Annotated in this window: 200 protein-coding genes, 2 tRNA genes, 1 pseudogene and 1 riboswitch (2 of these 204 cut by a window edge); of the genes and pseudogenes, 149 read left to right on the forward strand and 54 right to left on the reverse strand. The window is 46.2% G+C overall.

From position 1 onward, the window contains the following. Positions 1 to 467 carry the 5' end (the start) of a HAMP domain-containing histidine kinase gene (locus FRZ06_18205; protein ID QOX65141.1) on the reverse strand. Its footprint begins 1117 nt before the window's first position, so 467 of the gene's 1584 nt are visible here — the first part of the coding sequence; it begins with the start codon at positions 465 to 467; its stop codon lies beyond the left edge, outside the window. A gap of 98 nt (positions 468 to 565) precedes the next feature. Next, positions 566 to 1261, reverse strand: coding sequence for a response regulator transcription factor (locus FRZ06_18210; GenBank protein ID QOX65142.1), 696 nt, complete (start codon positions 1259 to 1261; stop codon positions 566 to 568). Between the two features lie 166 nt (positions 1262 to 1427). Here FRZ06_18210 and FRZ06_18215 point away from each other — a divergent pair, with 166 nt between their 5' ends. The 6 genes from FRZ06_18215 to FRZ06_18240 all read left to right on the forward strand — a co-directional run bounded on the left by FRZ06_18215 (position 1428) and on the right by FRZ06_18240 (position 7060). Then, entirely contained in the window at positions 1428 to 2255 is an 828-nt protein-coding gene (locus FRZ06_18215) for a hypothetical protein (protein ID QOX65143.1), read from the forward strand. A 391-nt stretch (positions 2256 to 2646) separates the two neighbouring features. Continuing rightward, positions 2647 to 4281, forward strand: a complete 1635-nt coding sequence (gene hcp / locus FRZ06_18220; GenBank protein QOX65144.1) for a hydroxylamine reductase — start codon at positions 2647 to 2649, stop codon at positions 4279 to 4281. 184 nt (positions 4282 to 4465) lie between these two features. Further along, on the forward strand, positions 4466 to 5179 hold the full coding sequence (locus FRZ06_18225; GenBank protein ID QOX65145.1) for a Crp/Fnr family transcriptional regulator: 714 nt from the start codon (positions 4466 to 4468) through the stop codon (positions 5177 to 5179). Positions 5180 to 5548: 369 nt separating this feature from the next. Next, positions 5549 to 5740, forward strand: coding sequence for a DUF1858 domain-containing protein (locus tag FRZ06_18230; GenBank protein QOX65146.1), 192 nt, complete (start codon positions 5549 to 5551; stop codon positions 5738 to 5740). Between the two features lie 74 nt (positions 5741 to 5814). After that, positions 5815 to 6480 carry a hypothetical protein gene (locus tag FRZ06_18235; protein QOX65147.1) on the forward strand — a complete coding sequence of 222 codons (666 nt, stop codon included), beginning with the start codon at positions 5815 to 5817 and terminating at the stop codon, positions 6478 to 6480. Between the two features lie 25 nt (positions 6481 to 6505). Then, positions 6506 to 7060: a hemerythrin domain-containing protein gene (locus tag FRZ06_18240; GenBank protein QOX65148.1), complete on the forward strand. Its 555-nt coding sequence runs from the start codon at positions 6506 to 6508 to the stop codon at positions 7058 to 7060. Between the two features lie 87 nt (positions 7061 to 7147). On the opposite strand, the gene blaR1 is transcribed toward FRZ06_18240, so the two are convergent. Further along, on the reverse strand, positions 7148 to 8911 hold the full coding sequence (blaR1, locus tag FRZ06_18245; GenBank protein QOX65149.1) for a BlaR1 family beta-lactam sensor/signal transducer: 1764 nt from the start codon (positions 8909 to 8911) through the stop codon (positions 7148 to 7150). Between the two features lie 52 nt (positions 8912 to 8963). Further along, positions 8964 to 9335, reverse strand: a complete 372-nt coding sequence (locus FRZ06_18250) for a BlaI/MecI/CopY family transcriptional regulator (protein QOX65150.1) — start codon at positions 9333 to 9335, stop codon at positions 8964 to 8966. Between the two features lie 161 nt (positions 9336 to 9496). Between FRZ06_18250 and FRZ06_18255 the strand changes: the two genes are divergently transcribed. From FRZ06_18255 to FRZ06_18520, 54 genes and pseudogenes are all read left to right on the forward strand, one after another. Continuing rightward, positions 9497 to 10390 (forward strand): class D beta-lactamase, encoded by an 894-nt coding sequence (locus FRZ06_18255; GenBank protein ID QOX65151.1) that lies wholly within the window; start codon positions 9497 to 9499, stop codon positions 10388 to 10390. Next, positions 10383 to 12161, forward strand: a complete 1779-nt coding sequence (locus tag FRZ06_18260; protein ID QOX65152.1) for a stage V sporulation protein D — start codon at positions 10383 to 10385, stop codon at positions 12159 to 12161. The genes FRZ06_18255 and FRZ06_18260 overlap by 8 nt, the downstream gene beginning before the upstream one ends. A 194-nt stretch (positions 12162 to 12355) precedes the next feature. Next, positions 12356 to 14413: a DNA topoisomerase 3 gene (locus FRZ06_18265; GenBank protein ID QOX65153.1), complete on the forward strand. Its 2058-nt coding sequence runs from the start codon at positions 12356 to 12358 to the stop codon at positions 14411 to 14413. Positions 14414 to 14660: 247 nt separating this feature from the next. Then, positions 14661 to 16499 (forward strand): EAL domain-containing protein, encoded by a 1839-nt coding sequence (locus FRZ06_18270; GenBank protein ID QOX65154.1) that lies wholly within the window; start codon positions 14661 to 14663, stop codon positions 16497 to 16499. A gap of 302 nt (positions 16500 to 16801) precedes the next feature. After that, on the forward strand, positions 16802 to 17476 hold the full coding sequence (locus tag FRZ06_18275) for a hypothetical protein (GenBank protein ID QOX65155.1): 675 nt from the start codon (positions 16802 to 16804) through the stop codon (positions 17474 to 17476). A 19-nt stretch (positions 17477 to 17495) separates the two neighbouring features. Continuing rightward, positions 17496 to 18245: a CpsD/CapB family tyrosine-protein kinase gene (locus tag FRZ06_18280; GenBank protein ID QOX65156.1), complete on the forward strand. Its 750-nt coding sequence runs from the start codon at positions 17496 to 17498 to the stop codon at positions 18243 to 18245. A gap of 26 nt (positions 18246 to 18271) precedes the next feature. Continuing rightward, positions 18272 to 19024 carry a hypothetical protein gene (locus FRZ06_18285; protein ID QOX65157.1) on the forward strand — a complete coding sequence of 251 codons (753 nt, stop codon included), beginning with the start codon at positions 18272 to 18274 and terminating at the stop codon, positions 19022 to 19024. 10 nt (positions 19025 to 19034) lie between these two features. Continuing rightward, on the forward strand, positions 19035 to 20231 hold the full coding sequence (locus FRZ06_18290) for a sugar transferase (GenBank protein ID QOX65158.1): 1197 nt from the start codon (positions 19035 to 19037) through the stop codon (positions 20229 to 20231). A 35-nt stretch (positions 20232 to 20266) separates the two neighbouring features. After that, positions 20267 to 21523 carry a glycosyltransferase family 4 protein gene (locus tag FRZ06_18295; protein QOX65159.1) on the forward strand — a complete coding sequence of 419 codons (1257 nt, stop codon included), beginning with the start codon at positions 20267 to 20269 and terminating at the stop codon, positions 21521 to 21523. After that, entirely contained in the window at positions 21510 to 22532 is a 1023-nt protein-coding gene (locus FRZ06_18300; protein ID QOX65160.1) for an NAD-dependent epimerase/dehydratase family protein, read from the forward strand. Before FRZ06_18295 ends, FRZ06_18300 begins: the two co-directional genes overlap by 14 nt. Next, on the forward strand, positions 22529 to 23638 hold the full coding sequence (locus FRZ06_18305; protein QOX65161.1) for a capsular polysaccharide biosynthesis protein CapF: 1110 nt from the start codon (positions 22529 to 22531) through the stop codon (positions 23636 to 23638). The genes FRZ06_18300 and FRZ06_18305 overlap by 4 nt, the downstream gene beginning before the upstream one ends. A 77-nt stretch (positions 23639 to 23715) precedes the next feature. Continuing rightward, positions 23716 to 24840, forward strand: coding sequence for a UDP-N-acetylglucosamine 2-epimerase (non-hydrolyzing) (locus FRZ06_18310; GenBank protein QOX65162.1), 1125 nt, complete (start codon positions 23716 to 23718; stop codon positions 24838 to 24840). After that, complete coding sequence (locus tag FRZ06_18315; protein ID QOX65163.1) at positions 24837 to 25916, forward strand: glycosyltransferase; 1080 nt, start codon at positions 24837 to 24839, stop codon at positions 25914 to 25916. The genes FRZ06_18310 and FRZ06_18315 overlap by 4 nt, the downstream gene beginning before the upstream one ends. Positions 25917 to 25982: 66 nt before the next feature. Then, positions 25983 to 27176: a glycosyltransferase family 4 protein gene (locus FRZ06_18320; GenBank protein ID QOX65164.1), complete on the forward strand. Its 1194-nt coding sequence runs from the start codon at positions 25983 to 25985 to the stop codon at positions 27174 to 27176. Further along, complete coding sequence (locus tag FRZ06_18325; GenBank protein ID QOX65165.1) at positions 27157 to 28467, forward strand: O-antigen ligase family protein; 1311 nt, start codon at positions 27157 to 27159, stop codon at positions 28465 to 28467. Before FRZ06_18320 ends, FRZ06_18325 begins: the two co-directional genes overlap by 20 nt. Further along, positions 28436 to 29611, forward strand: coding sequence for a hypothetical protein (locus FRZ06_18330; GenBank protein QOX65166.1), 1176 nt, complete (start codon positions 28436 to 28438; stop codon positions 29609 to 29611). The genes FRZ06_18325 and FRZ06_18330 overlap by 32 nt, the downstream gene beginning before the upstream one ends. Before the next feature lie 52 nt (positions 29612 to 29663). Beyond that, on the forward strand, positions 29664 to 30782 hold the full coding sequence (locus tag FRZ06_18335) for a glycosyltransferase family 2 protein (GenBank protein QOX65167.1): 1119 nt from the start codon (positions 29664 to 29666) through the stop codon (positions 30780 to 30782). Further along, the gene (locus FRZ06_18340; GenBank protein QOX65168.1) at positions 30779 to 32041 is read left to right on the forward strand and encodes a polysaccharide pyruvyl transferase family protein; all 1263 of its coding nucleotides are present in this window, start codon (positions 30779 to 30781) and stop codon (positions 32039 to 32041) included. Before FRZ06_18335 ends, FRZ06_18340 begins: the two co-directional genes overlap by 4 nt. 6 nt (positions 32042 to 32047) lie before the next feature. Further along, positions 32048 to 33598, forward strand: a complete 1551-nt coding sequence (locus FRZ06_18345; protein QOX65169.1) for a polysaccharide biosynthesis protein — start codon at positions 32048 to 32050, stop codon at positions 33596 to 33598. Continuing rightward, the gene (locus tag FRZ06_18350) at positions 33591 to 34832 is read left to right on the forward strand and encodes a 4Fe-4S dicluster domain-containing protein (GenBank protein QOX65170.1); all 1242 of its coding nucleotides are present in this window, start codon (positions 33591 to 33593) and stop codon (positions 34830 to 34832) included. The genes FRZ06_18345 and FRZ06_18350 overlap by 8 nt, the downstream gene beginning before the upstream one ends. Beyond that, on the forward strand, positions 34829 to 35512 hold the full coding sequence (locus tag FRZ06_18355; GenBank protein QOX65171.1) for an acyltransferase: 684 nt from the start codon (positions 34829 to 34831) through the stop codon (positions 35510 to 35512). Before FRZ06_18350 ends, FRZ06_18355 begins: the two co-directional genes overlap by 4 nt. A 13-nt stretch (positions 35513 to 35525) precedes the next feature. Beyond that, positions 35526 to 35822 carry a hypothetical protein gene (locus FRZ06_18360; protein ID QOX65172.1) on the forward strand — a complete coding sequence of 99 codons (297 nt, stop codon included), beginning with the start codon at positions 35526 to 35528 and terminating at the stop codon, positions 35820 to 35822. 12 nt (positions 35823 to 35834) lie between these two features. Beyond that, complete coding sequence (locus FRZ06_18365) at positions 35835 to 36530, forward strand: SDR family oxidoreductase (GenBank protein ID QOX65173.1); 696 nt, start codon at positions 35835 to 35837, stop codon at positions 36528 to 36530. Beyond that, positions 36527 to 37915: a long-chain fatty acid--CoA ligase gene (locus tag FRZ06_18370; protein QOX65174.1), complete on the forward strand. Its 1389-nt coding sequence runs from the start codon at positions 36527 to 36529 to the stop codon at positions 37913 to 37915. Before FRZ06_18365 ends, FRZ06_18370 begins: the two co-directional genes overlap by 4 nt. A 23-nt stretch (positions 37916 to 37938) precedes the next feature. Continuing rightward, complete coding sequence (locus tag FRZ06_18375) at positions 37939 to 39273, forward strand: hypothetical protein (protein QOX65175.1); 1335 nt, start codon at positions 37939 to 37941, stop codon at positions 39271 to 39273. Between the two features lie 112 nt (positions 39274 to 39385). Then, on the forward strand, positions 39386 to 40297 hold the full coding sequence (locus FRZ06_18380; GenBank protein ID QOX65176.1) for a precorrin-6B methylase: 912 nt from the start codon (positions 39386 to 39388) through the stop codon (positions 40295 to 40297). A 447-nt stretch (positions 40298 to 40744) separates the two neighbouring features. Continuing rightward, on the forward strand, positions 40745 to 41173 hold the full coding sequence (locus FRZ06_18385) for a hemerythrin domain-containing protein (GenBank protein QOX65177.1): 429 nt from the start codon (positions 40745 to 40747) through the stop codon (positions 41171 to 41173). After that, positions 41073 to 41453 carry a DUF1858 domain-containing protein gene (locus tag FRZ06_18390; protein ID QOX65178.1) on the forward strand — a complete coding sequence of 127 codons (381 nt, stop codon included), beginning with the start codon at positions 41073 to 41075 and terminating at the stop codon, positions 41451 to 41453. The genes FRZ06_18385 and FRZ06_18390 overlap by 101 nt, the downstream gene beginning before the upstream one ends. After that, positions 41446 to 42651 carry a DUF438 domain-containing protein gene (locus tag FRZ06_18395; GenBank protein ID QOX65179.1) on the forward strand — a complete coding sequence of 402 codons (1206 nt, stop codon included), beginning with the start codon at positions 41446 to 41448 and terminating at the stop codon, positions 42649 to 42651. The genes FRZ06_18390 and FRZ06_18395 overlap by 8 nt, the downstream gene beginning before the upstream one ends. A gap of 185 nt (positions 42652 to 42836) precedes the next feature. After that, a complete protein-coding gene (locus FRZ06_18400) occupies positions 42837 to 43730 on the forward strand; it encodes an MBL fold metallo-hydrolase (GenBank protein ID QOX65180.1) in 894 nt (297 codons plus the stop codon). A 91-nt stretch (positions 43731 to 43821) separates the two neighbouring features. Next, positions 43822 to 44889, forward strand: a complete 1068-nt coding sequence (locus tag FRZ06_18405) for an oxidoreductase (GenBank protein QOX65181.1) — start codon at positions 43822 to 43824, stop codon at positions 44887 to 44889. 294 nt (positions 44890 to 45183) lie between these two features. Continuing rightward, positions 45184 to 46500: a cytosine permease gene (gene codB / locus FRZ06_18410; protein ID QOX65182.1), complete on the forward strand. Its 1317-nt coding sequence runs from the start codon at positions 45184 to 45186 to the stop codon at positions 46498 to 46500. A gap of 81 nt (positions 46501 to 46581) precedes the next feature. Further along, positions 46582 to 47868, forward strand: coding sequence for a cytosine deaminase (gene codA / locus FRZ06_18415; protein QOX65183.1), 1287 nt, complete (start codon positions 46582 to 46584; stop codon positions 47866 to 47868). 255 nt (positions 47869 to 48123) lie between these two features. After that, positions 48124 to 49146: a LacI family transcriptional regulator gene (locus FRZ06_18420; protein ID QOX65184.1), complete on the forward strand. Its 1023-nt coding sequence runs from the start codon at positions 48124 to 48126 to the stop codon at positions 49144 to 49146. A gap of 19 nt (positions 49147 to 49165) precedes the next feature. Further along, entirely contained in the window at positions 49166 to 50287 is a 1122-nt protein-coding gene (locus FRZ06_18425; GenBank protein QOX65185.1) for a hypothetical protein, read from the forward strand. A 76-nt stretch (positions 50288 to 50363) separates the two neighbouring features. Beyond that, on the forward strand, positions 50364 to 53984 hold the full coding sequence (locus FRZ06_18430; GenBank protein ID QOX65186.1) for an S-layer homology domain-containing protein: 3621 nt from the start codon (positions 50364 to 50366) through the stop codon (positions 53982 to 53984). Positions 53985 to 54187: 203 nt separating this feature from the next. Further along, entirely contained in the window at positions 54188 to 55738 is a 1551-nt protein-coding gene (locus FRZ06_18435) for a PAS domain-containing protein (GenBank protein QOX65187.1), read from the forward strand. Between the two features lie 320 nt (positions 55739 to 56058). Continuing rightward, positions 56059 to 56403, forward strand: coding sequence for a cupin domain-containing protein (locus FRZ06_18440; GenBank protein ID QOX65188.1), 345 nt, complete (start codon positions 56059 to 56061; stop codon positions 56401 to 56403). Between the two features lie 112 nt (positions 56404 to 56515). Next, positions 56516 to 57304 carry an SDR family oxidoreductase gene (locus FRZ06_18445; protein ID QOX65189.1) on the forward strand — a complete coding sequence of 263 codons (789 nt, stop codon included), beginning with the start codon at positions 56516 to 56518 and terminating at the stop codon, positions 57302 to 57304. Positions 57305 to 57371: 67 nt separating this feature from the next. Continuing rightward, positions 57372 to 58307: a 3-hydroxyacyl-CoA dehydrogenase family protein gene (locus FRZ06_18450; protein ID QOX65190.1), complete on the forward strand. Its 936-nt coding sequence runs from the start codon at positions 57372 to 57374 to the stop codon at positions 58305 to 58307. Positions 58308 to 58470: 163 nt separating this feature from the next. Beyond that, the gene (locus FRZ06_18455) at positions 58471 to 59406 is read left to right on the forward strand and encodes a cyclase family protein (GenBank protein QOX65191.1); all 936 of its coding nucleotides are present in this window, start codon (positions 58471 to 58473) and stop codon (positions 59404 to 59406) included. 81 nt (positions 59407 to 59487) lie between these two features. Further along, positions 59488 to 60345: a 3-keto-5-aminohexanoate cleavage protein gene (locus FRZ06_18460; GenBank protein ID QOX65192.1), complete on the forward strand. Its 858-nt coding sequence runs from the start codon at positions 59488 to 59490 to the stop codon at positions 60343 to 60345. A gap of 127 nt (positions 60346 to 60472) precedes the next feature. Further along, on the forward strand, positions 60473 to 60661 hold the full coding sequence (locus FRZ06_18465) for an excinuclease ATPase subunit (GenBank protein QOX65193.1): 189 nt from the start codon (positions 60473 to 60475) through the stop codon (positions 60659 to 60661). 27 nt (positions 60662 to 60688) lie between these two features. Beyond that, a pseudogene (locus tag FRZ06_18470) lies at positions 60689 to 61364 on the forward strand (CoA transferase subunit A). After that, a complete protein-coding gene (locus FRZ06_18475) occupies positions 61352 to 61999 on the forward strand; it encodes a CoA transferase subunit B (protein ID QOX65194.1) in 648 nt (215 codons plus the stop codon). Before FRZ06_18470 ends, FRZ06_18475 begins: the two are co-directional and overlap by 13 nt. Before the next feature lie 60 nt (positions 62000 to 62059). Beyond that, positions 62060 to 63238, forward strand: a complete 1179-nt coding sequence (locus tag FRZ06_18480; protein ID QOX65195.1) for an acetyl-CoA C-acetyltransferase — start codon at positions 62060 to 62062, stop codon at positions 63236 to 63238. Positions 63239 to 63302: 64 nt separating this feature from the next. Further along, entirely contained in the window at positions 63303 to 64598 is a 1296-nt protein-coding gene (locus FRZ06_18485) for an MFS transporter (GenBank protein ID QOX65196.1), read from the forward strand. Between the two features lie 134 nt (positions 64599 to 64732). Beyond that, the gene (locus FRZ06_18490) at positions 64733 to 67057 is read left to right on the forward strand and encodes a methyl-accepting chemotaxis protein (protein ID QOX65197.1); all 2325 of its coding nucleotides are present in this window, start codon (positions 64733 to 64735) and stop codon (positions 67055 to 67057) included. 218 nt (positions 67058 to 67275) lie between these two features. After that, positions 67276 to 69234, forward strand: a complete 1959-nt coding sequence (locus FRZ06_18495) for an FAD-dependent oxidoreductase (GenBank protein QOX65198.1) — start codon at positions 67276 to 67278, stop codon at positions 69232 to 69234. 205 nt (positions 69235 to 69439) lie between these two features. Beyond that, complete coding sequence (locus FRZ06_18500) at positions 69440 to 70339, forward strand: LysR family transcriptional regulator (protein QOX65199.1); 900 nt, start codon at positions 69440 to 69442, stop codon at positions 70337 to 70339. A gap of 378 nt (positions 70340 to 70717) precedes the next feature. Continuing rightward, positions 70718 to 70957 (forward strand): acyl carrier protein, encoded by a 240-nt coding sequence (locus tag FRZ06_18505; protein ID QOX66008.1) that lies wholly within the window; start codon positions 70718 to 70720, stop codon positions 70955 to 70957. Positions 70958 to 70987: 30 nt separating this feature from the next. Beyond that, positions 70988 to 72748, forward strand: a complete 1761-nt coding sequence (locus FRZ06_18510) for a CocE/NonD family hydrolase (protein ID QOX65200.1) — start codon at positions 70988 to 70990, stop codon at positions 72746 to 72748. Between the two features lie 89 nt (positions 72749 to 72837). After that, on the forward strand, positions 72838 to 74319 hold the full coding sequence (locus FRZ06_18515) for an FAD-dependent oxidoreductase (protein ID QOX65201.1): 1482 nt from the start codon (positions 72838 to 72840) through the stop codon (positions 74317 to 74319). 133 nt (positions 74320 to 74452) lie between these two features. Continuing rightward, the gene (locus FRZ06_18520; protein QOX65202.1) at positions 74453 to 75397 is read left to right on the forward strand and encodes a flavodoxin family protein; all 945 of its coding nucleotides are present in this window, start codon (positions 74453 to 74455) and stop codon (positions 75395 to 75397) included. A 144-nt stretch (positions 75398 to 75541) separates the two neighbouring features. Here FRZ06_18520 and FRZ06_18525 read toward each other — a convergent pair whose 3' ends face one another. Both FRZ06_18525 and FRZ06_18530 read right to left on the reverse strand, forming a co-directional pair. After that, a complete protein-coding gene (locus FRZ06_18525; protein QOX65203.1) occupies positions 75542 to 76192 on the reverse strand; it encodes a 4Fe-4S dicluster domain-containing protein in 651 nt (216 codons plus the stop codon). A gap of 14 nt (positions 76193 to 76206) precedes the next feature. Continuing rightward, positions 76207 to 78330 (reverse strand): FAD-dependent oxidoreductase, encoded by a 2124-nt coding sequence (locus tag FRZ06_18530; GenBank protein ID QOX65204.1) that lies wholly within the window; start codon positions 78328 to 78330, stop codon positions 76207 to 76209. Between the two features lie 472 nt (positions 78331 to 78802). Here FRZ06_18530 and FRZ06_18535 point away from each other — a divergent pair, with 472 nt between their 5' ends. From FRZ06_18535 to FRZ06_18580, 10 genes are all read left to right on the forward strand, one after another. Further along, positions 78803 to 79801, forward strand: a complete 999-nt coding sequence (locus tag FRZ06_18535) for a phosphate acetyltransferase (GenBank protein QOX65205.1) — start codon at positions 78803 to 78805, stop codon at positions 79799 to 79801. 129 nt (positions 79802 to 79930) lie between these two features. Then, complete coding sequence (gene buk, locus FRZ06_18540; protein QOX66009.1) at positions 79931 to 81034, forward strand: butyrate kinase; 1104 nt, start codon at positions 79931 to 79933, stop codon at positions 81032 to 81034. Next, complete coding sequence (gene acpS, locus FRZ06_18545; GenBank protein QOX65206.1) at positions 81034 to 81417, forward strand: holo-[acyl-carrier-protein] synthase; 384 nt, start codon at positions 81034 to 81036, stop codon at positions 81415 to 81417. Before buk ends, acpS begins: the two co-directional genes overlap by 1 nt. 45 nt (positions 81418 to 81462) lie before the next feature. Further along, the gene (locus tag FRZ06_18550; GenBank protein ID QOX65207.1) at positions 81463 to 82629 is read left to right on the forward strand and encodes an MFS transporter; all 1167 of its coding nucleotides are present in this window, start codon (positions 81463 to 81465) and stop codon (positions 82627 to 82629) included. Between the two features lie 87 nt (positions 82630 to 82716). Then, on the forward strand, positions 82717 to 83610 hold the full coding sequence (locus FRZ06_18555) for an alpha/beta hydrolase (GenBank protein QOX65208.1): 894 nt from the start codon (positions 82717 to 82719) through the stop codon (positions 83608 to 83610). Positions 83611 to 83619: 9 nt separating this feature from the next. Then, a complete protein-coding gene (locus FRZ06_18560) occupies positions 83620 to 83994 on the forward strand; it encodes a hypothetical protein (protein QOX65209.1) in 375 nt (124 codons plus the stop codon). Beyond that, on the forward strand, positions 83975 to 84328 hold the full coding sequence (locus FRZ06_18565) for a hypothetical protein (protein QOX65210.1): 354 nt from the start codon (positions 83975 to 83977) through the stop codon (positions 84326 to 84328). The genes FRZ06_18560 and FRZ06_18565 overlap by 20 nt, the downstream gene beginning before the upstream one ends. A gap of 444 nt (positions 84329 to 84772) precedes the next feature. Next, positions 84773 to 85495, forward strand: a complete 723-nt coding sequence (gene lipB, locus FRZ06_18570) for a lipoyl(octanoyl) transferase LipB (protein QOX65211.1) — start codon at positions 84773 to 84775, stop codon at positions 85493 to 85495. Next, the gene (gene lipA, locus FRZ06_18575; protein ID QOX65212.1) at positions 85492 to 86352 is read left to right on the forward strand and encodes a lipoyl synthase; all 861 of its coding nucleotides are present in this window, start codon (positions 85492 to 85494) and stop codon (positions 86350 to 86352) included. Before lipB ends, lipA begins: the two co-directional genes overlap by 4 nt. Beyond that, positions 86318 to 87223: a hypothetical protein gene (locus tag FRZ06_18580; GenBank protein ID QOX65213.1), complete on the forward strand. Its 906-nt coding sequence runs from the start codon at positions 86318 to 86320 to the stop codon at positions 87221 to 87223. Before lipA ends, FRZ06_18580 begins: the two co-directional genes overlap by 35 nt. Positions 87224 to 87263: 40 nt before the next feature. Here the strand turns inward: FRZ06_18580 and FRZ06_18585 are convergent, their stop codons facing one another. Further along, the gene (locus FRZ06_18585) at positions 87264 to 87710 is read right to left on the reverse strand and encodes a methylglyoxal synthase (protein QOX65214.1); all 447 of its coding nucleotides are present in this window, start codon (positions 87708 to 87710) and stop codon (positions 87264 to 87266) included. Positions 87711 to 87901: 191 nt separating this feature from the next. Between FRZ06_18585 and FRZ06_18590 the strand changes: the two genes are divergently transcribed. Next, complete coding sequence (locus tag FRZ06_18590) at positions 87902 to 89851, forward strand: diguanylate cyclase (protein ID QOX65215.1); 1950 nt, start codon at positions 87902 to 87904, stop codon at positions 89849 to 89851. Positions 89852 to 89961: 110 nt separating this feature from the next. Beyond that, positions 89962 to 90723 carry a peptidoglycan editing factor PgeF gene (gene pgeF / locus FRZ06_18595; GenBank protein QOX65216.1) on the forward strand — a complete coding sequence of 254 codons (762 nt, stop codon included), beginning with the start codon at positions 89962 to 89964 and terminating at the stop codon, positions 90721 to 90723. Positions 90724 to 90800: 77 nt separating this feature from the next. Here pgeF and FRZ06_18600 read toward each other — a convergent pair whose 3' ends face one another. Continuing rightward, positions 90801 to 92084, reverse strand: a complete 1284-nt coding sequence (locus tag FRZ06_18600; protein QOX65217.1) for a glycosyltransferase — start codon at positions 92082 to 92084, stop codon at positions 90801 to 90803. Positions 92085 to 92353: 269 nt separating this feature from the next. On the opposite strand from FRZ06_18600, the gene FRZ06_18605 reads away from it, so the two are divergent. After that, positions 92354 to 92797 (forward strand): PspC domain-containing protein, encoded by a 444-nt coding sequence (locus tag FRZ06_18605; protein QOX65218.1) that lies wholly within the window; start codon positions 92354 to 92356, stop codon positions 92795 to 92797. A gap of 664 nt (positions 92798 to 93461) precedes the next feature. Then, positions 93462 to 93653, forward strand: coding sequence for a hypothetical protein (locus FRZ06_18610; GenBank protein QOX65219.1), 192 nt, complete (start codon positions 93462 to 93464; stop codon positions 93651 to 93653). Between the two features lie 116 nt (positions 93654 to 93769). Here FRZ06_18610 and FRZ06_18615 read toward each other — a convergent pair whose 3' ends face one another. From FRZ06_18615 to FRZ06_18630, 4 genes are read right to left on the reverse strand one after another with little or no spacing between them, the layout of a single operon-like run. After that, a complete protein-coding gene (locus FRZ06_18615; protein QOX65220.1) occupies positions 93770 to 95221 on the reverse strand; it encodes a PLP-dependent aminotransferase family protein in 1452 nt (483 codons plus the stop codon). A gap of 54 nt (positions 95222 to 95275) precedes the next feature. Beyond that, positions 95276 to 96211 carry a PhzF family phenazine biosynthesis protein gene (locus FRZ06_18620; protein ID QOX65221.1) on the reverse strand — a complete coding sequence of 312 codons (936 nt, stop codon included), beginning with the start codon at positions 96209 to 96211 and terminating at the stop codon, positions 95276 to 95278. Between the two features lie 60 nt (positions 96212 to 96271). Further along, on the reverse strand, positions 96272 to 97261 hold the full coding sequence (locus tag FRZ06_18625) for an ornithine cyclodeaminase family protein (protein QOX65222.1): 990 nt from the start codon (positions 97259 to 97261) through the stop codon (positions 96272 to 96274). 3 nt (positions 97262 to 97264) lie between these two features. Then, positions 97265 to 98386 (reverse strand): aminotransferase class I/II-fold pyridoxal phosphate-dependent enzyme, encoded by a 1122-nt coding sequence (locus FRZ06_18630; GenBank protein ID QOX65223.1) that lies wholly within the window; start codon positions 98384 to 98386, stop codon positions 97265 to 97267. Between the two features lie 591 nt (positions 98387 to 98977). On the opposite strand from FRZ06_18630, the gene abc-f reads away from it, so the two are divergent. Further along, positions 98978 to 100465 carry an ABC-F type ribosomal protection protein gene (abc-f, locus tag FRZ06_18635; protein QOX65224.1) on the forward strand — a complete coding sequence of 496 codons (1488 nt, stop codon included), beginning with the start codon at positions 98978 to 98980 and terminating at the stop codon, positions 100463 to 100465. A 125-nt stretch (positions 100466 to 100590) separates the two neighbouring features. On the opposite strand, the gene FRZ06_18640 is transcribed toward abc-f, so the two are convergent. Next, entirely contained in the window at positions 100591 to 101328 is a 738-nt protein-coding gene (locus FRZ06_18640; protein ID QOX65225.1) for a DUF541 domain-containing protein, read from the reverse strand. A gap of 137 nt (positions 101329 to 101465) precedes the next feature. Here FRZ06_18640 and FRZ06_18645 point away from each other — a divergent pair, with 137 nt between their 5' ends. Continuing rightward, a complete protein-coding gene (locus FRZ06_18645; GenBank protein QOX66010.1) occupies positions 101466 to 102848 on the forward strand; it encodes an iron hydrogenase in 1383 nt (460 codons plus the stop codon). Positions 102849 to 103228: 380 nt separating this feature from the next. On the opposite strand, the gene FRZ06_18650 is transcribed toward FRZ06_18645, so the two are convergent. The 7 genes from FRZ06_18650 to FRZ06_18680 all read right to left on the reverse strand — a co-directional run bounded on the left by FRZ06_18650 (position 103229) and on the right by FRZ06_18680 (position 111547). Then, the gene (locus FRZ06_18650; protein QOX65226.1) at positions 103229 to 103915 is read right to left on the reverse strand and encodes an anaerobic ribonucleoside-triphosphate reductase activating protein; all 687 of its coding nucleotides are present in this window, start codon (positions 103913 to 103915) and stop codon (positions 103229 to 103231) included. A gap of 5 nt (positions 103916 to 103920) precedes the next feature. Continuing rightward, positions 103921 to 106008: a ribonucleoside triphosphate reductase gene (locus FRZ06_18655; GenBank protein QOX65227.1), complete on the reverse strand. Its 2088-nt coding sequence runs from the start codon at positions 106006 to 106008 to the stop codon at positions 103921 to 103923. A 355-nt stretch (positions 106009 to 106363) separates the two neighbouring features. Next, the gene (locus FRZ06_18660; protein ID QOX65228.1) at positions 106364 to 106669 is read right to left on the reverse strand and encodes a hypothetical protein; all 306 of its coding nucleotides are present in this window, start codon (positions 106667 to 106669) and stop codon (positions 106364 to 106366) included. Between the two features lie 176 nt (positions 106670 to 106845). Then, complete coding sequence (locus FRZ06_18665) at positions 106846 to 108399, reverse strand: PAS domain-containing sensor histidine kinase (GenBank protein QOX65229.1); 1554 nt, start codon at positions 108397 to 108399, stop codon at positions 106846 to 106848. Positions 108400 to 108640: 241 nt separating this feature from the next. Next, positions 108641 to 110074 carry a [FeFe] hydrogenase H-cluster radical SAM maturase HydG gene (hydG, locus tag FRZ06_18670; protein ID QOX66011.1) on the reverse strand — a complete coding sequence of 478 codons (1434 nt, stop codon included), beginning with the start codon at positions 110072 to 110074 and terminating at the stop codon, positions 108641 to 108643. 76 nt (positions 110075 to 110150) lie between these two features. Then, a complete protein-coding gene (gene hydE, locus FRZ06_18675; GenBank protein QOX65230.1) occupies positions 110151 to 111275 on the reverse strand; it encodes a [FeFe] hydrogenase H-cluster radical SAM maturase HydE in 1125 nt (374 codons plus the stop codon). 2 nt (positions 111276 to 111277) lie between these two features. After that, positions 111278 to 111547 (reverse strand): iron-only hydrogenase system regulator, encoded by a 270-nt coding sequence (locus FRZ06_18680; GenBank protein QOX65231.1) that lies wholly within the window; start codon positions 111545 to 111547, stop codon positions 111278 to 111280. A 170-nt stretch (positions 111548 to 111717) separates the two neighbouring features. Here FRZ06_18680 and FRZ06_18685 point away from each other — a divergent pair, with 170 nt between their 5' ends. Continuing rightward, positions 111718 to 112551, forward strand: coding sequence for an NAD(P)H-hydrate epimerase (locus FRZ06_18685; protein QOX65232.1), 834 nt, complete (start codon positions 111718 to 111720; stop codon positions 112549 to 112551). Positions 112552 to 112701: 150 nt separating this feature from the next. Here FRZ06_18685 and FRZ06_18690 read toward each other — a convergent pair whose 3' ends face one another. Continuing rightward, entirely contained in the window at positions 112702 to 112899 is a 198-nt protein-coding gene (locus FRZ06_18690; protein QOX65233.1) for an Arc family DNA-binding protein, read from the reverse strand. Between the two features lie 86 nt (positions 112900 to 112985). Then, complete coding sequence (locus tag FRZ06_18695; GenBank protein ID QOX66012.1) at positions 112986 to 114014, reverse strand: SPFH domain-containing protein; 1029 nt, start codon at positions 114012 to 114014, stop codon at positions 112986 to 112988. A gap of 303 nt (positions 114015 to 114317) precedes the next feature. Here FRZ06_18695 and FRZ06_18700 point away from each other — a divergent pair. Together FRZ06_18700 and FRZ06_18705 are read left to right on the forward strand one after the other, a co-directional pair. Beyond that, a tRNA-Val gene (locus FRZ06_18700) sits at positions 114318 to 114394 on the forward strand. 264 nt (positions 114395 to 114658) lie between these two features. Next, positions 114659 to 114734, forward strand: a tRNA-Ala gene (locus tag FRZ06_18705). A 407-nt stretch (positions 114735 to 115141) separates the two neighbouring features. Here the strand turns inward: FRZ06_18705 and FRZ06_18710 are convergent. Beyond that, positions 115142 to 115741, reverse strand: a complete 600-nt coding sequence (locus tag FRZ06_18710; GenBank protein QOX65234.1) for a TetR/AcrR family transcriptional regulator — start codon at positions 115739 to 115741, stop codon at positions 115142 to 115144. Positions 115742 to 116005: 264 nt separating this feature from the next. On the opposite strand from FRZ06_18710, the gene FRZ06_18715 reads away from it, so the two are divergent. The 3 genes from FRZ06_18715 to FRZ06_18725 all read left to right on the forward strand — a co-directional run bounded on the left by FRZ06_18715 (position 116006) and on the right by FRZ06_18725 (position 119788). After that, positions 116006 to 117277 (forward strand): DUF521 domain-containing protein, encoded by a 1272-nt coding sequence (locus tag FRZ06_18715; protein QOX65235.1) that lies wholly within the window; start codon positions 116006 to 116008, stop codon positions 117275 to 117277. Position 117278: 1 nt separating this feature from the next. After that, positions 117279 to 117719: a DUF126 domain-containing protein gene (locus tag FRZ06_18720; protein ID QOX65236.1), complete on the forward strand. Its 441-nt coding sequence runs from the start codon at positions 117279 to 117281 to the stop codon at positions 117717 to 117719. Positions 117720 to 117799: 80 nt separating this feature from the next. Further along, entirely contained in the window at positions 117800 to 119788 is a 1989-nt protein-coding gene (locus tag FRZ06_18725; GenBank protein QOX65237.1) for an FAD-dependent oxidoreductase, read from the forward strand. Positions 119789 to 119941: 153 nt separating this feature from the next. Here FRZ06_18725 and FRZ06_18730 read toward each other — a convergent pair whose 3' ends face one another. Further along, entirely contained in the window at positions 119942 to 120739 is a 798-nt protein-coding gene (locus tag FRZ06_18730) for a DeoR/GlpR transcriptional regulator (GenBank protein ID QOX65238.1), read from the reverse strand. 280 nt (positions 120740 to 121019) lie between these two features. Between FRZ06_18730 and FRZ06_18735 the strand changes: the two genes are divergently transcribed. The 11 genes from FRZ06_18735 to FRZ06_18785 all read left to right on the forward strand — a co-directional run bounded on the left by FRZ06_18735 (position 121020) and on the right by FRZ06_18785 (position 136950). Next, positions 121020 to 122081, forward strand: coding sequence for a Gfo/Idh/MocA family oxidoreductase (locus FRZ06_18735; protein QOX65239.1), 1062 nt, complete (start codon positions 121020 to 121022; stop codon positions 122079 to 122081). Between the two features lie 49 nt (positions 122082 to 122130). Further along, complete coding sequence (locus tag FRZ06_18740; GenBank protein ID QOX65240.1) at positions 122131 to 123087, forward strand: ROK family protein; 957 nt, start codon at positions 122131 to 122133, stop codon at positions 123085 to 123087. Between the two features lie 27 nt (positions 123088 to 123114). Further along, positions 123115 to 123963 carry a sugar phosphate isomerase/epimerase gene (locus tag FRZ06_18745; protein ID QOX65241.1) on the forward strand — a complete coding sequence of 283 codons (849 nt, stop codon included), beginning with the start codon at positions 123115 to 123117 and terminating at the stop codon, positions 123961 to 123963. Further along, a complete protein-coding gene (locus tag FRZ06_18750; protein QOX65242.1) occupies positions 123884 to 124783 on the forward strand; it encodes an alpha/beta hydrolase in 900 nt (299 codons plus the stop codon). The genes FRZ06_18745 and FRZ06_18750 overlap by 80 nt, the downstream gene beginning before the upstream one ends. A 20-nt stretch (positions 124784 to 124803) precedes the next feature. Continuing rightward, positions 124804 to 126327 (forward strand): sugar ABC transporter ATP-binding protein, encoded by a 1524-nt coding sequence (locus tag FRZ06_18755; GenBank protein QOX65243.1) that lies wholly within the window; start codon positions 124804 to 124806, stop codon positions 126325 to 126327. Next, on the forward strand, positions 126324 to 127301 hold the full coding sequence (locus FRZ06_18760) for an ABC transporter permease (protein QOX65244.1): 978 nt from the start codon (positions 126324 to 126326) through the stop codon (positions 127299 to 127301). The genes FRZ06_18755 and FRZ06_18760 overlap by 4 nt, the downstream gene beginning before the upstream one ends. 52 nt (positions 127302 to 127353) lie before the next feature. Continuing rightward, positions 127354 to 128361, forward strand: a complete 1008-nt coding sequence (locus FRZ06_18765; GenBank protein QOX65245.1) for a sugar ABC transporter substrate-binding protein — start codon at positions 127354 to 127356, stop codon at positions 128359 to 128361. 298 nt (positions 128362 to 128659) lie between these two features. Further along, entirely contained in the window at positions 128660 to 129382 is a 723-nt protein-coding gene (locus FRZ06_18770) for a response regulator transcription factor (protein QOX65246.1), read from the forward strand. A gap of 19 nt (positions 129383 to 129401) precedes the next feature. Beyond that, on the forward strand, positions 129402 to 130721 hold the full coding sequence (locus FRZ06_18775) for a sensor histidine kinase (GenBank protein ID QOX65247.1): 1320 nt from the start codon (positions 129402 to 129404) through the stop codon (positions 130719 to 130721). 117 nt (positions 130722 to 130838) lie between these two features. Further along, positions 130839 to 131063 carry a hypothetical protein gene (locus FRZ06_18780; GenBank protein QOX65248.1) on the forward strand — a complete coding sequence of 75 codons (225 nt, stop codon included), beginning with the start codon at positions 130839 to 130841 and terminating at the stop codon, positions 131061 to 131063. A 61-nt stretch (positions 131064 to 131124) separates the two neighbouring features. Beyond that, positions 131125 to 136950: a hypothetical protein gene (locus FRZ06_18785; GenBank protein ID QOX65249.1), complete on the forward strand. Its 5826-nt coding sequence runs from the start codon at positions 131125 to 131127 to the stop codon at positions 136948 to 136950. 135 nt (positions 136951 to 137085) lie between these two features. On the opposite strand, the gene FRZ06_18790 is transcribed toward FRZ06_18785, so the two are convergent. From FRZ06_18790 to FRZ06_18800, 3 genes are all read right to left on the reverse strand, one after another. Next, a complete protein-coding gene (locus tag FRZ06_18790; protein ID QOX65250.1) occupies positions 137086 to 137604 on the reverse strand; it encodes a phospholipid methyltransferase in 519 nt (172 codons plus the stop codon). 77 nt (positions 137605 to 137681) lie between these two features. Continuing rightward, positions 137682 to 138194: a DNA gyrase inhibitor gene (locus tag FRZ06_18795; GenBank protein ID QOX66013.1), complete on the reverse strand. Its 513-nt coding sequence runs from the start codon at positions 138192 to 138194 to the stop codon at positions 137682 to 137684. 212 nt (positions 138195 to 138406) lie between these two features. Further along, positions 138407 to 142003, reverse strand: coding sequence for an S-layer homology domain-containing protein (locus tag FRZ06_18800; protein ID QOX65251.1), 3597 nt, complete (start codon positions 142001 to 142003; stop codon positions 138407 to 138409). Between the two features lie 309 nt (positions 142004 to 142312). On the opposite strand from FRZ06_18800, the gene FRZ06_18805 reads away from it, so the two are divergent. From FRZ06_18805 to FRZ06_18830, 6 genes are read left to right on the forward strand one after another with little or no spacing between them, the layout of a single operon-like run. Beyond that, positions 142313 to 143005, forward strand: a complete 693-nt coding sequence (locus tag FRZ06_18805) for a hypothetical protein (GenBank protein ID QOX65252.1) — start codon at positions 142313 to 142315, stop codon at positions 143003 to 143005. A gap of 14 nt (positions 143006 to 143019) precedes the next feature. After that, a complete protein-coding gene (locus FRZ06_18810; GenBank protein QOX65253.1) occupies positions 143020 to 144018 on the forward strand; it encodes a GGGtGRT protein in 999 nt (332 codons plus the stop codon). A gap of 57 nt (positions 144019 to 144075) precedes the next feature. Continuing rightward, positions 144076 to 144711, forward strand: a complete 636-nt coding sequence (locus FRZ06_18815) for a DUF190 domain-containing protein (GenBank protein QOX65254.1) — start codon at positions 144076 to 144078, stop codon at positions 144709 to 144711. Between the two features lie 22 nt (positions 144712 to 144733). After that, a complete protein-coding gene (locus FRZ06_18820) occupies positions 144734 to 145126 on the forward strand; it encodes a fluoride efflux transporter CrcB (GenBank protein ID QOX65255.1) in 393 nt (130 codons plus the stop codon). Next, positions 145119 to 145493 carry a fluoride efflux transporter CrcB gene (gene crcB / locus FRZ06_18825; protein ID QOX65256.1) on the forward strand — a complete coding sequence of 125 codons (375 nt, stop codon included), beginning with the start codon at positions 145119 to 145121 and terminating at the stop codon, positions 145491 to 145493. Before FRZ06_18820 ends, crcB begins: the two co-directional genes overlap by 8 nt. Positions 145494 to 145536: 43 nt before the next feature. Continuing rightward, entirely contained in the window at positions 145537 to 146199 is a 663-nt protein-coding gene (locus FRZ06_18830; protein QOX65257.1) for an HAD family phosphatase, read from the forward strand. Between the two features lie 124 nt (positions 146200 to 146323). Here FRZ06_18830 and xylB read toward each other — a convergent pair whose 3' ends face one another. The 4 genes from xylB to FRZ06_18850 form a co-directional block, all read right to left on the reverse strand. Then, complete coding sequence (xylB, locus tag FRZ06_18835; protein QOX65258.1) at positions 146324 to 147850, reverse strand: xylulokinase; 1527 nt, start codon at positions 147848 to 147850, stop codon at positions 146324 to 146326. A 17-nt stretch (positions 147851 to 147867) separates the two neighbouring features. Further along, entirely contained in the window at positions 147868 to 148623 is a 756-nt protein-coding gene (locus FRZ06_18840; GenBank protein ID QOX65259.1) for a GntR family transcriptional regulator, read from the reverse strand. A gap of 161 nt (positions 148624 to 148784) precedes the next feature. After that, entirely contained in the window at positions 148785 to 149816 is a 1032-nt protein-coding gene (locus FRZ06_18845) for a zinc-binding dehydrogenase (GenBank protein QOX65260.1), read from the reverse strand. A gap of 288 nt (positions 149817 to 150104) precedes the next feature. Continuing rightward, positions 150105 to 151172, reverse strand: coding sequence for a LysM peptidoglycan-binding domain-containing protein (locus FRZ06_18850; protein ID QOX65261.1), 1068 nt, complete (start codon positions 151170 to 151172; stop codon positions 150105 to 150107). Between the two features lie 302 nt (positions 151173 to 151474). Between FRZ06_18850 and FRZ06_18855 the strand changes: the two genes are divergently transcribed. After that, entirely contained in the window at positions 151475 to 152608 is a 1134-nt protein-coding gene (locus FRZ06_18855; GenBank protein QOX65262.1) for a glycerol dehydrogenase, read from the forward strand. Positions 152609 to 152784: 176 nt separating this feature from the next. Here the strand turns inward: FRZ06_18855 and FRZ06_18860 are convergent, their stop codons facing one another. The 6 genes from FRZ06_18860 to FRZ06_18885 form a co-directional block, all read right to left on the reverse strand. Next, positions 152785 to 153738: a phosphoglycerate dehydrogenase gene (locus FRZ06_18860; protein QOX65263.1), complete on the reverse strand. Its 954-nt coding sequence runs from the start codon at positions 153736 to 153738 to the stop codon at positions 152785 to 152787. Positions 153739 to 153809: 71 nt separating this feature from the next. Continuing rightward, positions 153810 to 154445 carry a bifunctional 4-hydroxy-2-oxoglutarate aldolase/2-dehydro-3-deoxy-phosphogluconate aldolase gene (gene eda / locus FRZ06_18865; GenBank protein QOX65264.1) on the reverse strand — a complete coding sequence of 212 codons (636 nt, stop codon included), beginning with the start codon at positions 154443 to 154445 and terminating at the stop codon, positions 153810 to 153812. 92 nt (positions 154446 to 154537) lie between these two features. Beyond that, positions 154538 to 155488, reverse strand: coding sequence for a hypothetical protein (locus FRZ06_18870; GenBank protein QOX65265.1), 951 nt, complete (start codon positions 155486 to 155488; stop codon positions 154538 to 154540). Between the two features lie 20 nt (positions 155489 to 155508). Continuing rightward, positions 155509 to 156084 carry a cupin domain-containing protein gene (locus FRZ06_18875; protein ID QOX65266.1) on the reverse strand — a complete coding sequence of 192 codons (576 nt, stop codon included), beginning with the start codon at positions 156082 to 156084 and terminating at the stop codon, positions 155509 to 155511. A 37-nt stretch (positions 156085 to 156121) separates the two neighbouring features. Further along, positions 156122 to 157057 (reverse strand): shikimate dehydrogenase, encoded by a 936-nt coding sequence (locus tag FRZ06_18880; GenBank protein ID QOX65267.1) that lies wholly within the window; start codon positions 157055 to 157057, stop codon positions 156122 to 156124. Between the two features lie 170 nt (positions 157058 to 157227). Next, positions 157228 to 158220, reverse strand: a complete 993-nt coding sequence (locus FRZ06_18885) for a phage head-tail adapter protein (GenBank protein QOX65268.1) — start codon at positions 158218 to 158220, stop codon at positions 157228 to 157230. A 166-nt stretch (positions 158221 to 158386) separates the two neighbouring features. Here FRZ06_18885 and FRZ06_18890 point away from each other — a divergent pair, with 166 nt between their 5' ends. From FRZ06_18890 to FRZ06_18990, 21 genes are all read left to right on the forward strand, one after another. Further along, positions 158387 to 159508, forward strand: a complete 1122-nt coding sequence (locus FRZ06_18890; protein QOX65269.1) for an ROK family protein — start codon at positions 158387 to 158389, stop codon at positions 159506 to 159508. 189 nt (positions 159509 to 159697) lie between these two features. Further along, positions 159698 to 160732: an NAD(P)-dependent alcohol dehydrogenase gene (locus FRZ06_18895; GenBank protein ID QOX65270.1), complete on the forward strand. Its 1035-nt coding sequence runs from the start codon at positions 159698 to 159700 to the stop codon at positions 160730 to 160732. Between the two features lie 137 nt (positions 160733 to 160869). Continuing rightward, the gene (locus FRZ06_18900; GenBank protein QOX65271.1) at positions 160870 to 161892 is read left to right on the forward strand and encodes a zinc-dependent alcohol dehydrogenase family protein; all 1023 of its coding nucleotides are present in this window, start codon (positions 160870 to 160872) and stop codon (positions 161890 to 161892) included. 355 nt (positions 161893 to 162247) lie between these two features. Then, positions 162248 to 163405: a sugar ABC transporter substrate-binding protein gene (locus tag FRZ06_18905; GenBank protein ID QOX65272.1), complete on the forward strand. Its 1158-nt coding sequence runs from the start codon at positions 162248 to 162250 to the stop codon at positions 163403 to 163405. 188 nt (positions 163406 to 163593) lie between these two features. Next, the gene (locus tag FRZ06_18910) at positions 163594 to 164613 is read left to right on the forward strand and encodes an ABC transporter permease (GenBank protein ID QOX65273.1); all 1020 of its coding nucleotides are present in this window, start codon (positions 163594 to 163596) and stop codon (positions 164611 to 164613) included. Positions 164614 to 164629: 16 nt separating this feature from the next. Further along, positions 164630 to 166162: a sugar ABC transporter ATP-binding protein gene (locus tag FRZ06_18915; protein QOX65274.1), complete on the forward strand. Its 1533-nt coding sequence runs from the start codon at positions 164630 to 164632 to the stop codon at positions 166160 to 166162. Positions 166163 to 166175: 13 nt separating this feature from the next. Beyond that, positions 166176 to 167153 carry an ABC transporter permease gene (locus tag FRZ06_18920; GenBank protein ID QOX65275.1) on the forward strand — a complete coding sequence of 326 codons (978 nt, stop codon included), beginning with the start codon at positions 166176 to 166178 and terminating at the stop codon, positions 167151 to 167153. A 131-nt stretch (positions 167154 to 167284) separates the two neighbouring features. Then, entirely contained in the window at positions 167285 to 168103 is an 819-nt protein-coding gene (locus tag FRZ06_18925; protein QOX65276.1) for an aldo/keto reductase, read from the forward strand. 17 nt (positions 168104 to 168120) lie between these two features. Further along, positions 168121 to 168993, forward strand: a complete 873-nt coding sequence (locus FRZ06_18930) for a sugar phosphate isomerase/epimerase (protein ID QOX65277.1) — start codon at positions 168121 to 168123, stop codon at positions 168991 to 168993. A 234-nt stretch (positions 168994 to 169227) separates the two neighbouring features. After that, on the forward strand, positions 169228 to 169590 hold the full coding sequence (locus FRZ06_18935) for a VOC family protein (GenBank protein QOX65278.1): 363 nt from the start codon (positions 169228 to 169230) through the stop codon (positions 169588 to 169590). Between the two features lie 275 nt (positions 169591 to 169865). Then, a complete protein-coding gene (locus FRZ06_18940) occupies positions 169866 to 171056 on the forward strand; it encodes a branched-chain amino acid ABC transporter substrate-binding protein (protein ID QOX65279.1) in 1191 nt (396 codons plus the stop codon). Between the two features lie 183 nt (positions 171057 to 171239). Further along, positions 171240 to 172193, forward strand: coding sequence for a branched-chain amino acid ABC transporter permease (locus FRZ06_18945; protein ID QOX66014.1), 954 nt, complete (start codon positions 171240 to 171242; stop codon positions 172191 to 172193). Positions 172194 to 172195: 2 nt separating this feature from the next. Then, positions 172196 to 173446, forward strand: a complete 1251-nt coding sequence (locus FRZ06_18950) for a branched-chain amino acid ABC transporter permease (protein QOX65280.1) — start codon at positions 172196 to 172198, stop codon at positions 173444 to 173446. 73 nt (positions 173447 to 173519) lie between these two features. Beyond that, the gene (locus FRZ06_18955; protein ID QOX65281.1) at positions 173520 to 174305 is read left to right on the forward strand and encodes an ABC transporter ATP-binding protein; all 786 of its coding nucleotides are present in this window, start codon (positions 173520 to 173522) and stop codon (positions 174303 to 174305) included. Position 174306: 1 nt separating this feature from the next. Continuing rightward, positions 174307 to 175020 (forward strand): ABC transporter ATP-binding protein, encoded by a 714-nt coding sequence (locus FRZ06_18960; protein ID QOX65282.1) that lies wholly within the window; start codon positions 174307 to 174309, stop codon positions 175018 to 175020. Between the two features lie 271 nt (positions 175021 to 175291). Further along, the gene (locus FRZ06_18965) at positions 175292 to 175951 is read left to right on the forward strand and encodes an amino acid ABC transporter permease (protein QOX65283.1); all 660 of its coding nucleotides are present in this window, start codon (positions 175292 to 175294) and stop codon (positions 175949 to 175951) included. Beyond that, positions 175932 to 176609, forward strand: coding sequence for an amino acid ABC transporter permease (locus tag FRZ06_18970; GenBank protein QOX65284.1), 678 nt, complete (start codon positions 175932 to 175934; stop codon positions 176607 to 176609). Before FRZ06_18965 ends, FRZ06_18970 begins: the two co-directional genes overlap by 20 nt. 10 nt (positions 176610 to 176619) lie before the next feature. Continuing rightward, positions 176620 to 177372, forward strand: coding sequence for an amino acid ABC transporter ATP-binding protein (locus FRZ06_18975; GenBank protein ID QOX65285.1), 753 nt, complete (start codon positions 176620 to 176622; stop codon positions 177370 to 177372). An 18-nt stretch (positions 177373 to 177390) separates the two neighbouring features. After that, positions 177391 to 178272 carry a transporter substrate-binding domain-containing protein gene (locus FRZ06_18980; protein QOX65286.1) on the forward strand — a complete coding sequence of 294 codons (882 nt, stop codon included), beginning with the start codon at positions 177391 to 177393 and terminating at the stop codon, positions 178270 to 178272. A 185-nt stretch (positions 178273 to 178457) separates the two neighbouring features. Then, the gene (locus FRZ06_18985) at positions 178458 to 179336 is read left to right on the forward strand and encodes an HDOD domain-containing protein (GenBank protein QOX65287.1); all 879 of its coding nucleotides are present in this window, start codon (positions 178458 to 178460) and stop codon (positions 179334 to 179336) included. Between the two features lie 146 nt (positions 179337 to 179482). Beyond that, positions 179483 to 179884, forward strand: coding sequence for a DUF2500 domain-containing protein (locus FRZ06_18990; protein ID QOX65288.1), 402 nt, complete (start codon positions 179483 to 179485; stop codon positions 179882 to 179884). Between the two features lie 94 nt (positions 179885 to 179978). Here FRZ06_18990 and FRZ06_18995 read toward each other — a convergent pair whose 3' ends face one another. Both FRZ06_18995 and FRZ06_19000 read right to left on the reverse strand, forming a co-directional pair. Next, entirely contained in the window at positions 179979 to 180404 is a 426-nt protein-coding gene (locus FRZ06_18995) for a MarR family transcriptional regulator (protein ID QOX65289.1), read from the reverse strand. 37 nt (positions 180405 to 180441) lie between these two features. Next, complete coding sequence (locus tag FRZ06_19000) at positions 180442 to 180918, reverse strand: glutathione peroxidase (GenBank protein ID QOX65290.1); 477 nt, start codon at positions 180916 to 180918, stop codon at positions 180442 to 180444. A 358-nt stretch (positions 180919 to 181276) separates the two neighbouring features. Here FRZ06_19000 and FRZ06_19005 point away from each other — a divergent pair, with 358 nt between their 5' ends. From FRZ06_19005 to FRZ06_19015, 3 genes are all read left to right on the forward strand, one after another. After that, positions 181277 to 182158, forward strand: a complete 882-nt coding sequence (locus tag FRZ06_19005; GenBank protein ID QOX65291.1) for a M23 family metallopeptidase — start codon at positions 181277 to 181279, stop codon at positions 182156 to 182158. A gap of 109 nt (positions 182159 to 182267) precedes the next feature. Next, positions 182268 to 183308: a helix-turn-helix transcriptional regulator gene (locus tag FRZ06_19010; GenBank protein ID QOX65292.1), complete on the forward strand. Its 1041-nt coding sequence runs from the start codon at positions 182268 to 182270 to the stop codon at positions 183306 to 183308. A 101-nt stretch (positions 183309 to 183409) separates the two neighbouring features. After that, complete coding sequence (locus FRZ06_19015; protein QOX65293.1) at positions 183410 to 184405, forward strand: alpha/beta hydrolase; 996 nt, start codon at positions 183410 to 183412, stop codon at positions 184403 to 184405. A gap of 4 nt (positions 184406 to 184409) precedes the next feature. Here the strand turns inward: FRZ06_19015 and FRZ06_19020 are convergent, their stop codons facing one another. The 4 genes from FRZ06_19020 to FRZ06_19035 form a co-directional block, all read right to left on the reverse strand. Beyond that, positions 184410 to 185405 (reverse strand): glycosyltransferase, encoded by a 996-nt coding sequence (locus FRZ06_19020; protein ID QOX65294.1) that lies wholly within the window; start codon positions 185403 to 185405, stop codon positions 184410 to 184412. A gap of 73 nt (positions 185406 to 185478) precedes the next feature. Beyond that, positions 185479 to 186333, reverse strand: coding sequence for a hypothetical protein (locus tag FRZ06_19025; GenBank protein ID QOX65295.1), 855 nt, complete (start codon positions 186331 to 186333; stop codon positions 185479 to 185481). A gap of 1 nt (position 186334) precedes the next feature. Next, the gene (locus FRZ06_19030) at positions 186335 to 187477 is read right to left on the reverse strand and encodes an SDR family oxidoreductase (protein QOX65296.1); all 1143 of its coding nucleotides are present in this window, start codon (positions 187475 to 187477) and stop codon (positions 186335 to 186337) included. Continuing rightward, a complete protein-coding gene (locus FRZ06_19035; protein QOX65297.1) occupies positions 187474 to 188490 on the reverse strand; it encodes an NAD-dependent epimerase/dehydratase family protein in 1017 nt (338 codons plus the stop codon). Before FRZ06_19035 ends, FRZ06_19030 begins: the two co-directional genes overlap by 4 nt. Positions 188491 to 189171: 681 nt before the next feature. Here FRZ06_19035 and FRZ06_19040 point away from each other — a divergent pair. The 4 genes from FRZ06_19040 (at position 189172) to FRZ06_19055 (ending at position 193278) form a co-directional block, all read left to right on the forward strand. Further along, positions 189172 to 189759: a folate family ECF transporter S component gene (locus FRZ06_19040; protein QOX65298.1), complete on the forward strand. Its 588-nt coding sequence runs from the start codon at positions 189172 to 189174 to the stop codon at positions 189757 to 189759. Between the two features lie 138 nt (positions 189760 to 189897). Next, complete coding sequence (gene hydF, locus FRZ06_19045; protein QOX65299.1) at positions 189898 to 191136, forward strand: [FeFe] hydrogenase H-cluster maturation GTPase HydF; 1239 nt, start codon at positions 189898 to 189900, stop codon at positions 191134 to 191136. 2 nt (positions 191137 to 191138) lie between these two features. Further along, the gene (locus FRZ06_19050) at positions 191139 to 192467 is read left to right on the forward strand and encodes an aspartate ammonia-lyase (GenBank protein ID QOX65300.1); all 1329 of its coding nucleotides are present in this window, start codon (positions 191139 to 191141) and stop codon (positions 192465 to 192467) included. Between the two features lie 151 nt (positions 192468 to 192618). Continuing rightward, positions 192619 to 193278, forward strand: coding sequence for a TerC family protein (locus FRZ06_19055; protein ID QOX66015.1), 660 nt, complete (start codon positions 192619 to 192621; stop codon positions 193276 to 193278). Positions 193279 to 193293: 15 nt separating this feature from the next. Here FRZ06_19055 and nudC read toward each other — a convergent pair whose 3' ends face one another. Continuing rightward, positions 193294 to 194181, reverse strand: a complete 888-nt coding sequence (gene nudC, locus FRZ06_19060; protein ID QOX65301.1) for an NAD(+) diphosphatase — start codon at positions 194179 to 194181, stop codon at positions 193294 to 193296. Between the two features lie 167 nt (positions 194182 to 194348). Between nudC and FRZ06_19065 the strand changes: the two genes are divergently transcribed. From FRZ06_19065 to FRZ06_19085, 5 genes are all read left to right on the forward strand, one after another. Continuing rightward, on the forward strand, positions 194349 to 195533 hold the full coding sequence (locus FRZ06_19065) for a diguanylate cyclase (protein QOX65302.1): 1185 nt from the start codon (positions 194349 to 194351) through the stop codon (positions 195531 to 195533). A gap of 130 nt (positions 195534 to 195663) precedes the next feature. Then, a complete protein-coding gene (locus tag FRZ06_19070) occupies positions 195664 to 196263 on the forward strand; it encodes a TetR/AcrR family transcriptional regulator (protein QOX65303.1) in 600 nt (199 codons plus the stop codon). A gap of 1 nt (position 196264) precedes the next feature. After that, positions 196265 to 196501, forward strand: coding sequence for an AraC family transcriptional regulator (locus FRZ06_19075; GenBank protein ID QOX65304.1), 237 nt, complete (start codon positions 196265 to 196267; stop codon positions 196499 to 196501). Between the two features lie 16 nt (positions 196502 to 196517). After that, positions 196518 to 196883, forward strand: a complete 366-nt coding sequence (locus FRZ06_19080; GenBank protein ID QOX65305.1) for a VOC family protein — start codon at positions 196518 to 196520, stop codon at positions 196881 to 196883. A 69-nt stretch (positions 196884 to 196952) separates the two neighbouring features. Further along, positions 196953 to 197207 (forward strand): TfoX/Sxy family protein, encoded by a 255-nt coding sequence (locus tag FRZ06_19085; GenBank protein QOX65306.1) that lies wholly within the window; start codon positions 196953 to 196955, stop codon positions 197205 to 197207. Between the two features lie 110 nt (positions 197208 to 197317). Here the strand turns inward: FRZ06_19085 and FRZ06_19090 are convergent, their stop codons facing one another. The 9 genes from FRZ06_19090 to FRZ06_19130 all read right to left on the reverse strand — a co-directional run bounded on the left by FRZ06_19090 (position 197318) and on the right by FRZ06_19130 (position 207783). Further along, positions 197318 to 198523: an FprA family A-type flavoprotein gene (locus FRZ06_19090; GenBank protein ID QOX65307.1), complete on the reverse strand. Its 1206-nt coding sequence runs from the start codon at positions 198521 to 198523 to the stop codon at positions 197318 to 197320. Positions 198524 to 198631: 108 nt separating this feature from the next. Further along, the gene (locus FRZ06_19095; protein QOX65308.1) at positions 198632 to 200533 is read right to left on the reverse strand and encodes an acyl-CoA dehydrogenase; all 1902 of its coding nucleotides are present in this window, start codon (positions 200531 to 200533) and stop codon (positions 198632 to 198634) included. Positions 200534 to 200689: 156 nt separating this feature from the next. Beyond that, positions 200690 to 201082 (reverse strand): Rrf2 family transcriptional regulator, encoded by a 393-nt coding sequence (locus tag FRZ06_19100; protein ID QOX65309.1) that lies wholly within the window; start codon positions 201080 to 201082, stop codon positions 200690 to 200692. A gap of 178 nt (positions 201083 to 201260) precedes the next feature. Further along, entirely contained in the window at positions 201261 to 202625 is a 1365-nt protein-coding gene (locus tag FRZ06_19105; GenBank protein ID QOX65310.1) for an aldehyde dehydrogenase, read from the reverse strand. Next, positions 202622 to 203782 carry a MerR family transcriptional regulator gene (locus FRZ06_19110; GenBank protein ID QOX65311.1) on the reverse strand — a complete coding sequence of 387 codons (1161 nt, stop codon included), beginning with the start codon at positions 203780 to 203782 and terminating at the stop codon, positions 202622 to 202624. Before FRZ06_19110 ends, FRZ06_19105 begins: the two co-directional genes overlap by 4 nt. Positions 203783 to 203896: 114 nt before the next feature. After that, complete coding sequence (locus FRZ06_19115; GenBank protein QOX65312.1) at positions 203897 to 205105, reverse strand: zinc-binding dehydrogenase; 1209 nt, start codon at positions 205103 to 205105, stop codon at positions 203897 to 203899. Positions 205106 to 205124: 19 nt separating this feature from the next. Continuing rightward, entirely contained in the window at positions 205125 to 205916 is a 792-nt protein-coding gene (locus FRZ06_19120; GenBank protein QOX65313.1) for a hypothetical protein, read from the reverse strand. Between the two features lie 15 nt (positions 205917 to 205931). Beyond that, positions 205932 to 206945 carry a transketolase family protein gene (locus FRZ06_19125; protein ID QOX65314.1) on the reverse strand — a complete coding sequence of 338 codons (1014 nt, stop codon included), beginning with the start codon at positions 206943 to 206945 and terminating at the stop codon, positions 205932 to 205934. Between the two features lies 1 nt (position 206946). Then, a complete protein-coding gene (locus FRZ06_19130) occupies positions 206947 to 207783 on the reverse strand; it encodes a transketolase (protein QOX65315.1) in 837 nt (278 codons plus the stop codon). A 796-nt stretch (positions 207784 to 208579) separates the two neighbouring features. Between FRZ06_19130 and FRZ06_19135 the strand changes: the two genes are divergently transcribed. The 16 genes from FRZ06_19135 (at position 208580) to FRZ06_19210 (ending at position 229736) form a co-directional block, all read left to right on the forward strand. Next, complete coding sequence (locus FRZ06_19135) at positions 208580 to 209242, forward strand: cyclic nucleotide-binding domain-containing protein (protein QOX65316.1); 663 nt, start codon at positions 208580 to 208582, stop codon at positions 209240 to 209242. A gap of 75 nt (positions 209243 to 209317) precedes the next feature. Then, positions 209318 to 210235 (forward strand): helix-turn-helix transcriptional regulator, encoded by a 918-nt coding sequence (locus FRZ06_19140; GenBank protein ID QOX65317.1) that lies wholly within the window; start codon positions 209318 to 209320, stop codon positions 210233 to 210235. 218 nt (positions 210236 to 210453) lie between these two features. After that, positions 210454 to 211284 carry a deoxyribonuclease IV gene (locus tag FRZ06_19145; GenBank protein QOX65318.1) on the forward strand — a complete coding sequence of 277 codons (831 nt, stop codon included), beginning with the start codon at positions 210454 to 210456 and terminating at the stop codon, positions 211282 to 211284. Between the two features lie 203 nt (positions 211285 to 211487). Further along, the gene (locus FRZ06_19150; protein QOX65319.1) at positions 211488 to 213500 is read left to right on the forward strand and encodes a collagen-like protein; all 2013 of its coding nucleotides are present in this window, start codon (positions 211488 to 211490) and stop codon (positions 213498 to 213500) included. Between the two features lie 159 nt (positions 213501 to 213659). Continuing rightward, positions 213660 to 214742: a glycosyltransferase gene (locus FRZ06_19155; GenBank protein ID QOX65320.1), complete on the forward strand. Its 1083-nt coding sequence runs from the start codon at positions 213660 to 213662 to the stop codon at positions 214740 to 214742. A gap of 18 nt (positions 214743 to 214760) precedes the next feature. After that, entirely contained in the window at positions 214761 to 215858 is a 1098-nt protein-coding gene (locus FRZ06_19160) for a glycosyltransferase (protein ID QOX65321.1), read from the forward strand. Positions 215859 to 216098: 240 nt separating this feature from the next. Then, positions 216099 to 217118 (forward strand): asparaginase, encoded by a 1020-nt coding sequence (ansA, locus tag FRZ06_19165; protein QOX65322.1) that lies wholly within the window; start codon positions 216099 to 216101, stop codon positions 217116 to 217118. Between the two features lie 180 nt (positions 217119 to 217298). Then, on the forward strand, positions 217299 to 217997 hold the full coding sequence (locus tag FRZ06_19170; protein ID QOX65323.1) for an aspartate/glutamate racemase family protein: 699 nt from the start codon (positions 217299 to 217301) through the stop codon (positions 217995 to 217997). Continuing rightward, the gene (locus FRZ06_19175) at positions 217954 to 218340 is read left to right on the forward strand and encodes a LapA family protein (protein QOX65324.1); all 387 of its coding nucleotides are present in this window, start codon (positions 217954 to 217956) and stop codon (positions 218338 to 218340) included. Before FRZ06_19170 ends, FRZ06_19175 begins: the two co-directional genes overlap by 44 nt. A gap of 38 nt (positions 218341 to 218378) precedes the next feature. Continuing rightward, a riboswitch (FMN riboswitch) is annotated at positions 218379 to 218493 on the forward strand. Positions 218494 to 218602: 109 nt separating this feature from the next. After that, positions 218603 to 219847 carry a bifunctional diaminohydroxyphosphoribosylaminopyrimidine deaminase/5-amino-6-(5-phosphoribosylamino)uracil reductase RibD gene (gene ribD, locus FRZ06_19180; protein QOX65325.1) on the forward strand — a complete coding sequence of 415 codons (1245 nt, stop codon included), beginning with the start codon at positions 218603 to 218605 and terminating at the stop codon, positions 219845 to 219847. Between the two features lie 80 nt (positions 219848 to 219927). Then, a complete protein-coding gene (locus FRZ06_19185) occupies positions 219928 to 220662 on the forward strand; it encodes a riboflavin synthase (protein QOX65326.1) in 735 nt (244 codons plus the stop codon). 85 nt (positions 220663 to 220747) lie between these two features. Then, positions 220748 to 221950 (forward strand): bifunctional 3,4-dihydroxy-2-butanone-4-phosphate synthase/GTP cyclohydrolase II, encoded by a 1203-nt coding sequence (locus tag FRZ06_19190; GenBank protein ID QOX65327.1) that lies wholly within the window; start codon positions 220748 to 220750, stop codon positions 221948 to 221950. A gap of 59 nt (positions 221951 to 222009) precedes the next feature. Continuing rightward, positions 222010 to 222483 carry a 6,7-dimethyl-8-ribityllumazine synthase gene (locus FRZ06_19195; GenBank protein ID QOX65328.1) on the forward strand — a complete coding sequence of 158 codons (474 nt, stop codon included), beginning with the start codon at positions 222010 to 222012 and terminating at the stop codon, positions 222481 to 222483. Positions 222484 to 222752: 269 nt separating this feature from the next. Continuing rightward, complete coding sequence (locus FRZ06_19200) at positions 222753 to 223391, forward strand: phage tail protein (protein ID QOX65329.1); 639 nt, start codon at positions 222753 to 222755, stop codon at positions 223389 to 223391. 60 nt (positions 223392 to 223451) lie between these two features. Then, positions 223452 to 227828, forward strand: coding sequence for a hypothetical protein (locus FRZ06_19205; GenBank protein QOX65330.1), 4377 nt, complete (start codon positions 223452 to 223454; stop codon positions 227826 to 227828). Between the two features lie 201 nt (positions 227829 to 228029). Further along, a complete protein-coding gene (locus FRZ06_19210) occupies positions 228030 to 229736 on the forward strand; it encodes a DUF2156 domain-containing protein (GenBank protein ID QOX65331.1) in 1707 nt (568 codons plus the stop codon). A gap of 185 nt (positions 229737 to 229921) precedes the next feature. On the opposite strand, the gene FRZ06_19215 is transcribed toward FRZ06_19210, so the two are convergent. Further along, a protein-coding gene (locus FRZ06_19215) for a pyridine nucleotide-disulfide oxidoreductase (protein ID QOX65332.1) crosses the window boundary here: on the reverse strand, positions 229922 to 230686 show its final stretch. Its footprint extends 1851 nt past the window's final position; only the last 765 of its 2616 coding nucleotides appear in the window; the start codon falls outside the window, past its right edge; its stop codon occupies positions 229922 to 229924.

A 230686-nucleotide genomic window follows, 5' to 3' on the forward strand; every position in this document is an offset into this window, starting at 1 on the left:
TAATCTGCATTGATGATAGAAAGCGGTTCATTCAGCGAACGATTCAGCATGAAATAATACCGGAACACCTTGTCATTATCGGAATCGGTATTGGAATTGGTTTCACTTTTAGCACCGGTTCCCTCTTCTCCGGGGATGGCGATTTCTCGGCTTCCGTTACCGCCGATTTTCGCTGGTGATGGGCTGTTTTTACCCATGCTGCCGCTCCCCGGAGAGGGATTTTTTATCATGCCGCCGTCCCCGGGAGAGGTGTTATTAGATTTCCTTACTTCGGGGAACTGAGCAGGTCGCTGATGAAGCGCCGTATTTACGGTACGAGAGGTTATTTGATCCAGCTGCGAGATAATGTCCCGCTCCAGGTACAGCCGCACCACGATATTGAAGGTGACAGTAACCAGCAGGATCAGCGTCACAATCATGATCAAGTTATATTTAAAGATTCTCCATTTGATCGTATTTCTTTTCATCGAACCATCCTTGTTCATTATGATAAGAACCAAAGACAGGTTCTTAAGCAAATTCCTGATTCAAGGCTTAAATCCTTGTTTAGAACTTAAACACATATTTAACCTTTGTTCGCGAGCTTAAACCCGAAGCCCCAAACCGTTTCGATTTTGAGCTGAGAACCAAAATCCGCCAGCTTTTTTCGCAGCCGCTTCACCACATCGTCGGTGGCTCTGGTTTCCACCTCGTTTTCGAATCCCCAAATTTTGTCCAGAAGTTCTCCTCGACTGACCGGTCTGTCTTTGTTGCTTATTAGGTAGAGGAGGAGTGAAAACTCCATAGATGTAAGCGGAAGTTCCATATTTTTAAACCAGGCTTGTTTTGTATCCGGATCAAGAACAACATCCGCGACCTGAATGGTATTGCTGGGTTTTCCGTGGCTTCTGTCCAGCTCGATTCGCCGGAAAATGCTTTTCACTCTGGCCACCAGCTCCATAGGGCTGAAAGGCTTTGTCAGGTAGTCATCGCTTCCCAGCGTCAGACCTGCAATTTTATCCGGCTCTGTATCCTTCGCTGAAACAATAATAATCGGTACACTGCTTTTGTTTCGTATTGCAGTACATACGGAGTACCCGTCAACCAGGGGCATCATGATATCGATGATAATCATATCTGCTTCCCGTCGTTCAAAAGCATCAAGGACTGACTGCCCATCATAGAAGGTCTCGACTTCATACCCTTCCTTTACCAAAAACGACTTGATGATGTTACAGATATTGATTTCGTCATCTGCGATATAAATCAAAGTTTTTCTCATGGATCAGCCATCACCTCCCGATGAATTTTACCATGAATGGCCTTTGAAATCCATTTCCCATTCTATTTTGCCTCACTTTTGCCTCAATTTTACGGAGATTTTTTATGGTTTGGCAGATTAAAATCAGAACATAGGAAATTTCAAAAAATTCAAAAGGAGTAACAAAATGATGAAACAAAAGCATGGATTAAAAAGAGTCTTTATCATTGCCGTGGCGGGAGCGCTGACTTTGACGGGAGCGGGCACCGCTTTCGCGGCAAACAGCGGGGCAGGTGAAGGTGCAGAGCGGTTTAAAGCGCAAAGAGGTAATTTTGAAGCATGGAGCACGATATACCCGGCTGCGCTTGAATCGTTAACTTACGATGGAACCATTACTCAGGAACAGGCCGACGCGATTTCCAAAGCGATGTCTTCCGCAGCAGATAAAACCGATGAAACAGCGGACAGACCGGCCAGACCAGAAAGGGCAGCCGCGGCAGGTGAAACAGTAGAAAAGCCAGATGGGAAGAAAACTACAGATGGCACAGCAGGCACACGTGGGGAGGGAACCCGGCCTGAAGGCGGGCGGATGAAAGGCATGCATCAGGAGGGAACTGGTTCTGAAAGAACCGGATTTCACGCAGGATTGCAGAACAGTCCCTTGAGTGAATTGGTATCCGACGATATCCTGACCCAGGAAGAAGCAGATGCTGTTATGGAAGCACTGAAAGAAGCCAGAACTTCAGGTGAAACCTGCGATGAAATTCTTGATACCCTCGTCAGTGAGGAAGTGATTACACAGGAGCAAGCCGATGCCATAGCAGATGCAAAGCCAGTCTTAGGAGGAAATGGCTCCGGCGGGATGCATAGAAACCTGCTGAGTGAGCTGATAACTGACGGCACCATCACCCAGGAGCAGGCCGACGCCGTATGGGATGCGGTGAAGACCGCAATGGAAGCAGCAAGAGATGAGGCAAAAGCCGCAGCGGAAGAGGCTGATGATGCAACTGAGTAATCCTTCGGCAAGCAGCTTTATCCTGAAGCATCCATTACACGGGAGGATGCCATGGTTCTGGTTCTAAGAGCCATGAATGCAGCAGGTGTTCCTGTAGCAACAGGAACTGCATCCGAACTTGCAGGAGGTTAGGCAGACGCTGGTTGCTATCAGCCGCATCATTGGAAGCATAGTACACGAATGATGGCTTTCATAGAGTAAATGATTTATTCCATGAATCAGAGATAAAGAAAATAGGAAAATTACAATAAATAAAATAAAAAATTAGAATGCGTTGCAAATGCAACGCATTCTTTTTGTCCCATCCGTTATGATTACAGTATCAAGTGAGTAACCAAGCTTGATTCGCAATGATCGCGGATGAAGCATCAATAATAGGAGGATAAAAAGTATGAGTATGTTTTGTTATCAATGTCAGGAAGCGGCTGGGGGAAAAGGCTGCCAGGTGAAGGGTGTCTGCGGTAAAAACGAAGATGTAGCAAAGCTGCAGGATCTTTTGATTTACACACTGAAGGGAATTTCTGACATCGTTGTTAAGGCGGGTCTTTCTGCAAAAGATCTGAGCAGCGTAAATCACGAAGTTCTGAAAAGTCTTTTCATGACCATTACCAATGCAAACTTCGACGAAGCTGCCATTGAAACGGAAGTGAACCGTGCCATCGCTTTGAGAAATGAACTGAGAACTTCCGCTGCAGGCGTAGCAGGACTGCACGATGCGGCAGTATTTGAAGTGTCTGGAAGAGCTGGTATGCTGTTAAAGGCAGCATCTGTAGGCGTGCTGGCAACGGAGAACGAAGACGTAAGATCCCTGCGTGAACTGATTATATACGGAGTGAAAGGTCTTGCTGCTTATACCCATCACGCACTGAACCTTGGAAAAGAAAATGTAGATATTTATGACTTCACATATAAAGCGCTGGCTGCAACACTGGACGATACACTGTCTGCTGATGATCTTGTTGCACTTACTTTAAAGACAGGCGAATTTGGCGTTGCTGGAATGGCATTGCTGGACAGCGCAAACACCACAAAATACGGAAACCCCGAGATCACACAGGTTAATATCGGCGTAAAGAACAACCCCGCGATCCTGATCTCCGGACATGATTTGACAGACCTTGAACAGCTCCTGGAGCAGACAAAGGGCACAGGGGTGGATGTATACACCCATAGCGAAATGCTTCCTGCTCACTATTATCCTGCATTCAAGAAGTATGACAACTTTGTCGGCAACTACGGAAATGCATGGTGGAAGCAGACGGAAGAGTTCCAGTCCTTTAACGGACCCATTCTGTTTACAACCAACTGTATCGTACCGCCAAGAAGCGAGGAAGTAAGATCCAGAATCTTTACAACAGGTGCTTCCGGATTCCCAGGCTGCGTACACATCGAAGCTGACGAGAACGGAAAGAAAGATTTCTCAGAAATCATCGCGCTGGCTAAGACCCTCAGCGCACCGACTGAAATCGAAAATGGAACCATCGTAGGCGGATTTGCACACGAGCAGGTATTTGCACTGGCAGATAAGGTTGTAGATGCTGTGAAGTCCGGCGCCATCAAAAAGTTCTTTGTCATGGCTGGCTGTGACGGAAGAATGAAATCCAGAGAGTACTATGAGCAGTTTGCAGAAAAACTGCCAAAGGATACGGTAATTCTTACCGCTGGTTGTGCAAAATATCGTTATAACAAGCTTGATCTGGGAGATATCGGAGGAATTCCGAGAGTTCTGGATGCAGGACAGTGCAACGACTCCTACTCACTGGCACTGATCGCGCTGAAACTGAAGGAAGTCTTTGAGCTAAACGACATCAACGAGCTTCCCATTGCGTACAACATCGCATGGTATGAGCAGAAAGCGGTTATCGTTCTACTTGCGCTCCTCTATCTTGGCGTGAAGAATATCCACCTCGGACCAACACTGCCCGCATTCCTTTCACCGAATGTTGCCAAGGTTCTTGTAGAAACCTTTGGAATCGGCGGAATCGGTACTGTGGACGAAGATATAAAAATGTTCATGGGGGCATAATAACGATAAGCTACCATGTTCTAATGAAAGAGCAATCAATCGAACTTGATCAATAGACTTTTGGAGGAATAGGCTTGTGGCAACACAGGCCTATTGCCGACTTAAGGTGTAATATTCACGGCAGGGATGAATCCAATCCATACAAGCTGCCGGGGCCAGAAAGCCTGGAGTGGAGCGAAGCAATATGAAACAGGATTCCTGCGGCTGCGGAAAATGCAGCCACAAGCAATGTACAAATCGAGTTCCGATTTTTTCGGGTTTAAATGAAGAAGAGCTTTCCTATGTGACTGATCTGATCAAAAGGCGACAGTATTTAAAAGGTGAAATCATTCAGCTTGAAGGGTCTGAACCGGACTGCCTTACTATCATCAATCGGGGAAAGGTAAAGGCATTCCGTTATACGCAGGAAGGGAAAGAGCAGATTCTATATCTTTTTTCTGAAGGAGACTTTTTTGGAGAAAACAATCTTTTAGGGGGAAAGAGAGCGGCTTACAGTGCGGAGGCGCTGGAGCAAACCAATCTTTGTATGATTGAGCGGAAAGACTTTCAGGAATTGGTTCGCAGGTACCCTGAAATCAGCTTGAAGATTATCCAGGAGCTTTGCGCCAGATTAGAGCGGCTGGAAACGACGGTTCAAAACATGGGATCAAAGACCATGGAAGCGCGAATCGGCAGCGTGCTGCTGGAATTTTCCGAAAAATACGGGGTGAAACATCCCAAAGGGATTCTTGTTACCCTTCCATTCAGCAGGGAGGGAATTGCGAGCTATATCGGTGCCGCAAGAGAGACCGTGAGCAGAAGGCTGACACTTCTTCAGGATGCGGGGACCATTGAAATGATAGGCAATAAAAAAATCATTCTACTTGATGAGGATGCACTTCGCAAAGAACTTGAATAAATGTTTTGCAATTTTTTCGGAAAATATGATTCTCGTCACAGTTTTTATTCTTCACAACGCTTATGATGAAAACATAGCCGATGAACAGCATCGGGAGGAAAACTGAAATGATTTCATTTCAGCGGAGGAAGAATAAAGGAGGACGATTACAGAAGAACCTTTGCAGCATTGGAGGAACTGGAAGCAGATTTGTTCCAACACATTCACCTTGAAAACAATATTCTGTTTCACCGGCTAGGAATTGGTTTGAACGAAACAGAAGACAGTATAAATTAAGCAGAAACTTATTGCTGGAATGCGCGGGATTGTAACCCCCGCATGGAAAGGAAGCGGGATTGTAACCCCCGCGTGTAAATGGAGGATCATAGTATGGCTATCACAAAAGAAATGACCATCGGAGAAGTGGTTAGAACGTATCAGCAGACCATCAGAATTTTAATGGACTTTGGAATGGGCTGCGTCGGTTGTCCGTCTGCCCAGTCAGAAACGCTGGAAGAAGCCGCAACCATTCACGGAATTGACATCAACAAGCTGGTTGAAAGATTGAATCAGGCAATTTAGGTTATTCCAAACGGCAGGTTGAACAGGAGTCTGCGCATTTCAATAAAGCGCAGGTAACGAAAGGGTGAGAATCAATGAGTTTGTTTTTAGGAAAGATTCATTACTGGCTCTACAATAAAATTGTATGGGCTGAAAAAGCAGAAACGGATCTATTAAAGTGGGCAGCATCTCAGGGTCTGGCTGCTGATACATGGGCACAGGAATTTCAGCGGGAATACGGGCAGCCTACGGGGAACCGTCCTCTTGAGGAGATCATCGATACCTCCAATATCCACGGGTGGCTTCAGGAACGGATTCGCAGCGTTGAGCTGAGACAGGCATCACTGGTGACTGCGGTTTTAAGAGAAAATCCAAGCCATAAGGATGCGCTTCTAAAGATCTTTGAAAATCAGGGAGAGGCAGCAGCCCTTGCGTATAAAACTCCTGCAGAAGGCGCGGAAGAGGTGCGTTTTTCAGCGGGAGTGGGAACACCGGAAGGCGTGTACAATGCACTCAATGACTTTATCCTCGAAGGAATGCCCTGTGACAGGGGAAGTCAGGTAATTCAAAATACGGAAGACGAATTGATTTGGCAGATGGCAGCAGAACTTCATGAGCCGTATTGGAATCAGGTCGGAGGAGACATTGGAACCTTCTTTGCTCTCAGAGAAGCTTGGATTGCCTCCTTTATCGGGACACTGAACCCCGCGCTCCAATTTGAAAAAAGAAATGAAGGGGAATATTCCATCACCAGAAAATAGCCGATTTATGGGAGGAGAGAACGGTATGAATTATATTGAACTAATGGTGGATGAGCACAGACACATTAAACGGATGCTGGCAGTAATCAGAAAGTACTGCTATAAAGTACTGAAAAGTGAACCGGTAGACTATAACGATTTCTTTGGTCTGATTGATTTCGTCCGCAATTATGCTGATCAGCATCATCATGGAAAAGAAGAAAAACTTCTGTTTCACAGAATGGTGGAAGAGCTGGGCCCTGCAGCAGAAAAGCTGGTGAAGCATGGGATGCTGGTGGAGCACGATCTGGGAAGGCTGCATATTCAGGAACTGGAAGCAGCGGTGCATAAAGTGATGGAAGGCGACGATGAAGCAAGGCTGGATGTGATTGCCAACGCCATTTCCTATGTCAACCTGCTCCATAGACATATCGAGAAAGAAGATAATGTCGTCTACCAGTTTGCACAGAAGAATCTGCCGCAGGAGATTCAGGACAATCTTGAAAGAGAGTGTGCCCTGTTTGAGCAAGATGCAGAAGCGAAGGAAGTTCAGAAAAAATATCTGGATATGGTTGCAGAGTTTGAAAAGAAAGTGCAATAAATGAACGCACGCCCTAAAGGAACGCTGCCTCATTCAAGGTGTGTACCTTCCATTCGATCAGCGATTCCCTTGAATATACAGGAATGATTATTTTTGCGAAGAATCATTCCTGTATATTTTTTTGTCATTAAGGATCGATAGTGTGATCTTTGCTGCTGTGCTGCCGCTGCAGTTTTCTCCATTTTGGATATTTGTGGCAAAGAAATAGGTATTGCCTTCTGTTTCCACAAACCCAATAAACCAGCCGTTTTTATTCAGGCCTTTGACATCACCCGTGCCTGTTTTTCCGAAAAGCAGGCCGTTATTGGAGCTGGACAGAAGCATGGCATCTTTCACAATGCCGACATTTCTGGGATCGAATTTCAAATCATTCTGATAAAAACGGGTCATTTGTTCCACTTGCTCGATGGGAGAGATCTTCAAGGAAGACTCTGCCCAAAAATCGTCAAGGCCGCCTGACAAATCCCGATTCCCATAGTCAATCAGATCGAAACGATTCTGGAGTTTTTCCATTCCCATCCGTTTGTTCAGCTCTTGAAAATACCAGTTGACAGAATATCTCATGGCAGAATCAAGCGTCTGATCACCGTTCCATTCCTTATAAGGGTAATTGGTATGATCCCAGGAAAGTCCCGTGTTTTCCGGGGAGATAATGCCGTATTCTAAAGCAAACAGTGCACTGTATATTTTAATGGTTGAATCAGGGGAAACCCTTTTGGAACTCTGCTTGAGGTTATGAACCTCATAGGAATCCGCTGCAAGATTATACAGCACGAAGCTCCCGTCCATATTTGGAAAGTATGCGCTGAGATCTTCGTATTCCGTATTCTGGCTTGCAGAAGCAAAATCATAGTAGCCGGAGGCGAGAACATTTAATGGGGTCATTGGAGCGATGAAGAGTATGATGGCAAATATCAGAAGAATCGCAAGGCTGCTGCGAAATCCTGTCCTGCTATTTTCCATTTTGAACTGTACGATCTCCGAAATGCGGCGATGGATTTGGCGGTTGCCGCCGCTGAATTCAAGAATCAAGCTGAACGCAGCTCTACGAAGATACTGCTCCGCATAATGGATGATGGTATTTCCATAATCAATATAAGCGTTTTCACCAAGAATTCTAAGAACCAAGGTGTCGCAGGCAACCTCCCGGTCAATCCGTATTTGCTTTACTGCAAACCAAACAAAGGGATTAAACCAATAAATAGTCGCAGACAGGCAGCTCCCATAGTTGAAGTAAATATCTCTGCTTTTGTAGTGCTGTAATTCATGAAGCAATATGTATCGAATTTCCGAATCGCTCATGTTCTGTCTGATTGTCGCAGGAAGAATAATACAGGGATGGACGATACCAAAACTCATGGGGGTGGGGGCTTGCGCTGATTGGTAAAGTGCGATACAGCGACTGATTTTTAATTCAGTTTTACAGTCAGAAAAAATTGCTGCAATCTCATTGTCAAGGCAAAGTACCGAATCCTGTTTTAACTGGCGCAGCCTGTGGCTAGCAACCAGGAACATGACGGACATGAAAACAATTCCGCACGCCCATAGCACCGTAAACAGCAGCTGCAGATCCGGAACTGTGTGCTGCTGGATCGTGATTGTAAAATCCTGCAGCCAATCGCCGGGCGCTGTTCCGGTGGCAGCATGCGCAAAGTCGGCTTTCGCGCCGGCTTTTGCAGTGATGTTTTGAAATGCGGGGAAACCGCAAAAGGGCACTTTTGTGAAAGGCAAGAACGGCAGAAACAACATGGAAAGGAAAGGAACCCAGATATAATATTGAAATCCTGCTGTTGTGCTGTTTTTCAGCACTGTTTTTAGGAGCATAATAATCAGGAAGATGATGGAAATCATCGCGTTATTCCATAAAAATCCTACTATGAAAGAGAGCGACACTATTGATACCTCATTTCTTTTTCGATAGAAGCTCTTTTAACTCGTGAATGTCTTCATCAGACAATTTATCATTCTCTATAAAACTGGAAACCATTGATTTCAGCGTTCCATTATAGAACCTGTTCAGAAAACTGCGGCTTTCCATGTCGACATAATCTTCTTTGCGTACCATGGGAGAATAGAAGTAAAGGCGGCCCTGCTTCTCATGGCAGACGGCTCCCTTCTTTTCTAGACGAATCATCATGGTTTGCATTGTCTTGGGGCTCCAGGCTTTCGTTTTGCTCAAAAGCTCAACGATTTCGTTGGTATTGATTGGAGCCTGATCCCAGATGATTTTCATTACTTCATACTCAGCTTCTGATATTTGCGGTAGCTTATTCATCTTAGCCTCCTTTGTGTACGCCAATTCTTACGAGTGTAATATAAGTGAATTATAGTACTCGATGAAATGCAAGTCAATGAAAAAATAGGATTGACATTAATATCTTACAACTGTAAGATATTAGATATTACATATGTAAGAATAAAAGGAGCGTATTGAACATGAAAAAAATCATTTGCCTTTTCTTAATCGCGTTTCTCTCGTTTGGTTTTGCTGGCTGCATCCGCCAGGACACTCTTGGGGCACACTCCGATGAATCAGGAGCTGTGATTGAGCAGCAGTCTCCGGACAGCTTTCCTGAGTTATCTCAGGTAAGCTACATAGAAGTAGACTACGGCAGCTACTTTAACGGCATAAATGGCTGTGCTGTTTTTTATGACAATCTAAGTGAACAATACAGCCTGTATCAGAAAGAACTCTGTGAGCAGCAAAAATCTCCATGCTCAACGTTTAAGATGATCTCAACACTGATGGGTCTGAAATATGGTGTTCTCGAATCAGAGGACTCCAGGATGAACTACAATGGAGGAATCTATCCGGTTGAAGTGTGGAATGCAGATCTAACCCTGAAGGATGCATTTCAGAAATCATGTATCTGGTATTTTCGGCAGGTAATAGATAAGGTTGGTAAGGAATCTTTTCAAAGGGAACTGGAAAATCTTCATTACGGCAACAGGGATATCAGCAAATGGCAGGGGAGCAATACGAATCCACTGCCTGATCTGAACGGTTTCTGGCTTGATTCGTCCTTGAAGATTTCGCCCATAGAGCAGGTTGGTATCGTAGAAAAGATCTTCGAGGGAAATACGGAATTCTCACCGGAGTATGTAGCGTTGCTTCAGAATCTCATGCTTGTTCAAGACAGCAACGGGGTGCGTATTTACGGAAAAACTGGCTCAGGCGTGAATGGAAATGCATGGTTTGTTGGATTTTGCGAAGGGGAGTCAAAACGGTACTATTTTGCAGTTTATCTGGAGGATAAAAATGCAGAGGCGTCGAGCGCTGCTGCAAAAGAAATTGCAATGAAGATCTCAAACGACTTGCTGTATGAATGAGGTGAAAAGAAGATTAATTTTCCTCTTTATGATTATAAATGTTGTGCTCATTTCCCTTGCGTTTCGCATTGGATGGGTGCAGATTGTATCCGGGGAGAAATATGAAAAAATCGCAAAGGAACAGCAGACCCGCGACCAATTCGTACCTGCCAAAAGGGGTTCTATCTACGACAGAAATGGTAAGGAACTTGCGGTCAGTGCAGTTACTCACAGCGTTTGGGTTCGGCCTGCAGCACTGACCAATCCCAGATCAAAAAAGACAAAGGAAGATCAGCTGACAGAAACCGCAGCTGCGTTAGCGAGTATCCTTTCGCTGGATCAAGATTCAGTTCGTGCTTCCATGAACACAAAAAGAAACCTCGTTAAAATCGCCAAATATGTGGAGAAAGAGAAGGTGGATCAAATCAGGGATAGAGGGCTTTACGGCGTTGAGATTACAGAGGAAGTCAAACGCTACTATCCCATGGGTGCATTTGCCGCACACGTCTTGGGCAGTACCACCGACGAAAACAGGGGGCTGATGGGAATTGAACTTGAATACGATCAGTATTTGAGCGGGATGAACGGGCGCTTCATTTACAGTGCTGACCGAGACGGAGGGAATCTGATTAGCGGAAGAGAGAAATTCTTTCAGGCAAAAGACGGATGGGATATTGTATTAACCATTGATGCGGTGATCCAGATGTATGTTGAAAATGCTTTGGACCGTGTCCGTGAAGATACGGCGGCAGACAGAGTGATGTGCATTGTTATGGACCCAGAAACAGGGGACATCCTTGCGATGGCAATGAACCCGGACTTCGACCCCGGCAACCCGCGCGTTCCTTTGGATGGAGCGGAGGCTGCCTATCTGGAAACCCTTTCGGACAGCAAAAAACTTGATTACTGGAACTCCATGTGGCGAAATCCCATGGTGAGTGACACTTACGAACCCGGCTCAACCTTTAAACTTTTGACAACGGCAATCGCACTGCAGGAAGGAGTAACCTCTCCGGAAGATATCTTCTACGATACCGGGAAGGTAAACGTTGCTGGTACAGTTTTAAAATGTTTGCAGTGGCGCAACCCCCATGGAAGAGAAACTCTGGTGGAAGCGGTTGAAAATTCCTGCAACCCTGTTTTTGTTGAACTGGCCCGAAGAATTGGGATAGAGAAGTATTATGACTATCTGGAACTCTTTGGCTTGACACAGAGAACCGGAATCGACTTCCCGGGAGAGGGTCTGGCGATACTGCAAAAACAAGAGTCTGCAGGGCCGGTGGGGCTGGCAACCATGTCCTATGGACAGGGCATAGCAGTAACACCGATACAACTGATCACCGCCATTTCTGCTATTGGGAATGAAGGGAAAATCATGAAGCCGAGACTTGTAAAGGAAATGATGGACGGCGGCAATGTGGTATGGAAAAATGATATTCGCATTGAGCGGCAAATATTGTCTAAGAAGACAACGGAGGAGATGACATCTATTATGGAATCCGTTGTGGATGAAGGCGGCGGGATCAAAGCTAAAATCAGCGGATATCGGATTGGTGGGAAAACAGGAACTGCCAATAAGGCCTTCAATGGAGGGTATAGCGAGGATACCTACTCATCCTTTATAGGAATGGCCCCCATTGAAGATTCCAGAATTTCCATTCTGCTGATTGTAGACAATCCAAAAGGCGTGAAAGCAGGAAGTCTGACCGCGGCTCCCGGGGTTAAGGATATTTTGGAAAATACATTGCGATACATGAGAATGAAGCCTACGGACAGCGGCAATGCACTGTAAGGCGGAATAAAACAGAATATGGTAAGGCTGAATATCGAAGGCAGAAATTGAAAATGGCTTTCACAAATGCACCGGAATGTGATACCATACTTATACGCATTTGAAACAAAGATCCGAAGCAATGAGACCGTCCGGTCTCATTTTCCTGCGCTGCGCAGGCGGAACCAGTGAATAAAGCATATAAGAGGTAACCATTGAGCAAGCAATTATACATAACAGAAAAACCATCCGTTGCGGCAAGCTTTGCCAATGTTCTGGGTGTTAGGATTTCTCCTTCCGACAGGGCAAGAGGTTATGCTGAGACGGAACATTCCATTATAACATGGTGTTTTGGACACCTTGTCACCTTAGCATACCCGGATGCCTATGATCCGGAGTACAAGCTGTGGCGGGTGGAGCATCTGCCCATCATCCCCAAGGAATACAAATATACTGTAATCGACAGCAAGGGGACGGCAAAGCAGTTTGAAACCGTTAAGAATCTGATGACGAGAAAAGACGTGGACATGATCTATTCCTGCACCGACAGCGGGCGGGAAGGAGAATACATCTTTCGTCTGGTGTATCAGATGAGCGGTTCGGAAAAGGCTGCGAAACGGGTCTGGATCTCGGCCCAGACCGAGGAAGCGGTGAAGAAAGGCATTGATGAAGCCAAGGATCTCAGCGAATACGATTCGCTTTCAAAGTCGGCTTATTGCCGGGCGAAAGAGGATTGGCTCTTTGGTATGAATTTCAGCAGAATTTACACCTGCAGGTACGGAAGACAACTGGCTGAGACGCTGCAGGAGGGCAAATCCACAGTGATTCCCATCGGCAGAGTCATGACCTGTGTCCTTGGACTCATCGTTGATCGGGAGCTTGAAATCAGAAACTTTGTGCCAAAGCCCTATTATGTGATCAATGCCAACTTCCTTTCAAAGGATAGCGGAATTGCGTATAAAGGGAAGTGGCAGCCGAAAAAAGATGATCAGAAGGAAGATAAAAAGGAAGGAAAGAATTCTGGAGATTCAGCCGCCCAGGATGGAGCAGGCACGAGCATGAAGGCTGCGGATGGGAAGGCAGCTGGAAAGCAAGCGGGCAAAGCTGGTGGAAAAGCAGCGGAAGATACCGAGAGTGAAGAGAAATACATCAGCAAAGAGGAAGCAGAGGAAGTCATCAGAAGCCTGGAAGGGCAGGAAGCTGTCGTAAAAAAGGTTGAGGTCAAGGTGAAGAAGGAACAGCCACCATTGCTGTTCAATCTGGCGGAATTGCAGTCCGAAGCCAATAAAAAATTCAAGATATCAGTAAACCGCACTCTGGAAATTGCCCAGACCCTTTACGAGAAGAAGCTGATTTCCTATCCCAGAACCGACAGCAGGGTGCTTTCTACCGAGGTAATTCCCGAGCTTCCTAAAATACTCAACGGCCTGTATAAAAACGAGGACTTCAAGGAACCCGTCATACGAATCAAGGAGTTTGGTAAGCTGGCGGTAGACAAGAAGACCAAGCGCTTTGTGGATGACAGCAAGGTCACAGACCATTATGCCATCATTCCCACCTACGTGACCACAGCGCTATCTGGTCTGGATGAGGAGACGAGAAACATTTACACCCTGATTGTAAAGCGTTTTCTCGCAATCTTCTATCCTCCTGCCGAATACAATACCGTTCGTGTGGAGACCACGGTGGGCTCAGAACTCTTCGTCACCAATTCCAGAACCCTCAATGAGCTGGGCTGGAAGGAAATCTATGACGTATCAGCAGCGAAGAAAGATGAGGAGTTGTCCGAATCTCCAATCCAGCAGCTGGTGAAAAAAGAAAAATGCGATGTCACCAGTTACGATCTGGAAGAAAAGGAAACCAAGCCGCCGTCCCGTTTTACCGACGGCTCGCTGATTCTCACTATGGAGAAAGCCGGAAAATATATCGAAAATGAAGAACTGCGGGAACAGATCAAAACCTGCGGAATCGGCACATCTGCCACCAGAGCAGGGATTATAAAAAAGCTTACGGACATCGGTCACATCAAAATCAACAGTAAAACCCAGATTGTAACGCCCGAGCCAAAAGGCGAGGCCGTTGTAGAGCTGGTGCGCCATACCGCCAAAGAACTTTTGAACCCAATTCTCACCGCAAGCTGGGAAAAGGGTCTCTTTATGATCGAGAATAAGGAGATTTCTGAAGAGGTCTTTGAGGAAAAGCTGACAAAATACATCACCCGAACCATTGAGAAGGTGAAACGCACCGGTTACCTTCGGCAGGGAAGACCATAGTCGCTGGGCAGAGCCATCACGATCACAGTGAAAGATAAAAATTGGTTGAATTACTAAGTAAGTAAAAATTTGAAAATTCTGAAAGAGAACCGATTGACCAATTCCATCCGGTATATTAGAATAGATTCATATAGGCAAAGGAGCCTTGAAAGAGCTGTTTGATTCAGCTTTTTCAAGGTTTTTTGTTTGGCCGGAGCTTTTGTTTCCCTGAGCAGAGCGCTCAGCTGCAGAATGAGATCGGAGGTCTATGATGAGAGACAGTGGCGGAAGGAAAAATGTTCATGAGATTCGAAACATACAAGATATGATCGATAACAGACAATTGATCGCCCATTACCAACAGATTGTTTCGGTCAGCAGAAAGATGGTAATCGGAATCGAAGGCTTGATTCGAGGAGTCAATCCGTATACCGACAGGATGATTGCACCCAAAAGGCTATTTCATACAGCCGAGGAAAAGAAGGTTTCTCTGGAGCTGGATCGTGCATGCAGAGAGGAAATTCTGAAAGACTTCGGCAGAGTCTACCCCCGAAATCCGGAGAAGATGCTCTTTCTGAATTTGAACGCCGCCGTGCTTGAGGACTCCATCGGATCGGGATATTTGCTAGATCAGGTAGAAAAATATAACATTCCACCATCCCATATTGTAATAGAAGTCAGCGAAAAGCATGTGATGAATGATCATACCTTGAAAGAATTTGTGGACGTCTATAAAAAGCATGGATTTTTGGTGGCGCTTGATGATGTGGGAACCGGATTTTCCAATATGGATCGGATTTTGCTTGTGAAACCGGATATTATTAAAATTGATTATTCTCTTGTAAACAATATCCAGAACGATTTCTATAAACAAGGAATCTTCAAATCTTTCGTAATCCTTGCCAATAAGATCGGAGCCCTTATTATTGCAGAAGGCGTGGAAACCGAAGAGGAGGCCATTCAAGTGCTGCGCCTTGGAGGCCACATGATCCAAGGCTTTTACTTATCTATGCCCGGTGTGATGCAGGAACTTGATAAGCTGTATGAGAACGACAGGATCGATTTGCTCAGCAAAAAGTTTAAAGAATATATGAGCCTCCAATACAAACAGAAGCGAAATGAGCATAAAAAACTGATTCAGGTGGTCCAGCAAGCGATCGATCGGCTGACGGGGCTTTCCAGCGGTGATTTTGACAGAGCCCTTGAAGAGCTCGCAGCGGAACACGATGAGATGGAGTGCGTCTATATTCTTGATCGAACGGGGATTCAGCTTAGCAGCACCATCTGTGACAAAGGGGGAAGCGATAAACGGGAAAATAGATTTTTTTATTCTGCTCAAAAGGGAACAGACCATTCAATGGAAAAATACTATTATCCCCTTGTCAGCTCAAAACAAAAGAGCTATACGACAGAACCCTATGTATCCCTGGCAACGGGCAACCTTTGCATTACCATTTCCGCTGTCTTTGAGAACCGTGAAAAGAACCGCTGTATTTTTTGTGCTGATTTTACCACAGATGAGGATTCCTACAACATAGAAGTAAGAAGTTCGGGACCCCATGCTTCAACAGAAGTGCAATCTCGAATCGTAAACATGATAAAAGAAATGAACAAGGATATCTTTAAGGACAGCTTGACAGGAGCCTTCGATCGGCGCTATATCAAAACAAGGCTTCCGATCGATATGAAAAATTATCAACCCTTGTCAGTGATCCTGGTGGATATCGACCTGTTCAAAAAGGTGAATGATACCTATGGACATCTCGCCGGTGATTTGGTGCTGAAGGAGTTTGTCACTCTCGCAAGGCAATGTTTGAAAAACGAGGAAAGCTGGATCGCGAGATATGGAGGCGACGAATTTCTCATCGTATTGGATCATGCGGATGAAACAGCCGCAGATATTGTCGGAGAAAAAATTAGAAGTGCCTGTGAAGAAGCCGATGTGATATATGAAGATCAAGTAATCAACTTCACGATCAGCCTTGGGATTCATAGCGCTTCTTCACCTAGCAGTACCGTGGATGAATTGATCGGAAAAGCCGACAAAAATCTTTATCTGGCAAAGAAATATGGAAGAAATCAATCGTACGCCAATATTTTACGGTAAAGAGTAGAATAAAATTCAATTAAAACCTGCATTCCGTCGGAGTGCGGGTTTTTTATTGCCGTTGACTAGGGGCGATGTATGTAACATTAGGGTATGTATCATCATAATATGTCATAAAAAGGCCCATGAAAATGATCCTTTTTTCATTGGATCAGCGTAAATATAGATATGGCTTATCCATTAGGAACAAATGACCGAAATTCTGAGGTAAGCCATACTTAGGAAGCTGATTTTGAAGGGGGAGTAAGCTTCACTGCATATCACAAGGGCAACTTGATAAAATATGAGAACCTAGGAGAAATATGATGGAATATACGATAAATGAGCTGTTTGCAATTCTATTAAAGCGTAAATGGGTCATTGTTTTACTCACAATTCTCTTTACGACGGGTGCATTTACAGCTTCAGAATTTTTATTAAAGAAAGTATATACTGCTTCGGTTTCGCTGTATGTTGCTGCAGATAAAGAGCGAACGGATCCCTATGCAAAAATGAATGATTTAAACTATGCGCAGGAAGTGATTGGAACCTATATTGTGATTCTGGGGACAAATAATTTTCTGGACAAAGTATCCAGTGAAAGCAGATTAGGATACTCAACTCAAGAGCTGAGAAAAATGATTTCCATGAATTCTGTCAATGGAACAGAAATTTTTGAAATTCATGTCACAGCGCACAAACCGGAGGACTCCTACCTTCTGGCCAGAACTATAGCAAGACTAGCACCGAAGAAAATCATAGAGATTAAAAATGCAGACGCAGTGAAAGTGGTTGATTCTCCGGTGATGCCGGGTGAGCCCAGTGCACCCAACGTTTTTCTCAATACTGCAATTGGTTTTATGTCGGGCCTCCTGCTGGGAGGGATGCTGGTGCTTCTGCTGGAAATGCTGGATAAAAGGATCAAAGGAGAGGACGATTTTAGAAAACACTACACAGTGCCCATCCTAGGGAAAGTCCCCTTGGTAGAGAAAAAGTAAATTGAGGAGAATCAAAGCAATGTGGATTCGAAAAAGAGCAAAAAAGGAGTTAAAAGCGATCGCTATACTGGATGAAACGACTAATTTCATGGTCAGAGAAGCATATAAGACCATAAGAACAAACCTCCTCTTTACGCTGCAAAATCAAAAATCAGGTCGTGTAATCATAACCAGCTCTGCACCTGATGAGGGCAAAACAACGAGTTGCTGTAATCTTGGTATTACGCTGGCACAGACGGGAGCTAAGGTACTGCTGATAGACTGTGATCTGAGAAAACCCCTGATTCATCGGTGTTTCGCCAGAACAGGAGAGCCTGGATTGTCCGATTTACTTGCGGGCATAAAAGAAGACCCCTTTGAGGTGATCCAAAGCACTGACTATGAGAATTTGAGCATCCTATGCGCCGGAACCCTTCCTCCTAATCCTGCCGAGCTTCTGGGGAGCGAGAGAATGGCAGAGCTTATGATAAAGCTTTCTCAGGAATATGAATATATTTTGATCGATACCCCGCCAATTAATCTTGTGTCAGATGCCCTTACGCTTTTGTCTTTGGCAGATGGGGTGATTCTGGTTGTCAGGCAGATGAGAACGTCCCATCCTGAAGTTTTCAATGCACTAAACAGTTTGAACTTTGCAAACACAAAGATTTTGGGAGTTATACTAAATGGCATCCGTATCTCGGAGCAGGATAAATATTTGAAAAAAAGCTACAAAAAATACAATGGATATTTAGTAGGAAACGCCGATTCATTCCGTGCACACATCTGATCGGCTTATTTTTCGGTGAGGAAACGATGATGTTGGACCTTCATACACATATTCTGCCGCATATGGATGATGGTGCGGGCAGCGGAGATGAGGCTGCCGCATTAATACATGCGCTCATGGATCAAGGGATTACCACTGCTGTGCTTACTCCTCACTACTATCCCTTCAAAGAGAGCCTTCCTGCTTTCCTGGAAAGAAGAATGTGGTCTTACAACAGCCTTGGGGATTGTAAACTAAACTTGATTCTCGGCAGCGAAACCTACCTCTGTGAATCTCTATTCTGCTATGATTCTATTTCAGAGCTGGCCATAGAGAGTACTGAATTTCTGCTATTGGAGCTTCCGTATACGGAGCCATGGAGCAGCGATCTATTCAAACAGCTTCGGCGAATACGATCTAAATATAACCTCACTCCTGTCATTGCCCATGCAGAACGTTACGGGCACGTAAGGCAGAAGCGAGAGAGCATTTTACAGGAGCTGGTGGACTTAGGATGCATGATTCAGCTTAATATTGATTCTGTCATTGATCGGCAAAGCAGGTCATTGGCCTTGAGTATGCTGAAAGGGGGATGGGTTGATTTTGTGGGGTCAGACTGCCATAACATGAAGGAACGCCCGCCACGTTTTGATTTGTTTCGCAGGATTTTAGCAAGGAAGCTGCATGCGGATGTTATGAATGGAAGTTGGCCATGGACAGTAAACGCATGGGATGCCTTTTCCTGTGAACCGCGGACTAGGAAAGAACCAATTTCTATGGAGACTGAAGCCAGAGTGTGAGGGATGAACAATGATCAGGAATATTTTAGAATTATCCTACGCGGAAGCGGTGAAAAAAATTGCCGCCACAGGTTTTCTTCTGAATATTGCGGTGATTGTAATCTTGTATTTTTACAGCATTGCAAGGCCATCTTTTCTTTTTTTTCTTGGGGTGCAGGCATTTGAGGTGGGACTTGTGTTAATTTTTAAAGCGCTCATTGGATTGTTGCGACAGAGATTTGGCTATGAAAGCATGAACTTGATCATCGTAGATGATCTATCCGAATTTGATCTGGTAAATACACTGAGGCGAATTCACCGTGGAAGAGTGACGGTAATCACATATAACAGTGAAAAAATAAAAAAACTTTTAAGCAAGGCAGACAATATTTATCTTGCTGGAACCCTCACCAGTGAAATCAGAAATATGGTGGTCCCCTGCTGTACCCTGAAAAACAAAAGAGTTTATATCATACCGGAGGCATACGAGATTGCGGTTAGAAAGTCAAGATTCGCGTATATTGGTGACATCCCTGTATTTCTTATGGAGAGCTATCAGCTTTCAGATGTTCAAAGATTTGTGAAAAGATTTATGGATATTAGCCTTGCGCTTTCCGGAATTGTTCTTACTATGCCGCTGTTCTTTTTTGCAGCAATTGCAATAAAACAGGAACATAATGGGCCAGTTTTTTTCCGTCAGGTAAGGACCGGATTGAACGGGCAGGTTTTCAAGGTGATTAAATTCAGAAGTATGGTGGTGGATGCTGAGAGGGACACCGGGGCTGTTTTGGCGAAAGAAAACGACTTTAGAATAACGAAGATTGGTTGTTTTCTCCGGGCATCCAGGATTGATGAGCTGCCGCAATTTTTCAATGTTTTGACGGGAAGCATGTCCGTGGTGGGGCCGAGACCAGAGCGGCCGGTCTTTGTGGAAGAATTTCAGAAGCGCTATCCAGAATATCATTATCGGTTCTCTGTTAAACCGGGCATAACGGGACTTGCTCAAGTGAAGGGTAAATACTCAACAACCGTTGAAAATAAATTGAAATTCGATCTGATGTACCTCATTAACTACTCAATTCTACTGGATATTAAAATTATTCTGGAAACCGCAAAGGTTGTGCTTAACTGGGATCAAGCCAAGGGAATTAGCGAAGAGCAGAGCAGAAAATTTATTGATGTAAAAGAGCCCCGTAAGCGGCATGCGCGCAAACGGATGGCTCACTGATACCGCAGCGGCATGAGCATAATAATACCGGAGAAATGAATATGAGAATCACAATGATTGTACCTTATTTTAAGCCCGAGATTACGGCTGCCGTACATCTCCTTGATGATCTTGCCAGAGATTTAGCAAACAAAGGAGCGGAAGTCACTGTCATAACCGGATACCCCTTTCGGGGAACGAGCCGGGCGCTCAGAGAGCGCTTCATGCACCTGGCGGATGAACAGCTCACGGAACGAATCCGAATCCTGAGAGTCGGGCAAAGAAGAGAAGAAGGGAAAGTCTTCTTAATGAGAGGGATTCGCTATCTCTTTAAGACCGCAGCATTCTATCGGGTTGCACGGAGAATTCCCACAGACGCGTTTTTCCTTTACAGTACACCGCCACTGATGGGCGTTTTTGGAGGCTTGCTGGAAAAAAAGGCGCCAACGCTATACTGCCTGCAGGACATCTTTCCCGATAATCTAGCTGATCAGGGAAAAATAACTTCGGAGAGTATTCTCTTCAGAATCTTGCGCCGAATGGAAGCATATATTTATCGGACGAACACACGAGTTGTAACCATTTCAGAAGATATGAGGCAGAATCTGATCGAGAAGCAGGTTTCGGCAGATAAGGTCTTTGTGATTGAAAACTGGATTGATACAGATGAAGTCAGATTGATAACAAGAGAGGATAACCCATTGTTTGATCAATTTGGGCTTGACCGAGCGGGATTTTATGTTACATATTGCGGGAATCTGGGCTATGCGCAGGATCTCGATACAGTGATTAAAAGTGCAAAGCTGCTGGAAGAAAAAGCTCCGGAGGTACAATTCCTAATTGTCGGAAATGGTGTTTGTGAGGATGAAATAAAGAAAAAAATCACAGAGGAGAAGCAAGGAAACGTACGGATGTTTCCGTTGCAGCCAGAGGAAGCTTCCGCCTTCGTTTACAGTTTGGGTGATTTAGGAATTGTAGCCCTAAGGCCGCAGTTTCTCAAAAATGCCATGCCCTCCAAGACCTGGGCTATGATGGCAGCAGCACAACCGGTTTTATGTACAGCGGAGGAGCATACCCAGCTCCATAAACTCATTGCCTCCACAGGTGCAGGCGTTGTGGTATGCCCCGGAAGCGCGGAAGATATGGCAGCGGCCATCATGCACCTATGTGCAAACAGGCATTGTTTGAGAGAGCACGGTGCCAACGGCAGAGCTTACGCAGAGAAGTATCTGACCAGAGAGGGCGCTACGAGTAAGTACTATCAAATGCTGCAAGAACTGGCAGAGAGGAGAGAAAAGCATGTTTCAGGGTAAGACACTTCTCATTACAGGAGGAACCGGCTCCTTTGGCAATGCAGTACTAAACCGCTTTTTAAATAGTGAAATTGGTGAAATCCGTATCTTCTCCAGGGATGAAAAGAAGCAGGATGACATGCGGAGACAATATAAAAATGAAAAGGTAAAGTTTTTCATCGGGGACGTAAGAGACATGCAATCCTTAAAAAACGCCATGTATGGTGTAGATTACATCTTTCAGGCAGCAGCATTAAAGCAGGTGCCGTCCTGCGAATTCTTTCCAATGGAAGCGGTTAAGACGAATATACTTGGAACGGATAATGTTCTCACTGCAGCCATTGAATGCGGTGTCAAGAAAGTAATCTGCCTTTCTACAGATAAGGCGGCGTATCCCATCAACGCAATGGGGATCTCAAAGGCTATGATGGAACGGGTATTTGTGGCGAAAGCAAAGACTGTCTCTTCTGAAAAGACTCTGATCTGCGGCACAAGATATGGAAATGTCATGGCGTCCAGAGGATCGGTCATACCGCTGTTTCTCGAACAGATTAAATCAGGGAGTCCGATGACGGTAACAAATCCGAATATGACGAGGTTTCTGATGAGTCTTGATGAGGCGGTAGAATTGGTGGTATTTGCGTTCCGGAATGGTAAAGCAGGAGATATCATGGTCCAAAAGTCACCGGCATCCACGATTGGAGATCTTGCACAGGCGTTGAAAGAACTGTTTTGCGCAGACAATGAAATCAGGATTATTGGAACACGACACGGGGAGAAGAAATGCGAAACGCTGCTCACCAGAGAAGAACATAGTTCGGCCTTCGACCTTGGAAGCTATTACAGGGTACCAGCGGATACAAGGGATTTAAATTACGATAAGTATTTTACGGTTGGGAGTGAACTGCTTGCGAAAGCTGAGGAATACACCTCAGATAATACTGAGAGGCTCAGCGTGGAGCAGATTAAACAGAGACTTTTGTCGCTGGACTATATTCAGCGGGAACTGGAAGGGTGGGATCATAAATGAAGGTGCTCATTACTGGTGCGAGGGGGTTTATCGGAAGAAATCTCACAGCTGCACTGGAAAACACCAAAGAGCATGATGTTTTGAGATTTGATAAGGATACAGCACCAGAGCTGCTGGACGAATACTGCAGTAAGGCGGAGTTTGTGTTTCATCTTGCTGGAGTAAACCGTACAGGGACCCAAAGTGATTTTATGGAAATCAATCTTGGGTTATCCGCGCGTTTGACAGAAACGTTGAAAAAACATAATAATACTTGCCCGGTGATGCTTGCTTCTTCAATACAGGCATCTTTGGGAAATCCTTATGGCAGAAGTAAGAAGGCAGCGGAGGATTTGATGATCAGCTATGGAAGAGAGACTGGCGCTGAGGTACTGATCTACCGTTTTCCAAATGTCTTTGGAAAGTGGTGCAAACCAAATTATAATAGTGTAATTGCAACGTTTTGTCATAATCTTGTAAGGGATATGCCATTCAGCGTAGAAGACCCTGATCTGATCATGAAGCTTGTGTATATCGATGATCTGGTGGAGGAATTAATACGGGCGATGAACGGCAGGAAAAACGGAACTGGTTTTTTCTGTGAAGTGCCCATCGTTCACTTTGTGAAACTGGGAGATGCTGCTGAGCTGCTGACCTCTTTTCGGGACAGCAGAAACACCCTCGGCATACCGGATATGTCACAGGACTTTATTAAAAAAATGTATGCAACCTATACGAGTTACCTGCCGCAGGACCAATTTGGATACCAGCTGAAAATGAATACCGATGCCAGAGGTTCCTTTACAGAGTTTATCCGTGAAGGGGCAATGGGGCAAATTTCTGTGAATTGTATCAAGCCCGGAATCGTAAAGGGCAACCATTGGCATCATACAAAATGTGAGAAGTTCCTGGCTGTGAGCGGCAAGGGGATCGTCAGATTTCGGGAAGTTGGCTCTGCCCACGTCATTGAATATCAAGTAGGCGGTGAGGTACTTGAAGTGATGGATATTCCTGCCGGCTATACCCATAACATTGAAAACACAGGCCAGTCCGATCTGGTTGTAGTCATGTGGGCAAATGAAGCATTTGACCCGGAACGGCCGGACACTTATTTTTTGGAGGTTTAACAGCGCGAGGCCGAGAACAGAGCCAGGATTGAATTTCAGCGCTTCAGGCGTATTGTATCTTTTCAAGGGGGTAAGCAATGAAAAAATTGAAAGTAATGACTGTAGTAGGAACAAGACCTGAAATTATAAGGCTGTCCTGCGTGATCAAGAAGCTGGACCAGTGTGAGGTTGTGGAGCACACCTTGGTTCACACGGGGCAGAATTACGATTACGAGTTGAATGAGGTGTTTTTCAAAGATTTTAATTTGAGGAAACCAGACTGTTTCCTTAACGCAGCTACGGGAACGGCGCTGGAGACCATCGGAAATATCCTAATCAAAATCGACGGAGTGCTGGAGCAAGTGAAGCCGGATGCTTTTTTGGTATTGGGAGATACAAACAGCTGTCTTTGTGCAATTGGGGCAAAGCGAAAGCATATCCCGATTTTCCATATGGAAGCAGGCAACCGCTGTTTCGACCAGAGAGTCCCGGAGGAGACGAACCGGAGGATTGTAGATCATATTTCAGACATTAACCTGACCTACAGCGATATTTCAAGAGAATATTTGCTTCGGGAGGGCCTTCCTCCGGATCGGGTTATAAAGACCGGAAGCCCAATGCTGGAAGTGATTCAGTCAAGAATTGAGCAGGTTGAGGCCTCCCCGGTACTGGATCTGCACGGGTTGCAGGAAAATCAGTATTTTGTGGTTTCCGCCCATCGAGAGGAAAATATCAATTCGGAGGAGAACTTTGTAAAACTGGCGGAAAGTCTAAATGCAATTGCAGAGCGTTATCAAATGCCTGTAATTGTCAGTACCCATCCTAGAACAAGAAAAAGAATCGAGGAGAAAAATATCGAATTTGACCCTTTGATCCTCTTGTCGAAACCCCTGTCCTTTAGTGACTACGTACGTCTGCAGACGAAAGCCAAAGCAGTCCTCAGCGATAGCGGAACCATCAGTGAAGAATCCTCAATTCTGGGACTTCCGGCGCTGAATATAAGAGAAGCTCATGAACGGCCGGAAGCCATGGAGGAAGCTGCCGTAATGATGACAGGACTTGGGAAAGAAAGGATTCTGCAGGGGCTTCAAATATTGGAGACACAGCACAAAGGGACCCTTAGAAGGGTGGCGGATTACAGCATCCCAAATGTCTCTGACAAAGTTTTGAGAATTATTTTGTCCTATACCGATTACGTTAACCGTGTCGTGTGGCGCAAATGAATGTGATTCTCCTGGCACCGCTGCCGCCGCCGTCGGGTGGGATGGCCAGCTGGACCTTGAAATACATGGAAAGCGGCAAGGCAGGATTAAACCGCATCTGCGTTGTAAATACGGCGGTTACCGGCTGCAGGATATCAGCATATTACCGCAGGCTGCCGTCCAACGAATTCAAACGATTCTGCAGGATTCAGACTGATTTGAAGCGGCAATTACGAGCGGAGAAGTCTCCCGTCGTCCACCTGAACTGCGCATGCGGGCGCTTTGGATCACTGATTAAGGACTATCTTCTGGCTTCTGTAGCAAAAAGGGGCGGGGCGGGGTTAGTGACCCAATTTCATTGCGATCTGCCGACGATGATTGCAGGGAAAACAGATGTCTACTTCCTAAAGCAAATTGTAAGAATCAGTGACAGCACTCTCACCCTGAATAAAACGTCTGAACGGTTTCTATGGGATCTATGCAGCAGGAAGAGCATTACGGTTCCAAACTTTGTAACGGAAGAATTGATTACCAGAATTGAAGAGATTCAATTCAGAGACTCCGATGAAGAATTGAAGAAGGATGCAGTCCAAACAATTTTGTTTGTGGGGCGGGTTGAGGAAGAAAAGGGCTGCGATACAATCTATGAAACAGCTCGGAGATTCCCTAATATTAAGTTTCAATTACTTGGTTTTATAACGAATGCGTTTCGGTGCCTTCCAAAGCCGGACAATGTTGAACTGACAGGAGAAGTCGAACATGCTCGTGTCATTGATGCGATGCTGAAAGCGGATCTGCTGATGTTTCCCACCAGGACAGAAGGGTTTCCCTATGTTGTCTTGGAGGCTATGGCTTGCGGTCTGCCTATCCTTGCCGCCGCCGTTGGTGCGATTCCGGACATGATCGAAGGAAGCGGAGGAATTTTAGTTCCCCCGGATGATGCCGATGCGGCAGCAGAAGCGATTCTGACACTTGGAGATAAAAACCTGCGGCAGCAAATGGGGCACTGGAACCAGGAAAAGGTGAGAAACTATTATACTGCAGGAACGGTTATGAATCAGTTGTTTCAAATATACGAAGGGATTTCAAGGCCGTAATTTCGAACACAATCCTCAATAAAAGGGTATTTGACACGGAATCACGTATTTAAAAAGGAGCTGTTTATGAAACAGGTTGTTCTCTTTACACCGACGTTGATCACCGGAGGCGCCGAAAAGTTTGTTGTGGATCTTGCGGTAAACATGGATCGAAAGGTGTTTGATGTCACTGTTGCAACCTTAGCTGGCATCATTCCCAATGGCTTTGCTTCAAATAAATTTCTATCGGTTCTACAGGCGAATCAAATTGAGGTACTTGATCTGTCAGGGCGAAACAGAATTGAAACGCTGCGTAAGGTCAATCGATTTTTTTCTAAAAGACGACCGGAAATTATACACACCAATCTGAGTACAATCCTTTACGTAATGGTTTTTGCTACCTTCTATCGCACGGAGACAAGACTGTTTACCTTCCATAATCCGGCGGGATTTACTGCAGAGGGGCTGAAGAAGCAGTTGTATCGACTTGCATTTACGGTGTTCCGTTTTACGCCTGTGGCAATCTGTGATTTTGTTAAGGACACCATAGCAAGGGAATACAGGCTTCCGTATCGGAGTATCCCCTGTGTTTATAATGGTGTAGATACAAAGGCATTCCGGCCTTCTGCCCGGGCGCTGGTCATGTCTCCCGATTCGCAGTGCCGTGAAAATTCCCTGGAAGAAGAGATTTTGTTTGGTAAAACGGTGGAATTCATCAGCACAGGGATCTTGTACCACGTAAAAAACCATAAACTTCTGATTGATGCCTTTGCAATCGCCCACGCAAGACATCCTAATATCCGCCTCAACATCCTGGGAGACGGTGAATTAAGAGGAATGCTGGAGCGACAGATAGCAGTCTATCGCCTAGAGAAAAAGATCGTGATTCAGGGCATTACCGACAGGGTTGCTAACCATCTGAACAAGGCGGATGTCTATATCATGTCATCCAACCTGGAGGGGCTGCCTTTGTCAGTACTGGAGGCTATGGCATGCGGACTGCCCGTTATTACCACTGCAGCGGGAGGGGTAGTGGATATTGTTACAACAGGATATAACGGGATGGTGACTCCTGTAGGTGATGTGGTGGCGCTTGCTGACGCCATGATTCTTTTGACAGAAAATGAAGCGATGAGAAAATCCATGGGTGCCGCATCGAGAAAAAAGGCAGTGGAATTGGATCTTAGGAATTGCGTTTCCCGATACCAAAGTCTGTACCTGACCGGCAAGCCCGATGATTCGTCGGAAAAGAGGATGGCGTATGATGCAATCAATTCATGAGAGGTCCATCGATGAAATTTCAAATAAAGAATTTGATCAGAGTCAGAGGGAACGATACTACCGGTATCATGTTTGGCTGCTCCTTGCTTATATTATAATTGCCCCACTTGGCATGATTGGCCTTCAGGGAATTGGTTCAATCATGAAACTCATAAGTCTGCTGATTCTGGTTCTCGGCGTTCTTTTGCTGATTGCTGAGGATGCAGTCATCCAATTTACAAACCCTTTGGCGCGTGCATGGACGGCATATGTGCTCTATACGGCGGCAAGCATCCTCTGGTCAACCAATTTTGAAGCGAGCTTTAACATTGCAGCGGGGCTGGTACAAATTCTGCTGATCTCACTTGTGATTGCAAATATGGGAATTAAAGAGGGTGATTTCAGAATAGTTGAAAATGCCTGCATCCTCACTTCATTGATTTGTCTGTTTCTGTTTTTTGGAGGAGCAGGGCAGCAGATCGAGTACGGGGGGAGGATCTCCATCGTCTTCGGTTCGGGTATGACAGATCCCAATGAATTTTGTGCATATTTTTATATAACTATTGCGATTATTCTTACAAGACTGCTTCGAAATCCGTTAAAGATGGCAAACGTATTATACGTGTTTCTGCTGCTGGTGATCTTTTACTGCATCCTCACAACGGGCTCCAGAGGAGGACTGATGGCTGCCGCAGCGGCTGCCGCTGTAACCTGGGCATCTGCAACCAGGGCATCTGTGAAGAAACTTATATTGCTGGGGCTTCTGGCTGCAGTGGGATATCTTGCCTTTGTTCATTTCATCATATCCTCTATGCCTCAAGGGGTTTTGGAACGGTTTCATCTGACATCCATGATTGCGGACAAAGGAAGCGATCGAATTATGATTTGGACAGCGGCCTTTCAGGACATCTTCTCCGGTAATATCCGGCTCATATTCGGCTATGGTCCTTTCGGAGTTACTTTTATGAGAAATACCATGCATAACCAATTCCTTCAAGCTCTCATGGATGGGGGATTGATTGGGCTGATACTCTATTTGAACCTGGCTGTTCAGTTGTATCGGCGGGCCATTCGGAAAGGTTCTGTATTGCTGGGTGGGTTGACCGGTATCTTTGCGGCGTTGATGACTCTGTCAGCCTATGCGTTTTTTAAGCCTGTCTGGATTACTTTTTTACTTTGCCTGATCCCGGTGAAGCTAAATGAGGGCGATCAAAGGGACGATTCTATTGGAAAAGAGATTGATCAAAGTGATGATTGCATTGAAAAAGAGATTGATCAAAGTGGGGAACTCAATCAGACAGATCTTGTCTAAAGTTCCGGAAGCAGAATGGGCAGTGGCCTATCGCATGAAGCAGGACGGCACAATTTTGAATTCCGAAATACAGAAGTTCTACCTTTTGAAAAATACTCTGCGCTATTGGTGTGCAGATCCCTTCCTCGTTGAAGAGGGAGAGAGAACCTATGTATTTTTTGAGGCTTACGACAGAATGAAACGGAAAGGTGTCATAGGTTATCGGGAAATAGGAGTCAAGAAACCGGGACGGATACATATCATAATGGAAGAGCCTTTTCATCTTTCTTACCCCTGCGTATACAGGGAGAAGGAAAGCTGGTACCTGATTCCGGAATCGAGAGAAGCCGGTCAGATTGTCAGGTATCGTGCAAGGTGTTTCCCCGATCTGTGGGAGCGGGACAGAATCCTGATTGAAGGCGTAGGTGCGGTGGACACAACTGTGCTCCCGGCAGATATGACTGCACGCACAGATCTTCCTGAACGCACAGCAGAACCGACTGCACTTACGGCAGAAACGACAGCGCTTACGGCAGAGCTGACTACACTCACGGCAGAACCGACTGTGATTGTGGCAGAGCTGACTACACTCACGGCAGAACCGACTGTGATTGCGTCAGAAATTGGACATGACGCGGATTTGGATGCTCTCAAGGATCTATGTCTGTTCCTCTATCTATGGGAACGATTCAACAAAGGAACCCTTCAGGTGGTTCAAAGACAGGATAAGCTATGGAGGACCATCTGTCAGATTGACGACGTCAATGGGCGTAAACGGCCTGCAGGCAAGGTGTTTCGGTTTCAATCATCCTACTATCGCCCTTCCCAATTGTGTACAAGAACCTATGGAGAGGCGGTCATATTGAACCGAGCTTCCTATCATGATAATACTTACAGCGAAGAAGAGTGCGGGATGATTACGAAGAATGACATTTATCTGGAGCCGGAGACAAGGCTCAAAGGTGCGCATAAGATCAAAGGTGTTCATAAGATCAAAGGTGTTCACACCTATAACTCCTCAGAAGCATGGGAGGTGATCGATGTGGAACTCCAGGGATTCCGCTTGGTCAGATTCATAGGTCTCGTGCCGAGGATATCCCAAAAGATGAAAAGATATTGGAGCGCCAAGCGAAAAATTAACGAATCAGATGAGCACAAGGAATGAATCATCGCTGTCCTAATAAAAGGAAGCGGACGGAAGGGGACAAAGAGTACCCATGAAGCTAAGCATTGTCGTTGCTGCGTATAACGTAGAGGCCTTCATAGAGAGGACGCTGAGATCGCTGCTTTGTCAAAGAGATAAACAATTTGAAATCATTGTTGTAAATGACGGAGCCAGCGATGGAACGGAACGATTGATTTGTCAGGTTCTTGAAAACCAAAATGATATTGAATACAAGGTGATCCTCAAAGAAAACGGCGGTGTAAGCTCTGCCAGAAATAGAGGCTTAGCTGAGGCATCGGGTGACTATGTTCTGTTTCTGGATGGTGATGATTATGTAGCGGACAATCTCACCATACGATTCCTGGAAGCCTGTTCTCTGGAGGAAGCAAAAGGGTCAGTGCAGGCAGATGTCATCTGCTGGGGATATCGGACGGTGGATGAAAACGGAAGCCTTTTGAAAGATTATTTTGAATCCTATAGAACCATACCTGCAAGCATTACAGGAACAGAAGCACTGAAAAATGTTTTTCTCCATAAATCCATGTGGATTTGTACCGGCAGCGCAGCCTATCGAAAACAATTTCTTGATCAAAATCAACTGCAGTATACAGAAGGCTGCAGCAACGGTGAAGATCAGGAGTTTATGGCGAAAGCTCTGGCGAAAGCGAAGGGAGTCACTTTTATTAACGAGAGTCTTCTTTTCTATGTTCAAAGGAAGGACTCCGTTTCATTCAGCCGAAATGTCCGAAAATTTGACGCTATCGATGCAATGGAACGGATTGTCCATTCCCTGGGCACGGATAGAAACCTTGAGCTCTTAGAAATTGCCATCGAAGTCAGAACCAGGCTGCTGGTGGAAAATTATTTCAACAGTCTGGACTCCTGTATAGAGGGTTGGAAGATCCGCCCAATACTGAACGAGCTGGATCAACTCTATCCCAATCTGGAGCGAAAAATCGTGAGGAGTCTCAGGAGGTATCGCAGAGAAGGAAAGGGATTTGATCGATACCGGATCAAATGCAGGCTTTACTTGATTCACCCGGAACTTTATGCAGCGATTGTATCGCTAAAGCGTTGGGCTGCAAAGAGGAACCAAAATCGTCTGTATCGGAATTTGAAGAGCTGTGAAGAGCACAGGATTTCCGGATCTCCGGGAGGGTGCTGCAGATGAATATCTACATTTTTAATTGTTCCAATACCTTTAATTACGGTTCAATGATGATGGGGGAAAACTTTATTCGCTATTTTAATGCGGTATCCGGTAAACGACATGTGTATTATGTGGAAACCGACGACGAGATCAATATTCAGAGATTGAAATACGCGGCACGGTATGACGAAATCCATGGTGTAGAATTTAATTCCCTGTTTGTGAAAGGCTTCCGCTGGTATGATTATCTGCCTGGCCTGATCAGCTTGAAAAAGCCTGTCTCAGATTTTGCCGGGAGGATTGACTTAGTTGTGGTTCTGGGCGGGGACGACTTTACAGAGGACTATGGATGGAAAGCCCCGGTCGTGTATGCTCTTCAATTTGTTCTTCTGAGAAAAGCGGGGCTTCGCGTAGTAATGCTGGGTCAGACAATGGGGCCCTTTCGCTCTTTTCGTGTACCGATCATGAGATTGCTGCTTGCGAGAATGAATAGGATCTACACGAGAGACCATTTGACCTTAAACTATCTGGAGGGATTGGGTCTGAACAACGTGGGAACGATGGATGACCTTGCCATGCTTCCCCTCACAAGGCAGGAGGAAGCATCTGCAAGGCAGGAGCAACTACCTGCGCAGCCTGGGGCGTATATCACTTATTGTCCCAGTGAGCTGATTTACCGGTATACCAGGGAAGGAAGCAGAGAACGTTGGATTCAATTTAATTTGTTTCTGCTGGATGCGGTTCTCCGCAGGTATCCGGATAAAAAGCTGCTGCTCCTTGCCCATGTACTGAAGCCGGATCATGTGGATGACCGAAGAGCGGTGAGAGAACTTAAGGAGCTGCTGGAGGAAAAGCATCACGGAAGAATTCTCATTGCTGATTATGAACAATATCCATTTGAGGCTAGGGCACTAATCAAAAAATCATACTTTATGATTGCTGCCCGGATGCACGGCTCCGTATCGGCACTCCAATGCGGCGTGCCTTCGCTGACTTTATCCTACAGTTCAAAGTTCTGGGGGGTCATAGGCGAGAGCTATGGCATGAGAGATTACATCCTTGATGTGAGACAAATGGATGATCGCCAGCTGAGAGAGAGGACCTTGCATATGCTGGATCAGTTGGAGGCGAACTTGGATCTCATCAGAAAAACCTTAAAATACAAACATACATCGGCGGAAAAGAGCATTGTCAGTGCCTTGCGGGAAATTGCAGCGCTAGACCAAACCTGCGGCTGTGGCAACACTGCCTCAGGCGGACCGAATGCGGAAGGAAGGTAGCAGATTTTGAAGACAGATCAAATAAAAGCCGGCGCATTTCTTTCCTACCTATCTCTCTTTCTGAATACGCTGGTGAGCTTGCTTTATACACCATATATGCTGTTTCAAATGGGACAATCGGAATATGGACTGTACTCACTGGCAGTGACTGTAGTAGGCTACCTCGCCGTACTCGATTTTGGATTTGGAAGCGCTGTCATCAGGTATACGGCAAAATACAAAGCGTTACATAATAAGGAAAAGGAATTCAATCTCAATGGGATGTTTCTTGTGATCTATACCCTGATCGGTCTGGTGACGGCAGGAATCGGAGCACTGGTCTATTTAAATGCGGACAATATGTTTGCTGCACATTTGACCTTGGAGGAAATTGGAAAAGCGAAAATCATTATCTTATTGCTGGTTCTGAACTTGTCCGTATCCTTCCCCCTATGTATTTTCAGCTCCATTATCAGCGCATATGAGGAATTTATCTATGCCAATCTGATCAACATCGTTAGGATCCTTTTGGGACCCTGTGTGTTGATTCCACTTCTGCTGATGGGATATCGGGCTGTCGGCATGGCGGCAGCCACGACGGTAATTAACCTGTGCATTCTCATGGTCAACATGTGGTTTTGTCTCACAAGGCTGAAGATTAAATTCTATTTCAACCATCGGGATCTCAAGCTGTTCATGGAGATTTGCGCCTTTTCCTTTTATGGATTCTTGAATATTATCGTCGATAGAATCACTTGGAGCTCCGGACATTTTATTCTGGGTGTGGTCTCGGGAACCGTCGCGGTGGCTGTTTACGCCATTGCAATACAGGTCAACAACTACTACCTTGCCTTCTCTACAGCTCTGTCGGGATTATTCCTGCCAAAGCTTACTGCCATGGTTACAAACGGGGCAACAGATCATGATTTTTCCGAACTCTTTATCAAGATCGGAAGAATTCAGTATTTGATTATCGCTTATATTTTGGGTGGGTTTTTGTGCGTGGGACAAGATTTTATCGATGCATGGGCTGGGCCGGGTTATGAAGAGGCTTATTTCATTGCTTGCCTCTTAATGATTCCAGTGACCATTCCTCTGGTACAAAATACAGGAATCAGCATCCTCCAGGCACAGAACCGTCAACGGTTTCGCTCCATTACATATTTGATCCTGGCGGTAGTAAATATTGCTTTGAGTATCCCGCTGGGGATGCTTTACGGCGGGATCGGGTGTGCTGTCGGTACTGCTGCTGCACTGATTTTCGGAAGCGTTCTCATTATGAACATCTACTACTATAAAGTCATTCATTTGGATATTCCAAGATTCTGGAGAGAGATTGCACGAATGACCATGCCGGCGATTTGTGCCCTTGCAATCTGTTTTATATTCAGGGGACTGGGAGAAGAAGGGGCGGTTCTTACAATCCTTTTGAATGGGTGCATCTATACGGCGGCATATTTTCCGTTGATGTGGTTCTTCGGAATGAATCCCTACGAACGGGAACTGGTTGTTCTATACGGAGGGAAAGGAAAGCAGCTGCTGATTCGCTTGGTTATGAGGAGGAAGTGCTATGATTGACCAAATCGGAACCAGCTTTTGTACTGGCTGCAAGATGTGCGGTGACCTATGTCCCTGCGAAGCAATTTCCTTTGCAACCGATAAAAGAGGATTCTGGTACCCCGTCGTGGATCCTGAAACATGCATTGGCTGCGGTGTTTGTATCGAAGCCTGCCCTGAATCCGGTAAATGCCTTTTCCACAGAGATCTTGGCGGGTCATTGCGCTGTCAGTGGAGTATGAATCCCCCCACAGTGTATGCTGCATGGGTGAAAGACAATCTGCTCAGATTGAGGAGTACCTCCGGCGGACTTTTTTCCGCTCTGGCCGGAGACTGCCTTGCCAGAGGCGGTGCCGTAGCAGCCTGCCGGTATACGGAAGACTGGAAAGGAGCGTTTCATTGGGTTTGCCAGACTCAGGAGGAACTGGAAATGCTCATAGGATCGAAGTACTTCCAAAGTGATACCGGAGGAATTTTTCGAGAAATAAAATCCCTTTTAGATCGGGATGTGGAGGTTTTGTTCTGCGGTACTCCTTGTCAGAGCGCGGCATTGCAGAGTTTTCTTGGAACCTTTTATGACAAGCTGACAACGGTTGACTTTGTCTGCAGGGGGATTAATTCGCCTGAGGTATACCGCCGATATCTTTCTGAGCTTGAGGAGAAATACCAGTCACCAGTAAAATCGGTTCATATGAAGAATAAGCGTCTGGGCTGGGAGAGCCTTGGTTTCTCCGTCAGATTTCAAAATGGAAAGGAGTACTTCCGGCAGGGGAAGGATGATGCATGGGTACGTGGATATCTGAAAAAAAGCCTGTTTACAAGACCCTCCTGCTTTTCCTGCAAATACAAATCACTGAATCGCATTTCCGATATCACCATCGGAGACTTTTGGGGGATCGGATCCGTACAAAAGGAGGATCTGTTTCAGGGCATTTCTCTTGTCATCGTGAACTCCAGGCGAGGAGAGCTGCAGTTTGAAAGAATCAAGGATGGCATCGTCTGGGAAAGGCGATCGCTGGAAGAAGCAGCAGAGGGTAATTCCAGCCTATTGATGAACGATTTGGATGATGAAGGAGGGAAACAGTTCTATGAGCTGTTGGAAACGATGAAGGTATCACAGGCAGTTGACGTATGCCTTAAGCTCCGGTTTCCATATCTTACGAAGAAGCTCCCCAGCCTTAGAACGCGGCTTCCGCTTTCCCAGCCAGTACAGCTTGTGAGAACATTCTGCCAAACCGTCAGGAGGAAGCTATGATTCGCAAAATTAAGGATCTATTGATCTATGTAGATTTAATCAAACTCTTTTATTACAACATAATCAGCAAAAGCATCATACGGCAAAGAGGCAGCTATCTTATCCCATATAAGAACGCTGTAATCAATATCCACAAAACCGCCAGACTGCAGATTAAGAACGGAAGTATTCGGCTTGGTGATGTGAAGCTGAGAGGTTCCAGGGCAGAAACCTATCTGAAGATGGATCAAAATGCTCAGTGGTTTTCTGATGGTGGTGCCGAGCTGTTTTACAACACCAAGGTTGATATTCAACAAGATGGGGTATTTCAATCGGGCTTTTTCAGCGCAAATTGCGGTACTGTCATCGTATGCTCGAAAAAGATAACCTTCGGAAACAATATCATGCTCGGCAGAAATATTACGATTTACGACAGTGACCACCATCAGATGACAGACCGGCACGGACATATGATCAATTATGACGCTGAAGTCACTTTGGAGGATTCCGTTTGGCTTACTTCAAATATCACAGTGCAGCGGGGCGTGACCATAGGCACCGGATCCATCGTGGGAGCACATACATTGGTTAAAAGGGAAATTCCGCCGTATTCTCTTGCAGAGGGAAACGTCGGATTAAAGATTACAGCCATCGATAAGATCACCGGATGGAAACGGGATAGTACTCATAAGAGAGATTAAGGAGGGAACTCAAATGAAAGAGACTGTAGAAGAATTGATTCAGGAAGCTATTCTCGAGCTCAACGAGCAGCTGGATGAGGACAGAAAGATTTCGTACAGCGAGGATTTAAAGCTGATCGGTGTAAACGCCGCCCTTGAATCCATCTCGTTTGTCACTCTGATTGCGATTCTTGAAGATCTGATCAGTGACAGACTAGGCAAGAATATCCTCATCGTAAATGACAGAGCCTTTTCACAAGAAAGGAGTCCATTCCGCTCCGTCGAGTCGTTGTCTGATTATGTAACAGGACTCCTGCATGAAACGGAATAGAGGTGAAGCAAGATGGTCATCGTCATCACCGGTGCGAGTAAGGGCATCGGACTTGCGCTTGTAAAGCATTACATAGAAAATGATCATACCGTAATCGGCTGCAGCAGAACCAAACCGGATTTTGAGCACGAGCACTTTTGCCATTACCTCGGGGATGTGACAAATTATGATGAGGTTCAGAAATTTGCGTTTGAGGTTGCCAACGCTCATCCCGTTGTAGATGTGCTGATCAATAATGCGGGAGCAGCGTCTATGAACCATTTTATACTGACAGATCCCCGCTCAGCAGAAAGGCTGATGCGAATAAATTATCTGAGCGCATTTGCCTGCTCCCGTGGATTCATCAGGCTCTTAAGGAAATCCGAGCACCCACGCATTATCAATTTTACCACGGTAGCGGTTCCCCTTAATCTGGAAGGTGAATTGGCCTACGGTGCATCAAAAGCAGCAGTCGAGAGCCTGACCAAAGTGTTGTCAAAGGAGCTGGGATCTTTCCGGATTACTGTGAATGCTGTGGGACCAGCGCCCACAAAGACCAACCTGATTGCCAATGTCCCCAAGCATAAGCTTGAAAAAATACTGGAGCAGCAGGCAATCCGGCGCTTTGCTGAATTTGAGGACATCGTACAGGTCATCGATTTTTATATGAATCCCAAAAGTGATTTTATAACAGGGCAAATCATCTATTTAGGCGGTATCTGCAGATGAACATTGATTTTATCGAAAACATCCTCGAGGATTGTAAAGAAAATCTTGCAGTAATTACGCCGGAGAAAGCATATACATATGAAGACATCAAGCAAAAGTTAAAGGCCTGCCAGCTGTATTTAGAGGAACATGGAGTGAAGTCTGGAAGTGTCACCGGTATTTACGCTGATTATTCAGCAGAAGCCATTGCCCTGCTGCTGGCTTTAATCGAGCGAGACTGCATCATCGTACCCATCTCTAAGACGGTGAAAAACAGCCACAGACTGATTGAGATTGCTCAGTGCGAAAATGTTTTTGACTGCGACACTGGCTTTGACTGCGACACTGCCATTGGGACCTTTGCCGGAGCCAAAGAGAATGGGCAGGATGAGATCCGATTTCGGACTACGGAGGTGAAGGCGGATCACGCGATGCTCCTCGAATTGAAAAAAAAGGGTGTCCCGGGATTAATCCTTTTTTCATCCGGTACCACTGGCGAACCGAAAGCCGCACTTCACGATCTGTCGAGACTGCTGGAAAAGTTCAAAAGGCCGGGGAAAAGCTTAAAAACGATTTCATTTTTGCTATTTGATCACATCGGCGGATTTAATACTCTGCTGCACACGATCAGCCATGGGGGAACCATTGTCACTACGCCAAGCCGTATGCCGGAAGCCGTTTGTGCTGTTATTGAAAGGGAAAGGATCGAGTTACTGCCTACAACACCGACTTTTCTAAATATGGTGTTGCTGAACAAGCTCTACGAAAGATATGACCTCTCCTGCTTGAAAATAATTACCTACGGAACTGAATCAATGCCCGAGCATACGTTGAAACTGCTGTCCGCGATCCTGCCTCATACGGTTTTCAAGCAAACCTACGGTTTGTCGGAAGTAGGAATTCTCTCTACCAAATCAGAGGGATCCGACTCCCTATGGATGAAGATCGGGGGTGAGGGATATGAAACAAAGGTTGTGGAAGATGTGCTTTTTATCAGAGCGGAGTCTGCGATGACAGGATATCTGAATGCCCCTTCTCCTTTCGACGAAGAGGGCTGGTTTGACACGAAGGATCGTGTAGAGCTTAAGGACGGGTATCTGAAAATTCTCGGCAGGACCACCGATTTGATCAATGTAGGCGGCGAGAAGGTATATCCCATAGAAATTGAAAGTGTCCTTCTTCAGCTTGACGGCGTCCTGGATGCAAGAGTATATGGTGAGAAAAACCCGATTATGGGAAATACCGTAGCGGCGGAGGTGCAGGTTGCATCCCATAACAATAGCAGAGATTTTATTAAAGCATTGAGAAATCACTGTGGTGAGCATTTGGAAAAATACAAACGGCCCGTGCATTTCTTCTTAACGGAGTCCATACTGTGCGGGGATCGGCTGAAAAAGAAGCGTTAAAGCAGAAAAAGGGGGAGTTTATTTTGCTGAAGGTTAAGCGATTCAAGCCAGAAATGATATTACTGATGATGATTCTGTTATTCATATCCATAACGGTGCTGCTGATCAGCCGCACGTATGAGACCTCTTGTATTGGTGCCTATCAATATGTTGCTTTGGGTGACTCATATTCCTCCGGTCAGACGCCTTACGGAGATCATGAGGGATATGGATATTCGGATTTCATCAAAGATAAGCTGGCAGAGGCTGGGATTTTGAAGGAATACAGCAAGAAGGGCGTTTCCGGATATACAACAGAAGATGTGCTTCAGCAGCTGCCGTCCATCCGCAGGCTCCTTGCAGAGGCAGATATTATAACGCTGGACGTAGGAATTAACGATATCCAGTATTTGGATGAATTTAAAGAGTATCGGAGGAAGCCATCGCCGGAAAATCTGGAAGTCCTAAAAACAGCAGTTGCACTGCAGGTTCCTGAGATTACAAGGAATTTAAAGCAGATCATCGATGACATCAACACTGCTGATACAGATTCCCGACCAGCCATCTATCTGATGGGTTATTTTAATGCTTATCCCTATCTGCCTGAATTGGAATCCGTCATAAACAGCCTGAATGATGGGATTCTCAGCGTGGCCATTGAAACGGGCGTATCGTATGTTCACACCAAAGATGTTATGGATCAAGACTTGAAACGTTATCTTCCGGGAGATACACATCCAACTGTGGAAGGTTACCAGATCATTGCCGAGGAGTTTTGGAAGTCCATCTATAAAGACTTTATAACAAAGCCATTGGCCGATCGTTCTTTGGTCGATGTGAAAGGGCACTGGGCCGAAGCGCAAATCAATAAATCCTTGGAGGAAGGAATCATTACGGGATTTTCCGATGGTTCCTTTCGTCCCGACAGGGCAGTCTCCAGGGCGGAATTTATTACGATTATTAATCGGTATTTTCATCAGACAGAAAAGACTGAGATTTCCTTTTCCGATGTGCCAGAGCATGCATGGTATCGCACTGAACTTGAAATTGCTGCCAAATCCGGCTATGTTGCTGGAAATCAAACCGGCAGCTTCAACGCAAATGAAAAGGTGACGCGGCAGGAAGCCTCGGTTATTTTTGCAAAGAAGATGGGGTTTTCGCTGTCTGCGGAAAACAGCGAGGCAGAACAATATGAGGATTGGAAGGAAATCCCCGACTGGAGCCTTCCTTCTGTCAATGCGATGATAAAACACGGAATTATGAAGGGTTATCCAGACAACCGATTTCACTGTCAGGGTTTTGTAACCAGAGCGGAAGTTTTGACCATGCTTGACAAACTTGCGGGTCAGATGGATTCTGATGGTGACCCGATAGAATAAAATATACTTCACAGATCACAGGAATATGGTATGATGATTACGATGAGAGCAATGCTGCTGCTTCCGCACCGGCTACTTAGAGCCGGCGGCTGTTCAATAGGAGGATGTGACTGTGGAACAAATTATATTTTCAAATGAGACAATACTTTCCTGGCTAAAGTACTTTTCCGGACATACAGACATCAGTCTTGCCGAGCTTAAGATCCTTGATATCACCGGAAAGAATAAGAATCTGATTCCCACTGTAATGACCAATCGTGCTGTCTTGGTATTTACCGATGCGGGACATCAAGATATTTTTTACGACATGTGGAATGCGGAACTGGGAGACTGTGATATCTGGTACAATGAAGGATCCGACCCGTCTGGCCAGATTAAGCATGATAAGCTTTCAAGCATGATAAACCGGGGAATCAACGCGTCTGCTGCCATGCTGATTCTGAATCCCGATGCTGCAACAAATTATCAGGTTGGAATCGAGAACAGCCGCTTTTCTTATGGCTCAGTGCATTATGTGTGCCGCGAAGTACGTGCGGTAATTATAAACAAGCTTAATTTAGGAGACCGGAGCAATATCTGCATCATCTCCGGCGAGAGCATTGCTGTTGAGGCTGCTATGATCACAGGTCAGGGTAGTGTGGTAGCCGTGGAGTATGACAGCAGAGACAGAAAAACGATGGAAGAAAATATCGTGAAATTCGGGCTAAAGAATGTGACGGTGGTTGAGTCTCTGAATGAAGAGACGATGAAGTCGCTGCCCGTTCCCGATATCGCATTTATTGTTGCATCTCCGCGAATCGGTGATGAGATTAAAAGTCTTCTTGCGGTCAATGCCAGCATGGATATCGTAATCTATACCCTGGACTTTGAGGTGCTGTCCTCACTGACCTCCCTGCTGAAGGAGAACGGTCTGACCCGCACGGAGGCCTTGCACATAGAGGTTTCAAGAGTCAACAGCAAAGGTATGATTGAACCTTTCCCCGATCCTTGGCTGATTTCATGTAAGAGCAGCGATTCTTTATAGGCTTTGGGTAAGGGAAGCGAGAAGTCATTTTGTGTGCTCATCTGGGCACCCCTTCACGAAATCAACGCTTCTTCGCAGTAATACAAATTAAAAAGGATGTTTCTACCGGAATGATCGAATTCCAGGGAGAAGCATCCTTTTTTATCTAGTACAACCGCAGCTTCAGCTGCAAAGGAAAAACGGACAGCGTAGCAAGCACAGCTTGCGTAGGAGTCCCGAAGGGACGTTGCCTTTTTTCCGCAGCTTCAGCTGCAAAGGAAAAACGGACAGCGTAGCAAGCACAGCTTGCGTAGGAGTCCTGAAGGGACGTTGCCTTTTTTCCCAATAGCACTATACGTGGTTGATTTTCCCATTTTTCTCAACGGATGTTGCAAAAGCAACGAATCTCAATCCTTTTATATAGTACAGTAACACTAACAGGATAAACACCAAAATGAATTTGGGTTAATGAAAGGAGAAAATAATGCAATGGATATGGAAAGTTTAAAAAGACAGCATAGAGATGTACTGACATTAGCAAAATATATATTGGAACAGATCGCCGGGGGTGAGGTAGAGAAAAATCTCGATGAGGTAGTCAGATGCATCAATACCATCTCTGGAAAGCTGAAGCTGCATTTGATGAGTGAGGATCAATTTTTATATCCAGCACTCAGCAGCAGCGCTAATCCGATGTTAAGAAGGTTCGGAAAGCAGTACGGAGAGGAAATGGAGATCGTAACAGGCGCTTTTGAGGGATACAAAGCCAGCTATAACACTGCACCAAAGATAAGACATGATATGGCCGGTTTCGAAGCTGCTTCAAAACAAATTTTTTCCGCTCTATCAGGTCGGATCGGCCGGGAGGAAACAGAACTTTATCCGTTACTGGATTGACCTTAGTAATTCAATAAAAAAGGAGTTGATTGTGGTGTCAGAGAAAAAACTGGATTTATCAAAGAGCGTTTTCGAACTTTGTAAGGATGATCCTCAGGTTGAGGAAATACTTGCAGAACTAGGTTTTTCAGAAATAACAAAGCCAGGTATGCTCCAGTCTGTTGGGCGTTTTATGACCATACCCAAGGGGGCAGCCATGCGCAATGTAGCCCTGGAAGTGATCCGACAGACCTTTGAAAATAAAGGGTATACCATAATGGGAGGAAGCGAAAATGAGTGAACTGATCAACAACCGGGAATTCCGAGTCGAGACCATAAAGAAAATTTTGGCACAGCTCCATGAGGGAAAGACTGTAGAAGAAGTGAAAAGCCAATTCGCGGAAGCCTTTGAAGGGGTTTCGGCAGAAGAAATTTCACAGGCGGAGCAGGCGCTTGTAAACGAGGGAATGGCAGTCGAAGAGATTCAAAACCTTTGTGATGTCCATGCGGAGGTCTTTAAAGGCTCTATCGAGGAGATCCATCGCGGCGAGGAACCCTCTGAACTGCCCAGCCACCCAGCTAATGTACTGAAGGCAGAAAACCGGGCTTTGGAAAACCTTATGGGGGAAATTAAAACAGCTTCCTCTCAGGTTCTCCCAGACCTGCTGAAGAACCTGTATCAAGGACTGGATATTCATTATAAAAAGAAGGAGAATTTATTCTTTCCCTATATGGAGCAATACGGGATCAGCGCCCCGCCGAAGGTCATGTGGGGTGTGGATGATGAAATCCGGACCATGCTCAAAAATGTATTGAAAACGGCAGAAAACGGCAGCTTGGCAGAGGAGCTTCAGTCTGCGATAAGCGAAACCTTCGTAAAGATAGCGGACATGATCTTCAAAGAGGAAAACATTCTCTTGGGGATACTTCTTGAGAATCTTACGGTGGATGAGTGGAAGCAGATTGGAGAGGACAGCGGAGACTTTGGGTATTGTCTCATTGAAAGTCCGGGAAAATGGACGCCGGAGGAAGAACCAGCAGCTGAACGCGCCCGGAATGCCTCTGACGCAATGAAAACCCAAAGAAATGAAGCTGGATTGATTCAGCTTCCTACCGGTTCCTTTACCGTACAGGAACTAACGACAATTCTGGATACGCTTCCCATCGATATCACCTTCGTAGGAAAGGACGATACCGTGCGGTATTTTTCTCAGAGCAGTGAACGGATCTTTCACAGGACTCCTTCCGTTATAGGACGGCAAGTGTCCAACTGCCATCCTCCTGCAAGTGTGCACATCGTCGAAAAGCTTGTAGAGGACTTTAAGAACGGTATCAAAGACAGCGAAGACTTCTGGATTCATCTTGGAGATAAGTTTGTTCTGATTCGGTATTTCGCGGTTAGGGGTCAGGGCGGTGATTATCTGGGGGTTCTGGAAGTAACCCAGAACATTGCGCCAATCCAGAAAATCACTGGAGATAAGAGGTTGGTATCTGAGTGATTCACGAGTTGGGTCGTAATGAAAATCCATAGAAAAACAGCTGCCGAATTGAGAACCACTTGAAGGTTTCCGCTTTTCCATGTAAAATGAATTACATTCTCTGTGGAGTAAAAGGAAGAAATTGAATTGTTCTGTCCTGTAGAACAGGACTGGAACAAGCTAAGAGGACAAAAGGAGCTGGTTACGTGGAGCTGTGGAAGGTAAAAGGGAACACTTTTTGTATTGATACCGGAATAAGTTATATCCCTTTTTATATGATAAATGAAAGAGACATCATTTTGCTGGATACCGGATGGGCGCAAGCAGACCGGGTAGGATTGGAAGGGATTTTTGAAGAAAACGGTTATCAGGTAGTGGGGATTCTATGCAGCCACGCCCATGTGGATCATATGGGCAATTGCCAGTACTTCAAAGAGAAGTATCAATGCGTTGTCGCTATGTCGGAGCTGGAAGCGCTGCTCTGCAGTTCGCCAGTGAATCTCAAGGTGTATTACAGCAGTCAAACTTTAGCTCAGGTGAAGAAAAATCTGGGGCATATGATCTGCAAAGCAGATATTCGCATACCAAAGGATCAGGAGAAAATTCAGATTGCTGGAGTCGAATTCAGGATTTTGCATACGCCGGGACACAGCCCGGCGCATATTTGCGTGGTTACACCGGATGATGTTGCGTATCTGGGAGATACTTTGGTGAGCAGAGATGTAATGGAGCCGGCAAAGCTCCCCTATGAGTATATTTTAAAGGAAGCCTTGAAGAGTAATGATAAGCTTCTGGAATTAGGCTGCAGCAAATATATTGTTGCCCACAAAGGCGTGTATGATGAGATCAAAGGTCTTGTTTCCGAAAATCGAAAACTGCATGAGAGGAATGCTGAGCGTGTACTTTCTCTGATCGATCATAGTATGACCAGGGAAGAGATTATGAAAACAGCTATGGAAAAGCTTAAGATTTCAATTAGAAGCGTCAGCAGATATCTTACCTTGGAACGGATGCTGAATACCTATGTGGAATACCTTCATGATACAGGAAGGCTGGACCTTATTATGGAGGATGGCTTTCTAAAATATCGTGTAAAATAAAGTTAGAGTCAGTTGATAAAGGGAATAATACCATAGAAAAAGCTCAAGAAATTAGCGTTTAGATACCCAAAGGATAAAAGGAGGATTTGCTATGAAAACCATCAATGCGGCTGTCATCGGATACGGGCTGGCCGGAAGGGCATTTCATGCCCCAATTATCAATTGCCTTGAAGAGTTTAATTTAAAGGCGATCTATACCAAAAACAAGGCAAATAGAGAGGAAATCAACAGAAGGTATCCCAATACGGAGGTTGTAACGGATGTAAAGGATATTTTTCAGGATGACTCCATCGAGCTGGTTGTGATTGCAACCCCCAACGAGTTCCATTATCCTCTGGCGGCGGAAGCCATGGCGGCAAATAAAAATGTGGTGGTTGATAAGCCCTTTACCATTACTTCTCAGGATGCAGATCAACTCATTCATTTGTCACAGCAGAAAAATGCTGTACTTTCTGTCTATCAAAACAGAAGATGGGACAGCGACTTTCTGACCTTGAAAAAACTGATTGAGAGCGGAATACTGGGAAATATCGTTGAATTTGAGAGCCATTTTGACAGATTCAAGAACACTACGAGCAATAACTGGAGAGAGGAAAGCGGACCTGGTTGTGGCATGCTCTACGATTTGGGACCGCATCTCATTGATCAGGCAGTAAATCTTTTCGGGCTTCCCCAGGCTGTAACAGCCGATCTTCGAAATCAGAGGGAATGTAAGGAAACCGTTGACAATTTTGAATTGATCCTCCACTATCCCAACCTTAAGGTCACCTTGAAATCAGGAATGCTTGTAAAAATCCCGACCCCCAGATATACGCTGCTGGGAGACCGAGGCTCTTTTGTGAAGTATGGACTTGATGTACAGGAAGGAGATCTTGTAAATGAATTGACCCCGCTGAACAAAGTTGATTGGGGAAAGGAGCCTGAGGCTATATACGGAAGAATTGCTACAGAAATCGGCGGATTGAACGTGGACGGGATCGTTGAGAGTGAACGAGGCGATTATCGCCAGTATTATCTCAGCGTATATAGGGCCCTTGTGGGCGAAGAGCCCCTTGCCGTTACCCCGCAGCAGGCGAGAAACACCATCAAGCTCATTGAAGAGGCTATTGTCAGCAATGAAAGCAAACGGACAATCGATCTGGATGGAAAGTTAATTTAAATACACGTAACAGCACGCAAAGTTTCAAGTGTTTTAGAGTATCAGCAATAAAAAATCCCAAAGGAAGCTTATGATATGCCCCCGTCTGCTTGACGAGGGCATATTAAGTTATCAGAAAAGTTTGAAAAAGGTATTGTGCCCTATGGCTGCTCATGGTATTATGATGAAGTAAATGTAATCAATTACATTAAACATGTCCTGTGTTTTAGGCGTAATTATTTGTTTTATATCTCATAGATAATGTAATTGATTACGGCAGTGTCTAATCGGTAGAATCTTGAAAGGAGAATTACCATGTCAAAAGAAATGACGAAAAAATCGGTCGTTAAGGAAAAAGATTATCCGCTGAGTCATGTACCACCGGAAGCAAGAACGAGCCTCCTCGCGGTAACGGGAGTACTCATCGGATTTACCTTTTTCACACCTACAATGGCAGCAGGCGCAAGACTGGGCGCTGCATTTCCCTTTTCAGAGCTGATCTGGATTTTGCTGGCAGGAAGTGCGATCCTTGGCTTTTATGTGGCAGTGATTTGCTCGATCGGTGCGAAAACCGGACTTACTTCTGTACTTCTTGCACGTTATACACTGGGCTCCGCAGGAGCCAAATGGGCCGATATCATACTGGGAGGGACCCAGGTTCTATGGTACGCTATCACAGCAGAATACATGGGAGTTCTTTTCTCCAAGGGCCTTGGTCTGCCGGGCTGGGAAGTGTTTTTCATCATTTTCTGGTCTGTTATCATGGGGGCCACCGCACTTTATGGTTTCAGAAGTATGGCCATTGTTTCCTACGTGGCGCTCCCTCTGATGGTAGCCCTTGTGGTGATTGTTACCTGGATGGCATTTAAGGAAGTAGGCAGCTTGGAAAATCTCTTCGGGATGAAACCAACCACCACCATGTCCGTAACGGTTGCAATTACGGTTATTGTTGGCACCTTTGCTTCTGGAGGAACGCAAGCAGCAAACTGGGCAAGATTTGCCAAGGATGGAAAGACTGCATTTATCGCAGGACTCCTTGCGTTCCTTGTGGGAAACGGAATCATGGTATTTTCGGGAATGGTGGGCGGCTTTGCATTTCAGACGGGAGATCTGATTGAATTGATGATAACCATGGGTCTGACTTTCTGGGCGCTGATTATTCTGACGCTTAATATTTGGACCACAAACAACGCCACTGCTTATGCCTTTGGTGTTGCAGGAGCAGAAATGTTTAATAAGTCCAATAAAGCACCCTTTATCATCTGGGGTGTGGTAATTGCAACCATTGTTGCTGTTGCAGGTGTAGGCGCATATTTCATTCCGCTGTTGAACCTGTTTGGAACCTTTATCCCTCCTCTCGGCGGAGTTATCATAGGAGATTATTTCTTTACATATAAAAAGAACTTGCCGATGCTGGATGATGTGAAGTTCCGGAAGCTTCGGTTTGCGCCTTTGATCGCATATCTCGTCGGATGCGCTGCCGCATATTTTGGCGGTGCATTTGAGATCGGAGTACCATCTTTGCAGGGAATCATCATTGCTGCACTAGCAGTGCCTGCAGTAAATGCGATCTTTGCAGCAATGAAAATCAATGATTCCCATGAAGTGAAAAAGGACGCAAAATACGTTTAGGAAAGCGCTGATTCATTCCGTGCGGAGATTTGATCAGTTAATTTTCACTTGACGGTGTTTATAGCAACAGGAGGAAGGAACATGAATTCACTTTTCATAAAAAACGCGAAACTCAGAGGGCAAGAGGGCCTAAGTTGTATCCTCATTGAGGACGGAAGCATCAGCCGTATTGGAGAAGGGATTGCAGTGGATGGGCTGGAGACTGTAGATGCAGGAGGAAATCTGGTAGTTCCGCCTTTCGTTGACCCCCATGTTCATCTGGATGCAGTGCTCTCAGCAGGTGATCTGAGCAGGCCAAATAAGTCGGGAACCCTGCTGGAGGCCATCGATATCTGGGGAGAAAGAAAACCCTTCCTGACAAAGGAAATTTTAAAGCAAAATGCGCGGGAAGTGGTCAACTGGTATATTGCCAACGGAGTCCTTCGGGTTAGAACGCATGCGGACTGCTCCGACCCTACGCTTGTAACAGTAGAAAGTCTGGTGGAATTAAGAGATGAAGTTCGCGATCTGATCGATATTCAGGTTGTTGCCTTTCCTCAGGATGGTATCTTTACCAAACCCGATGGTGAAGCGCTGCTGAGAAAAGCACTGGAAATTGGAGCGGATGTGGTAGGCGGAGCGCCGCATATTGAATATACCAGAGAAGACGGAGTAAGGGATGTAGAGACTGTTTACCGGCTGGCGGAGGAATTCGACAGGCTCATCGACATCCATATTGATGAGACAGGCGATCCCCATTCCCGGTTCGTCGAGGTAATGGCCAAGGAGAATATCAACAGAGGCTGGCAGGGAAGAGCTGCTGCCAGCCACACCACAGCAATGCACAACTATAATAACGACTATGCCTTTAAATTACTAGGGATTCTGAAAAAAGCCGATATGAACATGATTACAAATCCTTTCGACAATTCGGTATTGCAGAACCGAACCGACGGGTATCCCAGAAAGAGGGGGCATACAAGGGTGGATGAGCTGCTTGCAAGAGGAGTTAATGTATGCATCGGACACGATTCGATCATGGACCCATGGTATTCCATGGGGAAAGGCAATATGATCGCTGCTGCAAATTTGCTGGCTCATACCGCACACATGAATGGACATGATCAGATTACGACCTTGATGGATATGATTACCGTAAGATCGGCGAGAACACTGAAAATAGAAGATACCTATGGATTGGAGACGGGAAAGCCTGCCGATCTTGTGATACTGGATGCCAGAGATGATGCGGAAGCGGTACGATTGACCAGTGAATGTCTGTATGTCATCCGGCGGGGAAAGATCATCAGCAAGACAGAGCCGGCAGTGAGGACGCTGTTTGTAAAAGAAACGCCGGAAACTGTTGACTTTAAGCTTGGGAAGCGTTGATTTCTTCTGTGCACCTTTCATTTAATCAGCGCTCCTCTAAGGTAGCGCTGATTTATTCCCGGCACACATCTTAAGAAACACTTCCATTGGGGAGGGGAGGCTGTATGGGTTCCTCTCCTTTTTGCTTTGATTTACCTTAGGAACGTGCAAACGGAATTAATCAGCGCTTCGCTAAGCGTCCTATTTTCATTGGTCAGCGGGTATGCTATACTACAGGCATACAATAATTTGCTATATAAGCAGGAGGATTCTCCCTTGAATATTAAATCCGTAGCAAAAAAGGCCGGCGTTTCTGTTGCCACCGTGTCCCGGGTACTGAATCATCCTGATGCGGTAGCGCCCGATACAAAGGAACACATTCTCAGTGTCATGGAAAGTCTGGACTACAAGCCAAACTGGATGGCAAGAGGCCTGAAGCTGAACCGAACCGGAGCAATCGCATTGCTGATCCCTGAAATAACGGACCTTGGTTACATGGAAATTGCCAAAGGGGTAGAGGATGTGGCGCATCAGAAGAGCTATAACATTATGCTGTGCGCAACGGAAGACGACAAGAACAAAGAAAAGGGATATATTGAGAACTTCATTGACAGAAGAGTAGACGGAATCATACTGGTGTCAACCTATCTAAAAAAAAGCGATCTAAATTTAATCCGCAAGCAGGATATTCCCGTTGTTTTGATCGGAAAAAACGAGGAGCTTGCTGAGGAAAATCTTGTTTACACAGATTACCGAGCAGCAGCAGCTGAGGCTACCAGGCACATGATTGAAATCGGCCACAGCCGAATTGGCGTGATCTATGGCAGCCGACCAAAGCTTGAAAACGAGCATAAGCTGGAAGGGTTTCGGAAAACCATGGAGGATGAAGGGCTGACCTGTCCCGCTGAATATTTCCTGGCTGAGGAGAACAGTTTGGAAGGGGGGTTCCTTGCGGCAAGCAGGCTGCTCAATTTGGAACAAAGACCCCAGGCGATCTTCGTGACTTCTGACATCATGGCCATCGGAGCTATGGAAAAAATGAAACAATCTGGATTGAGGATCCCAGAGGATATTGCCGTAGTGGGCTTTGACAATCTCAAAATATCAGGATATCTGGAACCAAAGCTTACCACTGTAACAAAACCTATGTATCGTATGGGGTTAATTGCAGCCAGATTGCTTTTTGATATTATGGAAGAATCGCAAGAGGATGCGCAGCCGCAGGAAATACTGATTCAGTCAAAACTGAAGGTCAGAAAATCATGCGGACATAAGGACAGGGTTAAAGAAATATTCTGATGAAAAGGAGGTAGGGACGATGTCACACACACTTGCTGTGGATTTTATGGGTTTAAAGCTGAAAAATCCCATTATTGTCGCCGCCGGCCCGTGGGCAAGAAACGGCGATATGATTCGAAATGCTATTCTTGCAGGAGCGGGAGCAGTAGTAACGGAAACCATCGTCAATGAAGTAAACATTGATGTAAGACCCAGAGTTGCCTACCGAAACAACGGGGTGCAGAATATCAGACTTTATAGTGATATTTTGCTGGAGGAATGGGAGCGGGAGATTGATACGGCTAAAAGCAACGGCGGGATCGTGATTGCCAGCATCTGTGCCCAAACTTCCTCTGAAATCAGCTATATTGCAGGTAAAATGGAAAAGATCGGCGCCGATGCTATCGAGCTTGGGCTGGCTTCACCTATGGGAGAGGGGCTGGAGGTCATGGCGGCAAGTTCAGAACGTATTTACGAAATGACTAGAAAAGTTGTGGGCTGTGTTGACATTCCGGTTATGGTAAAGCTGTCCCAGAACGTCACCAATATGTCGAAGGTAGCCTGTGCGGTGGAAAGGGCAGGCGGGAGTGCCATCAGCGCCATCGATACAGTGCGATGTATTCTGGGCGTGAATATCAAGGAACGGAAGCCCTATCTTCCTACCTACGGAGGATATTCGGGAAGTCCCATTCGACCGCTGGGTCTGGCATCGGTGGCAACCATTGCGCAAAGCACCAAGCTGCCGGTTTGCGGAATTGGGGGAATTGAAAGTTATGAACATATTTTGGAGTACATGATGTTGGGTGCGTCCGCAATCCAAATTGGAACGGCGCTGATGCTGAACGGCTTCGGTCATATCGAACGGATCAAAAATGATCTCGAGGACTGGATGGAGTCCAACGACGTCCAGAGTTTTGCTGAAATTCGGGGGTCAGCTCTGGGCGGAATTAAATCCTTCGACGAGATTCAGGTCGAACCGAAAATTTCTCATCTGAAAGATCACTGCGGCAGTCAGGACTGCTATAAGTGTATCTCTGCGTGTATTTACGGAGCGCTTTCCAAAGCTTCCGGCGATGTATCCGTCAGCTCAGACCTGTGCAGAGGCTGCGGCCTATGCAGCGATATCTGTCCGGAACAGAATCTGGAACTTATTTGGCCTTAAATAGCCTTGTACATTGTTAAGAATTGGTTTAAAATGGTAAATAAGTGTATCATTATTAAAATCAAGGAGGAATTGTATGAGGGCAAAGAAGAGGATTTCTGTGTTTTTAACAGTATGCTTAATCATGACGATGCTGCCCGTTTTTTCTTTCGGTGCAGAAGCATCCAATCAGAAAGGCATGTTGTCCGGAACAGAATTGACTGACATTACCGGGCATTGGGCAGCCAAGGCAATTACACGGTGGGTAGATTTTGGGATTGTCAAGGGAGACTCCCGCGGATTTCGTCCCGATGCAGCCATCACTAGAGCAGAACTGGCAGTAATACTAGAACGGCTTATGGGATATCAGAAAAGGGCGGAGAATCGCTTTTCTGATGTGAACGCAGGTGACTGGTTTGCTGACTCTATGCTGAAGGCTCAAGCTGCCGGTATACTAACCGGCGATGGAAACGGACATGCCATGCCTTCCTCCAATGTAACAAGAGAGCAAGCTGCGGTCATGCTGTTCCGGGCATTTGGAACAGAGGCTGCATCTGCTGAGAAAACTTCATTTGTTGATGCGGGCAGTATTTCCTCTTGGGCCAGAAACGCTGTATTTGGACTGGAGGCCTGCAAGTTTATAGGTGGTATGGCAGATGGGAGCTTTCAGCCGAAAGCTGACATTACGAGAGCTCAGTTTGTTACTATGATTGATAATGCCATTAGCACTTACTACAACAAACCTGGTACCTATACCGATACAGTGTCACCCTCTGGGGTTCAGAGTATCGCTGTGATCAATTCCGATGGAGTAAAACTAAAAGGATTGGCCATAAAAGGTGACCTGATTCTTGCCGAGGGTATCGGGGAAGGGTCAGTAACCCTTGATGCAGTTCACGTTGACGGGAGATTAATCGCCCGGGGCGGTGGGGAAAACTCCGTTCATATCATCAACGGAAGTCAGGTAAATGGAAAAGTAATTGTGGAGCGTACTGACGGTGCGGTTCGTATCGTATCAGAAGGTGTAACCATTGCAACCCTTAATGCAAATACCGCAGTCATTCTGGAGGGAAGCTTCACCGACGTTGCAGTCTCAGACGGAGCGGAAGTTGAGGTCAGAGGTGAGGTGAAAACTCTGACTGTAGAAGCAAAGGCAGCGGTCAGCGTCACAGAGAAAGGTGTTGTGAACACCCTTTCCGTTGATAAAAATGCAGGCAGTACTTCCCTTAATCTTTCCGGAACGATTGGAACCATTTCTGCAGCAGCGCCGGATTTGAAGATAAAAATCGGAGATACGGCCAAGATTAAGAAAATTGATCTGGCGAAATCTGCCGAGGGAGCGGAGCTCACTCTTGGCAAAAATGCAGAAGTTGCAGTGCTGAACACCGATGCAGCAGTTACCCTGTCGGGGAATGGGAAACCGGGAACCGTTACCGGTGCGGGTAAGGTTAAAACGAAAGAACCCACTGTTAGCGGCGGTGGCGGCGGTGGTGGCCCCACGGGAGGAAATACCGGAGGGCAGTCCGACACGGTGAAACCTTCGTTGACGTCGGGTCCGGCAGTACAGATCGGTGAAAATCAGGCTTCAATAACCTTTCACTCCAGCGAGGCTGGAAGCTATTATTACAAAGTGGTGGATCATAATGTCAGTGAACCAGCGATCAGTACATCTGCGGAAGGGACTGCTTTCACTACGTTGACAACTGCCATTACGGTTTCTATCGAAACGGTTCCAAAAGACATCTATATCAAAGTAAAGGATGGCGCCGGCAATGTAAGTGATTCCCTTTGCATGGTTGTACCGGGAAGACAGCTTGCTCCTACCGGACTGGAAGGAATCGCTCCTACTAGCTATATGGCGGACAACGGCAGAATTACTGGAGTCGATACCCTGATGGAATACAAGCAATCCTCAGACTCTGAAGCCGCATACAGAGCCATCGAAGGAAACAGCCTTGAAAAGCTGATGCCGGGCGAATATGATGTGCGGTATCGCCAAAAGGCTAATTATTTCGCAGGCGCCCCGGCACTGGTGACTGTTCCGGAAGCCGAGATGTATTATATCGTTGGAATTGTAAGTGACTACCTCTTTCCGGACAGCTTTGGCAGAAACAGTATCAATGTGTACACGGAATGGGGGGCGCTTCATGCTTTTTCACTTATTCATAATTACCCGTACGAAGTGAACGTAACGAAAGGCCAAATCATTACCTGTGTGGTCAATACGGACGATGAAATTGAGTTCATCGCGCCTGCGCAGAATGATTGGATCTGCAATAACGCCGGGATTTCAAAGGAAAGCGACGGATGGAAGCTGTTGGCCGGTGATAAAGAATACGAGATTCTGGAAGATGCGGTGGTCTTCTCTTACGATGGAGGGCTTCCGGGAACAGTTGGGTGTAATTACAATATTAGCAGCACAGAGTACCTTCGATACAATTGTGCTCCTTCCGAACCTGTCAGTTATTTTATTAAGGAAAATGCTGCATTCGCCCTTTTGGTTCCCTCTGAAGTGGTAGTTGATGCGCCTAAGGGCCTTAAGGGAATCGCACCTACGACCGCTCATGGATCGGATGGAAAAATCACGGGTGTTAACGATACCATGAAATATAGGGCTGCGGCGGATGAGGATTATCAGCTGGTAGAAAACGGAGCCAAAGCGATTGAGGGGCTGAAGGTTGGTGCTTATTATGTCCGCTATGCAGCAACAGGCGAATCTCCAGCAGGACCGGATCAGCAGGTAGAGATTCCACAATATATCGCTTTGAATCAATATGGATTGGTTACAATAGTAGGTGATTTCTGGAATTTCAAGCTTCTTTTGGCAAGCGGAAACACGAAAGTCCTCGCGGACGAAGATGGCGAGGCGGAACTGAAAGCCGGGCAGATCATTGCGTATGGTATAAGCGAGGACGGATCTGACTGGTTGATAGATGATTCTGATGAGCCCATTGTATCCTTTCTATCCAAGGACATTATCATTAACGATGATGGAATGACGCTGACTGACGGAAATACCATATATGATATTGAAGATGACGTGGTTGTATTTACCTACACTGGTTCGGATCCGGGAAACGGCGACAATGACTATGGCGTCGGCAAGATTAAATCCGTAAAATCCAGTATCAATGGTGATGCTTCCGATTTTCCATTCATAATCTACCTCAACGAAGACGAAAAGATAGCTGCCATGTTAATCAGTGAGAGCTTCATAGTTGATGAAGAGGAATCGGAGGTATACGGCGTATTTAATACGAGGGAGAGAATAAAGGCTGATGGTGTCACAGTTTATAGTTTCACGGGATTCATTGACGGAGCTCCATTTACAAAGAATACTAATAATACTGGTGCTGAATTCAATGGCAGAGCGGGAGTATTCGGAGTCTATAAGATCACAGTAGATGTCAACGACGTTATTAAAGGTGTTACGGCGCTGGACGCTGCTCCGGTTATTTCTGGAGTAAAAACAAGCGGAATCGTCGCAGCTAATAAGGCTGTCAGTTACATCTACTCTGACGCAGCTGTAATCCAAGCAGGATCAGTAGGTTACATTATTGCTGATAACGCGGTAGTTTACAAGTATAATGCGGATAAAGGTACGTTTTCGGTAGATAGGCTATCCAACTTGAGTAAGGGATGTATTGTAAGTCTCTATGATACAAAGGGTGCTGATGCTGATGGTATATCGACTGTAGTAATCTATATGGAGAACTAATCACAATAAGTTAATGTTTTTGAAGGGCAGAGCGATCTGTCCTTCGTTTTGCTGTATGAGATTAAACGACAGCATGTACAAAGATCGCACAGCATTTACGAAGAGAATCATGATAGGATAAACGGCCGGTTAAGATGAACAGTGGTGACAACTGCGCGGGCATTGTATATAATTGAGACGATAAAGGAAAGCAGGGGAGCGTTATGGAACAAGAAAAGGATTTAATTCAAAGCCAGCAGGATGAAAATCTCGTATTGAAAGCTGAAAACCTTACACTGGAAACTGAGAATCTGGCACTGCAAGATGAGAACCTCGCGCTGAAGCTCGAAATCGAGGAAATCAACACGGAACTCGAACATCTCAAGCTGGAAAAAATGACAGCGTTGGTTCTGGGTGATGCCATTGATGATGGGATCTGTATCGTAAATGCCAATGGTTTTGTGACCAATATCAATCGCTGTTATACAGAAATTACCGAGATCACAGAAGAAGAAATCGTAGGGAAGTCCATTGAGGAGCTGCTGGAAAAAAAATATTTTTCCGAAGCGGTATCTCTTGAGGTACTCAAGACAAAGAGAAAGGTTTCTGCTCTTTCGACTATTTATCGGAATGACAAGAAGGTTCTAATTGTCGGCATTCCATTTTTTGACTCCAATCACGAAGTTCTTAAGGTCATTACTGTTATGAGAAATATGACAGAGCTGATCCGCTTAAAAGAGGATCTGGAGAACTCAGAAATTAAGAAACGCCAATATAAAGAGGAACTGAAGTCCCTGAAGAGGGAGCGGGCAGAAAACGGGTTTCTGGGAAGTGATCCAACCATTCTGCGTGTGAAAGAGCTCATTCAATATGTTGCCCAGACAGATGCCACTGTACTGATTACAGGGGAAACCGGCTCAGGGAAGGAAGTGGTTGCCCGTGAAATCTTCAAACAGAGCAAGCGGAAGAATGGCCCTTATGTCAAAGTCAATTGCTCTGCTATTCCCGAAAATCTTTTGGAATCAGAACTATTCGGGTATGTAAAGGGTGCATTTACTGGTGCTGACAAGAAGGACAAGAAAGGGCTATTTGAGACAGCCAATCACGGGACGATTTTACTGGATGAAATCAGCGAGATGCCGCTGAAGCTTCAAACCAAGCTCCTGCGGGTACTCCAGGAAAGAGAACTGATCAGAGTAGGCGGAACAGAGAGCATCAAGATCGATACAAGAGTCATTGCCTCTACTAATAAAAGTTTGGAGGAGATGGTGAAAAACAATACCTTTCGAGCCGACCTCTATTATCGGTTGAACGTATTTCCAATTGCGCTCCCTTCCCTGAGGGAACGGAGGAATGATATCCCGGAGATCGCTTCTGGCTTCCTCGCCAAATTTAACCGCTTCTATGAAAAAAATAAGGAATTTGCAGGTCAGGCAATTGAGGCGCTGACAGAATATGAGTGGCCTGGAAACGTGCGGGAATTGGAGAACATTGTGGAGAGGATCGTGATTATCTCCTCCAATCGGATCCTGGGCAGAGAGGATGTTGAAAGAATTATTTATATGGGTGAAAAAAAGCCCAATATTGTAGAGACCAGAAGTATCAGCAGGGTCGGGCTGAAACAGGCTGTACAGAACTATGAAAAAGAGATCCTTGAGCGGGTTTTGAAAGAGTATGGCAACTCTTACGCTGCCGCTGATGTTCTGAAAACCACACAGCCGACCATCGTTAGAAAGGCACAGGCTTTGGGTATCCCCCTCAGGAGAAAAACGTAGAGCAAGCACGATGCGAAAATGTATTGTGACAATACGAAAACGTATTAATGTTGAAATTTGCCCTGTTTTGAGGCGTTATTTCATAGGTATTTTTATATTTTAATACAAAAACGTATTGAAAAAGATAATTTTTTAACAATAAAAGGTAAATTTTCTGTCTGATTAAAACTAAATTTAAAATCATTTAAATTTTTCAAACCTCTGAATCGCTTGTGTTTAGCGATGTATGAGGTTTTTTTATTGGCAGGTAATCAGAAAAATTTTAAGTTTGGCATGACAGTTGCGAATATATAGTGACAAATCGCTTGGAGGTGAAAAAAATGAAAAAAGTCGAATTGAAGGATGTTGCTCCATACAATGCACCACTGCATTTTGACATGAAGGCAATGAAGCTTCATGGAACTGACGTAACAGGAACCAAACAGTTTTGGATGGGAATGTCTTATTTCCTTCCCGGTGGCGGCGCCGAGTGGGCGTATGAGGATAACTCACCTACAGAAAAGGTCTATTTTGTACTCGATGGAGAGATCACTGTGAAATCCAAAACAGAGGAACTGGTTCTTAAAAAAGGCGATTCCGTTTTTATTGAACCAAATGAAGGAAGATCAATGATCAACAATACAAACCAGATTGCTACTGTTCTGGTGGTAATCAGCTATAACTAGAGCTCTATGACAGGGCCGCAGCGGATTCACTGAAACTCCTGTTATCAGAGTGTTGTCTGGAAGGGATTTCTATTGGGAATCTGATTAAAAATTGAGAGGAGAATCAAACAATATGGCTGACAAACAATTTGTAAACAATCTGTTTGATGTCAAGGGCAAAGTTGCACTTTTAACCGGTGCGACAGGAGCACTGGGAAAAGCGGTTGCCATTGGATACGGGCTAGCGGGAATGAAGGTATTCGTAACCGGAAGAAGTGATGACAAATGCAAAAACCTTTGCGAGGAGCTCACGGCCCAGGGGATCGAATGCGGGTATTCCATAGGCGATCCTGCAGTTGAGGAAGATGTCATTCGCATCGTAAAAGACGCGGTGGAGAAGTTTGGTGAGATAAACGTGCTGCTGACAGCAGCAGGCTACAATCACGCACAGCCCATCGTAGAGCAGGAGCTTTCCGAGTGGAAGAAGATTATGGATTCTGATGTACAGGGGACTTGGCTGTTCTGTAAGTACGTAGGAGAGCAGATGATCAAGCAGGGAAAAGGTGGAAAAGTAATTCTTGTATCCTCAGCCCGTTCCAAGATGGGAATGGCAGGCTATACCGGTTACTGTACAGCCAAAGCGGGAATCGACCTGATGGCACAGTCGCTGGCATGTGAATGGACCGCGAAATACAAGATCAATGTCAACACCATCAATCCTACAGTGTTCCGTTCCGATCTGACTGAATGGATGTTTGATCCGGAAAGTGCTGTTTATCAAAACTTCCTGAAGCGTCTGCCCATCGGACGGCTGGGAGAGCCAGATGATTTTGTGGGCCCATGTATTTTCCTTGCTTCTGCGGCAAGTGACTTTATGACAGGTGCCAATGTTGCTGTGGAAGGCGGATACTGGGCGAACTAGTACAGCGTATTTAAATTCATTCGGCGTTTTCTATCCGGTTATTTAGAATACGCTGCACTAGCGGAGGATTTGTATGAATATAAAAAATGTTACCGTACTCGGTTCCGGTCTCATGGGAAACGGTCTGGCGCTGGTATTTGCAAAAGATCCTGAGACCCATGTAATTCTAAGATCGAGAAGCATGAAGAGCGAGCCGCTGGCAGGAATCCGATCCAATCTGGATATGCTCATTGAAAAAGGAGCTATGACAGAAGAGGAAGCCGGCGGAATCCTAAGCCGCATTCTGTTCACAACCGATATGGAGAGAGCCCTTAAAGACGCTGATCTGGTGATTGAGTGCGTACTGGAAAATATGGAGCTGAAACAGAATTTGTTTGCGGAAATCGAGCCCCTATGCAAAGAAAGCTGCATATTGGCTACCAATACCTCTGTTATGAGCATCACCGAAATCGCAGCTAAAGTGAAAAACAAGAGCAGATTTGTCGGTGCTCATTTCTGGAACCCCCCCTATTTGATTCCTCTCGTAGAGGTGGTCAAGGGGGAAGACACCAGCGACGAAACCATGGACATCACTTACGAGTACCTGAAAAAAATCGGCAAGAAACCGGTTAAGTGTGTGAAAGATGTTCCTGGATTCATAGCAAACCGACTCCAGCATGCGATCTGGAGAGAGGCGCTTTCCATCGTCGAAAACGGCATCGCAGATCCAGCTACCGTTGACGAAGCATTGCGCTACGGCCCCGGACTACGATGGCCGATTTTGGGAATTCTGGAAAACGCCGATATGATCGGACTGGACCTATCTCTGAGCATTCAGAGCTATATCGTAAAATATCTAGAGGATGCGCATGAACCATCCAAGCTGCTTCGGGAGCTGGTGGAGAAGGGCGAGCTGGGTTTCAAGACCGGGAAAGGCTACCAGACCTGGACGCCAGAGCAGATTGCTGCGTCCAACAAACGTCTGAGAGAATACTTGATCGAGGTTACAAAAGACCTTAAGTAGCAGCTGAATCAAGTCTCTGACTGCAAGAACCAAATGGCGCGAGGCGGTTATTGCAGAAGAGAAACATTGATTATTCAGCTCAGAACACAAACAGAAATCTATTGATAAACCAACCACGATCCCTATGGGAGAGAACATTTGTTAAAGAGAAGGAGAATAGAAAATGGCTAAGAAAGTTATGATTGATTTAACCCATCCGTTCAGTGCAGATATTCCTAGATGGCCCTATTTTGCAAAGCCGGTAATCGACTCTATGCACACCCTTGCTAAGGGAGGCGTTCTCACCCAGAGAATCGACTGCGTGCAGCATACAGGAACTCACTGTGACGCACCCCGACATGTAATGGAAAAAGAATTCGATGGCAAAAGAGCGCGGTATACACACGAAATGCCTGTTGATGCTTATACCGGAGAAGCCATCTGTCTGGAAATCGATATCGAGCCCTGGGGTTTGATTACCGATGTACACCTTGAAGCAGCCTGCAAAAAAGCAAACATCAAGCCAGAGGAGCTGGAAGGCATGATTGTTTGCCTGAACACAGGAATGCACCGCAAGTTTGATGATTCCAAAGAATACTATCATTATTCCTGCGGAACCGGTATGGATGCTGGAAAGTGGTTTGTAAAGAACAAGGTTAAGTGCGTTGCCATGGATATGCAGGCCCTTGACCATCCGCTTCACACAGCGATGGGCAATAACGGTGCAACCCGGATGAACCTTGTTGGTGCTTCCGGAAGACCGATTACAACAGAATATGTAGAAAAGTTTGGCGAAGAGGCTTACGCTGAATTCGACAAAGAAGAATATATCAGAATCCACGGACAGGAAGCATATGACAAGAAGTTCGGTGAACTGGAAGCCATTGGTGAATGGGGAACCTGGGAACCCTGCCATAAGATGATGCTTGGTCACGGGATTGTAGGTGTTGAAAATCTTGGCGGAAATCTGGATAAGGTTTCAGGGAAGCGCTTCCGTTTCTTCTGCTTCCCTATCAGATGGTATATGGGAGATGGCGCTATGGTTCGCTGCGTTGCGGAAATCGATGAGGATGAAGTCAACGATGTTCCTGAAAGAACCTATACTTACGGATCAATTTAACTAGAACTCTTCAAATCATATCAGTCGGGAGCGAAATGCAGAGGCTTCGCTCCCAGGCAAGTAGAAAGGGGTGTACATCGAATGGATAAAGCACTTAAAAATAAAAGGATTATAACCGTTGCGACTACCGGAGCTTGGCCCACAAAGGAGAACACACCAAACGTTCCCATCGAGCCGGAAGAAATTGCAGAGGAAGTTTACAACTGTTGGAAAGCCGGCGCAGCAGTGGCACATATTCACTGTCGTAATGATGAAGGCCGTGCTGCAATGGAATTTCACAAGTTTGAAAAGACTGTAGAACTAATCCGGGCCCGCAAGGATTGCGACATCATCCTCAACCTGACCACATCAGGCGGGGTTGGACTGAAAGAAGAAGACAGAATCAGGCCTTTCTATGAATTAAAGCCTGAAATGGCTTCCTACGATTGCGGAACCATGAATTGGCTTCATACATCCATATTTGAAAATCATCCTGCATTCCTGGAAAAGATCGGTACGCTGATGCAGGAAGTCAATGTAAAGCCTGAGATCGAGGCCTTTGACCCGGGCATGATATACAATGCAGCATACTATTTGAAAAAAGGTATCTTAAAAGCTCCAGCTCATTTCCAATTCTGTATGGGCTGCGCAGGCGGCATTGCGGCTACAACCAAGAATCTTGTGTTCATGAAGGGTGTTATGGACGAGGTGGCACCCGGATCGACCTGGAGCGCATTTGGTGTAGGACAGGGCGCTATGGAGATCATGTATGCGGCTATCGCCATGGGTGGAAATATCCGTGTGGGCATGGAAGACAATGTACTTTACAAGAAAGGCGTTCTTGCGGAGAGCAATATGCAGTTTGTTGAGCGTGCCAAGAGAGTCATCGAAGAGTTTACCTGTGAAGTGGCAACTCCGTCAGAAGCCAGAGAAATCCTGGGGCTGCCTGCAAAAAACTAGTACCGTGTATAAAACTTAACTAGGTATTACGCAGCTCTAGAATACAGTATTTCTCGTATTATGAAATTTTGAAAGCCGGTCAGGCTATGAATGGCTGACCGGCAGATTGTAAAGGAGAATTTTGCTTATGACCTGGGGCGCATTATATATGTACTATCACTGCCCGGGATGCGGTAAAATGTTCAAGTATGGCGTTGACCTTATTACCAGGTACGGTGATGAATTTGGAGCTTGCCCCGTATGCAGCGTGATGGGAGAATACATCACGGAGGGAGCGCGTATCCCTGATGATTTAAACTATGAAGAAGTAGATTAATGAACCTTGTAGGAAAGGTAAAGAATCATGAAATCAAAAATCATGACAGCAGCGGAAGCTGTCGCTGAAATAAAGGATGGGGCGTCCGTCATGGTCGGCGGGTTTATGGCCTGCGGAACACCGGAAATTCTCATAGACGCCCTTGTAGAAAAGGGTGTGAAACATCTCACTGTCATTTGTAATGATGCGGGGGTGCCGGGAAGAGGCGTTGGAAAGCTGGTCTCGAGCGGTCAGATCAAAACCCTCATTGCATCCCATGTGGGACTTAACCCCGAGGTGGCGAGGAGAATGAACACCGACATTGAGGAAGATAAGCTGGAATGCATCCTGGTGCCTCAGGGAACCTTGGCTGAGCAGATCAGAGCAGGCGGTGCAGGCCTTGGCGGCTTTCTCACGCCTACGGGAGTGGGAACCATCGTTGCAGAGGGCAAGGAGGTCATCCATGTTGACGGCAGAGACTATCTTCTGGAGAAGCCCCTGAAGGCGGATTTCGCTCTCATCAGAGGCTCTGTAACGGATGAATTTGGCAATACAACCTATAACGGGACCACAAGAACCTTTAATCCCATGATGCGCGGCAAGCTATGTGATAGTAGGCGCATGCGAGATCGTGGAAATCGGAGCCATAGATCCGAACAATGTAGTGACATCGGGCATCTTTGTGGATGCCATCGTAGGAGGGGAAATGCCATGGCAGATATAAAGGAAATCATTGCCGCAAGAGTTGCAAAGGAACTGAAAGACGGTGATGTGGTAAACCTGGGAATCGGACTTCCCACCATGGTAGCAAACTTTCTTCCTGAGGGAGTGAATATCATTCTCCAGTCAGAAAACGGAATGATGGGGATGGGAGCAGCGGCAGAGAAAGGCAAAGAAGACGTGGACATCGTCAACGCAGGAGCCCAGTATGTGACCGTAAATCCGGGAGCCATGTTCTTTGACAGCGCAACCTCCTTTGGAATCATCCGAGGCGGTCATGTAGATGCAACCATTCTGGGCGCCCTTGAGGTAGACCAGCACGGAAACTTGGCCAACTGGATCGTACCGGGAAAGATGGTGCCAGGCATGGGCGGTGCGATGGATCTGGTGGTAGGCGCAAAGAAGGTCATCATCGCCATGCAGCACACCCAGAAGGGAGCACACAAGATCCTGAAGGAATGCAGATTGCCGTATACGGCTGTGGGTGTAGTGGACATGATCATCACGGAGATGGGGGTTATGGAGATTACTCCGGAGGGCATCGTCCTTACGGAAATTAACGAAGGCTATACCATCGAAGAGGTTCAGGCCGCTACAGAAGCGGAGCTGATCATCAGTTTGAAGATTAAGAGGAACTAATCATTCCCTCGAAGATAAAGCGGAGCTAATCATTAGCCCAAAGTTAAAAGAGGAGAAACAATGAGAGAAGTAGTTATTGTAAGCGCAGCCAGAACGCCTATTGGCAGTTTTGGCGGCACATTGAAGGATATGCCCGCCGTCTCCCTGGGAGCAGCAGCTGCAAAGGAAGCAATCAAACGGGCAGGAATTGATCCCGCTATCATAGAAGAAGTAATTCTCGGAAATGTCCTGCAGGGAGGTCTTGGGCAGAATGTGGCCAGACAGATAGCAATGGCAGCAGGCGTCCCAAAGGAGGTTCCCGCATTAACCGTCAATAAAGTCTGCGGATCAGGATTAAGAACTGTTGGCCTTGCTGCGCAGATCATAAAAGCAGGAGATGCAGATTGTATTTTGGCAGGCGGTGCTGAGAGCATGAGTCAGTCGAGCTATATTATGCCAAGCGCTAGATGGGGCGCCAGAATGGGTGATGCAAAGATGGTAGATACCATGGTGCATGACGGACTTACGGATGCATTTCATCACTATCATATGGGTATCACTGCGGAAAACATCGTGGAACAGTGGGGTTTGACAAGAGAAGAACTGGACCGCTTTGCTGCGGATTCGCAGCAAAAGGCTGAAGCGGCAGTTAAATCAGGAAGATTCAAAGACGAGATCGTGCCGGTGGAAATACCACAAAAGAAAGGGGAATCCATCGTTTTTGATACTGACGAATATCCTAAATTTGGATCAACAGCAGAAGGCATGGCAAAGTTGAAACCAGCCTTTAAAAAGGATGGTGCCGTTACAGCAGCAAATGCTTCCGGTATAAATGACAGTGGTGCCGCTTTCATCATCATGTCAAAGGATAAGGCAGAGGAACTTGGCCTGAACTATCTTTGTAAAATTAAGTCCTATGCGTCGGCTGGTGTCGATCCGACCATCATGGGAATTGGTCCTGTTCCAGCGTCAAAGAGCGCATTGGAGAAAGCAGGACTGACCATACAGGATATTGATCTCATTGAAGCCAACGAAGCCTTTGCTGCTCAGTCTGTGGCAGTGGGACGGGACCTTGGGATTGATCCGGCTAAACTGAATGTCAATGGAGGTGCTATTGCATTGGGGCATCCTATTGGAGCATCTGGAGCAAGAATTCTAATTACCTTAATCTATGAGATGATGAAAAGGGAAGCTCATTTTGGCCTTGCGACTCTCTGCATCGGTGGTGGTCAAGGCACCTCTCTCATCGTTGAACGCTAGCATTGGTTGATAAACAATTGTTTTTATTAATATTTATCTAATAATACTAATGGAGGAAATTTTTATGGCGAAGAGTCAAAAGAAAAGTATCATCGGAGGCTTCAGCAGAAGCGGATGGGGAGTAATCATTTATTGCGCTGCGATGTTCTGGTTCTATGTGGGAATGGTCAACGACGGTTCCAATATCACAGCACCTGCCTTCGCGGAAAAAACCGGTATTGATTATTCACTGGTTCTCAGCATGGGAACCGTTGCCGGGCTGGTTGGATTTATCTTTTTTCTTATCTTTGGTCAAGTCAATATTCGTATCGGAGCAAAAAAGACCTCTGGAATCTGCCTCTTTCTAGCAGGTGCATTCTACATCGGGCTCGGTCTGGCCAATTCTTTGCTGGTCTATGCCATTTGCCTTTGTGTCATCACTGGTTCGGTCATGTCAGGCGGGTATATTGCAGGCGGCACCCTGGTTGCCAAGTGGTTTCCTAAGAAGAAGGGAATCGTAATGGGTTATACCACAATGGGACATAACCTGGCCTCTGCTTTCTATGTTCCGATGATTGCCTTTTTAGTCGCGACATTAGGACTTCAGAAGGGTGTCATGGTTCCCTCAATTTTAGTAATTATTCTTGGAGTCTTGGGGCTTTTGCTGATCAAGAACACCCCCCAGGAAAAGAACGAATTTCCTGATAATGTAACAGAGGAAGTTTACAAGAAGGAATATTATGTAGGCCATGAAGAAGATGTCACAGGAGGCTGGACTGCCGGAAAGCTGCTTACCAAAAAGGAATTTTGGCTTGCGGCGGTTACCACAGGAATCTACCAGCTTGTAACGGTTGGTGTTATGACACAGCTTGTAGTCAGAAACATGCAGCTTGGCTTTACTCAGGTTCAGGCGATTTCCATCATGACGGTACTTGCCGCAATTGGTGTATTCGGTTCTTGGCTGTTCGGCGTGATCGATCAAAAATGGGGAACAAAGAAGGCAATGTTTGTCTTCGGTATTTGGTATATTTTTGCTTTAGCAAGCAACATCACTGAGACAAAAGTAGGAATCTACCTTTCTGTATTCATGATCGGTATGGCCATTGGAGGCTCTGCCAACTTTACAACCTCTCTGCCTGCTGCCATTTTCGGACGTCATGGTTTTGAAAAGGTTAACAGCGTAATCTTTCCGGTTCAGGGAATTATCACTTCCATGAACTTTGCCCTTAGCGGAGCGTCAATCGCTCTGACAGGAAGTCTCAGAGGAGTATATGTAACGTTTATCTGCGTACTTGTTGTCAACTTGATTTTAATTCATTTTGTTAATGAACATAAATATAATAAAGATTTCATGGTTGAAAACCATGAAATGGATAACTAATAAAACCAAATAAACAAGTCCAGACCGTAAAATTTTCAAGATTAATACGGATGACTCAGGAAGAAGCAAAGATACCATCCGTCAGGATGGTATCTTTGCGTTGATCGGATCAATAGAAAAATGGAGGGATTTGAATGGAATCGAACAGCTACCAGAAAATCAGAGGAGGACTGATCCGAAATGCACTGTTGACAGGGGCTTTTATGGCAATCATTGGTCTTTCAGGGGTTTACAGCTTGATTATATCAGGCGCTGCGCCCCAGGGGGCAGGATTTTACAAAGTGATAATTATGGCGGCAGCACTGACGGCAATTGGAATATTCGTTACTGCTATGGGAAGTGTCTCACTCGTACGTATGATTTTCCGAAACCTTTGTGAGGATGGAGACAGTCTCACCGATGACGACCCAGTGGAAGATGGAATTCTGTCCGAAGGCTTGGGGCTTGGATTACTTGAAAAGCAAGTAATCCGGATTTCTGAGGAAGTTGCTTCCGGCAATTTCAGTGCTAGGGCGGCAGATTTTGAAAGCGAGGAAGACTCGTACAGGGAAATTCTTCTGCGCTTGAATCAAATCCTTGATATTACAACGGAGCCCTGCCGTATCGCCTCTGCTTGTCTTGCGCAAATCCGCCTTGGGCAGACACCTGATAAAATAGAAGGGAAGGGGCAGGGAGACGTTGCTCAATTGTTCTCAGAACTCAACGGATGCATTGATGTGTTGGATTTACTGATGAGGGATACGGAAGTATTATCCCGGGAATTTATGAAAGGTAATTTTGAAGTTAAAGCTAATACGGAGGCGCATAATGGAATATATGCGGAAATGCTTTCAAATCTGAATAAGGCATTTTCTGCTGTCGTTTTTCCTTTGCATTCGGCGGCACAGCGGATTTCCAAAATCGCGATCGGTGTGATTCCAGAAAAGATGATGGAGGAATATCAGGGAGAATTCAATGATATCAAAAACAGCGTCAATGCATGTATTGACGGATTAGAGGCGGTTAACGAAGGGAGTAAGATTCTTCGCCAGATGAGCAAGAATAATTATTCCATGACAATGGACGGATCTTATTTAGGCATCTATGAAAAAATGAGACACAGCATCAATAATGTAATTGCAACTGTAAGGGATGTCATAGAAATGGTTACCGATGTGGCTGACGGAGATCTTTCGAAGCTTCATGAGCTGAAAGCCGTGGGTAGGCGGAGTGAAAATGATACTTTGCTGCCGTCGCTCATACGAATGCACGAAACCGTGAAGCAGCTTGTGGAGGAAACCACACTGATTTCAGATTCTGCTGTCGCGGGAAGGATCGGTGTCCGGGGTGATGCCAGTAAATTCAAGGGTGAATTCAGGGCTGTGGTAGAAGGTGTTAACGAGACTCTGGACGCATTCGGAAAGCCTATGGCCGAGGTACTGGGGGTTCTTGAGCAAATGGCACAAGGAAATCTTCAGGTTGCAGTGGAAGGAAACTACAGAGGCGATCACGGCTTGCTCAAGGCTGCCTTGAATGAAACCTTGTGGAATCTAAGAGCTTATCTGAGGGAAATATCGGAAGTCCTGGCACAAATCAGTGACTGTAATCTTGACCTTGAAATCACCATGGTGCATAAGGGAGACTTTACTGAAATCGGAGACTCTTTGAAAAGCATTATCATGACATTAAATCAAGTGATGGGTAATTTCGAACATGCGGCTGACCAGGTATCGGCAGGATCAAGGCAGGTATCCGACGGCAGCCAGTTCCTGGCACAAGGCTCCACGGAGCAGGCCAGTTCCATACAGGAGCTTTCTGCTTCTGTTTCTGAAATCGCCGAACAAAGCAAGGATAATGCTTTGAAAGCGAAGGAGGTTTATCTGCTGGCGAAAGAGGCTCGTGACGGAGGTGGCAAGGGGAAAGAGACCATGCTGGAAATGCTGCAGTCTATGAAAGAAATCAGCGATTCCTCTGTAAATATATCTAAAATCATCAAGGTGATTGATGACATTGCCTTCCAGACCAATATTCTTGCCTTGAATGCAGCGGTAGAGGCTGCCAGGGCAGGTCAGCACGGCAAAGGCTTTGCTGTGGTAGCCGAAGAAGTGAGAAGTCTTGCGGCGAGAAGCGCAAAAGCCGCAGAGGAAACGACGGAGCTCATTGAAGGATCCCTAAGAAAGGTAAAGGTCGGAACAGAGATTACCAACGAAATCGCCACAGTCCTAACGACCATTTCAGAGGGTGCCGTCACATCAACGGAAAAATTGAGCATTATCGCAAAAGCCTCCGAGGAGCAGGCGCTCGGAATTGCTCAGATCAATCAAGGAATCGACCAGATCTCCCGTGTGGTGCAGAACAATTCGGCGACAGCAGAACAAAGTGCTGCCGCCAGCGAGGAGCTATCGGCACAGGCAGATTTGCTGAAAAAAATGATCGGCCAGTTTCAACGCTCCAAGGAAGTAATTTATCAGCTACAATAACATTAAGACGGCGGCGGAGGGGTTCCTTCCGCCGCCTGTCTTTCTACTGCGGCCAGCGATGTCTCATGAGCCTGCTTCGGTGTGTTATATTAATAACAAAACAGAATAAGAGAAATATGATATCGGTATTTTTTAAACAATGGGCCTGCTGATACAATGGAATATAGTAGGAAAGTCATTAACACATGTTGTAACATGATACGGAAAGGACTGTAACCATGAGCGAAAAGTACGAACGACTGTTATCACCCCTGAAGGTCGGAGCACACACCTATAAAAACCGTATGATTGCATCGCCGATCTACTGCGGGCCATTTGTAAAAATACCACCCCTTCGGAAAATGTTTTTCCACGAATTTGCCGGCAGAGCTGCGGGAGGATATGCTCAGGTGACCATTGGCGAAACGGCCGTAGATTTCGAATTTGCCAGCAGAGAGCCCTTTCCGCCCATCGATTATACCAATCTAAATGACCCGGCAGCAGCAGATTTGAAACGCGTGGCAGATGATATAAAAAATCATGGAGGCAAAGCGATGATTGAGCTCTCTCATTGCGGAGAGTCCATGCTAAAACTGCCGGGGCTTAAAAATCCCATAGGCCCTACAGGCTTCCTGAGGGAGGATGGAACCACCATCGTAGAGATGGATGAGGCATTAATGGAAGAGGTGATCGACCATTTTATAACTGCGTCAAGATTCATGAAAAACATTGGTTTTGACGGTGTTCTGATTCATGCGGGACATGGCTGGCTTCTCCATCAGTTCCTATCTTCAAGAACCAATAAACGTACCGATGAATATGGAGGAGCTCTTGAAAATCGCGCCAAATTTCCTGTACGTCTGATCAAAGCGGTGCGGGAGGCAATGGGGGAAGACTTTCTTCTTGAAATCCGCGTCAGCGGCGATGAGAGGACCGAGGCCGGAATGGGCATTGAAGAAACCGCTGTATTCTGTAAAATGATCGAACCCTATACCGATATCATCCATGTGTCTGTGGGGCTGTACCGCGACCCAATTCTCAGCGGACAATTTTCGTCTCTTTATCATCCCCACGGTCTCAATGCAGACCTGGCGGCGGAGATCAAAAAAGTTGTAAACATCCCAGTAGCGGTGGTAGGAGGCATTACCTCACCGGAATTGGCGGAACAACTCCTTTCGGAAGGCAAGTGCGATCTGGTGGCATTCGGAAGACCGCTTACCGCTGATCCTGATTTTGCCAATAAAGTGATGGCAGATGAGGGAGATGACATTGCCAAATGTCTTCGATGCTATAAATGTTTTCCCGGCCCCCTGGAAGATAATCTGGATCAGCTTGATTCCATCTTCGGCTGTACGGTCAATCCCAACGCCTTCTTCTATGACACGGAGCTTTTAAACCGAAAGCCGGAAAGACCGCGGAACGTACTGATTATCGGAGGAGGGATTGCTGGAATGGAGGCTGCCGTCGTGGCGCATGACAGGGGACACAACGTAACCCTTCTGGAAAAGACGAAACAGCTCGGAGGATTGCTGCAGTTTGCTGATACGGATGCTTATAAAGGAGATTTGGGCGTCTTCAAGGATCTTTTGGTCAGACGAATCGAAAAACGGGGAATCAAGGTTGTCTTGAATCACGAATTTACATCGGAAGACGTTGCAGCTTACAAACCAGATGCCGCAATGATCGCAATCGGTTCTCTGCCAGTGATTCCTCCCATCCGAGGAATCGAGCATGCGGTCAAGGCCCTGGATGTATATGGGGATATGGAGAAGATCGGCGGGAACGTTATTGTCATCGGAGGAGGACTGGTGGGCTGTGAAACCGGACTTCATCTGAGCAAAAACGGGCGTAATGTCACCGTCATTGAAATGCAGGACCAAGTGGCGCCGGATTCCTATGTGATGCACCGCATCGCTCTGGTTCATGAGATGGATCGGAGGCTGAAATATCGGACTGGTCTGAAATGTACGGAAATTACGGAGCATGGAGTCACTGTGGCGGACGGGAACGATCATACGGAGCAGCTGCCCTGCGATACCGTGGTGTTTGCGCTGGGGATGCAGGGTCTTACGGAACAGGCGGATGAATTTGAAAAGATGCTGGATGGAATCGAAACCTACAAAATAGGGGATTGCGTAAAAGCCTCTAAGGTTTTTGATGCCATGAGACAGGCATATGTGGCGGCGCTTTCCCTATGATATTACGGTTTTCCTCAAGCGTCTGTAAATTCTAATCCCTTGATCTGACTGTGGTAACCGGGAGTAAAGACTGGATTGTACCCGGGGATTATGATATATTAAAACCAACAAACTGGAATCGGCATAGTAACTCGAATTCGCTTCCGCATCGGTGGATCAATCGCCTTGTCCGCTGATGCGGGGATTCAAGAAATGAGGTGTTACCTTGGGAACCAGACAAGTAACAATGCTGCAAATTGATTATTTCCTGGCGGTTGCTCAGTATCTGAGCTTTACAGAAGCTGCAAAGATGCTGTACACGTCACAGCCGTCTGTCAGCAAGCAGATCTCCATTTTGGAAAAACAACTGGGGACGGATCTGTTTTACCGGACAAAGCGCTCGGTTCATCTGACGCCTGCTGGAGAAGTTCTTTTGAAAGAACTTTCCGGAATCAACGAACATATTGATCAGGCTATCAAAACTGCAAAGGATTCCAACCTGTGTCAGTACAGCACCATCAATATTGGTTGCCTGGATGCACTTGATACTGGTATTTTTCTCAGACAATTCGTTAATAAGTTCAAATGTGAGCACAAGAATATCAACTTGAATTTTGAAAGACACTCCTTTAAAATCCTCAGGGAAAAGCTTCTGAACGGCAGCCTTGATCTGATTTTCACATTGAGTTTTGAGATTGACAATACCCTCGGATTGAAATACAAGTCTATCTTTAAAACCCACAGCAGTATCATCATTTCAAAGGATGATCCGCTGGCAGAAAAAAGTAATGTGACGGTGACGGACCTGAGGGGAAGGGATTTTGTCATGATTTCCAGAGAAGAATCTCCACATGGCTTTGATGCTGTTGTCAGATTATGCAATGGATATGGATTCAGCCCCAGAATCGTAAAACAGATGCCGAATATCGAATCCATTTTGCTCTGCGTTGAGTCTGGGGTGGGAGTAACCATTCTTGACTCAACGATCCGTCTTCCCAACCCGGGACACTTTAAGCTTTATACCATTGAAGAGGATTCATTGGATATGCTAGTTGCCTGGAGAAAGGAAAACATCAAGCCTTCCATGTTGGCCTTCGTGGATGAGCTGCAGAGCAGTACCTCGTGACGAGACTTCCTCATAAATAGAAAATAATTTTTAAGCCTAAAGAGCGCTGCATCCTGCGGCGTTTTTTTGTTTCCTGAAACATTGAGAATCGCTCGTGGACAATGGAGTTTCGAATTAACGTTACCTAATACGCTATAACACTTAAAACTTGGTATTGTAAGGATTTAGGTGTGACAGAGAACTGGATTCATATCCAAAATGAATGAATGTCATGCCTTGTCAGTATTATGAGATTCGGCAAAGGATTGTTAAAATATAGATAAGTAAATTAGAACTACGGCACCGGAAGATGCGCCGCAATAGCGGTTCAGATTTATTTCAACCGCACCCTTAGACGCTCAGCCGGGCATAGCAAAACAGGAGTAGAGAACCATGGAATTGAGAGAAGAAATATTGCAGACGATCATCAAGAGAACTGCGGATGTAATGAAAAAAAATGCTGATGAACTGAATGCGGACTCCAGCTTCGAGGCCCTTGGCTTCAAATCAGGGAACTACGTTCAGGTCACAACGGTTCTTGAGGATGAATTTGAGGTTGAAATCCCTTATATGGATTTCAAGAGAAGAAAGACCTTTGGAGAAGCGGCAGAATACGTTGAGCAGCTTGTGGAAGGTTGAGCTTCGTGCTTAATTATGGGAGGTGGAAGAATGTCTGAAGGAAATGATATTAAAATCTTCACAAAGAAAGAAGTAATCAAGGGAGAAGAGCTCGAAACCTGCTACCGTCAGTCGAGAGTTCCCGTGGATCCTGATGAAAACCTGGATCTGTCCAAGCTGGAGGGAATTGCGGCGACAGCGCATGGCTTCTGTGCCAAGTTTAACCAACGCACGTATAAGACGGAAGACGGCATCATCTGCGAGCAGGACGTTCCGGTAACTATGAGAGACGGCACTGTAATCTATACAGATATTTACAGAAAAGAGGGGGAAACCAATGTCCCCTGCCTGGTGTCCTGGAGCTACTATGGGAAACGTCCGGGAGACGGAATGTCCGAGTGGCAGGTTATGGGAGTACCTCCGGGGACCATTTCCACTATGGCAAAATTTGAATCACCGGACCCAGGATACTGGTGCCATCATGGTTATGCGGTGGCCAATGTAGACCCAAGAGGTGTAGGTCATTCCGAAGGGGATATCAACCTTTTCGGCACCCAGGATGCGCAGGATGGATATGACTTTATCGAGTGGGCAGCGAAGCAGCACTGGTGCAATGGAAAAGTAGGCATGAGCGGCAATTCCTGCGTTGCCATGACCCAGATCAGGGTTGCGGCCCAGCAGCCTCCTCATCTTGCTTGTATTGCTCCATGGGAAGCAACCACGGACATCTACAGAGAATCCATCTTTGAAGGAGGCGTTCCGGCGCTCAGCTTCAACGAGTTCATCGTAGCATCTCTCACCGGTCCAAGTCTGGTGGATGATCTTGTAGCCAACGCCAAAAAATATCCGCTGATGAACCAGTACTGGGAAGATAAGATTCCAGATTTCAAAAGTATTAAAATTCCGGTGTACGCGGCAGCTTCCTGGCATCATTTCCATCTACACGGAGCCTTCAATTCGTTCCGGAAAATCAGATCCACCAGAAAATGGCTCAGAGTACACAGAGAGCAGGAGTGGCCGGATCTTTATTCTCCCGCCAACATTGAGGATTTGAAACGATTCTTTGACCGGTACCTGAAGGAGATTCATAACGGCTGGGAGATGACACCAAGATACCGGATCGAAGTGATGGACGCTTATGACTGCGATTATCAGACAAACCGCCCGGAAAAGGAATTTCCACTTGCCAGGACCGAATATCAAAGATTTTATATCGATGCGGCGAACCAGTGCCTCGCCACTCAGCCTTTGGAAACGGAAGCCAGCGTTTCCTACGACAGCGCGACGGAACAGCTGGAACTGGATTACACCTTTGAAGAGGATACGGAAATCACAGGATACATGTATCTGAGACTTTGGGTGGAATCAAAAGAGCATGATGAGATGGATCTCTTCGTCAACATCCAGAAGGCCGATGAAGATGGAAACTGGCTGCCAGCGTATATCCTTGGGGAGCCTCATCCGGGGGCATGGGGCAAGATGAGAGTATCCCACAGAGCGCTGGATGAAAAGCTCTCCACCTCCTTTGAACCGGTTCAGTCCCATCTCAAGGAAGAAAAGCTGAAAAAGGGAGAGATTGTTCCGGTTGATATCGCCATTGTACCCATGAGCAAGATCTACCATAAGGGACAGAAACTGAGGGTACAGATCGCAGGAAGGTACATCAGAGAAGGCTGGTTTGAGCCGCTGAGCTGGGAAACGGACAACAAGGGAAGCCATATCATTCATGGAGGAGGGAAATATGATTCCTACCTTCAGATTCCGGTCATTCCTCCTAAGTATAAAACAAAGAACGGGTACATGTACCGATAAAACCAGTCGTTTGAACTGCATGCGATAAAACAATCGCTTGAAACGTGTACATGAGCTTTAAGAATTATTAATCAATAAGGAGTTAAGCTATGAAAAAAATGGATGCAGACATTATCATCGTCGCAGCCGGATTATCGGGGTTGGCCGCAGCCGTTGCAGCAGCGGAAAAGGGCGCATCGGTCATCGCCTTTGAAAAGGCAAACACTACCGGCGGTGCAGCAAATATGGGAATGGGCCCGCTGGGGATCGGATCGAGAATCCAGAAGGAGCACATGGTTGCCCTCACTCCGGGAGAAGCCTTCCGAAAGCACATGTATTTCACCCACTACAGAGTGGATGCTCGGATCGTCAGGGAGTATTACTTTAAGTCCGGCGACACCATCAACTGGCTTCAGGATATGGGTGTCAGATTTGCAGGCGTTCAGCGGGCGTTCAGCGCACCAGAGAATACGAGACCATATTCAGACGGCGAGTTTACCTGGCACGTCGTTCTTGCGGAGGACGGAACTGTAGGACCACGATGCGCATCAGCAATGACAAAGGCGCTGACGGACAGAGCCAACGATCTTGGCGTTCAGTTCATGATGGAAACCCCGGTTAGAAAAATTCTCACAGAAGGAGGCGAGGCCATCGGAGTCCTGGCGGTGGATAAGGACGGAGAAGAGATCGAGTGTACCGGCGGTGCGGTTATCGTTGCGACAGGGGGCTTCGGATGCAATCCGCAGATGATTCAGGAAAACACAGGATACGAGTTCGGAAAGACTATCTACAACTTCGCAATTCCAGGAATGGACGGCGACGGGCTGAGAATGGCCTGGGAAGCAGGCGCGGGAAAGACACAGAGCACCATGGAACTCATGTATCAGCTGCCCGACAATATGAATCACTTTATCCTGGATGGCGCATTCCGTCAGCCATGCCTTTGGGTTAACAAGCTCGGTGAACGGTTCATGCCGGAAGATCAGATTGCGAATACTACCTTTACAGGAAATGCTATCACTGCACAGCCTGATATGGTAGCCTACTCCATCTTTGATGAGAAGCTGCTGAACCATTATAAAAAGGACGGTGGAGACCTGTACTCCCATGTCCATCCCCATGATCTGTACGATCATTTTGACATGCAGTGGAAGCGGGATCTGGAAGCCGGATATGAGCCGATTTGCGAGGCAGAGTCGGTGGAAGAGCTGGCGGAAAAGGCAGGGATCGATCCTGTCGGCCTTGCAGATACCATCAGGGAATATAATAAGATGTGCGAAGCGGGGTATGATGAAATCTTTGAAAAGGACAGAGCATATCTGCAGCCCATTGGAAACGGCAAGCTTTACTGCTGTCGTCAGAATGTGGGCGCTTACGGCTCTCTCGGCGGGATTCTTGTAAATTACAAAATGGAAGTCATGGCGGGAAACCATAAGGTAATTCCGGGACTTTATGCTGCAGGTACTGACGCATGTAATATCTTCGGCGACAGCTACCCCTTCATTTTATCAGGAAACACCATGGGATTCTGTCTGAACAGTGGACGAATTGCCGGGGAACGGGCGTACAAGTTTGCCTTTGAGGAAGAATAAACCGATACATTACTTCAATAGCGCAGAAGCTTCTGCTGCAATGGCCTATGAGCCGCCAGTGTATTCTGAAGTTGCTCCAACGGGTTTCTGCGCTGTATAATCGTTGTATCTATAAAAGATAGGAGTTATAAAAATGGCTGTAAAAATCATGGGAATTACTGCCGGTAGGCATGACGGAAACTCTGAGATTTTATTAAAACAATCACTTCTAGCTTGTCAAGAAGCCGGAGCAGAGGTTACACTGGTTAATTTGAGAGACTTTAAGATCCTTGATTGCACGGGATGTACCGCCTGCTCCGAAGGAATGGCCAGGGGTAAACGGGTTCCCTGCGTGTTGAAGGCTCAGGATGATAAGGATAAGATCACGGAAGAAATGCTGAAACAGGACGGAGTCATCTTTTCCGCACCTACATATGATTTGTTTCCTTCGGCCAATTATTTGAGATTCGCACAGCGCAACCTGGCGTATGAAACTGCGTTCCTACAGGCCATCGGAGCCATTGAAAAGAAGGATAGAGTTGCGGGGCTGATCGCGGTAGGCGGTTCGATGGATTCCTGGCAGTCCATCGCAATGCCTGCGATGCAGGCCACAACCTTTACAAATTCCTTCCTTGTAGTGGATATGATTCTTGCAAAGCGTGTTCCCAGTGCAGCGCAATGTCTTCTTAATGATGAATTGATGGAGCGTGCCTACCAGATGGGAGCCAACATCATGACAGCGATTCATACCCCTGTGGAGCAGCGCAAATGGCTGGGGGATGAGGATGAGGGCTGGTGTCCCAACTGTCACTCCAGCGCCCTTGTACTGGGACACAAACAATGGGACGGAGTGCATTGGCCCATCGAATGTCAGGTTTGCGGAGCCGGCGGAGATCTGGAGAAGACGGAAGACGGCAAATGGAAATTTGTCATAGCAGAAGACGGTCTCAGCAGAGACCGGACCACCGATGAAGGCAGAGAATTCCACCTAAAAGAGATCGGAGCTACCCATGGACTCTTTTATATACCGGAAAATCAGATGCTCATAAAAGAAAAAATAAAGAAATTCAAGGAATTGAAATTCCCCGGGTTAAAGTAAGATAGAAACCATAAAGACCCGCATGATACTACATTTGTTCAACGGTCAATCATTAAAAAGAAGCGGCTTAAAATAAACCGCTTCTTTTTAATGTGTCATTATGGTGTGCGAATAAGGAACCCCAGAGCCTAAGCCGGGGGTGTATTATTCTTCACCACCTGGTCTGCGTCGGCGTCTTGCACCTTCAGAGAAGGAACCGACCGCAATCGGACTTTCCGGACATCTGGGCTTCATAGCGCCTGCCTTCAGAAAAGCATGCTCCGGACAAATATCAAAGCAGGCACCACAGCGTGTGCAACGTTCGTTATCCACAACATGGATAAGCCCCTGCTCTCCTGCAATTGATTTTACAGAACATACGGAAGCGCATTGATTGCAGCCTGAACATTTTGAGGGATCCACATGGACCGTATAATATGCCCCGCAAACGAGGGCAGAACATCGCTTTCTGGTAAGATGAGCGTTCCACTCATCACTATGAGTGCTTAAGGAGGTCTGGATCAAAAGGGCTGTCTTTCCCGACAGCTCACAATCAGCTGCCAGAAGAATCATATCACTCAATTCCTTCAGTAATTCAAGATCTCCGTTTTTCCCTTTGTCAATTGTTATATCTCGAATGATTTGCCAAATCTGATTCATACCGTCACGGCACAGTGTGCCTTTGCCGCACGATTCCAGACGGGCAGAAGCAGCAACGTTCAATGCCCAGTCTACAGGACAAGTCTTGTCTGCCAGATTAAAAATTTCATTTATTTCCGGTAAAAGAGCACCGGTTTTTCCACAAATACTCATCATTGAAATTCCCCTTTTTATTTATACTGATATGAATTCCACAGCCTTACCTTTTGCAGCTGATTCCGTAAATCGCACTGAAGACACCGCTCTGCTTCGCAGCCAGCCTGACTGCAGCTGATTCCAAGGTCTACGAGACGAAAGCTGTCCTGGCGCTCCTCCGATCTGAGAATCGATGCTTCCGCCCGGGATTTTCGGGCAAATTCCTCAACCGTTCCGATATGGGGGCTTGGGGTCTCTTTTTCCAGAAGAACTTCACTGATATCGCCGCTGCCGCCTAAATAACGATCGATTTCACTTGCTGCACTCCTGCCTCCCACGATGGCATCAATGACAGCCTTTGTTCCCGTAATCGCATCTCCTGCGGCGAAAACCCCTTCCAGTGAGGTGGAGTGGTCTCCGGAAGGAAGCACAGGATAACCAAATTTGTTCAGCTCAAGGCCAAATTTCGGTGTCAGATCGGTTTTTTGCCCTGTGGCAAAGATGATGATGTCAGAGGGGATCACAGCTTCCGTACCCGGAATCGTATCGACCACTAGCTTTCCTTCCTCGAACCGGAAGGATTCCACGTCGATGACCTTCACCCCCGCAACCTTACCTGGGCTTCCTTCAATGGAAAGATTGGCTTTCCCCGCATAAATCCGGACGCCTTCTTCCTCAGCCTGATGGATTTCCTCCCTATCAGCCAGCATTTTATCCTTTGCTTCCAGGCAGATGACGTTCACCGAAGCCCCCAACCGCCGAGAAACCCGCGCAGCATCGAAGGCCACGTTGCCTCCGCCCAAAACAGTGATGATTTTTCCGGGCTCAATCAAGGAGACCTTGCCGTCGAAGGCTGCCGCTCTGAGAAGCTCCACAGCCGTCAGGGAGCAGCCAAGTTCATACCCGGAAAGAGGAATGCTTTTTCCTGACTGAGCTCCAACCGCAACAAGCACCGCATCGTAATCCTGCTTCAATTTGCCGACGTTCTCAATGGTATGGTTCAGCTCGATTTTTACCCCCGTTTCTGCGATGGTGGTAATCTCCTTTTGCAGATCGGCTCTGGGCAGCCGGTAGGCTGGGATTCCTGCGGCCAACATTCCGCCTGCTTTCGGGTTTCGCTCAAACACGGTAACCTCATGCCCGGATTTTGCAAGATAATAGGCGGCGGTGAGTCCACAGGAACCGGCGCCGATGACAGCAACTTTTTTGCCCGTGGAAGGCTTCTGCTTGCTTCGTTCTTTCCAGAGCTCGGTTTTGTCGTTTTCAACTGCAAACCGCTTCAGGTCACGGATGGCGATCGCTTCATTCAGGTCCGTTCGTTTGCAGCCTTTTTCACAATATCGGGTGCAGACATAGCCCAGCGCGTGAGGAAAGGGAAGCTTTTCACGAATGACAGCCACGGCTTCTCCGTACCGACCTTCTTTGACAAGACGCACATAGCGGGGAATATCCGTATGGGCGGGGCATTCTGCCTGGCACGGGATTAGCGCCTGTTCTCTGGGAAGGTCCTTTCGAAATATGCCATCTCGATCCTGAAGAGCACCGGTGGGACATACTTCAACACAGGCTCCGCAGAAGCGGCAGCCTGAATCTGTAAGAGGCAGATCCTCTTCTGTGCCGATATAGGCTTCTGCATCCTTCTTCTTGTATTTCAGAACGCTGACGCCCCTAAGATCCTGGCAGACTCTGACGCAGCGGCCGCATTGAATACATCGCTCCATTTCCCGATCGATCAGAGGGTTTTTCGTGTTGATCCCTATGGCAGTTCGATGAACCTCTCTCATGCGAACGCCGGTGGCGGACAGATACTGCATCAGGGATTGTAGCTCACAGTTCAGATAGCTGCGGCAGCTTGTACAGTCATGAGGGTGCCCCGCAAGCATCAACTCCATAGACAAACTTCTCATTTTATCGATGATAGGAGATTTTGTGATGACTGTCATGCCGTCACGGGCCTCGGTGTTACAGGCGGTAACCGGCAGGCCAGCCTTCCCGTCCACCTCCACAACACAAAGCTTGCAGCCACCCTGAGGATGCAGATCGGGATGGGAGCATAGATGGGGAATATAGATATCCGCTGCTAGAGCCGCTTCCAGAATGGTCTGACCGGCCACGGCAGTAACGGGAATATGATCGATGATCATGTTAAGGGTTTCCATATTTTATTACCTTCCTTGTTGGGTTTTCATCTTGGAATTCAGAAAAAGCATTGAAAGAAAGGATCGAAAGCACCATAAGTAAGCATTTGTAAAAAAGTATACATGACAAAAACAGAAAAACAAAAATGGATAAGGCATCAGCCTCTCCGTAAGGCGAGGAGGCTGGCACTTTCATTCCAACGTTGATTTCATTATATACATCCGGTGGAATTTAATAAAGGAGATGTTATTCCCAATTCATATCCAAAATGAATTAGTGTCATGCTATGTGGATATTTTGAGAATGAACGGCAGATTGTTAAAATGTAGATAAGCAGAAAAAAGACCTAATGAACAGGATTCATTAAAGAATTGGGAGCATAAAACCAAGCGAAGTAAAGCGGCAAAACAGAAAAACAGAAAAAAAGCAAACCAACAAAGAAGAATACAATGAAAAAGGAAAAAGACCATCCAGCAAGAAAGGAATTACAATATGGACAGTGTTTTTATGGAGGGGCTGATCGCAAAAGCCAAGCAGAATCCCAAGTCGATCATCTTTCCGGAATCGGACAATGCCAAGGTTTTGCAGGCTGCCGCAAACGTGGCAGAGCTGGGAGTAGCCTTCCCTATTTTAGTGGGGAAAAAGGAAGTTATCTGTAACTTTGCCGAAGAGAGCGGCATCCCATCGGCAGCCTTCCGCTTCATTGACAATGCAGACGAAGAGACCGCAGCCAAAATTGTGAAAAAATATCTGGCCCTGAGCGGAGACCTGACGGAAAAGACATTGATTAGAAAGTCTAAGGACCCACTGTATTTTGCTGCGGCCTGTGTGAAGGTTGGCGAGGCAGATTGCCTTGCGGCAGGAAATACTTATACAACTGGGGAGGTGATCCTTGCCAGCCAGATGATGATCGGTATGCAGGAGGGAATAGAAACCATTTCCAGCCTGGGTATTGTGGAAGCCCCCGGCTTTGAAGGGCCAAATGGAAACCTTCTGGGAATCACAGACTGTGCTGTGTGCCAGAATCCCAATGCCGGTGAGCTTGCGGATATTGCATGCGCATCTGCTGACACGATTCAAAATTTGCTGGGATGGGATCCGAAGGTGGCGCTGATCTGCTTCTCGACTGACGGAAGCGGGCAGCATGAAATAACCGAAAAAGTGGTCGAAGCCGTAAAAATTGCGAATGCAAAGCGACCCGATCTCGACATCGACGGGGAATTTCAGCTTGATGCTGCAATCAATCCGAATGTGGCGGCAAGAAAGGTAAGGCGAGAAAGCAGGGTTGCGGGAAAAGCCAACATTATTGTATTTCCCGATCTCAATGCGGGGAATATCGGGGTCAAGCTGATCCAGACCTTTGGAAAGGCCTTGGCTCATGGCCCGCTGCTGCAGGGATTTGCAAAGCCCGTTACGGATTTTTCCAGAAGTGCCCCGGTGGATGAAATTGTCGGAAATCTCGTGATGCTTGTTCTGAAAGCAGGAAGATAAAAGAAACGAAAGATAAGAAACAGATTAAGAAACAGATTAAGAAACGAAAGATAAGAAACGATAGATTAAGAAACGAAAGACAAGATCAGGAAGATAAGAAAAGGAAGAAAGGTGTTTTGAATGAAAACCATGGGAGACGAATTAAAGATTCTGACGATCAACCCCGGATCCACATCCACCAAGGTGGCCTTGTTCCAAGACGCGGAGGAACTATTTTCCGCTAATATCGCCCATGAAGCCGGGGTGTTGAAAACCTTCCCTGAGATCAACGATCAGTTTGATTATCGGAGAGAGACCATCCTGAAGGTTCTTCGGGAACATGAAATCGACCTGCGGGAGGTGGACGCCTTCTCCGGCAGAGGCGGCGGACTGGTTGCCCTGGAAGGCGGTACATATGAGATAAACGAGAAGCTGTTGGAGCACGCCAGAGCGGGCTTTACCATCAAGCATCCTGCCATGCTGGGAAGTCAGTTGGCTCATTCTTTTGCGACACTGTACGGAAAACCAGCCTTTGTAGTGAATCCGCCGGATGTAGATGAGTTTCAGCTGCTGGCCAGAGTTACCGGCTTGAAGAATGTCACGAGAGAAAGCCGGGTCCATGCGCTGAACCAGAAGGAGATCGGACTGAGATATGCCCAATCCATCGGGAAGAATTATGAAAATCTCAATCTGATCATCGCCCATATCGGCGGCGGGGTGTCTGTAACCGCCCACAGAAGAGGGAAAATGGTGGACTCCAATGACGTAGCAAACGGAGACGGGCCTATGGCACCCACAAGATGCGGATCCATACCCGTTCATTCCATCGTAAAAATGTGCTTCTCTGGTGAATACACCGAGAAGGAAATGCTTGACAAAACCACAAAGACCGGCGGTCTGGTAGATCATCTGAATACAGCGGATGTCCTTTCCATCGTGAAAATGATTGAAGCGGGGGATTCCTATGCAGAGCTGATCTTTGACGGTATGATTTATCAGATTGTCAAAGCCGTCGGCAGCATGGCAACGGTTCTGAAAGGTGATGTGGACGGTATCATCCTCACGGGAGGAATTTCTTATAATGAGCATTTGGTGGAGGAGATCACAGCGGCTGTTTCCTTCATTGCCAAGGTAACGGCAATGCCGGGGGAATTTGAGATGGAAGCATTGGCAAGCGGAGCAATCCGGGTGCTCACCGGTGTGGAAAAGCCTCTTTCCTATACCGGAATCCCCGTGTGGCAGGGTTTTGAATAATGATCGCCGGTATTGGCGTCGATATCATAACCATGAGGCGGTTGGATCAATCCCTGGCATTTGAAGATCCGTTTGTATGCAGGACCTTTACGGAGGGCGAGCTTGCGGAGGCGAGACGGAGCCGGGATCCGGCTAGATTTCTCACATCCAGATTCGCATGCAAGGAGGCAGTTTTCAAGTGCCTAAAAATCAATGGCAACAGTGTTCGTCTAAAGGAGATCGATATACGCACATCCGAGATCGGTTATCCGACCGTTGCACTTCGGGGCAATTTGAAAAAATACGCGGAAGAGAGGGGGATCGTTTCCATAGAAGTGTCATTGTCCCATGAGGATGAGTATGTTGTCGCCTTTGCTGCAGCCCAAACTGACAGCCCAAAATAATAAGCTTATACCTGTTTAATAGTAAGACAATATGAGGAGGAAAAAATGAAAAGCAACAAAACGCTAAAACTTGCAATCCTATCGATTTCATTTCTACTGATGCTGAGGCTCACCATTTCCCCCGCCCTTGCCGAAATCGGCAAAGCCTTTCCTGAAGTAAACCAGGGAACACTGATGAACATGGTTATTCTAGCTTCTGTTATGGCGATTCCCTTCGGATTCATCTCCGGCATCCTGGCGAATTTCATGAAGAAGAAAACGATTCTATATATCGGTTTTATCTTCTATATCATTGGAGGTCTTGGGCCTATGTTTGCGCCGACCTTCAATATGGTTCTCTTCTTCAGAGCCCTTCTCGGCGTTGGGACAGGACTGTTCCTTCCCTTTGCAGCAGGCTTGATTGCGGATTTCTTCCAGGGTGAGGAGAGAGAAAAGATGATCGGATACCAGAGCACGGCTGTTGCACTGGGCAATATTATTACAAGTATCCTTGCGGGTGTACTGGCAACGATCAATTGGAGACTATCCTTCCTGATCTATGCCTTTGCGGTGATCACGCTGATTCTTGTTGCATCCAAAATGCCGGAACCTCTCAAAATTGAAAAACAGAAGGAACAGGGCGGCATGGTAAACCGCAAAATGATGTTTGTCTGCGGTGCAATTTTTATTTATGCAATTATCTATTATGCCTTCTTTGGTTATCTTGCTTTTGTGGTAGACAGCAAGGGACTTGGCAATGCGGCATCTACTGGTCTGGCAACCATGGTAATGACGGCGGTATCGATGATCGCAGGGATCTTCTATGCCCAATTCGTCAGGAGACTCGGGAAGGCGGCACTGCCTTTTATTCTGGTAGTGAATGTAGTCGGATATTATCTCCTTTCCATAGCGGGAAGTTTCTCGATGATCGTTATTTCAGCGGTGTTTATCGGGTTAGGATTTGGGCTCTTGATGCCTTACGGAACCTCCAAGGTTACGAAGGCAGCGCCTCCAGCAGCAGCTGTATTCGCGAACGGACTGTATATGACAGCCGTCAATCTCGGTACGGCGGTTTCTCCCACCATCTTGATTGCAGTGGGAAAAGGGTTTAACAATCCTGACGGGCAATTCATTTTCTTCTGCTGTTCTGTCGCTCTTGCGCTAGGCTTAATCATTTCCATTCTACTTACTCTAGGGACTAAGAAACTGAAAACGGAGAAAGCAGGCAGCTGACAGGCTGTTATAAAAACGGAATGAGTGCACCGAAGGTCTTTGCGGAACAGCAGACGGAGCAGATATTGATAGGTGGTAAGTGCATTGATGGATCATGTTTTAAAAATCCCTCTCGGAAATGGATCCGGTGAGGTTTATCTCAAGGGGTATCCCGCGGAGGGGTACCCTATTGAGGGGTATCCTGCAGAGGGAGTTTCCCCGGATAAAGAGGATCAGCTCCGGCCGGCAGTAATCATCTGCCCGGGAGGAGGATATCTCTGTATTGCGGAACAGGAAGCGGAGCCCGTGGCGCGCCGATTTGCCGAAGAAGGTTTTGTTCCCTTTATCCTCTATTATTCCATCATGGAACAGGCCCGATACCGAACAGGGCAGCCTTTTAAACCTGTTTTGGAATTAAAGGAGGCGTTCCGCATCCTTCATCAGAAAGGAAAACAATGGGGGGCGGATCAGAAACGCATTCTGCTGGCGGGTTCTTCAGCCGGGGGACATCTGGCGCTTCAATACTGCGGCGAAGTCTGCTGCGGCGTGCCTGGGGTCGCTGCTGCGGAGAAACAATCAACCGTAGCCATGAGTGAACCAGCCTTGCTAAGGCCTGCTGCAATCCTTCTATCCTACCCCCTTACAGATTACCGATACCTGAATCAGGACTGGAGTACGGGGGAGGGAGATTTGAAAATCGATCTTCATCGCCTGGCAAAGAAAAAAATTTTCGGCACTGCTGATCCGGATGAGGAGCAGCTCGAAGCCCTTAATATCATTCATCGTCTTGATGAGAATCTCCCACCTACTTTTATCTGGCATTCACGGGATGACGGGGTCATTGATGTTGAAAGCTCATTACGCCTGGAGCGAAGACTGAAAGCGCTGGGAGTGCCATGCAAGCTGCATCTTTTGGAGAAGGGTATCCATGGAGAGCCGTTAGAGAACCCCGCGTGGATTGCAATTGCATTAGAATGGCTGAGAGGGGTTCAAAGATATTAGGAGATAATAATGAGCAACAAGGAAATTGTTTTAAAATTTATAGAAGAATGCTTCAATCGAAAAAATCTGTCCGAGTTAGAACTGTATATGAAGGAGGGCTATATCCAGCATAATCCCACTGTAGCCCAGGGAAGGGCGGGATTTGCGGACTTTGCTCAAAATCGCTTCTTTGCTGCCTTTCCGGAGTTAAAACTGATTGTAAAGCACTGCTACGAGGACGGCAACAACGTAATCTGCCATAATCATGCGGTACTCAGAGAGGGAGAGATAGAAAATATTGTCTTTGATGTTTACCGTCTTGAGGATGGCAAGCTGGCGGAACACTGGGACTGCATTCAGCGTTTAGGCCCGGAGCAGCTGGTAGATGCGGGAGCATTTTTTTAATAATAGGAGGTCGAAATGGAAAGAAAAAAAGGCTTCGGCTACGGATGGGCTATGGTTTTTGGGCTGCGTGCTGGCAGGGATCGGAATCGGCGGTATTGGAAACATACAACCATCTATGCTTGCACAGGTCTTTGGAAGGTATGATTATGCCTCTGCCTCCAGGGTCGTAAATACAGTGGTGGGATTTATTCGGGTCACCTCATTTGCAATTATTGGAATCACGTTGAATCTAACGGGTTCCTTTGACCGGGCCTATATCATCCTGTTAGCTGTTACAGTTGTTTCTTTTGGTTTGGCATATCACATAGATGATACCTGTATTGGAAGACAATAACATACATTCGAGTAGGGTCAATAAATATCTCGAACGTTGGATCAATTGGCAGGAACGATCAGCAGGCCCCTGACATAAAATATAGCATAAGAGGGTGAAAGGGAATGGTGATCAATATGGTTGATTGGTTTATCGGCGGTTTGTTTATTGCGTTCATCATCGGCGTTATCATGTACGCATACTATGAAATACGGACGAGAAAATGAAGGAATCCCCTTCCACTCAGACAACACGGATGTAAGAAGCTGCTCTCAACTGGCTATGTGGCTGGAGAGGGCAGCTTTTTCTATCTCAATCTGTGAAAAACATGACTTGACATGAAAAACCTGACATGACTTGACCTTTCTGCACGATTGTTATAACATAAATCACATACATGAGGCAGAAGCACCGTCTCGGAGCATGCCGCTAAATACCGTTGTTATGCAGAATGGAGGAATCTGAATGCTGCTTAATCTTGTAAGACTTGGACAAATCGATTACCCGGATGCACTGGATTTGCAGAACCGGCTTCTGAAGCTGAGGCAGTTGGATCTGATCGAAGACACGCTGCTGCTGCTGGAGCATCCTCCCGTAATTACAGTAGGGACAGCAGGTAAGGACATCAATATTCTGGCCAATGAGGATTTCTTGAAATCCAAAGGTGTTTCCGTCCACCACATCAGCAGAGGCGGAGATGTGACCTATCACGGCCCCGGCCAACTGGTGGGATACCCCATACTCAACCTGAGACAGCAGGATAAAGATGTGAAGGTTTTTTTCAAAAAGCTGGAAAATACCTTTATTGAGTTGCTGAAACATGAATACAGAATCGATGCGGGAAGAGATCCAAAGTACCCTGGCGTATGGGTAGGAAATGAAAAAATCACCGCGCTCGGCTGTGCAGTGAAACGCTGGGTTACCATGCATGGTTTTGCTTTCAATATCAACACAAACCTGGAACATTTCCAATGGATCAATCCCTGCGGAATTTTGGATAAGGGTGTGACTTCCCTGCAAAAAATTCTTGGACATGCGCAGGATATGGAAGCAATCACAGAGAAAACAGCTGAATATTTTATTCAACAATACGGATATCAATCAAATAATGTGGAGAGAAGTGTTTTCCTGGATCAAGTGGAGAGGTTGACGCAAGAGCTGGAAAGCCGTGAGGAGGAGCAAAGATGAATGAACAGAAACCGGATTGGCTTAAGATAAGAGTGTCCTATTCTCCAAAGATCAATGAGGTAAGTGAGATGCTGAAGGCATTAAACCTGCACACGGTCTGCCAGGAGGCTAATTGCCCCAATGCGATGGAATGTTTTGGGAAGAGAACGGCAACCTTTATGATCCTAGGAAGGGAGTGCACGAGACAATGTACATTTTGCAATGTCTCCAAGGGGCATCCAATGTTGGTAGACGAGGACGAGCCTGCCAGAGTTGCCAAGGCCGCTGCCGAGCTGGATCTAAAGCACGTAGTCGTGACCTCTGTAACAAGAGACGATCTTCCTGATGGAGGAGCGGGCCATTTTGCAAGGGTGATTGAAGAGGTGAAGAAAACCTCGCCGGCAACTGCAATTGAAGTATTAATTCCCGATTTTGAGGGAGATAAGGAAGCACTTGCAGTGGTTGCTGCTGCCAAGCCCCAGGTCATCAATCATAATATTGAAACCGTAAAACGCCTCTATCCATCCGTGAGACCCATCGCCGATTATGATCGGTCTTTGGAATTGATTCAGAGAGTGAAGGAGCTTGATCCTTCTATTTATTCTAAATCAGGATTGATGGTAGGTCTGGGAGAGACTCCAGATGAGGTGGAGGAATTATTGAAGGATCTGCGTAAATCAGATTGCGATATCGTTACCATAGGCCAGTATTTGGCACCATCTGCGCTGCATCATCCGGTGGTAGAATACGTAACTCCAGAGCAGTTTGAAAAATATAAGCTGCTGGCGGAAGGAATGGGTTTTCGGCATGTGGCATCTTCTCCTCTTGTAAGAAGCTCCTATCATGCTGGAGAGGCATTTTCCAATGATTCCATTTGATGCGAAAATCTCTGAGCAACAAGATACCTCTGAGAACAATCAATTGATCTATGTTTCAAACGCAGGGGTCTTATTAAATCTAAACGGCAGGAAGATTCTTATAGATGGATTATGCAGGGAAGGGTTTGACTTATACCGGACAACCCCCGATAAAATGGCAGAGGATATCTTATTGGGCATACCTCCCTATGATGGGATTGACCTGATGCTGTTTACCCACCACCATGGCGACCACTTTGATGCAGAGCTGGTTGCCGCGTACGTAAGAAATGGTGGAAAGGCGGCTATTTTGTCAACAGAAAAAACAGTTGCAGCAGTTCGGAAGCAGCTGGGGAGCGCGCGGCAAGACCAGTGTGCTGCCGCTGTTTCCCGATCCTCACTGGAAGAGAAGCGAGGAGTCTCTGCTTTGCCGTTTGAGGGTGAGGGTCAACTGATTTCTCTTGATCTGGCGCCGGGAGAACGGCATACGCTTCATCTGTCGGGTATTGAAATCGATGCCATCTCTATGGTTCACCTCGGAAAAGAATACGAGAACGTCAGAAACCTTGCTTTTCTCATCAAAGGAAATGTCAAGATTCTTCATGTGGGAGATGGAGCCTATGAAGTTGAGAATTACCAAGGTCTGAAGCTTGATGAAGAAGGAATTGATCTAATGATTGCACCATTTCCCTATGTTAGCCTGCCTTCATCACGAAATTTAATCCAGGAATGGATAAGCCCCAAGAAAATAGCGGTCATGCATTTGCCGCAAAAGGAAAAGGATGAGTATGGATGGACTGAGTCAGTGAAAAAAAGCGCCAAGCGAGCAGACCAATCCTTTCCTCCGATTAGATTCCTCGAAGAACTTGGTGAAGATACTGCCATTGAATGAAAAAACACGGCACTTTGCAGACCGTGTTTTTCTTTTGCTGTTATTTTACCTTGACTGAATTTTGGTAGGTGATGATATGACGCTCGTGCTCACTGTTCATAAGCGGTGAAGTCAAAAGGTAATCGGCAGTAGAACGATTCATTGCAGCCGGTATGTCGTAGAGCACTGCGATTCTAAGGAGTGCTTTTACATCCGGATCATGAGGCTGTGATGTAAGCGGGTCCCAGAAAAAGACCATGAAATCCACCTTTCCTTCTGAAATCATCGCGCCGATCTGTTGGTCTCCCCCCAGCGGGCCGCTCTTATATGGCTTGACCGGCAGGCCGGTTTCTTCAGCAATGAGAGAGGCAGTGGTTCCGGTCCCACAAAGAAAGTGACCGCTCAGAAGCTCTTTGTTCTTCAGGGCCCATTCAATCATATCCTTTTTTCTGTGATCATGGGCGATCAAAGCGATTTTCTTTTGTTTCCCGAGTAAGTTATTGCTCATAGTTCCTCCCTTTAAATATCTGTGTTTATTCATACATAATCATAATACATGGAAGCATTCTGATTATCAAGTAAAAATACGAAAAGACTGGGAGCATTAAGACGATGCTCCCTCAGAAAAGTTTTTTGACAATCAGACAATTGGAGCACACTGTGCTATAATAAGTGCGATACGTCAAATTTGCAGAAGATATGCAGGAGAGCAGGCGAATGGTGGGCAGTTGGAAACTGGAAGAACTAATCAATTTTGAAGCACTTCAGACAATGTTTGAGAACCTGAACAAAGTCGTGGGAATTCCCGTAGGAATTATGGATATGGATGGAAATGCGCTTGCCTCAGCAGGATGGAATGGAATTTGTTCCAGTTACCACAGGAAACACCCTGAAACAGCAAAGCGATGTAAAATTAGTGATCAGTGCATCAAAATGCATATTGGATATGATGATTTTGTGGCATATAAGTGCCTGAATCATATGTGGGACGCAGCGGTTCCCCTCATCATTGAAAAGGAACACCTTGCCACCTTATTCATAGGGCCGTACTTTCATGAAGATGAACTCATCAACTTGGATTTATATAAAAAGCAGGCAGCGGAGTTTGGCTTTGATGAAGAGCAGTACCTATCGGCATTGCAGGAGGTTCCCAGAATCTCCAAAGAAAAAATACGATCCCTACTGGAATATTACAAAGCTTTTGTAATGACAGTAGTTGACAGCAGCTTATCAAAACTCATGTACATGGAAGCGAGCAGTAAGCTAAACCGGTTATTCGACTCCATGCAGGATCATATTATTTTACTGGATCGCTCCGGCAGATTTTTAGAATGGAATCGCCCGATCTCCCAGGAGGTTTGCCTCTACCCAGAGGAGTTTATCGGGAATTATTACTATGATGTACTTCCTTATGAACTGTGCGCCTTGCTGGAAAGAGGGCTGAAGAGGCTGGAAACAGAGGATGTTATCGCACCGCATATCTTTCCATACCGTGTAAATGAACTTGAGGTATGGTATTCTGCGCAGATTACCAAAGTAATGCATTTTCTATCAGGAAAAGCAGATTGCTACATGATTGCTCTGCGGGATGTAACGGAACGGAAGAAAACCGAGGATGAAATCAGGTTCCTGAATTATTACGATAAACTAACGGGAGTTTACAATAGAAGGTATTATGAAAATGAAATAAAACGGTTCGACTGTGAAGAGAACCTTCCGATCTCCATTATCATTGGTGATGTGAACGGTCTTCGGATGGTCAACGATGCCTTCGGGCATGATAAAGGAGATGAATTGCTTCAGAAAGCTGCTGCTGCCATCCAAGCAGCATGCAGGGAACAAGATCTGGTTGCTCGCTGGGGCGGTGATGAATTTGTGATTCTCTTGCCGAACACCAAGGGCGAAGATGCGGAACGCCTGATACAAAAAATTCGCCAGCTTTATTCTGAGGAATATGTCAATTCCGTCAACATCAATATCTCTTTCGGGTGGGAAACAAAATATTCTGCCGATGAAGATATCATGAAGGTTCTCAAAAGTGCGGAAGATTATATGTATAAGCATAAGCTCCTCGAGAGCCAGAGTCTGCGAGGGAATATTATCGGTACGATCATCAATACCCTTCATGAAAAGAATTACAGAGAAGAGCAGCATTCCAAACGGGTAAGTGAGCTGTGCCAGAAAATCGGGAAGGTCATGGGGCTTTCTGAGATTGACATTCATAAGCTGAAAGTAGTAGGACTTCTCCACGATATCGGTAAGATTGCAATTGGCGAAGGTATTTTGAATAAGCCGGGCAGACTATCTGATCTGGAATTTATCGAAATTAAAAGGCACCCAGACATTGGATACAGAATCTTGAGCGCTTCAGACGAAATGCTCGATCTGGCAGAATGCATCTGGGCTCATCATGAAAGATGGGATGGGGGCGGATATCCCAAGGGGCTCAGTGGTACCGAAATCCCCCAGCTTTCAAGAATTATCGCTGTAGCTGACAGCTACGATGCCATGACCAGTGAAAGGCCCTATCGAAAAGCCCTGAGCGACCATGAGGCTATTTTAGAAATCAGGAACCATGCGGGAACCCAGTTTGATCCAGATGTTGCAAGGATTTTCACGGAAGATGTTTTGAACAACAGGTGGGAGTAATCAGGCGATATATTTTTTGACAAACAGGTGACTATTTTGACAAACAGGTGACTATTTTGAGAAACAGGGGAGCTTTAAATATTCCGACAGTACTAGAAAGGGGAAACTCCGTGAAAACCGAATATTGGCTCAACAATAAAAGAATTGTGGCAGGTATGACCTTTGCGGCTGATTCCGAGCCGGAACGTAATAACATGGCACTTCACGTATGTAGGGATCAGGAAGCTGTTCTCGCCAACAGAAGAAAACTTGCAGAAGAAGTTGGATGCAGCCTGGACAACTTTGTTTGTACGAACCAGACCCACAGTGCGAATATCAGGCGGGTTGGTGCAGGAGAACGAGGACGAGGGTCAATGCGTGCGGACACAGCCATTGCTGATACAGATGCTTTGTACACCTATGAGCCGGGATTGCTCTTGTGCTGCTTTACTGCGGACTGCGTTCCTGTAATCCTGTATCATGAAAAAACAGGTCTCATAGGAACCATTCATTCCGGCTGGCAGGGTACTGTGAAGGAAATCACACCAAAGTTTCTTGAGCGGATAAAAAAACAAGAGAACTGCAACCTGGACGAACTCTCCGTATTCATCGGGGCTTCACTGAGTGCAGACCGATTTGAAGTGGATGAGGATGTCAGCTTGCAGTTTTCGCAATTGGAATATGCAAACGATTTGATCTCTTATCACAGGGAGAGACGGAAATATCATATCGATAACCAGCTGACCGTAAAGCGCCAATGTGAGCTGGCGGGGGTCAACCCGGAACGAATTTTCATCGATCGTACCTGTACGTATGAGGCGAAAGATTGCTTTTCCTACAGGGAGGATAAGGCTTGCGGCAGACACCTTAGCTTTATTCTGCGAAAAGAATAAGAATCGATACAGCTTGCAAACAAAGGAAGTATCCCAACCAAAAACAGATAATCGGAATTGGATGAAGAGAAAAGGAACTAATCGGACTGGATGGAGAGAACCTCCTTTAGGCTAACGCCTTTGACATGGTCGATGGGTTTCCAGTCTTCGGACTTATGAAACAAACAAAGGAGATTAATCGGAATCCAGCTCGTCAGAAACAGCCAGGTAAACAGAATGCCCCAAAGGTGCTTTGACAGACTTTTTCTTTCCAGCATCAATGCCGCCACTGCCGTTGCAGACGCCGCAAAATAAGAGGTATCAAAGGAGAGGAATAAACGAAAGGCCAGGTCTGTTTGAGGGAACAAACTGTAGCTAATGTTCAGAGCACTCAAAAGCAGAGTTAGAACGAAGGACAAAAAACCAACCACTTGAACATGCGTTGCAAGGAACATGAGTAAAATATCCAGGCAATGAAGATTTCTTCTTTTTACTGCGCTGCGCAGCAAGGGCTGCCAGTATTTTCTAAGGCATTGCTGCATACCGGAGGACCATCGCTTTCTCTGATGCCACGACTGGACAAAGGTAAGCGGCTGCTCATCATATACCACTGCATTGGGAGACCAATGAATCCGAATCCCATTTAATGCACATAGTGCGCTAAATTCCAGATCTTCCGTAAGCGTACCCGTCTGCCAGCCCCCTAGGTTCCTGATTGCAGTTGTGCTGAACATAAATCCGGTGCCATTGACGACAGAAGATAGTCCGAGAGCGCTTCTGGAATGATTATAGAGCCTGTTGAGGGAATTATAATAAATGGTGTAACATGATGAAATAATGGTATCGGTAGGATTTTTGCTCTCCCTGCGTCCTTGTGCGGCGTGGGCGCCGGAACATAGTAGATGATTCATCTCTCTCAAAAAATTGGGATGGACAAGGTTGTCTGCGTCAAAGATACAGAATGCATCAAATCGTTCAGAACCATTTGTAGAATTTAAAAAGGTATCGACAGCAAATGAGAGAACCTCTCCTTTGGATTTTGTTTTTATTGGACATGTAAGGATAGAAGCCCCTGCTATTTCGGCGATTTCCTTTGTTTTGTCAGTACAATTGTTAGGAATAACAAAAATTTCATACAGCTCTTTCGGATAATCCTGGAGCTTTAAACTTCTGATCAGATGCTCGATCACTTCCGCTTCGTTTCTTGCAGCGATCAAAATGGCAAACTTGTTTTCCGGTGCTCTTGTATTAACAGAATAAAGTCGTCTGACGGAGAAGAGCGCAATGACAAAATAATATAATCCATATAGGATCAAAAGAAAGCTTGTGAACCATAGAAGACCTGTTAGAACACTATGCAATGTACTTGGGATAAAGTTCATTTGAACACCTCCTAATTCAATTTTATTAGAAAAATCTCCAATGAACGATCGCAATCTCGTTAAATCATGGTTAAATATATGTAAAACAGAGAAACCAGAGAAATAAGAACAAAGATTTTAATCTTTTTTTAATATTCTTTTAAGGGTAGCATGATTGTATCAATTTGGAATACCTTTTATAATATAAGTAGAATACAATTTATAAACGAAAAAGAACTACGATGGTGGTTCTATGCAAATTATGATAATCAATTAAGGCGGGATAGAGAATGGAAAGAAAACTGTATAAATCATCAAATGACAAAGTGCTGGCTGGAGTGTGCGGAGGAATTGGCGAGTATTTTGCCATAGACTCCGTTATCGTTAGATTGCTTTGGGTCGTATTTACCCTAATGGGAGGCGCAGGACTTATCGCGTATATTATTGCGGCAATCATCATGCCGGAAAATTATCCGGGTGCCGCGTACCGAGATGTCTCAAGAGATTATGAACGTGATGGCAGTGATGCAGAAAACTACCGGCCTATGGACTATGATCCGCAGTCAGGCAGAGGCAGAGGCAACGGTACGATTGTTCTTGGAATTATTTTTCTGTTGCTGGGCGGTTCTGTTCTACTCAAGAATTTTGTGCCTCAAATTCCAGATGAACTGCTCTTGGCAGTGTTTCTGATCGGTCTTGGTGTCTTCTTTTTGTCCAGGAGAAACAGATCATAAGCAGTCGCCTGAGCAGCTTGTGAAAGATTGCGCCGAAAAGCGACAGGAATGTAAATTTCAGAGAAAAATCGAAAAGCGACAGGAACGTAATGTTGCATTTCACATAAAATCACAAAAGAGACATGCGTGAATCTTTTTTGCCGGAAAAGGAACAAATAGGAAAGCGCGAATAGCAGCCTAATATTAATGTTAAATTAAAGAAACCAATGCTTAATAGCATTGGTTTTTCAATGGAATAGAGGTATGTCGACGATTTTGTCAATTGATGATATAAAACACACATTCAAAAAAACGACATGTGTGTTTTTTGTTGTCAAAGGCAGTGAGTATGGGCGATATCCTATTACAGCTGCTATTTTATGCCCTGTCGAACATAACGACACGCATGTCTCGTATGGTTCGGGGCATTCATTGATAATAGAAAATCCAGCCGGCAATCAGGATTATGCTGACGGATGCTGTTATAACAAACAGAATCTCAGAACCGTATCTTCTTCTCATAGTAACATCTCCCTTCTAGACAAAAAGTACTCCTTTCGGCGGGATAAAACTTAAGAGAACGTTAAGATTCCGTAAAGTATAACAGCACGATCTTGGGACATAATAAATCGTTGAAGATATTGTCTGCGCAATTATAAAAGTGGACGTAAGGGAGGCGATCAAAATGAAAAAATTCAGCTGCGGCTGCATCGACGAGCAATTCTCAAATCCGGATCAGGTCTTCGTGGGTTTTGACGAGAAATCAATCAGTTCGATTCTCTGCGCATATCGACCGAAGCAGAAAGTTACTTTAAGAAGTATCAAACTTGATGTGAACTACTGCCCCAAGTGCGGGGCAAAACTGAACGACGTGTAAAAAATGGGCTGTGCACCAATGTTTTTTCAAACACTAGTGCGGCAGCCCCGCTTTATGAAACGATACGAGGAATTCAGTCGCATGAGTCAGCTTATGGAGCGTTTCGACTTGGAGACTTAGGTCAGATCTCTAAGCACTTCTGCAAGTTTCCTGATCCCGGTTTCCATTTCTTTCTCGCTGGCATAAGAGTAGGAGAGCCGAACAGATTGGTTCTTCTCAAAGTCATAGACATTTCCGGGATTGATGAGAATATTATCCTTGAGCATCAGCTGAAACAATTGGTCCACCTGAATTCTTCCTACTAGACGGAGCCAGATATAGAAGCTGCCTCTGGGGATATCCCACTTGGCTAGGCCACTCATATACTGGTCCAAAAGCTGCAGGCACCGATCCCTGCGCTTCTTCAATTCAATGCGAAGTCCTGTTAGATAATCATCATAAAGACCGCTTTTGAAAAGTTCTGTAACGGCCCACTGGGAGAGAGAGCTTGCCCCATAATCCACCTGCATTTTCACGTCACCCAGCCGTTCCACAACAGATTGGGGCCCTACCAGCCAACCGATGCGAAGTCCTGGTGCCAGCGTCTTTGAAATGGTACCGAGATAGAGGATCATCCCGTTTTTATCCAAAGCCTTCAATGGCCTTGGGGGACGCTCTTCCAGCCACAGATCTCCGTAAGCATCATCCTCAATCATGGGAAGTCGGCGGCTGCTGCAGAAGCGAAAGAGCTCCTGCCTGCGGCTTTCAGACATTAGAATCCCTGTGGGGTTGTGATAGGTTGGAATTGTATAAAGGAGCGCATCTTCCTCCTTAATCGTCCAATAGAGAAGGCCTTCGCGATCCATAGGGACACCTGACAGCCTCATGCCTGCGGAAGGGAACACCTGCAGAGACTTGAGATAAGAAGGTGCCTCTGTGTATACTACTGAGCCGGGTTTCAGAATGCAGACTGAAATCAGCTGCAATGCCTGGAGCGAGCCGGATGTGATCAGAATACAGGATGGATCTGCATCGATTCCCTGTTTTTTCAGCCGCTGGGAAAGAGCTTCCCGCAATTCGGGCAAGCCGAGGGGCTCCAAGTAGTTCAGAGAAGGAACCTTCTGGGAAAGCCGATGAAACAGTTCGCTCATCAATTCTCTGGGAAAAAGATCCGGAGATAGTTCCCCTGTGCCAAGACGTATGATATCTTTTTTAAATTCCAGCTTATTGATCGTTTGAATGGTCGGAACGTTTTCTTGGAACGCTCCCGATTTTACATAGCTGCCCCAATCAGGGGGAGCGGTTGACATCAGAAGTGACCAGGTGTTGCTTCTGACGATGGTGCCTCTGCCTGGTTCTCCCTCCAAAATACCGTATGAAATCAACTCTTCCAGTGCTCGGACAACTGTGCTTCTGTTCACGCCAAAACGTTCCGCCAGAGTGCGCTGGGAAGGCAGCAGGCTGCCGATAATCCAATCCCCTGAAGATATTTTTCCGCTGATATAGTCAACGATCTGCTGATATACGGGATGGTCGCTCCCTTTATCGGGAGTCCAGTCAATATAAACCCGTCCAACTTCCCTTTTCACTTGTGTATCCCGTGCCTTTCTGTTACACTCCACTCAATCAGCGTTCCTAATTTTTTATAGATCAATAGTTCCCCGAACCAGAATCACTGCACTTCCTCCAACCTGAATGTTAACCGCCCCATCCACTAAGGACAATCTGCCTGTGATGACAGATGGCCGTGCCATGGCTTCCCCTTGAATGTATCGAACCACGGCATTCTCGGAGATTAAGCCGTTTTTATAGAGGTAGTATGTAAGTGCGCCGTTTGAAGTTCCCGTTGCAGCTTCCTCATCGATATCATAAAGAGGTGCAAAATTCCTGCAGTGCACCGCACCATCCTCCGAGTTCACCGTGAAAGCGTGAACTCCGACGACACCGTAGCGTTCCGACAGGCGTGAAAGAGCGGAAAAATCAGGAGCGATGGAAGCAAGCGCCGCCTCATTTTCAACGGGGAGCAGAATATCCGGAAGTCCAGTAGAAATGATTTCCGGTATTAAGAGGCGACCGGTCTTTCCTTCGGACAGGCGCTTGCTCTCAGGAATGAGCTGGCCTTCGAATAGGATCTCTCCCTGGTGCTTGGGCCTGATTCCCATGATTTCATACAGTTCCTTTTGCTCCATGTTGTCCGCTATTTCTCCAATTGCTTCCGGTGCGCTCATATCCATCAGGACAGAACCGTCAGAAACCTGAATGTTCAGATCCCCGGCAAGGGTGCAGCAGATGCAGTCAGTGCCTGGAGCGGTAAGTCCCGCGTCCGCTAGGGCAACGAATGATCCAATGGTAGCATGGCCGCATAGGTCTACCTCTGATGCCGGTGTGAAATATCTGATTTGGAATTGATTGTGCCCCATAGGCTTGATGAAGGCTGTCTCTGAATAACGAAGCTCTGCGGCAGTTTTTCTCATCTGTTCCGAATGAGGAAAATCCATGCCATCGTCCAGAATCACAACGCCGGCAGGATTGCCTCCAAACAGGGTATCTGCAAAGGCATCCACGATATAAAATTTCATTTTAACCACCCCTCTGAATTGATTCGTATCATTCTGTTCTCTTATGAATCATAATACGTCTTACTTAATAAAATCATAATACGTTCCGCGCTTCAGTGCAAGGGCACGCTGATATATTTTGGCAGCAGTGAAGTTATCCTGAACTGCCATGCCGGTCAGATCAAAGATGGTGATTTCAGAATCCTTTTCCCGTCCAGCTTTTTCTCCCGCCAGAATCTGTCCGATCTCACCGTGAATACATTCTTCGCTGATGATCCCAAGACGGAGAGGATTCTGAATCTCGCCGCGTACTCTGCATTGAGAGAGACTGTCAACAACGATTTTCGCACCTTGGAATAACATGGGATCAAGCTCCTGCTTGCCTTCCATGTCCGCACCGACCGCAATGATATGGGTTCCGGGTGAAACCCAGTCCTGCCGGATGAGAGGTGCTGAGGAAGGTGTTGTCGTCACGATGATATCCGCTTCACGTACAGCCTCCTCCGGGGATGGGCACAAATGGATATCACAACCCATTTCCTTGGCCATTTCACCCCAGTAAGCGTGCATCTGTTCTGAAGATCTGCCCCAAAGACGAATCTCGTGGAGATCGATTACGGTTTTCAATGCCCGAAGCTGCATTCTGGCCTGGTCGCCGGTGCCTATGATTGCAGCTGTCCTGGAATCTGCCCTGGCTAGAAGGCTGGCCGAGATCGCCCCGGCAGCACCGGTACGCCAGCCTGTGATGAGACTTGCGTCAAGAATGCAGAGAGGAAAGCCGGTGGTTCCGTCAAATAACAGCAGTGTACTCATGCTGTTTGGGAGTCCTCCATTTTTTTTGTTTTCGTAAAAACCGGAAGCGCATTTTACGGAGATTACCTCGGTATTGCGGGAATAGGATGCCTTTACATCCATTTCGCCGCAGTATTGTGGTATCTCGATGGATACAATGGAAGGTTGGATCGTCTGACCGCCGGAATAGGCAATATAGGAAGATTTGACAGCAGCGATGACCTCCTCAGGGCTGAGCAGGCACTGCACATCATCTCTATTTAACAGTAAGGTTTTCATCGCTTAGACCAAACCTTTCTCAATGAGATATTGTTCGAACCGATTCAGGCTTTCTGAGAACGATTTCCGTCCATATCCCATTCGGAAAAAGGAGCCGGGATAGGAATAGATATTCGCCGGGAGCAGCAAAACTCCGGACTTGCGAACCAAATCCTCGCAGAAATCCTCAATAGGTCGGTCAATTTCCATCTTGTGAAAGGCGATGGGGCCGGAAATGGGGCGGTAGTTTTTAAAAAGGCTGTCATACTTCTCAAAGAAGCAATCCGCAAGGGTCAGGTTTTCTTTGATAATGCTTTTGTTTTTTTGAAGGATTTTATCGCCGTGATTGAGGGCGATAATAGATAGAATCTCTGAAGGAGCGCTGTTGCAGATGCTCATGTAATGCTTGAACTTTTTCATTTTGCTGATCATATCGGTATCTTTCGTAGCAACCCAGCCAATGCGTAGTCCAGACAGGCCATAAGCCTTGGACATGACACCAAGAGATGCTGCTTTGTCATATAGGTCTGCGGCACAGGGTCTTGTGTTCCCGTCAAGCTCCAATCCACGGTAAACCTCATCGGAGAAAAGGTAAATGCCGTGCTTTTCAGCAATGGAACAGAGCTGCTTCATCTCATCCTCGCCGAAGGTATAGCCTGTGGGATTGTTTGGGGTGTTGACCGCAATCAACTTCGTATTGGGGCGAATCAATGCTTCCAGCTCATCAAAGTCAATGGCCCAGCCCTGTTCTCCAGCCTTGAGTTCCCAGCGAGAAACCTCACAGCCTTCCGCATGTGCTACCTCGTAGAGAGACTGATAAACGGGAAACATAGAGATTACGTGATCTCCCTTTTCCAGCAGGACATTCATGTAATCAAAGATTGCCTCCTGGGCACCGGTATGCATGATTACATTCTCTTCTCCAATAGACTGGTAGAGCGCGGATACCAGACTTCGAAGCTCAGGGTTGCCCTGAACCTCGGTATATCCGAGCCAGCTTTTCATCAGCTTCTCCTGAGCGCCGGGTTCTAAGGCAAGGAGCTGACCGAGTTCCATGGACTCACAGTCTGACTGAGTGAGGAGGTAGGGGGCAGAGAATTCGTACTGTTCAAAGTAGACTTCCAGCTTAAAATCGTTTATTTTCATGTTTTTCATCGTCCTTTCTGTTTGGATAAAACCAGGGTTTAAAAGTTAGGGATCGAACTTCAATTCAATCGTATCAGTTATCAGGTGATTTGTACCCAACCAGTTGAAGAAATCAAGCCAACCAGATCAATGTCTATGGACTGATTCTGGGCGATTCTCAATCAAGTTTTATTACTGAATAAATTTACAAAAAATGGAATACTGTTGACAGCGAAATAGGAATACAATATAATAAATAGCGTAAAACATATAAAAAAGGATTTGAGGTGGAAAGATGCGTAAATAATCTTGCTTAAAAATAGAACTGGTACAAACAAGCAGGGATCTCCTTAGGCGATTTAGCAAATTCAAGGAAGCCCCCTGAGTATAAGCGGAAAGCCCGCGTTCTTGATGTGCCATAAGCAAGAAAATTACGTATTTCTTTCACTCATAACATACGGAAGGATCTGTTCCGAGGATCAGATCGTAATAGGCTTTGCGCCGCTTTCTTTGAGTTGCAGGAAATTATTTTCTTGCAGCTTTTTTTGTATAGCGGAAAATGCCGTTTTATACTGTACAAAATGGAGACATTTTTAGGAGGTGCATTGCATTATGTCATTAATTAATATAAAAAACTTGACCTTCAGTTATGATGGAAGTCATGATCCGGTATTCGAAAACGTCTCGTTTCAAATTGACTCTGATTGGAAACTAGGGCTCACAGGTAGAAACGGAAGGGGAAAAACCACCCTGCTGAATCTTCTAATGGGCAAATATGAGTACAGCGGAACGATTCACGCTTCCGAAGGCTTCGACTATTTCCCTTATGAGGTAGGGGATATGAACGACGATACCCTAACCGTAATTGATAGGACTGTTTCGGACTATGAATACTGGAGACTTCAAAAGGAGCTTTCCCTGCTGGATGTGGAGGAAGAAGTCCTTTATCGCCCCTTCTCAACACTGAGCAACGGCGAGAGGACAAAGATTCTCCTTGCTGCTTTATTCCTGAAGGAAGCTCGATTTCTGCTCATCGATGAACCAACCAATCATTTGGATATGGAAGCGAGAGAATTGGTGGGCCGTTATCTAAGATCAAAAAAAGGTTTTATCCTTGTATCCCATGACAGAACTTTTTTGGATCAGTGTGTCGATCATATCCTTTCTATTAACAAAAATAACATCGAGGTACAGAAGGGGAACTTTAGCAGCTGGCAGTACAACAAGGAGATTCAGGATCAATTTGAACTTGCAGAAAATGAAAAGCTGAAAAAGGAGATTAAAGGCCTCACAGAAGCCGCCAGGCGCACCGCTGCCTGGTCTGATAAGGTGGAAAGCACAAAAAATGGACTTCTCCTATCAGGGATTAAAGCGGATAAGGGATATACTGGTCATAAGGCGGCAAAGATGATGAAACGGTCTAAAAATCTGGAGCTGCGGCAGGAGAATGCGATAGAGGAAAAATCAAAGCTGCTGAAGAACCTCGAAACAGCGGATGACTTGTCCATTAAGCCGCTGGGTTATCACAGCAGCCGGCTGGTCGAAGCAGAAGGCCTCTCAATTTATTATGACGGCAGACCAGCGGTGGAAAAGGTGAGCTTTTCTATTGATTCCGAAGACCGAATTGCGATTGCCGGAAAAAATGGGTCGGGCAAATCTAGTATCATGAAACTGATTCTGGGAGAAAATCTTACGTTTACAGGGAATCTGAGAATCGGCAGTAAGCTGATCCTCTCCTATGTATCCCAAGAGACCTCTCATCTTAAGGGGAATCTGAAGGACTATGCCGCTTCAGAAGGGATTGATGAAAGTCTTTTTAAAGCGATTCTGCGGAAATTGGATTTTTCGAGAGTACAATTTGAAAAAGATATCAGCGATTTCAGTGAAGGGCAGAAGAAAAAGGTTCTGATTGCCGCAAGCTTGTGTCAGAAGGCACATCTTTATATCTGGGATGAGCCGCTGAACTTTATTGATGTCATCTCAAGAATGCAGATTGAGGAAATGCTGCTGAAGTATAAGCCGACACTGTTATTCGTCGAGCACGACGCTGCTTTTTACGAAAATATTGCAACAAAGAAGGTTCTTTTAGGCAGTGAGTGAGTTTGCTGCCGCAGAAGCAGCAGCGATCAACGATTGGTCTAGGCCCTTGCAGCCTCAAGGGATGCCTTTCCGCAGAATGGGGCGGAGAGGCATTCCGATTTGGCCCTCTAACGAACATCTGTCCATCAATAAGCAAACACTGCTGTCAAGGATGCTTCGATAGAAATATCTCCCGGCAAGACTGGTGTTGAGGCCAGCTCTCTTTGATAAGGCAGAGGTGGCGTGATAACACTTCCGCTTTCTACAATTTTAATCGGGGTCAGGTTGGTGCGGAGACGGAGACTTCTCGACAGTGTTCTTGCTTTGTCGATCGCATCCATCATCGCCATGTTCAGTGCCTGCTGGTAGTAGACCGAAGGCTCCGATGCTTCAAAGGAAATCATTTCAATCAGATTTGCACCCGCGCTCACAGCAGTATCAACTATATTGCCTACGCCGGACAGGTCCTCGGCTCGGATTTCCATCAGATTGATAACCTTGAATCCGCGGTCGACTTGCGTTCCGTTCTCATAGTCATAGAGCTTATCGATGGTATACTGAACGGTGCGGATATTTTCAATCCCGCCTTCCTGCAGCGCATCCAGGACATTTTGTGTAATCTGTGCGTTTTGGGGTTGAATCGTATCAAGATCTACGCCATCTGTCTGCACACCCAAGCGAATGACCGCTAAATCTGGCTGTGCCATAACCCGGCCTTGTCCCGTCAGTGTCATGGTGTTGTAGCTTTCGGGGGAAGCAATCGAAGTGGTAGCTTCCTGCATGATAATCACCTCCGTTTTTTCTATCAATATATGAAGAGGAGGAGCTGCAGCGTGCATGAGAAGCAATAAACAAATCTTAATGGTTTTGAATAATTGAACCACTCATTGGAAACACAAATAGAAAAGGAAAGACTAGTACATTGCAGTCTCGAAGCTGAAACACGAAAGCTAAAGGCGTGGTTCGGAAGGATGTTCCTATATAAGAGGAAATGCGAAATTGGAAGAGAGGAAAGACGAAGTTGGAAGATCGGTTTATTGGATTCAACGAAAAGAGAATGCATATCTTCAGCGAGCTTGTGAGAAGGTATTGGAACGGGAGCTTGAATTATATCTCAGACCTTGATGATCTAGCCGCCGAAATCAAGGAGAAATACGGTTATGGAGAGCATGAGATCCCATTTATCAAGGATCACATTCGGCTGGCAATGGGTCTTGATCCAAACGGCAAGGAGCTCTTTGAAGAGGAACTTCAGATGCTTCGGAGGAACAGGGGCGTTCATAAGCCGCTCATCTCAAGATTGGAAGGGCCTTGTGCCCATTGCGGTGACAAGAAATGCCGCTGTGATACCACTGGAAAGTATGAAAGCCCATTATACCACAAGGAACCGGAAGAGGAGCGGGATGAATGCATTGAATGCGGATTCTGCGCAGCAGACTGCGATTTTGGTGCAATTGCAGAGAAGATTGAATTTCTGCCCATGGTGGAACTGCTGAAAGAGCGCAAGTCACCCATTTTTGCTGTGGTTGCACCGGCTATCACAGGACAATTCGGTGAGAATGTGACCATGGGAAAGCTGCGAACTGCATTTCAGAAGATGGGCTTTGACGACATGATTGAAGTTGCTCTGTTTGCAGATATTCTGACCATTAAGGAGGCATTTGAATTTAATCGGCTCGTTAAAAAGGAAGAAGACTTTTTTCTTACCAGCTGTTGCTGCCCGGTCTGGTTTAACCTGATTAAAAGGAATTACCCGGATATCTATGAACATCTATCTCCTTCGGTTTCCCCTATGATCGCGTCAGGCAGGATCCTCAAGCGGCTTTATCCAGACGCAAAGATCGTTTTTTTTGCTCCCTGTACCGCCAAGAAAGCAGAGGCGCTGGAGGAAGGGCTGAAAGGAGCTGTGGATTTCGTAATCAATTTTAGAGAGCTAAAGGAAATCTTTCATGCGCTTGATATTAATTTGGAGGATTTGCCTCCCAATGACAAAGATTTGGCCTCTTTGGGAGGGCGAGTTTATGCAAGGACAGGGGGGGTCAGCTTTTCTGTAAAAATGGTAGTCAATCGGCTTGATCCCACACGGCTCATTAAGTTGAAATCCAAAAAGGTAGACGGCGTTAAGGAATGCCGCGAGCTCCTGGAAACGCTGCGCAGTCAAGGAAAGGACAGAGCAAACTTCATAGAGGGTATGGCCTGCAAGGGAGGCTGTGTGGGGGGACCCAGAACAAATATTGATACGGCAAAAGCAACTGAGTTGGTTAATGAATTTGGGGAGGACTCTTTGATTCTGACACCACTAGATAATCTCAATGCCGTTAAGATCCTTAAACAGTTCAATATCTTATCCGTTGCGGATATTACCAAAAACGAAGAATTAGAGCATGTCTTGTCCAGAGAATAAAAAAACACCTCAGGATACAAAAAACCACGAACAGAAGAAAAGACGCAAATGTCGGTTTTTGACAAGTTTTGATTCATAATCAAAATTAATTGGATTGATTCAATGAATTAAGAACTTAATGAGGGGATTAAGTAGTTGAATTGTCGAAATTGGGTAAAAGAACGATCAGAGGAAAGCTGACCCGCTTCGTAAGAAAAATGTGGATTTTACCCATGAAATGAGGTGGAGAGGCAAAGGATTTTAAACGAGTTACGGAGGTAACATATGTTAACAAAATCATATGATTGAATCGACATAATTTAGATATATAATAGGAAAAACCGAATATATTCGTTTGCTGATTGATAAAATTTAGATTAAATATGCAATACGGTTGCAAATCAGATAAAAACATTTGGCTGATATGCAGAAACGCAGGCAGCAAAAAATTGAAGCTCCTCTGGTGTAGGGGCTTTTCTTCTGATGCGAAGCTCATCCTCCGGAAGAAATTTCTCTGGGGGCCTGTATCGATTCAGTACATAGCGGGGAACGACGGGAAGCTCCTGTGCCATAACCATCAGATCTTCTGCGCCCAATTCTGGAAATACTGTAGTTCTGACTTCAAAAGGAACTTCATTGTCCAGAAGGATCTCAAGGGTTTTAAGTACTTTCGATGCATCGGAATCCATCCCGCAAATGCTGGGATAACGTGTGGCCGGTGCTTTATAGTCCACAGCGAAATAATTGCAGAGATTGCTGTGAATCAATGCTTCGATAATATGTGGATTAGATCCATTGGTATCAAGCTTGACCTGATATCCTAGTTGTTTTAAGCTGGTGAGAAAGGGGAGCAGCCCCGCCTGAAGCGTAGGCTCTCCCCCGGAAATAACGGCACCGTCCAGCAGACCTGCTCTTTTTTCTAGAAAATCCATCACATAGCGGGGAGAAAGCAGCACATGGCTGCCGTCAACCAACTGGCGATTGTGGCAGTAAAAGCATGTGTAATTACACCCCGGAACGAAAATCACGCAAGAGATCAGACCGGGATAATCGATCAGTGAACTTTTAACGATGCCAGAAATATTCATAGAGCTTACTCCTTAATCACATATTTGACCCGTTCCTTGTACTCTTCTTTTTTTCCTCGGTTAAAGTTTTGCACGGGTCGCAGATAACCTACGACTCTGCTCCATACCTCTGTGGAAGAACCGCACTCCGGACATGAAAAATGTTCGCCGGAGAGATAACCGTGATTGTTGCAGATCGAAAAAGTAGGAGTAAGGGAGATATATGGCAGCTTGTAGTTGGTAAAGGCTTTTTGGATCAGCCTCTTGGCAGCGCTCACATCCTTAATTTCTTCTCCCAGATAAAGATGAAGCACTGTTCCGCCGGTATAGAGAGACTGAAGTTCATCCTGCAGATCAAGAGTTTCGAAAATATCATCTGTAAATCCCACTGGCAGCTGAGAGGAATTGGTATAGTAAGGAGACTTTTCACCAGCAGTAATAATTCCAGGATAGCGTTTCTTGTCTTTCTGGGCGAGACGATAGCTGGTTCCTTCCGCCGGGGTTGCCTCCAAATTGTAATAATTTCCGGTCTCCTCCTGAATGTCCTTGATCACATCTCGCATATAGGTAAGGGTGCGCACGGAAAAAGCCTGGCCTTCCGGACTTGTAAGATCATACTCAGAACCCAGAAGATTCAGGCAAGCCTCATTCATCCCCAATAGTCCGATGGTGTTAAAATGGTTGAACCAATAATTTCCTGTTCGTTCGTAGACTCCATTCAGATAATTTGCCGAATAGGGGTAAAGTCCCTTGGCTGTCTGCTCTTCAATGACCTTTCTTTTGATTTCCAGACTGTTTCGGGCGATATTCATCTGTTGCCAGAGCCTGGTTTTGAACTCTGATTCACTGGCTGATATGTAAGCAAGACGCGGCAGATTGATGGTGACAACCCCGATGGAGCCAGTCAGCGGATTGGAGCCGAAAAGTCCTCCTCCTCGTTTACGAAGCTCACTGGTGTCAAGCCGCAATCGGCAGCACATTGAGAGCGCATCCTCGGGGGAAAGATCCGAGTTGATATAGTTTGAAAAATAGGGAATCCCGTATTTGCAGGTGATTTCCATAATCTTTTGAATCACAGGGCTTTCCCAGTCGAAATCCTTGGTTACGTTAATGGTGGGAATGGGGAAGGTAAACACTCGACCCTTGGAATCGCCTTCCATCATTACATCGCAGAAAGCCGTATTCAGCAGATCCATTTCTTTCTGAAAGGAACCGTAGGTTTTATCCATAAGCTTGCCGCCCAAAATCACATATTCATTCCGAAGTGTGGACGGGGGAACCAAATCAAAGGTAAGGTTCGAAAAGGGGCATTGAAAACCAACGCGTGTTGGTACATTCAAGTTAAAGATAAACTCCTGAAGGGCTTGTTTTACCGTTTTATAGTCAAGGTTATCATAGTGGATAAAGGGGGCACAGTACGTATCAAAGGAGGACCAGGCCTGTGCGCCTGCTGTCTCTCCTTGTGTCGTAAAGGTAGAATTGACAATCTGCCCTAAAAAGCTACGCAGGTGCTTTGGTGGCTTTGATTCGACTTTGCCAGGCACGCCGCCGAAGCCATTCATCAGAATCTGCCGCAGATCCCAGCCGGCACAATAAGGACCGAAAAAGCCCAGATCATGGATATGAATATCTCCTGAGAGATGGGCATCCCTAATTTCTTCAGAATAGATTTCATGGAGCCAATAATTCTGGGTAAAAGCTTCCCGCACGTAATTGTTCAGACCATTAATCGATTTTTGCGTATTTGCATTTTCGTTGATCTGCCAGTCGGAATCGTTCAGATATTCGCCGAACATATTGATTGTCGCTCCGATCAGAGCATTGGATTCCCTCGCTGAACGACGCTTTTCCCGGTAGAGTATGTAGGCTTTTGCTGTTTTGGCGTGGCCATTTTCAATGAGAACCTTTTCCACGATATCCTGGATGCCTTCCACTTCAGCAATACCATCAGGATACCTGATCTCAGCCATTCTCACTGCTTCCTCGGCAAGCTTCTCCGAGGTTGCGAAGTTATCTCCGCCGACAGCCTTCGCAGCTTTGAAAATTGCTAAAACGATCTTTTCCTTTTTGAAAAGAACAATAGAACGGTCGCGTTTGATAATTTGTTTCAGCACAGTAGATTACCTCCAAAGTTACCTAAGTAGATGGATAGAAATACAACATATTGAGCTTCGTTGATTGGTGGACACTACATATATATTATTCTTTCCTTTTTTCCATGTCAATAAGACCTGCCGTTTGATTGGAAAAATATTTAATCTATTTTCAATTCGATCGATGTTTCTTGGAAAACAGTAAATACTGAGGAAGGTCGGCAGGCTGACATCGAATACTGCGCAGCCTGTACCGACATAAATATGATCTTGAATACCGAGCAGCCTGTACCGACATAAATATGATCTTGAAACTGCGCCTCCAGCAGGTACGAAAAAGGTTATAACAGGATATTCTGCTGACATAGCCACTTCTCTAATGATCCGTATAGGAATCTGTACCCTGCGCAAAATCAAGAATTTCTGACTGTGAAAATTCAAAACCATTATCCATCTGATCAATCTCATCATCGTGATAACCCTGCTCCGCGAGGTTATAAAAATCCTGACGAATCGAGGATTCGCTGTCACGGCGCTCAGCTGCGCTTTCCGATGGGGCAGAGCCGGTGATTATTTGTCCCGAAAATGGGGCATAATCTCCTGCCTTCAAATGATACTTTTGAGTTGTTTCAGCATCGATGGGTTTTTTTCCGTTTTTCGTCTCCAAGTAAAGCTCTTCCATAATATCCTCCCAATTTTAATGAGTATTTTGTTATCTTAGTATCAGATGCGCATCTTGAAAATATACAAAATCCAAAATAGACATGAAGAATGCCGATGAACCGAAACCGTGGTTTCGTATTCACCGGCACTCAAAAAATTTGGAGAATTGAGGCATTCTGTATGATATTTCAGCCTTTACAATATGATGTCAGAGAACTCCAATGAGGTGGCCTGTAAAATCTTACTTTCATTAATTACATGCGCCTTTTTTGGGCTGCCTAACTGAAGCGGCAGCGATATGGAGAAGGTTGAGCCATAATCCACTTCACTGGATACATCTATGGTTCCGCCCAGGTTATCCACCATAAGCTTGACCAAGTACAAACCGATTCCGGTACCTTCAGCCTGACGGGTCAGAGAAGTATCCGCCTGACCAAAACGTTCAAATATAATGGATTTCTTATCGTCTGGAATACCGATTCCCTTATCCTTGATATCCACCTTTAGATAGGAACCCTTTTTATATAATATGACGTTGATGCTTTTATTTGCTGGGGTGAACTTGATGGCGTTGGAAAGTAAATTAAGAATGATTCTTTCGTATTTTTCAATATCGGTAGAGACCATGAGTGTTTTGCAGGATGATTGAAAGGTCAGTCTCAGCAGCTTTTGATCTGCATAGAGCTTTACAGACTCAACAATTTCATTTGTGAAAGACACTATTTCCACATTGGTAAAGCTGGATTTCATTCTGCCAGCCTTTAGTCTGGTGATATCAAGCAAATTATCAACCAGGCGCTGCTGTCTCAGCGAATTCTGTTTTATTTTATTAAGATAGTTTTTCATCTTTGCAGTGATGTCATCCTTGCATACAATTTCCATGGTTTGTATTGCTGCATTGATGATGGCAATCGGTGTTTTGAATTCGTGGGTGATCAAAGTGATAAAATTGTCTTTAAGTTCAATGGTTTCCTGCAGCAGCAGCATCTCTCTTCTTCCGGCATCATGCAAGGCTTTTTCCTGAAGCTTTTTGTCCGTGATGTCCCTGGTAATACCGGTGGTTCCGATAATATTGCCGTACTCATTATATACCGGGCTTTTATAAACCTCATTCCACCTTCCGTTTTCATTCTTCTCCTCGAAATGCACTTTTTTCTTCTTTGTTATAATGTCAATATCCCCGAAAAGAAAGGTGTCTGCTTGTGCTTTGGTGAATATCTCAAAATCATATTTTCCGACAACATTTTCTTTCAGACAACCGTATTGATCCTCGAAGGATTTATTAATTGCCATATACCTGCCCTGAAGATCTTTAAACCAGGCAACAAAGGGTAGGTTGTCCAAAATCGCCTGCATCTGAGATACCGGTTTCAGGGATACTTCGCGATCCGTGATATCAAATACGATGGTATGTATGTAATTTTTTTGATTAATATTGACGACGCCTGAGTTTACCAGCACATTTTTGATTTCCCCTGTCGAGAGCTTATGCTTAAAAGTGAAACTGTTCTTTACGTGTGAAGCAGCCAGATTTAGCTGTGTATAAACCTGATCCGATCGAAGTGTGTTTAGATCGGTAATCTTTAACTTCAAGAATTCCTGATAGCTGTATTTATAAAATTTACAGGCAGCATAGTTTGCGTCGACAATTTTCAGTGTTTCATAATCAATTATCAGCATCGCGGTGACGCTGTTTTTAAAAAAGGCATCATAAAACTGGTCATTGTCCTGTTGGTAATAGACCCCCATATTTCCCTTCCTCGCTACAAAATCTTCTTTGTTTTTCGAAATTTCTACATCATTATATCAGAGCTGAAAAAAAGTAGGAAACGTTTCGCTCAACAAAGTTAAGCGAAAAACGACATAAGGTGACACAAAAAAATGGAAAAAAACAGCCATTTCGATCAATTGTCGATTTGACTGCTTTTGCCTTTACAATGTCTTATAATGTCGGGAGTTGATGCAACTAAAACTCGAATAAAGTCGTTGCCTATAATCTGAAATCTCGAAAGCCGCCGCTGATTTCATTCAAATTTCGAATTACCAGCTCACGTACCTTTTCTCTTGGAATATTGGAAAGCTCAGATGAGATCAGGCTTTCTCCGATTTGTTTTGTTTCTGGAGAGGAATAGTCTTCCAGATACTCTTTAAGCGTCATCAGGGCATTGGGGTGACAACAGTTTTGTATTTCACCGTTCTTGCTCAGGGCCATAAAACGGTCTCCCGTTCGGCCTTCACGATAACATGCAGTGCAGAAGCTTGGAATATAGCCAAGCTCCATGAGCCATTTGACCACTTCATCCAGCGTTCTGGTATCCGCAACATCAAACTGTTCTGACTTCATATCGTCCGGTTCCGGCTCTGCATAGCCGCCCACACTGGTTCTGGAACCTCCGCTGACCTGCGAAACTCCAAGGTGGAGGACTCGCTCCCGGCAACGCTGACTCTCACGGGTGGAGACAATCATTCCGGTATATGGCACCGCAAGTCTGATGCAGGCTACAATTTTAGCGAAGGCATCATCTGTAATTCCGTTGTCAAATGAATCAGCGTCAATGCCGTCGGCGTGCCTGATTCTGGGAACGCTGATGGTGTGTGGGCCTACTCCGTAGGCTGCTTCCAAATGTTCTGCATGCATCAAAAGCCCTACAAAATCATAGCGATAAAGTTCCAGTCCAAAGAGGACGCCGAGGCCGACATCATCGATGCCGCCTTCCATCGCGCGATCCATGGCTTCAGTATGATATGCATAATCATGCTTTGGGCCCGTTGGATGGAGCGCTTCGTAGCTCTTTTGATGATAGGTCTCCTGAAACAGAATATAGGTACCGATCCCTGCATCTTTTAGCTTCCTGTAGTTTTCAACTGTAGTAGCGGCGATATTGACGTTAACACGCCGGATCGCACCATTCTTATGGTGAATCCCGTAGATGGTCTCTATGCTTTCCAAGATATATTCTATGGGATTATTTTGTGGATCTTCTCCCGCCTCGATGGCAAGACGCTTATGGCCCATGTCCTGAAGTGCGATGACCTCTTTGCGGATTTCCTCCTGCGTCAGTTTTTTTCGTGCGATATGACGGTTCTTGGCGTGATAGGGGCAGTATACGCAGCCGTTAATGCAGTAATTTGATAGATAGAGGGGTGCAAACAAAACAATTCGATTTCCGTAAATATCCTTTTTCATCTGCTCTGCAAGAGTGTAAATTCTATTGTTCTGCTCTTCCAAATCGCATTCTAAAAGAACGGCAGATTCACGGTGGGTCAATCCCTTTCTCTGACTGGCTTTTTCCAGAATTGAATCAATCAAGGCAGTGTCCTGTTTATGGGATTCGGCATAAGCGAGGGTTTCCAGTATTTCATCATGGCTGATAAATTCGGCAGCTTTAGCGGAGGTTACCTCATACCGCTTCCCTTGATTCATATCCTTCGTATCTGTTGTGTGCTTCGCAGCATCTATATCGTTCATCGCTTCTATATCGTTCATATTCAATCCCTCCTTACAGCGTTTCGGATGGACATCGAGTGCCATCGGATTCCTGATTAATCAATTTTGAATCTCCTCTTGCGACAACGACTTGATAACCGACTCTATTCATTCGGCCTTCTATGCAGTGGCGGCATTCGGCGGCTTCGTCGCCGGTGCAGATCTTGTTGTCGTACAGAAGATACTTATCTCGAACGTCTCTGGGGGATAGATTGGGCATGACCACATTACCACCCGCCAGAATTCCTTTTTCTCTGCCCATGGGATCGATGGTTCCCAGCGCAGTGGTCGCAGGCAGCAGTACTGCGGGGAGCATAAGGCGGATCAGTCCGAGGAGGAACAGCGTCAGCTCAGCAGTTCCGGATGGCTCCTTTGCAAAGGGCGTATCGTGGTGGGGGATAAAGGGGCCGATTCCAACCATCTGAGGTTGAAGTTCCTGCAAAAATATCAGGTCCGAAGCAAGGTGTGCCGTTGTCTGACCGGGGGAACCGACCATAAAACCGCAGCCAACTTGATATCCGATCTGCTTCAATTCCCAAAGACATTGTTTTCGGCTTGCCAGTGTCATTGATTCAGGATGGAGCTTGCTGTAGTGATCTGGATCTGCCGTTTCGTGGCGGAGCAGATACCGTTCTGCGCCAGCCTCATAATATGCCCGATAGCTTTCTGCAGTACGCTCTCCAATGGAAAGGGTAATGGCACAGTCTGGAAAGCGGCTCTTGATTGCACGGATGATTTCAATAAGAACTGTGTCACTAAAATGACCGTCTTCTCCGCCTTGGAGTACAAAGGTACGAAAGCCCAGGCGGTATCCTTCTTCGCAGCAGAACAAAATCTGTTCCTTCGTCAGCCGATATCGCGCTGCATTTTTATTGCTTCTGCGGATTCCGCAATAGTAGCAGTCGTTTTTACAGTAATTTGTAAATTCAATGAGTCCGCGCAGATACACGTCGGTTCCGTAGTGCTGCTCCCTGATCCGGCGGGCTTTTTCAAAGAGGTATTCGCTAAGTTCTGCACTTCTGCTCTCGATGAGCAGTGCATATTCTTCGGAAGAAAGTTTCTGATCTCGCTCCAGTGTATCAATGAGCTGCTTCAAATTGTTCCGTTGTTCGGTTATATCAAGTTCAGTGTGTTTCATGCTCAACCTTCTTTCGGTGCTTCATTGCTGATCTTAGAATAAATGGTTTTGGTGCTGACTCCCGGCAGCATTCCTAGTTTTCCGGAGAGAGAGCTGATTTCATCCCCGGGAGCATCCAGCGCAATGCTGATGACGGATATGCCGCGCTTGGGATAGGGAACGCCCATGCGTCCGATAATATACTCCGCATACTGATGTAGAATGCGGTTTAGTTCCTCCACAGAATTATGATTCTCAATGATGACTCCGATCAGTGCCACTCTTGATTCCATGTGACCTTTCCTTTCTTTAATAAAAAAGCGCCTTTTAAAAGGCGCAAAAAATAGCAAAGAACAATACAATTGATCCGTTCTATCGTAAGTGCCTTTCCCCTCAGGCGTACCTTCGGGCGTCAGAACAACAAAATGTTATTTATTTATCATATAAAATTATTATACCTTAAATGATCTGTGCAGGCAAGGATACAAAAACAATAAAATCATGTTATAATCGGAGTGAAGTGGGTGGCTGCAGTAACTCTATTTGGTTCAGGAGTGACAAAGAAATTAGCATGGAAACATTGAGGAGAGGCGGAGAAATTAGCATGGAAACATTGAAGGATAAGCAATTTTCGGGGGAGAAAGCGGTTACCGCTGCCCAGATGAAAGAGATTGAGAGAAGGGCAGATCAAGCTGGGCTATCCTATTATCAGATGATGGAAAACGCAGGGACAAGGGCTTCGGAATTTATTGCGGAGCACCACCCTATAGCAGGTCAAAAGGTACTGATTCTCTGTGGCAGAGGAAATAATGGAGGCGACGGGTTTGTTGTCGCAAGAAAACTTGAAAAGCTGGGAGCAAGGGTATCCATTGCCCTATTAGAAGGTGAACCGAAGACGCCTGATTCTATAGAAAATTATAGACTTTGCAAAGAACTAAATATTCCGTTTCTAAGCGGAGCAGGGGAGAGCGACGCAATCCTCTCGCAGGTTAAGACCGCAGAAATCATCGTGGATGGAATCTTTGGAACAGGGTTTCATGGGATCTTGGGCGAGAAGGTCAGAAAAGTAACCGAGCAAATCAACATATCGATTGCGTCTGTTTATGCGCTGGATATGCCGAGCGGAGTGAACGGAGACAGCGGCGAAGCCGATATTGATTCCATTCGTGCTGATTATACACTGTCATTTCATCGCATGAAACCTGCCCATACCATGATGAAGGCCATAGAATATTGTGGCGATGTGGTCTGTCTTTCCATTGGAATCGAAGAGGTTTTGAAGGAAGAATGCCATTAGTAGAAGGATAATAAAAAAGAAATTAAAATAATCAGTGTAAATGAAGAAATGAATATGAGGTAGCCTCAATCAAAAGGATGGATATCCGCTTCCGACCTTCGGCCAACTTCAGATGATCCATCCTATGCTCATGACTTACTATTTTACTCATCAGAGTGATTCTTCTCTTTGATCTTCCAGGTGTTTCCCGTTGGATTTTTTTCGCTGCCGGACGCATTCTGTAAGGAGGTACTCTATCTGGCCGTTGATGGACCGAAAGTCATCCTCCGCCCAGGAAGCAAGCTCTTTCCAGAGTGTCGGCGATAAGCGTAGTAAAAGTTGTTTTTTATCTTTTTCTTTATTGTCCATTCATCAACCTCCTGCCTTTCCCATTGTATAACATCGGGAATCTACACTGCAACAGATTTCCCTTTGCCAGGCGGATGTGTGCAGGATCAATAAATGGATCCGCTGTTCACAATGGGCTGGGCATCCTTATTTCCGCAAAGGACCACAAGCAGGTTGCTTACCATAGCGGCCTTGCGCTCTTCGTCCAGATGCACGACGTTATTTTCGTTAAGCTTTTCAAGCGCCATTTCTACCATCCCGACGGCACCTTCAACGATCATCTGCCTTGCATCAATAATTGCAGAGGCCTGTTGTCTTTGAAGCATAGCTGCTGCGATTTCGGGGGCATAAGCCAAATGTGTGATTCTAGCCTCTATAATTTCAAGACCTGCGATTTCGACGGCATTTTGTATCTCAGCCTTTAGCTTCTCGGCTACCTCCTGACTGCTGCCACGCAGAGACTTCTCCTGATTCTCATTTTCAGAATCGTAAGGGTAGAGCCGAACGATATTCCGAAGGGCGGAATCACACTGAATCGACAGATACTCGGTATAATTATCCACATTGAAGGCCGCTTTTGCAGTATTGACTACCTTCCAAATTACTACAATTCCTATAATAATGGGATTTCCCAGCTCGTCGTTGATTTTCTGCTTATCGTTGTGGAGTGTCATCGTTTTTAGCGAAATGATTTTGCTTGCTCGCTTGACTCCCTGCAAACTCGCCTTGCCTTGGGCAGCCAGCATATCAGAAGTAGTTGCAGCCACAGGGGGAGTTTCTACTACCGGATGGAAGGCAGTAACAAAAGGATTTACGAAGAAAAAGCCTTCGCCCTTAAGCGTGCCATAATATTTGCCGAATAGAGTAAGCACCAGTGCTTCGTTTGGTTTGAGTATTTTCAAGCCTGCGAAAAGGATTGGCCCAATCAGCCCGAAATAAATTGCACTGATTACGATGAGTGCGATCATCAACAAGCCGTAAATCCCGTATGCACCCGACGATTTCTCTATTATCGCGTATACGAACAAGCCAACGGAAGCCAGCATAAGGATCAGATTCAGGATTAGTAGTTTCATCCCGCTGGTGTATTTGGGTGTAATCTCTTCATAATGCAGCTTCTTTTCATCTTTATTCATTGTCGTCGTCATATAAAAAACCCCTTTCTTTTTCTGACGGAACATATGATATCATATTGATATCGTATTCATACTATAACGAGACAGGAAAAATGTCAATCAATCCATGAAAAAATAATATTACATTCCAATGACATCATGGATCATAATAGATCTGAGTGGCTGGGCGTAAGGCGTAACTTGCCAGAGGTATGGTTGGATAGCTTTATGTTTTGTATTGACAGGAATAGGGAAAAGGTGGATAATAACAATGAAAGAGATATCCAGATAACAAGTATTCAAGTTTATAGATTGATAAGGTGGGGGCGATTAACTCAGCAGGCTAGAGTGCCATCGTCACAAGGTGGAAGTCGTTGGTTCGAATCCAATATCGCCCACCAATTTCAAATGATGCAGATGTTATGAAATGATAGCATGCAGATTAAATTTACTAAGACAGCATTTCATAAGAAAGACGCTATTCAAACAATGAACCAAAGGCAGCAATATGCTGCCATTTTTCTTTTTTGTGCTTTGTGCGGTTTCTGCCGGCTGATGGGGCGAGAGGGATTTGCCCCAGGTTGTTTTTTTGCATTTTTGGATTATTTTTGATTGAAGTTTCATTTTCATAGTAGTATAATTTCCTCGTTGACAGATATCGATCCGGGGAATTAGCTCAGCTGGGAGAGCGCTGCGTTCGCAATGCAGAGGTCAGGAGTTCGATCCTCCTATTCTCCACCAAAAAATATTAGAGTCCTTCAGGGCTCTAATATTTTTTTATGACAGAAGAGGATCGAACTCGAAAGAGCGCGAACGTAAATGAGAAAGTCCAGTGGACTTTCGAGTAGGGAGCGGTCCGAGACACCAGAGTAAGGTGGCGAAGGACGGAAGATGCGACGGAAGACGCATCTTCGAATCCTCCTATTCTCCACCAAAAAATATTAGAGTCCTTCAGGGCTCTAATATTTTTTTTATGACAGGAGAGGATCGAACTTCTGACCAAAGAGGGTATCGGGAGATGAAATCTCCTAATCAGAGTATATCGTAAATTGGCGTTTTGTGTTGGAACCAGGCGATATACGGATCACCGCTTCGGTGGTGGCAGGCATCGAAGATGGACGGTTGCGGTACTTTGTCTAATGCGCGTGTCAGACGGATAAAGGCGCCGTCAGTTTTTCCAGAATAAATAACAGATCTTTTTCTGCCTGTTTCATCAGATCATAAGAATAGTCATTAAGACACCAGTCCAAAATAACGCCCCGATTGATCCGGATCAGAAAAGAGGCAAGTTCATGCACCGTCATATCCGTATGAATCAGACCTTTATGCAATGCGCTCTCCGCCAGCGTTTCTATCGTCTGATAGTATTTTCTCCCCGAGTTGACGGAATACTTCACATCTGTTGACAATTGAGCGATGTAGAGCTCTTTTGTAAGGTTGGCCGACTCTTCCATCACGTATCTTGTCTGGTGAAGTAAGATAAACTTGATATCTTCTACGGGATCGTGGAACTCATAATGCTGCAGCAGCTGATCCAGCGCTTCGTCATACAGCGCAAAGCCGTTGTTGATCATCTCTTCCTTGGAGCTGAAATGGTGGTAAAAAGCCCCGGTGGAGATGCCCGCTTCCTGACACAGCTGCCGGATGCTCATATTGTGATAGCCCTTTTTTTGAATTAAATTTAAAGCAACCCGTATGATGGTATTCTTTGTCTGGGCGGCTTGTTCGTCTCTTTTTCTTATTGCCATAAATTATTTCGCTCCAATTATGGAAGCGCTGATTCATTTTCGTGCGCATATAAATGGTCAATTTTTCGCTGACCATCTGCGCACCCTCCATTCAATCAGTGCTTCCTTATTTATTGTTTTTCTAATCATAAGCTATTGTGGAAAAAAAAGCAAGACAACGCCACAGGAGATGATTGACAAAAGGTTAACACAGTGCTAACATTAACATAACAACGTTCGGTGAAATGATGTTCGTTGGAAACAAAGATGAGAAAGGAGAAGATTATGAGGTTAACAAACGAAGAGCAGGATTTCCTTGATGGAAAACACGGAGCGATTCTGCGAAAGACAATGGAGACACTTGTAAGGTATGGAGACATGTATGATGCAGAATGCCTCGTGCCGCTGGATGGGCCGGTGCACCTTGTATGTTCCTTCGGAATGCCAGCACTGAAACCCCTTTCCAGGATCATGAAAGAGATGATTGACGCAGGAATCAGGACCAAGCTGCCTTTCACAGCAGATCCACAGCCCCTGGATTATGAAAATGTTACGGCAAATCAACAGGAGCAAGAGATGTATCAGCTGCTGTACGGCACCCAGAAGGAATATGAGAGCATGCTTGCAAAGTTGGGGTTGAAGGATGAAAATGCCTATACCTGTGCCTGTTATTTCGATGAGGTGGGGAATACTCCCAAGTTTGGCGATCATCTGGCCTGGGCGGAATCCTCAGCGGTGGTCTATGCCAACTCCATATTAGGAGCCCGGTCAAACAGAACCTCCGGTGTAATGGAATTTTTCAGCGGGATTATCGGCAAGACGCCAAAGTTCGGATTCCTGACCGATGAGGGAAGGAAAGCTGACTGGATCATTGAACTGAAAACCTCCAGCCTGCCGCGTCCTCAGATTCTGGGAAGCGCAATCGGAATGAAAGTGGTGGAAAAGGTACCGTATATAAAGGGGCTGGATCAGTTTCTCGGAACAGAATTGACTCCGGCTGTAAAGGACTATCTCAAGGATATGGGTGCCGCAACAGCATCCAATGGTGCAGTCGCGCTTTATCATGCGGAGAACCTGACACCGGAGGCGAAAAAGGACGGAGCGGGATTGATCAGAGAGAATGCACCCGTTTATATCATCGACGATGCAGAGCTTGAGCGTGTGGTGAAATCCTACCCGATTCTTTGGGCAGATTTGAACGCCAAACCAGAAAGAGCATTTGTCGGATGTCCTCATGCCTCCTTCCATCAATTGACCGAATGGACGGAAATCTTTGAGAAGGCACTTCGAGAAACCGGAAGCGACAAGGTTGCGGTAGATACCATTATAACCAGTGCACCGGATGTCATTGCAAAGTTTAAGGAGACAGAACATTATGACCGGCTTTTGAAAACTGGCGTGAAGGTATCTCACATCTGTCCGCTGATGTATATGTCAAATCCGCTCTGCGCGAAAAAATCGATCATTACCAATTCGAACAAGCTGAGAACCTATTCCACCGCAAGGTATGTTGACGACGAGACCCTTGTAAATCTAGTCGTGAAGGAGGGGTTTTAGCATGGAAAAGTTTCAGGGAAGAACAGTGATTCCAGGTCAGGTAAAAGGAAATGCTATGGTATCCAAAGCGGGGTTTAATGTACTTTCGTCCTACATGGGTGCTTTGGTCTCAAATGGAAAACAGACTCTGTGCACCGATCAGAATAATCCAGATCTTTTCCAGAAGGATCTGTCGGGGGCGATCCTGTGCATTCCTCAGGTGATCGGTTCAACCACAGCGGGGATGCTGATTCAAACCGTGGCAGCCATGGGAATTCAGCCCAAGGCAATGCTGTTTTCAGCCACAGCAGAGTCTCTTGCAATATCAGGAGTACTCCTTGCAGACATCTGGGAGAATACAAAGATTGTTACGGTGGATGGACTAGGGGACCGCTTCCTGGAATTGGTCCGGGAAGGACAGCTGGTGGAGGTTTCAGAAGATGGCAGCGTTACACTCTTATAAGTTGCGTTACATTCTTATAAGATGAGTTCGCTCTTATAAGTTGAGATACGCTTTATAAGTTGATGGAAAGGAAGGAAACAATGAGTACAAAGTACAAAGAGCTTTTTGAGCCTGCGTCGATCGGGAAGATGACGATCAAGAACAAATTATCTATGGCTCCTATGGGTCCTGTGGGATACGCCAATGCACTGGGCGCGATGAACGAGAGGCTGCAGGAATACTATGTGGAGCGCGCAAAGGGCGGAATCGGCCTGATTATCACCGGTATTTGCAGCGTGGATCTGGATATTGAAGGGTTGGTCAAACCCGGTCTTCCATGTCCGACCCAGAATCCGCTGGCGTTTATCCATGAAGCATATCAGATGAACGAAAGAATCCACGCCTATGGAACGAAGATTTTTCTTCAGCTCACAGGCGGCTTGGGAAGAAGTGCTTTGCCTGGATTCGCAACAAAGTTCATAGCACCGTCGGAAAACGAAAACCGATTTGATCCTCGGATTAAACACAGGGAAATGACCATAGAAGAAATCAAAAACCTGATTCAAAAATTTATCATGTCTGCCGTTGTCGCAAAGAAAGCGGGCTTTGACGGTGTTGAAATCCATGCGGTTCATGAAGGGTATCTTCTTGATCAGTTTGCCATAGCGCTTTTTAATCGCAGAACAGACGAGTACGGCGGCTCGCTGGAAAACAGGCTGAGAATTGCTACCGATATCGTCAAGGGCATTAAGGCTGCCTGCGGCCCGGACTTTCCGGTCAGCCTGCGCTACAGCCTGAAAAGCTGCATGAAAGGAATCCGTCGGGGCGGTCTGCCCGGAGAAGAATATGAAGAGGCAGGAAAAGACATTGAAGAAGGAATCGAGGCAGCTAAAATTCTGGTTGCGGCGGGGTATGACGCACTCAATGTGGATGCTGGGACATACGATTCCTGGTATTGGAATCACCCGCCGATGTACTTCGAAGAAGGGATGTATAGGGAATTTGGACGACTTGTCAAACAGAACGTCGATGTTCCGGTTATTTTGGCAGGAAGAATGGAAAATCCAGAGATGGCAATCGAAGCGCTGGGAGATTCCTGCGATATCATCGGCCTTGGCAGACAGCTTCTCACCGATCCGTATTATCCTGAGAAAGTAAGAACCGGGAGACTGGAGGAAATCAGGCCGTGCCTTGGATGTCATGAAGGCTGTCTGGGAAGGATTGCAAATGCGCCCGTGAGCTGTGCCGTAAACCCTGCCTGCGGGAGAGAGAAGATTTACGGGCTTACACCCGCTGGAAAAAAGAAACACATTCTTGTCATCGGAGGCGGTGTCGCGGGGATGGAAGCAGCAAGAGTGCTGGCTGAGCGGGGACACCGTGTGACCCTTTGTGAAAAGAGCGGCAACCTGGGCGGAAATCTGATTCCGGGAGGCGTTCCTCATTTCAAACGCTATGACAGGGCGCTGGTCAAGTGGTATGAGAAACAGCTGGCGCTTCTTGATGTGGAAGTCAAGATGAACTGCGAGGTAACCGCTGCGAATCGATCCGATGATAAGCCGGATGAAATTATTGTGGCAACCGGTTCCAAACCGATTCAGAGCAAGTTCGGCTCAGAGAATTTTGTGACAACTGCTGATGAAATCCTGCTTGGAAAAGCAGAGGCCGGCAAGAATGTTGTAATCATCGGCGGCGGGCTGGTGGGCTGTGAAACCGCGCTATGGCTGGCGCAGAATGGCTCCAATGTTACCGTCATAGAAATGATGAAGGATATTCTGGGTGGACACGGAGCACTTCCCCACATGAATCATGATATGCTTGTGGATTTACTGGCATTTCATAAGGTGACGATTCATACCGGCAGTACGGTGAAGCACATAGAGGCAGGAACGGTGACGGTGGGAACTCCGGAGGGAGAGCAATCCTTCCCCGCGGATACCGTTATCTCAGCCATCGGTTACCAGGAGAATCATGCATTGTATGATGAATTAAAGGATCTTGATATTCCTGTCCACAATATCGGCGATTCTCAGAAGGTGCATAATATTATGTACTCCATCTGGAACGCTTACGAGCTTGCAAGAGAACTGTAATGACCCATATCCTGAAAGGATACTAATCTTGCTAAAAATCCCCTTCAAGAACGAAGAGCATCTTGAAGGGGTTTTTTATTTGTGTGACGGAGGTACACGTTCTAACGGGTGAACGTCCCCAATGCCTAAGTGTATATTAATATTGACTGAAGCTTACTGGTACTTAAGGGGAGCCAGAACGATTCTTAATCCTGAAGCTTCCAGTTCCTTTACAATTTCCTCATGATCAGACTTGTTGCTGATCAAAGCGGTCACCTCAGCGAGGCTGCAGATGACTTTTAAACCGGTTTTTCCTAATTTCGAATGGTCAGCGATGACGTAGCACTGATGCGATGCCTTGATCATAGCCTGTTTGATCGGGGCTTCCTCGAAGCCGGATATGGTAAACCCAGCATCGCAGGAGACACCGTTTACGGAAAGAAAGCATAGATCTGCACGCATCGTATTGAAAAGCGCGATGGAAAATTCATCATGAAAAGCAGCGGGTTCCGGGTCATAGTTCCCTCCGGCAAGAAAGAACTTGATCCGGGGAGAATTGGTCAGAACCGCTGCGATTGAAAAAGAATTAGTCAATACGGTCAATTCAAGGTCAGATGCGGCAATTTTTTGCGCAACCTCTAAGCTGGTTGAACCTGAATCCAAAATGATGGTTTGGCCTGATGAGAGGATGCTTTTGACGATGTAATCCGCTATGGCTTCCTTCTCTTTTTTATAGACAATAGAACGCATATTCATGCTCGTGTGTCTTGCTGTACTGCCTGTGGCAACGGCACCGCCGAAACAACGCTTCAATAATCCTTTTTCCTCGAGATAGCGTAGATCATTACGAATGGTTGCTTCGCTGCAGTTAAGGTTTTTGCGAAACTCTGCAACTGTGACAAGCTCCGCTGCAATCAGCATACTCCGAATTTTTTCGTGTCTCAATTCGGTTTTATTCTTAAATGTTTGCATTTTTAATCACTTCTTTCTACTGGAATTGTTTCAATAGGGGCATTCTTTTCGATGTAAAAATCCTTTTATAGGGATGAGCCCACATCCATAATACAATATAATTATCGGAAATGGTAGTTTTTTTGAGAAATTAACCAACAATTCTTTTGAAATTAATAAAAATGCAAATATAATTGTTTACAACGATAATAAAATGCGCTAATATGATAGCGACAACAAGAGAATTTTTATCGAAGTCGATAAAAATTAGATGCTGTAGTTCGTTAAAGGAGTAAGTGAGATGAAAAAGGATTCAAAGTTATTAAAAATTGGAGTTTTGGGGTGCGGTCAAATCTCTCAGGCCGCTCATCTTGAAGCTTGCAATCGGGCACATAATGCGAAACTCTACGCCATTTGCGATGTTGCAGAGGATTTGTTGGAAAAGATGGCTTCCAGCCATAATGTGCGTGTTACATATAACGACTATACCAGGATGCTGGCTGATCCTGAAATCGATGCAGTGATTATCGGAATTGCTGATCAGTTTCATGTTTCCTGTGCGAAGCAGGCCATTCTTGCAGGAAAGCATGTTTTGGTCGAAAAGCCCTTGGGTGTTACGGTACAGGAATGTGAAGAACTGCGTGAACTGTCTGAGAAGGCAGGATTAATTGTTCAGGTTGGAAACATGAAACGATTCGATCAGGGCGTCTGCTTTGCTCGGGATTTCATTCAGAATGAAATCGGTGAGTTACTGGTGATCAAAGCTTGGTATTGTGACAGCACGTATCGTTATACGGTGACGGATAACGTGCAGCCAATCATTGTTCAGAGCGAAAAGGCTAAGAAACCAAGCGGAGATCCCAAATCCGATAAAGGGAAATACTACATGCTGACCCATGGCAGCCATCTTGTTGATACAGCCAGGTTTCTTGGCGGGGAAATCAAAAGCGTAGATGCACAGCTTGTGAAAAAATATGATTCCTACAGCTGGCAAGTTGCTGTGGAGTTTGCAAATGGTTCCATTGGTAATCTGGACTTGACGGTGGCAGTCCGCATGGATTGGCATGAGGGGTTCCACGTATATGGAGAACATGGAAGTGTTGTCGGCAAAACCTATAATCCGTGGCTCTTTAAATCCAGCGATGTGGAGGTATTTTCAAGCAAGGATGGACTTTATAGAAGACCTATTGCTGCAGACGGCCATTTTTATAAGCGCCAGGTAGAAGGGTTTGCAGACACCATTCTAAATCATACGGCGCTTCAAGGTGCATCCATTGATGACGGAATTGCGGCCATGAGAACAATCTCAGCAATCCACCAATCCGCAGCAACAGGCCGGCGGGTCAACCTTGCGGATGTATAACCGCAGAAAAAGAGGTGAAATCAATGAAATCGATTAAGAGGCTAAGGGAATGAATTATTATATAGGAATTGATCTGGGCGGCACAAATATCAAAGGGATGATCATGAATGAAACACTGCAGCCGGTTATCAGTAAGACTGCGCCGACACCTCAGAATAAGAATCCGGAGTCGGTCTTTTCTGAAATCAACAATCTGATAGAATCCATGGCTGCTGAGTCAGAGATTGACATGGAAGATGTATCTGGAATTGGCCTTGGCGTTCCGGGTTTGATTGACAGCCGGCAGAACCTCGTCCTCAATGCTGCCAATTTATTTTGGACCGATGTGGATGCAGGGAAATGGCTTCATAAGTATTTAAAAAAACCAGTATATACAGAAAATGATGGAACAATTAACGCTCTTGGTGAAATGTACTTTGGCGCGGGCCGGGGGTGCAGCAATATCGTGTTGCTGACGCTCGGGACTGGGCTGGGCAGCGGGATTATTATTGATGGAAGCATACTGCATGGGGCATCCCATGTAGCGGCTGAAGCGGGGCATATGATCATCGAACCCGATGGCGCGAGATGTTCCTGCGGCAAGAACGGCTGCTTCGAAAGCTGCTGCTCGGCTACGGCACTCACACGATATGCGCGGGAAAGAATCAAAGACCTGCCTGATTCGCTGCTTCTTGCATACGCATCCGGGAACCAGGAAGCAATCACTGGTGAAATGATCAGTAAGGCGTGGGATGAAGAGGACCCGGCTGCAAAACAGGCCGTTGAAATCTTTGCGAGAAAATTAAGCCTCGGGCTGGTAAACCTGATCCATCTTTTCAACCCGGAAATTATCATTATCAGCGGCGGCGTATCGCAATTAGGGGAACGGATTTTAGGTCAGGCCAGAGAGCAGGTTGAAAACGCCCTGATGCATCCGATCCAGCGATGCAGGATTGTGACAGGCGAACTGGGAATTGATGCAGGGGTTATGGGGGCATGTTATCTGGTATACAGCAACAGAAATTGAATTTGTATGAACTGAAAGGAGATGCATATGCAGATAGGGATATTTGCCAAAACATTTACCCGTACAAGTGTTGAAGAAGTATTTGCAGCAATACAGCGTGAGGGTTTGACACAGACACAGTTTAACATGGCATGCATTGGGCTTACCTCGATGCCGGATACCATTTCACAGGATATGACAGATCGCGTTCGAAAGGCTTCCATAAAATACGGTGTTGCAATCGCTGCTGTTTCAGGAACCTTCAATATGATTCATCCTGATTTTAGCCAGCGCCAGATCGGACTCAAGCGTCTTGCCGAACTGGCTAAGTCATGTTTGCCAATGGGAACCTCGGTGATTACGTTATGCACCGGAACGCGCAATGAAACCAGTATGTGGAAGAAACATCCGGACAATGATTTGCCTGAAGCCTGGCATGATCTGTGTGTGACCATGGGTGCAGCCTTGCAGATTGCCGAGGATCACAAGATTACGTTAGCAATTGAACCAGAGGTCTCCAACGTGATCAACAGCACAGGCAAGGCAAGAAAGCTCCTTGATGAAATGCAGTCGCCAAATCTGAAAATCATCATGGACGGTGCCAATTTGTTTCATGCCGGAGAAGCAGAAAAAATGACCTCAATCTTAAACAATGCCTTTGAATTGCTGGCGGATGATATCGTGATTGCCCACGCCAAAGATCTTGCAAAAGATGGAGAGGAACCAGAATTTGTAGCTGCAGGAAAAGGTCTGCTGGATTACAGGACGTATCTGAACTTATTAAAGGATTGCGGCTTTCAGGGACCCCTGATCCTTCATGGTCTTTCGGAAGCTCAGGTTCCTGAAAGTTTGGCATTTCTCCGGAAACAGCTCGAACTGCTGGAAACGGAGGAATAAGTGCATGGCCTATTTCATTCATGAGGGCATTCGGTTTCATTACATTGATCTTGGGGAAGGCACTCCCTTCGTCTTTCAACATGGCTTGGGGGGGAGCACGGAACAAATTCAAAATATCTTTATTCCTCCCGCGGGCATACGGCTTCTCAGCTTCGATTTTCGAGGTCATGGTGAAACAAATGAGCTTGGGCCAGAGGAAAAACTCGGTTTTGAAACCTTTGGCAGTGATTTGGCAGCATTTCTGGACCATCTCAATTTGGAGAAAGCAATTGTTGGAGGCATTTCCATGGGCGCGGCAGTGTCATTAAATTTCGTTCTGCGTTATCCCAGCCGAACCACAGGCAGTGTATTTTCACGGCCAGCCTGGCTGGATCAGCCCATGAATCCGGAAATCAGAGATCTGTTTCGTGAGGTTGCCAGACTGATTTGTGAAATGGAGCCGCAGATTGGCCGCTATCTGTTTGCAACATATGAACCTTACATGGAGCTGGCACGGGAATCACCCGCTGCGGCACAATCCTTTCTTGGGTATTTTGATTATGCGTATGCCAAAACCACTGCCGCCAAGTATCTGGCAATGCCTGCAGACCAGCCATGTCTGGATCGGCGCTTATGGCAGAATATAAAAACTCCGGTTCTGGTTATGGCAAACGGGATGGACCCAGTACATCCAATCGAATACGGAAAGGCACTGGCGGATGAAATACTTCAGGCAGAATTCAGAGAACTGACACCGAAAACGATTGATAGTAATCGGCATGTAAAAGACGTACAACGGTATTTAGAAACATTTTTGAAGCAGTACGAAATTAAGCAATAGAAAGAAGGGAATGAACAGAAATGTCCAACCTTGAAAGTACATCTTTGCTGGAAATGAAAGGAATCACAAAGCAGTTTCCGGGCACTTTGGCATTGGATGATGTTCAGCTTCAGGTTCGGTGCGGTGAGGTTCATGCTTTGATGGGGGAGAACGGAGCAGGAAAGTCAACCTTGATGAAAATTGCCGCGGGGCAATTGAAAGCAGACAGGGGAGAGATTCTATTTGACGGAAAACCAGTTTGTTTTGAAAATCCTGCAGAGGCAATTGGTGCCGGTGTCAGCATGATTTACCAGGAGCTAAATCCAATTTTACATATGACCATTGCAGAAAATATTTTCCTCAATCGTGAGCCTACCCGGTTTTACAGGTTACTGGTTGATCGGAAGAAGATGAATCAGGAAGCAGCCGCTATTCTGGAAAAGTATGGCATGAACGTCAGCCCCCAGGTCAAAATGATTGAATTAACCATAGCACAGATGCAGATGGTAGAAATCATCAAAGCGGTAACGTTCAATGCCAAAATCGTCATTATGGATGAACCGACTTCTTCTCTGGACGCAGATGAGACGGAAAATCTGTTTCGAACTATAGAAGAATTAAAACAGCGGGGCATCAGCATCATCTATATTTCCCACCGCATGGAGGAAATCACGAGGATAAGCGATCGGGTGACGGTTTTTAGAGATGGCAGGTATATCGGTACCAGAGATATTGCGGAAATCAATCGCCCGGCACTCATCAAAATGATGGTGGGCCGTGAGCTGTCTGATGTCTTTGACAAGGTTCCGGCGCAGCATGGGGAAGTTGTTTTGAAAGTCGAAGGACTGACACGAAAAGGTGTATTCCGGGAGATCAGTTTTGAAGTCAGGGCGGGTGAGATCCTTGGCTTCTCCGGTTTGGTCGGCGCAGGACGAAGTGAGATTATGAAATCCATCTTTGGCCTTGATCCATATGACGCCGGTGAAATCACATGGTGCGGTCAGCCGCTAACCATACGGAACACTGCAGAAGCAATTGCTCATGGAATTGCCATGGTCACAGAAGACAGGAAAAAGTATGGTCTGGTGCTTTGCCGCAGCTTATACGAGAATATTGGCTTGCCAAACTTAAAGAAGCAGCAGCGCAGCCTGCTTATCAACCATAAAGCAAACAATGCGAAAATTTCAGAGTATGCAAAGAAATTATCCGTCAAGGCATCCAGCCTCTCTGTTGAAGCAGTAAGCCTCTCCGGCGGGAATCAGCAAAAAGTAATCCTCGCCAAATGGATGATGGCAGCACCCAAACTAATGATTCTTGATGAACCGACCCGAGGGATTGACATCGGTGCCAAACATGAAATTTATAAGTTGATGTGCCAATTCGCCGCAGAAGGCATGGCAATTATCATGATTTCATCAGAGATGGAAGAAGTAATCGGGATGAGCGATCGGATTCTGGTCGTTCATGAGGGGAGGATCAATGGTGAATTCCATCGATCTGAAATGCGTGAGGGAATCAATTTGCAGGAAATGATATTAAACAAGGCACTCGGAGGTGACAAATGAGTATGCAAGCAAAACAGACAGAGCAGTCTTTCGATTTGGCGTTATTCACCAGAAAATACGGGATTCTGATGATCCTGGCTTTTATGATTGTCTTTCTGCTGATCGCAAGCCCTACCTTTCGGACATTGCAGAACACCATCAATGTTCTGAACCAGATCAGTATTAACGGAATCATTGCCATCGGCATGACGTTCATCATCATCAGCGGCGGAATTGATTTGTCCATTGGCTCGATGATCGCGGTTGCCTCTGTTGTAACTGGTGCTGTGTTGGCTGCGAATCCAAGTAATGTCGTCTTTGCAGTGGCTTTGGCATCTGCCGCATGTGGATTAATCGGATTATTTAACGGATACATCATTTCCAAATTTGATATGTTTCCCTTTGTGGTGACACTTGGTACACAGCTGATTTTCAGGGGAGTCGCTTATGTGATCAGTGACGGCAAATCGTACGTTTTAACGAGCAACGCATTTAAGGAGATCGGGCAAGGCAAGTTATTGGGTGTGATTCCGTATTCCATCATTGTCCTGATCAGCATTGCCTTCATTGGGCTTGTTTTGCTCAGCCGCACGAAATATGGACAGTATGTATATGCCATTGGCGGCAATCTACATACTGCTGTGGCTTCCGGTGTGAATGTATTTAAAATCAAGCTGCTTACTTATATGATGATGGGGGTCTTCACCGGAATTGCCGGTGTCATTTTGACCTCCCGGGTCAATGCCGGGCAACCGTCCATTGGAGTGGGTTATGAGCTGGATGCCATTGCAGCGGTTGTAATCGGGGGCTCCAGTTTGAATGGGGGAATCGGAACCATACCCGGAACTGTCATAGGGATTCTTATGATTGGCGTAATCAATAACGGAATGAATTTGATGGGCGTCTCATCATTTTATCAGCAGATCGTAAAGGGGTTTATTATACTGGGGGCTGTTATTTTGGATATTATGATTAGCCGCCGTAAAAGCAAATGATATGAATGACAGATTGTCTTTCCATAAGATTATTGTTTGAGGAGGAAGAAGTATGAAGAAGTTAAGGGTAGGAAGAAGAATGACGAGAAAATTAACCACCGTATTATTAGTACTGGCCATGACCCTCTCGCTCTTATCCGGGTGCGGCGCCAGTGGGGAGGCAGGTGGCGAAGCAGCAAAGGATGACAGAGCGGTTAAAATTGGCATCCTTCAGAAATCACGTTCTGACCAGTATCAAATTCTATTAAACGCAGCTCAGGACACCGCATTGGCGGAACTGAAGTCTTCCGGAAAAATTGCGAACTTCTTACAAGTTGACGCTGACACCGATGTTCAAAAGCAGCTCAATCAAGCAGATGATATGATTGCCATGGGTGTCAGTGTCATCATCATGAGCCCGGTGGATGCCAACGGATGCGCTCCAATTGTTGACAAATGCAAGGAAGCGGGCATCCCAATTGTAATCGTTAATTCGAAGACGAGCAATGTGGAGGATGCCACCGCCTTTGTGGGTTCCAATGATGTGGAAGCCGGTGAGATTATGGGTAATTTTATAGCCGATCAATTGGGCGGTAAAGGGAACGCAAAGGGAAACGTCCTGCAATTGGAAGGAGACATCGGCAACTCTGCTCAAATCGATCGTGACCAAGGGTTAAAGAACACGATCTATAAGGAAGCGGGGGTCACAGTCCTTGAGTCATTGAGCGGCAAGTGGCTCCGGGAAGAGGCCATGCGCATCACAGAAGATTGGCTTCAAAAATATCCGGATATCAGTGCAATCGCAGCGGAAAATGATAATATGGGAATGGGCGCGCTGAACGCTGTTATTAACGCCGGACGAAAGGATGATATTGTGATTGTCAGTGTTGATGCTATCGAGGATGCCAAGCTGAGTGTTCAGGCAGGCGAACTTGATGCTACCGTTCTGCAGGATGCAAACGGGCAGGGGACAGGCAGCGTTGATGTTGCATTCAAAATTGCCAGAGGAGAAGCATACGAAAAAAATACAAACATTCCATTTGTGCTGATTACCAAAGACAATGTGGATCAGTATTTATAGGAAATTAAAAGGGATTTCTATATCAGGCAGGAAGAAAAATTCGCAGCCATTTCATTTCTAATGCGATATGTGATCCTAGATTCTCCAAACGAAAGGATGGGAGGCTTTAGCAGCCTTCCATCTTTTGCTAGTCAAAGCCGGTTTTGAGCTAAATTGGTAAATACGGCCGGTTTTCCAATTTCTCAGGCGTGTAATATCTTGTCAATGGAAGCTATGGTGTGTTAAAATATTCAACGAATCTTGGCGTTGCATTGTAACGCGTTGGTGACGATATGGATCTGAAAGGAGGGACAAGCCGATGATTCGCATTGCAATCTGTGATGACGAGCCGCAGGAGCTTGAGCAGGCTGGCAGTTTTCTCAAAAAATACGCTTATGAACATCCGCAATATGAAATGAAAACAGATTTTTTCTCCGTACCGTTAGAAATGCTCACTTATATTTCGGAGAATGGCGGATTTGATGTGCTGCTGCTTGATGTCTATCTGCCGGGTATTCTCGGCACGGATGCGGCGCAGGAGCTGCGAAAAATGGGCGATAACTGTCAGATTATCTTTGTGACCACCTCACGGGACCATGCGATCGATGCTTTTTCGTTAAATGCTGCGCATTATTTGGTGAAACCTTATTCCGAAAAAGAATTCTTTGCGGCATTTGACAAGGTGATCGACAACCTTGAAAAGAGGGGCGGGGCATATATTGCCGTTAAATCATCTGATGGCATCAGCCGCGTTGATCTGGACAAGCTTATCTATTCTGAAACCAATAATCATCTGCAGCGCTTATATCTGTCAGACGGCAGGACGATCGCGGTGCGCAAATCCTCCGCGGAGTTTTATGAGCTGCTCGCTACAGACCCGCGCTTTTACAAATGCGGCAGCACGTATATCATAAATATGGATTATATTGTTGAACTTTCATCCAAGAGCGTTGGTTTTTCTACCGGCGTTAAAATTCCTATCCTCAGCCGAAAATATACAGATTTCAAAAGACAGTACATGGATTACGTTTGTAATCGATGAGGGAGAGGGTCATATTCATATGATTACATATACAGTAATACTTCTGCGTTTTTTGCAGACGGCTGCTTATATCGGCCTATTTTTCTTTTTTCTAATAAAGCTGAAAGAACCGATAAGGAAGCGAATTGCAATCACCGTTGTAATTTATATTGCAGTTGCCGGGGGATATTTTGCCTTTCTACTTATACACGGTCAACAAATCGCAGAACGCCTGATTGTACCCGTCGAAATCGGATTATGTCTGATTTTGCTGATCATTTGCTCCGCGGACAGATGGGCGGTATCGCTTTTTGTCATGTTCACTCAGTTTAATTTATATCTTGGAGTCTGCTATATTTCCGATCTGTGCGCCTCCGAAAAATCTGTACTCGTATACAATACTGAATATTTGATATTCCGCACAGTGCTATTCGGAGCTCTTTTGTTGTGTGTGTTTAAAATTGTTCGCCCTCGCTTTCGCAAGCTGGTTGAGATCCTGGGAAAAGAGTGGCATTTGATTGCTCTTTTGGCCATTTCTTTTTATGTTCTCGAAGCCGTTATTCTTTATTGGCCACGTTTCTACTGGTATGAAACGGACTACCGATGGTATCTGTTTGCAAGCTCATATCTGGTGTTTTTCAGCGTTTACTGGTTGATTTTTCGATCGATCAATGCCATTGTGCAAAAGTATGAGGGGCATGAGCGGGAAAGCATCCTTGCTCAGCAAAACAAGATGTGGGAGGAGCAGTTAGAGGAGCAGAAAAATGCCATTAGCGCTGCCCGTCGTGATCGCCATGATCTTCGTCATCATTACGATACGCTCTTAGCAATGCTTGCGGGTGGCAAAACACAGGAAGCGGTTTCCTACTTGAATGCTCAGACGCTGAGAACAGAAAGCGCGGTTCTTACCAATGTGTGTCAGCACCTTGCAGCAAATGCCATCTTGTCAAGATGGGCGGCGAGGGCAAGGGAGAACGGCATTAAAACCGAAATCGACGCAAGGATTCCTGCGAATCTCCCGATGGATGATGTTGCGCTGGCCGGCATTTTAGCCAATTCCTTTGAAAATGCCGTGGAGGGCTGCTTGCGCTGTCCTGAAGAAATGGAGAGACGGATTGTTATAAAGATTGCATATTCCGTTTATAACGGAGCCGGAAAGCTTCACATTGTTTTTGAAAACTCATGCGCTGATCATATTGCCTTTGAAAGCGGTTTCCCAAAATCTCAGAAGCAAGGCGGCGGGACCGGGACAAGGAGTATCAGTTACACCGCTGAAAAGTACAATGGTATGGTGGAATTTACTGCTGAAAGCAATGTTTTCAGGACGCGCGTTCTGCTCCACTTGCAGGGACAAATCTAAAAAATCGACAAAACACGACATTTACGCCAAATATCCTGCAATTATGCCACGACCGGTTTTCGGTCGTGGCTTTCTTGTATAATGCAGTATGAAATATTGGTTTTAGGAAGTGATTTTATGATGAGAGAGCTCCGCGTCAGAACCGCAGAGGGAAAGAAGGCGGACGACAGCCTTGGAATAGGACGCAGCGACTTCTGTGACGCTTTTGAACAGGACCCAGACCGGCTGTTCTCCGCTCGGGAGTGCTGGTACTGCAAATATGGGGATTTTGGCATTTTGACCGAGCATCCCACGCAAAAGGGCGTATGCAGATATGAGACGACAATGAATGACATTTCTTGATTAACGTGTAAAACAGCGTGTGGATGATTTGAATGTTCATCGGACGAAAAAAACAGGAGGAATGGAAGGAATGAAAAAAAGAATTTTAAGCATTCTGCTGGTGGTGTGTATGGTGGTTAGTTTACTGCCGTGCTTTGCCGTAACTGCAATTGCTGCGGGTGAAGCAACCTTGCTCGTAAACACCTCTGCTGTAGATGACAGCGCAGCTCGCGGAACGGGTGCAAGATATAAAACCCTTGCAGGTGCGGTTGCCAAGGCTGTAAGCGGCGACACAATCAAGCTCGAAACTGATTGTGTGATCGATGCAACCGTAGTGATTGAGGGTGTAACGCTTACCTTTGATCTGAATGACAAACTGATTACGTGCAGTGTTGATAATTCCCATTATACCAATTATGCAATTAACGTGGGAAGTGGCGGAACCTTGACAGTGACCGATACAGCAAACGGTTCGGGTAAAATACAATACCCTTCACCAATTGCGGTCACGTCCAACGGAACAGTAAATGTCGCGAAGGGTACGATAGAAGCAATATCGGAAGGATACGGTCCGGCAATTCAATGCAACAACAGCGCAGGCACCGTTAATGTCTCCGGGGGTAAAGTAATTCTTGATAATGGAGGATACGAAGGCTATGGTGCAATTAATAGTTTTGGAACGGTAAATGTTTCTGGTGGAGACGTGGTTGGAACAGGGGCCACTCCGGCAATCAAAAGCGTCGGAACAGCCAATGTATCCGGCGGTTATATTAACTCATTGAATTCTTTGTCCGGAAGTACAGCCAATATTACCGGCGGAAATATTGGAGTATTCCGTATTATTTCCGGTGGAACAGCCAATGTTACAGGCGGCACGATCAATACAATCTATAATGACGGTACATTGCAAAATCTTAATTCGCAATCCTTAAGTTTATACATTTTCACAGGCGGTGACCCTAACGTGGCAGTCACATCGATTTCAGTGACACCCGCTTTGAGCTATACCTATGGCTTAAACGATGTAAAAACCGATAGTGAAGGTAAAATTTATGCTTGGCTGCCGGCAGGAATAACAAATGCAAGTGTAACTGCCGGGGGAAAAACCATGACAATTGATTTTAGAATACGCGGGGAAGAAATCACTGGCTTAATACTACCTTATCCGGGCGGGTATGGGCAAATGTTTGATTTCCAAGGAAACGGTTATTCCGGTCGAGTAACATGGTCTCCGAGTGCTACCCCTTTTCTGCCTGGCACGGTATACACGGGAACATTTATCCTTACCGCAGTTGACAGCTACACCTTTACAGGAATGACAGGAGTCTTTACGGTCAGCGGAGCAACGTCAGTTACTGCATCCGATAATACCGGTAAAACGCTTAAATTGACTGTTGTTTTCCCGGAAACACCATCGCCCCAACCCGTCACGGTGACAGTGAAAAAGGATGGGACTGTGTGGGCAGGTCATGGGAAAAGTTTAGCGCTGTATAAGGATGGTATCAGCACCTACACGCTGAATAGCAGCGGATATAATGCATCAGTTCTTCCGGGGACTTACGATATTTATGAGGGCACGGCCGATACCGGGGTGGATATCACTGTAAGCAAAGGCGGTGCCAACTCCGCCACGGTAAATTATTACTCGGTGACGTTTAAAAGCCAGGATGGCAGCACCACGCTGAATACGCAAACAGTGCTTTCAGGAAAAAACGCTGTCTATGGCGGGACTACGCCTAGCAAAGCGGCCGATGCACAATATTCCTATGCATTTTCTAAATGGGTGGCAACGGTAAATGGATCTGATGAGGCAGCGCTTAACAATATCACATCAGCACATACGGTATTCGCCTGCTTTACGCCAACTCTCCGAAGCTATACCGTTACTTGGAAAAAAGACAGTTCCACAACGATCGATACAACAACCGTAGACTATGGCTTAACACCTTTCCACGTTGCTCCGACCAAGACCGGTTTCAGCTTTGCCGGGTGGACACCGGCTCTCGGAAGCGTTACAGGTGATGCCATATATACCGCCAGCTGGACGGCTGATCCATACAGCATATCTTATGTCCTAAACGGAGGAACAGTTGCAGCACCCAATCCTGACAACTATACAATCGAAAATACTGTTATTATTTTAAATAATCCCACCCGTACTGGATATTCATTTGTTGGCTGGAGCGGCACTGATCTGACCGGAGCCGCAAATCAGACGGTAACAATCCCTGCGGGCAGCAACGGAGCTTTGTCCTACACTGCCAATTGGAAAGCGGATGCACCGCCTGCACCACAAGCAAGTATCGTAACTGCAAGGACGGACAAAAGTATTACCATAGCCGTGGAGAATGGCTATGAATACAGTTTGGACGGAATGATCTGGCATAGCGGCACAGGCAGTTATACCTTTACCGAATTAACTGCCGCACAGCCCTACAGCCTTTTTTGCCGCAAGGCAGAGGTAACCGACCTGGACAGCGCTTCTGCGGCAAGCGACGCGTCCGATGCTTTGGCTGTGATTACAAAAAATGCCGCACCCGCAGCGCCGTCATTTACCTTCGAAAGCATTACGGCAAACAGCGTAACCATATCAACAGTGGCCGGTGGCGAGTACAGTAAGGATGGAGGAGTAACCTGGCAGGACAGTAGTCTGTTCACCGGACTCTTCGACGCTACAAAGTATCACTTTGCTGTGCGCATGAAAGAAAACGATACTACTGTAGCCTCCGCAGCCTCCGCAATAACGGATCAGTACACCGCGGCAGCGATTCCTTCGACAGGAGAAGGATACACGATTAACTACAGCACCGGGACGATTGGTATTACAAGCGGTTACGAAGTGAGCACAAGTATTGATTTCAGTACATTGTTTGCAAATGGAGACTCATTCACTCCTGGCATAACTTACTATGTGCGAAAAGCGAAAGATACTGGGACCACCCCAGATACCCCCGCGTCCGAGGCAGTCATCTTCACTGTTTCTGCTAAGCCGGATGCACCGTCTGACGGTGCGTATTCCTATGATTATACGAATGAGCAGATCCTATTCGGTGACGATTACGAAGTATACACCGCAACTTCCGGCGGCAATGCCGTAACGAGTGACAGTACGGCAATCACGCCGGGCAGTATATTATACATTCGTGTAAAATCTACCGATTCAGCACCGGCCAGCGACTGGACAATGATCACCGTTCCTGCGCGTCCCGCAACGACGGGCCTTTCCATCAGTACGAGCAGGACCGATACGACCATCACGGTGACTGAAATTCCCGGAGCAGAGTACAGCAATGATGGAGGAACGACATGGCAAAGCAGTAATGTGTTTACCGGTCTTAATGCGGATACGGATTACAGTATCACGGTTCGCTATGCAGCTGATGATGCGTTTGCCAGTGATGCACTCACTAGCGTTACCGTAAGAACAAAGGCTTCCGCCGGTGGCGCGCCTTCCGCACCTTCGGTAAGCACGCAGACCGATCATGCGATAACGATCGATACGGTTGAAGGCTATCAGTACGCGATCACCACAAGCGACACCGCACCGACAATCTGGGGAGCCGCGGAAACAACAACCGGAACAAAGACCTTTTCCAGTCTTTCCGCAGCCACACGCTATTATATCTGGGTACGTGCTGCGGAGACCGATACAGCAACGCCGTCAAGCGCAAGCCGTATCAGCGTGTACACCACGGCGTCAGTTCCGTCGGACGAAGGATATACGATCGATTATATTGCTGAAACCATCAACTATGACGACGGCATCTATGAAGTCACGGCAGATACTGTTGCGCTGCCTCTTACCATGATCGAGGACGGTGACAGTATCACAGACAATATTTCCGACTACGGCGACGCAGTGCAGACAATCTATGTTCGCGTCAAGGCCGTTGAGGATGGCGCACCTGCCGGTGCATGGGTGGAGGTCCCCCTTCCGGCAAGACCCGAAACGCCATCGGCCAGCGCTTCCAATGAAACCGCCGACAACAAAAACGACGGTCGGATATCCGGCGTAACTGAGGCGATGGAATGGAAGGCCGACGGCGGAGCCTATACCGCTGTCACGGCTGATCAGGCGTCAAACGGCATCACAGGGCTGTCAGACGGGACCTATTATGTTCGTTCTATGGCTGTCAGCGGCATCAGATTTAAGAGCGCTGAACAGAAAATCACCATTGCAGCGGGCCATACGATAACGGTTACCTTCCATTCACAAAGTGGAAGCGAGGTTGAACCTATTACCGGCAAGGCTTACGGCGACAGGATCGCGGCACCTGTTGACCCCATACGCAGTGGATTCTACTTTGCAGGCTGGTACAAGGATGTCTCCTGCACAAATCCGTGGACATTCACACTGGATGCATTGACAGAAGATATAACGCTCTATGCCAAATGGAGCTCTATCCCGGCCTATACTGTGACCGGCAGAATCGTAGACGAGACATCTGCTGCGGTGGTCGGCGCAACCGTGCGAATGATGCAGGGTGCGACGCAGTTCGGCATCACGGGCGTAACGGATGAACACGGCGATTTCACAATTGATAAGGTTCCAACTGGAATTTATAACCTTGTCATTACAAAGGGTGCTAAAACATCAATTATCAAAGTCGAAGTGTCAAGCGGGAATGTTGCCGTCGGCAATGCTGCCTTGCCGTCAGGCAATGCGAACAGCATTCTTGTTGTTCAGGGAAGCGGTACCCCGAATGTCGTTGTGGGAGAGCTGGAGAGAGAAGCGTATACCCAGCTTGCAGGTTCCGGTAATCCTCTTGCCGATAAAGTTGACATCACTCTGACCGTTGAGAAGAAGGATGCGGATGTGGCAGCAAACGGCAGCGAAGTTACGAGCGCCGCGGCAGCTGCGGGTAAGCAGGTCGGTATGATCCTCGCCATCGACGTGAACAAAAAGGTCAATGGGACCGATGATCCAACCTATAATCAAACGAGCGGATTGATCGAAATCAACATTCCTTTGCCAGCCGAGATGCAGGGCAAGGCGACATACGCCATCTATCGCTATCATGGTTCCGGCGTTGATACGATTACTGAAACGCCGAATGGAACCCTTGAACGAATTGCTATTGACCGCTCAAATTGGATCATCACGCTTTATGCGAATAAGTTCTCCACCTATGCGATCGGATATACGAATCACTCCTCTGGGGGCGGTGGAGGCACTGCATCCCCAGGCACCAAAGCAGCTGCCATTGAGAGTCAAGAAACAGTCGCTTTGCCATACTATGTTGTGAACGGCAAGGAAATATTTATCGGTTTTGCAAAGGATGCAGACGGAACAATGAAGTATATCGCTCCTGCAGGTGTGACGGTACTGTTTCGGAAAAACCCTAAGGATTTCCGCGACATTGCAGGTCACTGGGCGAAGGACAACATTGATTTTGTCACCGAGCGTGAGCTGTTCTTAGGCACAGGAGACGATAAATTCTCTCCGCAGTCGGGCATGACGCGAGCCATGTTCGCTACGGTAATCGGCAGGCTTTATGAGAGGTCTTACGGGGAACTTCTTAAAAAAGATGATTACAGCTTTGCTGATGTAGACAGCAATGCTTATTATAGAGCCTACATCGATTGGGCGTCGGAGAACAACATCATCACCGGAATCGGCAGCGGATTGTTTAAGCCCGATCAGGAAATAACCCGTCAGGAAATGGCGGCGATACTATACCGCTTTGCTGAATTCTTGCGCGTTTTGCCTTCGGGGCTAGAGAAAACACAGCTGCATTATCCGGATGCTGCGGGAATCTCATTCTGGGCTACGGAAGCAGCTGGGTACTGTCAGCAAACCGGAATCATCACCGGACGTTCAGGCGGAGACTTCGTTCCGCAGGGTACGGCGACAAGAGCAGAAGTCGCTGCTATTCTGCAAAGATTCATAGAAAGCTCAGTGAACTAAACCATAAGAAATGCGCCAGCTTTATCGCGTGAAGCTGGCGCATTTTTAAAGATCTCTTTAGAGCTTCGCACTCAAAGCGTGCGAAATATGACCAGCAAAAGGTCAAATGGTACATCTGTAGCAGATAAACCCCTTTTAGAGGTAGCGTCTCACTCTACTCATATAATTTCTGTACGCAACCCCAAATTTCTTGATGCACCATCGTTCTTCTGACAGAATGATCCAATGGGCAGAGAACTGGAATACCAAGAGTATGGCTAATAGAAGCAATGATCGGGTAAGCAGTACACAGCCTAAAAAGTAGACAAAAAAAGCAACATACATTGGGTTTCGGGAAATCCGATAGAATCCGTTCCTGTTGATGCCATTTTCAGCAGGTTTTGCGAAAGCCAATACAGATGCAGTGCACAGCAATATACCGAACCCGTATACTGCAATGCCTGTATAAAACCAATCGGAATCAGACCGAATCTTAAGGAAGAATAGATAGACAAAGAATACTGTATTTGAAATCTGATAAACCCAGTATGCTGCTTTTTCCATTCCAACCAGCGGGGCAAAGTAAGCAGCCCGTTTTAATCCGTCCTTGTCCAATACTCCTAAAAGGCCGAACCTGATCAGCAGCAATGGAATTAATAAAAGAGCTCCGTTCATTATGATTCTCCGTCTATCTTCACTCATCAATGGTATAAAACGAGTCATCGATTGAAATTAACTAATAAAGATAATGTTCAAGATATAATGGTTGATGAATCCACTGGAACGCAGATCTCGCAGAGATGCTGCGCAACCAGTTCAGCCTGATATCGTTCCAAAATTGGGCGAGTAGCGTCAGGAAGATATCCGTTAGCAGATAATAGGGAAAAGATATCGATCCAAGCCTGTGCCACCGCCTCTGCGGTATGACTCACGGTAAAAACAGCATACGTACCTCCGGAGAGTTCTCCATACTGGACATTGCCGCCAGCCGGGAGCTGTTTGTCATAAATTGCCCCGGTTACCAGAGGATATTCCTCGGGAAGGGCAATGCAAGCATCATAACGGCAATTTTCGCGTGCTGTTGTTTGCGGATTATCCTGTGGTATCCCAAAAATCACCGTTTTTTTGTTCATGAGACCGCCGTCCCTCGCCCATTGCTTCAGTTGTTCCATAGCGCGGATGTTTCCTTTTCCATACGCTCCGGTTTTCCTGATATAAGCAATGGGGCAAGGGTAAATTGTTTCAATTTTCATGTTTTCATTCATATTTGTATTCATGGTGTGGGTTCCTTTTTCTATTTTAGTGACCGGTCCTTTTTCACCATACAATGCTTTAAAATGAAATGCAAACAGTTTTTTAAAACTCTTGCGGTTCTCGTATTTTAGGTTTAAGGGTTTTGGTCTGGATATTACCTAAGGACAGAACAGGGACAGCCTGCTCTTGCCAGCCGAGGCTTGCAAAGATGCCGGATAAAGCGTTAGAGGCGGTTATTGATATTCAGGGTGCAAACGTAGTTTTCGCCTGTATTGGTATCCCGTACCGTTAGGGCAAAGTCCAAACTGCCGCCTGTTATTGAAATACTGGAAATATCAATGGTATAAATCGGATTATGCGGATCTGTTGTGTCAACATTTTTAACCAAATCAGCAGGATCGCTGCTGATGATCTCTCGACCCTCTGGCAGTATAACGGAGAGAACCTTTTCTGTTTGATAGATGGAGGCAGGATGACTGCTGTAATCTGAGGGGTGTGTCAAGTCAACTATGCCCCAGCCTTTTCCTATATTTTCCTCTTGAATCTGAATCTGCCCAAATCCATAAATGACATCGTTGTCATCTTCATCGTAGACATACATCACGAGATAGCGGCCTGCTTTAATTTCGTCATTCCCAGCCATCGTGTTCAACACGCCAGGACCTGTTTTTACACCGGAGATTTCATCGATCCGGGTTCCAGGCGCAGGAGCGGTGGTACTGCTGTCGCTGCATACCTGATAGCCGTAGCTATAACTGTTATTAAAACTTCCGCCGTCACCAAGCTGGAGATTCTTTACATAGAGCATGCCGTAGATCTGATAGTTTATGTTGCTGGCGTCACTTCCCAGTATGATGGATAGATCCTTGTATATCTGCTGATTGTCAACCGGCTGGTCTGAGAATGACTGCAAAACAGCGCCATCAGCCGACATTGTAGTACCAGAAGCGTATGTGACAAAATACGTATAATCTGCTCGGAGATCCCCCCTTGTAGTCAGTATGATCATCGAAGGATCATTGGGATTTGATACGGCGGAAACAAATTTTTCGGTATTTCTGTAACCTTCGTCTGGATTCCGGCTTTTGCCATATAGGGTAAAGTCTTTTGCATCGATTCCATTTTCGCTCATAGCTTTGCTGAATTTTAGCAGAATCACTTTTGTATCAGCCTCTGTGATGACTGCACTTTCAAGGGAAGGAGCCGTCAGAGCGGGTACAGAGCGATCCAAAACAGTAACGGCAGCTAGTCTGGAGGCAAAATTGCCATCCATTGATTTCAGCCTGACAAAATAAGCGCCGGGAAGAAGTCCTGATATCTCAGTTGCAGAGGCAGCGGCATCCGTCCAGGAGGAAGCAGTAGACAGCTTATATTGATACCCCTGGTCTGAATCGAGTCCGGAGATGATGCCGTCAGCGCTGCTTGCTGACGTCGCGCCAGAGGCTGACAGACCGATGGGTGCAGAAGGTCTTAATGGGAGCTCGATATAAGCCGCGGCACTCTTCGTTGATTTGATCCGAATGTAGAGGCCTGCGGGATAATCGGAAGGAATCATGTCGCTCAAAGAATTCACAGCAGACAGATCTTTGTCGCTATTCCAGATAGCGGCATGATAATTTTCGTCGGACACATACTCCATTGTACTGCTGTTGTAACCGGAAATTGATTCATTGATCGCATCAATGGATACGTCCGGCGCGTTGGGCAGGATGGAGATGGTGCGGCCGGCTTCCCCTGCAAGCGTGCCGTTTAGGCTCACTCTCATGACAATGGCATAAGCTCCGGCCGAATCGAAAAAGTCAGGTGAATTGCATGAAATGGAAAAGCCGTCAAGCTGAAACGCTTCAAAGGTACTTTTGGTGAAGGGTTGGGATGACAAGAGGCTTCCCGAAGTACCTTTTACCAGGTTAAAGGCGATGATGTCATAAGTGTATTCGGAATACAGGTCAGGGTCCAGGGATTGATTATCATAAGCAATCAGAGGAAGCCCTTTCGTTCCTGTTCCAAAATCACTCAGTGGATAACCCCGCACGGAATATTCGTACAGTTCAATTTCTGCATCGATTACAATATCGGACTTTGTTGCAGTTACTGTTCCGACAGTGATTTTTACCGTATAGGTATCATTGAGAATACCGCCGTAGAGGGTAGTGTTGATCTTGCCTTGAACAATGGGGATATCAGAATAAGTGTAGGTGCTTTTATCTTTGCTAGGAGTAGCAGCCATCGCCGTTGCTTCATAGGATGCGGCAGAACCTGCAGGATGGGGCGGTGCTGAGTTTTTTCCGGTTAAAGTAATTACTGCTGTAGCGTTGGATGCTGCATTGCTGACATTTGCGGTAATCGTAACGATATTAGAGTTTTTATTTGCACTGACATTCAAATCTGAAATCTTTATATCAGATGAATCGCCTCCGCCGTTATTGCTGTTTCCACCACCGCCGCCGGATGATGACCCCGGTGTGCTTACAGTGCTTCCAGATGCCACAGGCTTGCCGTTGTTTGTAACGCCTTTGACGCCAGGACCTGCGGTGACTGTTGTGTTTGGAGTTTCAACTCTTACATCATTCGCGTTGGCCAGTACAATCGGAACACGTCCAGCGCCTGTTATGCCTGCGCCGACAGCGTTTTTTGTAGCTTCAATACTGTCTACTGCCCCAGCGACCTGAGCCTCTGTTTTTTCGGCATCCAGCTTAAGCTTACCAATGGAAGAGGAAGCACCTACAACGATTTTGGAACCTCGACCAGTGACTGACACCGTTCCAATATGGGCATTATTTGCGGTTACAGTAATCCCTTCCGCCATGACAGAAATACTGCTAACAGTACCTTCCACAAAAACATCGTCAGAACCGTCATCAATCTCGATCACCTGTATCTTTGAATCCTCCGATACGGTTACCCTTACTTTTCCGTCGCTTCGGGCGAGAATCAGCGAGTCTGCTTCAGAGGCACCGATGATCTTGATGGAATTTACGCCTCCGCCTCGCACCAGTATGCGGCCTGTCACTGTTACACCGTCCAATGTGGCGTTTCCATCACCGACACCGTCTCCGATGATCAGATCCCCGTTTATGGTTACACCTTTTAGCGTAACCTCTGCGGCGTTGATCATAATATTTCCGTCTGGTACCTTTGTGACCGTTTGGGAATTTGTAATATAGCCTTTTATCATGTTATCCATGATTTGGGCGAATTCGGCACGGGTGATATTGGCAGCAGGATTCAATTTGCCATTTGTGCCGTTGATATAACCGGCAGCAGCAAGAGCTGACACCGAGGATTGCGCCCACGAAGACACAGAGGATGAATCACTGAATTTGCTCAGGACAGAGCTGCCTCCTGATGGAAGTCGGAATGCTCTTGCAAGCACTGTGAATACTTCCTGACGGGTGACAACACTTTCTGGAGAAAGCTTGCCCCCGGTGCCTTGGAATGTTCCCATGCTTACCGCTTTGGCCATTTCATCATAATACCATGCGCCTTCCTTGACATCTGCAAAAGCTGCAAGAGACGCCTTTTGAGAGCTGCCGAAGGCTCTGTTCAGGATGGTCGCCAGCTGTGCTCTGGTCAAATGTTCCTGAGACATAATTTTTCCGTCTGAGCCGGTAAGCAGTCTGTTGCTTACTGCCTTTTCCATTGCCGCTTTTGACCAGTCGTTTGGAATGTCGGAAAACTGGGGCATTTCGGCGGAGGCAATTTTCGGCAGTTCGACCATTAAATTGTTCGACGTTTCAGCTGCCGCGATTGTTGGTGTGATCCCCAGGATCATAACCAAGACCAATAAAACCGATAACATTTTTTTTACTTTCATTTCCATTAACCTTTCTTATTCAAATTCGGATTTCATTTCACTTCATTTGATCTTCAACTTGCTGATTCAAGTATATCGCAGCTTTTTTTTGATGGATATCACCCGGTGGGTGAACCTTTATCATAAATAGTGAGAACCTTAAAAGGATAATAGTAAAAAACTGTATTGAATGTATCGCATGAAGATGGTATGATTACCATGTAATGAGATAATTGACAGGCGATGGAGTTCGCCTAAACTGCAGTTTTGCTAATGACTCCTACAATTGAGAATTTACTCATTGTAGGAGATTTTTTTTGTTATGGAGAAAGAATCATGAATTATTCAAATGAAGTTCAAGAAATGGTGTGTGTAGCAAAGGGCGCGAACCATGGCCCTGCGCCGATTCCGCAAGAAGGAAGGTGGACACAGGCAAAAGAGGTAAAAGATATCTGCGGATTGACTCATGGAGTGGGTTGGTGTGCGCCGCAGCAAGGTGCCTGTAAGCTTACCTTGAATGTGAAGGATGGAATCATTGAAGAAGCTCTGGTCGAGACTCTGGGTTGTTCTGGAATGACGCATTCAGCAGCAATGGCTGCCGAAATACTGCCGGGAAAGACGATCTTAGAGGCGCTGAATACTGATCTGGTATGCGATGCGATCAATACCGCGATGAGGGAATTATTCCTGCAAATCGTCTATGGAAGATCACAGACTGCGTTTTCCGAAGGCGGCCTTCCTATAGGTGCAGGCCTGGAGGATTTGGGAAAGGGCTTAAGAAGCCAAATCGGGACAATGTATGGCACTCTGGCAAAAGGTCCAAGATATATGGAAATGGCAGAGGGATACGTAACCCATATTGCGCTTGATGAAAACAGTGAAATTATTGGATATGAATTTGTTCATCTTGGGAAGATGATGGATATGATCAAAAAAGGCACCGACGCCAATGAAGCTCTCAAAAAAGCGACTGGGAAGTATGGCAGATTTGATGAGGCAGTAACGGTCGTTGACCCTAGATGCGAATAAGGGAGGAAAATCATATGGCACTTTTTGAAAGTTATGAAAGAAGAATAGAACAGATCAATGCTGTTTTGAAAAAGAATGGAATAGGATCCCTGGAAGAAGCAAAGATAATTTGTGATGGTAAAAGCATTGACCCATATAATATAGCAAAATCGATCCAGCCCATCTGCTTTGAAAATGCCTGCTGGGCGTATATCGTCGGTGCTGCACTGGCCATTCAGCGGGGATGTACGAAAGCCGCGGACGCTGCCGAAGTGATTGGTGAAGGCCTTCAGGCATTCTGCATTCCAGGCTCCGTCGGTGATGACCGGAGGGTTGGGGTTGGGCATGGAAATCTTGCCGCAATGCTTCTGCGGGAAGATACGAAGTGCTTTGCTTTTCTTGCGGGACATGAATCCTTTGCCGCAGCAGAGGGAGCAATCGGAATTGCCAAATCAGCCAATAAGGTCAGAATAGAGCCTTTACGGGTTATCTTAAACGGACTTGGAAAAGATGCAGCACAGATCATTTCCAGAATCAACGGGTTTACATATGTACAAACGAAGTTTGATTACGGAACAGGGAAATTAAATATCGTTCGTGAAATTTCCTATTCTCAGGGCGATAAGGCAAAGGTTCGCTGCTACGGAGCAGATGATGTCAGGGAAGGTGTTGCTGTGATGCATCATGAAAATGTGGACGTATCCATCACTGGAAATTCAACAAACCCGACGAGATTTCAGCATCCGGTCGCCGGAACATACAAAAAGGAATGTTATGAACTGGGCAGAAAATATTTCTCTGTGGCCTCTGGCGGTGGAACAGGGAGAACGCTTCACCCGGATAATATGGCGGCAGGTCCAGCTTCTTACGGCATGACGGATACCATGGGCAGGATGCATTCTGACGCTCAGTTTGCAGGCTCCTCCTCGGTACCGGCCCACGTGGAAATGATGGGATTTCTGGGAATGGGAAACAATCCTATGGTGGGAGCTACTGTGGCGGTTGCTGTAGCCATAGAAGAAGCAATGAAGTAAAAGAATTGGATGGAAGCGATCATACGATAATATTAATGATTTGAAAGGGGTTTTCTGATGACTGATTATTTAATGCGGATCGTGGTAAATGAGCAGCAGCAGGAGAAAAAGGAACAAACCTACAAAGCAATATTATCCTATCTTTGGGAACAAGGTGCACCCGGCGCTACGATGCGCCGGGGAGATGCAGGAATTGATAATGAGGGTAATCTAAGATTTGACTTTCTGGAGGATATCTATTACAACAACTTACCGATCATTATCGAATCGATTTTAGACGGAGCTGTCATACAAAGACTGGAGGGAGGATTGAAATCATTGGTTAAGCATGGTCAGATCAGCATATCGAAAGGCTTTGGCGAAGCCGATTTCAATGGACAGGAATACTTCATCGTCAAGGTGTATACAAGCGAAAAGAAAAAGCTGCTCAAAAAAGAGGAGTATGAGAAGATATTGTCTTTCCTGCGCTCCAAAAATGTCATATGGGCTACCGTTACAAAAGGGATTGCAGGATATGGCAGGGATCATGTTATTTACAGCCAACATTTGTTTCCGCTGAGCGAGCATATGCCGCTGGTTGTTGAGTGTATTGTCGATAAAGACAATCACTCCAGCTTGATCGAAGAATTGAGGCAACTGATAACTGAGGGTGCTGTGATCAGCCTGCCTGTTGATCTAATTCTTAATCGGTAGACTCTGGGGAGATTTGATTTCAATGTACTATTTCTATATCGCTATATTTGGGGGACTAGGAGCAGCTGCCCGCTACTGGATCAGCAATGTTTTGGAAGCAGGGCTTTTTCCTTATAATACCCTTTTGATCAATCTCGTTGGATGCTTCCTTCTAGCGGTTATCTTTCGCTATCTAGCTACTTTCCCGAGAATTTCCAGTCATTTGATTACCGGCATTGGCACCGGATTTATTGGCTCCTTCACCACCTTCTCCGCTTTTAGCCTGCAAACGGCTCATCTGATTTTGGACAAGCACTATCTGCTTGCGGTGCTCTATCTAGGAGCCAGCTGCTTCGGCGGACTTCTTTCCGCAGGACTTGGTGTTTTCGTCAGTAATAAACTGATTGCAAGAAAGGAGTCTAAGGAGGATGAGTAACTATCTTATGGTTTTGGTAGGAGGCTCCTGTGGTGCAGTGTGTCGTTTTGCACTATCTTCTATCATAAAAAGGCTTCTCTCTACAGAATTTCCGATTGCAACGTTACTGATTAATGCCATCGGTTCCTTTTTTATTGGGCTGCTGATGTCGGCCCACCCGGGCGATTTTCATCAGCTTTTGCTGGGTACTGGTTTTATGGGTGGCTTTACCACCTTCTCAACCTTTCAATATGAGAATATTTCTCTGCTGCAAAAGAAAAGTTATTTGATCTTGTCGTCCTATATCATATCTTCTTTTGTATTATGCATCCTGCTTGCTCTTCTTGGACTGCACCTTGGCGGATCTGCAATATTTTGGTATAATTGAAATACATTCGTTAATCACTTTTTTACGCTATGAGGTGCAGAAGATGATCAAGGGGATTGTTTTTGATATGGACGGCCTGATGTTTGACACGGAACGTCTTGCGAAAGAAGCGTGGACTCACGCAGGAACTGAGCTGGGGCTTAGTATCACACAGGAAATGGTAATTAAAACGCTTGGATTGAACAACGATGATACCGACAGGGTGCTTATGGAAGAGCTTGGAGAGGCTTTTGATATCATGGCAGCCAGAAAAATCAGAACCGAATATGTTGTTAGATCCATTGAGGAAAACGGAATCCCCATGAAGAGCGGACTGCCGGAGCTCCTGGATTATCTGAAAAAAAATGACTATAGAATTACTGTTGCGACATCCAGTGAGCATGAGGTTGCTCGGTATAATTTCAGGAGGGCAGGCATTTCAGATTTTTTTGATCAGATCGTTTGCGGTGATATAATTGAGCATGGGAAACCTGCACCGGATATCTATTTGAGAGCAAGTGAAATTATTGGGATTCCGCCGGAGGAGTGTCTGGCCTTAGAGGATTCTCCCATGGGAATTTTAGCAGCCTACAGGGCGGGATTAAAACCAGTTATGATTCCGGACTTGAAGCAGCCTGATGAGGAGACAACGAAACTGCTCTACGCAAAGCTCACTTCATTACAGGATGTGATCCAGCTGCTGATGAAGGAAAACGAGAGGATATAGAGATTTATCCTGGGATAGAAAATTCGATAAAAATGGAAAAGCTAAGGTCAGGGCCTTAGCTTTTTTATAAACAGATTTTGATCAGTTTTCTGCGACCGGTATAACATAAAGATACAGAAAGACATCATCGATTCTTAGACATTTTCTGAAAGACGCCTTCCAGCGCAAAATAGCATTCATCAAAAAGTTCTTTGACCGGAGCATATCTTTGAACGGATTGTTGGTCGGGTATATGTACGGAATCGATATTGATAAACCGGTCAATTGCTGTGAAATCGTTGAAGATACCGGCACCTACGCCGCCTGTTACTGCGGCACCCATGGAGCCTGCTTCTTCCAGCAGAGATGGTACGGTGATCTTTGCACCATAGATATCAGCCATAATCTGTCTCCAGACAGCACCCTTTGCGCCTCCGCCGATGACGAGGATTTCCTCTATGTCAACCTGGGTTCTGAGAACATCCAGGCAGATGGAGAGATTCATGGTGACGCCTTCCAATACGCTTCTTAAGATATCGCCCCGCGTATTCTCCGGTTTTAGACCGATCCATGCCCCTTTGGCATCTGGGTTCCAGCGCGGTGCACGCTCACCCAGCAAATAGGGCAGAAAGATGATTCCATTCGATCCGATCGGGCTTTGCTCAATCTGTTCGTTCATGAAATCGTAAGGGGAAGTACCGCTCTTTCTGGCATCATAAGACTCCATGGTACAGATGGTATTTTTCAGCCAGTTATAAGAACCACCAGCATACTGCATGGTGCCGTTGGGTGCATAGAGACCGGGTACAATGTGAGCCCAGGTGACAATTCTCATCTGATCATCGAAGATAGGCTTTTCCGACGTTGTTGTAATCCATGCAGAGGTACCCATACAATTGTAGGTCTTTCCCGGAGCGATGGAGCCGCAGCCGATATTGGCAGCGACACCGTCTCCTCCTCCCAGGACCACTGGGGTTCCGACGGCAAGTCCTGTGGCTTTTGCAGCATCTTGTGTGACGCCGCCTGCCACATAGGTAGAAGGTTTTAATTCTGGGAGCTTATCGGGATCAATCCCTGCGTATTCTAAAATCTCTTCAGACCATTTTAGTGTATTCAGATCAAAACAGCCATTGCTATTCCCATCGGAAGGCTCGGTATAAAACTTTCCGGTGAGGCGAAATACAATAAAATCCTTGGCATTTAAAGTCTTATATGTATTTTCGTAGATTTCCGGTTCGTTGTCCTTGACCCACATTAGCTTCTGGATGCCATAGGAAGCAGTGTTTCGATGGCCGACAATATGGTAAAAATCCCATTGACTAATATGGTTTTCGATCTGCGCAGCTTGCTTTTGCGCACGCTGATCAGCCCAGATCATGGAGGGTCTGAGGGGATTCCCTTGCTTATCGACGCAGAGGCAGCCCATCATTTGTCCGCTGAAGCTGATGGCTCCAATGTCTTTTGCATTAATTCCAGTGGACTCTATCAGCTTCCTGCTGGTATGGCATACCGCAGACCACCAATCTTCTGCATTTTGTTCCACCCAGGTGTCATTGAAATAGTGCGTATCATACGAATATACTTCGCTGCCGATCAACTGTCCTTCTGAGGAAAAAAGCGTGGCTTTATTTCCAGAGGTGCCCAGATCATGAGCTAATATATAAGTCGGCATATTTGATTCCTCCAGTATTATTTATTCTCGGGGAACACTGTGATTTCGAAAGTACTTCTGTCGCCACGGTATCTGGCCAGAGAATATTCTATAGGTTTGCCGAAGGTGTTATATCCAGTCGAAGCAAAATACTGAATGGGTTTTCCCTTTTTTATCTTCAGTAATGTTGCATCTTCCGAAGTCGCTTCCACTGCCTCAACGATACGTTCCACTCGAAAAACTGTCGTAGCAGGGGACTCACTTAAGATTCCGTAGAGTCGTTCCTGTTTCAAATCGTGATCCATTACGAAGGAGCATTCGCTGTAAGGAAGATATGTTTTGATGGTTACAATAGGCTCACCATCGGCTAAGCGTTTTCTATGAAGGTAAATGACAGATTCGTTTTCCTTGACCTCCAGGTGCTTTGCAACATCGTCCGCTGCAGGAACGACTTTGAATTCCAGCACCTCGGTGCTGGGCTCCATCCCTGAGCGAAGAATCTGATCGTTGAAGCTTTCAAGCTTCTTGATAAAATCCTGATTAATTTTTGGCAGGGAAACGAAAGTGCCCTTGCTCTTTACTCGGTACAACCAACCTTCTTGTACAAGTTCAGTAACAGCCTGACGAACGGTGGTGCGACTGATTTTAAAAGCATCACTGATTTCATTCTCAGTAGGAATAATATCTCCACTCTTATAAGTCCCATTCTGAATCTCAGAAAGGATAAGCTGTTTTAGCTGAAAATATAAAGGTATGGGTACAGATTTGTCTATGGATGATAATTTTGTAAGCATAGAATCCTCCCAAATTCAATAATATGATGATTTACGATATTGTAACATATCAGATTTATACTTACAATAATGTATTGTTAATAAGTATGATTATCGTTACATACCATGATTTGATCCTTTGTCTTAAATGACTGCAGAATGTAATCGAGCCATGGTTTCTATTAGAAGGTTATGATACCTTTTTTCAAAACTTCACGATTTAGCAGCTTTTCGTAGGCGTTGACAGATTCATCAAACTTAAAATAATCTGAGATGAAGTCCTTCACAACAAGCTTCCCTGAACGGACCCATTCGAGAACCTGATCATGGGCTGCACCTTCCTCGTCTTTTCGTGGCATCTGCTGGTAAACCACACTCCAGTTATAGGAAGCTTTGCTGAAATCGATGGTGATTTCTTCTTTTTCAGGAACGCCGTAGCAGAGCACTGTGCCTCTGTCGGCAATCAGTCCCATTGCCTGGTTTACCACAAGGGGAAGCCCCACCGCGTCCAAAACGAAGTTGACTCCGTCGGGATAAATAGAGCGAACCTCATTTTCGAAGTTTTGGGTTTTGCTGTTGATGGTTTTCGTAGCGCCGGCGTCCGCAGCCAACTTCAGCTTCTCATCAAAAATATCAATAACGATGATATCCTTTATACCGAGGAGGCTCAAGAATTTAATAAATGTAAGACCAACAGGACCTGCTCCGAAAATCACAATAGAATGCTCCGGTTTTATCCCAAAATAACGGATGTTGCTTAGTACTTCTCTGAATGTAATGAACATCACTGCATCCACAGGGTCCAGATCATCGGAAAGAGAGGTTTGGCCGTAAGCACATAAAGGAGCTTTTCCCTCATCGTATGCAAGGGGATCGTGTACTACCGCATACTCGCTTAAAGCACCCCAGCCGGAACCCAGATCTCCATATAGCTCCTTGTCGGGATCTACGAAGGGCAATAGTACTTTGTCTCCAAGTTTTAATCCCTTCACGTCGGCACCGATTTCCACTACTTCACCGACTCCTTCGTGGCCCAGCATGATAGGGTACATCGATTCAGGAAAGCCCTTGAATGTTCTATGTATGAGCTTAACATCTGTTCCGCACATGCCGCAGGCGAGGGTTTTGACAAGCGCTTGTTTTTCATTGATCTTGGGAATGGCGATTTCTTTAATTTCCAAGGTTCCATCACGATTCACGACTAATGATCTCATTTTCTTATTCCTCCTAATATGATTGTGTACTGAAGAGCAAGGCTGATGTAGATATGATGCTATGTAGTGACATAACAAATTATAACAGAGTAAAATTAAAAACACCAGCGATTTTTTTATAATTGATTTTGTTTTCCGTGCTGCCCTCAAAATGATTGGCGGGTTGAACCGATATGGGTATTGAAAAGGGGGGCGAATAAGGAATCAAAAGGAATTTGCACAAAAAATAAAAGAGGAATGAAAAAGGTATGCACGAGTCGTACATACCTTTAGATTGGAATAGTGCAATTATTTAATAATTATTTCGTGACTATTTTTGTAAGCTTCTGCTACTGCACCCAGGAAATCCCCGTGAGAATCTCTCAGTGACATGGTTGCTCCTGATACTACATCGGCTAAGTCTGCTTTTTCAGCTGCAGTGAGTTTGTTGTATTTTGCAAGGTCATCAGCGTTGGTGGTATCTGCTTTGATTGGTCTGCCGGCAGTTGTGGTATACTTTGCAAACCATGCTTCTAATTCAGCGACGGTCTTTCCTTTGAAGAAATTCTGATAGAAGTCCATCTGCTTGTACCATTCATTGGCCGGATTCATGTGATAAGAATCGCCGCGCTGTCTTTTGGTTACCCATGCATTCACTTCAGCAGCTGCGGATTCCTTTGTATTTACAGAAACACCCGTAATCTTTCCTGTTTCATGTTCGGCAATGTTATAGCCCTCTTTGTCAGGCCAGCCAGAGAAATGAGGCATTGATGCACCATCGTAGTTCGGAGTTGCGACTTCGTAGCCATCAATAAATACATCGATGATTCTGCCCTGAGAATCGAAGGTTGCTCTTGCCATTGCGATGTTAAAGCTGTATACAGGAACTCCGCTTTCATCTGCGCCAGGGCCGTTTCTGAATGCAACTTTATAACCCATCCCTTCAGATACTTTGGCACCGCTTGTAGCTGGAGCGGTGCTGCCCGCAGCTGGAGAGGTGCTGCCTGTGGAAGTGGTAGTTCCTGCTGCCACTGCAACTTTCTGTCCCACGTAAATCAGGTTTTTGTTCTGAATCTGTGGGTTCAGAGCAAGCAGCTGATCCAGCGTAGTGTTGTGCTTGGCAGCAATCTTTGCCAGGGTGTCACCGCTTACGACTACATAAACGCCTGTTCCTGCAGGGACGCTGACTGTAGTGGTTCCTGATTTGGCAGGAGTTGCAGGAGCTGTCGGTTTTGCCGGTGCTGGGGTTTGCGTTGGCTCTTCGGTCCATGCAGTTGCGGCAGAGACCGCATCCGTATCATCGGAGAAGGCCGGTGCAACTGCAAATGAGGTTAGAACCAGCAGCATTACCAGAAAATGTACGAGGAATTTTTTCAATTTGGTACCTCCTTCTTTCTATTTGGGGCGCAAAAACTCTTGTAAATACATGGAAGTCGATTGCCCCAAAACAATAGTTTACCGGAGGATTATACCAATGGGGAAGGCTGTTTAAACAGGTGTATTAAAATTTATTTTCAGCCTCTGTTTTTTATCTCTTTTTATGAGTCACAGGGAATTGACAGACGATGAGGTGAATGATATAATGTAATGACAAAGTAATAATACTAAGTAACAATGCAAGATATCAAGAACGATAAACGATATAAAATATCAATTGAGATTAAAGGAGGCATAGCACTATGGCAAATAATCTTAAGACCACAACAATGGCTTGGGGGTCACCGGGGCGATATATTCAGGGACCCGGCGAGCTGATGAATCTTCCCAAGTATACGTCGAAGTATGGGGAAAACGTATTCGTTATTATTGACCAGTTCTTTTTTTATGATTTGACACTGAGATTGTCAAAGCTTTATGAAGGACGTACAGGTAAATTTGAAACTTCCATTTTTAACACCGAGGTTTCAGAAGAGCAGATTGCAGCCACATCTGCAGCCGCGGAAAAGATTTCACCAAGCGTCATTGTCGGAATTGGCGGCGGCAAGACGCTGGATACGGCTAAGGCGGTCGCGGACGATCTAAAGGTTCCGGTCATCATCATCCCAACATCGGCGTCTACGGATGCACCTACCAGTGCATTATCCGTGATTTATAAGTCTGATGGAGAGCATTCTCATGCACGCCACTATATTAAGAGCCCTGACATTGTCTTGATCGACAGCAAAATTATTGCAGAGGCTCCTGTCAGATTTCTCGTATCGGGAATGGGGGATGCACTGGCGACAGTCTTTGAGGCTAAGGCCAACGCAGCGTCGGACAGCGCAAATTACATAGCAGGAGAGTCGGGTTCCTTTAGAAGAACTAAAACTGCAATGGTAATCGCTCAGGCTTGTTACGATTACTTGATGGCGAACGGTTTGAAAGCAAAAATTGCAGCGGAAAAGCACTGCGTTACGGAAGCGTTGGAGACAATTATTGAAGTCAATACCTTAATGAGCGGACTTGGATTTGAAAACACAGGATGTGCAGCAGCACACTCTGTTTGTGAGGGAATTACGACGGTGCCTGATGCAGGAAAAATGCTTCATGGGGAGCAGGTGGCCTTCGGAACCGTATGCCAGCTTGTTGCAGAAAATGCGCCGAAGGAATTAATTGATGAGGTGATGGGCTTCTGTATCAGCGTTGGTCTTCCTATCACCTTGGAAGATGTAAAAGTCAATCCTACGGAAGAAAATGTAAGGATCATTGCGGAATCTTCCATTAAGAATTCCTACTGGGCAGCGCAGCCGGCACCGGTAACGGTGGAATCGGTAATGGATATTATCTTTGCCGCAGATGCACTGGGACACTATTATTACAAGCAAGCAGTATAAAATCTTACTTTTTTCCTTCTCCTACCCATCGGTTGTCAAAGTTGTGACTCGTCTGAGGCAGCTGGCTTTGTCAGCCGAGTGGGAACATTGATGCAAAAAGAACAGCCATCGTTCAAAAACTCTGAATATGGCTGTTCTTTTATATTAGATTAGCGCAAATTATGGAGGCGCGGTTACTACTGATTTACAATAAAAGGACAAGGCTTCGATTCCAGTACATCGATCAAATTTTGAACGGAGAGTACTGCCATGTTTTCCATTGCTTCTGCGGTATGTGCCCCCGTATGGGGTGTAGCAACCACTTCATATAAGGAAAAGAGCGGAGACTCTGTGGGAGGCTCAATTTCGAAGGCATCCAGTGCCAAACCCCCGAGCCTTCCTGCTTTTAATGCATCGTATGCGGCATCTTCGTCGATTAGTCCGCCCCGGGAGGTATTGACCAGGATTGCTGTGGGTCTCATCTTTGCAATGGCCGAAGCACTGATCATATGGTGGGTGGAAGCCATAAGGGGGAGATGAAGACTGATTACATCTGCCTGCATGATCACCTCATCAAAACTTGCCGAAGTGATCCCGTTCTCTTCACAGTACGCTGCGTTGATATAGGGATCATAGGCAATGACCTCCATATCAAATCCCTTGGCACAGCGGGCAACCACTTTGCCGATGGCACCAAGCCCCATAATGCCGATGGTTTTCCCCTTTAATTCTATTCCTGTGGAGCGGATCCAACCGCCTCCGCAGAGGTTGGTATGCAGATAGGGAATTTTTCTGGCGACGGATAGGGCCAGACCAAAGGCAAGCTCCCCCACCGCTTCAGCGTTCACGCCGGGGGTATTGGTGACAGGAATGTTTAAGGACTTGGCGGCTGCAATGTCAACCCGGTCATACCCCGCGCCATAGCGCGAAACAACCTTCAGGCGGGTGCAGGATTTCAGAACATTTTCTGTAACGAAGTCCAAACCTGCAATATAACCATCACAGTCTGCTAATAGCGGAATCAACTCATCTTCACTCAGCGGCTTTCCTGTTGTGTTAAAGATCAAATCCTCGGAAAAAGCTTTCAGTGTTTCTAACGCCTTTGAGCCTTTTCCAGGCTGCAGAGAGGTGGGCGTGACTAATATCTTCATGTCGATACTCCTCCTTTTGGACGGGCAGTGGGTAATACTTGTGTCAAAGCGAAGGCTTCAACTCAAATGGCTTATCCTTGCACCAAAGCAACAGCTTCCGCTGTCAATCGGGTAATCTCCTGAAAATCGCCTGAGTTAATGAGGGCCTCGTTTACCATCCAGCTCCCGCCGCAGGCGATGATTTTCCTCGAGGCAAGAAAGGTCAAGATGTTATTCTGATTGATTCCGCCCGTAGGCATAAATCGAACAGAAGGGAAGGGCGCGGCCAGGGCATGAATGGTGTCAAGCCCGCCGTATTGCTTCGCCGGAAAGAACTTCATGACCGGCAGGTTATACTCAAGGGCCATCATAAGCTCAGTAGGCGTGCAGATTCCTGGAAATATTAATCGGTTCTCGCGGAGTGTATAGTCGGTGACCTTTGAGCTGAAACCAGGGGATACGATGAACCTGGCACCAGCGTCAATTGCCCTCTCGGCCTGCTCATGGTTTATTACCGTGCCTGCACCGATAAGCATATCTGGAAATTCCCTTGTGATCCTGCGGATGGATTCCTCAGCGGCATCCGTTCGGAAGGTAATTTCCGCAACAGGAAGCCCACCAGCACAAAGCGCTTCCGCCAGCGGCAGGGCGTCGGAGGCTTTATCGAGCTTAACAACTGGAACAATTTTCATTAATTCAACTTCTTTTAAAATGTGATCGAAATTCATAAGATGCCCTCCTTGACTTGTAATCTGAAAAAAAGGGTGTGTTACTGCTGTCGGACGTTATGTCGTCGATTCTTCCCTGGAAATTTAAATTTTTAGACAGCCAGAGCGCGGACACAGTTTTCATAGAAGAACTGATGGATGTGCTGTTCCTCTATGCCGGAATTTTGCATCAGAGGAAGGAAGGTTTTCAATATGTAGTCCAAGCCTACAGCATCCGGGGTATAGGATCTAAGCCGGTCTCTGGTTGTGTCCAGGGAACAGAGCAGCTGTTCCTGATATCCTTCTGCAATGAGCGCTTTCATTAATTCGATCTCGTACTCATCGCTGTGATACTTGAAGCGCCCGATGGTGTCAAACTCTGCAAAAACACCTGCGGCTACGGTTTCTTTTATGGTATTAACCTCGCAGGTACGGTCCATGTGGCAGAAAATCAGTTTGTTTGCAGGAACCCTCCGTGCAGTAAGATACTCAAGCAGATCAAGCGGATTGCTTCCCTGCTCAATGTGAACCATGATTGGAGCCCCGGTGGAAGCGAAGGCTTCGGCGGCAGCATTAAAAAGATGCTGATACCTGCCGGTCAGTCCCTCTTTGTCAAGAGAGGTCTTAATGATTCCTGCTTTTAAGGAACAGTATTCTTTTGGATCATTTGTATCACAGTCAGTAAACATGCCATTTTCAAGTTCGTGAATATAAAGATCTGCCAGCTTCTTTTCTGAATACCGGCATATCCAGTGATCTTCCGGGTAGAATTGGAGCTTATGGAAACCGGTGGAGCAAAGGATGTTAACGCAAGTTTCTTCTGACAAGCTTCCAAGCGCTCTCTCCATACGATTGCATCCCACAGGCTGGGCATCGACGATAGATCGGCCTCCTGCAGCCACGTAGTGAAGCAATTCCTTTCTGCTTTTTTCCGGATCATCAATGCAAAGTGCCGGGTTCACCTCAAAGGATACGCCTTTGCTGATCATCAGGTGCTCATGACATTGGCAAAAGCCCAGTTGATTTGGGGGGATTTCTCCGGTCACTGTTCTGATAATGGGCATAGCATCTCCTTCTTTCTTTTTTACCAGTTGGGATTATCTGTAATAATTGATTTCCCGCCTTGATCCAGGATCATCTTGTGAAAGCCTTTCTCCTCGATGGTCCCGTAATCATGGCCCGCATCGGCAGCAAATGCAAAAAAGAGGACGAGAGGTTCCGTTCCAGTGTTTACAGTCCTGTGTGCAAATCTCCTTGGCACATACAGTGCAGCTCCTTCCGTAAGTGGCTCTTCCCGAGTTTCTCCTTCCGGGTTTTCCATCACCATGTAGCCTTGGCCGGAAAGGGTATAATATACTTCGGCCGTTTCCAAAACTGTATGAAAATGGCCCTTTGTCATAAAGTACTCCGCTCCTACCTTGCCGGGATAAATGATTGTGGTACCGAACAGAAGGTCTCCGGCTCTTTCAGGACACCCTAGTTCGTAAAATTCATAGATGAGAGGATCTTCAGAAGCAAGAATCCGCTCCGCGGCTTCTTGATCGGCAAACACTGTTTTCATATTTGATAAATAACGCTTCGTAGTGGAAGCGGTTTTGGATCGACCGGTTTGCTTGTCGAAATCTACAAGAAAGCTTTGATCCCAGTCAAATTGATTCATAATATTTCCTCCTATTGTCGTTCGTGGTGGGATGTTTTTATGATTTTGCGATCTGACTCAAATGGTCGAGCAGGTCACCTTTTATTTCTACATGGAATACTTCTGAAATCACCTGGGTCCAGCCATGGATGAAATAAATCCATCCATCTTCCACATGCAGGTGCTTCTCTAACGCCTGTTTCTCTGCCTGCTCTTGAAACAATAGCTCACCGCGGTAATTGATTTCCCATACAAGACTGTTCTCGGGAAAGCTGCATTTATCGGTAAGAGGCGACCCTGGAGCATCTTTGCCCAGCCCGGTTGCATTGACAATCAGGGAATGGGGCTTTAAGGATGCCAATGTTCTGTCGTTATCTTCTGGAGTCGGATTATGTACAAATTCAAATTGTATCTCGGGATGAATCCCTTCCAGGATGGCCTTGGCGGACGCAAGTCGTGGAACGCTTCTGTTGGCAACAATAATCCGTTTCGGTACATTCGATTTATGGCTTTCCTGTGCAAAGTAAACGGACATAGCCAGCGTGCTGCCCCCGGCGCCCAGGAGCAGAACCTCTCCGTCATAATCGCTCCAGTAGTGATCGGGTACAAAATGTTCCAAGGCTAGCCCGCTGGAGATAGGATCCTTAGCGTGGGCACAGAGCTTCCCGTCCATTTTGGAGATAGAGGAGACTTCGCCAAGCTTTTGGGCATAGGGATCAACATAATCGAAGAGATCCTTACAGGTTTCGTACAAATCAATTTTATGTGTCGTCACTAGAGCTCCCAGGGAAAGGGGATCGTTTTTTATAAACGTCACAGCCTCACGATATGCTTCGGCGCAGGAATGAGGCTGAAAGTCAATTCCTTTTATGACGGAACTGTAAAGACCAAGGAAATCGGCCCATTTTGGAAATACGCGCATAATAGAAGACTGTTCCGTTGTGACTCCAATGAAGTAAATAGTAGGAGCTGAAGCTGTTTCATAGTAGGACATTGTATGTTTCCTTTCTGCTTTAATTATTAACATTATAAAGTTGTAATGTTACAACTTAAGAAGGGAATAATTACTGCTCCTGAAAGGGAGCAGTAAAGGAGAACGGTATCTATGTCCAGCTCATTTTGCGGTAGGCCGCATGCCGGAGTATCATGGATTTCTTATATTATCTATGGCTCAATCGCGAGAAGACTCATCGTTGCGGGCAGCTCGTGAGCGGTGTTTACTTTGTCGCTCCCTACCACACAGTCGAAACAGGAGACCGCAATCTTTCCGTTCCAGACGCAGGGCTCGCCGGGCTGATCCAGTTCTCCGTTGAATCCATTGGTATCAGGACTCTGAGCGATGCGTTTCACACGTCCTTCCCGGTCAATTTTGGCAATGGCATTCACAACGAAATCCGCTACATAGATGTTGCCGAATTCATCGATGGTCATTCCGTCGGTAGACCTCAGATTCTCTGGGTCTTTTGCAAACAGTGCATTCTCTTTAATACTGCCGTCTTCTTTGAACGTCAGCTTGAAGATCTCTCCGTCTCCAAAGTTCCCGACATACAAGTTTCCCTCGTGATCGAATACGATTCCGTCCACGCCGTACTGATCGTCGGGGTTATGGGTAATCCACGTTGCAAAGATGTTGGGATCTTCCAAAGTATTTGTAATATGTATGGCTTCATCATCCAGATGGAAACGGTAAACACAGCTCATTAGTTTTCCCGATTCCGTTTTCACCTTTTCCATGGTGCTCTGGGTCACATACAAATATTCTCCCTTGATGCGGATTCCGTTGGGATGCTCCATACCCTCAGCAACAACAGTAACCTTTTCTATACCGTTGCCATTCATGCGAACACGGAGAATTCGGCCCTGAAATTTCAGCCTCTCTTCACCGGACCAGCCCTGGTTGTCTACAATATATAAGTCCCAATCCGGACCGAATGCAAGGCCCATGGCTCTGGCTTCCATTGTTTTCTCGAGCAACGGTACATCAAACCATTTTGTAACGATTCCGTCAGTGTCAATCTTTGCGATACAGCTTGGCATGGACATGTCTGCAAAATTGGGACACGCCAGGATTAGATTTCCATCCCGATCCACTTCCATTCCATCTGGCGTGCATATGAATTCCTGTGGCAGCAGTGCCAATAGTTTCGGTGTCTGCATAAAATTACCATCCTTTTTATTATGTAATGACATTACTATATTACAATACTACGTTAGAAGAATATCATATATTCTCTTGCTTGAAAAGTATAATTTTGAAAAAAATATTTACTTTGCGAAGCGAACAGGGTTATCATAGTGGTATTACAAGTGCTTCGGAGGGAATATGAACGCAGGCAGCAACAATATGGAGGTAAGAAAAGTCAATAAGAATAGAGCATTTCGCTATATATGCCGGAAGGAACGGGTATCAAAGCCAGAAATTGCCTCTGCACTTGGCGTCAGTGTGCCCACAGTGCTCCAACTGGTCAATCTGCTGGAAGAGGAGAATCTCGTTCTCGAAGCTGGGGAATGTGATTCCAAGGGCGGCAGAAAGGCCAGAGCGGTGAGACCCAATTGGGACGCTGCCTATGCAGTGGGGTTGGATATTACAAAAAATCATATCGGGCTGATCTATACTAATTTATCAAAGCAGGTTCTGGAGCATATCAGAATTTATAAGACTTTCCGGGATACGGAAGACTATTATAAAGAGGTTACAGATACCCTAAAAGCATTTGTTCGTGAGCATAAAATTCCGGAAGATCGGATTACAGGAGTAGGAATCTCAATCCCAGGGATCGTAGATGGGAAAAATAACAGGATTGAGCGGTCTCATGTACTAAATCTCTATGACGTTTCCTGCGAGCGATTTGCCAAGTATCTTCCTTATCCTGCAATTTTGATCAATGATGCCAATGCTGCAGGAAGGACTGAAATTGACAGCGAAAGAAGCAGCCACAATCTCATTTACCTTTCGCTGAGCAACAGTGTAGGGGGATCGGTCATCATGGGAGACATATACAGCGGTGATCACTGGCGATCCGGTGAGTTTGGGCATATGATTGTTGCAGAGCAGGGAGGAATGTGCTATTGCGGGAAAAGGGGCTGCTTTGATGTGTGCTGCTCTGCACTCAGACTGGCTGGGCTTGCAGAGGGGAAGCTGGAAAACTTCTTTCAGGGGTTGGAAGACGGGAATGTGCTTTATCAGAGTGCATGGGAGGAATATCTTTCTTATCTGGCAACTATGGTGGAAAACCTCCATATGGTTCTTGACTGTGATATTATACTGGGCGGCTATGTGGGGGGCTTTATGGGACCGTATCTTAGTGATTTTCAAGGAAGGATTGCCGGAAACAACATTTTTGGAAACACAGGGGCCTATGTGAAGACCTGCAAGTATCAATACGAAGCTGCTGCATTAGGCGCCGCACTTTTCTTTATCGAACAGTTCATGAGAGAAATCTGATTTACAAAGACTTTATATTGATGAGATGGATCCCTCTTGCTCAAATCGGGCAGGAGGGTTTTTTTCATTTGTCGCTTTTTTAAGAAAGAAAGGGGATTGACAAGAGAAACCATCCGGCGGTAATATACTAATTACTTTAATAAACTAGTTAAGGAAGTTTCCTGAGAAAGAAAAGGAGGAGGGTACATAATGAAAGCAGCTGTGATGACCGGAATCGGACAAATCGAGTTTGTCGAAGCAGCAATGCCGGTTCCCGGAGAGGATGAGGTTCTCGTGAAGCTGGAATATGTAGGGATCTGCGGCAGCGATCTGCATTATTACGAGAACGGAAGAATTGGCAGTTATATCGTGGAGCCGCCCTTTGTACTGGGACATGAACCGGGTGGCATCATTGTGGAGGCGGGTAAAAATGTTACCCATCTGAAGGTAGGGGACAGGGTAGCGCTGGAGCCGGGGAAGACCTGCGGGAAGTGCCGCTTTTGCAGAGAAGGTAAGTACAATTTATGTCCTGATGTAATTTTCTTTGCAACACCGCCGGTTGGTGGAGTGTTCCAGGAGTATGTGGCACATGATGCGTCTTTATGCTTTAAGCTGCCGGATGAGGTAAGCACGTTGGAAGGGGCTTTGATCGAGCCCTTGGCAGTGGGATTTCATGCTGCAGGACAAGGGAATGCCCATGCAGGACAGAAAGCAATTGTGTTCGGAGCAGGATGTATCGGACTTGTGACTATGATGGCACTAAAGGCGCGAGGTGTCACCAACGTGACGGTTGTTGATGTGATGGAAAAGAGACTGGAAAAAGCGTTGGAACTGGGTGCAGCTTCGGTAGTTAATGCGGTGAGGGAAGACGTCCTCGCGCGGTCAGTAGAATTAACCGGGGGAGAGGGCTTTGATCTGGCCATTGAGACAGCGGGAACAGAACTTACGGCCAGTCAGTGTATTCATTCAGTGAGAAAAGGAGCAGAGATCGTATTGGTAGGCTACGGAAAATCCGGAATGATGAATCTTCCCATGAGCCTGGCACTTGACAAAGAAGTTACGTTTAAGACAGTATTCCGGTATCGCCATATTTACCCCATGGCAATTGAGGCTGTGGCTTCGGGAAGGGTCAACCTGAAAGGAATCGTCACCCATCAATATGACTTTGACCACATGAAAGAAGCCATGGATAACTGCGTCAAAGATAAAGCAAACATTGTAAAAGCAGTAATTAAATTCGCTTGATGCGCAGAGCAGGGAGCATGCACATACCAAGAGCAGGAGCCCAGCGCATCAAGAGCAGGAGTTAAGCGCATCAGGAGCAGAAATCAAGCTGGCATCAAGAGCAGATGCCAGGCTCGCATCATGAAAGGAGACGAATCATGAAAGCAATTGTATATAATGCACCAAGAGACTATGAACTGAAAGAAATTCCAAGGCCGGTGATCAAACCCAATCAAGTCCTGATTAAGGTCGCAGCCTGCGGCGTGTGCAGAACAGATATGCATATTCACGAAGGAGACTTTATTTCAGCATTTCCGTTGACACCGGGGCATGAATTTACCGGTGAAATCGCCGAGGTTGGTTCCCAGGTAACGGAGCTTTCTGTGGGCGATCGGGTTGTGGGAGACAATACGGTTCTCTGTGGAGAATGTTATTACTGCAGAAGAAATCAGCCGCTGTTCTGTGAGAACTTTTACTCTTTAGGATGCAATGGGCCCGGAGGTTACGCAGAATATGTGGCGGTCAACCATGACAAGGTATTTCCAATCAGTGACAACTTAACCTACGATCAGGCAATCTTTGTAGAACCGCTGGCATGTGCCATTCATGGCATGGATGTCATCGCACCCAAATGCGGTGACGATGTACTGATCTTCGGCGCGGGGCCCACGGGGATTCTGCTGGCCCAGCTGCTGAAACATGGCGGGGCAGCAAATGTCGTCGTATGTGCATCTTCTCAGGAAAAGCTGAATCTGATCCAAAAGAATGGATATGCTCAAACCGTATGGATGGACCGCAAGGATTATTCCGTCCATACAAACGTCTTAAAAGAAATGTATCCTCAGGGTTTTGATATTGTGATTGATGCGACAGGGGCGCCTGAGGTATTGGAACAATGTTTCGAATTTCCTAAAAAAACCGGAAAAATAGTAATCTACGGTGTCTGCTCCAGTGACGCTAAAATTACAATCAGTCCCTACCAAATTTTCAGTAATGAATTAAAGGTGTTGGGCTCCTTCGCCCAGACCCACTGCTTTGATCGGGCGGTAAAATACCTTGAAAACGGTGTGATTAAAGTTGACGATCTGGTAGCAGGACATTTTTCTTTGAAAGAGTTCGGCGACGTAATGGATGTTATGGTCAACGGCAAGGGGCTTTTAAAGCTGATCGTGAATCCCTAAAAACTGCAAGCGAATCCCTAAAACTGCACGGGCTTACAGCGCAAATCTTGATTTGCGCTGTAAGCCCGTGTTTGCTATCACCTTGGAGTTCCTTTGATGCATCTGCTTTTCTAAACGCGCTTTGCTTTGCCGGTTTCGTCTTTCACGAGCGGCGCTAAAGCCGATTACTTTTGTCGTCTTTGAACCGAAAAAAAATCCAATTTGAGGTTGACATCGTATATAGCACGCATTATAATATGACACATGCAAGATAATAATCTTGTAATGTAGGTACATAAGAACGAAACGGTTTATCGGCCTATGTATGATATGTTACGGATTAAGATCGGCCCATAATAATAAAGGAGGAATTTTTATGAAATTGAGGAGAATCACTTCATTATTGCTGGTGGCAGCACTTGCAATAGCAGGCACATTGACGGGCTGCGGCTCACAACCGTCTGAAACAACCGATACACCGGCAAATTCGGGTACTGTTGCAGAAGATATTGATTATGCTAACTTCACAATTGATCCAAGTAAGATTCCACAGGAAAAGCTCGACACGACATTATACGTAGCAACATCGGTACGTGGGCTTGAAAATCCTTACATAGTAACCATTACAGAAGGCATGGATGAATTCTGTAAATATCTGGACAGCATCGGACAGAAATACGAAAAGCAGGTATTGGACTCCGGTGGGTCCAACGACGTAGAAATTGATAACATGAAACAGTTTGCAGCAAAGGCAAAGGGCAATGCCATCGCTTATGCTGACCCCAACGAAGCAGCAATCGCTCCTTCCCTTGCAGAAGCTATGGCATCCTCCGGCGGATATATCGGTACCGCATGGAACAAGCCTGACGATGCAAGCCCGCAGGACTACGATCCAAACTGGGTAATCCATACTTCTGCGGATAATGTAACCAACGGAAAGGCTACGGCAAAAGCACTGTTCGATAACATGGGCGGAAAAGGAAAGGTATTCGTAATCGAAGGAATGCTGGGAAATACCGCATCGATTGACAGAGTAAAAGGCTTTGAGCAGGCATTAAAGGAATATCCGGACATCGAAGTTGCGCATCAGGACACCGCCAACTGGGCTACGGATCAGGCGCTGACCTTGGTTGAAACATGGCTGAACGATACTCCTGACGTAGGCGGGATCTGGTGTGCCAATGATAATATGGCAACCGGTGCACTGCAGGCTCTGGACAAAAAGAACCTGAAAGGTAAGGTTGGTGTGACCGGTATTGACGCTAACACGGATATCGTCGAGGCAGTTAAGGCAGGCAACGTTGTCGCAACGGTTTCTTCCAATGGCTATCTCCAGTCAGGATATACCCTGGCAATCTGTTATGCAGCATGGGCCGGACTGATCGATCCTGCACAGATGCCGGAAGAATATAGGGTGTTCTTAACACCAGCTGTAATGGTAAAGGCTGACAATGTAGATTCTTATATTGCAGAATATGTAGATTCAGTTCCCAAAATGGACTTTGCTAAGATCTTCAGCTGCAAAGCAGACTAACAAAGCACTGATTAATTTAAATCGAAGCTGTCCAAAGAATATTCATCTGCTATACCCGGAGGAGATTGACGCCGTCAGTCTCCTCCTTACATCAAAAAAATACCGACAGCAGCCTCGGCAAAAGGTTGCGTGCCGAACAAGATATTGTAACGGGAAACGGGACTTATTAATTGATTGGAGAAGATAGAATGGGAAAAGAAAAGCTTGCAGCGTTGTCCATTACAGAAGAGTTTGCTTCCAAGATTAAAGCAGATAATCAAAAGGAGCGACTTACGAAGTGGGCACCTGTCTTTGTGCTTATTGCATTGTTTCTTGTATTTTCATTGATATTGGGAGGGTCATTTGCCAGCGGAAGCAACCTTGTGTCAATCATGAATCAGTGGGCGATCCCGCTGCTGGTTGCCCTTGGTCTTACCTTTGTCATTATGCTGGGCAGCATTGATTTATCCATTGATGGTACAGTGGGGATGGCAGGATCTTTGGCAGCGGTTTTTGTACTGAACAGCCGCAACGGAAATGACATGGGAGTATGGGGACTTTTTCTCGCCGTATTCTGCAGTGTCATCATTGGATTTATGATTGGAACCATTCATGTAAAGCTGAAAATACCTTCTTTTATGGTCAGCTTTGCGTTCATGAATATCTGTGCAGGCATCGGGCTGCTGTCTTATGGAGGAAAACCACCGACAATTAAAGATGAATTTATAGCATCAATCGCGAAATCCAGTTTCCTTGAAATCCCAATCATAACATGGGTTGCATTACTGGTTTTTGTGCTGTGCCTATACATACAGGAATGCACTCCCTTCGGCCGACATATCTACGCGGTAGGAACCGATGAAACCATTCCAAAGGCTGTTGGAATCAATGTTAACAAGGTTAAAATCAAAGTCTTTACCTTGGCAGGCTTCTGCTTCGGGGTTGCAGGGGTTTTAGGAGCAATTCGGCTTGGACAGGGTCAGGTTTCCATTGGGGCGGATCTCATGTTTCCTGCCAATGCTGCTGTGGTTATCGGAGGAACCGCTCTTACCGGAGGGAAAGGCGGGGTGGTAAATACCGTAGTGGGTACTTTGATCATGACCGTGCTTTTCAACGGACTGACTATGATGGGTGTCAACCCCAACATCAAAACGGGCGTGCAGGGCCTGATCATTCTGATTGCGGTGGCATTGACGGTAAAACGCGGTTCCACTATTATCAGCAAATAGTGCCGGAGGGATAGAAATGGAAGAGAAAAAATTACTTTTTAGCGCGAAAAACATTACCAAGTCCTTTCATGGCACACAAGCACTCAAAGGTGTTGATCTGGATGTGTATGAAGGAGAAGTCATCGGATTAATCGGCGAAAATGGAGCCGGAAAATCTACCTTGCTTAAAATCATCATCGGTGCTCAACCCCCCTCATCCGGGGAAATGTTCATGCACGGCAGCAAGTTTGAGCCAAAAACCCCTCTGGAAGCCAATGCGGCTGGAGTCGGAATGGTTTATCAGGAACAATCCCTGATTACCAACCTGTCTGTGGGGCAGAATATTTTCTTTGGTCACGAAAAAGAGTTTGTTCAATTGGGATTTGTTCGCTGGAGAAAAATGTATGAGGAAGCGCAAAAGGTTCTGGAAGCTGTTGGCAGCGGGCATATCAATCCTCGGAAAAAGGTAATCGATCTAAATTTTGCTACAAGGCAAATGATCGAAATCGCCAAGGTCGTCAATGTTACAAAGTCAGCAAATGCAAACGGAAAATGTTTAATTTTATTAGACGAGCCCACTTCTGTGCTGAATGAAGGGGAAGTAAAAGTATTATTTGAAGAAATTAGAAAATTAAAAGCCCTAGGGCATTCTGTCATATTTGTCTCACACAGACTGGATGAAGTACTGGAAATCTCCGATCGGGTATATGTCTACAAAGACGGCGAGAACGCTGGAAATATGCCTATCGAAGAGGCGACGGAAACGAAGATGTACGAAATGATGGTGGGACACGAAAGCTCATCAGAATATTACAAACTGGATAAGCAGATCATCCCAGGTGAAGAGGTGGTGCTTGAAGTAAAGGATCTGGGTCTGTGGGGCCGGTTTAAACACTGCAATTTCAAGCTCCACAAAGGAGAAATTCTCGGGCTTTGCGGCGTGGTCGGCTCTGGGAAAGAAGAAATTTGCTCTGTTATCTGCGGTGATGAGAAGCCTACCTACGGAGAAGTAATCTTAAAGGGAAAGCCCGTGAAATATTCAGAGCCTTCCCAGGCATTAAAGGATGGGACTCTGCTGATTCCAAAAGAAAGAATGTATGAGGGTATCGTCAGAGGGCTGCCGGTGGAGGACAATATCGCAATGTCAAATACAAAGCGGCTGAAAAAGAACGGTCTGGTTTCTAAAAAGGCCATCTCCAACCAAGCGGAAAAATATATTAAGCTGCTGAATATTAAGACCAGAGGAAAAGACGAACTGGTGATCCAGTTGTCGGGAGGGAATCAGCAAAAGGTGGTATTCGCTCGCGCGCTGGCTTCAGAAGCGGATATTCTAATTCTGAATCACCCGACCCGTGGTGTCGATGTTGGTGCAAAAGAAGAAATCTACAGCCTGATTCGTGACATGGTTGCAGGAGGAAAGTCGGTTATCCTGCTGGGCGATACGCTGGACGAATGTATCAGTATGAGCAACCGTGTTTTCGTTATGAAAGACGGTCTGATTACCGGAGAATTCAGCGCGGCAGCAGACGCCAAGCCGAGTCAGGTTCAGATCGTTAGTATGATGGTATAGGGCGGGTGAAGAAATGATAAAAATTAACAGAAACAATTTTGCTATCTATTTTAGTATTTCCATAATTGTATTGCTCACCATTATATTTACGGCTTTGGAAAGTACATTTTTAAGTTATGCGAACATCAGCAATCTCCTGAGCGATACTGCACCGCTGATGATTATGGCAGCTGGTATGACACCCATTTTGCTTTTGGGTTCCATAGATTTATCCGTTGGGTCCATGTGTTCTGTAGCAAATGTAATGGCGCTGAGCATCATTATGCAGTTTAAAGAATCAGGCATGCCGATTCCATTGATTATGCTCATTGCATTTTGCTCAACGCTGATTTTTTCTGTGGGAGCTGGAATCTTGCTGGGACTCATTCATGTAAAATTAAAGATTCCATCATTTATCGCATCACTGGCATTCCTCTCTATCTGGAGTTCCGTTGCATTGCTCATATCCAACGCGCCGGTTTCCATTCCCAAAAAGCTTTGGGGAACCATTGAATGGTATAAATGGTCCATAGGTCCTCTGGGTCTGCCGCTGATATTATCGCTGACACTGATCTTTATTTACTACATATTTCTGACGAGGACCTCCTTTGGAAAGGGGATCTATGCAATCGGCGGAAACGAAAGAGCTGCTCGTATCGCAGGAATTCAAGTAGACAAAATTAAGATTGCTGTCTTTGCAATCAATGGTTTCTGTGCGTCCTTCGGTGCGATCTTACTGATGGCCAAGGCAAAGAGCTCTGCTCCAACCGTGGGTGAGTCCTTCACCCTGATGGTTATTTCTGCAGTTGTCCTCGGTGGAACCGCGCTCATCGGCGGAAAAGGAAATATCCTGAACACGATCCTGGGAGTGTTCACCGTGGCAATGATCAAAAACGGAATGAATATTGTCGGCGTTGATGTATTCTGGCAAAAGATCGTCTTCGGCGCCATTATTCTCATCGCAATCGCAATCAATACGGACAGATCATCAAGAAGCTTCATTGTTAAATAAAGAGCTTCATTGTTTAGTAAAAAGCTTGATAGTTAAGTAAAAAGCTTTGTTAAGTAAGAAGTTTGATTCAAGTGAATTCTGTTCAGATTTTATAATTTGATGAAATATCTCGATTAGAAAGGAGAAACGACATGGATTTCGTGACACTGAAGAATGGAGTCAAAATGCCGAAGCTGGGGTTTGGTGTCTTTCAGACCCCGGATGGGATTCAGACGGAGGATGCGGTTAAATGGGCCCTGGAGGCAGGCTATCGGCATATTGATACTGCAATGATCTACGGGAATGAGTGCAGCATTGGAAAGGCTGTAGAAGAGAGCGAAGTTCCCAGAGAAGAAATCTTTCTGACTACAAAACTATGGAATGAAGACATCCGTCGAGACAATACGCTTCAGGCCTTCGAAGAGAGTCTGGAAAGATTGCGGACAGATTACCTGGATTTGTATCTCATTCATTGGCCCGCTGACGGATTTGAAAAGGCGTGGATCGAGATGGAAAAAATCTATGCGGCCGGCAGGGCAAAAGCCATTGGAGTTTCCAATTTTCAGCCGCATCACCTGGAAACACTTGAAACAATCTCCACCCTGCGGCCGGCAGTAAATCAGATTGAGTCAAATCCGTATTTTAGCAATCAGGATGTGATTGATTACTGCAGTGAAAGAGAAATTTCTGTCACCGTATGGAGCCCTCTGGGAGGAACAGGCGGAAGCATTCTTGACGATCCGGTACTCAATGAGCTTTCAGAAAAGTACAAGAAATCACCGGCCCAGGTTGTTATTCGCTGGCACTTGCAAAGAGGCGTGGTTGTGATCCCAAAATCACTGCATCAGAACCGTATTTCATCAAACTTTGATGTCTTTGACTTCGAACTTTGCAAGGACGATTTGGAACGGATCAATCTTTTGAATCGGAATATGAGATCGGGCGCTGACCCGGATCACTTTGATTTTTAGAGGAGAGGGAACGTTCTATGGAATACGGGATCTATTACGCCTACTGGGAGCAGGAATGGGATGCAGCAGGTTTCTCCAAATATGCAGATAAGATTGCAAAACTTGGCTTTGATGTTCTGGAAATCAACGGAACTCCTCTCCCGAAATACTCGCAGAAGGAAATCAAGGAACTAAAGTCCTGTGCTGACGCAGTAGGAATCCAAATAACCACAGGCTATGGTCCTGTCTACGAGCACGATATGGGCTCTGCCGATGAGGCAATTCGAAGAGCAGCCCTAGAATGGTATAAAAAACTGTTCTATGTAATGGAGCAGCTGGATAGTCATGTACTGGGTGGGGCGATTTACTCCCATTGGCCAATCGATTACAGCAGGGGCGTGAGGAAAGAGGACGACTGGAAAAGAAGCGTTGAAGGGATGCAGATCCTAGGACCGCTGGCAAAGAAGCACGGCATTACGTTAGGGATGGAAATACTCAATCGTTTCGAAAATCACATTTTGAATACAGCAGAAGAAGGGGTTCGCTTTGTGAAAGAGGTGGGCCTTGGAAATGTGAAAGTCATGCTGGATACCTTCCATATGAATATCGAGGAAGACAGTCTCCGGGACGCAATTCTCCTGGCGGGGCCCTATCTTGGCCATTTCCATGTGGGTGAGTGCAACCGAAAGCTTCCAGGGAATGGACGGATCCCATGGAAGGAAGTTATGTGCGCACTCCGGGAGGTTGCATATCAGGGCTGTGTCACCATGGAGCCATTTGTGAGAATGGGCGGACGTGTGGGAGAGGACATCAAGATCTGGCGGGATTTGAGCGGAAATGCGACGGTGGCCGATTTGGATCAGGCAGCAGAAAGGGCTCTTTCCTACTTAAAAAATATAGCAGGAATATAAGGTACCAAAAGACTTGGAAATTAACAGTTTTCTCCAAGTCTTTTTCTATCGTTAATTGACGATTGCTGCTGAAATGAATCAAAGGTGTTAGATTTGATACGATGGTTGAACTGCTGCATTGAAGAGGGCTGTTGCTCGTGCTATACTGAAACGTATGGAAACGCCTGTTACAAGGTGATTAGGATCGAAAATCATCGGAGAAAACAATAAAACGGAAAAGAAGGTATTGATATTATGCATTTCAAACATATCGCCATAAGAGTTAAAAATCTTGAGCAGTCTATTTTTTTCTATGAGAAAATGGCAGGGCAGAAAGTCGCAAGACGCGTAAAAGCAGATCCGGCAGAGCTTGCCTTTCTTTCAAATGGAGACGGAGAAACAGAGATTGAGCTCGTCTGCATTCCCGATTCGCCGACCTTCGAGGGCAAGGGCATGTTCCTTTGTTTTGAAACCGATCGTTTGGAAGAGATGCATCACATTGCGGAGGACGCGGAATTTAAGCCATCTCCAATCCAGGACCCAGGTGATGGAACGAAGTATTTTTACGTCTATGATCCAGACGGTGTATCGGTACAGCTGCGAACCTTTCCCAAATAAAGACAGGAAATTCCTGCAAAAGAAAATACGACTGTTCCTTCAACAATTGCATTTGCTTTTTCCCAATCAGCGGCTAGACATCGACGGAATTTTCAGAAATTTCGGTATTTTCTATTGACACGACCACGGAGTCGTGGTATCTTTTTCACAATGAGTTGATCATTCATTTCAAGTCAAAAAAGAACCCTAATTGCAATGAGGCAGAGGCGTTGTTGCAATTTGGGTTTTTTTGTATTCAAGGAAGAGTGAAATATTATTTAAAGGGAGTGGATCGAATGAAGAAATTATTAATTGTATTTTTGACACTTACACTTGTCGTTGCTGCTGCAGGCTGCGGCGCGCAGGGATCCTCTGGCTCCGGCGGCGGAAATGTAATTAAGGTTGCCACCGTTACACCGCTGTCAGGCTCACAGGCTGCTGTGGGTGAATCCATTAAAAATGGTGCCCAGATGGCATTGGAAGAACGAAAAGAAGAATTCAAAGCCCTTGGGTTCGACCTTCAAATCGCGCCTCAGGACGACCAGGCTGACCCCAAAGTAGGCGTAACCGTTGCCCAGAAGCTCATTGTTGATGACAATATTCTGGCGGTTGTGGGACACTGGAATTCCGGTGTAGCCATTCCATCCTCCGAGGTTTATGCTCAGAAAAATCTGGCTATGGTTTCCCCGGCCAATACAGCGGTTGATGTGACCGAAAGAAATCTTGGTAATGTAAATCGAATCTGTATCAGAGACGACGCCCAAGGTCCCGCCGGTGCAGATTTTGCCTATAATGAACTGGGTGCTAAAACCGGCTTTATCATTCATGATAAGACTACATATGGACAGGGCGTAGCAGACGAATGGAAAAATCGTTATGAAACCATCGGCGGAAAGCTTCTCGGGTATGAGGGCATCACTGCGGGTGAATCGGACTTCAGCGCTGTGGAAGAACTTGTCAGAGCTGCCGGACCGGACATCGTTTACTTTGGTGGGATCTATCCGGAAGGTTCTCTGCTGATCAAACAGCTGAAGGAAAAGGGGATCGACGTCAAGTTCATGGGAGCTGACGGAATGGACTCTGCAGAAGTCATCACCATTGCAGGGGACAGTGCAATCGGAACCTATTATACGTCCGCGGCTGCTGATATCAACAGCACTCCGGAAGGCAAGGCTTTTGCTGATAAATACACTGAAAAATTCGGAAAGCAGCCTCAGGCATACTCCGGATATGGATATGACGCAATGAATGTCGCGCTGGATGGTATCCTCAAGGCTATCAATGATAATAGCGGCGAGAAGCCCACCCGAGATCAGGTCACCGCTGCGGTTCGCACGACTTCCGGATTTGTGGGCGTTTCCACCAATGTTACCTTTGATGACAAAGGAGATAACACGGAAGCCACAGTATATGCCTTAACCTTTAAGGAAGCCGCCTATCCTTCATCTGTAGTTAAGATGATTCCTGCAGGCGAGTACTTGAAATAGCAGATCGAGGTTTCCTGGCTTAGGAGTGATTGCCGGGTGCAATTTCCCAATATAGGAGACGAGATTTTCTGGAATGATGAACGGAAAACAATTGGATATACCTCATAACGAGCGGAGAGGGTGCGGGTGTGCCCTCTCCCGCTTAATAAGCATAATAACAGTAAAGGTTGATTACATATGGATATGATTGTTCAGATGTTGCCGCAGCTGCTGATTGACGGGTTGACCCTGGGGTTTGTATATGCGATTGTAGCGCTGGGCTACACGATGGTTTACGGCATACTTGAATTTATTAATTTTGCACATAGCGAAATATTTATGGTAGGTGCTTTTGCAGGAACAGAAACCCTTCTTTTTTTGCAAAGTGCCGGATATTTGGAAAATATGCCCGCGCCCCTGGCACTGTTCCTCGCCGTGGCAGTCGGGATTATATTAAGCGGTCTTCTTGGTGTCACCGTTGAACGGATTGCGTATAAGCCTGTCAGACATGCACCAAAGCTGGTGGCTTTTATTTCCGCAATCGGGGTGTCCTTCTTCCTGCAGGATGCCGTGAGGCTCATTGAGGGGCTGTGGAAAAATGCGTTCTATCTTTCCACCCCGCAGCTCTTTGATTCCAGTATTCAAGTTATGGATACGATGAAGATTCCTGTAAAGGTCATCTATATTGTTGCCATTGCAATTGTAATGATGGTGGCGCTCAGCTTATTTGTCGGCAAGCATAAATGGGGAAAGGCAATGCGTACTGTAGCGCAGGATAAGGACACCGCTGCTTTGGTAGGCATAAATGTCGATGCTGTGATCTCCCTTACGTTCCTCATCGGTGCAGGGCTGGGAGGTGCGGCAGGTACCCTTTTCTCCGTCCAGTACACCTTGATCAGCCCTTACGTGGGATTTATTCTGGGCATGAAGGCGTTTACCGCGGCGGTACTGGGAGGCATCGGAAGCATCCCCGGCGCCATGCTGGGCGGATTGCTTCTTGGCCTTGTTGAGGTGTTCGGCGCTGCTTTTCTGGGTATTGCCACAGGCGGTATGATTGGGGCAGAGTATAAGGACGTACTGGCGTTCACAATTCTAATCATTATTCTAATTTTTAAGCCGAGCGGTCTGCTTGGCAAAGCAATAGTGGAGAAGGTGTAGCCATGGATACAATCAAAAACTATATCAAACTGGTCAAGGAAAAACAGCTGGTTCAGCTTGTACTGGTATTTCTTTCGCCGGTATTGTTCTACTTATACAGTAAATCCAGCATCATATTTCTGTTGTTTCTGGCATCCCTCTTCCTTTTGTACAGAGTAAGGCTGGAGCTGAAAATCAAGGGGGCGGTTGCACTTCTTGACCTCCTGCTGGTCATACCTCTCGCGGGTCTGGAGAACAGCTATTACCTGGGGATCATTACGCAGATCGTCATCTATGCGGTACTCGCCATCGGGCTGAATGTGGTCATCGGGTTTGCCGGTCTTTTGGATCTGGGATATGTTGGCTTTTATGCGGTAGGCGCATACCTGTACGCTTTTTTCGCCACCTCTCAGGCCAACAATGTGATTCCGGAAAGCGTTTATCAATTTCCGTTATCGGGAAACTGGTTCTGGCTTTTTCTGCCCCTCGCGCTCATCGTATCCGCGGGTATGGGCGTCCTGCTGGGACTTCCGGTGCTGAGGCTGAAAGGGGATTATCTGGCTATTGTAACCCTTGGGTTTGCGGAAATCATTCGAATCATTCTGAACAATGCTGATAAGCCCATCAATTTTACCAACGGGCCCAAAGGTCTTACCCCTGTCAAGCCGCCGGAGCTTTTCGGAATTGTGATGAACCAGCCTATTCACTTTTATTTTATCGTATTGGTGCTGTTCGTCCTCGTCTTTATCGCGGCGTATCGGCTGGACCACTCCCGAATTGGAAGAGCTTGGGCGGCGATCCGGGAAGATGAGCTTGCGGCGAGAACCATGGGGATACCGCTGGTTCGAATGAAGCTGCTGGCCTTTGCCACAGGTGCAGGCTTTGCGGGGATGATGGGAGTTGTATTTGCAGCAAGACAGACATTTGTGGATCCATCCAGCTTTGGGTTTATGGAGTCCATCGGAATTCTTGCCATGGTGATCATGGGAGGCATGGGCAATATCAGAGGCGTCATTGTCGGCGCGGCGGCGGTTGTCATCCTGCAGCTTCATTTGCTGAAGGAGCTTTCGACCTTCCTGACGCAGCTTTCGGTATCGGGGATTCTCTACATACCGTCTCAGCTTGACCCGGCTAAGTATGAAAAGTTAGTATTTGGGCTGATTCTGATCCTGATGTGCGTGTTCCGCCCCAAAGGCTTGATGCCTGCTAAGCGAACCATGGAACTGATCAAAGGGTTTAGAAAAAAGCTATCTAAGGAATCGCCGCTGAGTTAATGAAGTGTGCACACGGATGAATCAGCGGTTCCCTAATAAAAAATAACGATGACATGATTACGGAGTGATATTTATGGCATTATTAGAAATAAAAAATCTGTCCAAAGCCTTTGGCGGCTTGGTGGCAGTCAATCAGGTGGATTTTGAAATGAATGAGGGGCAGATTGCAAGCATTATCGGCCCCAATGGAGCAGGAAAAACCACGTTCTTTAATATCATCAGCGGATACTATCCGGGATTTGAAGGTTCCATTACTTTTGACGGTAAGGGCTTGGTTAATCTGACACCTGAAAAAGTGGCTAAACACCGAATCGCAAGGACTTTTCAGAACATCAGGCTGTTCCCTGAAATGTTGGCAGTAGAAAATATCATGGTGGGCATGCACCTGGATTTGAAGGCCAGTATTTTCAACATTGTACTTCACAGCGGCAGCATGAAACGGGAAGAAGGAGATGCCTATGAACGGGCGGTGGAACTCCTGGCCTATGTGGGACTGGAAAGCAGAAAAAATGAGCTTGCCAAAAACCTTGCTTATGGAGAGCAAAGGAGGCTTGAGATTGCAAGAGCCATTGCCATGAAACCCAAGCTATTGCTTCTTGATGAACCAGCCGCTGGCCTCAATCCAAAGGAAACCGAGGAATTAAAGAATTTCATCGGAAAGCTCAGAGATGATTTCGGCTGCGGAATCTTGCTCATCGAGCATGATATGAAGCTTGTAATGGAGATTTCCGATAAGGTTGCGGTGCTGAACTATGGAGAAAAAATCGCGGAGGGAGCACCGGATGAGGTGAAAAATAACCCCATGGTTATTGAAGCCTACCTCGGAATTGAAGATGAAGACGAGGAGGAGGCGGTTTAATATGAGCAAGACAATATTGCAACTGGATAATGTGAACACCTATTATGGAAAAATTCATGCCTTGAAGGACGTCTCCTTTGAGGTGAATGAAGGTGAAATTGTCACACTCATCGGCAGCAACGGTGCGGGAAAGACCACGACACTGAAAACCATCTCAGCGCTGCTCAAACCCGCAAATGGAAATATCGTTTATATGGGCAAGAAAGTAAATGGTTCTGCACCTCATCTCCTGACGAGAGAAGGAATCGCCCACGTTCCGGAGGGGAGAAAAATATTTCCAAGACTCACGGTCGAGGAAAATCTCGAAATGGGTGCTTTCAGCCTTACCAGTCAGGAACGGATTAAACGGAACAAAGATTATGTTTTTGAACTGTTCCCCCGCCTTCTGGAACGGCGTAAGCAGAAGGGAGGTACTCTGAGCGGAGGCGAGCAGCAAATGCTGGCCATGGGCAGAGGTCTTATGAGCGACCCCAAAATCATGCTTTTGGATGAACCGTCCATGGGGCTGGCACCGATGATGATTCAAACCGTATTTGATATCATTAAAAAACTCAGAAACGAAGGAATCACCATTCTTTTGGTGGAACAGAATGCAGGAAAGGCCCTGAAGCTTGCCAACAAGGGATATGTGCTGCAGACCGGCAGCGTTATCCTTTCCGGTACAGGGGCAGAACTACTGAAAAATGATATGGTAAGAGAAGCTTATCTGGGCTGATCGTTCTCAATCGGGCATACTCAATTACGAAATAGAAGTCGCATTTTCATCTCTGAAATAGAGATGAACGCGGCTTCTGTTTTTTGTTTGGAGTGACAGAATGCAAAAAAATTGGCAGAATGCCAAAATGACTAAGGGGGATTGACAATTTAAAAACAACATGCTAATATTATAATTCCGATTAATCATATATGAATTGTTACATATGAATGATGGGGCGATCGGAGGTGTTATTAAAATTAACCGAACAATCAAGAAAGGAAACAGTATTTTGGATTGGAATTTTATCGCGGAATATATGCCAATGTACATACAAGCAGCGTGGACGACGCTTGCGCTGGCCTTTTGGGGCATTCTGCTGTCTCTGATCATAGGTTTGTTTTGCAGCTTAACACTGTATTTTAAAATACCGGTTTTGAAGCGTGTGACCACAGTCTATGTTGAATTGTCACGTAATACGCCGCTGCTGGTGCAATTATTCTTTTTATATTTTGGCCTTCCCAAAATTGGAATTCTCATTAGTTCTCAAAGTTGCGCCATCATTGGCCTGGCGTTTTTAGGGGGCAGTTATATGTCAGAGGCCCTTCGCAGCGGCTTGGAGTCAGTGGAAAAAGGTCAGGTGGAAGCAGCGCAGAGCATTGGGCTCAGCCAGAGTCAGATTACCCGTCATGTCATCCTGCCTCAGGCCGTGTCTGTTTCCGTCCCTCCGCTTTGTGCAAACGTCATCTTCCTGATCAAGGAGACCTCGGTTTTCAGCGTTGTTGCATTAGCGGACCTCATGTATGTTGCAAAAGACCTGATTGGACTTTATTACAAGACCGATGAAGCGCTGCTGCTGCTGGTACTCTCCTATTTGGCGATTCTACTTCCGGTTTCCATTGCCGCTTCTATCCTGGAGAGGAGGTTACGCTATGCAGGATTTGGGAATTAAGGTTCTTTTAGAAGGGAATAACCTATGGCGATTGCTCGACGGGTTATGGGTTACGGTGCGCATTTCACTTTTGGCCGTGGCAATATCCATCGTTCTGGGGATTCTGCTCGGTATGGTAATGACGCTGAAGAATCCCGTAACCAAAGTGCTGACCCGGGTTTATCTGGAGTTTATCCGTATCATGCCGCAGCTGGTGCTTCTCTTTCTGGTCTATTTCGGAGCTGCTAAGGCATTCAACATTCATATCTCGGGAGAGTTATCCGCGGTGATCGTTTTTACGCTCTGGGGTACGGCTGAGATGGGAGACTTGGTGCGGGGCGCCTTGATTTCCATTCCCAAACATCAGTACGACAGCAGTGCCGCCTTGGGGCTGAGTGGACTTCAGATCTACCGCTATATTATCATTCCTCAGACGCTGCGGAGACTGATCCCTCTCGCCATCAACCTGGTTACCCGTATGATCAAGACCACTTCCCTGATCGTTCTCATTGGTGTGGTGGAAGTTTTAAAGGTTGGTCAGCAGATTATTGAAGCGAGCAGATACACGGCACCTTCCGCCGCGCTATGGATCTATGGGACTGTTTTTTTTCTATATTTTATCGTTTGCTTTCCGATTTCCAAACTGGCCGGAACGCTGGAAAAGCGCTGGCAGAATTGAGGTGATTGTTATGAATCAAAGAGAATACTTACTGGAAATTAAGAATCTAGAAAAAAGTTTTGACAATAGCACCAAGGTTCTAAAAGATTTTAGCTATTCGGTAACAAAAGGAGAAGTGGTTGTCATTCTTGGGCCCTCTGGCTGTGGAAAGAGTACCCTCCTGCGGTGCATTAACGGTTTGGAGCCGATCCAGGCGGGAACCATCCTGCTTGATGGGCAAAGTATAACAGATGGAAAGACAAAATGGAGCCAGATACGCCAGAAAATAGGTATGGTGTTCCAGAGCTATGATTTGTTTCCCCATATGACGGTCTTTGAAAATATCCTCCTCGGCCCCTTGAAGGTTCAGGGGCGCACCAGAGAGGAAGCAGGTCTTGCAGGGGAAAAACTGCTGGAGCGGGTGGGGCTTCTCGAAAAAAAGAATGCCTATCCAAGACAGCTCTCCGGCGGACAGAAGCAGCGAGTGGCCATTGTCCGCGCGCTGATGATGGAGCCTGAAATCATGCTCTTCGACGAAGTAACGGCAGCCCTTGATCCGGAAATGGTTCGGGAAGTTTTAGATGTTATTTTGGAGCTTGCAAAGGGCGGTATGACCATGCTCATCGTTACCCATGAGATGCAGTTCGCCCGTGCCATTGCTGATCGTATCCTCTTCCTTGATGAAGGGCAGATCGTTGAATCCGCTGCACCGGAAGACTTTTTTGGTCATCCTGAAACGGAGCGCGCGCAGCGTTTTCTAAATATATTTCAATTTGAAAAATAAGAGAGAGGTAGTAGTATTATGAAGAATTTAAAAAAAGTACTTATTTTTATGACCGTGATTGCTTTGAGCATCGGCTTGCTTGCAGGCTGCGGCGGAAAGGGCGATGGCAGCGGAACCCAGGAGCCGTCAGGACAGCCGGCAGCAGGTAATGCCCGCTCTCTGGATGCGATTCAGGAAAGCGGCAAAGTGATTATCGGCGTATTCAGCGACAAAGCCCCCTTTGGCTACGTGGATTCCTCCGGGACCTACCAGGGCTACGATGTTTACTTTGCAAACCGCATTGGTGAAGATCTGGGTGTTGATGTGGAATTTGTGTCCGTAGAGCCTGCCAGCCGGGTGGAATATCTGAAAACTGGAAAGGTTGATATTATACTGGCCAACTTTACCGTAACCGAAGAGCGTGCCCAGTCCGTTGACTTTGCCCTTCCTTATATGAAGGTTGCGCTGGGTGTGGTAAGCCCTGACAATGGACTCATTACCGATGTAGAGCAGCTGAAGGGCAAGACCCTGATTGTAGCCAAGGGAACCACGGCGGAAACCTTCTTTACAGAGAATTACCCGGAAGTTAATCTTCTGAAGTTTGACCAGTATACAGAAACCTATAACGCACTACTGGATGGCCGCGGAGATGCCTTCTCCACCGACAACACAGAAGTTCTCGCCTGGGCACTGCAAAACAAAGGCTTTACAGTGGGAATTGAAAGTCTGGGAAGCATCGACACCATTGCACCTGCGGTTCAGAAAGGAAATACCGAACTGCTGAACTGGCTCAATGATGAAATTAAAGCATTGGCGGATGAGCGCTTTTTCCATAAAAATTATGAGGAAACGCTGGCTCCTGTCTACGGGGATGCAGTAGATCCTGAGAGCCTTGTGGTAGAAGGTGGAATTGTCGAATAAGATCTGGAGGGGACAATGATTTCAAAGTCATTGTCCTTTTTATTTTAAGCAGGATGATTTTGCTATATTGCCACAATCTATTCCATCGTCAATAAACGATCGATAGTGCCAGCGTCTTATTTTTTTCAAGTTATTCTATGAAAATTCGCCATCATATAGTATGCTATTAACAAATATTTAGATTCATGGAGGATGTGCCATTGCTCACAAAAGAAACTTTGTATCAGCTTGTGGAAACGTCGAATGCATTGCCGAAGCTGCCCTTGAATATCCAAAATATTTTCAAGCTGCTAAATACACCGGCACAGATTTATATTGATGATGTTGCCAAGCTTGTAGAGGAAGATCAGGAGCTTTCGAAGCTTCTTCTGCGTCATTTGAATTCCAATGTATTTTTGCTGTATCGAAACATTTCCGATATCAAGGAGGCTGTGACATTCTTGGGGATCGAATCTGTGCGCAACCTATTGATTTTCTTCATTGCACAGAAATTTTTCCAGGCTGCAGATACGGGAAAGGCGGCGGTTTTTAATATGAGGCAGTATTGGAAGCACGTTCTGGCGACTTCTATCGCAGCAGATATGATTTGTTCTCGGCTGGGCATTGAGGATCGATACAGAATGTTCTCCTATGGATTGAACCACGATATTGGTATTCTGGTCATGAATGCCTGCCTGCCCAAGGAACTGGATGAAATTACATCAAAGGTGAAGAGCGGGGTTCCACAGATCGTAGCGGAAAAAGCAGTGCTTGGTGGTGTTACACACTCCCATATCGGAGCATGGATTTGCCAGCGCTGGAATTTCAGCCCTGAAATTACTCGTGTGGTTGAGCTTCATCATACGCCATACTTCGGTACCGAAGATTTAAAAACACTGGAAATCATGTATCTTGCAGATTTAATCGGCACACAGTATTATGAAAGGCTTTTAAATGTGAACAGCAGTATGCAGATTAATCATAAGGTTCTGGGATCCTTGGGACTTACGTTGGAAGACCAGAAGGAAATAGGTATTGCACTGCCCAATGAGGTTGCAAGAATTGCGAAGTATTTTATTTTATAGTCAGCCTTCTGTTACAAACGATGTGACTATAATTGATATTATGTAAATAAAATAGAGTATCGCCTGCAAATGATCGGTTTGGAACAGCAAGAAAAAGACGGTTTAACACCAAGTGAATTCAAAACATTTCAAAAGGAGTAAGAATTATGGGATATTCATCGTTCGGAGGTTTTGACGGAATTATGTTCAGCATCATGCCTCTTTTTATGGCCGTTATATTTTTCATCGTCATTGGTATGATTATATTGACAGCTGTTCGGGGGGCAAAGGAGTGGAAAAGCAATAATGAGTCCCCGGTGCTTACGGTTGAAGCGGTCATTGTGACAAAACGCGTGGATGTTCATCATTTCCATAACGATGCGGGGCCGGACAATATCGGTCATACTTCAACCTCCACTACATATTATGCAACGTTTGAAGTTCCAAGCGGCGACCGCATGGAGTTTAGAGTCGGATCCCGTGAATATGGCATGCTGGTGGAAGGGGATGCTGGAAAGCTGACCTTTCAGGGAACGCGTTATCAAGGATTTGAACGCATTAAGGATTAATCAGCTGACGCTGTATCGTGGAGCCCTGCGGATTAAAGCATTCTAAGAGTTACGCTTTGGATCAGCGCAACTTTGGGTTGGCAACTCATAGCGATTAACTCTGGCCCAATACTTTATAAAGAAGGCGGTAGAGCGTGTTTGCTTCCTCTGCTGACAGAGGAATACAGCTTCCGATTTTACCGGGGATATCTACTGCCTGATCGCGCAGATGATATCCTTTTTCTGTAAGTGATACGATTACACTTCGTTCATCTACAGAGCTTCTGGTTCTCAGAAGAAGGCCCTGTGCTTCCATTTTCTTCAGCAGAGGTGTAAGCGTGCCGCTGTCGAGATACAGCTCATCACCCAGCTCTTTGACCGTCAACTCCTGCTTTTCCCAGAGGACCATCATCACAATGTATTGGGTATAAGTCAGACCGATCTTTTCCAGGTGAGGATGATACTTGCGGACAACCTCTTTGGAACAGGCGTAGAGCGGAAAACAGAGCTGGTTTTTTAATTTCAGAGCATCATAATTCATCTAAAGATACCTAACTTTCTATGGAGTCTTCAAGCTTTTATTGTAGCATTGCAGCGATGTCTTTTTCCAGCTTTTCTGGTTTGTCAGCAGGTGCGTATCTGCCGACCACATTGCCGGATTGATCCACTAAAAACTTTGTGAAATTCCACTTAATCTTGCTGCCGAGCAGACCTCCCTTTTGCCCTTTTAAATACGTATAAAGAGGACTTTCATTGGGGCCGTTTACATCAATCTTCGCAAACTGGGGGAAGGCTGTTCCAAAGTTTAAGGTGCAGAAACTATGAATCTCTTCGGCTGTTCCAGGCGCCTGATTCAGGAACTGATTACAGGGAAAATCCAGAATTTCAAAGCCTTTATCCTGATACGTTTCATAAAGTTTTTGAAGTCCGTCATATTGGGGTGTAAATCCGCAGCCCGTAGCGGTATTGACAATCAGCAAAACCTTTCCTTTATATTCGGATAGGGGCACATCATTTCCATTCATGTTCTTTACCTTGATGTCATAAATACTCATATTCTTTTTCCTTTCTGAGCGCTGCTCGTTTCATATTATTTGAGTCAAACTTGCTTTTTAATCGAATAAAGAAACAATTGATCATAATAGATTTTTCATAAATGATTTATAACAATTAAATTGTACACAATCAAATTGATGATGTCAAGATACTCATTAGAGGGAATGAAAGGAAAAGAAAAAACAGAAATAGGTCTTTCCTTTTTTCACTGTTGAATCAGGATAACAGTTCTTTTCGAAATAATTTTATGATAGAATAAGCATAACCATAAAATGGAAAAGTGTAGACATTTGATCAAATTGTTCGCTGCGAATTTCTCCAGCGGTAATTTAGGAAAGAATAGGTAGGTGAATCGTAGTGCATCGCTTTGTATCGTTCACAAAAAAACTGAAATGGTTCGGATTGTTGGGCCTCCTGGGGTATGTAACCCCTTATGAAAACCTGAAGCTCCTATGGCTGATATGGCTGCTGTGCTTCTTTGAAATTATTGCTGAGTGGCGGATTCTCTGCCAATCAATGCTGCAGCTGATAGGGATTTTTGCAGTAAACCTTAGACCATCAGACAGGCAGTCCCTTGCTGTAAGCACAAGGACTGAAAATTGCTATCGCCTGCCGTTCACAGGGCAGTGGACCGTGGTCAATGGAGGCATTGATAAAGAAATGTCCCATTCCTGGAGCATTCCGGCTCAGCGCTATGCTTATGATTTCCTGATTCTGGATGAAGAAGGGAAAAGCCACATGGGAGATCCGCGGAAGCCTGAAAGCTACTATTGCTATAATCGGGATATCCTTGCACCATGTGACGGCACCGTATTATCGATTCAGGATGGCTATGAGGACAGCCTTATTGACGGAAAAGGAAGTGCAGACTGCAGAGCAAAAGACATCAGAGGAAACCATATTCTGATCAGCCACGGAGATAATGAATACAGTCTGATCGCTCATATTAAAAAAAATAGCTTCCTTGTTGGGATTGGAGATATGGTGACTCGCGGTCAGGTGATGGCAAAATGCGGAAATTCAGGGAATTCATCGGAACCCCATATCCATTATCAACTGCAGGACGGCGAGAGCTTTTATTTTTCATCAGGGATGCCTGTGGGATTCTGCGACATTAAGGCTGAGAAAAAGGCGAATTATTCTAGTTTGGATCCCAGGAAGGTTCATGACCGTCTTGTACGAGCAGATGATATAACTTATATCCAGAGAGGCTGGGCCGTAGAAAACCTGCAACCTTAAATAATATGCATGTGGATGGAACGGACCCTTTCAGTTGAATTTTTTGCTGAGATATCGTAAGATAAACGAAAAGGGCAACCCCAAGGATTGGAATTGTAGGAGCTGACTTATGGCACATATCGTTTTTTTGATTCATATTTTGGCTTTCATTTTTGGCTGTGTTTGTATTATATTTTCAGCATTGCTTTATAGAAAGTACAAGAACGGAATCGCAAGGTATTATACATTATTTTTAACCTCTCTGCTGATGATACTACTGGAGAGAACCTTCACCTATTACAAGCTGGCAAGTATCTTGGAAGGGCAGTATTCCGATGTTGTCTTCTGGGTAATCTCCTGCATGGGATGCGGGCTTTTAATTTTTTCCCTGCCGCTGCTTCTGGGTGAGCTGCTTGGGCTTGCCATTTCTAAGAGAAAGAGGCTTATCTTTGGTCTGCTTGCATTCCTTCCGACCATAGCACTTGTATTATATTACACACTTCCGTACAAGATACTAATTCTCAATATCATTGATGCGATCCTGTTTTTGCTGCTGCTGTATTGTTTCTGTCTAGCCGTTGTGCTGCGCAGTTCCTTTAAGTCGCTGGATATGAAACGGATGATTTCTCCCTTTATGATTCTCCTGGCTGTCTGGCTGCCAGCAGTATTTCTTGATTTCCGGCTGCAGCAGGTTCCTGGCATACAGAATCTCTTTCCATATGGATTTTTATCCATCCCAATTTTCTATACGGCGTGGAATATCCTTACGGTTTATTACGGACGAAATTATTTGGATCTTGTAATGCTCTCGTCGAGAAGGGAAGGCGATGGATTACTGGAAAACCTCCTGGGAGAAAAGTTAGGAATGAAGGCTAAGGCGGAGGATGAGGATGAGGCAGGAGTGCTGGAAGAGAGGGAGTCGAAAGGAGAACGCGATCATGGGTTTGGACTCACAGACCGGGAGCAGGATGTGGCCGCATTGCTGATCAAAGGGTATAGCTATCAAAAGATCAGCGAAGAACTGTTTATTTCACTCTCCACCGCCAGAACCCATGGATATAATATCTATAAGAAGGTCGGTGTCAGCAATAAGGTCGAACTGACCAATCGATTGAAATACCAGCCGCCTCATACAGATGAAGTAGCCAAAAATACACTAAAAATAGAGTAAATCATACAAATAGCTGACTGGATTTCAGTTGTTTGACGGAGAGACATATCCACCTGATTGCGTTATCGTAAATACATAAGATAAAATATCAGGAGGAATTTATGAATTTCAGAAAATTGATGTTGAAAGCGGCAGCCTTTACAGCAGGGCTCATTATTCTATGTATCGTCGTTTCGCTGCCATTCTATTATTATGATATGTCTAAGCTGAAAGAAGCTTTGGAAGCCGGAAGTAAAACCATTCAATCTCCATATGGGACAATTGAGTATGTGGATATCGGAGAAGGAATTCCGGTTCTGGTTTCCCATGGCACCATGGGAGGCAGTGACTTTGGTGCGCTTCAGGCGAAGGGTTATCTCAGCGGCAAATATCGATTGATTGTACCTTCGCGGTTTGGATATCTTCGGTCTGCTATGGCGGAGGATGCTTCCTTCGAAGCGCAAGCAGATTGTTTTGCTTACCTGCTGGATTCCCTCAATGTGGATCAGGTAATCGTAGAGGGCATGTCCGCAGGCGGTGTTCCGGCAATGCAATTTGCGGCGCGTTATCCGGAAAAGTGCGCCGGCCTGATCTTGCTTTCCACAGTGGCTTATGCTCCCCCATCTGTCTATAAGTCCCAGGATCTTCCTGTCCCCGGTTTTGTGTATGATACGATGCTGAAGTCCGACTATTTTTTCTGGGTGCTGCTCAAGCTAACGCCCTCGGCAGTTCACAATATTGCCGGAGCATCGGAAAGCCTGAAGCGTAATTGCAGCCCGGAAGAACTGAAACTGCTGAACCGGCTAGGCTGGTCTTTTCTGCCAGTTTCCCAAAGGTTTGAAGGATGGAAGCAGGACAGTCGGAATATTAACAGCTTGACTGGATTGCCCCTTGATCAGATCACGGCCCCAACCCTAATCGTGAGTGCGGATGATGATACCGTTGCACCTCAGGCTTGGAGCCGGTATACTGCAGAGCAGATTGCAGGAAGCCAGCTTGTAACTTACAAAACAGGTGGACATATGCTGCTGGGGCACATGGAAGAGCTGAGGGAGCTGACAGGAAGCTTCATCAATGAGGCGTATGCTGCTGAAGACTGGAAATCGGAGGTACAATAAAAAGCTAATAGTAGTATTTTTCCAGCAGCTTTAAAATATATTCCGCTCGCTGTTTGTAAGTGTGGTTTTCCACGCTTACAACTGCGTTTTCTCGAATCTTTCTCCATTCATCTTGATTCTTTTCGTAATAATGGACCAGTTCCATGGTTTCTTCAGGGGAAGAGGAAACGATGAGATCACGCCCTGGAACGAAAAGCTTTCTAATTGCCTCATTATCTGCAGAGAGTGCAAAACCGCCAGAACCTAAAATTTCAAAGGTGCGCTTGGTAATTGTATGCGGATGGTTTTGCGTTACCAAATTGATAAAGCTGCTGTTATATGCGGCGCAGGTTCGTTCATAGGGCATATAGTTGTGATAAGTCAGCGTAGGGACATCCATTCCAAGAATTTGTTTTACCGTGGCTGCGTAACCCGAGTCTCCGTAAAGGTGAACCGTGTATTTATTTTCCAGTAGTGGTTTCAGCAAAATTTTTAGAGAATGGTACCGGTAATGATCAGGATGAGATTTCACAAACATGGAATAGGAATTCCCAATCAGGTTAATAAAATATTTATCATTCTCATAGCCTGGCAACGGCTGATGGGAAACCGGGCTGTATGCATAATGCATCATTTCGCAAGGGAAGCCCTTCTCAATAATGAGTTCACGCATCTCCGGGCACATGGTCAGAACCAGGTCGGGCCTTGAATTGTAGATAACATCCATTTCGATGCCGTCTCCTGATACCGAGGCGAAGTATTTGCTTGAAATGCCATCAGTATCCCAATGGATATATTTCAAATGCTGCGGCCTGCTGCTTCCTACTACTTTCATCGCTTCCGCCTTCAGTTCTATGGGGGTCCCCAGGGTGATGAGGAGGTCGGCATCTGTTGTGCTAAATATTTGCTGGATTTGATTTTCATTTGATGCGTTAATAATCTGCGCGTCGCAGCCAGCTTTCAGAAAACCCCACAGCATATCGACAGAAAACAATCTATTTCCAAGGATAAGAACTTTCATATGATATTACCTTTCACGCTTCCCTTAGGGGAAGGCTGTATTTTATGATTTTTAGCAGCTGAAGAGGGTAGCGTTATGGTTTGTTAATCGCTGCTATGTTCTCAATATAGCGAGTTAAAAAGTATCGCTTATGCCATGGGCTGCTGTGAAGCGTGCTCAGGGCTTTTAGTCCCATAGCACCGTACTGCTTCACAAGGCCTTCGTAATTCACCTTTACATTATCCTTTACGGCGAGCCGCTGCCCGGCAACGGCATGATAAACCACAGAATTATAATTTATATTAGGATGCCATGCCCTCCGTGTACCATAGTAGTAATAGTAACCAAGCAGCATGCTGTCATCCTCAAAGCACTGACGGCCTCGCAGAAAAGCGGCATTGTAACCGCCGGTTTCCTTTAATATGGAGGAAACATGAATACAGGGATTTGTGAAGCCTGGTACGATCTGATCGACGCAAAGTCCTGCAAGGAAATCGTTATACGAAGAAACGCTGTCTGGCAGTGTCACCGCTTTGTTTAGAAAGGGCATTCGCCCTTGATTATCTACGATTCCGCAGCTGATCAGCGGTTCGTCATGCTCTTTTAGATATTGCACCAACACATCCTCCCAGTTGGGAGGAAAGATCATATCGGGATGAAGCTCGCTGATAAATTCTGTCTCCGGTAGTATGGACCAAATATATTCAAAACACCGTTGACGTCCTATTGTCGTGCCCACATTGAAGCCGTCTCCAATGATGCGGCAATCAAGTTGACTGATTGATGTTAAGGTTTTCAGTGCTTCATTGCTCATGGAACCCTGGTTGTAGATCACCAGGGTCTTATAGGTGCTCTTTTCCAGCGATTTCAGACAGTTGGCTGCTAGAATCATATCCTCCAGCGCTCGTTCCTGACGAAACATGAAAAGCAGTGTATGAACAAGACTCAACTCAGACACCCCCTAAATGAGGGAGGGACGATGCTGGATCTACAATCGCGGGATGTGTATCAGGATTGCTTGGGTCGAAGATTTGATTGGCCCATACAAGCATAACCATATCAGAACTTCCGGTGTTGAGGATATCGTGAGTATATCCCGGCGGGATATCCAACACCTCCAGCCGTTCTGCTGAGACTGGATAAAGCAGAAGTTTCTCATCCCCCAGTCTGCGGAATCGGATTAGGCCGGAACCGGAGACAACGATGAGCTTTTCTGTTTTTGTGTGGTGCCAATGTCCAGCCTTCACCATACCGGGTTTTGTAATGTTAACAGAGACCTGACCAGCATCCACTGACTTAAGCGCCTCTGCGAAGAGTCCGCGGTGGTCTTTGTGTTCCAGGAGCGGATAACGGAATTCCTCTTCCGGCAGATAGCTCAGGTAAGTGCTGTAGAGCTTACGAATCAACGGATCGCTCACTTTGGGAACCGTGAGGTTCTCTCTGCTTTGTGGAAAGCTTCTTATGATTTCAACCAAACTGCCTACCGTAGTGTGATAGACTGGATCGACTTCGCAGAAATCGCCATTTCGCAGGGCTTCTCCCTGGAGCGCTGCTGTAAAAGCATTCAAAACGTCGTCAATATACACCAGCGTCAATGCTGATTGGGGATCGTCAATCCGCAGGGGAAGTCCCCTGGCCGTATTATGACAAAATGTGGCGACAGCGCTGTTATAATTCGGCGCACACCACTTGCCGAAAACATTTGGCAGACGATAGATATAAAAATCAGCCTGCGTTTCACGGCCATACGCAAGAACCAGATCCTCTGCTTTCTTTTTGCTTCGGCCGTATGGATTATCAAGAAGGGCCTGCACGGACGAAGACATCAGCACAGGTATCCTTCTATTTTCTTTTTTCAGCGCCTCCAAAAGCACGGCGGTCAGCAGATAATTTCCTGCAAAGTCGGACTCGTCGTCCGGACGGTTGATTCCGGCAAGATGAAAAACGAAATCACAGTCAGAAGTATATTGCTGCAATACTGTCTCGTCGTCAGGGCGGTCATATTTCAAAAGGTTGTCATAGCCCATAGCCTCTAAGTGAGCACATAAGTTTCTGCCGACAAAGCCATTGGAGCCGGTGATTAGTATCTTCATTGACTGTTCCACATCCTTAATTCCTCCGCAACATATTCGCAGTCCAGCAGAGTTTGTTTTAGTTCCTGAGCTGTCAGCCGGTGGGTATTGCTGGAATTATACTCCTGCAGTTCACCAAGGCTTCGGTTCCCGTCACTAAAATATTTCGCATAGTTGAGTCTGCTTTCTTCCGCCGGTACGCGAAAATAATCTGACATATCCAGAGCCGCCGCCCGTTCTTCACGGGTAAGCAGCGTCTCGTGCATCTTTTCACCCATTCTGACACCGATGATTTCAATCTCGTTATCTACATGAAAGAGCTCCTTTAAAACCTGCGCCAGGACACCAATGGTTGAAGCGGGAGATTTCTTGACCATGAGATCGCCGGGCTGTGCATTCTGGAAAGCAAATAGAACAAGATCAATGGCCTCTTCTAAATTCATTAGGAATCGGGTCATATCAGGATCGGTTATGGTGAGTGGCCTCCCGCTTTTGATCTGTTCGATAAACAGAGGAATCACAGACCCCCTCGATGCCATCACATTTCCGTAACGAGTGCCGCAGATCAGCGTGTCTTTTGACGACCGAGATTTGGCCATGAAGATTTTCTCCATGATCGCTTTGGACATTCCCATGGCGTTGACTGGATAGACGGCCTTATCTGTGGATAGGCAGACTACTTTTTTAACACCCTCTTCTATGGCAGAAGACAGCACGTTTTCCGTGCCGAGTGCATTGGTTTTCAAGGCTTCCAGAGGAAAGAACTCGCAGCTTGGCACCTGTTTCAGTGCTGCTGCGTGAAAGATATAGTCAACACCTTGTACGGCGTTTTTTACACTGGTAATATCCCGGACATCTCCGAGTAAAAATTTTAGCTTGTTGTTGTTGTATGCTTTTCGCATATCATCCTGTTTTTTTTCATCACGGGAGAAGATTCTGATCTCAGCGATTTCCGTATCAAGAAACCGTTTGAGTACGGCATTTCCGAAGGAACCCGTTCCACCGGTGATGAGCAGCGTCTTGTCTTTGAACATAAGTCAATCCATTCCTTTTCTACATAATCCTTATGTATGGATGCTCACCGTTAGATCGGAAGTTATCTCGTTCCGCATTGAGGCATGCGGCAGCTTTCGGAATGCAGTAAGGGCATTTAATCCGCTGGGATCCCGAAGCTCGAATAATATAGTATATTCGTTGTTTTCGTAGAGTGAAATTTGTCCAGTGAAAGCGGTATGAAAATTGAAGTGATTGAGTCTATCCAATTGACAATTTCAGAAAAAGGGAATATGCTGGGTATGTTATACAACTGACGGAAGTGGAATTGACCACAGGAAGTATAACGTAGGGAAGCCGACCGTCTGGGCAAATGTTGCTTGGATTGGCGGTTTTTTTTATTGATAATGATATGGCCGTCATGAGAAAGTGAAACAAATCAAAGCAGAGTAGAACGTTGTGCGTAAATCAATGATTTACAGTGCCCTCTGAACGGGGAGTTGTCAGAGGGACGAAAAGCCTTAGCGGGCTTACGGTGCAAGGTTCGCATCCCGCTGCTGCATGGGGAGAAGCGACTTGATCAACATACCTCCTGTTGTGCAGCTGGCTGCATGACAGGAGGTGTTTTTTATGATGGAGACCTAGGGAAAATCTGGTGCGCGCGGTATATGAGTGGTTGATTAATTTTTTCACATATCTTAGAGAGAAAAGGAGAAGTTAAATTGAAAGAATCTATTAAGACACGTAAAGTCGTGATATCTGCCGTATTTGTTAGTATTTCTGTTGGGCTAAAAGCAATCTCAAGCTTTTACCTTCCGCTCTTTGGGCAAAATGGAATCAGCGTAGGAATTTCAGGTGTGTTTACGATCCTGCCAGCCATCTTGTTTGGGCCGGTCTATGGTGCAATGGCTTCCGGACTCGCTGATTTTTTGGGATACTTGATGAAGCCTGTGGGACCGTACCTTCCACTCATGACCTTAGTGGTGGCTGCGGGAGGCTTTCTCAGAGGATGGCTATGGATTAAGGTATGTGGACTGGGCAGAAAAAAATTCAAGAGCCAGATTCCACCGCTTCTTCTTGTATTAATCAGTTCTGGGATTTTCGTTACCACCCTCAATACAGTCATATTGAGAGAGACGGTTTTCGAAGCTTGGAAGGTACTGCCTTTTGCTGCTGTATGGCTTCCCAGAGTAATAGAAGAACTCGTAAGTAATATAGTCAAGGCATACATTGTAGCCGTGCTTCTTCGGGTTGCCAGGAAGCATACAAATTTAAGGGAATTAATGGATGAAAGGTGCGGGGGAGAGTAAAATGCCCCCTCCTTCCAAATGATAAGATGCTGTGCAGCAGATCCCGCCAGCGTTGAAAAGTAAGCTGCAATTGTATATAATACTATTAGTAAAATAATACGAAAGCGTTTCAGATAAAGATTACTTTAGGAGAATGTTATGGGACTGAATGATACACCTTCCTCAGATCGAATTCATATTGGCTTTTTCGGACAGCGGAACGCGGGCAAATCCAGCCTGGTCAATGCTGTCACTGGACAGGAGCTGGCTGTGGTGTCCGACGTCAAAGGCACGACAACGGATCCTGTTTATAAATCGATGGAGCTTCTGCCCCTCGGGCCGGTAATGATCATCGATACCCCCGGTTTTGATGATGAAGGTGCTTTGGGGGAATTGCGGGTAAAGAAGACAAAGCAGGTGCTGAATAAAACGGATGTTGCTGTATTGGTGGTAGATGCAGCAAAGGGCCTGAGCGGAAGCGACAGGGAGCTGCTTCGGCTGTTTCAGGACAAGGAGATCAACTATATTATCGCCTTTAATAAAAGTGATCTGTTAGAAGTGAAAACTGGCAGTGAAATAACCTCGGGAGCGGATGGGACCAATCAGAGCGGAAGAGAAATCTACGTCAGTGCCAAGCAGCATGAAGGAATTGAGGAATTGAAGGAAAGAATCTCTCGCCTGACGGTAACCGGTAATCTGAAGCTACAAATTGTCGGGGATCTGATTCATCCTTCCGATTTTGTTGTATTGGTGGTACCAATTGATAAAGCTGCACCCAAGGGGAGGCTTATCCTGCCCCAGCAGCAGACCATACGTGATATTTTGGAAGCAGATGCGGCTGCCATCGTAGTCAAGGAATATGAACTCAGAGAAACCCTTGAAAACTTGGGGAAACGTCCGGCTCTGGTCATAACAGACAGTCAGGTTTTTGCCAAAGTATCGGCAGATACTCCCAGGGACATTCCTTTGACTTCCTTTTCCATATTAATGGCACGATACAAGGGCCTTTTAGAAACGGCAGTGAAGGGAGTTGCAGCGGTAGAACGTTTGAAAGATGGAGATTCCGTTCTGATTGTAGAGGGCTGCACCCACCATCGCCAATGCGATGATATTGGAAGTGTAAAGATTCCTCGCTGGCTGGGACAGTACACCGGGAAGCAGCTGAACTGCAAGACCGCTATGGGCGCCGTATTCCCCGAGGATCTCTCTGAATATGCTTTGGTCATTCACTGCGGCGGGTGCATGCTCAATGAGAGGGAAGTGAAGTATCGAATGAAGTGCGCAGAAGATCAAAACGTACCCATTACCAATTACGGAATCGTGATTGCTTATATGCAGGGAATCCTCAAGCGAAGTATTGAGATTTTTCCCCATCTTTTGATGGAAATAGAGGACTAGCCATGCGGATAGAACGGGATGTTTTGGGAGAAAAAGCCCTGGAAGACAAAGCTGCTTACGGAATCAATACGGTAAGGGCATCAGAGAATTTCAATTTGAATCATAGGGCGGTCAATCTAAATCTGATTTATGCGGTGGTTAAGATTAAGAAGGCAGCTGCTGTTACGTATCTGCGCCTTAAGGATGGAAGGGAAGGCGTCTATGAAGCCATTATTGCTGCCTGTGACAAAATTTTAGCAGGTGGGTATGCGGATTGCTTCATCACCGAAGCTTTGCAGGGAGGTGCAGGCACTTCCACCAATATGAATGTCAATGAGGTGATTGCTAACTTGGCTCTTGCCGAAATGGGGAGAAACTACGGTGCTTACGATGTGATTCATCCCCTTGATGATGTGAACCGGGGCCAATCCACCAACGATGTTTACCCCACAGCCCTTCGTATCGCTGCGATAGAGCAGCTTCGTGAGTTGAGTGAGGGCTGCGCAGCACTGCAGCAATCCCTCCAGATGAAGGAAAATGAGTATCAAGATGTTGCGAAACTTGGAAGAACTGAGCTCATGGATGCTGTTCCTGTGACGCTGGGAGCGGAATTCGGTGCCTATGCACAGTGCATTGCAAGAGATCGGTGGAGGCTTTATAAAGTAGAGGAAAGGCTGAGACAGGTCAGCATCGGAGGAACTGCGGTGGGGCTTTCCCACAATGCAGAGAAAAAATATAGGTTTGGCGTGATTGAAGAGCTAAGGGCGATAACGGGCATTGGATTAGCTGCCGCTGAATACCCCATGGATATTACACAGAATAACGATGTTTTCGTTGAAGTATCCGGCTTGCTGAAAGCATTGTCTGTCAATCTATTGAAAATTTCAAATGATTTGCGCCTTATGAATTCAGGCCCCTATGGCGGGTTTTCAGAAATTCGCCTAGCCGAGCTTCAACAGGGGAGTACCATCATGCCCGGAAAGGTCAATCCCGTCATCCCAGAGATGGTGATGCAGTGCGCCATGCGGGTGATTGCAAATGATGCGGCGATCACGATGGCAGCTGAGAGGGGAGAATTTGAGCTCAATGCTTTTGGGCCGCTGATTGCGGACTCTCTTTTGGAAAGCCTCCAATTGCTGAAGGAAGCTGTGCTTCTGTTTCGTACAAAGTGCATCGAACCGCTGGCCCCCAACCGGGAACGTTGTCTGCAGCTTCTTGAGGGCAGTTATGCTTTTGCAGCGGACTATATCCGCAAGCTTGGCTATGATACCGTCAGCAGAGTGGTGAAAGAGCATCCCCCCAAAGCTGCAAAAGAAATCCTGGACAGGCTTGAGGAAGAAACCTTCGCATGATTCGGAACCTTCGACAGTAAATATATTAAGGAAGCAAAATGATATCAAAGAAAAAAGCAGCAAAGGCCAAAGCTGTAAAGATATCAAAAAGAAATGCCCATCGCCAGCTACTGGCACTATGGGGGAATGAGGAGCTTTCTTAATGGAACTTGTGGGATTATCGGTATCTGAATTGATATCCGGGATTTTATCTGTTGTTTTAATTGATCTGGTTCTGGCAGGGGACAACGCCATAGTAATCGGTCTGGCTTGCCGCAATCTGCCGCGGAACCTGCAGCTGAAAGCCATTGTGATGGGAACTGCAGGTGCGGTATTGATTCGAGTTTTGGCCACGCTGGTCATCGTAAAGCTTCTCCAAATCAAGGGTTTGATGTTGGGAGGAGGTGTTTTGCTGATTTGGATTGCATACAAATTACTGGCCAAACCGAAAAACCACGACTCAGTCAAATGTTATGATTCTCTTGCTTCGGCGGTGGCCACAATCATCTTAGCAGACGCCGTGATGGGACTGGATAATATGCTGGCCATAGCAGGGGTCTCTCAAGGAAGCTATGCCATGGTCATCATCGGCCTTGCCATCAGTATTCCGATCATGGTTTTCGGCAGCACGCTAATCATCAGGCTGATTGAACGCCTGCCCATAGTGATCGACGTTGGGGCCGGTGTCATCGCTTATACTGCGGGAAAGATGATCACGGAGGAACCGATGCTTCAAAGCGTTCTCTCGGCTCCTGCAATCAAATATCCTGTGATCCTGCTGATCATTGCAGCGGTACTGATTACCGGTATTCGGGACCGGAAGCGTTCGTAAAAATTTTCATAGGAATCACCCTTGGTTTCGGGTCTGTACAAACCAGTTGATCAGCTTTCCTGCAACGCTGTACGTTCCGGGAACCTCGGGCAGCTCATCCGCACCGAAAAATGCTGCATCATCAATTTCCACTCCATCCGGGGTAACTTCGCCGCTTTCATAGTCTGCAATAAGACCAATCATTAGCGAATCGGGAAAAGGCCAGGGCTGACTTCCGAAATACCGGATGTTTTTGATTGTTACACCTACCTCTTCAAGAACTTCTCTTTGTGCACAAATCTCAACCGTTTCTCCGGGTTCGATGAAACCTGCAAGGGTGCTGTACCACCGCTGCTTAAAGTTTTTATTATGTGCGAGCAATAGCTTATCTTCCTTGACTACGGCGATTATGATGGCGGGAGAAATCCGAGGATAGATTATATTTTTGCAGGAGGTGCACCTTTTTGCCAGTTCAGCCGGGTCCTTTCTGGTGGGACTGCCGCAGACACCGCAGTATTTGGTGCGCTGACTCCAGCCCGCAAGATGAACGGCACGGGAGGCGACAAGCCCGATAACCTCATCAACCTTGCTGTAGACAGTCCGAAGGCTTTCGAACTCCAGTCCGTTCGGTATTATGAAGGTCTCGTCATAAGACATGTAGAAGCAGTGGGCACCGTCTAAGGTTCCCAGATAGCCCAGGTCATACCGTTCGGGATTTTGAACGAAGCAGTCACTGAACCTTGGAAAATCGGCAGCGCCATTTTCATTGCGAAGCAGTACTCTGTCTTCCTCTACGATAAAAATAATAGAAGCGGAAAGGTCCTCTTCTTTCGAAAAACCTAACGCCGGATGAAATCTTTCATAAAGATCTTGACTTGTTGTATCCAAATTATATGCCTTTCTTCTTCTTAGGAAATGATATATTTTCTTTTTCTTAGGGAATAATACACTTTCTTCTTAGAAGATGTGTTTCTTTTTCGTTACTTTCTATTGTAGAACTTCACGGACGGGAAGTAAATCCCCTTTGTAGCCTCAGCGAAGTTCCTTTCCTATTTTGGGAGGAGGATACGAAATTATGGACAAGATCGGTTGTGGGTATTAGAATAGTAGTATCAAGCTTCGCTGGAAATTGGAGGGAGGGCATTTCTATTCAAACACTTGCATTTTTAGAGATTGATTTTTTTGCACTTGCAGTTCTGCTGCTGATTTATCTCAATATTAGACACAGCAGTGGGCAGTACATAGAGCAGAAAATATTTATGATCCTGATTCTTGCAGATGCAATTATTCTTATATTGGATATGGGAATGTGGCTACTGGATGGTAAAACCGGTTTTCTGATACGGGAGATTTATATTCTAGTCACCGCGTTTTACTATGTTTTCAATCCACTGATTTGTATGATCTGGTACTTTTATGTGGATTACAAAATCTACAAAAGCGCCAATCGGCTGAAACGGGTCATGATACCGATGCTTGTACCGGCAGCTGTGAACGCAGCATTGTCCTTAGCAAGTATTTTCAGCGGCTATATGTTCTACTTTGATGCAGAGAATATCTACTACAGAGGCTCTCTCTTTCCACTTATGGCAGTGATCAGTCTCTTTTACCTTGTCTACGCGATGATTCTTATCGTCGCAAAGAAAAACCTTCTTGAAAAACGAGAATTTTTTATCATGCTCGTATTTGGTATTCCTCCCCTCGTTGGAGGAGTCGTTCAGAGCCTGGTCTACGGTCTCTCCCTCGTATGGATTTGTGCAACGTTCTCTGCTCTGATTATATTCATTAATATGCAGAATAACCAGCTCTATACAGACCATCTGACAGGACTCTTCAACAGAAGGCAGCTGGACAGCTATCTGAGACAAAATTCCCAGGCAATGGAAGACAGGATGTTGGCGGGAGTGATGATTGACTTGAACGCCTTCAAACAGATTAACGATCAGTATGGGCATAATATAGGAGACCAAGCGCTGCAGCATACGGCAGAAATCCTGACGAAGACCTTTCGAGAAAGGGATTTTATTGCTCGGTACGGAGGCGATGAATTTCTGGTTTTAATGACCGTCCATGACTGCAAGGTTCTGAAAGCTGCAGTTCAACGTCTGAGAGAAAACGTTAAGCGGTTTAATGAGCAAAGTGAGACTCCATATCAAATTAGTCTCAGCATCGGATATGACTGCCGTTCCGTGGAATCGGAACAAGATGTGAACGATTTCTTAAAGCATATTGATCAATTAATGTATGAAGACAAACAAAGACGGCAACCCGCATAAAAACTCATGCGGGTTTTATTATGTTGTGACCTCATTTTTTTTCTTAAAGCACTTGACATTAATACGAGTCGAGAATATAATGAGTTAAAACTCAGTGAGTTAAAAGTCATTAAAATAAAAGGAGTCTTTTATGGCCGTATCTCAAAGGCAGAAACAGAAAACGGAAACGAAGAAATTTTTAATTGAGACTGCCATGGAGCAGTTTGCAAAAAAGGGGCTGAGTGCAACCCGGACTGCGGATATTGCCTCCGCTGCGAAGGTCTCCCATGGCACCATATTTCTGCATTTTCCTACGCGTGAGAGATTGCTTGAAGAGGTGATTGAAGAATTCGGAAGCAGGACATCAAGACGCATGCATGAACTAATTAATGGGGACTGTAACTTGGAAGAGGTTCTGGCCGCACATTTGAAGGGAATCGGTGAGTGTGAAGGCTTCTACACTGCTTTAATTTCCGAGACTGCTGTTCTGCCTGAGGGCGCACGCAATGCCTTAATTATGATCCAATCGGCGATCTCTCACCACATTCTGCAGGTGGCGGAGCGGGGGATGGATGCTGGCACCATTAAAACAATGCCCTTTGATTTGTTTTTTAACACCTGGATCGGGCTGATTCACTATTACCTGTCAAACAGAGCCTTGTTTTCTCCGGAGGATTCGGTTATCTCAAGACACGGACAACGATTGACAGATCACTACATGAATTTAATCTCAGCGAAAGGAGGAATCTAGAATGAAAATCTGTATTGCATGTGGAATGCCTATGAAGGCAAAAGAAGACTTTGCAATGGGAGATGAAAGCAAGGATTATTGCAAATACTGCGCAAGGCCTGACGGAACCATGCAAAACTATGCTGAAAAACTGGAAGGAATGACTGAATTTATTGTAAAGACGCAGGGGCTTGATCAAGAGGCCGCAAGAAACGCTGCCAGGGGGATGATGGAAAAGCTGCCGGCATGGCAAAACTGAGAAAGGGATACGATATATTATGAACTATGACAATTATCTGCTGCCAGTAGATGATATGGGCAAAGCCAGGGATTACTACGAAAATACACTGGGACTGGCGCTTAAATTTGACTTCTCTGCGAAAGGCATGATCGCGTTTCGAATCGGAGAGGAAGAGCCGGCGATCATCCTAAAGGATGTATCGCGGTTCGGGGAAAGCAAGCCTTCAGTTTGGCTGGAAGTGGAGAACGTAGAAAGCGAATACGCACGGTTGAAGGCAAAAGGCGTTGCCTTTCTTTCCGAACCGATCGAGATTCATACCGGCCTGGCAGTGGAATTTGAGGACCCTTTCGGAAATCGATTCGGGATCACGGATTATACAAAAACAGCTGCTAATAGATAAGAAAATTTTACCAAGGCAGCATCAGCGAGGGGATACAGGAGTCAGCGGAGACCGAAAGGAGTGGGTGTGATGACCAAATTGAGCGAACTGCCAAATGTGGGAGCCGTGATGGAGAAAAGGCTTGCAGCAGTTGGGATATACGACGGGGAAGCGTTGAAGCAAGCTGGAAGCAGGGAGGCATTTGAGCGTCTGCTTGCATATGAAGGGGATACGTGCTTTAGTTCGCTTTGCAGTTTGGAGGGAGCCGTACAGAATGTACGCTGGCACTCTCTGAGTGACGAAAAGAAGAAGGAATTAAAGGCATACTTTCAATCCTTGAAATAAGAGAGCATGAATAGCCGAACTTCCTAAGCTGAATCGATGAAGAAAAAAGCCATGCCCGGACAAGAAAATCCGAAAGCATGGCTTTTCTTATTTCAGAACCCTTTGGGGCATCAGACGAGAACAGATTCAGCAATGCTGCTTGCCAATGCTGATATTTCCGGGGATGACAGCTCATTCAGAGCGGAGGTAATGGTGACCGGGTCCTCCAGCAGGTAGATATCTCTCATTTCTTCGTCCAGAAATTTGCTGATCAAACCGCCGGCCTGGGGCGCCCAGGACCCGTTTTCAATGACCGCAAAGGTACGATTCTGGACATTCAGGTGCTTCATTTCCATTAAGAAGTGGTACATAGGCGGATAGATGTTCAGATTGTATGTAACCGAAGCAAGCACCACATGACTCAGCCGGAAGCTTTCTGAAATCAGCTGTGATACGTGGGTGCTGCTGACATCGTAGACATGAACGTTGGTAACCCCACGCCTGCAGAGCTCGCTGGCCAGTGCCTGAGCCGCAAACTCGGTGTTTCCGTACATTGACGCATAGACGATCAATACGCCTCGTTCCTCAGGAACGTACCTGCTCCACCTGTCGTATTTGTCAATGATATACCCGAAATCAGAACGCCATACAGGACCGTGCAGCGGGCAGATATACTTGATCTCCAATGTTGATGCTTTTTTCAGCAAAGCCTGAACGAAGGGGCCATACTTTCCTACAATATTTGTATAGTATCGGCGGGCATCGTCAATCCAATCCCGGTCGAAATTGACCTCGTCGTTAAAAAGCTTGCCGTCCAGAGCCCCAAAAGAGCCGAAGCCGTCTGCGGAAAACAGTACCTTGTCAGTGGCATCAAAGCTGACCATCGCTTCAGGCCAGTGCACCATCGGTGCCTCGACAAAGACGATCGTGTGACGGCCGAAACTCATGCTGTCTCCTTCTTTTACCTCAATTTCACGCCCATCGACATCAAACCCAAATTGGCGCATCATCATGAAGGCTTTTTCTGTGCTGATTACCTTCGTTTCGGGATGACGCAGCAAAATCTCTTCAATGCTGGCTCCGTGATCCGGTTCCATATGATTAATCACCAGATAATCCAGCGGTCTTCCATTCAGCAGACCTGCCGCATTGGCTAAATATTCACGGCAGACAGACCAGTCCACCGTATCAAACAAGGCTGTCTTTTCGTCTAATAGTAAATAAGAATTGTAGGAAACACCTCGTGGAATCGGGTGAACATTCTCAAAAAGCGCCAGACGATGATCGTTTCCGCCGACCCAATACAGGTCTTCTGTGACATTACGAACTGTATACATAAAGAAACCTCCATAAAATAATTAGAAATGGTTATCAGCAAGAAGTTTAAGGGAAGCGCTGATGAATCCATTGTGCGCAGCTGCAGCACGAATCGAATCAGTGTTTCCTTAGACTTCGATAAATTGATCTTTTTCTTCTGCACAGCAGGGACAGAGCCACTCTTCCGGCAGCTTGTCAAAGGCCACTCCCGGTGCAATTCCGGCCTCTGCGTCTCCGATATCCTTATCGTATTCATAGCCGCAGCCGCAGCAGACATACAATTTATAAAGGCGGGCAGGCTTCAACGGCTTTGTGCGTTTCATCTTTTTCATAGGAGGTGCATCGGTCTTTGGAGTTCCGTTATCCAGCGCCTCTGTCAGCAAGGGCAGAATAACCTCCACATCACCGACAATCCCATAATCGGCATTTTTAAAGATGGGGGCATTGGGGTTGCTATTAATGGCAACAATTGTAGAAGCCTCTTTAATCCCCTTTAAGTGCTGCCCCGCGCCGGAGATGCCGCAAGCGATATACAGGTTTCCCTTGAACTTTTGACCAGACATTCCGACATAGCGGCTTAGAGGTACATACTTTAATGTTTCTGCTACCGGACGTGATGAGCCGATTGCAGCACCCGCCTGTACGGCCAATGCTTTGACTAGTTCCATATTTTCTTTCGGTCCGATTCCCTTACCGGCGCTGACAATGCGCTCTGCCTGAACGATGGGTGTATCAAGCGGAATTCCCACGGTAAAATCGTACCCGTCCTTATTAAGACCTTCCACCAAAGCAGCTACCTGCTCCTGGGCGGTTCCGTCCTTTAAAATGATCTTCTTTCGCTCTCCTGTAAGTGCGCCTTTTTTCTTTGGCTTGCCGTCAGTCTTGGGTGCTTTTCCAATGAGGTGAGCTGCAATGACAACTCTTTGAATTTCGTTGGTTCCCTCGTAGATGGTGCAAATCTTTGCATCTCGGTAGAACCGCTCTACGTCAATGCCCTTGATAAAGCCCGAACCGCCGTAAATCTGCAGTGCATCATTGACGATTTCAAGACAACGGTCAGAGGTATACTGTTTTGCCATGGCGGATTCCATTGCATAAGACTCGTGGTTTTCCTTCAGTTCCGCTGCACTATAGACCAGAAAGCGGCAGGCGCGAAGTTTGGTAGCCATGTCAGCAATTTTGAACGAAATTGCCTGTTGATGAGCGATGGCCATTCCAAACTGTTCCCGTTCCTTTGCGTAATCCAGTGCACTTTCATATGCTCCCTGTGCAATTCCCAGCGACTGAGAAGCAATGCCGATTCTTCCGCCGTCGAGTGTTGCCATGGCAATTTTAAAGCCTTGGCCTTCTTTTCCCAGCAGATTTTCTTTCGGAACTTTCACGTTATTAAAGTTCAGCTCTGCAGTGGTAGAGGAGCGGATGCCCATTTTGTCGTATTTGTCACCGAAGGTGAATCCTTCCCAGCCCTTTTCCACAATAAAAGCGCTGATTCCCCGGGTGCCGATATCCGGGGTTGTTACGGCAAACACCACATAAATATCCGCCTTGGGCGCGTTGGTGATGAATATCTTGCTGCCGCTTAGAACGTAGTGATCGCCTGACAGTTCGGCAGTTGTTTCCGTTCCGCCGGCATCACTGCCGGCTTCGCTCTCAGTCAAACCGAAAGCACCTAGCTTTTCCCCTTTTGCAAGCGGCGTTAAATACTTTTTCTTCTGTTTCTCTGTTCCAAATGCATAAATTGGCCAACATCCCAAAGAGACATGAGCTGATAGAATTACGCCAATTCCTCCGTCAACACGGGACAGCTCTTCCACTCCGATGGAGTAATGCAGAATATCAAGACCGCTGCCGCCATATTCGGTGGGGAACGGTAGTCCCATAAGACCCATTTGACCCATTTTTTGCACAATTTCGTCAGGAAATAGATTTTCCTGGTCCAGTGTGGCGGCAATTGGCTTGATTTCAGCTTCGGCAAATTCTCGTACCTTTGCACGAAATTCCTCGTGTTGCGGCGTTGCTTGAAATAACATACAATGACCTCCCTTTATTATTAAATACATAATCTGGACTAAATTTGTCCAGTATTATTCAAAATATATTTGTGCCAAAAACATCCACTCATTCAGGATTAAATTGGACTAAATTTGTCCAGTTTCGCACAAAACATAAACCGCAGATCTTGCGGCTTATATTGCAGAGCGAAGAGATCGCTTTTTCATAATATTGATAAACTCATTTTGCATCGTGCACAATGTATTATGTACATTGCATCGCTTGTCTGCATGATTATTGGGACAAAAGCTGCCAGCTTCCTGGCACACATTGAGAAGCAATTCTCCTTCTATGGCATGATATACATCGTAAAATGTTTTCTCATCTAAGTCACAGCTTAGCTCATATCCGCCTTTTGCGCCGCGAAAAATACTGACCAATTGGGCTTTCTGAAGTTTTTTGAGAATCTTATAGGCGTAGGAAGTGGGGATATGTTCCAGTTCGCAAATTTGCTGAAGGGGCATGCGGGCTTTGTATGAAAGCGCCCGAATGATACGATATGCATAGTCTGCTTCGCGAGAAATCATCAATCTAATTCACCAATCACTTTTCACTAGAATTTCATCCCTATCATCCCATACTGGAGAAAATAAGTCAAGTATGATTATGCAAAAAAAACAGAATATGGATTTTATGTAAATCACCCAAGCATGTCGGAGCAAATATTAGCTTTATTCTATATCAGCAAGCGGCTAGCGGCTTATTTTATTTCAACAAGCTTCTGAGCATTCGAAATTTCTTTTCAGAATAAGGATGATAGCGCACCGGCATGTCGATCCAGTTTGATTTTTTGACGATGCTTCGATAGTGGGTGAAGGTATCAAAGCTGAGCTTTCCATGATAACTGCCCATACCAGAGTAACCGACGCCGCCAAAGCCCATGTGGGGACTTGCAAGATGGATGATGGTATCGTTAATACAGCCGCCGCCGAAGGAACAGGAGTTCAGAATTTTCTCCTCTGCAGCCTTGCTTGTTGTAAAGAGGTAGAGCGCAAGGGGACGGGGATGTGAGCGGATCAAACGTACGCATTCGTCAAGCTCCGAAAATGGAATCAAAGGCAGGATGGGGCCGAAGATTTCCTCCTGCATCACAGGAGATTCAGGGGTGATTCCCGTCAGAACCGTAGGTTCAACAAATCTTCTGCATTTTTCATAATGTCCGCCGATTACAGCATGCTCTCTCCGCATCAAGCCTGTTACGCGTTCAAAATGCTTTTCATTTATGATCACCGGCATTTCAGAAAGATCCCCGTCGGGAAAGAATTCTTTGATTGCCTTTTCGTAGGCGGCCAGGAAAGCATCCTTTACCTTGTGATGAATCAGAAGATAGTCGGGCTCAACACAGGTCTGGCCTGCATTCAGGACCTTTCCAAAGGCTATGCGCTTTGCTGCAAGCTTAATATCTGCGGTTTCATCCACGATGACAGGGCTCTTTCCTCCAAGTTCGAGGGTTACAGGGGTAAGATTTCTGGATGCTGCAGCCATTACCGTCTTTCCTACCTCAACGCTTCCCGTAAAAAAGATGTAGTCAAATACTTCCTCCAGAAGAGCATTGTTCAGTTCCCGCCCGCCTTCGACCACTGCGATGTATTCCTGAGGATAGATGGTACCAAGGATTTTGGCAATGGCGCTGCTGGTGGCGGGGGCATATGCGGAGGGCTTTACAACAACACAGTTTCCACCGGAAATTGCGCCCACCAGCGGCTCAAGGCAGAGCTGAAGCGGGTAATTCCATGGAGACATGATAAGAGCAACCCCATAGGGCTCGGGAACAACGTAGCTTTTCGCGTGAAACTGAGCCAGGGGAGTTTTTACCTTCTTTATCTTTCCCCAGCGGGGCAGGTGAGCAAGATGGAATCGGATTTCGTCCAGAACCATACCGATTTCTGTCATGTAGGTTTCGAAGGGGGATTTATTGAGATCAGATTTTAGTGCCTCACTGATCAAATTCTCGTTTTCTTTTAGTGCCCTTTGGAGTTTTTGGAGGGCTTCCAGACGAAAGGCAAGCGGTCTGGTAGCGCCGCTTTCAAAGTATTCACGCTGCTGCGTGACAATGGATCCAATATTCATGATGTTCCTCCAATTTGTTTGACTGCCCGCAGGAAGCGCTCTGTAAAATAATCGGAATCGGGTCCGATACAGGAGGCCGTATAAGAAGCAAAGCTGTTTTCCGCATTGCTCAATTCGCTGGAGCAGTCCAGGAGTGGTGAAATGATGGTAAGCCAACCAAGACGCAGACTGAAAAGCATCAGAGAGCGTATTCCTGCCGGCGAACCGGGGTCAAGGGACATAAAAAACAGATGGGTTTTCCCGCAGAGAGAGATACTGCTTGCAAGACTCTCAGCCCTGCTGTTTATAAAGTAATGATAATGATAAAGGGCTTCTTCGAGAGAGTCCTTTCCTTCAAACCCAGAGTTGACCGCATCTTTGCATTGCTTAGCTTCCGCATGATAGCCCAGCTTATTCAGCATTTCTGAAAGCCGCTGAAGCAGGGATGAGAGCCCCGCTGCATAACGGTCCAGATCCCGGATGCGCTGTGAACCGTATGTACGGTTCCATTCCTTACGCTTAAGACTAATGAATGCATCCAGTGTTTCGTCGGAAACGCAGATCATTCTGGCAGCAGATTCCGCTGAGGATGCGTGGAAGAGCATAGCCCGGTTGATAAAGAGATCCACATCTGCTTTTGCAGCCTGATTGAGAGCTTGATCGTAAAGGGTAAAGGAAGCGAGGGATTCTGCAAACGGAATTCCTGCATCAAGCCTTCTTTGAATCAGGAGCATGATCTGAAGATCGGCTTCCGCAAAAAAACGGCTTCTGCCGATGATTTCAGGCTTTAGTATCTTCTCATTCACAAGGCTGCTGATCTGCTCCTTAGATAGGCCTGACATTTTCGAAGCTTCGGAAGCCGAAAATGCTTTGCTGCCGCCACGATCGTCTGCTTTCAAAATCGCATCCAGCAGCTCGATTTCCGTATGGCTGGGAGAAGAGGCGTCCAGCATGCGCTTAATCACAGACAAGGGATAGTATCGCTCCTTTTGAAGGGATTTGATCAATTGAATTCGGGCAACGCAATCCTCGTCGTAATAAGCCATATTGGGCCCTGTTTTGAAAGCCGCCTGTAACAAGCCTTCTTTAATATAGAATTTTATGGTGGTTACATTGGTGTTTGTGGCCTTTGCAAGCTCACCGATTTTCAGCAGGCCGGCGGCAGATTCTTTTCGCATGCATTCCTTCCTTTATCTAAGGAAGCTCTGATCATTGCAGACACAAATCACGCGCGCGTATCCGTGCATCTTCCCTTTGATCAGTGCTCCCTTTAAGTTGATATCTGGTTTTTTTTAACAATCAAGTACTATTTTAATGACCTCCGGAGGATTGTCAAGGGCGAGTTTCATAGCGCGCTTGTAATCATCCAGCTTGAAGTGGTGCGTGACAAAACCGTCGGTCTTGTAGATCCCATCCCGGATCCACTCCTGCGCCAGATCGAAGGTATAGAGCTTCCTGCCTTGCCATTCCTCCATACCGTGGGCGTTGATTCCGATGAGATTGATTTCGTGCCACCAGATCGGACTCTCATCAAAAGTAATGGCATTCATGTGGTGCCCGACTTTGACCAGGGTTCCTCTTGGGTGAAGGAGCCTCAGCGCTGTGGTGTTGGACCAGTTTCCTCCGATGCAGTCATAGACGCGATCGAAGCCGCCAAAGAACATCTTGTTTTTGCTCATTCCCACAAAGACCTGGCTCCCGGATGTCGCATCTGACGCTGCCTGATAGGGATCTCCCGCAAGGACATAATCAGCGCCCAGTTTCTTCGCAAATTCCTGTTTTGTCTTCACTCGCTCCATGACCCAGACTTCACAACTAGGTTCTAGGATTTTGAGAACCTGGACGATGCCCAGACCGATGGTGCCGCAGCCCATGACGAGAATCTTTTCCTTTGGCTCAGGGCGGGCCATGAGTACGGCGTGAATGGAGACACAAGTAGGCTCAACCATGACCGCCTGTTCATCGGTCAGTTCGTCATAGAGCTTGGCAAGCTGCTGCTCAGGCGCGATAAAGGTATCACCCCAGCCGGCACCCACATCGGGAAGCTTGTGAGGGCTGGGCGCTCCGTAATTGAGGCAAAGGTTATAATTTCCTTCCTCGCAGTATTTGCAGCGAGGCGTGATGTCCTTATTTCCGCAGCCGGACATGTATTCCCGGATGGTTACTCGATCTCCCAGCCTGAATTTTGTTACAGCGGGCCCCACTTCAATGACAATTCCTACATTTTCATGGCCAAGGTAGGTCCTCTTGGATGCGGGAATGGGTTCAAAAGCAGAGTTTGTTCCTGTGGTTGCCTTAAAAAAACTCATATCCGTACCACACAGACCGCTGACCACATTTCTGACTCGAAGCCAGTTGCCTGCGGGAAGGGGCGGATCAGGAAGCTTTTTATTATATTTTACAGCGTTGAGACCGGTGTATAAAAGAGGCTTGCAATACCTGGAGGCAAACTTGGTAATCAGGACCCGAGGAATATCTTTTTCAAAATAGATTGATTTCATTTCCGTTCTATCCTCCTTTTTACGTCAGCATGCCCTGCAGCACGGCCATATAATCGTTGAGGTAGCAGGCATATTCCGGGCTGCCGATGGTTTCTACATAACCTTTTTCAACACCTTCCACAAACTCAACTTCCTTGAGGAGCACGGCCATAGCACCGACTACGCTGCAAAAACGAAAATGAACAAAGGGACTTCGTCTGGTATAAATGCCGTGTCCAGATTTGGATTTTCCTGCTTTGATCCGGAGGTAGCAGGCAATATAAGCTTTGTCTTCTCCATTTTCTACGGTAAATTGATAGATTCGATCCGGCTGGCGCTGACAGAATTCCTGCATAGAAGGGTCTCCCAGCTTATTGTACTGGGACAGCGCACGGGTAATCATATAAAGACTCATTTTTACCTTGAGGCTTTGACCTGCAAGATCTTTGGGCTTTTTTTTCGGTGACATGATCATCAGTCCCATGAGAAGGGACAGCACCTTTGACAGCAGACCAACGTTTTTCAGTCCCTTGATTGAGGGGACTGAAAGACCGCCCCGCAGCAGGGCATTCATTTTTGCTACGGTGGGGAAGGTAAAGGCTAGGTCTGGGGTTTTTGCCGGTCCTTGTACGACTGTCAGCTTGCCGTGATCAAAGATGAGATGACATGCAAGAAGATCTGCTCCGTTTTTTGCGCCGAATTGAACCGTTCCTGTCACATCCTTAAATTTCGTCTGAAACTTAGGATCGTCATCAAGCAGCACCTGCATTACGGGGAAAGCTGCGTTGAAGAACAGATTTGCAGTCATAATATCCTGAGGTGTAGCAGACATCGAAATCTCCCTCCTTTATTCATCATCCCAATTCTCGTCTTCTTCGAATTCCATACCGAGAATGCCTCGCACCTGATCCACAATCCCATTGGCATCCAGACCGTAGTGGGCATACAGATCTTCGGCATAGCCGATGGTTGCAAAGGTATCCTGAATTCCATGCTTTCGGAAAACACAGCCCTTTCCGCTTTCCGCAATTACAGAAGCAACTGCATCGCCAAGACCGCCCTCCACATTATGCTCTTCTACGGTGAGAATTCGTCTGGTTTCCAAAACCGCTTTCATAACAGCCTCTCTGTCAAGAGGTTTAATGGTGTGCATATTGATGACGCGAATGGATATGTTGTCCTGCTCCGCCAGGGTCTTTGCGGCCTGAAGCGACTGAAGAACCGCAATTCCGCAGCAGATGATGGTAAGGTCTGTGCCTTCTCTCATGGTGATGGCTTTTCCGATTTCATATGTATAATTGTCATCCTCATAGCAGGGTGGTTCAAAGCCTCGACCGATTCGGATATAGACCGGGCCGGGCGTGTCCGCGCAGGCTTGAACCGCCTTGGCTGTTTCGATACCGTCGGCAGGGCAGATTACAGTCATATTGGCAATGGAACGCATTACCGCCAGGTCTTCCGTGCAGTGATGGGTGGTTCCCGCATGACCGAAGGAGATGCCCGCATGTGTTGCAATAATTTTAACAGGAAGATTCTGATAGGCGATATCGGTGCGAACCTGCTCGCCGCCTCTAAGGCAGGTAAAGATGGCCATGGTGGATGCAAAGGGAACCAACCCTGCCTTTGCCAGTCCTGCTGCAATTCCAAACATGTTTTGCTCTGCAATTCCAACATTAAAGAATCGGTCGGGAAATGCATCTGCAAAATGCACGATGGCTGTGGTCTTTGCCAGATCGGCGGTAATACCGACAATCTTCGGGTTTGTCTTGCCGAGCTCAGCCAGAGTACGGCCGTAAATTTCCCGTGCTGTCATGGTTGCGGCGTCGTAGGCATTCCAGTTGGTCCCTGTGATGATTGCCATATTACTGACCTCCCTTCAATATGGATGCTTTGGCTCTTTCACATACTGCGGAGTCGCCGGAAGCATAATGGTAGACCACATTGTTTTCCATGAAATCCACGCCTTTCCCTTTAACGGTATTGGCTAGGATCAACACTGGTTTTTCTAAGGCTGACCATGCTTTTTCAAAGGCTGCATCCAGCTGATCAAAGTCATGCCCGTCAATTTCCAGAACTTCAAAGCCAAAGGAGCGCCACTTATCCGCAAAAGGCTCCAGCGCCATGATCTCCTCAGTAAAGCCATCGATCATCAGACGATTCCGATCCACAACGGTGATTACATTGGTTAGCTTGAACTGAGCCACGGACATTGCCGCTTCCCAGACGCTCCCTTCGCAGCATTCGCCATCGCCCAAAATACAGACAGTCTTGTACTCCTGCTTCAGATAGCGGGAGCCCAGGCCAAGACCTGCTGCAATGGATAAGCCGTGTCCCAGAGAGCCAGTGGACACGTCGCAGCCGATTACTTTATTTGAGTCAGGGTGCATGGCAAAGGCACTGCCGAAATGATTAAAAGATTTTAGTTCTTCTTTTGGGAAAAAGCCCTTCTGGGCAAGTACAGGAATATATCCGGCACCGGCATGCCCTTTTGAGAGAACGACTCGGTCCCTGTCTTCCCACTGGGGGTTTTGAGGATCTACTTTCAGGTACTTGAAGTAAAGAATGGTGAGGATATCGACGATGCTCAGAGAACCGCCGATATGGGAGCCGCCGGACCAGGCCATTACGTCGATTAGAGTCAGACGCAACTCTTTTGCCGTGTCCAGTAGTCTCAGCTTTTCGCTTGGGGCAATTGGCATTTTGTTTTCCTCCTGTCATTATGAAATTAAAAATAGAAAAGAGTTTGAGAGGATCGTAGAAGCAAAATAAAGTAGAAAGTGGATAGCGCTACTATCTACTTTCAATATAGTAATATCCATATGATAAGTCAAGCAGATTTATTACCTTTATGAAAATAAAATAACCAATATAACAGGAATTCTTCACTCGAAACCTCTGGTAGATTGAATCCCCGCGTGAAGTTTACTTAACCCTGTTTGCATGTTTTTGCAGGATTGCTGCAAGAAGTGTTTCCTGCTTCATCAAGAAAAATAAATTCGGCTCCGCAGCGGTAGCAGAAATCCCTGTTTGACAGCTGATCTGTCCAGCAATGAGGACAGGAAACGAATGTTTGTTTTCTAGATTTTATAATAACACATTGATTCATTTTGTGAACTTTGTTCATGTCGATACCCCCTTGAACGAAGAGCAAATGTTTTAGTCTTTGCTCCATTAAACCGTCAATTACTGATTTCATCATAAACAAAATTTCTATGCACTGAGCATGACATATGTCATACGAAAGAAGCATTTACACCAATTTTTTTTCAAATCGCTTATAAAGGAGAAAGAAAAAGAAGTATCATTTTTGATGAACTGTCAATAGAAAATTGATAGAATAAGATAAAATAGGTTTTAATGGGTTATACCTTGTCAACGGCGAGAAATGCCGTTACAATCAGAGAATAAAAGCTAGTACATCTGCTAAGCTTTCGGTGGTAGAGAGTCGTAAAAGAATACCATTAAACATGTAAAATAGAAAGGGTGAGCTTAAGAGTGGTGAGAGAATTGCTTTCGCAGGCCGAAAAACAATACTTGGAGGATTATGGGCTGGGGGGATTGGATCCGGAGCATCTTATGATCCGTACCTTTCGAAAAGGGGAATTTCTGTTCGAGCAGGGTACCGCGCTAGAGAAACTTATCATCATTCTGGAGGGCAGAACGAAAGTATATTCGATGGCAGCGAATGGAAAGTCCCTTCTCTATTGCTTTAACGATCCGGGAGCAATAATGGGGGAGGTGGAATTGATGACCGGTGCATATGCGTCATCAAGTGCCTGTGCAATTACTGATGTCAAGTGCGTTTTTATTTCGTATGAACGCTGTCGTGATGAATTGACATCCAATCTGAAATTTATGAATCGTATCTGTTCTGTTTTGGCTGAGATTGTAGTACAGGATTCCATTAACGGTGCATTGAATATCCTTTATCCGTTTGAATCCAGGCTGTGTGCATATATTTCGATGACCAGCGAAGAAGGGATCTTTCGAGCGAAGCTAACTGAACTAGCTGAGTTCTTCGGAACCAGCTACCGGCACTTGCTAAGAACCTTAGAAAATCTTTGTAAAAAAAACGTCTTGGAAAAGTCTGCTGAAGGCTATCTGATCAAGGATGAACGTAAATTGAAAACCATTGGAATTCAATATTACTCTGTTTGAGTATGTTCGCAACACAGGTCAAGAAAATGACGCAAATTTCATTTATCCTAGAATCAAGGATTAGGTGATGAGAAAATGAACCAAGAAGAAATGAAATCAGCTGTACAGAGAATGCAGGAGTATATCGATACACATTTATTGGAGCGGATCACTTTGAAGCAGCTTTCCGATTCTGCAGGATATTCCCCATGGCATGCAGCAAGGATATTTAAAGAGAATACCGGAAAGACCCCCTTTGATTATATGAGATCTGTCCGTCTTTCGAGGGCCGCTCTCGTACTGAGAGATGCAAACCCCAGAATTATCGATGTGGCGTTGGATTTTGTCTTTGATTCTCACGAGGGGTTTACAAGAGCATTTTCAAAGGAATTCGGAATATCTCCCAAACGTTATCGTCAATCAACTCCCCCCATACAGCTGTTTCTGCCTGAAAAAGTTTTCGATAGTTACCGGGCAATCCAAAAAGGAGGAATGAAAATGAACGAAAAGAAAGCAGAAAAGAAAACGAAATCAATCTTTGTGCAAGTGATTGAGCGCCCGGCCAGAAAGGTGCTGTTAAAGAGGGGAATTCGTGCAACGGAATATTTTGGTTACTGTGAGGAAGTTGGCTGTGATGTATGGCCGCTTCTGACCAGCGTAAAGGAAGCACTTTATGAACCTGTCGGAATGTGGCTTCCCAAAAGTCTGATCAAAGAAGGTACCTCCGAATACGTTCAGGGAGTGGAACTGCCTCTTGACTATGGAAATCAGATCCCCGACGGCTATGAACTGATGGAATTGCCCCCTTGTATGATGATGATCTTCCAGGGAGAACCATATGATGATGAAGATTTTATGGAAGCTATCGATGAAGTCTGGCAGCACATCGAGAAATTTGATCCTGAAATTTACGGATATCAGTGGAACAGAGAGGCTGCGCCAAGATTCCAGCTTGCTCCCATGGGGTATCGAGGATATATTGAAGCGATTCCTGTAGCAGCGCTTCATAAATAGCAGTTCAATCTGCGGTATTTTTTCGAAAATTAAATTCAGCAGAACACCGGTTTCATCTATGGTGCAGCCGGTGTTTTCATTTGAAAAGAAATTTGTGTTTCAGAGGATAGCTTTCGGTTATATAGTTAATGATAGAGAAAGCATTGGAGAAATTATTAGGGAAGTGCTGAATCAATCAGCACTTCCTTCTATCATTTAATCCACAGGGAGGAATCAACATGTTAAATATAGGCTGCCATTTATCTTCAGCGAAAGGCTTTGCCCACATGGGAAAAGAAGCTCTGAGCATAGATGCAAATACATTTCAGTTTTTTACAAGAAATCCAAGGGGAAGCAAAGCCAAGGCGATCAACGAGAACGATATCAAAGCACTACGCCACATAATGGAGGAGAACGATTTTGCGCCTCTTCTAGCTCATGCACCTTATACATTGAATCCTTGTTCTGCAGATGCCAGAACCAAGGAGTTTGCCTTGGAAGTACTGATTGATGATTTGGTTCGAATGGAGCATCTGCCCGGAAATCTGTATAATTTTCATCCAGGAAGTCATGTGGGTCAGGGAACGGAAGCCGGAATTCAATTGATTGCAGACGCATTGAATTTTATACTCACGCCATCGCAGACAACCACTGTCCTTCTTGAAACCATGTCAGGAAAAGGGAGCGAAATCGGAGGTACCTTTCAAGAATTGCAGCGAATTATTGAAAAGATCACGCTCAATGAGAAAGTCGGAATTTGCATGGACACATGCCATGTCCATGATGCCGGATATGATATTGTAAACGACCTTGACGGAGTTTTGGACGAGTTCGATCATACGATTGGACTTGACAGGCTGAAGGCAATTCATCTGAATGACAGCAAGAATCCGATTTCCAGCAGAAAGGATCGACATGAAAAGATCGGAGAAGGAATTCTTGGTCTGGAAACGATGGTTAATATCATTAACCATCCTAAATTGAAAGCCCTTCCCTTCTATCTGGAGACACCAAATGAAGTTCCGGGATATGCGCAGGAGATTAAATTGTTAAGGAGCCTTTCCCGTTGATGGAGGGGAGCGAACTACGGATCAAAGCAGCAGGGATACATCGAAATTGTAATTTCGATGTATCCCTGCTTTCCTGATTGCTTAATTTTTTTATTTGGAATAACTATTAAATTTCTCGCATATGAATGAATGTCAATTTTTTAGTTTCCGCATACACTGTTATTGGATAATCCATATCCAAAACAGTTATAGGAGGCTAAAGAATGAACTTCAATGACGATGGATGTAAGTTTTGCTATGCTTCACCCATAGGTCAGAACTATAAATCCAGTAAAAGCTCAACGCATTGGACCGAACCCTGGCAGAAGTCCGGGGAGGGTTCATTGCAGAACAATAATTCTGACAGTAAGCTTGTAGAAACTGCACGTTACAATCAGGAAGACAATTACTGGTACGGCCAGGAGCAGAACGCATGGGCTCCTCAGGACCAGAATGGATGGGCTCCTCAGGAGCAGAACACATGGGCTCCTCAGGACCAGAACGCATGGGCGCCCCAAGACCAGAACGCATGGGCTCCCCAGAACCAGAATGGATGGGCTCCTCAGGACCAGAGCGTATGGGCTCCCCAGGACCAGAGTGGATGGGGACAGCAGGATGAAGGTCAGTGGCAGCAGGATTATGCATATTCACAGGGGCAACAAGACTCGTGGGGAAATAACAGACCATGTAGTAAACCATGGAAGCCTTGTCCTCCACCGCCGCCGCATCCCTGTCCTCCGCCGCATCCTTGTCCGCCACCTCGTCCCTGCCCACCGCCGCAGCCACCGTGCTATCCCTGCCCTCCAGGCCCTCCAGGCCCTCCGGGTCGTCCCGGTTGTCCAGGACCTGTAGGCCCTCCGGGCCGCCCAGGGTATCCAGGCCCTCCCGGTAGAGTAGGACCTACTGGACCCACCGGACCACAAGGACCCACCGGACCGCAAGGACCCACCGGACCCCAGGGTATCCAGGGACCCACCGGGCCGCAAGGACCTCAGGGTATTCAGGGACCCACCGGACCGCAAGGACCTCAGGGTATTCAGGGACCCCAGGGCATCCAGGGGCCGCAGGGTATTCAAGGACCCACCGGACCACAAGGACCGCAGGGTATCCAGGGACCCCAGGGTATCCAAGGACCCACCGGACCAGCAGGAGCCACGGGAGCTACAGGAGCAACAGGACCCACCGGACCACAAGGACCCCAGGGTATTCAGGGACCGACAGGCCCCACCGGAGCTACAGGAGCAACTGGTGCTACTGGTGCAACTGGTCCAACAGGACCCACCGGACCACAAGGACCCTTCGGACCTCAGGGTATTCAAGGCCCCACCGGACCTACGGGAGCCACAGGAGCAACGGGAGCAACGGGAGCGACAGGGCCCACCGGACCTACGGGAGCCACGGGAGCCACGGGAGCGACAGGACCCACCGGACCTACGGGAGCCACGGGAGCTACAGGAGCGACAGGACCCACCGGACCCACCGGACCTACGGGAGCAACGGGAGCCACAGGAGCGACAGGACCCACCGGACCTACGGGAGCAACGGGAGCCACAGGAGCAACAGGCCCCACCGGACCTACGGGAGCAACGGGAGCCACAGGAGCGACCGGACCTACCGGACCTACGGGAGCAACGGGAGCCACAGGAGCAACAGGCCCCACCGGACCTACGGGAGCAACGGGAGCCACAGGAGCGACAGGACCCACCGGACCTACCGGAGCAACGGGAGCTACAGGAGCGACAGGCCCCACCGGACCTACGGGAGCAACGGGAGCCACAGGAGCGACAGGCCCCACCGGACCTACCGGACCTGCCGGCGGAGAACTCGAACTTCGAGGCCTTCAGACACAGCTTCTAGGAGCAGCATTGGGAACGATTCCTGCTGGTGCAAATGTTGTCTTTGATACCATAATCAATGATCAGAGCCTTGACCTCGGTTACGACACTGGAACGGGAATCTTCACAATTAATGGCGTCGGTAACTATTATGTATCTTGGTGGGTAGCGACAGACGGAGCAGAAGCAGCAACTTCAATCAACTTTGATCTCGTGCTGAACGGAAGCACAGTATCTACAACCTCATCTCCGATTGTGACAGGTCAGGTCAGCGGTACAGCACTTATTACAGTAGGCGCTACACCTGCAACGCTTGCCCTTGTTAACACCACTGGAGAGGATGTCTTTGTGGCAAATACAGCTGTTCAAGCCAATTTTGTAATCATCGAGACAGCTTTATAAAAAATAAGCTCTTTTGGCTGATGTGCAATAGAGCCAGAATGTCAATAGGAAAGCCGAAGACTATGTCTTCGGCTTTTTATCCAGCAGGAATGGCCGCTTTTTTTGCCGGAGGCAAATCGTTCTGCTGCCGGGAGAAGTATTAACGATAAGGGGGATAAGATGAGCGGATATAAAATATGTGTATATGCAATATGTAAGAATGAAGAGAGTTTTGTGGATCGATGGATGGACTCTGTAGGTGAGGCGGATGTTGTAGTTGTAACAGATACCGGCTCAACGGATGGTACCGTGGAACGGCTGAGATCAAGAGGTGCGATTGTCTACACCGAATCCATCCTTCCATGGCGGTTTGATACAGCGAGAAATGCAGCGCTTGGACATGTTCCCGAGGACGTGGATATTTGCGTTTCAAATGATTTGGATGAAATCTTTGAGCCGGGCTGGAGAAAAAAGCTGGAAGATGCATGGCAGCCGTTTCATACACGGGCACGCTACCTTTTTACATGGACTTTCAACAGTGACGGAACGCCAAAAAAACAATTCCCTATGGAGAAGGCCCACCGTAGAATGGGATACAAATGGATTCATCCGGTTCATGAGATACTGCAATTCACCGGCGAGGGAGAAGAACAGTCGGTATGGGTTCCTGGAATGGTGCTGAACCACTATCCTGATACCTCCAAGCCGAGATCGCAGTATCTGCCGCTGCTTGAACTTTCAGCCGAAGAAAATCCCACAGATGACAGAACTATATTCTGGCTGGGAAGAGAATACATGTATTATAAAATGTATGAAAAGTGTATTGAAACGCTTGAGAAGCATCTGCAGCTCCCCAGTGCGCACTGGGATGAGGAACGCTGCGCGTCAATGAGATTTATCGCAAAAAGCTACACGGCACTGAATGATAGAACCAGAGCGAAGGAATGGCTGTACAAGGCAATTGCTGAATGCCCCCGCGTCAGAGAACCGTATTATCAATTGGCGAGAATGGGATATGAGGAAGGCGATTGGCCCTTGGTCTATTTAATGGTAGAGATGACACTGAAAATAACGCAAAAAACAGGAAGCTATTTAGTAGAGCCTGAAGCCTGGGACTATGCTCCCTATGATCTGGGGGCAATTAGCTGCTATCGACTGGGGCTTTACCAGAAATCCTACGAATATGGAAAGAAGGCGTGCGAACTGGCACCGGATCATGAACGCCTTAAGAGTAATCTTCAGATGATTGAAAAAATGATCTAAAATAGAGGGGGGAATAATGTGAGTAGCTATAAGGTCTGTGTATACGCGATATGTAAGAATGAAGAACATTTCGTGGATCGATGGATGGATTCCATGAAAGAGGCTGATGAGATTGTCGTCACAGATACGGGTTCCAGCGACGGTACTGTTGAGAAGCTCGAGGCCAGAGGAGCCAAGGTATTTGTAAATGCCGTTTCTCCGTGGAGATTTGATGTGGCCAGGAATCTTTCGCTGGATCATGTACCGGAGGATGCGGATATCTGTGTCTGCACCGATCTGGATGAAATCTTTGAACCGGGATGGAGGGGGAAGCTGGAGGAGGCATGGATTCCCGATGCGACTCAGGGGCGATATCTATACAATTGGAGCTTAAAAAGTGATGGAAGCCCGGACATTCAATTTAATTACTTTAAGGTTCATGCGAGGAGTGGATTTCGGTGGAAGCATCCCATTCATGAATGCCTGGAGTATATTGGTAAAAGCCCTGAAAAGAAGGTTTACATTCACGGAATGGTACTGAACCATTATCCGGATGCCGCCAAGGCAAGAGGATCCTATCTGACTTTGCTGGAACTGGCAGTTCAAGAGGATCCGAGCTCTGACCGGATGACCTATTATTTGGGCAGAGAATATATGTATCGGGCAAATTGGGAGCGATGTATCGAGACTTTGAAGAAACATCTTTCTTTGCCCAGTGCGACTTGGAAGGATGAACGGTGTGCTTCCATGCGATGGATTGCCAAAGCATACTTTAAACTTGGAAACACTGGGGAAGCTTACGCATGGTATTACAGAGCAATTGCCGAATGCCCGACTATGAGAGAGCCTTATGTAGAATTTGCCCAAATAGGATATGAACTGAAGGATTGGCCTCTTGTCTTTTTTATGACAACAGAGGCGCTCAAGATCAAGAGCAGGTCTGCTACCTATGTGAATATGGGCTATTGCTGGGATCACACACCGGAAGATTTGGCTGCCATTGGTTGTTACCGGATCGGACTTTATGCCAAATCTCTAGCACACGCAAAGGAGGCTTTGCAGATCAGTCCAGAAAATGAAAGACTGAAGAATAATCTAAAGCTGATAGAGGATAAACTGCACGAAGTCAATGGGTAACGCTGCCCGGCTGCTCATAAGGAATGACATTGAGAATTTTGCTGCTCCATTCGGCAAAATTCTCTTTTTCGTTAGTTGCCCTGATGGGAAAGGTCATTTCAGCAAATATTTGAATCTTCTTGCAGAATATTAACTGAAAAAGATATAATCATAGTAAGATAACAATTAGGGTGAACTGAAAAACCATTTAATTGGTAAGGAGGTTTTTCATTCCCCATGAAATGGTAGGGATGGAGGAGTATGAGAAAAAAGGTTTGTTTGCTCCATACTGGTGGCACCATTGGTATGGCACGCACAGAATATGGATATGCACCGAAGAGAGGGTTCATGCAGAGCATCCTTTCCGAAATGGGCGAATTGAAATCAGAAGAGGTTCCGGAATTTGACCTGATTGAGTATGACCCTTTATTGGATTCTTCCAATATTTCCGTTCGGGAATGGGTCAAAATTGCAAAAGATATCAAAGAAAAGTACGATTTATATGACGGTTTTGTCATTCTCCATGGAACAGATACCATGGCATATACGGCATCAGCACTTTCTTTCATGCTGGAGGGGCTTGCCAAACCAGTCATTCTTACGGGATCACAGATTCCGCTCTGTGAAATCAGAAATGATGCACGGGATAATTTGATTACCGCCTTAATGATTGCAGGGCATTACCATGTTCCGGAGGTTTGCTTGTTTTTTGGCAACGAGCTCTACCGTGGAAACCGTGCAACGAAAATCAGTGCAGATGATCTGATTGCTTTTGGATCTCCCAATTATCCGCCGCTGCTGGAGGCTGGAGTAAGAATCACCATCAATAACAATGTACTGAAAGAAGCAGGCGATGAATTGATTCTGTCAGAATTCAAAGAAAACCAAATCGCAGTTTTGAAAATTTTTCCGGGAATACAATTTGAGATCTTTGAAAACATCATGACTGAAAAACTAAAAGGGATTGTGTTTGAAGCTTTTGGTGCAGGAAATATTCCTGAAAGCCACGGCTCTCTGGAAAGAATCCTGAAAAAGGCAGAATCAAACGGGACGGTCATTGTGGTATGTACCCAATGTTTAAGAGGTTCCGCAATGATCGGTCAGTATGCGACAAGCATGAGCTTTGCAAATGCAGGAGCGGTAGGCGGATATGATATGACAGTGGAGGCTGCTGTGGCAAAGCTGTACTACCTGCTGAGCAAAGATTACGATCTGGATCAGGTAAAGCGCTTAATGGCAACAAATCTGAGGGGCGAGATGAGCCTCTATAAGATGAGCTGAAAATAAGACATGCGTGTCAGTTTAATAATAAAAAAAGAAACACCGGTGTCGATTTGGCCCTGGATAAAGAAACGACGCAAATGACGCTTTTGCGCGATGGCTGCAATAGAAAGGATTTAAGCGTCTAAGGCAATATGAAAATTATAAAACAGGTTAAAATAAAACCAGAAAGAGGTGGATATGAAAACAATCGGTTTGATCGGAGGGATGAGCTGGGAGAGTACGGTTACATACTATCAGGTTATCAATGAAGTGATCAAAGAAAAGCTCGGCGGATTTCATTCCGCAAAGATCCTTCTATACAGCGTAGATTTTCATGAGATCGAAGCTGCCATGGCTGAAAATGATTGGGAAAGAGGGACTGAAATTCTTATCGATGCAGCAGAGAGACTTGAGCGTGGAGGAGCAGATTTCATCGTGATTTGCACGAACACCTGGCATAAGGCAGCGGAACAGATTCGGGAAAAGGTCACAATACCGGTGCTTCATGTGGCCGAGTTGATTGCAGATGAGTTGAAAGAAAGAGGCCTTAATACTGCCGCTCTGCTTGGCACCAGATATACCATGGAACAGAACTTTTACAGAAACAAGCTCGAGGAGTACGGAATTAAAGTGATGATCCCTGACGAGGAGGAGCGTGATGATATCAATCGAATTATTTTTGAAGAACTGTGCCTTGGAACCATTTCGGCGGATTCGAAGGAACGTTATCTCAGAATTATTGATCAGTTGATGCAGCGGGGCGCGGAGGGTATTGTTCTCGGTTGTACGGAAATCGGGCTTTTGATCCAGCAAGGAGATACAAAAGCACCTCTTTTGGATACTGCAGTAATTCATGCAAGAAGAGCTGCTCTGTATTCTATACAAACATCTTTGTAGTTTGGAGGATTCAATTATGGACTGGAAATTTGTACTTGCACTGATCTTTGCTCTGATTGTAGCAGTCTTTGCGCTTCAGAATGCAGGAGCTGTTGATATTAGCTTTCTGACGTTTGAACTTACCATTTCTCAGGCGCTTGTAATTCTCATATCGGCCGTCTTCGGAGCTTTGGTCGTTTTGCTTCTCAGCTTGGTGCGCTGGATTAAAGGGCAGGCAAAACTAAAGAATTTATCGAAGACCGTAACGGGTCTGGAGCAGGAAAACAAGCAGCTCAGGATGAAACTTGAGCATCTTGAAATTGTAGAAAATGAAAAAATTGACCTAGAAAAAATTCCCCATTGACACAAATGAATATCCATGGTAGCATGAACGCAATTGAATCGATTCTTCAGGGCGGGGTGTAATTCCCCACCGGTGGTATAGCCCACGAGCCGTAAGGCATGATTCGGTGTAACTCCGAAGCCGACAGTATAGTCTGGATGAAAGAAGAAGTTAAACATACGGTTACCCCGTAGTGAAGACATTTGCTCTGGAATATTTTATATATTTCAGAGTTTTTTGTTTAAACTAACTTTGAACTGTGTGATAGCTAGGCCCTGAACTTATGTTCAGGGTTTTTTGTTTGGGAAACACTGATTCATTATATCTTCAGAAGTTACCGAATGGGAGGGATGAACGAATGTGTGAGAGGACTGCGGCGAAATTGGATGAAACATTTATGGCAAGAGCGATTGAACTTGCTAGACGGGGTGAGGGAAAAACTGCTCCTAATCCTCTTGTGGGTGCAATTCTTGTGAAGAATGGGTGCGTTATTGGAGAGGGATGGCATGAGTGCTTCGGGCAGGCACATGCTGAGGTAAATGTGATTCGCAATGCAAAAAAAAATCATAAAGACCCGTCGGGCTCCACTCTTTACGTAAATCTGGAACCCTGCTGCCACTATGGAAAAACGCCTCCATGTACAGAGTTGATCATAAAGAGCGGGATCATACGAGTCGTGATTGGAATCATGGACCCTAATCCGCTGGTGGCAGGAAGAGGTACAGAAGCATTACGGAGGGCCGGAATTACGGTAGCGTCCGGCGTGCTGGAAGAAGATTGCAGGAGGCTGAATGAGATCTTTATCCACTTTATTACAACAAAGCGGCCTTTCGTGACAATAAAAGCTGCGGTCTCGCTGGACGGAAAGACTGCTGCATATACCGGAGCTTCCAAATGGATTACCGGTGAGCATTCAAGAAGGGAAGTACAGCTTCTCAGAAACAGCCATACCGCTGTCATGGTTGGAGTAAATACTGTGCTGGCGGATGATCCGGAACTGACCTGCAGGATGCCTGGCGGGCGCAGTCCGCGGAAAATTATCCTGGACAGTCATCTCAGGATTCCAAAGACAAGTAAAATTATGACAGGATTGGGGTCTAGCCCAGGCAGTCCCTTGGAGAAGCCTTCCTGCAAAGATGAGCAGACAATTCTTGCCTGTTCCGAGGATGCGGACACGCGAACCGCCAAAGAATTGGAAGCGCTGGGTGCAATGGTATTGCGCTGCAAAAGCAAAGAGGGAAGAGTTGATCTGGATGACCTTATGAATCAACTGGGCGCTTTGGGCATCGACAGCATTCTTCTCGAAGGGGGCGGAACGGTAAATGCCGCCGCATTTTCTCAGGGAATCGTAAATAAGCTGTTGTTACATATGGCCCCTAAAATCCTGGGCGGGGCGAGTGCTAAGACCTTTGTTGAGGGCTTGGGCGTACCAAGCCCAGACTGTGCACAGCAGTTTCGAATTCAAGATGTGGGGCTTTATGGTGAAGATATCAGAATTACGGCATATCCATCAGAAGCGACAAGCTGACGGAAATGGGAATAACGTACAGCAACGCGATTAAGGGGTTGGAATGCAATCATAGAAATAAGCGATAAAGGAGGACGGAAATGTTCACGGGTATTGTTGAGGAAGTTGGGTGCATTGAGAGTGTTACGAAAGGAGAAAAATCATCAAGGCTGCGAATTAAAGCAAAAGCAGTGCTTGAGGGAACAAAAATCGGGGACAGCATCTGTACAAACGGAGTTTGCCTTACGGTAACGAGAATCCATGGAGAAAGTTTTTCTGCGGATGTGATGGCGGAAACGATGCGCAGCAGCAATCTTGGCGCACTGAATATTGGAAGCAAAGTGAATCTGGAGCGGGCCGTTGCCCTTGGCGGAAGATTTGGAGGGCACCTCGTCAGCGGTCATATTGATGGAACCGGAATCGTTCGCGCTGTGACAAGAGAGGATAATGCCATTTGGATCTCTATTTCAGTCAGCGGATCCATTGGTCGCTACCTTGTGGAAAAAGGCTCTGTTACGGTTGATGGGGTAAGCTTAACGGTTGCACGAATAGAACCATGGGGTTTTCGGATATCTATGATACCCCACACACAGAAGGAAACCTTGCTCATTGGCAGAACGCCGGGTCAAACGGTCAATCTGGAGTGTGATCTTCTTGCAAAGTATGTTGAAAAACTGCTGCAGCGTGAAACAATGCAGACTGTGGATTTGGCGCTGACTGTGGATGAAGCAGGGACGGCGGATCGGGCACGGTCAGCAAATGAGACTGCTAGCGGCGGGAAAAAAGAGCTGCTGTCAGAAGCGTATTTAAGAGAAAATGGGTTTTTTATTAACTAAAAATCAGGGATAACTGCTAATGTGCTGGAAGTAAGCGCTGAGAGAGCAGGTATTCCCGGAGTTCACAAAGAATAAGGAGGACAATATGAATTATAAATTCAGTACGATTGAAGAGGCAATTCGTGACATCAGAGAAGGAAAAATGATTATTGCTGTAGATGACCCAGGCAGAGAAAATGAAGGTGATCTCATCATGGCAGCTGAGAAAACAACACCAGAGGCGGTAAATTTTATGGTGACTCACGCCAAGGGTCTTGTGTGTATGCCTATGGAAGGAAGGATTCTGGACGCTTTGGGAATCCACGCAATGGTAGAAAAGAATACGGATCATCATGAGACCGCTTTTACTGTTTCTGTGGACCATTGCGATACCACAACGGGGATTTCTGCATTTGAGAGAGCCCAGACTATACAGTCTCTCATTGACGGAGAAGCGGCAGCAGAAGACTTTAAACGTCCGGGGCATATCTTTCCGCTGAGAGCGAGGGAAGGGGGAGTCTTAAAAAGGACGGGGCATACCGAAGCGGCAGTTGATCTTGCGAAGCTTGCAGGGCTGAAACCTGCCGGTGTAATCTGCGAAATTCTCAATGAAGACGGAACCATGGCGAGGACTCAACAGCTGATGGAATTTGCAGCGAAACACGGCATCAAAATCATTACAGTATCTGATCTGGTTGCTTATCGTAGCAGCAGGGAGAGCCTAGTAGAATGCATGACGGAAACCCATATGCCCACGCGATATGGAGTATTTCGAATCAGAGGTTACCAGAATCGCATCAACGGAGAGCATCACGTAGCGTTGATCATGGGAGATATTGAACAAGAGGAGGCGATTCTCACAAGGGTTCATTCTGAGTGCTTGACAGGAGATGCGTTGGGGTCCACCCGCTGCGACTGCGGAGAACAGTACGAAGCTGCTATGCGGCAAATAGCGGAAGAAGGCCGGGGCATTCTTCTGTATATGCGGCAGGAAGGGCGAGGGATCGGGTTGATTAACAAGCTCAAGGCTTATGCACTGCAGGATCAAGGGATGGATACTGTTGAGGCAAACCTTGCTCTAGGATTTGATGAGGACCTAAGGGACTACGGTATTGGTGCTCAGATTTTGAGTGATATTGGTGTTCGAAAACTCAGGCTCATGACAAACAACCCCAGAAAAATAAAAGGCTTGGAAGGTTATGGTTTGGAAATCGTTGAGCGGGTCCCGCTTCAGATGAATGCAAACCCGGAGAACATACGTTATTTGAAAACAAAACAGGATAAGCTCAGTCATATGCTGTCCTATTAATCAACCAACCAACCAACCAATTCCTCCTTTGAAGAGGAGGCCATGAAAGGAAAATACGAATGAATTTGATACAAGGAAATTTAATTGCACAAGGTTTGAAAATTGGCATTGCAGCATCTCGTTTTAATGAATTTATCGTGTCGCGGCTGATCAGTGGGGCGGAGGACGGTCTTCTACGCCATGGGGCAGCTGCGGAAGACCTTGATCTTGTTTGGGTTCCGGGAGCCTTCGAGCTTCCCTTTGCTGCAAAAGCCATGGCGGGCAGCGGAAAATATGATGCGGTAATCTGCCTCGGGACGGTAATCCGCGGATCCACTTCTCATTATGATCTTGTTTGTGCGGAGGTTGCAAAGGGCATTGCTTCTGTGGGAATGAACGGCCAAGTTCCAGTGATTTTCGGCGTTGTTACGACGGACACCATCGAGCAGGCTATTGAACGGGCAGGAACAAAAGCAGGAAATAAAGGGTTCGATGCAGCGGTTTCTGCGATCGAGATGGCAAACCTCATGAAGAAGATAGGCCAACAGAATTGATTTCCACTGATACATCTGAATAAAAAAAGAAACAGAGACTGTGACTAAGGATAAGTCTCTGTTTTTTTATATCTCTAAAATGCAAGAAAATACCCAAATATCACCCAATGGGTGATTGTCATCCCAATTTTCAAAGCGTAAAATAATAAGTATCATGTAGGTTTCTCTTGGGGGCGTTTGGTTTCTGTTTGAGAAAAGCAATACGAAGGCAAGTGCGCATTGATGAAACGCTTCGAAGAAAAATAAAAGGAAAAGAGAGGAAAAATAAGATGATCAAGTTAAGAAAATGGATTTCAAGAAAAGTAATTCTCACAATGATTATGATGATGATATTCTCCTTTGGAATTGCCGGGAACGCAGCTGTGTATGCCGGATCAGAGGCTTATATCGGAGAAATCAGCATGTTTGCAGGAAATTTTGCGCCGAAGGGTTGGGAGTTCTGTCAAGGTCAGATTCTTTCAATCAGTCAGAATACGGCTCTGTTTTCGCTTTTGGGAACTACCTATGGGGGGGATGGGATGACAACCTTTGCACTGCCGGATCTGCGGGGCCGTTCTCCCATTGGAGCAGGTATGGGCCCTGGACTGAGTACGTATGTGCTGGGGCAGACAGGCGGGAAGGAAACTGCCACTGAACTTACAAGTCAAATGCCTGTCCATACCCATACGCTCAATGCCAGCACAGCAGCAGGAACCACCAATACACCGGGTAGTGGAACTTATCTTGGAAAGGCTGTCACCCCCGACAGGCAGGAAGTGAACCTTTACACAGCAGCTGCTCCCGATACTACCATAGGTCTTGCTTCTATCGGCAATTACGGAGGTTCCCAGCAGCAGGACATCAGAGATCCCTATCTGGCCATCAACTATATCATATGCGTGCAAGGGATATTCCCGTCAAGGCAATAATTTTATGTTTTGCAAAGTAGCGATCAAGCCGATAAAGGCGGTATCAAAGAGGAGTATATTATGAAATCTTTTGTTCGTCCTTTGGCGAACCTGACAGGATGGGCCTTCGGAATTCTGATAGTCCTCATTCTGATGACAGGAAAAGCCTATGGGGCAGAATACATCTATTATACACAGTCCTATGCTCCGTATCAGTTGAAAATGGCGGAGGTATCCGATCTTTCCGCATCAAGTGTCATCTATACTTCGCCTACCGGAAGTCCGTACGCTGTTGCGGTGGATGAGTCTGAACGGAGGATCTATTTCTCTGATCCCCATGGCACAGTGGCAAAAATCTTGCAGGCGAAGCTGGACGGGAGCGATGTTACTACATTCATAGAGGGAGTCCATGCTCAGGGCCTTGCGGTGAATCAGAAAAACGGGGATTTATACTATGCAGAGCCCGATAAGGGCACCGTATATAAAGCGGGCAGGAGCGGATCGGATGGAACCGTCATCTATTCTTCCATTGGAGCACCCAGAGCTGTTGCCGTGGATCCGGACGGAAACGGCGGGGCGGGATATCTTTACATCGCAGATTATAATCTTGGAAAGATTATGCGGACGGGGCTTGACGGTTCTGATATGGAAATCTTCCTGGACGGGGTTCATGCTTCGGGGCTGGCCGTGGACGGAGTAAACGGCAAGCTGTATTATGCGGAGGCATATGAACCGAATTTTTATGTAGCGAGAGTCAATCTGAAAGACGGGCAGGGAAAGGAAACGATCTATACCTCGGCAACGGGCTCTCCAAGAGCGCTGGCCATTGACCAGAAGAGCGGCAGTGTCTACTTTTCGGACTGGCATTCAACGGTAGCTAAGATATTTAGAGCCAACCTTACCGGTGAAGCCGGTTTGACCGAGCTGGTCTCATCTGTCAATGCTTACGGTGTTGCAGTATTTGCTGAAACGCCCCAGACCAACCAGCCGACGATATCGGCAATCACTAATGCCGGCTATATCAAAAAAGACGCTGCAGTTACGTTTTCCTCAGAAACAGGGGCGAAGACGTATTATACAACGGCGGTAAACGGTGAGCCAGAGGCACCTACAGAAGCGACTAACTCCTATGTCAGCGGTAATGAACCCATTCCATTGCCTTCTCTTACCTTCGGAGATGTACTAACCATCAAAGCGGCATCACTGGCAGACGGAAAAACGCTGAGTGAAACAGTGACCTCCAGCTTTACCGTACAGCCTACAACAGAGCTGAGCGTAATCGGAGTCAGCATAGCGGATAAAGTATATGACGGGAATGACATTGCAACCGGCACGTATTTAGGAAACTTCAGCGGCGTACTTGGTTCGGATGTCGTTAGCATTTCGGGTTCTCCTACGTTCCTCTTTGAAGATTCCTTTGCCGGAGAAGGCAAAACGGTGTTGATGGGCGGGCTCTCTGTGAGCGGAACTGATCGGGAGTACTATACGCTGGATACGAAGTTATCGATTTCAAAAGCAGCGAATATAACAAAGAAGAGTCTTTTGCTTGGAAGCGTTACGGCATCAAACAAGGAATATGATGGGACAGACTCCGCCAAGGTGGCAGCGCTTACCATTGCTTCGGGAGTTATCGGGAGTGATGATGTCTCGGTGGATTTGGATCAAGTCACTGCTGTCTTCGAAGCAGGTGCGGCAGCCGGAGAACAGAAGAATGTAGCGGTAAGCAATATTCTCCTAAAGGGCAGCAAGGCGCAAAACTACAGCATCGCTTCCTCCGCTGCTGCAACCGCAGATATCCTGCCCAAAACCGTGACGGTATCCGGTGTAACCATCTCCGATAAGATCTATGATGGAAATGACTCGGCGGCCATCAGTGACGCTGATCTTAGCGGAATCGTTGGAGCGGACGAGGTCTTTCTTGATTACAGCCAAGCCTCTGCCTCATTTGATGATGAAAAAGCAGGGGACACGAAGCCGGTGACGGTAAGCGGACTGAACCTGGGAGGCTCTGATAAAAACAATTACAAGCTGCCCAGCGATGGGTTCCGTACGGTGGGCAACATTCTGCCCCTTGGAACCATAAGTGCTCCAGAAGCCTCCATCGCCAGTGGAGCATTTATTAAAAACGGAGCGCAGATCACGCTGACCGCTGCGGGAGGTTTGGATGCAGTGATCTACTATACAATGGGTGATTCTGCAACAGATCCGGATCGGGACGATAAGGCCATACCCAGCGGAGGAACGGTCACCATTACCGGAAACCTCGGCGAAACGATTGTTTTAAGTGCGTTCGGGGCCAGTACCGGTTATGCCGACAGCCCCATAGCCCGGTTTACCTACCAAATTCAAGGGTCACAGATCTTAAGCATCACTGGTGTCAGCGCAGCCGACAAGGATTATGACGGGACAAGGGCTGCTGCCATTTCCGGCGGAATGCTTTCGGGCGTAATCACGCCGGGAGATGATGTTGCCCTTGAAAGCAGCGGTGCATACGGCCAGTTCACAGATAAAAATGCAGGAACGAACAAAGTGGTAGAAGGAAAGGGCTATGAACTGAAAGGGACTGATGCAGTATACTATTCCCTTCAGATACCGGAGCTGACCGCTGATATAAGACAACGAGAGGTGAGCGTATCCACTGTCGATATCGAGGATAAGGTCTACGACGGAACAACACAAGCATCCATATTGGGAGCTGCACTGAGCTGGAAAGCTGCGGGAGATGATGTATCCGTTGACTTTTCATCGGCAGTGGCAGCCTTTGAAGACGCAGCACTCGGAAGCCGAAAGCTGATTGCGGTAACGGGTCTGGTGCTTGAGGGCAGTGATGCGGGGAACTATTATCTGATCAATTCGGATACCCAAGCTTACGGAAACATTATCGCAACCGGAACCGTTGCGTCACCTTATGCTGAGCCTTCTGAGGGGAATATTCTCTCCGGGGCGGCAATCATACTGTCCACATCAACTGACGGTGCGGAAATCTACTATACTACAGACGGGAGTACACCGACGCAGGGAGGTAATCTCTACAGCGGCGCTGTAAAACTCACGGGTAATCCTGGTGATCAGATTGCCGTGAAAGCGATTGCCGTAAAAGCTGGAATGACGGACAGCGGAATCATGGAAAAAACATATACCTTCATTGCGGCACCAAAACCAGACGATCCGCAAGAGCCTGAACATGGTTCTTCCGGCAAGGGAAAAACAAAAACAAGCCAGGAGCCTGAAATTCGGATTGTAAACACGCAGACCGATTCCAGTGCCGTGACAACCTTGGCTGCTTCTGCTGATGCATCAGGAAAATCCAGCGCATCTATTTCCACGGATTATATGAACAAAGCTACGATTGCTGCAGTAAAAGAGGCGGAACAAAGGGGCGGTGGGATTGCCGCAGGCATAACCATCCATATTGAGGCGCCGCAAAGCAGTTCTTCTGTAACCACGGGGATTCCGGCAGCAGCAATCAGGCAGGCTGTGGAAGAGGGCCTTCGTACGTTAACGGTTTCCACCTCCATTGCGTCTGTGTCCTTTGATTCCGAGGCTCTTTTTGAAATCGCTGGAGAATCAGCTGGGCAAGTCAAGATAACTGCGGCCAAAGCAGATCCATCCCAGCTCTCAGGCGAAACACTTCAACTGTTGGGAAGCAGGCCGGTTTATCAGTTCAGTGTTACAGACGGAGACAGAGCAGTATCACACTTCAATGGAACTGTAACGGTGTCCATTCCATACACACCGCAAGCGGGAGAGGACTTGAATTCCATTGTGATCTACTTCATCAATTCGGCTGGGGTACCAGAGGCGGTACCGCAGTGCAGATATGATTCAGAAGCAGGAACGATTACGTTCCAGGCCGGCTATTTTAATCTGTATGCAGTGGGATATCATCCGGTGGTCTTCAAAGATGTCTCTTCTGGTGCATGGTATCAGGATGCGGTTTCATTTATCGCATCGCGGGAGATTACCACTGGAGTGGCAGAGGGTAAATACGGTCCTGATGAAAAGCTTACGAGAGGGCAGTTCATGGTGATGCTGATGAAAACCTATGGCATCTCGCCAGATAACAGCCGTACCGCTAGTTTTTCCGATGCGGGGGATACGTACTACACCGGATATCTTGCCGCGGCAAAACGGCTGGGGCTCTCTGATGGCGTGGGAAATAATCTGTTCGCACCGGAACGAAAGATTTCCAGACAGGAACTGTTTACACTGACCTATCAAGTCTTAAAGAACATCGGCAAACTGTCAGAGAGAGACTTTGAAAAAACACTGACAGACTCTGGAAAATCACTGGCTGACTTTTCAGACAGCACAGAGCTTTCTGACTGGGCTAAGGATGCGGTGAATCTGTTTGTGGAACAAGGCATAATTAGTGGCAGCAACGGTAGAATTGCAGCGAAGGGGGATGTCACGCGGGCGCAGCTTGCACAGATGCTATACAATCTCCTGAATCACTAAGAATAATGAACGATGGGTGGCACTGTGGAACGGAGCATGTGCCAAACGAAAAAACCCGCAGGTACGTTACGAATGCCTGCGGGTTTTCTTCTGAGGTAAGCGGTGCCTTCTGCATTTCGGTTGTGCAGGGATGCATTCATTTTATTAGCTTGTTTCCAGGAAGAGGCTGCAGTATAATCAAACCCGAATGGAGAAATATTTATGAATCAACGATTTTCCAAATTAATCATCGGATTGAACAAGGCTGGCGTTGTCCTACTTCTCGTTTTATCCATTGCAGGTATCGTCTTTCCGGTCTTTTTGTTTCGCTACGGCGAAAATATGAGCTTGATCCGCTATTTCGAGATGCATCATACCGTCATGAGGCTGTCGGGATTTCTGATTCTGCTGGTTTCCTGGAAGCTCTATAAAAGGGTGAGTGTTGCATGGAGCATTGTCATGATCCTTCTCTCTCTTAGGATCTTTCAGTATTTGATGATCCATCGGTCAGACCTTTGGAATCCACTGTTTCTCGCAGAAGTATTCTGTTATTTTATACTGCTGCTTTCACGAAATTATTACGTACGGAAAACGGATCGGTATTCGCTGAAACGAGGCGTTTTGATCTATCTGCTCTTTACTGTCTTCATCTTTTTTAATGCAGCACTTGCGCTGTTCAGAGAAAAAGGGGCTTTATCCTTTCTTCAGTGTATGGAGGTAACCCTGGGAATTCTCTTTGATTTGAACAATCTTGCTCCTTCCGTATATACTCCCCACACGGCTTATTACAGCTTTCTATTCTGGTTTAGCTGGATCTGTATTATTTCAGGCCTGATCGCTGTTCTGACGCCTTATGTGAGCATCAAAGCCCAGGCCCAGGGGGAGATGGAGCGTGCAAGGATGCTGGTAAACCTGTATGGGCAGAACTGCAGTTCCTATCTAGCACTTGAAAAAGATAAAAGCTATCTCTTTGGCAGGGCCGTTCAAGGGGTTGCTGCGTATGGCATTGTGGGCGATATTTTTGTGGTTCTGGGGGATCCGGTCTGTGACCCCGGCGATTTCAGAACCTTTCTGTCGGAAATAATAAACCATTGTGAGCGGAATGCGTACAGTCTGCTTCTACTGAACACAACCGGCATGTTTCTGGACCAGTACGATACAATGGGTCTGGGATATGTTAAGTGCGGAGAGGAGCCCAGATTCTTCTTGCCTGAGTACACCATTGCGGGCAGTGCAGCCTCAAAGGTACGGCTGAATATCAATCACGCTACGAAGGAAGGAATTATGGTAAAGGAATATGATCCCCGCCAAAAGAAGAATTCGGCTTTGGAAAAAGAAATGATGGAAATTTCCAAAGAGTGGTTCTCAATGAAGAAGAGCGGCGAATTGGTATTTACTATGGGGAGCATCGGGCTGGATCATCCGATGGACCGCAGGTATTTTTATGCGGAAGATCCGACCGGCAGAATTCAGGCATTTGTAGTCTTCCTGCCCTTTGCAGGGGGGGCAGGCTATGTAGCTGATGTAACAAGATACCGGGCAGGAACAGTTAGAGGTGTGCTTGAAAAAATCAATTATGAAGCCATGATGACCTTTCAAACAGAGGGGATAAAGTGGGCCAGTCTGGCAGCCGCACCCCTTGCCCGCCTGGAAGAGGAGACGGATATGACGGCTAAGCTTCTTCGGTTAATCTATGAGAAGATGAACAATGTCTATGGCTTCAAAGCCCTGTATCAGGCAAAACAGAAATATAATCCATCCTGCTGGGAGCCAAGCTATTACGTCTTCTATCCACCGGTATTTACCCCGGCTATGGCCTATTCCATCGTCAGAATTCAGAATCCTCTTGGGATCAGAGACTTTATCAAATCGTTCATCCATAACTCCGCTGACAGTAAGCCGGCTCATTCCGATAGGTGTTGGGATTAATTCTGAAATTATTTGAAATCTAAAAATAATACAGAACAAATGGGAATCTTCAATATAAAGAAGCATACGGTGCCCGCTTTGTGCGAGCAAGGTATGCTTTTTTATTTTTGTATCTTAACCTATTAATTGGGTGTATAGGCACGCTTTAAATTGGAACGATAGTATCTTTCACGGTTTCAAGCTTGTTACACGAAGAGATTGACGTTGGATTCCTCTGCATCTCCAAGATAGGCGGCAACGCCCGCATATTCGATTCCGTCGATGAGTTCTTCTTTGGTGATCCCCATGACATCCATCGACATGGTGCAGGCCACCAGTTTGACACCATTGAACATGGCTTGCTTCATCAGACCCTCCAGAGAATCAATGTTTTTATCGTTCATAACTTTCTTCATCATAGCGGTTCCCATACCGCCCATGTTCATCTTGGAAAGCTTGAGTTTTTTCGTTCCCCGGGGCATCATGGCCCCGAACATCTTATCAATAAAGGGCTTTTTGATACTCTGCTTATCTTGCTTTCTCAAGGCATTAAGGCCCCAGAAGGTGAAGAACATCGTTACAGGGCGGCCCATTGCTGCAGCACCGTTTGCGATAATAAATGAGGCCAATACCTTGTCGAGGTCTCCGCTGAATACGATCAGGGTTTTTCCCTGAGGAAGAGCGGATGCTCCGACAGAGTGATGTCCGCCGGAAAGTGGATTCCCGCTTCCTGACCCTGTAGCTTTGCCGGGAACAATCGGTGCGCCGGTTTCTCCTTCTGAAACATGGGCAGCGCCCAGCCCCTTTTGGATGTAGACGATACTTTCTTTTCCTGACCGCTCTGCCTTCAGCAGCGTGTTGCCCATTCTCCGGCACCAGGCTTCAATATCTCTTGCAAATCCCATATCAGTAGCGGATACCTGCAAAATTTCTCCGTCATTCATCTCTTTGATCGTATGAAAGACTCTCAT

Source organism: Clostridiales bacterium (assembly GCA_015243575.1).
GTDB classification, from domain to species: domain Bacteria; phylum Bacillota; class Clostridia; order Peptostreptococcales; family Anaerovoracaceae; genus Anoxybacterium; species Anoxybacterium hadale.

Excerpts from the sequence above, each read along its gene's own strand:
- FRZ06_19200 (QOX65329.1), top strand. The coding sequence starts at position 222,753 with ATGATCAAGTTAAGAAAATGGATTTCAAGAAAAGTAATTCTCACAATG.
- FRZ06_19020 (QOX65294.1), bottom strand. The coding sequence starts at position 185,405 with ATGAAAGTTCTTATCCTTGGAAATAGATTGTTTTCTGTCGATATGCTG.
- FRZ06_18365 (QOX65173.1), top strand. The coding sequence starts at position 35,835 with ATGGTCATCGTCATCACCGGTGCGAGTAAGGGCATCGGACTTGCGCTT.
- FRZ06_18240 (QOX65148.1), top strand. The coding sequence starts at position 6,506 with ATGAATTATATTGAACTAATGGTGGATGAGCACAGACACATTAAACGG.
- FRZ06_18355 (QOX65171.1), top strand. The coding sequence starts at position 34,829 with ATGATTCGCAAAATTAAGGATCTATTGATCTATGTAGATTTAATCAAA.
- lipB (QOX65211.1), top strand. The coding sequence starts at position 84,773 with ATGCTGCTTAATCTTGTAAGACTTGGACAAATCGATTACCCGGATGCA.
- FRZ06_18880 (QOX65267.1), bottom strand. The coding sequence starts at position 157,057 with ATGTCCTACTATGAAACAGCTTCAGCTCCTACTATTTACTTCATTGGA.
- FRZ06_18340 (QOX65168.1), top strand. The coding sequence starts at position 30,779 with ATGAATATCTACATTTTTAATTGTTCCAATACCTTTAATTACGGTTCA.
- FRZ06_18690 (QOX65233.1), bottom strand. The coding sequence starts at position 112,899 with ATGGACAATAAAGAAAAAGATAAAAAACAACTTTTACTACGCTTATCG.
- codA (QOX65183.1), top strand. The coding sequence starts at position 46,582 with ATGAATTCACTTTTCATAAAAAACGCGAAACTCAGAGGGCAAGAGGGC.
- FRZ06_19015 (QOX65293.1), top strand. The coding sequence starts at position 183,410 with ATGAATTTCAGAAAATTGATGTTGAAAGCGGCAGCCTTTACAGCAGGG.
- FRZ06_18295 (QOX65159.1), top strand. The coding sequence starts at position 20,267 with ATGAATATGAGAATCACAATGATTGTACCTTATTTTAAGCCCGAGATT.
- FRZ06_18230 (QOX65146.1), top strand. The coding sequence starts at position 5,549 with ATGGCTATCACAAAAGAAATGACCATCGGAGAAGTGGTTAGAACGTAT.
- FRZ06_18315 (QOX65163.1), top strand. The coding sequence starts at position 24,837 with ATGAATGTGATTCTCCTGGCACCGCTGCCGCCGCCGTCGGGTGGGATG.
- FRZ06_18935 (QOX65278.1), top strand. The coding sequence starts at position 169,228 with ATGCATTTCAAACATATCGCCATAAGAGTTAAAAATCTTGAGCAGTCT.
- crcB (QOX65256.1), top strand. The coding sequence starts at position 145,119 with ATGAGTAACTATCTTATGGTTTTGGTAGGAGGCTCCTGTGGTGCAGTG.
- FRZ06_18740 (QOX65240.1), top strand. The coding sequence starts at position 122,131 with ATGAATTATTATATAGGAATTGATCTGGGCGGCACAAATATCAAAGGG.
- FRZ06_18305 (QOX65161.1), top strand. The coding sequence starts at position 22,529 with ATGAAGGTGCTCATTACTGGTGCGAGGGGGTTTATCGGAAGAAATCTC.
- FRZ06_18435 (QOX65187.1), top strand. The coding sequence starts at position 54,188 with ATGGAACAAGAAAAGGATTTAATTCAAAGCCAGCAGGATGAAAATCTC.
- FRZ06_18430 (QOX65186.1), top strand. The coding sequence starts at position 50,364 with ATGAGGGCAAAGAAGAGGATTTCTGTGTTTTTAACAGTATGCTTAATC.
- FRZ06_18585 (QOX65214.1), bottom strand. The coding sequence starts at position 87,710 with ATGAGCAATAACTTACTCGGGAAACAAAAGAAAATCGCTTTGATCGCC.
- FRZ06_18695 (QOX66012.1), bottom strand. The coding sequence starts at position 114,014 with ATGAATAAAGATGAAAAGAAGCTGCATTATGAAGAGATTACACCCAAA.
- FRZ06_18530 (QOX65204.1), bottom strand. The coding sequence starts at position 78,330 with ATGGAAACCCTTAACATGATCATCGATCATATTCCCGTTACTGCCGTG.
- FRZ06_18765 (QOX65245.1), top strand. The coding sequence starts at position 127,354 with ATGAAGAAGTTAAGGGTAGGAAGAAGAATGACGAGAAAATTAACCACC.
- FRZ06_19210 (QOX65331.1), top strand. The coding sequence starts at position 228,030 with ATGAATCAACGATTTTCCAAATTAATCATCGGATTGAACAAGGCTGGC.
- FRZ06_18650 (QOX65226.1), bottom strand. The coding sequence starts at position 103,915 with ATGAATATTTCTGGCATCGTTAAAAGTTCACTGATCGATTATCCCGGT.
- FRZ06_18440 (QOX65188.1), top strand. The coding sequence starts at position 56,059 with ATGAAAAAAGTCGAATTGAAGGATGTTGCTCCATACAATGCACCACTG.
- FRZ06_18620 (QOX65221.1), bottom strand. The coding sequence starts at position 96,211 with ATGAAATTTTATATCGTGGATGCCTTTGCAGATACCCTGTTTGGAGGC.
- FRZ06_18780 (QOX65248.1), top strand. The coding sequence starts at position 130,839 with ATGATGAGAGAGCTCCGCGTCAGAACCGCAGAGGGAAAGAAGGCGGAC.
- FRZ06_19100 (QOX65309.1), bottom strand. The coding sequence starts at position 201,082 with ATGATTTCTCGCGAAGCAGACTATGCATATCGTATCATTCGGGCGCTT.
- hcp (QOX65144.1), top strand. The coding sequence starts at position 2,647 with ATGAGTATGTTTTGTTATCAATGTCAGGAAGCGGCTGGGGGAAAAGGC.
- FRZ06_18840 (QOX65259.1), bottom strand. The coding sequence starts at position 148,623 with ATGCTTACAAAATTATCATCCATAGACAAATCTGTACCCATACCTTTA.
- FRZ06_19140 (QOX65317.1), top strand. The coding sequence starts at position 209,318 with ATGAACCAAGAAGAAATGAAATCAGCTGTACAGAGAATGCAGGAGTAT.
- FRZ06_18460 (QOX65192.1), top strand. The coding sequence starts at position 59,488 with ATGGATAAAGCACTTAAAAATAAAAGGATTATAACCGTTGCGACTACC.
- FRZ06_19120 (QOX65313.1), bottom strand. The coding sequence starts at position 205,916 with ATGTCTGCTACACCTCAGGATATTATGACTGCAAATCTGTTCTTCAAC.
- FRZ06_19035 (QOX65297.1), bottom strand. The coding sequence starts at position 188,490 with ATGTTCAAAGACAAGACGCTGCTCATCACCGGTGGAACGGGTTCCTTC.
- blaR1 (QOX65149.1), bottom strand. The coding sequence starts at position 8,911 with ATGATTTCCATCATCTTCCTGATTATTATGCTCCTAAAAACAGTGCTG.
- FRZ06_19145 (QOX65318.1), top strand. The coding sequence starts at position 210,454 with ATGTTAAATATAGGCTGCCATTTATCTTCAGCGAAAGGCTTTGCCCAC.
- FRZ06_19150 (QOX65319.1), top strand. The coding sequence starts at position 211,488 with ATGAACTTCAATGACGATGGATGTAAGTTTTGCTATGCTTCACCCATA.
- FRZ06_18495 (QOX65198.1), top strand. The coding sequence starts at position 67,276 with ATGAGCGAAAAGTACGAACGACTGTTATCACCCCTGAAGGTCGGAGCA.
- FRZ06_18485 (QOX65196.1), top strand. The coding sequence starts at position 63,303 with ATGGCGAAGAGTCAAAAGAAAAGTATCATCGGAGGCTTCAGCAGAAGC.
- FRZ06_19105 (QOX65310.1), bottom strand. The coding sequence starts at position 202,625 with ATGAATATTGGATCCATTGTCACGCAGCAGCGTGAATACTTTGAAAGC.
- FRZ06_18980 (QOX65286.1), top strand. The coding sequence starts at position 177,391 with ATGAAGAATTTAAAAAAAGTACTTATTTTTATGACCGTGATTGCTTTG.
- FRZ06_18930 (QOX65277.1), top strand. The coding sequence starts at position 168,121 with ATGGAATACGGGATCTATTACGCCTACTGGGAGCAGGAATGGGATGCA.
- hydE (QOX65230.1), bottom strand. The coding sequence starts at position 111,275 with ATGAAACACACTGAACTTGATATAACCGAACAACGGAACAATTTGAAG.
- FRZ06_18820 (QOX65255.1), top strand. The coding sequence starts at position 144,734 with ATGTACTATTTCTATATCGCTATATTTGGGGGACTAGGAGCAGCTGCC.
- FRZ06_18985 (QOX65287.1), top strand. The coding sequence starts at position 178,458 with ATGGAGGATGTGCCATTGCTCACAAAAGAAACTTTGTATCAGCTTGTG.
- FRZ06_18810 (QOX65253.1), top strand. The coding sequence starts at position 143,020 with ATGGCACTTTTTGAAAGTTATGAAAGAAGAATAGAACAGATCAATGCT.
- FRZ06_18370 (QOX65174.1), top strand. The coding sequence starts at position 36,527 with ATGAACATTGATTTTATCGAAAACATCCTCGAGGATTGTAAAGAAAAT.
- FRZ06_19050 (QOX65300.1), top strand. The coding sequence starts at position 191,139 with ATGCGGATAGAACGGGATGTTTTGGGAGAAAAAGCCCTGGAAGACAAA.
- FRZ06_18235 (QOX65147.1), top strand. The coding sequence starts at position 5,815 with ATGAGTTTGTTTTTAGGAAAGATTCATTACTGGCTCTACAATAAAATT.
- FRZ06_18300 (QOX65160.1), top strand. The coding sequence starts at position 21,510 with ATGTTTCAGGGTAAGACACTTCTCATTACAGGAGGAACCGGCTCCTTT.
- FRZ06_18970 (QOX65284.1), top strand. The coding sequence starts at position 175,932 with ATGCAGGATTTGGGAATTAAGGTTCTTTTAGAAGGGAATAACCTATGG.
- FRZ06_18325 (QOX65165.1), top strand. The coding sequence starts at position 27,157 with ATGATGCAATCAATTCATGAGAGGTCCATCGATGAAATTTCAAATAAA.
- lipA (QOX65212.1), top strand. The coding sequence starts at position 85,492 with ATGAATGAACAGAAACCGGATTGGCTTAAGATAAGAGTGTCCTATTCT.
- FRZ06_18390 (QOX65178.1), top strand. The coding sequence starts at position 41,073 with ATGATATGGCCGGTTTCGAAGCTGCTTCAAAACAAATTTTTTCCGCTC.
- FRZ06_18320 (QOX65164.1), top strand. The coding sequence starts at position 25,983 with ATGAAACAGGTTGTTCTCTTTACACCGACGTTGATCACCGGAGGCGCC.
- FRZ06_18715 (QOX65235.1), top strand. The coding sequence starts at position 116,006 with ATGAGGTTAACAAACGAAGAGCAGGATTTCCTTGATGGAAAACACGGA.
- FRZ06_19130 (QOX65315.1), bottom strand. The coding sequence starts at position 207,783 with ATGCCAATTGCCCCAAGCGAAAAGCTGAGACTACTGGACACGGCAAAA.
- FRZ06_18900 (QOX65271.1), top strand. The coding sequence starts at position 160,870 with ATGAAAGCAATTGTATATAATGCACCAAGAGACTATGAACTGAAAGAA.
- FRZ06_19000 (QOX65290.1), bottom strand. The coding sequence starts at position 180,918 with ATGAGTATTTATGACATCAAGGTAAAGAACATGAATGGAAATGATGTG.
- FRZ06_18950 (QOX65280.1), top strand. The coding sequence starts at position 172,196 with ATGGATACAATCAAAAACTATATCAAACTGGTCAAGGAAAAACAGCTG.
- FRZ06_19110 (QOX65311.1), bottom strand. The coding sequence starts at position 203,782 with ATGCGAAAAGAATCTGCCGCCGGCCTGCTGAAAATCGGTGAGCTTGCA.
- FRZ06_19010 (QOX65292.1), top strand. The coding sequence starts at position 182,268 with ATGGCACATATCGTTTTTTTGATTCATATTTTGGCTTTCATTTTTGGC.
- FRZ06_19170 (QOX65323.1), top strand. The coding sequence starts at position 217,299 with ATGAAAACAATCGGTTTGATCGGAGGGATGAGCTGGGAGAGTACGGTT.
- FRZ06_18750 (QOX65242.1), top strand. The coding sequence starts at position 123,884 with ATGGTCTTTCGGAAGCTCAGGTTCCTGAAAGTTTGGCATTTCTCCGGA.
- FRZ06_18525 (QOX65203.1), bottom strand. The coding sequence starts at position 76,192 with ATGATGAGTATTTGTGGAAAAACCGGTGCTCTTTTACCGGAAATAAAT.
- FRZ06_18630 (QOX65223.1), bottom strand. The coding sequence starts at position 98,386 with ATGAAAATAAACGATTTTAAGCTGGAAGTCTACTTTGAACAGTACGAA.
- FRZ06_18895 (QOX65270.1), top strand. The coding sequence starts at position 159,698 with ATGAAAGCAGCTGTGATGACCGGAATCGGACAAATCGAGTTTGTCGAA.
- FRZ06_18735 (QOX65239.1), top strand. The coding sequence starts at position 121,020 with ATGAAAAAGGATTCAAAGTTATTAAAAATTGGAGTTTTGGGGTGCGGT.
- FRZ06_18510 (QOX65200.1), top strand. The coding sequence starts at position 70,988 with ATGTCTGAAGGAAATGATATTAAAATCTTCACAAAGAAAGAAGTAATC.
- FRZ06_19095 (QOX65308.1), bottom strand. The coding sequence starts at position 200,533 with ATGTTATTTCAAGCAACGCCGCAACACGAGGAATTTCGTGCAAAGGTA.
- FRZ06_18730 (QOX65238.1), bottom strand. The coding sequence starts at position 120,739 with ATGCAAACATTTAAGAATAAAACCGAATTGAGACACGAAAAAATTCGG.
- FRZ06_19205 (QOX65330.1), top strand. The coding sequence starts at position 223,452 with ATGAAATCTTTTGTTCGTCCTTTGGCGAACCTGACAGGATGGGCCTTC.
- acpS (QOX65206.1), top strand. The coding sequence starts at position 81,034 with ATGATCGCCGGTATTGGCGTCGATATCATAACCATGAGGCGGTTGGAT.
- FRZ06_18890 (QOX65269.1), top strand. The coding sequence starts at position 158,387 with ATGAACGCAGGCAGCAACAATATGGAGGTAAGAAAAGTCAATAAGAAT.
- FRZ06_18660 (QOX65228.1), bottom strand. The coding sequence starts at position 106,669 with ATGGAAGAGCTTTACTTGGAGACGAAAAACGGAAAAAAACCCATCGAT.
- FRZ06_18755 (QOX65243.1), top strand. The coding sequence starts at position 124,804 with ATGTCCAACCTTGAAAGTACATCTTTGCTGGAAATGAAAGGAATCACA.
- FRZ06_18665 (QOX65229.1), bottom strand. The coding sequence starts at position 108,399 with ATGGGGGTCTATTACCAACAGGACAATGACCAGTTTTATGATGCCTTT.
- FRZ06_18925 (QOX65276.1), top strand. The coding sequence starts at position 167,285 with ATGGATTTCGTGACACTGAAGAATGGAGTCAAAATGCCGAAGCTGGGG.
- FRZ06_18255 (QOX65151.1), top strand. The coding sequence starts at position 9,497 with ATGAAAAAAATCATTTGCCTTTTCTTAATCGCGTTTCTCTCGTTTGGT.
- FRZ06_18945 (QOX66014.1), top strand. The coding sequence starts at position 171,240 with ATGATTGTTCAGATGTTGCCGCAGCTGCTGATTGACGGGTTGACCCTG.
- hydF (QOX65299.1), top strand. The coding sequence starts at position 189,898 with ATGGGACTGAATGATACACCTTCCTCAGATCGAATTCATATTGGCTTT.
- FRZ06_18475 (QOX65194.1), top strand. The coding sequence starts at position 61,352 with ATGGCAGATATAAAGGAAATCATTGCCGCAAGAGTTGCAAAGGAACTG.
- FRZ06_18405 (QOX65181.1), top strand. The coding sequence starts at position 43,822 with ATGAAAACCATCAATGCGGCTGTCATCGGATACGGGCTGGCCGGAAGG.
- FRZ06_18555 (QOX65208.1), top strand. The coding sequence starts at position 82,717 with ATGGATCATGTTTTAAAAATCCCTCTCGGAAATGGATCCGGTGAGGTT.
- FRZ06_18310 (QOX65162.1), top strand. The coding sequence starts at position 23,716 with ATGAAAAAATTGAAAGTAATGACTGTAGTAGGAACAAGACCTGAAATT.
- FRZ06_18915 (QOX65274.1), top strand. The coding sequence starts at position 164,630 with ATGGAAGAGAAAAAATTACTTTTTAGCGCGAAAAACATTACCAAGTCC.
- FRZ06_18860 (QOX65263.1), bottom strand. The coding sequence starts at position 153,738 with ATGAAGATATTAGTCACGCCCACCTCTCTGCAGCCTGGAAAAGGCTCA.
- FRZ06_18785 (QOX65249.1), top strand. The coding sequence starts at position 131,125 with ATGGAAGGAATGAAAAAAAGAATTTTAAGCATTCTGCTGGTGGTGTGT.
- FRZ06_18350 (QOX65170.1), top strand. The coding sequence starts at position 33,591 with ATGATTGACCAAATCGGAACCAGCTTTTGTACTGGCTGCAAGATGTGC.
- FRZ06_18955 (QOX65281.1), top strand. The coding sequence starts at position 173,520 with ATGGCATTATTAGAAATAAAAAATCTGTCCAAAGCCTTTGGCGGCTTG.
- FRZ06_18760 (QOX65244.1), top strand. The coding sequence starts at position 126,324 with ATGAGTATGCAAGCAAAACAGACAGAGCAGTCTTTCGATTTGGCGTTA.
- FRZ06_18910 (QOX65273.1), top strand. The coding sequence starts at position 163,594 with ATGGGAAAAGAAAAGCTTGCAGCGTTGTCCATTACAGAAGAGTTTGCT.
- FRZ06_18940 (QOX65279.1), top strand. The coding sequence starts at position 169,866 with ATGAAGAAATTATTAATTGTATTTTTGACACTTACACTTGTCGTTGCT.
- FRZ06_18685 (QOX65232.1), top strand. The coding sequence starts at position 111,718 with ATGATCTGTGCAGGCAAGGATACAAAAACAATAAAATCATGTTATAAT.
- FRZ06_18920 (QOX65275.1), top strand. The coding sequence starts at position 166,176 with ATGATAAAAATTAACAGAAACAATTTTGCTATCTATTTTAGTATTTCC.
- FRZ06_18515 (QOX65201.1), top strand. The coding sequence starts at position 72,838 with ATGAAAAAAATGGATGCAGACATTATCATCGTCGCAGCCGGATTATCG.
- ansA (QOX65322.1), top strand. The coding sequence starts at position 216,099 with ATGAGAAAAAAGGTTTGTTTGCTCCATACTGGTGGCACCATTGGTATG.
- FRZ06_18800 (QOX65251.1), bottom strand. The coding sequence starts at position 142,003 with ATGGAAATGAAAGTAAAAAAAATGTTATCGGTTTTATTGGTCTTGGTT.
- FRZ06_18975 (QOX65285.1), top strand. The coding sequence starts at position 176,620 with ATGAATCAAAGAGAATACTTACTGGAAATTAAGAATCTAGAAAAAAGT.
- FRZ06_18270 (QOX65154.1), top strand. The coding sequence starts at position 14,661 with ATGATGAGAGACAGTGGCGGAAGGAAAAATGTTCATGAGATTCGAAAC.
- FRZ06_18550 (QOX65207.1), top strand. The coding sequence starts at position 81,463 with ATGAAAAGCAACAAAACGCTAAAACTTGCAATCCTATCGATTTCATTT.
- FRZ06_18995 (QOX65289.1), bottom strand. The coding sequence starts at position 180,404 with ATGAATTATGATGCTCTGAAATTAAAAAACCAGCTCTGTTTTCCGCTC.
- FRZ06_18845 (QOX65260.1), bottom strand. The coding sequence starts at position 149,816 with ATGAGATCATTAGTCGTGAATCGTGATGGAACCTTGGAAATTAAAGAA.
- FRZ06_18210 (QOX65142.1), bottom strand. The coding sequence starts at position 1,261 with ATGAGAAAAACTTTGATTTATATCGCAGATGACGAAATCAATATCTGT.
- FRZ06_18815 (QOX65254.1), top strand. The coding sequence starts at position 144,076 with ATGACTGATTATTTAATGCGGATCGTGGTAAATGAGCAGCAGCAGGAG.
- FRZ06_18855 (QOX65262.1), top strand. The coding sequence starts at position 151,475 with ATGGCAAATAATCTTAAGACCACAACAATGGCTTGGGGGTCACCGGGG.
- FRZ06_18490 (QOX65197.1), top strand. The coding sequence starts at position 64,733 with ATGGAATCGAACAGCTACCAGAAAATCAGAGGAGGACTGATCCGAAAT.
- eda (QOX65264.1), bottom strand. The coding sequence starts at position 154,445 with ATGAATTTCGATCACATTTTAAAAGAAGTTGAATTAATGAAAATTGTT.
- FRZ06_18335 (QOX65167.1), top strand. The coding sequence starts at position 29,664 with ATGAAGCTAAGCATTGTCGTTGCTGCGTATAACGTAGAGGCCTTCATA.
- FRZ06_19125 (QOX65314.1), bottom strand. The coding sequence starts at position 206,945 with ATGGCAATCATCACAGGGACCAACTGGAATGCCTACGACGCCGCAACC.
- FRZ06_19185 (QOX65326.1), top strand. The coding sequence starts at position 219,928 with ATGTTCACGGGTATTGTTGAGGAAGTTGGGTGCATTGAGAGTGTTACG.
- FRZ06_18225 (QOX65145.1), top strand. The coding sequence starts at position 4,466 with ATGAAACAGGATTCCTGCGGCTGCGGAAAATGCAGCCACAAGCAATGT.
- FRZ06_19195 (QOX65328.1), top strand. The coding sequence starts at position 222,010 with ATGAATTTGATACAAGGAAATTTAATTGCACAAGGTTTGAAAATTGGC.
- FRZ06_18680 (QOX65231.1), bottom strand. The coding sequence starts at position 111,547 with ATGGAATCAAGAGTGGCACTGATCGGAGTCATCATTGAGAATCATAAT.
- FRZ06_19070 (QOX65303.1), top strand. The coding sequence starts at position 195,664 with ATGGCCGTATCTCAAAGGCAGAAACAGAAAACGGAAACGAAGAAATTT.
- xylB (QOX65258.1), bottom strand. The coding sequence starts at position 147,850 with ATGCCGACTTATATATTAGCTCATGATCTGGGCACCTCTGGAAATAAA.
- abc-f (QOX65224.1), top strand. The coding sequence starts at position 98,978 with ATGTCATTAATTAATATAAAAAACTTGACCTTCAGTTATGATGGAAGT.
- ribD (QOX65325.1), top strand. The coding sequence starts at position 218,603 with ATGTTCAGGGTTTTTTGTTTGGGAAACACTGATTCATTATATCTTCAG.
- FRZ06_19075 (QOX65304.1), top strand. The coding sequence starts at position 196,265 with ATGAAAATCTGTATTGCATGTGGAATGCCTATGAAGGCAAAAGAAGAC.
- FRZ06_18795 (QOX66013.1), bottom strand. The coding sequence starts at position 138,194 with ATGAATGAAAACATGAAAATTGAAACAATTTACCCTTGCCCCATTGCT.
- FRZ06_18520 (QOX65202.1), top strand. The coding sequence starts at position 74,453 with ATGGCTGTAAAAATCATGGGAATTACTGCCGGTAGGCATGACGGAAAC.
- FRZ06_18875 (QOX65266.1), bottom strand. The coding sequence starts at position 156,084 with ATGAATCAATTTGACTGGGATCAAAGCTTTCTTGTAGATTTCGACAAG.
- FRZ06_18770 (QOX65246.1), top strand. The coding sequence starts at position 128,660 with ATGATTCGCATTGCAATCTGTGATGACGAGCCGCAGGAGCTTGAGCAG.
- FRZ06_18605 (QOX65218.1), top strand. The coding sequence starts at position 92,354 with ATGGAAAGAAAACTGTATAAATCATCAAATGACAAAGTGCTGGCTGGA.
- FRZ06_19175 (QOX65324.1), top strand. The coding sequence starts at position 217,954 with ATGCAAGAAGAGCTGCTCTGTATTCTATACAAACATCTTTGTAGTTTG.
- FRZ06_18600 (QOX65217.1), bottom strand. The coding sequence starts at position 92,084 with ATGAACTTTATCCCAAGTACATTGCATAGTGTTCTAACAGGTCTTCTA.
- FRZ06_18905 (QOX65272.1), top strand. The coding sequence starts at position 162,248 with ATGAAATTGAGGAGAATCACTTCATTATTGCTGGTGGCAGCACTTGCA.
- FRZ06_19030 (QOX65296.1), bottom strand. The coding sequence starts at position 187,477 with ATGAAGATACTAATCACCGGCTCCAATGGCTTTGTCGGCAGAAACTTA.
- FRZ06_18870 (QOX65265.1), bottom strand. The coding sequence starts at position 155,488 with ATGCCCATTATCAGAACAGTGACCGGAGAAATCCCCCCAAATCAACTG.
- FRZ06_18790 (QOX65250.1), bottom strand. The coding sequence starts at position 137,604 with ATGAACGGAGCTCTTTTATTAATTCCATTGCTGCTGATCAGGTTCGGC.
- FRZ06_18610 (QOX65219.1), top strand. The coding sequence starts at position 93,462 with ATGAAAAAATTCAGCTGCGGCTGCATCGACGAGCAATTCTCAAATCCG.
- FRZ06_18960 (QOX65282.1), top strand. The coding sequence starts at position 174,307 with ATGAGCAAGACAATATTGCAACTGGATAATGTGAACACCTATTATGGA.
- FRZ06_18480 (QOX65195.1), top strand. The coding sequence starts at position 62,060 with ATGAGAGAAGTAGTTATTGTAAGCGCAGCCAGAACGCCTATTGGCAGT.
- FRZ06_18725 (QOX65237.1), top strand. The coding sequence starts at position 117,800 with ATGAGTACAAAGTACAAAGAGCTTTTTGAGCCTGCGTCGATCGGGAAG.
- FRZ06_18625 (QOX65222.1), bottom strand. The coding sequence starts at position 97,261 with ATGAAAACCTTACTGTTAAATAGAGATGATGTGCAGTGCCTGCTCAGC.
- FRZ06_18565 (QOX65210.1), top strand. The coding sequence starts at position 83,975 with ATGCGGGAGCATTTTTTTAATAATAGGAGGTCGAAATGGAAAGAAAAA.
- FRZ06_18275 (QOX65155.1), top strand. The coding sequence starts at position 16,802 with ATGATGGAATATACGATAAATGAGCTGTTTGCAATTCTATTAAAGCGT.
- buk (QOX66009.1), top strand. The coding sequence starts at position 79,931 with ATGGGAGACGAATTAAAGATTCTGACGATCAACCCCGGATCCACATCC.
- FRZ06_18805 (QOX65252.1), top strand. The coding sequence starts at position 142,313 with ATGAATTATTCAAATGAAGTTCAAGAAATGGTGTGTGTAGCAAAGGGC.
- hydG (QOX66011.1), bottom strand. The coding sequence starts at position 110,074 with ATGAATCAAGGGAAGCGGTATGAGGTAACCTCCGCTAAAGCTGCCGAA.
- FRZ06_19085 (QOX65306.1), top strand. The coding sequence starts at position 196,953 with ATGACCAAATTGAGCGAACTGCCAAATGTGGGAGCCGTGATGGAGAAA.
- FRZ06_19090 (QOX65307.1), bottom strand. The coding sequence starts at position 198,523 with ATGTATACAGTTCGTAATGTCACAGAAGACCTGTATTGGGTCGGCGGA.
- FRZ06_18590 (QOX65215.1), top strand. The coding sequence starts at position 87,902 with ATGCAGGAGAGCAGGCGAATGGTGGGCAGTTGGAAACTGGAAGAACTA.
- FRZ06_18260 (QOX65152.1), top strand. The coding sequence starts at position 10,383 with ATGAATGAGGTGAAAAGAAGATTAATTTTCCTCTTTATGATTATAAAT.
- FRZ06_18465 (QOX65193.1), top strand. The coding sequence starts at position 60,473 with ATGACCTGGGGCGCATTATATATGTACTATCACTGCCCGGGATGCGGT.
- FRZ06_18425 (QOX65185.1), top strand. The coding sequence starts at position 49,166 with ATGTCACACACACTTGCTGTGGATTTTATGGGTTTAAAGCTGAAAAAT.
- FRZ06_18280 (QOX65156.1), top strand. The coding sequence starts at position 17,496 with ATGTGGATTCGAAAAAGAGCAAAAAAGGAGTTAAAAGCGATCGCTATA.
- FRZ06_18395 (QOX65179.1), top strand. The coding sequence starts at position 41,446 with ATGAGTGAACTGATCAACAACCGGGAATTCCGAGTCGAGACCATAAAG.
- FRZ06_18535 (QOX65205.1), top strand. The coding sequence starts at position 78,803 with ATGGACAGTGTTTTTATGGAGGGGCTGATCGCAAAAGCCAAGCAGAAT.
- FRZ06_18775 (QOX65247.1), top strand. The coding sequence starts at position 129,402 with ATGATTACATATACAGTAATACTTCTGCGTTTTTTGCAGACGGCTGCT.
- FRZ06_18885 (QOX65268.1), bottom strand. The coding sequence starts at position 158,220 with ATGCAGACACCGAAACTATTGGCACTGCTGCCACAGGAATTCATATGC.
- FRZ06_18455 (QOX65191.1), top strand. The coding sequence starts at position 58,471 with ATGGCTAAGAAAGTTATGATTGATTTAACCCATCCGTTCAGTGCAGAT.
- FRZ06_18745 (QOX65241.1), top strand. The coding sequence starts at position 123,115 with ATGCAGATAGGGATATTTGCCAAAACATTTACCCGTACAAGTGTTGAA.
- FRZ06_19115 (QOX65312.1), bottom strand. The coding sequence starts at position 205,105 with ATGAAATCAATCTATTTTGAAAAAGATATTCCTCGGGTCCTGATTACC.
- FRZ06_18445 (QOX65189.1), top strand. The coding sequence starts at position 56,516 with ATGGCTGACAAACAATTTGTAAACAATCTGTTTGATGTCAAGGGCAAA.
- codB (QOX65182.1), top strand. The coding sequence starts at position 45,184 with ATGTCAAAAGAAATGACGAAAAAATCGGTCGTTAAGGAAAAAGATTAT.
- FRZ06_18215 (QOX65143.1), top strand. The coding sequence starts at position 1,428 with ATGATGAAACAAAAGCATGGATTAAAAAGAGTCTTTATCATTGCCGTG.
- FRZ06_18290 (QOX65158.1), top strand. The coding sequence starts at position 19,035 with ATGATCAGGAATATTTTAGAATTATCCTACGCGGAAGCGGTGAAAAAA.
- FRZ06_18830 (QOX65257.1), top strand. The coding sequence starts at position 145,537 with ATGATCAAGGGGATTGTTTTTGATATGGACGGCCTGATGTTTGACACG.
- FRZ06_18710 (QOX65234.1), bottom strand. The coding sequence starts at position 115,741 with ATGGCAATAAGAAAAAGAGACGAACAAGCCGCCCAGACAAAGAATACC.
- FRZ06_18285 (QOX65157.1), top strand. The coding sequence starts at position 18,272 with ATGATGTTGGACCTTCATACACATATTCTGCCGCATATGGATGATGGT.
- FRZ06_18385 (QOX65177.1), top strand. The coding sequence starts at position 40,745 with ATGAAAGGAGAAAATAATGCAATGGATATGGAAAGTTTAAAAAGACAG.
- FRZ06_18990 (QOX65288.1), top strand. The coding sequence starts at position 179,483 with ATGGGATATTCATCGTTCGGAGGTTTTGACGGAATTATGTTCAGCATC.
- FRZ06_19155 (QOX65320.1), top strand. The coding sequence starts at position 213,660 with ATGAGCGGATATAAAATATGTGTATATGCAATATGTAAGAATGAAGAG.
- FRZ06_18720 (QOX65236.1), top strand. The coding sequence starts at position 117,279 with ATGGAAAAGTTTCAGGGAAGAACAGTGATTCCAGGTCAGGTAAAAGGA.
- FRZ06_18360 (QOX65172.1), top strand. The coding sequence starts at position 35,526 with ATGAAAGAGACTGTAGAAGAATTGATTCAGGAAGCTATTCTCGAGCTC.
- FRZ06_19190 (QOX65327.1), top strand. The coding sequence starts at position 220,748 with ATGAATTATAAATTCAGTACGATTGAAGAGGCAATTCGTGACATCAGA.
- FRZ06_18250 (QOX65150.1), bottom strand. The coding sequence starts at position 9,335 with ATGAATAAGCTACCGCAAATATCAGAAGCTGAGTATGAAGTAATGAAA.
- FRZ06_18560 (QOX65209.1), top strand. The coding sequence starts at position 83,620 with ATGAGCAACAAGGAAATTGTTTTAAAATTTATAGAAGAATGCTTCAAT.
- FRZ06_18580 (QOX65213.1), top strand. The coding sequence starts at position 86,318 with ATGCTGGAGAGGCATTTTCCAATGATTCCATTTGATGCGAAAATCTCT.